Below are 188,849 nucleotides of genomic sequence, written 5' to 3'. Positions count from 1 at the left end.
GGCCACTTCTTGGCCTACTGGCGCCACCACCTCGCCCAAGAACACCACCGTGTTCACCACACGCGCCGCCAGGATGAGTACGACCTCACCGCGTGATCAGGCTTCTCCTTCAAAACGAACCACACCCTAAGCCTTTTTCTGGACAGGCGAGAGAGACCCGACCTCGGGTGAGGTGGCGCCGGCGTGAGGGGCCGGGTTGGGGTTGCCGGGAGTGATGACCGCTGGGGCACTTGAGACCCCGCCGTCGGCCGCGCCCTTGCCATCAGAGCCGCAGGCCGCCAGACCGAGCGTGAGCGTCAGCAGCGACGCCGCCGTCATGACGCGACGGCGCCGTCGAGCAATCGGTGTCGGCATTGCAATCGCCTCCCCTGATCGATGTCGACACGCGCAGCGGTCGTCGACACATCCACAACCTGCGCATGTTCGGAACGAGGCAACGCTAGGAACGATGTGTCACTGGCCGTGTCACCGAACATCGCCCTAGGCGATCGCACGTCAAGGATCGCCCTTGAAGCTCGTCATGTCGTGATGCGGGGCGGCGGGCCGCTGACCAGACCGCCGGGTCTCCGTCGAAGCGCGTGCAGCACCGTCCATATGCCGCGGCAAGAGACTCGGAACTCGCCAGAGTTCCTGACGCCCGCAGGCGTGGTGACACGCCTGGTGACACGCGGACTTTACAGTCAGCCGAACTGAGCCGAACTGTTCCCCACCTCAGGAGTTGACCCCTGACCACGCAACCGGTCACCTCACGACCTGGCCCCCGGACGCAATTCCCCTGCGCGGCCCATGCACAGCGGGCGATATCTCACCGCATCGCCAGCCGACGACCACGCAGGCAGCACACGGCAGCCTGCTGGTTCGTCGTATCGGCGCGATATTGCACCGCGGCAGGACAGGCCGGCTATTGGTGGGAGCGTTACGGCGGCGCAGGCTGCACGACATTGACCAGCGCGGTCCCCGATGGGCTAGACGCTTGTCGGTGCCCGACGCCCCCACGATCGCCAACGTCGTCCTGGTGACCCGCTCGCGTGTAGACCTGGCTAACCATCAGCTAGCCACACCAAGACTCCCGGCAGGCCGGACCGGGAACCCTCCCCGCGGCGCCGCCCACAGCGGCGCCGCGGGGACCGTGGCCGCAGTTCCTCCTGGCCGATGACCGCTGCCACTACTCAACGGCGTCGCCGTTGCCCTCATCTCCCCACAGTCGGCCGTGTCGAGGGCCGGCCGCATCACCGGCTTCGCCGCAGGGTGCGACCCGATCAACGCCCTGGCGCCAGTCCCTGGCCGAGGCGATCAGTGCCACAAACCCTTCAGGCGGACTGTCACACTCACGTGTAGTTGTCGTCGGTGACTGCGGCAACGCTGCGCTGGTGACAGCAGCGTATGGACTCGAGAGGGCGGCTAGTGCAGGTCCGATCGGCGGAAACATAGGGAGCTCAGCAGTCGAGCGGTAGTCGATCCACTCGATGTATCCGACTTCGTGACCGCCGGGAACTTCGTCGTACTCGCGTGCAGCCGTCGCGAGGGCTCGTGCCGGGGCGATGTCGCCCGCCTGATCGGCCAGGCGCAGGCCCTCGCGGGCGAAGCCGGCGGCGCTGCCCGCTTGGGTGGCAAGGCTCGCCAGATGATTCGATTGCATGGCCATGTTGACCAGGACGTGCACCTGCAGTTCAGCGTCGCCGCTGCTGCCGGCCAGCAGCTGCGCCTCGCTGTAGAGGCGGCGGGTCAGCGCCTGGTCGCCGTGGTCGTAAGCGACCCACCCGCAGATGATCCCCAGGTCCGCGGTCGCGAGAGCCGCGTCCGCGCCGATGTCGAGCGCTCCCAAGCTTTGGAGAGACTGGCCGAACAGGAAGAAGCGGTGGTGTCCGGCGGCGTGCGCCTCCGCCGGCCGCTGGGCCTGCCCGGCCTGGCTCTCGCCGGGGAGCTCGGCACCCTTGAAGAAGCTCTGCACGCCTACGACGAGGCGCAGGACGGCGACGTCCGCGTCCGCATCACCGCGCTCCGCACCCTCGCCGACGACATCGGCGAACGGCTCGGCTCTCCTTCGGCCGATGTCAGCGACACGCTCATCCTGCGTCGCGGTGAGGAACTGCGCGACGGCCTGGCGGGCGGCTACGACTCCGAGATCGACGAGATCGACGGAGTCAAACGCTTCACACTCCACGACGACACCGGCGCGCATGATGTCGCCGTGGTCGGGGCGCGCCTCCGGGCGGCCGCCGCCGAGGCACGGCTTCACCTGTCGAACCGTGAACAGGAGGTCTTCGAGCGTTACCTGCTGGGCGAACTCGGCGATCATCTGTCCCGCCAGGTCTTGGCCGCCCACACGCTCATCGAGAGGATGAACGCCACGCTCGACCAGGTTCGGTCGTCACACGGCATCGGGGCGCGGCTGGTCTGGGAGCTGGCCACCGGAAGCGACGCGGATATCAGAGCGGCCGTGGCACTGCTCCGTCATCCCTCGGCACTGCGCACACGAGACCAGTCCGCACAGTTGCGGGACGCGCTACGGCGGAGGATAGAAGAGGCTCGGCTCACCGACCCCTCCGCCGGATACGCGTTGCATCTCAGGACGGCTCTGGACTACAGGACGTGGTTCGCGTTCAAGGTGAAGGTGACCGACAGCGCCCATCCCGAACGAGAGCGGGTGCTGAGCCACCGCACCGCCCTCAGCCAGGGCGAGCAGCGCGTGGTCTCGTATCTGGTGCTGTTCGCCACCGCGGCCGCACATTTCTCGTCCGTTGCCGAAGCGGCGCCGAACGCGCCGCGGCTGATTCTGCTGGACGACGCGTTCGCCAAGGTCGACGAGCCCACCCATGGACGGTTGCTGGGGCTGCTGGTCGACCTGGACCTCGATTTCATCATCACCAGTGAACGGCTGTGGGGCTGTTTTCCCACCGTGCCGAGCCTGCACATCTACGAATGCCTGCGAGATCCGCACGTCCGCGGCGTCGCGACCGTCCACTTCACATGGGACGGTCAGCGCAAGCATCTGGTGAGCGTGTGAGGGCGCAGACCCGCGCCTGGCTCGACCAGCCCGCACTCACCCGGCTCTGGGACCGTTTGCACGAACGGCTCGAACGCAACGGCCTTGAGGCTCGCGGAAGGATTCGGCTGACCGGGGTGGATGCCGAAGAGCGTGAGGCGCTCAGCCTCCTGCTGGGTCGCCCCCTCGCCGGCAGCTCGATCTCCATCTCGCTGGAGGATCTGGAGGAGCGGCTTGTCTCGGGGGCAGCCGAACAAGGTCTCGTCGACGTGGTCGCCGAGCTACGCGGGCCGCCGGCGAACCGTCCCGCCCTGCGGAACGCACGCCGCGAAGCCGCTCAGGCGATCTGGAGCGCGGCAGAACAGGCCCTGACGCGTCATGGGCTGGATCTGACCGACTGGGCGAACCCATGGCTGACGGAGACACGTCGCAGCGGAGCCCTGACCCGGCTGGCGCCGGACCGTGCGGCGCGACTCATCGTGCAGGCGGTCGAGGTCGTTGCCGCACTGACCGCGCGGAACGCCGGGCCCGCGCGTCGAGGACGCGGCGAGCTCGCCGAGCAGATCACCGGCACCGCTCACGGACTCGACGATGACACTCTGCTCTCGCGCATCGTCCTGCGAGCCCTGGCCCGGCTCCATGAGGTCGAGCCTCCCCAGGACGCGTGGACGCGGCGTGCACTGTGGGAGACGGCGGGCATCGCCACCGACCGTGTGTCGAGCACCGTCCTGACGTTCGGGCTGCGTCCGGTCGGTGGCACCTGGCAGGAACGCGGCTTGCGCGAACGCAGCGAGGCGGGAGCGGAAACACATCTCACCCTTCGCGATCTGCACCGCATGACGTGGCGGCTGCCTCCGGATATCGAGGTCCACGTCTGCGAAAATCCCCGGATCGTGGAGGCGGCCGCGGACACGGGATGCTCCATGCCCATCGTGTGCGCTTCAGGCAGCCCGACCACCACGGTGCTGACCTTGCTTGACGCGCTGTCCGGCGCCGGGGCCCGCTTCGCTTATCGCGGTGACTTCGACTGGCCGGGCGTCGCCATGGCGAACCGGATGATCGCTCGCTACGACGCGCGTCCGTGGCGTATGGGCGCCGCGGACTACGAGGACCATGTCGCCTCCGCGCGCGACCGGGGTACTCCATTGCAGGCGCTTGCGGGCAGCGCAGTGGAGGCGAGCTGGGATCCCGAGCTCGCCGCCGCGATGAGGGCACTGAATGTCGCTGTCCAGGAGGAGTCAGCGCTGGAGCTTCTCTTGGCCGACCTTCAGTGAGCGGCGGTTACTTGGTTTGGGGGCAGGTGCCGGTGAAGCGGTGGGATCTCGCGGTGGGGCCCGAGAAGAAGTCGCTGATGACTTTGAGGCCGGTGAACTCGCGTTCGTCGGGGCGGTTGATGACGGACTGGCGGAAGGCTGAGGTGTTGGCGTCGCCGGAGAAGTTTCCGGCGGCGCTCGGGAGCATGCCCTCGTAGTCGACCACGGTCGTCTGCTTGAGGGCTTCCAGGAGGCCTTCGCGGGTCAGGGCCTTGTTGGCGGCGGCCTTTTCGAGGACGGTCTTGAGGGGGTAGGACGTGACCCAGCCCGAGGTGTAGTTGTCGTTGGGGTCGACCGAGCCCAGGGCGGCGCGCATGGCGGTGTGGCCCGGGGAGTCGGTGGCGAAGGGCTTCCAGGGGGCGGTCTGGAGGTAGCGCGACTTGAGGGCCCGGGTGGCGGCGTTCTTGAGCAGGGACTTGTCCCAGGTGGGGTTGGAGCCGAAGAAGCGGCCCGTGTAGCCGCGGGAGGTCGATTCGCCCACGATGGCCGCGGCGTCGGCGGGGCCGGTGGTGACGATGACCAGGTCCGGCTTCTGCGCGACGATCGCCTCGACGGCGTCGCGCGGGTCGTTCTGGGGGGTCTCCAGGGCGGTGAAGGAGAGGTTGTGGGCGCGGGCGCCGATCTCGGCGCCGGCGGCGGCGTCGGCGCCGTAGTCGCCCGGGTAGTGGACGGCCATGACCTTCTTGAGCGTGGTGCGCTGGGCGACGTAGTCGATGGCGTTCATCGACTCGAAGCAGTAGCTGGCGCCCGATTCGAGGATGACGTCCTCGGCCTCCCACTTGGAGCTCCACGACGCGGGGACCGCGATCATCTTGTTCGAGCGGAGGTCGGGCAGGATCGCGTCGGTCATCGGGGAGCCGAGGGTCTGGGCCATGGCGAGGACCTTGCCCTTGATCTCGTTGAAGGCGCGGCGGTGCACCTCGATGTCGTAGCGGTTGTCGCGGACGTAGGTGACGACGTCGATGTCGTAGCCCTTGATGCCGCCCTGCTGGTTCACGCGCTGCCAGAACTTCTGCTCGGCGGTGGTCATGGGCGCGCCGAGGGCCTTGAACGGGCCGCTGGTGAGGTCGGAGACGATGCCGAGGTAGATGCAGCCGTTGTCCTTGTTGACCGCGTTCGGGCAGGGCTCCTCGGTCACTCCCGGGCCGACGTGCGCGTCCGACGACCCGGCGCAGCCGGTGAGCGCCGCCGTGAGGAGCGCGGCGCCGGCCAGGGCCTTGATCCTAGAGCGCACGGAGTCCATCGATCACTTCCTTGAGTAGACGTTGGTCGGGAAGGCCGGCCGTGGCGGGGCGGCGGATTCCGATCAGGCCGCGGTCGGAGAGGTCGCTCAGCAGCACGCGCACGAGCCCTAGCGGCAGCGTGAGAGCGGCGGCGACGTCCGCGACGGATTGGGGGACGACGCAAAGCTCCAGGATCGCCTCGTCCTCGGGGGCGAGGGTGCGGGGGTCGGGCATGGGGACCTCGGCGGTCACCACCACCGCGATGAGGTCGAGCCCCTTGTGCGCGTGCCGCGTCCGTCCCCGGGCCACGGCGAACGGGCGGACGACCGGTCCCGCCTCGTCATCGACCCACAGTTCGTCTTCCGGGCCGGCCATGTGTCACCTCACCGCTCGGCCGTCGCGCCGTTCACTCATCGTTCTCCGCCCCGCCGGTCTCCCCCTCGGCCCGGCCGCGCTGCCAGCCCCGCTGCATGGCCGTCATGAGCGACCGGGATCGTTCGGGAGACGGCGGCTCGGCGTCGCTGGGCGGAGGCTCCGGGTCCCGGCGAAGCTGCGGGGCCAGGTTCGCCTGCCGCCGGCGGCTCGGGAGCGGGGCCGCGGACTTCTCCCTGGTCGCCGGATGGGCCACGACCGTGGCGCCCGGCGGGGTGTCGGCCGCCGGTTCCGGCCCGCCGGGCAGGGCGCCGACGGTGGCCTCGGCGATGAGGTTGCCGGGGATCAGGACGATGGCGAGCACGCCGCCGTACGGGGAGCCGCGCAGCGTGACCTTGATGCCGTGCCGTTCGGCGAGCCGGGTCACCACGGAGAAGCCGAGGCGGGCGCTGTCGTGGAAGTCGAGGGCCGAGGGCTTGCGGAGCCGTTCGTTGATCTCGGCCAGGGTCTCGGGCGCGATGCCGAGGCCGCGGTCCTCGATCTCGAAGACGAAGCCGTGGGCGGCGTCCTGGCCGGTCACCCGCACCTTCGTCTCCGACGGGGAGAACGCGAGCGCGTTCTCGATCAGTTCGGCCAGCAGGTGGATGACGTCGGCGACGGCCCGGCCGTGGATGGCGACCCGGGGCATCGAGACCACCTCGACGCGCGTGTAGTCCTCGACCTCGGCGGTCGCGGCGCGGGCCACGTCGATGAGGCGGACCGGACGCCGCCAGGTCCGCCCGGCGGGCCGGCCGGACAGGATGACCAGGCCCTCGGCGTGACGGCGCATGCGGGTCGCGATGTGGTCGAGCTCGTACAGCCGTTCCAGCTGGTCGGGATCCTCGACGTGCCGCTGCATGGTCTCCAGCATGCGCAGCAGCCGCTGCAGCAGCGCCTGGTTACGGCGCGCAAGGTTGATGAGGATCTCGCCGAGCCGCTGGTGTGCCATCGCCTCGCTGGCGCCCGCGCGCACGACCGCGCGGCGGGCCTCGGTGAACGCGCTGTCGATCTGGTTGATCTCGCTGATCGTGAAGTCGGCGGCGGGCGCGTCGTCGGTGACCTCCTGGCCGGTGCGCGCGAGCTCGCTGATGCGCGGGAGCCGTTCGCTGGTGAACGCGTGCATCGCGGCGGCGACGCTGCGGCTCTCCCGGATCAGCCGGCGGCCGACGCGGAACGCGACGGCGAGCGAGATGGCGACCGCGATCAGTCCCAGGCCGCCCGCCAGCGCCAGCCGGACGAGCACGCCGGTCGCCTGGTCCTTGGCCTCCTGGGTGTTGCGGGCGCGCAGGTCGGAGGTGAGACCGGCCAGCTGCGCGCTGACCGACTCGGTGGCCGTACGCCACGCGCCGACGTCCACCGGCGGGCGTTTGCCGGTGCGTCCCTGTTCCATCATGCGGTCTTCGAGCTGGCGGAAGCGCGCGTGCTCCTTGCCGGTGACGATCTGCCGGTAGCGCACCTGGGCCTGCGCGGGCAGCGACCGCGCGGCCTCCTCGAACAGGAAACGGTGCGCGCCGACCGTCCGCATGAACTGCAGGTACTCGATTTCGGTCAGCTTGCCCGCGGCGAGCGCCCCGGTCACCAGCGCGTCCTCGCGGGCGAGGTTCTCGCGGGCACGGTCCAGGGCGACGAGCACCCGGGCGTCCCGGACGAGGTCGCGATCGTCCGGATACACCTCGTCGAAGATCACCGCGGCCTGGTCGATCAGCTCGTTGAACCGTTCGAACGCCAGCGGCCGGTCGATGTCCTCCCGGTCGACCGACCCCCGCAGGCCGTCGAGCCGTTCGAGCAGCCGCACGACCGTGCCCATCTGCCGCCAGGCGGCGCCCGTGATGGCGCCGCGGACGTCCCCGTCGCTCGCGGACGCGCGGAAGACCACGGAGACGCGGTTGGTCTTGGCGCGCTGCGCGTCCAGCCCGGCCCGGCCGATCGTGGCGTCGTCGCCGAGATGCGCCACCGACATCCGCCGCTCGTCCTGCAGGGCCGCGATCAGGTCGGTCGTGGGCACGACCACCTTGCTGTCGAACGTCTCGGCCCGGACCAGCCGGAGGCTGTCGCGCAGCGTGACCGTCGCGGCGTACGCCCAGAGCACCACCAACGCCGTGACCGGCGCGATCAGCAGAATGATGATCTTTGTTTGGATCGAATGCGCTCGTGTGGTCATCCGGCCCTCGTGTCCCCGGCGAAGATCATGGAAGCCGATGTGAACGGTATGACATGGGTCACATCAGACCCGGCAGATTACTCCTCGCTTTTGCGACATGAAGGGAAAATCGTGGTGGGGCGGGCGATTGTTACGTCCCCGACACCATGATTCGGTGCTTGACACCTGGTCACGGGCCTCTTTGCGAGGCGTGGACCATTCGCCTCGGGTGGACCCGGCTCGGAGAGTGGGCCATCCGAAACGACCAGCCCATAACCCATGTATATGAGATTCGATATTGATCGGGAAGCCATATCAATATTGGACATCAAGCCGGAGTCTCTGGTCTGCTCTCCCCAACGAAGATCAAGACGAGGGGGCAACATGCGGCACACCCGTTCCCGGCGGCTCCGGGTCAGGGCGGGGATCTCCGTGATGGTGATCTCGACGATGTTCACCGGCGTCGCCTGCAGCTCACAGGGCACCACCGCCACGCGCAGCGCGGGCAGCAACACCCGGCCCAGCACGCAGGTCGATGTCGGCCAGGAACTGCGCAAGCTCGAAACGTCCTACAAGGGACGCCTCGGCGCGTTCGCGATCGACACCGGCACCGGGAAGGCCGTCTCCTACCGGCCGAACGAGCGCTTCGCCAGCGACTCGACCTTCAAGGCTCCCCTGTGCGGCGCGGTCCTCCACAAGGCGCGCACGTCCGACCCTGCTCTCCTGCGAAAGAACCTGCGCTGGACCAAGGACGATCTGGTGGCCAACTCACCGATCACCAGCAACGAGAGGAGCCTGGCGGGCGGCCTGACGGTGTGGCAGCTGTGCCAGGCCACCATCACCACCAGCGACAACACGGCCGCCAACCTCCTGCTCAAGCAGATCGGCGGCCCCGCCGGAGTGACGCGCTTCTACCGTTCCCTGGGCGACCGGTTCGGGCGGGTCGACCGCTTCGAGCCCGAGCACAGCTACTGGAAGGTGGGCGACGTCCAGGGCACCGTCACGCCAGCGTCCATGGCGGGCACCCTCCAGAAGCTCACCCTGGGCTCCGCCCTGGTCCCGCAGGACCGGCAGCAGCTGCTCACCTGGATGCGCGGCAACTACACCGGCAACATGCACATCCGCGCCGGGCTCCCCGACACCTGGACCGTCGGCGACAAGACGGGCCACGGCTTCTACTACGGAACGGGCGGGGACATCGCGGTCGTCCACCCCCCGTCCGGCGCCCCGCTGATCATCGCGATCTACAGCCACCGCCACGCCGAGAACGGCAAGTCAGACCCCAAGATCTTCGGCAAGGTGACCAAGGTCCTGCTACGCGGCCTGGGCAGAATGTCCTGACCGACCGGGCACCGCAGGCACAACCGCCTGCGGTGCCCGGCCGCATCCCGACTCGTCGCCAGACTGCCCACCGCCCGCTCACGCCAACCGAAGGCCCGACCCGACGCCTTCGTGACGGATACGCGTTCGCGCCTGCCCCAATTACTGCACTGGCCGTCGTTAGCAACACCCTTATGGTCCGTCATCCCGTCCGCATTGACCGCCCGTAGGCTGGCCCGGTGACGAGCATCGATGACCTCGCCGACCGCCTCCGAATGTTCGCGGCGGAACGCGACTGGGAGCAGTTTCACACCCCGAAGAACCTCGCGATGGCCCTGGCCGGAGAAACAGGCGAGCTCCTGGCCGAGCTGCAATGGCTCACCCCAGAAGAATCGTGGAACGTCATGGACGACCCCAAAGCCGGTCCCCGCGTTCAAGGCGAGCTGGCCGACGTCTTCCTCTACCTGATCCGCCTAGCCGACCTCCTGGACGTCGACCTCGTGGAGTCTGCGGCCGCCAAGCTGGCAGAGAACGCCCAACGCTACGACGCCGACGCCTACCGAGGCTCAGCCCGCAAAGCCCCACCCCTCTGAGCCGCCAAGACACCCAATCCCCGACATACCCGACGAAGACCGGCATGCGATGCGCGCCGAGCCTCTCCGGCCATCACATCCGTCAAGGTACGGCTGGCGCGAACGGCACCCGAAATGTCATTGATCGCCGATAGTCTTCGGCCGTAACAGAGATGCGGACCGCCGGGCTTCCACCGATCGCTTGATCGCGGATATGCCCCCAATACCGCACGAGATCTTCGTGCTGCCTGGGGGTAGGTCCCGTGACGGTCTTCCGTCGCACCGCGCAAGCCCTGCTGTCGCCTCTCGAACAGCGGCTCAGCGCCGTTCTGGCCGAACACCTGATGATGGCCGCGAACCTCAACGTGTCGGACTCGGAGCAGCGGGCCTGGGACCACAGCGTCCCCATCCTGGCGCACGACCTCATGGAGGCCGGGCTCGGCCAGGTCGAGATGCTCATCGAATACCAGCTGCCCCTGACCAGCAAGCGCGCCGACGTGATCCTCGCGGGCGTCGACCGCCGCACGGGCGGCGACGCGTACGTCGTGGTCGAGCTCAAACAATGGAGCCACGCCGAGGTCTGGGAGGACGACCAACGCCGCGTCCTCGTTCAGAACATGACGGGCAAGCCCAAGTTGCACCCGTCCCTCCAGGCCCAGGGTTACAGCGACTACATCCTGGATTTCCTCACGGTGCTGGCCGACCACCCGGACGCGCTCCACGCCGTTGCCTATCTGCACAACGCGGCCCGCAACGACGTAGCCGACCTTTACGACACGGTGCAGGACGACCGCACCCGCCTCTTCACCCAGACCACCCGCGGCGCGTTCGTCGAGTACCTCCGTGACCGCTTCGCCCCGGAGCCCGGCGCGCCGGCCGCGGACCGCCTCCTCGCCAGCGAGGTCAGGCCGTCCAAACAACTCCTCAAGCTCGCCGCCGAAGAGATCAAGAACCGTGAGCAGTTCACGCTTCTCGCCGAGCAGCGCCTCGCGTACGAAATGGTGTGGCACGCCGTAGACAAGGCGCACCGCGAAGACATCAAAACAGTGGTGGTCATCACGGGCGGCCCCGGCAGCGGCAAGAGCGTCATCGCGCTCTCCCTCCTGGGCGAGCTGTCCCGCCAGGGCTACTCGGTCCTCCACGCCACCGGCTCCAAGTCGTTCACCCAGACCATGCGCAAATACGTGGCCAAGGGCTCGTCCCAGACCAAGGCCATGTTCAAGTACTTCAACAACTTCATGGAGGCCAAGAAGAACGGCTTGGACGTCCTTATCTGCGACGAGGCGCACCGCATCCGTGAGGTCTCGGCCAACCGCTACACCACCGCCCGCCTGCGCACCGGCCGTCCCCAAGTCGACGAGCTCATCGACGCCGCCCGCGTTCCCGTCTTCCTCCTCGACGAACACCAGGTCGTACGCCCCGGCGAGATGGGCACTGTCGACCAGATCCGAAACCAGGCCGAAGCCAAAGGCCTCACCGTCCACCACGTCTCCCTGGACGAACAGTTCCGCTGCGGCGGCAGCCGCAAGTACGAGGAGTGGGTCCTCAGCCTCCTCGGCCTGGACGGCGACGCCCCCTCACCCTGGACGGGCGACGACAATTTCGAAGTGGCCCTCGCCGACTCCCCGTACGACCTCGAAGCCGTACTCAAGAGCCACCAGGCCGGGGGCTACACCGTCCGTATGACAGCCGGCTTCTGCTGGCCTTGGAGCGACCCACAGAAAAACCACCTGGGCCAAGCCATCACTCTGGTGTCGGACGTGGTGGTCGGCGACTGGGCGCGGCCCTGGAACGTCAAGGGCGATCGCTCGATCGGCGACGCCCCGCCCAGTGACCTCTGGGCGACCCACGAAGGCGGCTTCGGACAGGTCGGCTGCGTCTACACCGCCCAGGGCTTCGAGTACGACTGGAACGGCGTCATCCTGGGCCCAGACCTCCTTTACCGCAACGGCCGCCTGATCACGGTCCGTGCGGCGAGCAAGGACCCCGCCCTCAAACCCAGAACGGTCACCGACGTTCAGGCCGACCGCCTGATCCGCAACACCTACAAGGTCCTCCTGACCCGAGGCATGATCGGCACGATCCTGTACTCCACCGACCCCGAAACCCAGCTCTTCCTTTCCACGCTGCTCGAACGCCATCGGTGAACAACCGACCCAGACCGGAGTCCGGCGAACAGCGTGCCGACACGGCCGCCTGTTCATCCGCGCGAAAACCTTTGTGACCGGTCGTGGTCAGATCTCGACGCGAAAAGCGTGCGTTCTCCTGAGACGGTCGTTTCCGTTAAGGGCTCCGTGTCATCGTGTGTGTTGTCGTCTTTGCGTGCGGGACAGTCGACGGAGCCTGGGAGAGCGCGTGTTCGACCCTGATCAGCTCACCGAATTGCGGCGGCGCATCCGGTCGCAGGCGGCGCTGGACCGGCGGCTCCTCGACGAACTGATCGCCGAGGTGCGGCCGATGGCGGGAGAGGTTCGCACCATCAAGCCCCGCGCCGCGGCGTCGGTCGCCCTGACCGCCTCGGACGGCGGCAACAACCAGGTGATCTTCAATCCCTTCTATCTCCAGGTCGTCCGGGTCGTGGACTCGCAGGGCAAGGAGCTTCTTCTCGACGTCGTGTCACCGACCGCGGACATCGACGCGCTCTCGGCCAAGCATTTCGGGCGTGAGGCCGCGCCGACCACGCCGCTCGGCCGCTTGATGGCCGACCTGGGGGTGCGGACGCTTTCCGAGCTCTCGCCGATGTTGTCGGCAAGGACACCGGGGTGGGTACAGGTCTACCGGGACCTCTGTGAGTGGGCGACCCTGTACGACTTGATCTGCTACCGCGACCACGTCAACGACACCCTCGTCGTACGCGATGGCCGATTGCGCACCCGGGTCTTCACCGGCGATCTCTTCGCCCGGATGTACGACCTGATGAGGCGGGCGATCGATCGCGTGGCGAGGCATGACCGTCGCAGGATCTGGCTGGTCGGCCTGGCGAAGAAGACCGAGGTGCTGGAGTATTACCGGCTCGCCATGTCCCTGGCCAGGATCTTCGGGCGCGGCTCCCCCTGCTTCGTACCGGTGCCGCACAATTTGCAGGAACGGGTCTACCGGGTGGAGCCCGACTACTACCAGAACGTGGGCGCCGGTGATTCCTCGCGACCGAACCCGAGAACCAATATCGGCGCGATGTACTTCGTTCGTTTCGGCCCTCATTCCGGCGACCCGGTGTGGACGGTCGATCTGCTCGCCTGTCAGACGGCAGAGGCACAGACCATTTTCGGCTACCTGCTCGCCGACGCCGTGGCGGGTTTTCCGATTCCCCTCTATCCGCACTGCCTCCAGCAGGCGGACGCGTTCTCCCGCGTGGCCGATCTCGACATGAGCATCGTGGAGGACAGCCTCGTGGACGCGGTGCGCGAGGAGGTCGGTCCGGAGCTCGCCCCCATCGTGGACGCCCTGCGGCTCGCCACGGACGTCGCGGCCCGCAGATACGAATGAGTCGCGGCCCGCAGAGACGAATGAGCGGAGCCGCGCCGTCGCCTGAACGCACGTCTCCCCCGACCGGACAGGAGCCCGCCACCCGATGACCCTGTTCGAACGCGACCACGTGGTCGGCACCTTCCGCGGCTTCTCCGACAGCGGGATGGAGTTCCACGCCGACCTGGTGCTGCCGTACAAGGACGAGTTCCAGTCCATCGCGATGCACGGGCAGTTCATCCTGGTGCAGCTGGAACACGAGGACGAGGCCGTCTTCGGGCGGATCACCAACATCTCCTCGCAGGGCCGGCTCGTCTCCCCGATCGGCGAGGACTACGCCAACCGAGCCGTCCGGGACCAGCGCCCGATCCCGGAGGAGCTGCGCGAGCAGTATCTGAAGTACAAGGTCGACATCCGCATTCTCGGGGTGCTCCGGCGGGAGGGCGACAAACTCCTCTTCGTCCCCAGCCATCGACGGCTGCCTCACGTGGGCGCCCAGGTGGCCTTCTTGAGCCCGGATCTGCTCCAGGAGGTCTCCAACGCCAATGACAACGCGGAGGACGCCGTCCCCATCGGGTTTCTGGCGTTCGGTGAATTCGTGTATTGCGGCGACGACGAACGAGCGCATCCCGAGCCCTGGATGGTCGTCAAATCCCCCGCGGTCATGCCGAAGTTCCAGATCAGCAAGCTCCTCGCCCGCCGGAGCTTCGTCTTCGCGCGGGCCGGCTTCGGCAAGTCCAACCTCGTCAAACTGCTTTTCTCCAGCCTCTACGCCGGTGATCCCGCCGTACCTCGCCGCGGTGGGACGAAGGCGCCCGTCGGCACGGTGATCTTCGATCCCGACGGGGAGTACTTCTGGCCGGACCACCAGGGCAGGCCGGGACTGTGCGACGTCGAGCACCTGGCGGACCGTCTCGTCGTCTTCACCGACCGCCACGCTCCGTCTCCGGCCTACCAGTCGTTCGTGGTGGACGGCGTGAAACTCGACATCCGGCAACTGCCCGCTGCGCGAGTGCTCGGCATCGCGCTCTCCCGCGAGAGGCAGGACCACCAGAACGTCGCCAAGCTCAAGGGCCTGTCCCCGGCGAAGTGGCGCGAACTCGTGGACGACATCGACCGGCATCGGATCAACGCCGATCCGGCCAAGGTCGGCCGGCTGCTCGGCCTTCCCGCCGATGACGTACAGGTCACCGCCGCGATAGCCAACATGACGCGGGTGGTGAGCGCGCTCCACGACAAATCCAGCCAGCTCCTCACCGCGCTCAAGAGGGCACTGAGCGAGGGCAAGCTCTGCATCGTCGACGTCTCCCGGATGCGCGGCCAGGAGGGGCTCCAGCTCGCCGGTGTGATCCTCGCCGACATCTTCGAGCACAACCAGAACGAGTTCACCGCCGCGAATCCGAAGACCATTCCGACGATCGCGGTGATCGAAGAGGCCCAGTCGATGCTCAGCGCCGCGCGCTCCTCCGATGAAGGCCCGTTCGTCGCCTGGGTCAAGGAAGGCCGCAAGTACGACCTCGGCGCGATGATGATCACGCAGCAGCCGGGCAGCATCCCGGACGAACTCCTCAGCCAGGGTGACAACTTCTTCGTGTTCCACCTGCTGTCGGCGGCGGACCTCATGGCGCTCAAGCGGGCGAACGCGCATTTCTCCGACGACCTTCTGTCCGCACTGCTCAACGAACCGCTCGTCGGCCATGGAATCTTCTGGTCGAGTGCTCCGGGAACCGACAGTCACGCCCGTCCGTATCCGCTGAGCGTCCGGGCGCTGAGCTTCAACGACAGCCACAAACCGCGCGAGCCGTCCTCGACCGCCGGACCGCTCGACATCTATGCCGCGCGGTTGCGTCGGCGCTTCCAGGACGCGGTGAACGCGGCGACACTGCGTGCGGACACCGCCTCCGGAACGCCCGTGCCCGTCAGTCCGGAGGAATCCGAGACGGTCCCGCCGGACGAGCCCGTCGACGTCGACACGAGCTACCGGGCCAACGCCATCAGCGCGCTGGGGCAGAGCCGCGAGTTCTGGGACAAGCTGAGCCGTCCTGAGGGAATCAAGTGGGGCCGGGTCCAGGGGCTGCTCGCCGCGCACGGCCCGGGAGAGGACATCGTCGGTAACCAGTTCGACTGGGCCTATCAGTCCGTCGTCCCCGCGCTCAATGACCTCGTCGGCGTACAGGACACGGCCTGGCGGACCGAACGGCGCCCGGACGAGAGGGGGCGGCCGACCACCTGGATCATCGCGACGCGTCCACCCGCCAGGCCGGCCAGCCAGCCGGGCGGCCAGCCGGACGAGGACGATTCAGGCGATATCCCTCCGCCTTTCTGAAGCGGTTTCTAGACTTTTGGGATGGGTCTGGTTTTGGTGGGGACGGCTTCTTGGACTGATCGGACGTTGCTGGAATCGGGGTGGTATCCCGCCTCGGCCACGACGGCTGAGGATCGGTTGCGGTTCTATGCGACGCAGTTTTCGCTGGTCGAGGTGGATTCGACGTACTACGCGCCTCCGGCGGAGCAGACCGCGCGGCTGTGGCGTGACCGTACGCCTGATGGGTTCACTTTCAATGTCAAGGCGTTCTCGTTGCTCACCCAGCATCCGACGCGGGTCGCCGCGCTCTACAAGGATTTGCGGGGGCTGGTGCCCGACAAGCAGTCGGTCTACCTCAAGGACGTGCCCGATCATGTGGCCGAGGAAGTGTGGGAACGGTTCCTGAGCGCGCTGTGGCCGTTGTACGAGGCGGGCAAGCTCGGGGCTGTGTTGTTTCAGTTTCCGCGGTGGTTTCCGTTCGGCGAACGGAATCGGGCCTACGTGCTGGAGGTGAAGGAGCGCTGCGCGCCGGTGCGTGTCTGCGTGGAGTTCCGGCACCACAGCTGGCTGAACGAGGACAACCGCGACGCGACGTTGGAGTTCTTGGCGCGGCATGACGTTCCGTACGTGTGCGTGGACATGCCGCAGGGGCATTCGTCGTCGGTGCCGCCGGTGCTGGCGGCGACGTCCGATCTGGCGGTCGTCCGCTTCCACGGGCACAGTCCCCGATGGGACAGCCGTAACGTCTACGACAAGTTCGCCTATCTGTACGGCGAGGAAGAGCTTCAGGCATGGGCACGCCGTCTGGAGGAGCTGGCAGGAGACGCGGCGATGACGCACGTGATCTTCAACAACTGCTGCGCCGACCATTCGCAGCGCAACGCGGCGCGGATGGCCGCGTTGCTGAACGGTGCCGGTCCGGCGGAGGCATGACCGCGAGATGGGCGGAAAGCATCACCTGTGTGTGCCTGTGGGCCTACGCTTCGTGATTTGTGAGACCTACGCACGGGATCCGCGAGGAGCTTGCCGGACGCGCCATCGAGCAGCGAACGCCCAGACGGACCTATCTGGGCGACAGCCGGCAGGGCGGTCGTCTCCTCGGCCCTGCGGTCAGGATCGCGGAGTCGGGCGAGCTGGTCGCGGCGGCGCGGCAGTCCGTTCTCCACGAGGTGGTGGCGTCGCAGATCGAACGGGCGCGTTCGGGGCTTGAGGTCGAGGAGGACGGTGCGCCGACGGTGGAGAGCTTCTCCGATCTTCTGGGGGTGCTGGACGAGTCCGAGCAGCGCGCCGTTCACCAGTCGGAGGAGAAGTCGCGAGCGGCTCTGCGGTTCTGGAGGCTGCTGACGCGGACCGGCATCCTGCATGTCGACCGGGCGCGGTCGCTGGCCTGGCCGGGTCCGGGCGCGGTCGCGCTCATGGGGCCTGACGCCGAGGCGGCGCTGAGCGCGTGGCGGACGTTCCTCATCGCCATGCTGGACCACTGGAGCCTCGGCGAACGCGCCGACCGCGAGTGCGCCGACCGCGAGGAGATCGGGCTCTGCACCAACTTGCTCGTCTTCATGTACACGCAGGAGGGGCGGGTCCTGCACGAGCACCTGTCACCGACGCCCGGGGTCAAGGCCCGGGAGTGCGTTCGCATCCATGTCGGCCTGCTCATGCAGGCGGGCCTCGTCGGCCAGGACGGGCTCGGCGTGTGGATCACGCCGCTGGGGAGGTTCGTGTGCCGCGCCATGCTCGAAGAGGCGAGCGGGCTGACGATCCCGGCCGTCGGGTCGTACGCCGGCGCCGACGCGACCACGCTGCTGGAGGCGCTTTCCGTCTACCGCGTCGACCACATCGCCGAGGAGGTGCGCGCGTGGCTGTCCGAGCGTTCGGTCGAGGTGGGCGCCGCGGAGCTCCGCAGCGCGCTGCGCGGGGTGAGCCCGATCGCCCGCCGCGCGGGGCTCGACCTGCTGGCCGGAACGATGGACGGCGCGTTCGGGCAGACCGGGCGCCGCGTCCTGATCGAGCTCGTCGCCGACCCCGAGCTCGGCGCGCTGGCACACAACTTCCTGACCGAGGACGAGAAGCAGCAGGCGCCCGTGCCAGACAGGGCCGCAAACACGTGGGCTCTCGTCGATCTGGCGGCGATGAGCCTGCAGGCCGGCACGCCCGCGCCCGAGATGATCGAACGGCTCGGCTACGTCGACCAGGAACCCGCCAAGATGGCCAAGCTCATCTCACTCTTCGGCGAGATCGACCATCCGCAGGGCGTGCGCGTTCTGGAAGCCATGATCGCGCACCATCCACAACCGCCCGTCGCCGAGGCGGCGCGGCTCACCCGGGACCGCCTCGTTCACACCACGGAATCCTCGCTGCCCTAGCCGGCGGATAGGAGCAGGCCAGGCGACGCATCCTGAGCGGCGTGGACGTCCGCCAAGCCCGGGGCAATGTTTCCACGCTGCCGGAGTCGGCCATCCGGAATCGTGACGATGCGGGGACTCTGCGAAGGCGGCCACCCTATGCTCTGAACGATCGTCGAACGCGGTACAGAAGGCGGTACGGATGTCGTCATCGTCCTGGCTTGTCCCATCCCAGCCAGGCCCTCCGGACCGCAGCCGAGGCCGGGGGCTCGCCCGGAACGCCCCGGGCACCGCTCCGCTCCATGAACGCGGCGAGATGGGACTGTCGTCAGGCGGCCCGCTGCGCCAAGACCACTGGGACACGATGGGCCCGGCGGTGCGCGATCGCCTCCTCCAGCGAGCCGGCAATGTCATCGAGTGGTGGGCCAACGAGGACGACTCCGATCCGGACCAACGTCCGTACGCCGTCGTGTTCGGGGACCGCGGCCTCTACATCGCCGAGCCGCGGCTCAACACCGAGCACCGCCCTGTCTACGCGCTGTCGTCGTACGAACTCGACCCCGCCTCGTTCCGGCGTATGACCGTGGACCATCGCCCGCCGCCACCGCACGCCGCCGGGCCGACCGCAGCCAACGACGCGTCCCCGGCGGGGCCCGATCTCGGGCTCTCGGCGAACGCGCGCGGGGTGCTGGGCAACCTTCCGCCGCAGGCCCAGGAACTCCTGCAGGCACCCTTCCTCGCCGGAGAACGCGTGTTGCGCTGCGACTGGTACTACGAAGGCCACGAGCACCACCTGAAGATGTTCATGCTGTATCTCGCCGGTCCCCAAAGCGTCACCGTCGCCAACGGCACCAGGATCATCCCCGCGGGGCACACCGTCGCCACGGCGCATTGGAACCTGGAATGCCGGCGCGCCACCGTGACGCGCCGCACCGGGAAATGAACCGGCCGAACGCGACCGGCCGCGACTGGGAACTGGACGGGCGCGACGCCTACGAGGTGCTCGGAGTCGCTTCCGACGCCTCGGCCACGGAGATCAAGCGCGCCTACCGCCGGTTGGCCCGCACGCATCACCCCGATGCGCGAGCGAACGGCGGCCCCGAAGCGACAGAGCTCTTCCAACTGTGCGCCACCGCGTACGAGATTCTCGACAAGAGCCGCGCCGAGTACGACGAGTACCTCGCCCGCTCCGCCGACGAACCACCGCCGGACGAACCCGAGCTGATCTTCGACCCCTGGGAAACCGCCCAGACAGGCGCCGCGCCGCCGCCCCCGCCGCCACCCCCGCCGCCGCCACCCCCGCCGCGGTCAGCGCCCCCGCCACCCCGGGTGCCACCCCACCATCCCCCTCCGTTCCCCCACCACCAGGCCATCCGCCGCCGTCGCCGCCACCGCGCGGCGAGCATCATCGGAATCGGCTGCGCCGCCGCGTGGGCCCTGGTGCCGGGCTTCATGCTGCTCTCGTTCGTCGTCAGCGTCCTGTCCGAGCAGGAGCCCGAGATCGGCGCCGCGGTGCCCAAGAAGTTCGCCGGGACCTGGAAGGGCACCTACGGAACGCCCGACGACACGAAGATCAAGGTCACGCTCACGCTGCGCGCCGGACGCGTCCGGGGCCAGGTCCTCTACCCGGGCAGGAGCTGCGGGGGCTCGGTCACGCCCACCTCGTCCACCAACGAGGTCCTGTGGCTCAGGGAGCACGCCGACAAGGACCAGGGCTGCGACAACGCCGACATCCGCGTCACCCTCAAGAAGAACAAACTCCACATCGCCTACCACCACGACGGAGCGAAAACCCCCAGAACAACCGGCACCCTAACCCGCACCTCCGCCCCGACACCGGCGACCTTCGACCGGGCAGGGTAGCCGCGGCGATATCGGAGAAGCCCGCGGTCGGGTCCGTACCCGCCGCCCTCAGGGCTTGACGATCCCCGCAGCGCGGGCCTCGTTCAGCCAGTCGGGAAACTCCGCCGTCAGCCTCTGGAAAAGGACCTCATCCGCGAGGGCCATCGGCTCAGAGCCGGCCTCAAAGAAGCCGGCGTTGTCAATGGCGCGCTTGCGCGGAACAGGCAGGTCGTCAAGCTTGCGCAGGAACGTGAACTCGTCGTCACCGAAACCGATGAACTGCCAGAATATGGGCAGCGTAGAAGACTCGCACAAGATGGCCTCCGCGGCCCTGCGGGAGTCCGGCGAACCGTCCGTCTGGAAGACCACGAAAGCCGGTGCCGCAGGAGCGGCACGGGAATAGTGGTCGACGACCGCCTGCATCGCCGCGGCGTAATTGGTCGTTCCCATGTGACCAAGCCGCTCATGCTCAGCGTTGATCCGCCCGCGGTAGCCCGTGAGCCCCACTTCGACCACGGGATGCGCGACCTTGTCGAAGAAGACGACGGGAACCACTCCGTCGTCGTCCAGATTCGCTGATAGGGCCAGCACCTGTTCCCCCAGATGCTGGACGGTGCCGTCCTTGTAGTAGCGGCGCATCGAGCCGGACCGGTCGAGCACCAGGTAGACCGCTGCCCGTTCACCGCCCAGCCCGCGCTTGGCGAGGCTCACCCGAGCCGTCTTGTAAAGGTCGACCAGACCAGGGGCGACGGTTCGGACCTTGTCCAGGCTGACGGGCATCGCGCCTCTTTCGTGTGTTCCGAGATACGGCCCCCCACACTGCCGGTACGCCCGGTCCCCTGCCCGCATTCCAGGCAACCGACCACTTCCGGCCGTTCCCTGTATCGGCAGTCCACGGTCTCTGCGCTGTTACAGGGTGAGTGCGGCGGCCCAGAAGATGATCTGGATTATCAGGAGACCTGCGCCGATGATGCTGAGCTCTCTCGGCAGACGATGAACCGGCCGTGTGCTAGCTCGCCTTAGGGATGAGGGAGAGACCGACCCGGCGGGCCTGTTCGACACTCGCATGCAAAGCCTCCTCGATGAGACGCGCTCGTTCGGTCAATCCATCGATCTCGGCCAAGGCCAACTCGTCCCGTACCGTACGCGCCAAGAGCTCGCGGTAGTCGCCGTTGCCCTCGACCAAGGCCTGAATAGCGTGCAGCTCAAGAAATGCCTCGTCAGCGGCGCGAGTGCGCGCGGCGTAACCTTCCAACGCCTCGACACGTTTGACCACCGATTCGGTCGCCAGGCCCAACGCCCTCTGCTGTGGTCTCAGGGCCTCGACGACCCGTGGGGTGTTCAGGCCAAGCGACCCTCTCACCTGCGCCGCGCGCAGGCGGCTCAGCTCTGCGAGCGTCTGTGCGACGTCCCAAAGTTGATGCGGGAGCGTCACCGTGTTGCGCACATCATCCAGCAGTCCCTGTCGGTGCACGTGCGAGTTGAACACCGTTACCACAGCGGTCTGCGCACGGCTTAGCAGTACTTTGGCCTGGCCATCCAAGTCTTGGGAACGGACGTACCGATCCTGATACCGACGCATCAGTCTCGGCAACTTCGGCTCACCCGACAGTGTCAGAAGGACCAGGAACGCGATGAGTTGCAGCGGCACCCCGATCATGGTGTTGAAGGCGAAGCCGTAGACGCCGAAGAACACGATGGGACAGAAGACCGCGACCTGGGCCGCGATGCCCAGAAGCCTGATCCGCTTACTGAACGTCCAGCAGGCAAGGGCCGGCAGGTAAACCCAGAGAGGCGCCTGCGCCAACGCGAGACCAGCCACTTTCAGACCACGCCCACCGAATCTCGGCCGAGGGATCGCCACGAACGGCGGCGGCAGCACCCGCTCGTGAGCAGCCAGGATCGTTCGCGCGGGCTCGGGAATATCCGGGTCGAGCACTGCGGCCGCCGGATGAACAGGGTTCGTCATCGCGTTGTCCCCTTATCGAGGCGGAACATGGACTCCTCGGCTGCCTGTAGTCCATACCTGGAGGGGGCGTCCGAGCTGACGTCCATCCGACGTATCACAAGGTGGGTCGGTTCATCTCCCGCCCGCAGCAAAGTGCACGATGCTGAAGACCTGGTTGCGCGGGCAGGCGAGTTCCGCATGGCGCTCATCGATCGCTTATGGCCGGCCGACTTGGGCCGCTACCTCACCACCTTGCTGGGGACGAGCGAGCCGGTGTCAGCCGTAGCGGCGTTCGAAGGTTTGGAACCTCGCCTCCTGCCGCCATTGCAGGCGGGCCTTGGCGCTGCCGTCCAGGAGTCCCCGGCATGCCCGGCTGGGGTTGGGTGTGCCTAGACGGTCGCGGGCACACGCCGCGGCGGGCCGGAAGTCGTCCGGTCCGCGCCAAAGTCGGCTTCCGTCCAAGAACGCATGGTCCAGCGCCGTGCGCGCGAGCTTCTTCAGGTCTCCGTATCGCAGGCGGTAGCTCGTCACAGCTCGTTGGTAGTCCGTGGTCAGGTCCGAACGGGAGACGCCCTCGTCATCGGTCGCCAGCGCGATGGGCACCCCGAAGGCGCGGTAGGTGTTGAACGGGTGGCTGCGTCCTTCCACGCCGAGGATCTGGGCGTTACTCGTCAACGGGCTTTCGACCATCACGTGTCGCTTCGCCATGAGGCGCATCAAGCCGGGCCAGTCGTCCTCGTACCGCGCGTCCACTCCGTGCCCGATGCGTTCGGCATGGCCGGTCACGACCGCTTCCCGAATGTGGTAGCGAAGTTCGGCATCCGGTACCAATCCCGGTGCGAGCTCACCCGCATGCAACGTGATGTGTGCCCGCCGGTAGAGCCCGCGCAGATAGTCGAGCATTCGCATGTGCAGCCGATAGTCGCGCAGAGCCACGGCTCCGTCTTCTGGCTGTACGAGATTCAGCGCGACGTACCTTCCCTCCGCCTCCGCCAACTCAAAGCCGTACAACATGTACGCGAAGACGACCTTCGGTTCGCTGAGACGCCCGACCTGATGGATATAGCGCAGCGTCAGGTCACAGCCCCGTGACGCCTGCGGAGTGCCGCATCGCAACAGGCCGCGATACTGCGTCTCATCACGGTCGATCTCGGCCTTGGCCGCGGCGACGATCCGTGCCATCTCGCCGTCAGCGAGCAGTTTCTCACGCATCCGTGCGAAGTCGTCGTCATAGTCGATCCGCTGCGAGAGCTGGAAGACCGCGCCGCCTTGCCGGGTGGTCATGCTTTCCATGTACGACTCGTTCTGCTGAGCGGCCTTCTCGACCACCTCGGCGAGCATCTGCGGCCGGTGCCGATCGGTCACCGCGCCGAACTTGCCGAACGTGGCGAAGAAGTGGTCGTGTCCCGTCTCACCCTGGCCGGGCTTGAAGCCCTCCATCGACCAGGCGCCGATGACCTGCGCACGAAAGTCCGGATCCTTCTCAGCATCCTGCGCAGGTCGCTGCTCCGGCCCGCAGGGCGGCATCGCGGCGACGAACGTCGTTGTATTGATGCACATGTCATCGTCGGCGGCGTATCCGATGAGCGACTCGGTAGAGACCGCTCCCGACAGGTGGGTATGCAGGTCACCGCCCTTGGGAAGGTCGCGCAGGAAGGCTCGGAGCCGCACCGGATCGTGCCGCACCTTATCGAGATAGCGATCGACTCCCGCAGTCCCGCCCGGCTGTTCCTGCGCCGTCGCCGGTCCGGCGATCGCCGCGGAAACTGCCAGTCCCAGCACTCCGGCCACCAGCCCGCGGATGATCCTTCGTCTCGCCAACAGATTGCGCATAGGCGCAATCTGACACCGAAGACAGCAGCCGAACAGGCTGGGTACCGACCGACAGTGGCCACATATTGTCACTGTTCATAACTGCGAGTAAGGCTGGACAGTTATTGTATTCACCGCTCACCCTGCCGCGCTGTGTCCCCCGCACGTTCCAGAAAACGACGGCGTCGGGGGTGTATCTCGGCTTTCAGCATGGTCGAGTCTTGGTCGGCACGGTTTCCCGGAGCATCCTCGCCCGCGAAGCCAGGCATGGCGTCGAAGGCAGCACCAGCGCCTCCTGCCAGTACAACTCCGCCGGCAGAGCGGCCGGGGTGTCCGCTTTCATCACAAGTCATGACGGATGAGTCCGTGCACTGATCGAGCGCGGCGTAGCGCCGTACAGCGGCGTCGCGCCGTGCAAGGGCGACTCCACCCCCGGGCGGCTTCCCCCGGCACTCCGAAGAAGACCTCATCGCCGCGGCCCACCACGAGTAGGAGGAGGCCGCCATGAACGTCGAGACGCTGCACCTGGAGGGCCTGGCGACTATGGCACTTCCGCGCCTGTGCAGATCTGCGCCATCGCAGCTGATTGAACGAGGAGAATCGGACGCGACACTGGCGATCGTCCGGTTCCACGGCCACTGCACGCGATGGGACAGCCGCAACCTCTACGACAGGTTCGTCCACCTCTACAGCGAGGACGAGCTGCGCACGTGGACAAACGGCCTCCAGAAGCCCAAACCGCGGACGCCTCGACGACTCAGGTGATCTTCAACAACTACTGCGCGGATCATTCTCAGCACAACGCGGCACGGCCCGCCGAGTTGCTGGACCACCCTCGTCCGTCGGACGCATGACCGCCTTGGCGGGGGCGGCTTTGCGATGTGGAGGGACTGGATAGGCGGAAACCATCAGCTGCGTGTGCCCGTGGACCTACGCTTCGTAATTTGTGAGACCCACGCACGGGATTCGTGAAGAACTGGCCGAGCGCGCCATCGAGCAGGGCACGCCTAAGCCGACCTACCTGAGTGACAGCGACGGTCATTGCCTGGTCCGCGCGGTCCTGGAGCTCTGGTCCCACGGACGAGATGCTGGTCCGAGGGGCGTGTCCTGCGCGGGGGTCGCGCACGCTGATGATCCACAGTTGCTGCAGCGCGCCAGGAACGGCCGCCACGGCTCGCGTTCCATCGTCCGATCTCCTGCGTTCGGCATCACTGCCCCACGTCACCGGGGGGCAGTGCGACGCTTCCAGAACGGACGGCGCAGCACGGGAGCTTGCGCGACGTGGCATGACTAGACTCGTCAGGATTTCGGTCATTCGTCCTTGCTGAAGCGAGGCTGAGAGGAACCGGTGGCTCACCCGGATTGGCAGCACGACGTGCTGCGAGAGCTCGGCGCGCTCGATACCGGCCTGGTCCCGCCCGCCCCGCGCTCTTCCCCACCTCCGCTCCAGCCACGGACAGAAAACACGTCCGTACCCCTCGCGGACGCCGGTGCTCTGGACGTAGCCGTCGGCGTTACGCCCATCCCTGCGGCCTTCGGATCCCCGGCACAAAACTCGCCCACACAGCGAACACCACCCTCAGGCACTAGTTCGGCCGTACAGCCAGAGACCTTCAAGGTCCCGAGCAACGAATCACCGCAGCCTGAGAACGGCACACACGGCGCCCATAGTGCACCAGCACCGACGGCGTCCGGCCCCTGGATCGCCAGCGAACTGGCCACGCGCTCTCACGCACCCAACGGGCCCAACGCTCCCTCTGAGCACGCACTATCCGGCCCGTCAGCCGTTCAGACGCCATATGCACCGCCGACGCCACGGCCCGTTCCTGCGGACCATCTGACAGCCGACGAACTGATCCGGCGCAACCCCCATGGTGATCCGGCCGGGCGCCGCATACGTCAGAGCGTGTGGAAAGTCATCGGTGCTTCGGCCGCTGCGGATGTACGCGAGTCCGCACAGTTGGCCGCGCTTCTAGGGCAGCCGGTGCCGTCATGCCGCAGGATCGTCGTCACCAGCATTCGCGGCGGCGCAGGCAAGTCGAGCATGACGGCGCTCGTCGCCGACATCATCCGCTACCACCGCCAAGACCGAGTGCTCGCGATCGACGCGGATCCGGGAATGGGCTCGCTGCCGCTGAGGCTCGGCGTCACGCCGCGCCGTTCGCTCCGCGATCTCGCGACCGCCCGTCCGGCCTCATGGGACGAGGCCTCCTCCTTCGTAGCCCGGACGCCGCAGGGCCTCTGGCTGATGTCCTGCAACGCGGGCGGTGAGATCGGCGACGAGCTCGACTTCGCGGAGTTCGAGGCAGGAACGGGACGGGTGAGCCGCTACTTCTCGACCTCAGTGGTCGACTGCGGCGCCGGCCTGGTCACCCGCCTCCACAAAAAGATCCTGTCGACGGCTCACGCCCAGGTGTTCGTGGCTCCGGGAACCGCGGACGGCGCACTCAGCGCCCGAGCCGCCCTTCGCTGGTTCGGCGAGAACGGCTATGTGTCGCTCCTGGCTCGCACGGTCATCGTTCTCGCCGCCCACACCCCGAACCCGGACACGGATCTCGAACGTGCACGCCACATCCTCGCCGCGGGCGGCCGTTCAGTCGAGATCGTGCCGTACGACCGGCACCTCGCGCCCGGCATCACGATCTCGGCCGAGCGCCTCGGAGCCGCAGCCCGTACAGCCGCGGTCCGTGTCGCCGCGCAGGCGTTCGCCCACTCACTCGACCGGACCGCACCGTGAGCCGGGACTTCGTCGTCCTGACCACTGATCACCCCCACCTTCCCCTGCTACTCGAACGTGCCGAACTGCCCAGCGGCTGGGGCCTTGAGACGGAAACGCAGGTCAGCGGCGCCCAATTGTTCGACGAGAACGGCCGGATGCTCGTCGTCATCAGAGATCCGTTCCTGGTCGAGGTGCCTGGCGAGGCGGAACGGCTGCTCGGCGTGCCAGTACCGACCCCCGTCTGGTGGGTCGAGATGCGAGCGACCGCCGGCAGCACGCTGGCAGCCGAGGTCGCCGGCCACTGCGCCAACGTGATGGCCGAACTGTACGGCGGGACCGTCTGGCCCCCACCGATCCCATAACACACTGCAGACGCGGAAAGAGGATCGCAAGCCTCCCCGCCCCGACCGGCCTCAATAGGCCAAAGAGCGGCACGACCATTCCCGCAATGCGTCCAGAACGCGAACGCGTCGCGCCTTGGCTGCTGGTGCGCCGTGCCAGTCGGCCTTCAATGGCGCAAGGGCGGCTCGGGCCATTCGTTCGAGAAACGGCGGTACGGAGGCGGTGGCGGCTTGGCCATGGCTGGTCGCTCTGACCTTGACGGCCACGTTGCCGCGCCTGGCGATGACGCTCGTCTTCGTCATCGAGTCGGGCAAAGGCTTTCCGAATCGCCCGACCAATAGGTGACCCCCCTCCCCCAACCCTGGAATCCTCGTCACGGTGGTCCGGTCGGGGAACGTCGTGTCGACCTTGACGAAGATCTCCAGCCCGCGACGGGCAGCGTCGGCGCCACTGATTCCGTCTGACCGCCGATGCAACGAGTAGCCGAGCTCCAAGCTTTGAACCTGCTGGTCGGCAGCACCCCAGGAACATTTCTCGACAGCACGGACGTAGAGCGCGACTCATCCGGTATGCCCTCCGGCAACTGGCTACCGAACAGTCCGCGCGCAGAAGAGTCGAAGGCCGGGCATGGACCGGGAACGCCCTGATTCCGGGGCGACAAAAGGGCGTCGTGGGTGCGTGCACTGCATCCGGCAGCGGGCAAGGAACGGTGGCAACGGACGGGGACGGCGAGGGAGTATGCGGACGTCGGCAACTTCAGCGTACTGACGGGCGTCGGCGGCATCGCACTTCCAGCAGCACGCTGTCATAACCGGTGCTCGATTCGATAACCGAGGCGCGGCAGGAAGCCGCGCGTGTCTAGAGATCCGTCCAGCGAACACGACCGTTACGAACGTCGATTCCGGTAAACCGGTCGTGGGTCATGGTCCGCACCGGGATGACACCGGACGTCCTGGCGACCGGAGGCGAGAGGCCCTGTGAGGCGTCGACCACTCCTCGTGGGTTGGCGACCCAGAGCAGCTTGCCGCTGGACGCTTCGAGGCCGACCCAGCGATCGGCCGCCGCGGAACTGCCGGTTCTGAGCACGACCACGCCACTGGTGACCACAGAGGAGACCCGATGGCGACTGCTAGTAACAGTGCCGACGCGGTAACTACGTCGCACGCCTTCAGGCCACGCCGAGCCTCGCAGCAACGCAAGCATGCTGATTCGCAAACGGCATTCTCGTGCTCGACATCACCCACTCCGTAGACAAACAAGCAATGACGGGCAGATTACGCAACCGTTCTGACGGGCTCCGAAAACACGCCCTGAGTGGTCAGGTCCTGCGGGCGGCGGGAGCGATTGGTGCTGGCTGATGGCGGAGGATGGCATCCGCGCTCCCGACTCGCGTCGGTGGCGCAACTCCGGTCGGCTGCTTTAGTTTACCTTGGCGGATTCGTCGTCAGAGTTCGATACCTACGTCCCCTCATGAAGTCAGGTCGGCGACGCCACGCCGATGACCAGTATTACGTCCAGCAAAAGTAGCATGCGGTAACGCAACCGTGAAAGAAGCTGATGCTCGTCCACCGCTTGGCCAGAGAGACTTTCCACGGCCCTACCCACTTGCGTGGCAAGGGATCGACTCCTGGAGATCCAAAGGGAAGCGGGTTGAGATATTTCTACCAGAAGTGCCTTTTCCGTCAGCCAACTGCCAGACGACCCGACGCAGAACCCTCACATGCTGGGTGCCCAGAGCCATTCCTGACGCCCCTTCGCGATCGTGGCGATGACCGGCTCGACTTGCCCTACCAACCCATGAGCACCTAGTCACCCACTGAACGGTGGAACGAGCAAATGGCGATATAGTGCCCTAGGAATTTATCCAGGGTGCGTTGGCGCGATGAGCGATGTCGGCTTGGCTTCGGCCTTGATCTCATCCCGCACTCGGGCCGCGAGTGCATCGGCCTCTCGGCTACCGACGACGAAGCCGCGATATTCTTGCCTGAAGTCGGCCCATTTCGACACGTAAGCGACGACCGGCCATGGCCGACGTTCAACTACTCGCATCAGCAGCGCCAACGGCGTAATGAGCAAAGCGGCGAGCCATGACAGAATGTATGGGATAAAGAAGGGAGACAACAGCAGCACGGCGGCGGCGGCAATAAGTTCCACGAAGGGAATCCCTTGCACCCCTTCAGTCACCTCCCACACCTTGACCAGAAGGCGTGGAGGCCGGGGTCGCCAGGCGAGTCGTCGGCGACCGACACGCCACGACTCACCGTCCGAGGCCGTCACGATCAACGAAAATCTCCTAACTCGGCTGTACTCGAGGGATCGGCGAACCTTGCTGAATGGCAAGCTGGTCAAAGTCGCCACGTATGAAGTTGCGCACGTAGACGATCGCTGCGGCCAACCCCTCGAACATCTGCTTGAAGCTCTCTATGTAGAGTTCGAGGATTCTGATGGCGTCCTCGATGAGCTGCTTGACCGACGAGACCAGCAGCACCAGATTTTTTATGAACTTCGCTTTATTAACAGAGGTGACCAGTCCGTTGAAAGCCTTCCTGATTCGTTGCACATAGAAGTTCAGTCCGAGCAACAACTGACTGACTACTAGCTCATACTGCTTCGCAATGGTTTCAAATACCTGCTGCGCCAGATCGCATGCCTGGCCGAGCGCCTCGAATGCCGGAATCCAACCCTCACGAATACGATAATCGAAGGCCCTCGAGGCACCGCCTTTGCCGGAGGGGCCGCCGCTATTCCAGTGGCCAGACAGCGTATTCATGCCATCACGTAGATCATTAGCGAGGCGTAGGTATGCATGTTCAAGCTCGTCCCATGCATGACCGATTCGCCGCAGGGCACCCCATTCCCCCAAGACGACAGGAAGAGTCATACCCAGCAAATCGATCCCGGTGAAATGCTTGACAATATCATTAATTGAACCGAGCAGCTCGTAAACTGATTCCTTGGCACTCTGTGCATCCTTCCGGTCAGGCGGTGGCGCAAGATCCAAATTGGCACCGCCGGAGAAGCCGGAACGTGTTACGGTGACATCCTTCTCACGATATTTACCTGGTATATCTGCAACGGCCCACACTCGCTCAGCCGCGTCGTTGTCGGCCCTATCGTAATTGCCAGCCGCCTCGCGGAGACTCCGGGCGTCGTTGCCGAGCCCATTGCCTGCTACGCGGTTCACGTCGAGCAGCATGTCCGCGTACCATCCGGCCGGCCAGCGGGTGGGATACAGCACGGACGTCAAGCCACTGTAGTTCTTGCAATGCGTGCTGCAATAGCCACTTAGCTTGCCCAGCGCGTGATTCGCGTTTGCGTCAAGCTGCCCGGCATAGCCGCGAAGGTAACCAGTCTCGACCTGAATGTCACTCATGTCCACCTACTCCCAATGCTCGGAGAACGCCGTCTCCAGAGCCTCGTTGATGGCGACCCCCCGTTCCGTCAACTCAAATGCCTGCCGACTAGCAGCCAAAATCGGAGCCAACTGGGCGCGCACGTCACGAGCATCAGGATCATTTGTCTCGCTAGAAAAGATATCGATCCACCTGAGCCCGCCAGCAGACATCTGTTGCTGCAGGGCTTCATACTCTGGAGACTCCTTCTCGACGGCTCCATCACGCTCGTCCGACCGATCGCGCTCCTGTTTTTCAAGTTTTTCGATCTGCTCGTACATACGTTCGCGCCACAGCGCCAGCGCATGTTCGTTCTCGCCGGCAATGCGCTCGATTTCTGTCCTGGCTGATGCCAGCTCGCGATCGAAATTGAACATAGGACTCATGATAGCAAACGAGATGGGAAAGGTGACCGGACTGCCGAGGGAGTTGCGACCTTGTTGCTTAAATCCTGACAAGTCCATGACTTCGTTCACCTCCTCTTACGAATGAACCAGAAGGTGGAAGCGAAAAACACTAGAAGAGCGATGCTCAGGGATGCCGCTGTGAGCCGGATCCAGGCCTCTTTCTCTGGCTCCGGTGAAGCGGAGACACGCTTGGATTGCGAGGGCGGCAGCCTTTCGTCCTCCGTCTGGATTGATTGCCAGCGATCGTAGACCGGATTAGGCACGTTCGGGGGAACTCTGTCTACGAGGGCCCGGTACGGGCGGACCAGGCCGTAGCCAGTCTCGTCATCCCAGCCAGGCTTGCCTATGTCCTTGGCGGTGGCAATGACACGGCGGACCACCTCTCTGGCAGACATCCGTGGGTACTTGGATCGGATCAGGGTGATGACACCGGACGTGAGCGCCGCAGATTGGCTGGTGCCATAGCGACGCCAGTTGAATTGGCCGCGGTCATCGATACTTCCTGCGTCGACGGATGGTGCAGCGGCCGTCACATACTCGCCTGGAGTTGTTCCGCCCCATGGTTTGACGTAACCGTCCACGCCGCCGACGGCCACGACCCCGGCGCAGTTGGCCGGGGAACTCCGCCAATCCCCTCGGCGGCCTTCGTTGCCGGCCGAGGCGACCACGACGGCGTCTCGCTTCACAGCGTACGAGACCGCGTCCTGGACGGAACGTGGGCAGGGCTGGAACGTCTCCGCTCCGAGGGACATGTTGATGACCTTGGCGCCGTGATCAGCCGCATACCGGAGCGCCCTCGCCTCGGCGATCTCCCCCTTTGCGTTCAAAGGGAGGACCTTGGCCGCAGGAGCGACACCGACCATGCCCGAGCCACGTCCTTGCCCAACGATGAGAGCGGTCATCGCGGTGCCGTGCCCGCCGTTCTCAGGATCGGCCTTCTCACGCGTCTCGTTCAAGTTCACATTCGGTAGGACAGATCCCTTGAGATCCGGCAAGTCCCGGTTGACCTCGGCATCGATGACCGCCACGGTGACGCCCTTGCCTTTAGTGATCGGCCAGACCTTTTCCTCGAGTTCCCACCAGTGGAACCAGTAGAGCTCCTTGCGAGGTTCCGGCGCTGCCAGCACAGGGCTCGGTGAGCTAAGGACCAGCGCCGTGACGGCCAGGCCCGCAGGCCATCGCGCTCCAGCCGACACGAGACCTCCTTCCGGCCGGTTCAGCGGATCACGGGCGGTGCCGTGGCTTCATCGTCGGTCCACAGATCCTGGTGCTCAGTGAGCCAGGTCTGCCGCTCGGTTGTGGGCTCGTCCCGACGGGAGCGCTGTCCCGCACCCGATGCGAATTGGCCACTCGCTCGTTGGGAAGGACCCGTCTCCCTGGCTGCTGCTGCCCGGGTGCCGGCTCCTGGCTGACCGCCGATCACGCAGTTGCTTCCCAATCGGCGACCGCCAGGGGCGATGGAAGGCGTGCTGCCGCCGATCGGGCCGGGAGAGATCGGGCCTGGCCTTGCCCCTCGTGGAGGTGGGCTAATCGGCGTCGCACGTGCGCCGCCTGGTCCCGGGGTCAAGGGTCCCGGGCTGATCGGGCCGGCCTTGGGCGCGCCCGGTGCCGGGAAGAACGGGCGAGGAGCGGAGGCGCCGGGGCGCGGGCCCGGCGCTCCTGGCCCTGGCACTGCCGGCGCGGGTCTGACCGGATTCGGTACGGGTCCAGGGCTCCATCCGCCAGGGTTCGGCCCGCCGGGACCGGGCGAACCTGGGTTGGGACCGAAACTGCCACCGCCGGAGCCAGGTCCACCCGGGCCGGGAACGCCAGGCGCTGGCCCGAGGCCGGGCGGGTCGATGCCCTCGAGGTCCGAGCCACCGCCAGGCTGGCCTGAGCCGCCTCCTCCGCGGTTATCAGGATTCGGCGGAAAAGCGGGATCAAGTGGTGCGGGGGCCGAGGGAGTCTCCGGAGGCCGACCAGGCGGTACCGGCCGACCGTCCGAGCCGCCTGCACCACCTCCGTTTTCTCGTCCGCCCCCACCACCTCCACTTCCTGGTGCCGCAGCGCTTCCTCGCTCACGCCCGGGGAGATCGAGTGAGACCGATCCGGGGATGACTGAGTAGACCTCGCCGAGGCTCCTGTTCATGTTCATCATGTACTGCCGCGCCTCGCGGTCCTTGGCCGTCTTCTCCATCAGCAACTCGTCCCTGGGACCCTTGGGCACACCTAGAAGCGTGGTCGGCTCCGATGGGACGTTTTGCTTAAAGGCGTCGACTTGAGCGCCTGCCTGCTGGAGAGCGAAACCAAAGGACTGGCTGGCGGAGGCCAACTCGTTCGCAGCGTCTTCCAGTCGCTTGATCTGTTCGAGGGCAGCGGTCGAAGACGGTCCTTCCGACCACGCCGCCTTCAGACGGCCGCGGTGAAAGGCCAGGTCCGACTGCGCCTGATCCAGCAACTGTCGCAACGCGTCGTAGGTGCTGGAGAGCCGATGCAGCTCAGACGAATCGGATGCCCGGATCTTCTGGAGGATCTGGTGGTAGTCGAACTGCTCTGGATTACCCGCGCCGATCGAGCCGCGCCTGATCGGGTAGGACCCTCCACCCATATAGCCTCGTCCCCTCGGACCTTGAGGTTCTAGTTCTGACTTTCGCGCGTCGCGCGCGGTCCCGACGACCGCCCCGCGCTCTCGTTCGCGTCCCTGGCCGCCAAGTCACTCAGATAGAAGTTCTTCGCTGAAGACTCGATTCGTGCGATCACGCCCTCGTACGCCGTCGCGAACTCTGTCACGTAAGTGAGCATCGACTGGTGCGCTGTGGTGATTCGTTCGGCAAGCTGCTCGGGCACGTCCCAAGCACCGATCGCGCTGACCGTGGTCGGATGATCGGTGGTGCCTGACTTCAGCTTGTCGAGTTCGGCGCGCATTGCTCGGGCTACCTGGCGCATCTTCTCTGGGCTGTGCTCGCTGTCCGGACGTGGTGTCCCGGTAGCCCCCGCTCCCTGCGGCATGGTCTTGCTCGCTCTCGTCAGCCGCCGAAGCTGGCGGCGTTGCGGTTCTCGGTGGTGCGGTAGCCGTCGTGGGACTCGCCGATGGCGGCGCCCATGCGGTTGACGACGTTGCCGAGCTCCGCTCCGGCCGCGTTCCATTGGGCCTGCATGCGGTGGTACGCCTGCTGGGCGTCGCCCTCCCACTCCGCGAGCGTGGACTTGACCTTGCTCTCCAGCTCGTCGAGAGCGGCCTTGTATTCGCTCAGGGCCTTCTGGAAGCTCGCCTGGGCCTGCTGCATCGAGCCGAAGTGCACTCGGGTCAGATCACTCATGTCTCGGTTCTCCGATGTCGTGTGAGACGGCTCAGTCGTTGATGAGGCCCTTGAGGGCGTTCACGCGGGCGACGGTCTCGGACTCGTTGCCCGCGTAGGTGACCCGGGCATCGCCCAGCTTCTGCTGGATCGTGTTGAGGTCGGTCAGCACCTTGACGAACTGCTGGTCGAACCGCTGGAAGACGTTCACGAACGCGGTGGCTCCTTCGCCCTTCCAGGTGGCTGCGAGGGCCTTCTGCTCGGCGTCCAGACGGGCTCGGGTCTTGCGCAGCTTGTTCTCGGCGTCCTCGATCGCGTCGGCGCCGCGCCGCATGCCTTCCCGGCTGTGCGCTGACTGCTGTGTCATCTGCTTGCTCCTTGCGCGTGGGCGGTTCGGAATCGATCACGACGCGCCCTGCGCAAACCAGCTGATGTCTTGTAGCGCCGGTTAGGCGACACACCCCGTGACATTGAGCAGTTCGGATCGTAGGGAAGTCAGGCATTTACTGTCCACCGGTCATGCGAGTGGTCAGGGTGGGGTCGTCGTGACTGTGCTGTTGTCTCGCCAGGTTGTACGTGCTCAAGGGGTTGAATACTCAAGTCCTAGGTGGCCGGAACCGGCCGGACTGCTGCGGTGGAGGTCAGGGCCGGGCCTTGACGGAAGAGCTGAAGGATGTTGGCGGGGACCTGGGCTGATTTGGTCGGGGTGTAGCCGAGCTTGGTCGCGTCTTCGGGGGTGGGGATGGGGTAGCGCACGCCTTGCTCGGTGATGAGGGAGAAGGACTGGGGTTGCTGATTGGGGGCGGTGAGGGTACCGGCGAACGTGGCGCCGCCGGGTAGGACGATCTGGTCGATGGAGGATCGGGTGGCGGGGGGTGGTGGGAGCGTGCCGCCGATGGTGAAGCGTGCGGTGAGGCTTGTGTCGCTGTAGACGGCGCAGAGGGGCTCGCTTGGTTCGTATGGGAGAGCGGTGGGCGGGCTCTCTGGGAGTTGGCGGTTGAAGAGGTTCGTGGTTGAGATGTTGGTGGCGGCGGCTGGGGTTATGTCGATGGCGGTCCTGGCTCCGGGGAGGGAGAGGAGTAGGCCGGCTTGGGTTTTTGAGATTCCTGAGATGCCGTCTGAGAGCTGCACGTACCAACGTTCGGTTGATCCGGCGATGGGCGGGATTCGGTAGACCTGGCCGATGGTGGGGGTGCGGCCGTCTGGGGTTGGTTGTGCGAGGGCGCCTCTGTTGGGGATGGGTGGCGGTGCGTAGTCGGGACCTTGGGGGAGGCCGTTCAGCCAGCGTTCGTCCACCTGGGGCGGCGGGGCGTTGGTGAGCAGGCGGGTTGACTGGCGCGAGATCCGCATGCGGGTGTTGCGCCAGATGAGCCAGGTTTGGGGGCCGCCTTGTACTAGGACCGCTTGGGTGTCGGTTAGGGGGCGGCCGCCTGTGTCTCGGCCTCCTATGAGGGAGACGACTGGGGTTGCGATGGTGCTTGAGGGTGGGGTGTGGACGCAGAGGGACCAGGGCGCTCTGACCAGCTTGGAAGGGTCAGGAAGAGATTCGGGTGCGTTGGGGATGCCCGTTAGGGGGCCGCGGGCGTATTTGGCTAGGGAGCGGCTTGAGACCAGCTTGCGTTGGATGTTGTTGCCCGACATGGCCAGGCGCGCTGATGTGTAGTTGAGGAACGGGATCAGGCGTTTCTGGTCAGCGCTGTAGGCGTAGGCGGCGCCTGTTTCTTTCTCGATGAGGACCAGGCCTGGCTGTTCCAGGTTGCGGGCGCCTCCCTTGAAGAGCAGGCCGGTGATGCCGAAGCCCGCGGCTACCAGGACCACGACCATGACGCCGCAGAGGGCGCCTACGCCTGTGCGGCGGAGGGGTGACTCGGCGGCGCCTGGTTTGCCCTGGAGGAGGGCGAGGGTGACTCGCTGAGTCATCAGCTTGTGGGCTTGGTAGAGGTCCTTCTTGGTCTGCATGTCAGCCGGCCAATCCGCGCAGCCAGCTGTAGAGGTTGAGCAGGGCCATGGCGAACGGGAACAGGCTGATGATGAGTGTCAGGTCCAGGATGTCGCCTGCACGGCCCCAGAACGGTGAGGGTTTGTGGGTGGGGAGGCGCAGGGCCATGAACAGCATGACGGTTACTGCTAGGAGCATGGGGACTGCGGCGGCTAGGAGCGTCTCTGCGGGTGAGGACGTTGTGGCCCGGGAGATGCCTAGGAGCGCCAGGCCGGACAGGCCGCTGCCGAGGAGCCAGAGGCGTTGTGTTCGGCCGTGGAAAACGCGTGCGCGGAGCAAGACGACTAGCGAGATGCAGAGGCTCATGGTGGTGACGAGCCAGGTTTGGTCGGTGAGGAGAAGTAGCTGGGCGCCTAGGACTACTAGAGCTACGCCTGCTACCAGGCCTGTGCTGTAGCGGTCGGCTTCCTTGGTGCGGCGAAGGAGCGATGGGCCGTCGAACGTCTGGGCGCTTCGGAGTTCTTCGGCGTTCTCTGGGACGGGGGGAAGGGGCAGCCTGGCTAGGCGGAATGCCAGGGATGGGATGAGGGCCGTTAGCACTAGGCAGGTCGAGGCTGATATCGCGGCTACGCCGGTGGGGTCTGCGTCGAAGCCTTCTACCAGGGCGGATGTCAGGGCTCCTAGGAGGGCGGCGAACGCTACGCCTAGGAAGGTCGGGAGGCCTTCGATGATGGCGAAGGCGGCTATGACGGCGGCTAGGGCGGTCGTGGCGGTGGCGGAGAGGAGGTGGAGGGAAGTTAGCTCTGCCAGGTCGACTAGGCGGGCGGGGGCTACTAGGCCGCTCAGGAAAGCGTACGGGAGCGCGCTGAAGCCTAGGACTGCTCCGGCATTGGCGTCGGAGAGTGCGCGGGAGAGGACTACGCCTGCTATTAGGAGGATGGCGGCGATGGATGCTGCGGCAATGGAGATCAGGGGCCAGGGCGGGCCTGAGATGGCCAGGCCTATGGCTCCGGTGGCCAGGAGGGCGGCGCTGGCGTTGAGGCCGAAGCGCCGGGTGTGCTCGGACCTCCAGCGGTCGGAGTGCTCGTTGATACCGGTCGCGACTACGTCGGCCACGTCGTCGAAGACCGCTTCGGGGAGCTGGGCGATCTCGGGGCGGAAGTAGAGCACCTCGCCGTCGCGCACGCCCAGCGCGCCGAGAGTCTTCGACTCGTCGAAGGGCGGCTGGTCGAGGCGTTGCAGCACCCAGCCGGAGTGCGCGAGGCCGGCGTTGGCCAGGTCGCGGCCCGCGGCCTGGAGCAATGTGGGGAGCATGTGCGCGAGGGGGACGTCGGCGGGGAGCGAGAGGTCGACGCGGCGGCCTGGCGCCACCAGGGCGACTCGGCAGAGGTCGGCTCCGGTGGTGGGGTTCATGCGACCTCCGATCTTTTCGTCAGACGATCAAGGCGCATATTGACTACCAGTCCGACAGAACTTACGGCAACGTTCATGAACAGGTTCGATGTTCGCGAAAGCGACATTTCGATGGGCTGAACCCCGGCGCCGCCAACCGCCGTACGACCTTAGCCAGGTCTCGCATGAGGAGATCGTCGATTACTAGGATGACCCGTCGTTGACTGCTGGTCATGGCGGTCTGTTCTGACGATTCGGAAGGGCCGGAGCGGTGAGCATCGTTCTCGTACGTCGTCCGGAACGGCGTCCACCTCCGCAGATGCCCGAGGGCGAGATCATGCTGGAACCGCCGCCGGAGATCCCGGAGGCCGTCAGGCAGGGGTTCGCGAACGCGCTGATGTACCTGCCGATGGCCGCCAGCGGCGCGGCCATGGGGTTGATGTTCATGGGCGGCGCGGGCGGCGCGAACGGCGGAAACCCGATCATGTGGGTGGCCAGCGGCCTGTTCGTGTTGTCCATGGTCGGAATGGGTTTCGGCCATATGGGACAGGGCGCGGGAGAACGTAAGCAGCAGCTGAACGGAGCGCGCCGGGATTACTACCGCTATCTTGACCAGATCCGGTCACGGGTGAGAAAGGCCGCCAGGCAACAACGCGAGGCATTGGAGTGGACCGGGCCTAGCCCGCGGACGTTGTGGTCGATGGTGATGAGCCATCGGTTGTGGGAGCGGCGGCCGGCGGATGACGACTTCGGGCACGTGCGGATCGGGCTCGGGCGGCAGCAGCTGGCGCTGGAGCTGATCGTTCCGGAGACCAAGCCGATCGAGGATCTGGAGCCGATGTGCGCGGGTGCGCTGCGGAGGTTCCTGCGCGCGCACTCGACCGTTCCGGACCTGCCGGTGTCGGTCTCGCTCCCCGCGTTCGCGCGCATCGTGGCGACCGGCGACTCCGGGGCGGCGCGCGCGATGGCGAGGGCGATGGTGGCGCAGATGGCGGCCTTTCACACGCCCGACGACCTGCGCATCTCGATCTGCGCGTCGCCGGAGCGGATGCCCGAGTGGCAGTGGGCCAAGTGGCTGCCGCACTGCCTGCATCCCTCCCGGCATGACGCGGCGGGGCCGATCCGGCTGCTCACGCGTTCGTTGTCGGCGCTGGAAGATCTGCTGGGCGAGGAGCTCAAGGATCGGCCGCGGTTCAGTGCGGGGGTCGGCTCGCAGGATCTGCCGTACCACGTGGTGATCGTGGACGGCGGTGTGGTGACTCCGGACTCGCAGCTCGGGGCGGACGGCATCAAGGGTGTGTGCGTGATCGACCTCAGTGAGTCGGTCGCGCCCACGCCGGACGCCACCATGTTGCGGCTGGACGTCGCGGACGGTCGTCTGGAGATGCTGGAACGCGACCGTACCGGGAAGGACGTCGCCACTCCCCTGGGGCAAGCCGACAGCATCACGCAGGTGCAGGCGGAGGGGTTCGCGATGCGGCTCGCGCCGCTGCGCGCGGGGGCGCCCGAGGAGCCGGAGCAGAACGCGCTGGCGGCCGACCTCACGTTGACCTCGTTGCTCGGGCTGCGCAGCCCGTACGGCATCGATCTGGCGCGGAGCTGGCAGACCCGGGCGCCGCGCAACCGGCTGCGGGTACCGATCGGGGTGGACGCGGGCGGGCGGCCGGTGGAATTGGACATCAAGGAGTCGGCGCAGGGCGGGATGGGGCCGCATGGGCTGCTCATCGGCGCCACGGGGTCGGGCAAGTCGGAGCTGTTGCGGACGCTCGTGCTCGGGCTCGCCACGACACACTCGTCGGAGACGCTCAACTTCGTGCTGGTCGACTTCAAGGGCGGTGCCACGTTCCTTGGGCTGGACAAGCTCCAGCACGTCTCAGCTGTCATTACGAACCTGGAGGACGAGCTTCCGCTCGTCGACCGGATGTACGACGCGTTGCACGGGGAGATGGTGCGGCGCCAGGAGTTGCTGCGCGCGGCGGGCAATTACGTGTCGCTGCGGGAGTACGAGAAGGCTCGTGAGCAGGGCGCCTCTCTCAAGCCGATGCCTACGCTCTTCGTGGTGTTGGACGAGTTTTCGGAACTGCTCTCGGCCAAGCCGGAGTTCGCTGAGCTGTTCGTGATGATAGGGCGGCTGGGGCGTTCGCTGGGAGTGCATCTGCTGCTTGCGTCGCAGCGGTTGGAAGAGGGCAAGATGCGCGGCCTCGACACGCATCTGTCGTATCGGATAGGCCTGCGTACGTTCTCGGCCATGGAGTCACGGGTGGTGCTGGGAGTGCCGGACGCGTACGAACTGCCATCGGCGCCGGGCAACGGATATCTGAAGGTCGACGTCACTGACATGGTGCGGTTCAAGGCCGCGTACGTGTCCGGGCCGGTGAACGGGGAACAGCGGCAAGCCTTGGATCAACACGGTCAGGTACGGCAGCGCCGAATCCTTCCTTACGGCGTCGGCTACATCCCGCTCCAGACCGTTCAGCACTCCGATGCGCCCCAGCCCGCCACGACCGCACCGGAGTCGGAGGAGAGCCTGTTCAGCGTCGTCATCGATCAGCTTGCTGGGCATGGGCCTGCCGCGCACCAGATCTGGTTGCCGCCGCTGGACGTGCCGCCGACGGTGGACCAGTTGGTGCCGCCGCTGTCGGTCTCGCCGCAGTACGGGCTGACGAACGCGGAGTGGAAGGGGCGCGCCAAGCTGGCGGCGGTGGTCGGGATCATCGACCGGCCCTTCGACCAGCGACGCGACCCGTTCTGGATCGATCTGTCGGCGGCCGCCGGCCACGTCGGCATCGCGGGTGCCCCGCAGACCGGCAAGTCGACGATGTTGCGCTCGATGATCGCCTCGCTGGCGTTGCTGCACACGCCGGAGGAGGTGCAGTTCTACTGCCTCGACTTCGGTGGCGGGACGCTGGGCGCGCTCGCCGGGCTGCCTCATGTCGGCGGCGTGGCCACTCGGCTCGACCCCGACCGGGTGCGGCGTACGGTCGCGGAGATCTCCACCCTGCTGGACGACCGTGAACGGGCGTTCGGCGAACGTGGCATCGACTCGATCGCGACCTACCGGCGTCTTCGTGCCGCCGACGAGATCCCCGGCGATGGGTTCGGCGACGTCTTCCTTGTGGTCGACGGCTGGATGACGCTTCGCCAGGAGTACGAGCAGCTTGAGGAGACCATCACGGACCTGGCGGCGCGCGGCCTCGGCTATGGGATCCACGTGGTGGCGACCACGGGCAAGTGGTCGGAGTTCCGGATGGGCATCCGCGATGTCTTCGGCACGCGGCTGGAGTTGCGGCTCGGCGACTCGTACGAATCAGAGATCGATCGGCGCCAGGCGGAGAACGTGCCGGAGGGGCGGCCCGGGCGTGGTTTGACCCGGGACGGCCTGCACTTCCTTGCCGCGCTCCCTCGTATCGACGGGCGCGGTACGACCGACGATCTCGCGGAAGGTGTCGCCGAGCTGGTCGAGTCCGTGGCAAAGGCGTGGCCTGGACCGAAGGCGCCGCCCGTACGCCTCCTTCCCGATCTCCTGCCCGCCTCCGCCCTGGCCGACGTTCCGAAGCAGCGATGGCGTGTTCCGATCGGGATCGACGAGAACGCCCTCGCCCCCGTGCTCGTCGACTTCCAGGCCGATCCGCACTTCGTGGTCGTGGGCGACACCGAGTGCGGCAAGTCCAACCTGCTGCGCCAGATCGCGGACGGGATCGTCGCGCGGCACACGCCCGCCGAGGCGCGGCTGATCTTCATCGACTACCGGCGCTCGCTGCTCGACACCGCCGACACCGAGCACCGGGTCGGTTACGCGGCATCCTCCACGGCTGCCGCCGAGCTGGTCGACAACCTGGTCGACGCGTTGAACGACCGATTGCCGCCCGCCGACCTCACCGCCGGGCAGCTGCGCGATCGTTCGTGGTGGAAGGGCAGCGACGTCTTCCTCTTCGTCGAGGACTACGACCTCGTGGCCACCGCGTCCAACCCGCTGCTCCCCCTCGTGGAGCTCCTGCCGCAGGCCCGCGACATCGGCGTTCACCTGATCCTGTCGCGCGCCATGGGCGGGGTGAGCCGTGCGTTGTACGATCCGGTCATCCAGCAGCTGAAGGACATGGCCACCCCGGCATTGATCATGTCGGGGAGCAGCGAGGAGGGTCCGCTCTTCGGCGAGGTCCGGCCGACGCCGCGGCCGCCCGGCCGCGGCACGTTCACCGACCGGCGCTCCGGCGCCCGCCTGATCCAGACCGCCTATCGGGAGAACGCCCCGCAGCAGCTCGCCTGACAAGCCGCCCTCGCCCCCCGCCGCCGGGCTGCGCAGGCCGCCGGGCTGCGCAGGCCGTCCTGGGGCTTAGCGGCCGATGGTTCCATGGTCCACGCCGAGGGCTTCGGACGACTCGGCGGTCTGCTCCGGGCGGAGCACCGCGCGCCCAGGGCGCCACTGGCGGCGACGGCCCAGGGGAAGGACGATGCCGCTGACGGCCGCCAGGGCGGCCACGCCGAGCGCTCCCCCGGCAACGGCGATCGCGATCGTTCGTGTGCGGTGGTCCGTGGGCTCCGGAGCGGCGAAACGAACGGGGGCCGAGGCGTTTGCGGGTGTGGCGGAGCCCTCTTCAGGAAGCAGGGCTGTGACGGCTTGCAGAGGATTCACCATGCCTTGGCCGGTGCCCTCCCCCGCGTTGCCGTCCGCGGTGACCAGCAGCCGATGCATCACCTGTTGTGGGTTCAGGCCAGGATGGCGGGCACGGACCAGGGCCACGACACCCGACACGTAGGCGGCCGCGAAGCTGGTCCCCTGGGCTTGGAGGTTGTAGCCGCCACGGGTCCACGCCGTCGAGACATCCTTGCCAGGGGCTGCCAGGTCCACCTTGGAACGTAGACCGGAGCTTTCGGCCCGTGCACCGTCCTGCCCTAGCGACGCCACAGAAATCACGCCTGGATAGGACGCCGGGTAGGCCGGGCCGTCCTCACCGTCCTGCTTTCGCACATTGCCTGCCGCCGCGACGACCACGGCGTCGTTGCGGAGGGCGAACTGAACGGCCGCCTCCAGGCGGGGTGAGTGCTCGGCGCTGATCGAGATGTTGATGACCTGTGCTCTGGCGGCCACCGCGGCCCTGATCGCAGCGGGCAGGCGTTCGCCGCCCGTCTGGTCGCGCTCTTCGTTCTGATGCTTGACCACGTAGAGGTCGGCCGCCGGTGCGACGCCGCTGAGGGGGATCAGGCGGTCGCTCATGTCGCGGCCGGCGATGAGGGCCGCGACGGCGGTGCCGTGGCCTGTGCAGTCGCCTTTGCCCGTCCCCGTCAGGTCGGTGACGCGCGAGCCCGGCGTCCGGCCGGCCAGCATCGGATGGCTTGCTTCGACACCGCTGTCCACGACCGCGACGGTGACGTTCTGCCCCCTGGACAGAGGCCACACGCGTTCGAAGCCCAGCCGTTTCTGTGCCCAGGACTCCCCGACCGCGCCACGATGACCCCGTGGCGGATCGCACGCCGGCGCCGGCGGCGGCGTGGGAGCGGCTTGGGGCTTCGACGGCGAATCGGCGGACGCGGGAGCGAGCACGGCGGCCGGAGCCAGCGTCAGGAGGGCGACTGCGGCGGCAAGTCCGGCCCGGTGCATCTTGCGTCTCCCCGAGTTCGTCGATCTCGGCGAACGACGATAGCGTCGTCGGCCCGTAAGGCGGTACGTGCGCAGGCCGCCGTGCGTTCAGGGTTTGCGGGCCAGGGCGCCGTGGTCGTCGATGGGGGCGGGGTCGCCGGTGTCGGGGTGCCAGAGGCTGGTGGAGACCACGCCGGGGTCGATGACGTCCAGCTCTTTGAAGAAGTGGGATATCTCCGTCGGGGTACGGAGGCGGAGGCGTGGGGAGCCGCCTGCCTCGTTCCATTGGCGGACGGCTTCGTCCATCCGGGGGCCGCGTACCGCGTTGGTGGGATGGGTCAGGACCATGTAGCTGCCTGAGGGAAGTGCGGCTAGGAGACGGTTCACTATCGCGTGCGCCTCCGCGTCGTCTTGCACGAACTGCATGATGCCCACGAGCAACAGGGCGACGGGCTGGGAGAAGTCCAAGGTCTGTGCGGCGGCTTGGAGGATCGCGCCGGGCTCTTCGACGTCGGCGTCCAGATAGTCGGTCGTGCCTTCGGGAGTGCTCGTCAGGAGCGCGCGGGCGTGGACGAGGACGAGGGGGTCGTTGTCCACGTAGACGATGCGCGCCTCGGGGACGATGCGCTGGGCGACCTCGTGGGTCGGGTCGACGGCCGGCAGGCCCGTGCCGATGTCCAGGAACTGCCGAACACCGGCATTGGCGAGGTGACGGACCACACGGCACAGGAACCCGCGGTTGCCCCGGGCGTTCTCGGCGATCTCCGGGAAGAACTCCATGATCTGGTCGCCCATGGCCTTGTCGACCGGGTAGTAGTCCTTGCCGCCCAGCCAGTAGTTCCAGATCCGGGCCGAGTGCGGCACGGTCGCGTCGATCTCCGCCATGACGAGCAAGAGACCCTATGCGCCCGGGTCGCGCAAGCCGCGCGGCCGGTGTCGGTCAGCCCGGGGAGCGTCGTTTCCCCGGGCCGTTGTCTTGGGCGAAGGGGTCAGGGGCAGCGCCAGTGGCGGAAATCGTGGGTGCGGGTGTAGATGCCGTGGGCCTGCTGGATGTTCCATTCGGGGTTGAGGGCGTGGGCCGGGGTGGCGCGGAGGTCCATGAGCTCCAGGTCCGAAAACTGGAAGAGCCCCCAATGGCGCATCAGGCGCTTGTCGGCGACGATCCAGAACGAATCCAGGTAGGAAAGGCAGCGGGCCACCTCGACGGCCTCGTCGGGTGCCTCGGTGAAGACCTCCCGGATGCGGCGTTCGGTCGCCGCCGTGCTCCATTGGGGATGCGTCACCGGCTTGTCGGTGAGGAGGGCCCGCTGGGTCTGCCGGTCGGCGATGCCGGTGGTCGGCAGGCCCGCCAGCGCTTGGAAGGCCAGGATGCGCTGCTTGGTGAACGGCCCGTACCAGGCGTCGTCGGGAATGCGGAGGCCCTTGCGCTGCAGGCCGCGCTGAAGCTCCTGGGCGCAGTTCCCGTAGGTGTTCAGCCCGATCGACGACGGGCACCGGTCCGACAGGAGCATGTCCCTGCCGGTTTCCCCGGCCCAGAAGGAGTTGATCAGTCCCACGGCCACGGCCATGAGCAGGGCCGCGTTGGCGACGATCAGGGCGCAGCGGTTCGCCCGCAATCTGCCGGCCGCCATCGCGAGGAGCGAGGGCACGAGACGGGGGCGAGGCGGCGGAGATGGGCGGAAATCACCTGCCGCGGGCTCCGACGACGCCTGTGGTGCGGCGGTCGTGGCGGCTATCCGGCGGCGGGCCTCGATCCAGGCCGACACCTGCTCGGGGGTGCAGCCGCACGCGCGGGTGAACGCGGCGATCAGTTCGTCGCGCGGGAGGCCGCGACGCCGCGGGCTCAGCATCGCCGAGCCCGTGCTGTACGGCAGGACGTCGCCCGCCGCGTGCGCGCGGCGTTCCAGCTCGCGGAAGGACAGCCCTGACCACGCCTTGAGGCGGCGGAGTTGGATCTTCAGCTCTTCGGGCGTGCCGGCGTCCCCGGGTTCCGGGATCGAGGCGGTACCCATCTGCACCTTTCCTGGCACCCCCTGTCATGCCGCTGACCGGTGTAGACAGCCGCATGCACGATCGTGGACGGTCATGGACAGCCACCAGCCTTGCCGACCCGCCTGTGTCGATCAAGGGTCATTCCTGACATACGACGGCACCGGTGTGTGAGGTGAGCGCATGGCTCCTGTCGGCCCGGACGTGGCTCCCGGCCCTGGCCACGTCGACACCCCGCGGGACCTCGTCGAACGGCTCCGGCTCCTCAAGGCGTGGTCCGGGCTGACCTACCGGCAGTTGCAACGGCGGGCGGCACGCGAGGGCGAGACCCTGCCCTACAGCACGATCGCCTCGGTCCTCGGGCGTACGGCGCTTCCGCGTCTGGAGTTCGTCCGGGTCTACGTCCGGGCGTGCGGCGTCGCACCCGAGCGGGTGGCCGACTGGGTGGCCGCCTGGCGGCGGATCGCGATGCGGGGGGCGGAACCGGGTCCCTGCGCCGAGGACGGCCGGGTCAGCGAGCTCGACCTGTGCCGCCTGGCGGCGTCGACGTCGCGGTTGCGGCGGCTCGGGGATCGGTACGGCGGAGGCGCGGTCGCGGACCAGGCCGTCGCGGTCCAGGAGCGGTGGCGTAACCGGGTGGACGGCGCGCGCGCTCCGGGGCGGCGGACGTTGCGGCTGGTCGCGGAAGACGCGGTCAGCGCGGGGGTGATCTCCTGCTCGGCCGGGTGGCGGGTGGCGGCCGACCGGCTGGGCCGCGCCGGGCTGGAGATGGCACGGGCGGCGGCGGCCGTCGAGGTCGAGGTCTACGCGCTCAGTCACCACCTGGCGCGCGACCGCGAGACCGGACGTCTGGACGATGCGATCGAACTGGCCAGGAGGGCGCAGTCGCTCGGCAGCGGGGCGGTGGCGCCGCGCGTGCTGAGTCTGGTCGCCGCGCAGGAGGCGACCTGCTGCGCTGCTGCGGGAGACGGCGCAGGGTTCTGGAGCGCGATGGAGACCAGCCTGGAGTGGTTCGTGCAGGGTGCGGAAGGCTGCCCCGGCTGGTGCGAGTGGTTCGACGAGGCCGCGATTGTGGCCACCAACGCCATCGCGGCCGAGGCGTTCCAGAAGTGGAACGTCGCGGCGGCCTGTTACGAGACCGCTCTCGCCCGTACGTCCGTCCGCTATCGGCGCGACCGGCTGCGGTACCGGCTACGCCTCGCCCTGTGCTGGCTGGCCATGGGAGAGGTCGAGCTGGCCTGTCATCACGGGGTGCTGTGCCTGGCGGACGTGGAGGAGGTCGCGGACGTCCATGTCGATCAGCTGCTGTCGGTCCTGCGGAGCAGGCTCCGCGGTATCCACAGCGCTGCGGCCGATGACTTCGCCGCGCGTTGCGACGATCTCTTCGGGAGCGTGCTCGCACGACCGGCGGAGGCGCCTGAGCGACCGACGGACGTGCTCGGGCGAGCGGCGGAGGCGCCTGAGCGACCGGCGGACGTGGCCGAGCGGGCCGGGGACGTCGCCTGAGCGAACGGTCGGAGCATCACCCCGAGCACGAGGTCCGCGCGGAAGTACCCCTGGTCGCGGGAGTCGCTGCTGACGGCCCGGTTGTCCCCCAGGACGACCAGCCTGCCGGGCGGAACGTTCGGCTCCGGAACATCGGCCAGCGCCGGAACGGTATGGCGCGGGACGGGATCGCCGGGGAGGGCCAGCACGCGTTTGACCAGCAAGTGTCCCGGAGGCAGGCCCGGAGCCGGGCGGCTCGGAGCCGGGGGGCTCGGAGCCGGGCGGCTCGCAGCCAGCACGACGATGTCGCCGTGACGAAGGCCGCCGACGCCGACGCGCCGTATCAGGATCCGGTCCCCGGCACGGAGGGCGGGCAGCATGCTCTCTCCCGAGACCGATACCACGACCAGGCACCGCCGCATCACCACGGCGACGGCCACCAGAGCGAGGCATCCGGCAGCCAGGATCGTGCCGGGCACGGCCGGTGCGGTGAGCCGTCTCACGAGATCCCCGCCCCTGGCTGAACGTCGTCGAGATGGTAGTTCTCGGCCTGAAGGCGAAAGAGCCTGGCGTACGTTCCGTCCAGCGCCATGAGGTCGTCGTGGCGACCGCGTTCGACCACCTCGCCGTCGTCCAGGACGGCGATCTCGTCCGCGTCGCGGACCGTACCGAGCCGGTGCGAGATGAGCAGGCCGGTGCCGTCCGCACGGCGCCGGCGGAGCTGGGCGTGCACCTCGTACTCGGCCTCGGCGTCGAGCCCGGCGCACGGCTCGTCCAGGATGACCAGGTCGCGTCCCGTCCTGATGAGCGCCCGCGCCAGCGCCAGCCGTTGCCACTGCCCCCCGGACAGCACGACTCCCATCTCGGGATCGGCGTCCTCGGCGGTCTCGTCCAGGAACAACGTCGACAGCAGCGTGTCGTACCCGCGCGGCAGCCGCGCCAGAGACGGATGGATGCCCGCGCGCACGGCCGCGTCCTCGATGCGGAACGGATCGTCCAGCGCGGTGAGATCGCCGAGGGCGATGTTCTCGGCTGCCGTCAGGTCGTACTGCACGAAGTCCTGGAACACGGCCGCGACGCGTTCGCGCAGCCGTTCCGGATCGATCGTGCGGATGTCCACGCCGTCCCAGTAGATGGCGCCGCGCGTCGGTTCGTAGAAGCGGCACAGCAGTTTGACGAGCGTGCTCTTGCCCGCGCCGTTGCGGCCTACCAGCGCCGTGGACGTCCCATGGGGAATCGTCAGCGTCACGCCCCGCACGACCCAGGGATGGTCGTCGCGATAGCGGAACCACACGTCACGAAACTCGATCCCCGTACGCAGCGGAGGCGCGGGCCGTGAGACCTCGGCCGGCGGCACGTCGGGCCCGGCCCGCATCACGGCACAGTGGTGATCGAACGCCAGCAACTGCTGGTGGGCGTAGGCGATGTCCGTGATGAGCGACGTCAGGGAGGTCTGCACCCCGGCCACCGCCACGATGAACAGCGACAGGTCCCCCGGGGTCAGCGTGCCGCCCTTCGCGCCGGCCACGACGGTGACCAGGCCGCCGCCCGCGACGAACGCGCCGAGGAGCGCGAGCCCGCCCTGAGTGACGAGCTCCCGCCGATCGGTACGGCGATGGGCGGCGTCGGCCGTGCGGCGTTCGGCGAGCATCCGGCCGCGCAGGAACGCGCCGGTGCCGTAGAGCCGGGTCTCCTTGGCCGCCTGCGGGTCCGTCAGCAGATGGCCGTAGAAGAACTCGCGGCGTTCGGCCGGCCCGATCCTCCAGAGCATCGAGGCGCGCCCGCGCGACAGGACGAGCTCGGCGATCAGGGTCGGGACGGCGGCGGCCAGGACCACGGCCACCATCGGCGGGCTGAGGACCGCCAGCGAGACCATGAAGCCCACCAGTGTCAGCGCGGCCCGTCCGCCGGTCACGGCCCGGCCGACGACCTGGGCGGGCGCACGGGTGCTCTGGCCGGCCAGCCGCACCCGGTCGATGAAGTGCGGGTCCTCGAACCGCCGCAGCCCGGTGAACGCCGACACCGCGCGGTACAGCCGGTCGGTCGCCCGCAGCCCCGACCGCCTGGCGAGCTCGGTCCGGAGATACTCCTCGGCCTGCGGCACGAACGCCACGACCATGCCCAGCGCCGCCAGGCCCACGACGATCGGGACGAGCGCCGAGGCGCCTCCGGCCGCGTTCCCGGAGGCGAGGGTGTCGAGCGCCGCCCTCGTCAGCCAGGCCACCCCGACCGGCGCCGCGGCGCCGAGGAGCATCAGCACGACGAGTCCCGCGACCTGCCCCGGAGAGGTACGGAACACGATGCCGGCGGCGGTCACCGCACCGTTCACCAGCTCACGGCGCCCCGGCCGCGACGAGCCCGCCTCCCGTTCCCGCCGCAACCCAGATCACCGGCCGACCGGATCGCGCGAATCGGCCCGCCTGGCTCTCTCGTGCGATCCGGCCGGTGTCAGTGCCTCGGGCCCGGTGGCCGTCACGCGACCGCCGGGGCCGAGCCGGTAGAGGGTGGGGAACGCCTGGACCTGGAACGCGGCGCAGACGGGACCGCCCGGGTCGTCCTCCACGATCACGCGGGCCACGGCCGACAGCCCCTCCGCCGTCTCCCGGCCGCCGGGACCGGACACGACGGCCAGGGCCCGCCGGCCGCCGTCCGTCCCGGCCGCCTCGGCGAAGCGGGGCTTGATCTCCTCGCAGGGCGCGCAGCCGGGACTGAAGAAGCCCACCAGCGTCCCGTCGTCCAGCGATTCCCGCGTCACCGCCCGCCCGTCGGTGTCGACCGCCGTGAACTCGCCGACGGCCGAGCCGACCGGAAGGCCGCCCGGTGGTTCGTTCCGGGCGGCGAGCAACTCGGTGTGCTCGCGCAGCCGCCGGATCACGCCGACGGTGAGCAGCAGGTCGACCGTGCACAGCAGCCCGACGAAGACGACCAGGGCCAGGAGGAAAGCCATCCCGCAACTCCTCACACGACGGATAAGTCCCGGAGGAAGTGTCGAACGGACACAGGCACTGGGAGAAGCATTCTTTTGTTCGCGTTTGTTCGAGTGCGTGCGGGCTTGTGCGAAAACGAATTCGGCCTGCATTTGGCCTTGCCAAGCGTTATGCGTCCTTCATATATGTCGAACAACCGAAGATAGGAGCCCGGTATGACCCGACTCATCGACCGGATGCTGAACACGCTGGTCCCCAAGGCCGAGGCACAGGCGGCCTGCCAGCAGAGGTGCTGGACGACGCCCTGTAGCGGCGGCCTCGTCCACTACTGCTGCATCTACACCGACTGCAGCCGCCGCTGCACTCCCTGCATCTGACCGCGCCCGACCGCGGCTAAGGGAGAACGAAGGGGTCCGGCGAAGGCCGGGCCCCTTTTCTCGTCCCCAGGAAACGTTTCTCGCGCCCGAGGACGCGGGCGCCGAAGTGGCCGGTCGACGGCGGATCAGCTCCAGACCTGGCGGCGGGCGGGGGCGGCGATCAGGTCGCCGACGAGCAGGGCCGAACGTTGCCAGGCGTACGGCATGAAGACGGCGAACGCGACGCCGGCGCGGTGCTCCAGATCCACCGTCACGGCCTCCACCGAGCCGGGCGGGGTCCCGGCCGCCCTGTCCTGCCAGTCGGTCGAGCGCCGCATGCTGACGTCCTGGGGGCCTCCGCCGTCCATGGGGTCCTTCATCCGCACGTAGTAGTTGAGGGCCATGCAGCGAAGATCCGCGGCATCGGAGACGATCGACCTGAACATGTTGGTCAGCGCCTTGCCGACGGCCTCGTCGTCGTAGGCGAAGTCGACCTCGTAGTCACTCAGCACGGTCAGCGAACCGGAGCCGGTCAGGGCGACGCCGGACGGGGTCAGCATGGTCGAGCCCTGGCCCGGGCGGAGCTTGTTCTCCGCCGCCTGCAACGAGGCTCTGAGGCATTCCTCCAGGTCGACGTGCACCTCGGGAGACAGGCGGCCGCCCAGGAACGACAGGTCGAGTCCGTGAAGGGGCTGCCCGAACGTGGCGTCCAGGCCTTCGACGGATGCGTGCCAGGAAAACATGATCACGCACCATAGTGGCCACTCGCGGCCACTTCAGGCCTTTCGGACAACCGGCGACAGCGCGCTGGCGCGTCAGGAGGACGATCAGTCGTAGTGATCAATTAGCCGGACGGCCATCTGGGGCACTTCCCCGCGCTGTGTGGCTGGAGTTTCCTGGCTCGGCTACGTTCGACCTGGGGAGCTCTGCCCCTGGGAAACCAAGGAGGCGCCTCGTGCCCCCACTGAGATCCATCGCCCGCCCCGCCGCCGTGCTCGGCCTGGCGGGCACGTTGATCGCGGGCCTCGCGCAGCCCGCGCTGGCGGGTCCGCCCGACCCCGCGGCGCCCGGCGTCCGCGACGTCGACCGGCTGCTGCTGCCCGCCGCGGCCGCGGCGCCCGGGACCGCGCTGGAGACCGGCCGCCGGACCCGGCCGGTCGCGCCCGGCACCTCGCTGACCTCGTTCGACCGCCTCGACGGCAAGGGCTGGCTGCGCGGCGACCTGCTGAGCGTCGGCCTCGGCGCCAAGGTGCGGGCCGGTTATCTGTCGCCAGGGAAGGTGTCGGCGGTCGAGCCCCTGTCCAAGCAGGCCGACCGGACGGCCGCCATCGCCGGGGTGAACGGCGACTTCTTCGACATCAACGGCACCGGCGCCGCCAACGGCGCGGCCGTGGACGGCGGCAGGCTGGTCAAGTCGGCCAAGCCGGGCTGGCCTGCCGACACGGTCGGCGTGGCGTCCGACGGGCTCGGCCAGCTCGCCCAGATCCTGCTGGACGGTGAGCTCACGCTGCCCGGCGAACGCGAGGTGCCGCTCGACCAGTTCAACGCGCACGTCGTGAAGAAGGACGGCATCGGCGCGTTCACCTCCCTCTGGGGAACGGGCAGCCGCGGCCGGTCGATCGCGGACGGCGCGCAGCGCGTGGCCGAGGTGCTCGTGACGGAGGGCAAGGTCGTCTCGGTCGGGACCACGCCCGGGTCCGGTGAGATCGCCGCCAACAGCTTCGTCCTGGTCGGCCGGGAGGCGGGCGGCGACACCCTCCGCACGCTCAAGCCCGGAGACCCGGTCGGGCTCGCCTACCGGCCGCGTTCGTCGGCGAAGGACGCGCGGTTCGCGGTCGGCGGCAACCAGACGCTGATCAAGGATGGCCGGATCCCCGCGCTCACCGACCCGGCCGCCCATCCGCGCACCGCCGTGGGCTTCACCGCCGACGGCCGCACGATGCTGCTGATGACGGTGGACGGGCGGCAGGTCGACAGCCGCGGCGTCACCCTCGCCGAGATGGCCGCGCTGATGAAGGAGGCGGGCGCCCACGACGCGCTCAACCTCGACGGCGGCGGCTCGTCCACGATGCTGGCGCGCGAGCCGGGACAGGCGCGCGGACAGGTCGAGAACCAGCCGTCCGACGGCGCCGAACGCCCCACCCCGAACGGGATCGGGTTGTACGCCGACGGCAGCGGCAGGCTCACCGGCTTCTGGGTCGAGCCGGTCGCCGATCCCCTGCAGGCCCCGGGCGTCGGGCCGACCCGCGGCGGGCGCCCCGACCGGGTGTTCCCCGGGCTGAGGCGGAAGCTGGTCGCACGCGGCCACGACGAGGCGCAGGGCCCCGTGGCCGCCAAGCCGCGCTGGACCGCGAACGGAGCCGAGGGGACGGTCGGCCGCGACGGCACGTTCACGGGACGCGTCGCCGGTGACATCACCGTGTCGGCCGTCCAGGGCAGGGCACGCGGCAGCGTCCGCCTGACCGTCCTCAACCCGCTGGCCCGCATCGGCGCGACCGTCGACCGGGTGACGATCCCGGGGCAGGACGGCCGCGGCACGTTCGGCGTCGTCGGCTTCGACAAGGAGGGCTTCACCGCCCCGGTCGAGCCGTCCGACACCAGGCTCACCTACGACACCTCGCTCCTGGACATCAGGCCGGGCGAGGGCGGCACGTTCACGGCGACGCCGCGCAAGGCCTCCGGATCGACGCTGGTGACGATCGACGTCAAGGGTGTGAAGACCGCTCTGCCGATCAGCGTCGGGCTGGAGGAGAGGACGATCGCCGGTTTCGACGACGGCGCGCAGTGGCGGTTCGGGTCGGCGCGGGGCACCGGCAAGGTCGAGCCGGTGGCGGAGGGCCGCACCGGCGCCGGGCTGAAGCTGTCGTACGACTTCACGCAGTCGACCGCCACCCGCACCGCCTACGCCTACCCGCCGCGGCCCATCGAGGTGCCCGGGCAGCCGCAGGCCCTCGGAGCCTGGGTCCACGGCAACCAGAAGGGCGAGTGGACGGCGTTCACGATCACTGACGCCAACGACCAGACCTACTCCCTCTACGGGCCCTACATCACCTGGCAGGGCTGGCGCTACGTGGAGATGGCGGTGCCGCCGGCCGTCGCGTATCCGATCAGGGTCAACCGCTTCTACACGATCGAGACGAGCGCCAACCGCAAGTACACGGGCGAGGTGCTGATCGACGATTTCGTGGCCAAGGTGCCGCCGTCGGTGCAGACGCCGCCCGCGAGCCCGGCGCCCGCCGACCCGCTGGTCATCCGGGACGGCACGGCGGCGGACGGGAGCAGGTGGCGGTTCGCGGTGGTGTCCGACGCGCAGTTCGTGGCCGCCGACCCCGGCAGCGTGTACGTCGAGCGGGCCCGCCGCACGCTGCGGGAGGCCCTCGCCGCCAAACCCGACTTCCTGGTGATCAACGGCGACTTCGTCGACACCGGGTACGACGCCGACTTCGCGCTGGCCAAGAAGATCCTGGACGAGGAGCTCGGCGGGAGGCTGCCGTACTACTACGTGCCGGGCAACCACGAGGTCTACGGCTCGGGAGACATCGGACCCTTCCGCAAGGTGTTCGGCGAACCGTCGCGCACGTTCGACCACAAGGGAACGCGGTTCGTCCTGCTCGACTCCTCCACGGGCACGTACCGCACCAGCTCCTTCGAGCAACTGCGGATGCTGAAGGACGCGCTGGACGGCGCACGCCGCGACCCGTCGATCAACTCCGTCATGGCGTTCGGCCACCACCCGGCGCGCGACCCGCTGCCGAGCAAGAACAGCCAGCTCGCCGACCGCAAGGAGGCCGCGCTCCTGGAGCAGTGGCTGGCGGAGTTCCGGCGGTCGACCGGCAAGGGCGCGGCCATGGTGAACGCCCACGTCGGCGTCTTCAACGCCTCCCGGGTGGACGGCGTGCACGCGTTCGTCAACGGCAACTCCGGCAAGAACCCGGACGCTCCGGTGACGAGCGGCGGGTTCACGGGCTGGACGATGTTCGGCGTCGACCCGCTGACGCGCGGCGAGATCGAACGCACGCGCCGCGCGCCGTTCCTGCCGGCGCCGCGCTGGCTGCGAGCCGAGGTGCGCCCGCACGTGGACGACCTCACGCTCAGGGCGCCCGCGTCGGTGCGGGCGGGCGCGAGCGCAGACGTCCCCGTCGTCCTCCGGCAGAACGGCCGTGACCTGCCGCTGACCTACCCGATGAGCGCGGACTGGAGCGGCTCGCCCGACCTCCACCTCGGCACGCCGGAGACCGCCCGCCCGTGGCACGTCGCGGCCTTCGACCCGGCCACCGGCCGGCTGAAGGGGCTCCGTACCGGACAGGTGACGATCGCGGTGAAGGTGAACGGCGTGTCCCGCCAGGCCACGATCACCGTGGCGGCCGCCGCGGCCCGTCCGGCGGCCTGATCCCGGCGGGGCCAGGTCCGTCCGACTCGCGGGCCTGGCGCCGCCGGAGACGCCAGCGGGGCGACGTCAGCGGGCGACGTCAGCGGGGCGCCCTCATGCGGGTGGCGACCGCCGACGCCAGTGCGGTGAGGCCGCCCCGGGCACTGGCGGTGAGCAGGGTGGCCCAGTCGAAGTAGTCGCGCCAAAGCACGATCTTCTCGTTCTCGACCTGGAAGGTGCCGCAGACCCAGAACTCGGCCTTCCAGGCTCCCGCCTGGAGCACGTCGGTGCGTTCGGTGAGAACGACGGGGCCGTTGGCGGCGATGTTGTGGACGCGCGCCTCGAAGCCGGTGCCGTAGCGGCCCATGAGGCGGAGGGTCCGCTCGAAGGCCTTGAGGCCCCGGACGGCCGGGAGCGGGACGTTCTGGTAGACGATCTCGGGGGCCGCGTAGGTCAGGGCGCGGTCGATGTCGAGATCCTCGAGGGCGGAGAGGAAGTCCTGGACGGTTTTGATCTCGGACATGGCGGGCTCCGTAGCTCGGGTTCCCTCACGCTAGTGGACAATCGGGGCCATGCGATTCGGCATCCTGGGTCCGGTCGAGGTCCGGCGGGACGGACGGCCCCTCACGCTGGGCGGTCCCCGCGTGCGGGCGCTGCTCGCGCTGCTGGCCCTGGACGCCGGCCGCCTGGTGCCCGCCGAGCGGCTGATCGACGGCCTCTACGGCGAGGAGCCGCCCAGCGGCGCCGCGAACGCGCTCCAGTCGCAGGTCTCACGGCTCAGGAGGGGGCTCGGCGCGGCGGAGCTGGTGGAGGGCCGGGCCACGGGCTACCGGCTCGTCGCCGATCCGGAGGACGTCGACCTTCACCGGTTCGGGCGGCTGGTCAGGGAGGGGCGCGGCGCGCTCGCGGGCGGCGATCACGGGCGTGCGGCGGAGCTCCTGCGGGAGGCGCTCGCGCTGTGGCGCGGGCCCGCGCTGGCCGACCTGACGGCTCCGTTCGTGGCGGGGCAGGCCGCGCGGCTGGAGGATTCGCGGATCGCGGCCGTCGAGGAGCTGGCCGAGGCCGAGCTGGGCCTCGGCGAGTACACCACCCTGCCCCGGCTCCAGGAGCTCGTGGCCGAGCATCCGCTGCGGGAGCGGGCGCGCGGGCTGCTCATGCGGGCGTTGTCCACGAGCGGGCGGCAGGCCGAGGCGCTCGCGGTGTACGAGGACGTGCGGGAGCGGCTGGCCGAGGAGCTCGGCGCGGACCCCTCGGCGGACCTGGCCGCGGTGCATCTAGCGATCCTGCGGGGAGAGTTGACGGCGCCGGCCCCCGCGGCGCGGACGGCCCGGCTCACGCCGCTGCCCGCGCAGCTGACCACGTTCGTCGGGCGTGAGGAGGAGCTCGCGCGGGTCGGGAAGCTGCTGGGCGAGGGCCGCCTGGTCACGCTCCTCGGGCCGGGCGGCACGGGCAAGACGCGGCTGGCGATCGAGGCGGGGGCCCGCGAGGACGGCGAGGTCTGCTTCGTCGACCTGTCGGCGGTGGCGCAGGGAGCGGAGCTTCCGCAGGCCCTGCTCGGCGCGCTCGGCGTACGCGAGCACGGGCTCCAGGCCGCCGTCCCGGAGCAGCGGCCCGAGCCGGTCGAACGGCTGGTCGCGGCGGTGAGCGACCGGAGGCTGCTGCTCATCCTCGACAACTGCGAGCAGGTGGTCGATGAAGCGGCCAGGCTGACGCATCGGCTGCTCACCGCGTCCGCCGGCCTGCGCGTGCTGGTGACCAGCCGTGAGGTGCTGGGCATCACCGGCGAGGCGATCCTGCCGCTGCAGCCGCTGGGCCTGCCCGCCGCCGGGGCGAGGCTGGAGGACGCTCTCGGCTCGCCGGCGCTGCGGCTGTTCGGTGACCGGGCGGCGGCCGTGCGGCCCGACTTCGCGATCACCGCGGCCAACCTGGACGCGGTCCGGCAGATCTGCACGGCGCTGGACGGCCTGCCGCTGGCGATCGAGCTCGCGGCGGCCCGGCTCCGGTCGTTGCCGGTCGAGGAGATCGCGGCCCGGCTGGACGACCGGTTCCGGCTGCTGTCGCGCGGCAACCGCACCGCGGCGCCCCGGCACCAGACGCTGCGCGCCGTGGTGGAGTGGAGCTGGGACCTCCTCGCGGACAGCGAGCGCGAGCTGGCACGGCGGCTGACGGTCTTCGCGGGCGGGTTCACGCTGGAGTCGGCCGCGCGCGTCTGCGGCCCGTCCCCCCACGAGGTGGACGATCTGCTGGCCGGGCTCACGGACAAGTCGCTCGTGCAGAGCGACGGCGGGCGCTACCGGATGCTGGAGACCGTGCGGGCGTTCTGCGCCGAACGCCTGGCCGAGGCGGGCGAGGAGGAGGATCTCCGGCGCGCGCACGCCGCGTACTTCCTCGATCTGGCGGAACGGGCCGAGCCCGGGCTGCGGGGCGCCGACCAGCTCGACTGGATGGTGCGGCTGGCCGGCGAGGGCGACAACCTGCATGTGGCGCTGCGCTGGGCCGTACGGGCCGAGCCCGCGACCGCCATGCAGCTCGTCGGCGCGCTGTCCTGGTACTGGTGGCTGCGCGGCGTCCGCAGCGAGCTGGGATCGCCCGCCGCCGCGCTGCTCAGGCACTACGGCACCGAGCCTCCGGAAGGGCTCGCCGAGGAGTACGTGCTGTGCGTGGTGGCCGCGGGGGCGAGCGGGGCGCTCGGTGACGCCACGGCCGACTACATGCGCGCCGCGGAGTCGGTGATGGACTACGCCAGCATGACCGCCCTGCCCAGGCGGGTGAGCGTGCTGGTCCTGTGGGCGATGTCCAACCCGATCCCCGACCGCACGGAGATCGACGAGCGACGGCGGCAGCTGGCGACGAGCTCCGAGCCCTGGCTGCACGCGCTCGACGGCTTCAGCTCCGGCTACCAGTGGATCTTCAGCGGGGAGTTCGACGTCGCCGGACCGGCGTTCGAGGAGGCGCTCACGCGGTTCCGGGCGCTCGGCGACCGCTGGGGCATCGCAAACACGCTGGACGGCCTCGCCATGATCGCGGAGCTGCGCGGCGACCTGGACCGGTCCCTGGCGCTGCTGGACGAGGCGTTCGCCCTCGTCGAGCAGCTCGGCGTGCTGGAGGACATGGTCGACCTCCTGCGGCGGCGCGCGGAGGTGTTCATCCGCGGCGGGGACCTGGCCACCGCGCGGACCGAGTACGAGCGGGCGGCCGAGCTCGCCGTCCGGTCCGGCTCGCCGCAGAAGGTGCGGACCGCGCGGCAGGGGCTCGGCGACGTCGCCCGTCTCAGCGGTGATATCGCCGCCGCACGGGACCTGTACGAGGAAGTGCTGGCGGGCTCGGGGGCCGACTGGGGCTGGACCACCGAGAACGGCGCGCGCGCCCGCCTCGGACTGGGCTGGCTGGCGGTGACCGAAAACGACCTCGACGCGGCGCGCGCACACTTCCTGGCGGCGGTCGACAACGAGTACGGCAACGTCTACGCCCAGACTCTGGCCGAGGCCGTGGCGGGCATGGCCGCCATCGCCCTCGCGGAAGGCGACGCGGTCCGGGCGGCGACGCTCCTTGCGGGAACCAGGGTCATCCGGGAGCTCGCCGGCAGTGCCCACGACATCATCCGGGTCACGGCGGAGGTCCGGGAACGGCTGGACGGCGCCGCGTTCCAAGCGGCCTGGGACCGCGGAGCGGCGATGACGCGGCAGGAGGTGCTCGCCCTCGCCCACGCCTGAGCACACCGGCGGCCAGCGGCACACGGGCGGTCAGCGGATGGTGCGCCCGCGGTCAGCGGCGTCTCCCACGCTGACCGCATGCACACCCCCACCCTTCCCGCGGACTCCGCTCCGTTCTCCAGTGCCCGCAAGTGGGGCACGTTCGCGATCTGCGTTCTGCTGGCGATCGTCCCCAACCTCGACCTGACCGCGCTCAACCAGGCCGTGCCGCACCTCACCGCCGACCTGCGGCCGTCGGCCGCCCAGATCCTGTGGATCGCCGACGCCTACGGCTTCGTGCTGGCCGGGCTGCTGATCACGATGGGCGGCGTCGGCGACCGGATCGGCCACAAGAAGCTGCTGCTCATCGGCACCGTGCTGTTCGCGGCGGCCTCCGCGGTGACCGCGTACGCGCCGACCGCCGAGCTGCTCATCGCCGCGCGGGGCGTGCTGGGGGTGGCGGGCGCCACGCTCATGCCGTCGGCGCTCTCGCTGATGCGCCGGGCGTTCACCGACCCGAAGGAACGCACGATGGCGGTCGGCGTCTTCTTCGGCGCCGGCGGGCTCGCCGTCGGGCTCGGGCCGGTGGTCAGCGGCGCGCTGCTCGACCACTTCTGGTGGGGCTCGGTATTCATGATCAACGTGCCCCTCATGGCGGCGGCGCTGATCGCCGGGATCGTCGTGCTGCCCGAGTCGCGCGACCTGGTCACTGGGCGGCTCGACCTGGTCAGCGTGCCGCTGTCGATCATCGGGATCCTGGGAGTGGTCTACGCGATCAAGGAGGTCGCGGTGGAGGGCGTGGGCCAGGCCGACGCCGGCGTGGCCGCGCTCGCCGGTCTCGCCGCGCTGGTGGTGTTCGCGCGGCGGCAGGTCCGGGCGGCCGATCCGCTGATCGACGTCCGGCTGTTCCGGCGCGGCGCGTTCACCGGCGCGGTCAGCACCAGCATGTTCGCGATGTTCGCGCTGGTCGCGCAGTCGCTGATCTTCTCGTTCTTCTTCCAGCTCGCGCTCGGCTGGTCGCCGCTGAAGGCGGGTCTGGCGGGGCTGCCGGGGGCGCTCGGCGCGATGGTGGGCGGCGCGGCGCTCGCCCCGCCGCTGATCGCCGCCCTCGGCCGCGCCCGGGTCGCCGCCTCCGGGCTCCTCGTGTCCGCCGCCGCCTACTCGGGGTTCCTGCTGGTCGGCCTGGAGACCGGCTACCCGGCGATGGTGCCGCTGATGGTGCTGGCCGGGCTCGGCATGGGCCTGGCGATGACCGTCACCTCCGACACCGTGCTCGCCTCGGTGCCGAAGGAGCGGTCGGGCGCGGCGTCGGCGATCTCCGAGACCGCCAACGAGCTGGGCGGCGCGCTCGGCATGGCGATCCTCGGCAGCGTGCTGAACGCCGTCTACCGGAGCACCGTCGACCTCCCGGCGGGGTTGCCCGGCGAGGTGGAGCACGCCGCCGAGGATTCGCTGGCGGGCGCGGCCGAGGCCGCCGCCGCGCTGCCGGCCGAGCTCGCCGCCCTGGTCATGGACGCCGCCAGGGCCGCGTTCGTGAACGGCATGCACGCGTCGATGCTCTTCAGCGCCGCGTTCGCCGGGCTGGTCGCGGTGAGCGCCCTGGTCACGCTCCGCAACGTGCCGAAGGTCATCGAGGACGCCCCGGACGAGGAGCTCCTCCCCGCGAATAGAAAAAGTGATATCACTTTGCTAGATTGATGCCCATAGCCCAAGGAGGATCCCCATGACCGAACCCGTCCTCGACCCCGCCGCCTCGGTGGACATGCCGCCGCCGCAGATCAGTGAGCGCCTCGCCCGCGAGACGAGCGGCTGGCCGATGGCACTGCTCGCCGTGCTCCTGGTCGTGGCGGGCGTGGGGCTCTTCGCCCTCGGCGTCAACAGCACCGGTCCCGCGAGCGTCGCCGCCGTCGTGGCCGCGGTCCTCCTCGTCCTCGCCGGCGTCACGGTGGCCGCCGGGCTGACGCCGGTGGCGCCGAACCAGGCGCGGGTGCTCCAGCTCGTCGGCGCCGGGTACGTCGGGACGCTCCGCTCCCCCGGGCTGCGCTGGGTCAACCCGATCACGCAGCGGCGCCGCGTCTCGACCCGCATCCGCAACCACGAGACCGGGCTCGCCAAGGTCAACGACCTGGACGGCAACCCGATCGAGATCTCCGCCGTGGTGGTGTGGCAGGTGGAGGACACCGCCCGCGCCATCTTCGAGGTGGACGACTTCGTGGAGTTCGTGGCGTTCCAGACCGAGGCGGCGGTCCGGCACATCGCGGGCAGCTTCCCGTACGACTCCGCCGAGCGCATCTCCCTGCGCGAGAACGCCGACGAGATCACCGCGATGCTGTCGGAGGAGATCGCCGCCCGGGTGACCTCGGCCGGAGTGAAGATCATCGAGTCGCGGATCACGAGCCTCGCGTACGCGCCGGAGATCGCCCAGGCCATGCTCCGCCGCCAGCAGGCGGGCGCGGTCGTGGCGGCCCGCAAGCAGATCGTCGAGGGCGCCGTCGGCATGGTGCAGGCGGCGCTGGAGAAGCTCGACGAGCACAACGTGGTCGACCTCGACGAGGAGCGCAAGGCCACGATGGTCAGCAACCTGCTCGTGGTGCTGTGCGCCGACCGGGACGCACAGCCGGTGGTCAATACCGGATCGCTCTACCACTAGTCCGTGGCCACCGAACGCAAGAAGATCCTGCTGCGGCTCGACCCCGCCGTCCACGACGCGCTGGCCCGCTGGGCGGGGGACGAGCTGCGCAGCACCAACGCACAGATCGAGTTCCTGCTGCGTCGCGCGCTGGCCGACGCCGGGCGGATGCCCGGAGAGGTGGGGCGGATGCGGCGCCCGGGACGGCCACCCAAGACAATCGACAGTGTCGCTGGCGCTGACACGGACGCGGACGAGGAGTAGCTCATGGTCGAGGTGCCCGATTCCCTGCCGGCCCGGATGTTCCTGCTGGCCTACGACGTGACCAAGGAGCGCATGACGGCGCGGTCGCAGCTCGGCTACGTGCTGCGCGGCGCCGCGCTGACCGAGCTCTACCTCGACGGCCGGCTCGGCGAGAAGGGCGGCAGGCCGTGCGTCGAGACGGCGGGCGACGATCCGTACGGGGTACTCGACCAGATCTCCGTCTCGCGCCCGCGCTCCTGGCAGCACTGGGTGCGCAAGGACCATCGGGCGCTCGTGCGCACCGTCCGAACCGAGCTCGCGCGGGAGGGCTGGATCCGCGTGGAGCCCTACCGCCTGCTCGGTCTCATCCCCGCCACCCGCGTCACCGTCCGTGACGCCCGCGTGGTGAAGGCGCTCTGGGGCGGCGCCTCCTCGGCGCTGCGCGGCAAGCCGGTCGCGCACGTCAACAGCTTGGACGCGGCGGCCGTGGCCCTGGCGGCGGCCGGCGACCTGAGGACCGTGCTCCCCCGCGCCGACCGGCGCCGTCACAAGCGGCGCATCGAGGAGCTGACCGCCCGCAGCGGCCCGGCGGCCAAGGCGGTCCGCAAGGTGATCCAGGCGCAGTACGCCGCGGCGGCCGGCTGACCGCCCGCCCTCCATTGACAGCCGCCGCGCTCCCGGGTGAGGCTGGCAGACGATCTAGAACCGAGCCCGGCAGGCCTGCCGCTTTGGGAATGTCGCGCCGCCGACCCCCCGGGAGAGTGTCCGATGTGGCGCGTGCTCTCGGTCGTCACGCTCGGCACCCTGCTGCTCGTGGTCAACCTGACCACGCTCACCATCGCCCTGCCGGTCGTGGTCGGGCACTTCGAGGCGGGCGCGTTCGCGTCGAGCTGGCTGGTCCTCGGGTTCATGCTCGTCCAGACGTCGCTGCTCATGGTGTGCGGGCGGCTGTCGGACGTCTTCGGGCGGCGGCGCCTGTACCTGGCCGGGCTCTCGATCTTCACGGCGGCGAACCTGCTGGCCGGGTTCGCGCCGACGATCGAGGTGCTGATCGCCCTGCGCGTGGTGGCCGCGTGCGGCGGGGCGGTGCTGCTGGCGAACGGCACGGCGATCATCGCGCACGCGTTCGGGCCCGCGCGGCTCAGCGAGGGGCTCGGCGTCTACTTCGGCGTCCTCACCGCGGCCCCGCTGATCGGCCCGTCGGCGGGCGGCCTGCTGGCCGAGGCCGCCGGCTGGCGGTGGGTGTTCTGGTTCAACGTGCCGTTCGGCGTCGCCGCGCTGGCCTGGGCCGCCCGGTCACTGCCCCGCGTGCCGCCCGGCGCCCGCGAGCCGATCGACGTGATCGGCGCGGTCCTGCTGTGCGGCTGGCTCGGCGGGCTGGTCCTCACGCTGTCCGAAGGCGGCTCGCACGGCTGGACCACCCCGGTGTCGCTGTCGGGCGCCGCCGCGTTCGCGGTCCTGCTGCCGCTGTTCGCGGTCCGGCAGCGACGCGCACGGTCTCCCCTGGTGGACGTGACGTTGTTCGCCGACAGGCACTTCTCGCTCGCCAACGCCGCCGCCTTCTGCAACAACCTCGGCAGGTTCGGCAGCGTCCTGCTGATCGCGCTCTTCCTGCAGGCGGTGAACGGGATGACACCGGCGGAGGCGGGCGTGGCCGTGCTGCCCGGCCCGCTCGCCGGGATGGTCGCGGCGCCGATCGGGGGCTTCCTCGGCCGGCGCGTCCACTCCCGGACGATCGCGGCCGCGGGCTCGGCGACGGCCACGACCGGGATGCTCCTCGCGTTCCTCGTGCTGGACGAGGACACGCCCTACACGCTGATCGCGCTGTCGCTGATCCTGGTCGCCGTCGGCAGCGGCGTGTTCACGACCGGCAACACCGCCGCGGTCCTGGCGGCGGTCCCGTCCGAACGGCTCGGTGTCGTCAACGGGCTGCGGATGACCCTGCTGAACGTGGGGAACGTGATGGGCGCGGCGCTGTGCCTCATGCTCGCCACGTCGGCGCTGGCCGCGGCCGACCGGCGGCTGCTGTACGGGGGCGCCGCCGCGAGCCTGTCGCCGGGCGAGCTGGGCGACCTGATCACCGGCTACCACCGCGCGTTCACCGTGCTCTTCATCGCGTCGCTGATCGCCACGTTCGCCTCACTCACCAACCGGCGCCTCAGCGAGAGCACGGCCGGCTGAGGAGAGCGGGCCGAGGACGGGCTACGGCTTGCGGCCGAGCCCGGCGAGCATGAAGCGCTGCAGCTCGTGCTCCTGCTCCCGCGCCTCCGGGTCCGGACGCCATTCGTGCAGCTGCACCAGACCCGGCTCGACGAGTTCGAGACCGGCGAAGTAGCTCTCGACGACCTCGCGCGGCCGGTATTCGAACCCGCCCTGGTCACGCCGCAGCACCGCGCGCATCTCGTCCACGAGCGGGTCGTCGCCGGGGTCGCAGAAGTGCGAGATGAAGATGTGGCTGCCCGGCACGAGGGCGTCCCGGAACGCCGCGGCCACCCCGGCGGGGTCCTCCTCGTCCGCCATGTGGTGCAGGATCCCGGCCATCACGACGCCGACCGGCCGGTCGAAGTCGATGAGCTTGCGGGTGTCGGGGTGTTCGAGGATCTCCGCGGGCCGCCGCGCGTCGGCCTGGATCACGGTCGTGGTCGCGTTGTCGGCGAGCAGCGCCCGCCCGTGCGCGAGCACGATCGGATCGTTGTCGACGTAGACGACCCGGACGCCCGGGTCGATGCCGTGCGCGACCTCGTGCACGTTCTCGGCGGTGGGCAGTCCCGACCCGACGTCGATGAGCTGGCGGATGCCGACCTCGCCGACCAGGTGGCGCACGGCGCGGCGCAGCGCGCCGCGGTTGGCCTCGGCGACGATCCCGGCGGCGGGCACGATCTTGACGAGGTCCGCGGCCACGGCCCGGTCGACGGCGAAGTTGTCCTTCCCGCCGAGGAAGAAGTCGTAGATCCGGGCGAGGCTCGGCACCGAGGTGTCGATACCCGCCGGTGCCGCCTCCGGCTCACTCATCCGTCGTCGCTCCCCTCGTGATCCGTTCGATGATCGAACCACACCTGGCGCGGCACGTCCCGCGAAACCGCCTAATCCGGCCGTTACCCGGAGCACCGTCACCGGTTCGTAAGATCCTGCGGGGCGGGCGCTCACTAGCCTGGCCGCATGAGGAAGCTTTCGCTGCTAGTCGCAGGCATGCTGGCGCTCGCCGCCTGCGGCGGGTCGGACGACGGGAACGACGCCGCCACCGTAGCGCCGACGACGTCCGCGCCGGGCGCCGCCGCTCCCGGCTCGGGCGCACCGTCCGGCGCGCCGTCGCAACGGCTGCGGTCGATGCCGGAACGCCTGAAGTTCGAGGGGAAGACGCTGGACGGCAAGCCGTTCACCGGGTCCAGCCTGGCCGAGCGGCCGGTGGTGTTCTGGTTCTGGGCGCCGTGGTGCCCCAAGTGCCAGTCGGAGGGCCCCGCCGTCGCCAAGGCGGCCGAGCGCCACAAGGGGCGGGTCGCGTTCGTCGGCATCGCCGGGCTCTCCCGCGACAAGGGCGAGCTGGAGAGGTTCGTGAGCCGGACCGGCACGGCGGGCCTCACCCAGCTCGACGACCGCGGCGGCGACCTCTACAAGCACTTCGAGGTCACGTCACAGTCGTCGTTCCTGTTCATGAAGCGGGACGGATCCGTCGAGCGCGCCTCGGGGCCGCTCGGCGAGGACGAGCTCGACAGCCGCGTGAAGGCCCTCACGGGCGGCTGACCGGACATGGAAACGGTCTCGCTCGCCCTGGCGGCCGGGCTCGTCGCGGCGTTCAACCCCTGCGGCTTCGCACTGCTCCCCTCGTACCTGGCCCTGCTCGTCGCCGCACCCGGAACGGACGGGGCCTGGACGGCGGCGGTGTGGCGGGCGTCGCGCCTGTCGGCGGCGATGACGGCCGGGTTCGTGACGGTCTTCGGCACGTTCGGGCTTGTGATCTCCGTGGCGACGACCTCGATCCAGGAGTACCTGCCCTGGGCGACGATCGTGGTCGGGCTCGCGCTGGGCGTGCTGGGCGTGTGGTTGCTGGCCGGCCGTGAGCTGCTCGTCCGGGTACCCCGGCTGAGGACGGGCGGCGGTCCGTCGGGGTCGTTGCTCGCGCTGTACGGGTACGGGGCGTCGTACGCGGTGGCCTCCCTGTCGTGCACGATCGCGCCGTTCCTCGCCGTGACCGGGCTCGTCTCGGGCGGCGGCGGCATCGTGGAAGGGCTCGCCGCCTTCGTCGCGTACGGCGTCGGCATGGGCCTGATCGTCGGCCTGCTGGCGATGATGGTGGCGCTCGCCCGCGCGGCGGCGGTGGCGCGGCTGCGCCGCCTGCTGCCGTACGTGTCGCGGGTGAGCGGCGGCCTGCTCCTGCCCGCCGGGATCTACATCGTCTACTACGGCTGGTACGAGCTGCGCGTGAACGCCGGCGGCGCCGCCGACGACCCGGTCGTCGGCGCGGCCACCGAGATCCAGGGGACGGTGTCGGACCGGCTGGACATGATCGGCGCCGGCTGGGTGGCCGCCGCCCTCGCCGTCCTGCTGGTCACGGCGGTGGCGGGAACGCGCCTGCTCAGGCGGCGAGCGGGAAAAAACACGATGCCCTGACCAGGTCGATCGCCCTAGAGTGTCCGGATGTTCCGCAGGCGGCGGCAGGCGAGGCCCACCTCGATCTTCGAACACATCAGCGCGCACGTACCGGCGGACGGGCCGGGGCTGCGGGAGGGCGGCGACGTCCTGCCCGACGACGGCTCCGGCACCATGTGGGCGCCGGGCGCGCAGGACGGCGTGCTGCTCTACCACTGGGGCGGCTCCGCCGAACCTCGCGAGCTGGAACGGCTGTGCGAGGCGCTGGCCGCGGCCGTGCGCGGCAGGTCCGGCCACGACGCCCTCGTCGAGACCGTGCGCGGCATGCGCGTGATCTCGCTCGTCGACGACCTGCTCGGCTGGGTGCGCGGGTCCGGCCTCGATCCGGAGGACGTCTACCGGCTGGCCTACCGCCTCGCCACGGAGGCCCGCGACCGCGAGGCGGTGAAGCTCGGGATCGCGCTGCTCGGCCTCTACTCCGCCGACCACCACCGCGACGAGCTCATGACGCTGGGCCGCCACGACGAGTTCACGATCTTCGCGATGGTCGCGCTGGCCAACCGCGAGGGCGACGTCGAGGCCGATCTGTGGGACCTCGCGCGTAACGTCACCGGCTGGGGCCGCATCCACGTGGTGGAACGGCTGGCCGACACCGGCGACCCGCTGATCCGCGACTGGATCCTGCGCGAGGGTTTCCGCAACGACGTGATGGACCAGTACCTGGCCGGGGCGGCGGCGACCTCGGGCGACCTGGCGGGACGGCTGGCCGCGGCGCCGGACGACGACCTGCTCATCGCCGCGAGCGACCTCTTCGACGTCCTGTGCGAGGACGGCGGGCCCGTCGAGGGCATCTCGGGCTACGAGGACGGCGAGCGCGCCGCCGGGCTGTTCCTCGGGCACATGGCCACGCGCGCCGACGACCTGCGCCATTACTTCGCCGTCCGCTCCCTGCAGACGTACGCGACCGAGCACTGGCCCCATCTCGCCGACCGGTGCGCCGAGATCCTCCAGCGCCCGCTCTGGGCCGACCTCGCCCGTCTCGGGCTCGCCTCGACCGACGAGGCCGAGTTCTACCGGGCGTCCCGGGCGTGCCGGATGCTGGGCGTCCCGACGCTGCAGGCGCACCTCAACCGCGTCCGGGACGAGCCGTACGACCCGCGGCACTGGCATTCGTCCATGCAGGAGGCCGACACCGGCACGCTGAGCCAGGTGCTCGACCTGGCCACCGACCTGCTCCCGCTCACCCTGATCGCGACGGGCCCGGCCGAGGAGGACGGCTTCGGCCCGGACTTCGCACCGCACCGGTGCCTCGACGCGTTCCTGCCCAAGCTCGGCGAATGGCCCGGCCAGGGCTGGCCGATCGTCGCCGCGGGCCTGGCCAGCCCGGTCGTCCGCAACCGCAACATGGCCATCCGCACCCTCGCCGCCTGGGACGAGTCGGCCTGGCCCGCGCAGGCGCGCGACGCGGTCACCGCCGCGCTCGCCCGGGAGCCGGACGCCGACGTACGAGAACGCCTCCGGCTGCTCCTGGAGGGACGTCCCGTCGAGTAGGGATCAGACCATGTACTGGTCGTGGCGCCGGTAGATGTCCGCCCACTCCTCCTCGCCGAGCCGGCGTCCGCTCGCCGCGACCTCCGCGAGCTCCTCGAAGTAGCTCTCGCGAGGGGCTCCCGGCGCGAACAGCAGCAACATCGAGGCGGGCCCCTCCGGATTGCGGAAGGCGTGGATCCCGCCGGGCGGAACGAAGAGGAAGTCCCCCGGAACGGCGTTGATCCAGGTGTCCCCGTCGTACAGGCCGACGACGCCCGACAACACGAAGAACGACTCGGACATCGTCTTGTGGAAGTGCGGACCGGGACCGCCGGGCTGCTCCCCCATGTCCCACCGGTACAGGCCGTACTGCCCGCCCGTGGACGCGCCGGTCGCGAGGTAGTGCACGTTCGTGCGCCCTCCGATCACCAGGTCGGGCGGGGAGTCGCCCTTCCAGAGCGTGCCGCTCACCTCTCCCTGGTCGCCGTGGTAAAGCTCCGCCGGGTACGACATCCGATCCTCCTCGCGTCCACCTCCATTCGATCACGCCCCCGAACGCGACCGCCCCCGCGCCCCGGCCGCCCGCCGCCTCGCCGGTGGTTAAGCGGGGCTTCCCGGGGGACATGGTGGCCAGGTAGTCGTCCCAACGGAGACGGTGTTGCTGTTCAGTCTCGAACTGCAGCTCCCGCGTGACGCGGCGAGCGTGCCGGTGGCCCGGGGATTGCTGGCCTCCTCGCTGGAGGCCCTGGGAATCGACGACATCGTGCAGGTCGACATCGAGCTCATGCTCACCGAGGCCTGCACCAACGTCATCCGGCACGCGGAGGCGGGCGACGCCTACGCGGTGCAGGCGATGATCACGAACACGCACTGCGTCATCAACGTGCTCGACGCCGGGAAGGGCTTCGACGCCGAGGTGGCCGAGCGGGAGCGCGAGCGGGACACCGGACCGGCCCGCGAGCACGGGCGGGGCTTGCTGATCATGAAGGCGCTGGCCGACGACATCCGTTTCCAGGCCTGTCCCCGGGAGGGCGCGCTGGTCTCCATGGAGAAGGAACTGCGCTTCAAGGCCGGCGCGCTCGGCCCCAGGCTCGCCGAAGCGGAGTGCGTGGATCTCGACGACGTCCCGCACGTGCCCGGGCTGGAGGAGTTCGGGTTCTAGCCGTACGGGCGGTCGAGGGCGGCCAGGTCCTTGGCCTGGCCGTTCGGCAGGAGGAGCTGGCGGGTCGGGAACGGGATCTCGATGCCCTCGGCCCGGAAGCGGCGGTGCAGGCGCTTGATGAACTCGTGCTTGATGCGGAACTGCTCCCCGAACTCGTTGATCCGCAGGATGACCGTGAAGTTGATGCTGGAGTCGGCGAACGTGTGGAACCGCACCAGGATCTCGGCGTCCTTCACGCCGCCCTCGACCTCGTTCATGACCTCGGCGCCGACCTCGGTCACGACCTTCTCCACGCGCTCCAGGTCGCTGTCGTAGGCGACGCTGGCCTGCACCAGCAGCGACATGTCCTGCGCGGGGCGGTGGAAGTTGGTCAGGATCGACTTGGAGAACTCGGCGTTGGGGATGACCTCGATGTTGTCCGACAGCGTGCGGATCGAGGTGTTGCGCCAGTTGATGTCGACGACGTACCCCTCCTGCCCGCTGCTCAGCTTGATGTAGTCGCCGGGCTCCATGGTCTTGGACGCCAGGACGTGCACGCCCGCGAACAGGTTGGCCAGGGTGTCCTGGAGCGCCAGGGCCACGGCGAGACCGCCGACGCCCAGGGCGCCGAGCAGCGGCGTGATCGACACCCCGAGGCCCTGCAGCATCACCAGCAGGCCGATGCCGATAACGATCACCCGCGTGATGTTGCCGAAGATCGTGATGGACGAGTCCGGCCCCTGCCGGGCCAGTGTGACCGAGGTCACGATGCCCGCGATCAGCCGGGCGAGCGCGAACGTGACCGCCAGGATGATCGCGGCCGACAGGACCTTGGCGACGATGTTGCGCGCGTCGTCCTCGGGTTCGAGGATCAGCGTGGCGATCCAGCCGCCGCCGGTGATGGCGACGGGGATCGCCAGGTCGTGCAGCAGCTTGGCGATCAGGTCGTCCCACGCCCAGCGGGTGTCGCCCGCCCGGCGGGTCAGCCGCCCCGCGGCGACGCGGAGCACGACCGCCAGGACGAGGGCCCCCACCACCACGCTGATCGAGGAGATGATCTGGGCCCACGTCGGTTCGGACATCCGCGCATCGTTCCTTCCCGGCGACCCGTAGATCACCCGTGCAGGGCATTTCCCCCAACCTCGACCGATGGTAGTGAACCGTGGCACACCGGGGGACCATCCCCCAGGACGGCCGATTACGATCATTTCCATGGAAGGCCTGGGACTCATGCGCCGCCTGGGGGTCTCGGCGCTGGGACTGCCGAACGGCCCCCACCGGGTGACCGTGCGGCGGGATCTCGACGTGCCGGTCGCCGACGGGGTGACGCTGCTCGCTGATCATTACGCGCCCGCGGACGTCGATCGTGCGCCGGTCGTCCTCGTGCGTTCCCCGTACGGGCGGCGCGGGCCGTTCGGGCTGATGTGCGGCCAGACGTTCGCCTCGCACGGGTTCCAGGCCGTGGTGCAGAGCGTCCGGGGCGGGTTCGGCTCCGGCGGGGTGTTCGAACCGCTCGACGAACGCGAGGACGGGCTGGCCACGGTCGAGTGGCTGAAAGCGCAGCCGTGGTTCGGCGGCACGTTCGCCATGCACGGCCCGAGCTATCTCGGCTACGTGCAGTGGGCCCTGGCCGCCGAGGCGGGGCCCGAGCTCAGGGCGCTGTCGATGCAGGTGACGGCCTCGACGTTCCGGGACGCGGTGAACGTCGGCGGCACGTTCGCGCTGGAGTCCGCCCTGATCTGGGTGGACCTCACGGCCCGGATGAAGCACCCGCTGTCGGGCATCACCACCGGGATCATGTCGCCGCGGCGGGCCCGCCGGGCGACGCTGTCCGGCCGCCCGCTCGCCGAGCTCGACTCGCTCGCCACGGGCACCACGCAGCGGTTCTTCCAGGATCTGCTCACCAACGGCCCGGACACGCCGTTCTGGGACAAGCGCGACTTCAGCCCGACCGTGTCGCAGGTCGGGGCCCCGGTGAACATGACCGGCGGCTGGTACGACATCTTCCTGCCCTGGCAGCTCAAGGACTACGCGGCGCTGCGCGCGGGCGGACACCGGCCGTACCTCACCATCGGGCCGTGGTTCCACGCCGACGCCAAGATGATGCGCGACTCGATCAGCGAGTCGATCCGCTGGTTCCGCGCGCACCTGCTCGACGAACCGGACGTGCTGCGGGACGAGCCCGTGCGGCTGTACGTCACCGGCGCGGGCGAGTGGCGGGACTTCCCGGACTGGCCGGTCCCGGGGATGCGGGAGGAACGCTGGAACCTGCAGCCCGGAGGCGGGTTGTCACCGGACGCGCCGCCCGAGTCGGAGCCGGACTCCTACCGTTACGACCCCGCGCATCCGACGCCGTTCCTGGGCGGCCCGACGCTGCTCGGTGACACCCGCCCGCAGACCGACCAGCGCCGCCTGGAACGCCGCCGTGACGTGCTGACTTTCACCTCCGCCGAACTCACCGAGGACCTGGAGGCCATCGGGCCGGTCTCGGCCGAGCTCCACATCAGGTCGGACCGGGAGCACACGGACTTCGTGGTGCGGCTCTGCGACGTCGCGCCCGACGGCACCTCGCTCAACCTGTGCGAGGGCATGCGGCGCCTCGTTCCCGGCACCCCGGAGCCCGACGGCGACGGCGTCCGGCACGTGGCGGTGGAGCTGTGGCCGGTCGGGCACCGCTTCCAGGCGGGCCACCGGATCCGCGTGCAGGTCTGCAGCGGGGCCTATCCGCGCGTGGCGCGCAATACCGGCACCGGGGAACCCATCGGCACCGCGACCCACCTGGTCACCGCCGACCAGGAGATCTTCCACGCTCCCGGCCGCCCCTCGGCCGTCGTCCTGCCGGTCCTGCCGCGCTAGGCGCCCGCCAGACGGCAGCACCCATCAGCCGCCACGGCGACAGCACCCATTAGCCGCCACGGCGGCGCAGGGCCTCCAGCGCCTTGTCGGCGTGCGCGTTCATCCGGATCTCGCTCTTGATCACTTCGAGGACCCGGCGGTCGGTGTCGATGACGAACGTCTGGCGCTTGGTCGGAGCGAGCGCGATGCCGCGCTTGACCCCGAACGCGGCGCGGACGGCCCCATCGGTGTCGGACAGGAGCGGGTAGCCGAAGCCGTGCTCGTCGGAGAACCGCTTCTGCTTCTCGACGGAGTCGGCGCTGATCCCGACCGGATGCGCCCCGAGCTCGGCCAGCTCGGCCTTGAGGTCACGGAAGTGGCACGCCTCCGCGGTGCATCCGGCGGTCATCGCGGCCGGGTAGAAGAAGAGCACCACCGGCCCCTGCTCCAGCAGGCCGCTCAGCGTCCGCGGCGTGCCGGTCTCGTCGGGCAGTTCGAAGTCGTCAACCACGTCACCGGCCTTCATACCGATGACGCTATCCCAAAGGCCCGGGCGACGGCCGTGACGCCCATCACCGCAGGAGACCCCGGATCTCGGTGTCCGACCACGCCCCGCGCGCTCCGGGGCATCCGGCGAGGTAGGCGGCGGTGCGCTCGGCGGGCCAGCCGTGCGCCTCGCGCAGGCCGTTGCCGAGCATGGTCAGGTACGGCGCGGTGGGCGCGTTGAGCTCGGCGCGCTCGGCGCCGTGGGGGGAGGTGAACGTGAGCATCGGGTGCCCATCGCGCTCCCCCACGTTGACGACGGTCTCGTACCGGCCGGGGCCGAGCCGCCGCCGTCCGCCTGCCGTCAGCGCCTCCGACAGGTCGGGGTCCTCCCCCACCTCACGGCGCATCTCCTGGGAGATGACGTCGCAGAACTGCTGCCTGGTCAGCAGGTAGGCGCGGGCGGCGGCACGGCCGGGCAGGGCGGGATCGTAGAACGCCATCCCCCCGCCCCACGTCAGCGACGTCAGCGCGAAGAAGATCCCGCCGGGCAGGTCGACGGGCCGCTCGGCGCGGGCGGGACGGGTGTCCCGGCAGCCGGTGTAGTGCCGGGCGCCGCCCTCCGGACGGCCCCCGGCCAGATAGCACGCGAACCGCTCACGGAACAGGTTCGAGCCGTACGCCACGTACCACAGGAGGTCGGTGTCCACCCGGCCAGCATGCCCGCCACGCCGGGCGCCCGCTCACGACTCCTTCGAAGGGTCGGCCACCCGGGCCAGGAAGAGCGGCTCACCGGTCCTGGTGTCGCGGACGAGCATCAGGTACGGGCGGTCGAACACGACCTTCACCGCCGGCTCCGGCGGTGCCGAGGTGACCCCCACCCCGGTGCCGGTGGCCGCGGCGGCCTCGGTGCCCTTCTCGTCCACGCGCAGCGTCGCGGCGTGCCGGACGAACTGGATCTTCTTGGCGTTCGGGGAGATGCCCGTCAGGTCCGCCTTGTCGCCGAACGCCACGCCCATGCCGAGGCGGCTGAGCAGCGGTTTCATGTCGGCCTTGGACTTCAGCTTCACCTTCGGCAGGTGCAGCGCGAGCTGTGCGGGCTTGACGGCCCCGGTGACCTGCCGGAGCGTGCCGGCGTCCAGTCCCGGGCAGCCGCCCCCGGCGGCGTCGGGAAGCAGGGCGGTCATGCTCAGCCTGCCGCCGGTGTACGGCAGGTCGACCGCGGTCCACCCCTTCGTGCGGGCGTAGCCGAACGTGCCCTCCCGGCTCATCATGTCCGTGGTGACCTTCCGCCCGGCGGCGGTGGTGAAGGGCCCGGGCGCGGTGCCACTCGTCTTGAACGGCGCCGCCCAGTCGGCCTTCAGGTAGACGGCGTCGGTGAGCACCCAGCCGGTGTCCTTGCCGACCGTCCCGCTGGGCAGCAGGTCACCGATCTGGCCGCCGGTGGCCTTCTTGACCGCCTCGTTGATCGTCTTGCGGGCGCCCTCGGGGTCGCCGGTGATGTCGAGCAGCTTCAGCCCGGCGTCGTAGGCCGTGGCGACCTGGTCGAGATAGGCCTGGTCCGGCTTGTAGCGCCGGTCTGACCACACCTGGTCGGTGGTGGTGAACGTGACGTTCTTGCCGCCGAGGCCCTTGAACGCCTGGTTACGGGCGTGCAGGCCCGGGACGGGGTCGCCGGCGGGCAGGGCGAGCGTCCCCGCCATCGCGGCGGCGGTCTGCCCGCGGGCGCCCAGGTGGACCATGCCCAGCCCGCTGGCCAGGCTGCTGGGCGACAGGACCACGTTGGCGGCCGGATCGTCGCCGCACCACGTCTTCAGCAGCCTGAGCCCGAACGCCGAGTCGGCGTCGGCATAGGGGCGGGGATCGGCGGCAGGCACCTTGGCGACCACGCCGCGGACGGTGCCGGCGTCCTGGCTCTGCGACCCGCACGCGGCGGTCAGAGCCAGGGCGGCGAAACATCCCATTGCTGTGCTCGTGCGCAGGATAGCCATGGACGTCAGACGGGGTCGCGATGGTTCGGGTTCCCTATCTCACCGCAACTTTTTCCACCGGATCACCCCAAGAAGGTTTTGTGCGTCCCAACTTCGGATAACAATGGATCGAGCGGGTGTCTAAGACGACGACACCTCCTGGTTGCCCCTGCGCATATCCGGAGGTCGTGTCGTGTCTCGCCCCCTGAACATAGCCCTTGTCTCCGCCTCCACCCTGGAGAGCGACGAGGTCCAGTCCGTTCACGTCCGAGAACTCGCCCGCGCCCTGGGCCGCCCGACGCCGGATGGTCACACCGACCGACAGGTCACGCTGCACACCCGCCGCCACGACGAGGCGGCGCGCACGCGGACCCGGCTCAGCCCCGGCGCCACGCTGACCCAGCTGGAGGCCGGACCGCCCCGGCCGCTCTCCGACGGCGAGGTGCTGCCGCACGTGAGCGAGCTCGCCTCCGGCCTGCTCCGCCGCTGGTCCACCCCCCAGGGCAAGCCCGACCTCGTGCACGCCCACGGCTGGATCGCCGGGCTGGCCGCCGTCACCGCCGCCCGCGACCTCGACGTCCCCGTCGTGCAGAGCTACCACGGCCTGGGCATGACCGAGCGCAAGGCCGGCAAGAGCGTGCACCCCGCCCGCATCCGCATGGAGAGGGCGATCGGCCGCGGCGCCGACGCCGTCCTGGCGGGCTGCGTCGACGAGGCCGAGAAGCTCGTCCGCATGGGCGTCCCGCGCACCCGGATCGGCATCACCCCCTACGGCGTGGACGGCGAGCAGTTCACCCAGCTCGGCCCGGCGCTGCCGCGCGGCGACCTGGACCGCCTGGTGGTCCTGTCCACCGACCTGGAGGACGGCGGGACCGCCACCGCCATCCGTTCCCTCGTGCACATCCCGAACGCCGAGCTCGCGATCACCGGCGGCCCGGCGCGCGAGGAGCTGGAGGGCGACGCCTCCGTGCACCGGCTCCGGCTGCTGGCCAAGGAGCTCGGCGTCGACGACCGCGTGATCTTCCTCGGCGGCGTGCCGCGCAAGACCCTGCCGCGCCTGCTGCGCACCGCCAAGCTGGCGCTGTGCCTGGCCCCGCACGGCACCTCGCCGCTCGCGCCGCTGGAGGCGATGGCCTGCGGCGTGCCGGTCGTCGCCACTCCCGTGGGCGGCAGCGCCGACAGCGTCCTGGACGGGATCACCGGTCTGCACGTGCCGCCGGGCCGCCCCGCCGCGATCGGCCGGGCCGTCCGGCTCCTGCTGGCCGAGGAGACCACCCTGGCCGGGTTCTCGATCGCCGCGGCCGACCGGGCGCACTCCCGCTACTCCTGGGACCGCATCGCCGCCGAGACCGCCCGCGCCTACACGAAGATCGTGGAACGGTGCCACCCGGTGGAATACTCGGAGACGTGGGAGACCAGCACGACCTGATCGGGCGGCGGGCCGAGCTCGGCGAGCTCACCGGCGCACTCGACCGCGCCGCCGCCGGCCAGGCGGGCGTCGTCCTCGTCAGCGGCGACGCGGGAGTCGGCAAGAGCCGGCTGGTCGCCGAGCTGGCCGCCCTCGCCCGCACCCGCGGCGCCGCCGTCCTGACCGGCCTGTGCGCCGAGCTCGGCGAGGGCATGCCCTACCTGCCCCTCACCGACGCCCTGTGGACGGCGGCCCGGGACCCGCTCGCCTCCCCCGCCGAACGCCAGGCCCTCCGCGACGCCCTCGACGACCGGCCGGTGCTCGCCCGCCTCCTCCCGGACGGCGGCGGGCAACCGGCCGGCACCGCGCCGGACGTGGCCCAGCAGCAGCTGTTCGGCGCCGTGCTGGGCCTGCTGGGCGAGCTGTCCGCCGACCGGCCCGTGCTGCTGGTCCTGGAGGACCTCCACTGGGCCGACGCCTCGACACGGCACCTGCTCGTCTTCCTCAGCCGGGTGCTGCAGCGGGAGCGGGTGTGCCTGGTCGGCACCTACCGGTCCGACGACCTGCACCGGCGCCATCCGCTGCGGCCCGTCGTGGCCGAGCTGCTCCGGCTGCCGAACGTGTCGGGGGTCGAGCTGCACCCCTTCGGCCCGGAGGAGACCACCGACTACCTGGCCGCGCTCGACGACGGGACGCCGGGCGGGCCGGAGCTCTCCGCGGACATCGCCCGCCGGGTGTACGACCGGTCCGAGGGCAACCCGTTCTACGCCGCCGAGCTCTTCGCCGCCGCCCGGACGGGCGACGACCTGCCGGCCGGGCTCGCCGAGCTCCTGCTGTCGCGGCTGGAACGGCTGTCGGAGGCCGCCCAGCAGGTCGTCCGGGTCGCGGCGGTCGCCGGGCGCCGGGTGGACGACGAACGGGTCCGGCAGGTCTCGGGACTGGACGAGGCGACCGTCGGGCGGGCCCTCCGCGAGATCGTGTCGCACCGTCTCCTCGTGCCGGACGGCTCCGACGGCTACGCGTTCCGGCACGCCCTGCTGCGCGAGGCCGCCCTGACCGATCTCCTGCCGGGCGAGGCGACGCGGCTGCACGCCGCGTTCGCCGCCCTGCTCGCCGGCGACGCCGCCGCCGGGCGGCGCGGAGCCGCGGCCGAACTCGCCCACCACAGCCTCCAGGCCCACGACCTGCCGGGCGCGTTCGCCGCGTCGGTGCGGGCGGGGCAGGAGGCGGAGGAGCTCGGCGCCCCCGACGAGGCGCAGGAGCACTACGACCGGGCCCTGTCCCTGTGGGAGGCGGTGCCCGACCCCGAGACGGCCGCCGGGATGGACCGGGTCGAGCTCGCCCTGAGCGCCGTGCGGGCGTCCGGCCGCTCGGGAGAGGTCCGCCGGGCCGTCGCGCGGCTGCGCCGGCTCGTGGACCTGGTCGATCCGGGCGACGTGCGGACGGCCGCGATGGTCTACGAGGCCCTCGCGTACTACCTCGGCGACTTGGACGAGGACGCCGAGTCGCTGGCGGTGGCCCGCGCCGCCCTCGAGACGCTCCCGGCCGACCCGCCGACGCCGGAGCGCGCCGGCCTCCTGGCCACCTACGTGCGCACGATGCTCTTCAGCGACCGGTATCCGGAGGTCCCCGAGCTCGCCCGGGAGGCCATCGAGGTGGCGCGGGCCACCGGCGCCGCCGACGCGGAGGCCAGCGCGCTGACCTCGCTCGGCCTCTACCGGGAGTCCAGGGAGCCCACGTCCGACCTCACCGAGCTGTTCGTCCGCGCCCGCGACCTGGCGATCGGCGCCGGCAGCCTCCAGGTGGCGCTGCGCGCCGCGTTCCACATCGCCCGGACCAAGTTCGACCGCGGCGACCTGGCCGGCGCGGCGGAGGCCGCCGACGAGGGTGTGCGGTTCACCCTCGGCAAGGGCCTCGGCTGGAGCAGGTACGGCACGATCCTGCGCAACATGCAGTTCCTCGTGCACTACACGACGGGCGACTGGGACCGGGCCGGGGAGCTGGCCGCGGATTTCGGCATCCGCGTGGGCCGTTCCACCGAGGCCGAGGCCTCCGCGTACGTCCTCTTCCTCGACGTGGCCCGCGGCAGCGGCACGATCGGGCAGCGCGTGCGCTGGCTGGAGCCGCTCTGGGACGACGAGTGGCTGGTCGCCTACATCGCGCGCGGGCTCATGGCCGAGCACGCGCTGTGGCACGGCGACACCGGCGCCGCGCTCGATCACGTGACGGGCGCCCTGGCGCACATGGGGCCGCGCGACACCCCCACCATCCGGGTCGCGGCCACGGCCGTGCAGGCGCACGCCGACCGGGCCGTGCGCGCCCGCGCCGCCGGTGACGACGCGGCCATGCGCGCCGCGATGGCGGGCGCCGACGCGTTCGTGGAACTGGCCCGGGGCGCCGCCACCACCACGCCCGACGGTCAGGCCCGGGCGTGGCTCGGCGTGGAGGGCCACGCGTGGCTCGCCCGGGCCGAGGCCGAACGATCCCGCGCGTACGGCGACAACGACCCCGCGCTGTGGCGGGCGGTGGTGAAGTCCTTCGACTACGGATTCGTGTACGAGATCGCGCGGGCGCGATGGCGGCTGGCCGAGGCGCTGGCCGAACACGGCGATCGCGCCGAGGCGGCACGGGAGTGGGAGGCGGCCGTCCGGGACGCCGACCGGCTCGGCGCGGCGCCCCTCCGCCGCGCCCTCGCCGACCTGGGCACGCGTGCGCGCCTGGGCTCGGCGGGCCCGCCCGCGGCCCCGTCCGCGGCCCCGTCCGGCCCGCTGGACGCGCTGACCGCGCGCGAGCGCGAGGTGCTGCGGCTCGTCGCGGAGGGGCGCAACAACAAGGAGATCGCGGCGGCGCTGTTCATCTCCCCGAAGACCGCGAGCGTGCACGTCTCCAACATCCTCGCCAAGCTCGGCGTGGCCAGCCGCACCCAGGCCGCCGCCGTCGCCCACCGCGAAGGGTTTCCGGACGTCCCCTGACGGGGCGGCTGACTCACTTCTCCCAGGCGACCAGGAACTCGGCCAGTGAGATGCGCCCGTCCACGTCCCCGTCGCGCTCGTCCGCGGCCTTGAAGATCGAGTCGAGCTCGGCGGTGGTGACCTCCTCGCCGCGCGCCTTCATCGCGAGCGTGAACTCCGCCCGGGTGATATATCCGTCACCGTCCCGGTCGAACTCCTGGAACGTGGCGGTCGGGTCGTCGATATCCGGCATGGGCTGACCTTTCGTGCGATGGCTGCGGGGCAGAGCAGCATCGAAGCACGATCTTGCTCCCGCCGCCGCCGGAATGACGGGCGGCGACCATGCGGCGACGGTGGGTGAGCGTCACTCGCGAGCGGACCGGACCTTCCCTGATCGCGACATAGGCCACCGGGCCTGCGTGAAGAACGCACGAAACCAATCGTGAAAGATACACGGTCAACAGTTGAAGATACGACTAGTCCTTTCTGGTCGAATCCGAAATTCTCCCTAATGGAGCAACACGGGAGGGAATCGATGGACCAGTACGAGCCTTATTGCCTGGCCGACCGGCTTTTTTATGACAAGCTCGGCGAAGACCAGACCGAGGCCTCGGACTTCTCCCTCGTTCGCCGCGAAGTGCCCGCCGACTGGGTCCGTATCGAGACCGACACCTGGATGTACTACGGCCTCGGTGACGGAGAGCCGCTGCCGTCCCAGGGCTGGAAGATCCATGTCTCTGCCTGCCTGGACGATGCCGAGCGCGCCCTGGGCGTGCTGTGGGACTACTGCCTCCCCCGTGGAATCGCATTCAAGTACCTGCGGGGACAATCCGCGCTGGTCATGTACAACGCGAAGACGGCCTCACGATCATCCAGCGGGAAACTCGCGACCATTTACCCGCGCGACGCCGGCGAGCTGGAACTGGTGCTCAAGGAGCTGGACGAACTCCTGCGCGACGTCCGGGGCCCGTACATCCTCAGCGATCTGCGCTATGCCGACGGCCCCCTTTATGTCCGCTATGGCGGTTTCGCCGAGCGCAAGGTCCTCAGCCAGAACGGCGAGCTCGTGCTGGCCCTGGAGGACGGGGAAGGCCGGCTGGTCCCCGACGTCCGCGGCGCGACCTTCAGCGTCCCGCCATGGACGACGCTCCCCGCGTTCCTCGAACCGCATCTGGCCGCCCGCAACGCCGTCACGACCACGGAGCTGCCGTACCAGGTGGAGTCCGTCCTGCACTTCTCCAACGGCGGCGGGGTGTACCTGGCCCGCGACAAGCGCTCGGACGAGCGGGTGGTGCTCAAGGAGGCCCGTCCGCACGCCGGCCTCGACGCCGCGGGCCGCGACGCCGTGACGCGGCTCAAGCACGAGCGCGACATCCTCGAACGGCTCGCCGGGCTCGACTGCGTGCCCGAGCTGCACGACTACTTCACGCTGGGCGACCATCACTTCGTCGTCCAGGAGTTCGTCGACGGCAACCCGTTGCAGCGGATCCTCGTCCAGCGTTACCCGCTGACCCGGGCCACCTGCACCGAGGAGACGCTCGCCGAATACACCGAGTGGGCCGTCGACATGCTCGGACAGGTCGAGTCGGCGGTGCGGTCGCTCCACGGGCGCGGCGTCGTGTTCGGCGACCTGCACCCCAACAACATCCTGGTGACCGCCGACGACCGGCTGGTGCTGATCGACTTCGAGGTCGCCACGCTGGCCGCCGACGAGGCCCGGTCGGCGCTGGCCAACCCGGCGTTCGCGCCGCCGCGCGACCGCACCGGGGTGGCGGCGGACGAGTACTCGCTGGCGTGCCTGCGGATGGGCCTGTTCGCCCCGCAGACGACGATCATGCTGATGATGCACCGGCAGAAGATCACCCAGCTCGCCGGGCTGATCCGGCGGACGTTCCCGGTGCCGGCGCAGATGATCGACGAGGCCCGCGAGCTCATCCTCGGCGACGAGCCGGAGGACGACGGCGGCGCGATGCGGGACCTGCCGCTGCCGGGCGACGCGTCCTGGCAGGAGGTGCGGGACGCCATGCGCCGCGCCATCCTGGCCAGCGCCACCCCCGAACGTGACGACCGGCTGTTCCCCGGCGACGTGGCGCAGTTCCAGCCGGGCGGCGCCATCAACATCGCCACCGGCGCGGCGGGCATCCTGTACGCGCTGTCGGAGACCGGGGACGAACGATTCCCCGAGTACGAGAGCTGGCTGAGCGAGCGGGCACTGAACCCCGCGTCCGGCACGAGCCTGGGCTTCTATGACGGGCTGCACGGCGTGGCGTACGTGCTGGACCGGCTCGGCCGCCGGCAGGACGCCCTCGACGTCCTGGACATCACGCTCAAGGAGAAGTGGGAGATCCTCGGCCCGAGCCTGCACACCGGCCTGTCGGGGCTCGGGCTCAACCTCCTGCACCTCGCCGAGCGCACGAACGAGCCCAACCTCCGCGCCGTCGCCGACAAGATCGTCGACATCTGCGCCGACCGGCTCGGCGGGCCCGAGGACGTGCCGGAGATCAGCGGCGGCGACAACCCCCGCGCGGGCCTGTTCCACGGCTCCAGCGGCCCGGCGCTGCTCTTCATGCACGCCTACGAGCGCACCGGTGACCCGGGCCTGCTGGACAAGGCCGCCGACGCCCTGCGCCAGGACATCCGCCGCTGCATCCGCACCAAGGACGGCTCGCTCCAGGTCAACCAGGGCTGGCGTTACCTGCCCTACCTCGAAGAGGGCTCGGTCGGGCTCGGCCTGGCGGTGGCGCGCTATCTCGTCCATCGCCCCGACGACGTCCACGGGTTCGCCCAGGACCTCGCCGACCTGCGCCTGCCCGCCCGCTCCGGTTACTTCGTCCTGCCGGGCCTGTTCAACGGCCGCGCCGGCATCATCGCCGCGCTCGCGATGGGCCTGCGCCACGGCGTGGACGAAGCCGACCCGCTGCTGCCCGAGCAGATCCGCGGGCTCCAGTGGCACGCGATGCCGTACGGCGGCGGACTCGCCTATCCCGGCGACCAGTTGCTGCGGCTCTCCATGGACTTCGCCACCGGCACGGCCGGAGTCCTGTTCGCGCTCCAGTCCGCATCGGACGCGGAGCGCGTGTTCCTCCCCTTCATCAGCCCGTTCGGCGGCGCACAGGCCCTGGCCAAGGAGCCTCTGCGCGTCACAACGCCGGACGGGGACGACTCCTATCAACGAGGAAAGGAGGTGTAACACACATGGCGCTTCTCGACCTGCAGGGTCTCCAGGCACCCACGTCCTCGGACGTGGCGAGCGGTGGCAGCACGTTGACGCTGCTGACCTGCCACTCTGGCAAGCCGAGCAACCTCAGCGCGGCTCTGTGCCACTGAGTGAGCTAAGGGCGGCAATCCCTGGGCGGCCGATGTCCCATCCGGTCGCCCAGGGCACCGTCATGTTCTGTGAAGGAGGATCGTGCGGGCTGCGGACCGGCTGGTGGCCAGGACGTTCAGGAGCGGCGGCGCCTGGCTGGGCGTGCTCCTGACGACGGCGATCGGCGGCGCGCTCCTGCAACTGGCCCTGCCCTACGTCATGGGCCGCACGGTCGACGCCCTCATCAGCGGCGGGGCGCACCAGGACGACTGGCTGATCGTCTGCGTGGCCGTCGTCGCCGGGGTCGTGGCCTGCGAGGGCCTCGGGATCTGGGCCACCGGGGCCACCGGGGCGCAGGCGTCGGCCTGGCTGCGCCGGTCGGTGCTGAAGCACGTGATGGGCACCGGCCCGGCGATGACGCGCCGGCTGCCCGAGGGCGACCTGGTGACCAGGCTCGGCATGAACACCGAAGAGGTCGGCCGCGCGCCCGAAGCCCTCATCACCACCGCCGCGCTGCTGCTGCCGACCGCGGGCAGCCTGGTCGCGCTCGCCCTGATCGACCTGTGGCTGCCGTTCACCCTGCTGGGCGGGCTGGTCATGATCAGCCTGGTGCTGCGCGCGTTCCTGCGCGACACCACGACGCTGTCGGCCGGCTACCAGAAGACACAGGGCGACATCGCGTCCCGGCTCCTCGACGCGCTCGGCGGCGCGCGCACGATCGCCGCGGCGGGGACCGTCCCGGCGGAGACGAGCCGGGTGCTGGCGCCCCTGCCGGCGCTGCGCGAGCACGGGATGGGCCTGTGGCGCGCGAACGCGCGGGCGGGCGTCCAGGCGGGCCTGGCGATGCCGCTGCTGGAGGTGACCGTGCTGGCAGTCGGGGGGTGGCGGCTCGCTTCCGGCCATCTCTCCGTCGGCGAACTGTACGCGGCCGCGCGGTACGTGGTGCTGGGCGCGGGCTTCAGTGCCGCGCTGGGCCATGTCGGGCGGCTGGCGAGAGCCCGCGCCGCCGCGGGACGGGTCGCCGAGCTGCTGGCCGACCCGCCCGTCGAGCACGGCGAGCGGACGGCCGCCGCGGACGGCCCGGGCACCGTGGAGTTCCGCGGTGTCGCGCTGGCGCGGGACGGCAGGCCCGTGCTCGACGATCTCGATCTCGTGCTCCCCGGCGGTACCGCCACGGCCGTCGTCGGCCGGTCCGGTACGGGCAAGTCGCTGCTGGCCGCGCTCGCCGGACGGCTGGTGGACCCCGATCGCGGAACGGTGCTGCTCGACGGCGTGCCGTTGCCCGAGCTGGCACGCGACGAGCTGCGCCGGGCGATCGGGTTCGCGTTCGAAAGACCGACGCTGGTGGGCGGCCCCCTCGACGAGGCGACCCTCGAAGACGCGATCGCCCTGGGACTGCCCGAGCGCGATCACGAGGTCGTCCAGGCCGCGGCCGTGTCCGCCCGGGCCGACACGTTCATACACCGGCTGCCCGGCGGGTACGCGACCCCGCTGCGGGACGCCCCCATGTCGGGCGGGGAGAAGCAGCGGGTCGGCCTGGCGCGGGCCTTCGCGCAGGGGCGGCGCCTGCTGGTCCTGGACGACGCGACCTCCAGCCTCGACACGGTGACCGAATACCAGGTCGGCGAGGCGCTGACCGGGCGGCTGAGCGGCCGCACCCGCCTCATCGTGGCGCACCGGGTCGGCACCGCCGCCCGCGCCGACCGGGTGGTCTGGCTGGAGGGCGGCCGGATCCGCGCGTGCGACCGGCACGACGTCCTGTGGGCCGACCCCGGTTACCGCGCGGTTTTCCAGGACGGTCAGGAGGACGATGAGGTGAAGGCCGGATGACCGCCGGCGGGTTCCTGTGGGACGCGCTCCGCCGCGAGCCCCGCATGCTCGCCCGTATCGGCTTCTGGTCGGTGCTGGAGGCGTCGCCCGCGTTCGTCATCGGCCACGCGATCGCGCGGGCGATCGATGACGGGTTCGCGGCGGACCGGCCGTGGACCGGGATGGCATGGCTGGCCGTGCTCGGCGCGGCCTGGCTGGTGGCCGCGTTCGGCGCCCGCCAGGTGATGCTGGCCGTCGCCGGGGTCGTCGAGCCGTTCCGCGACCGGCTGCTGATCCGGATCGTGGACGCGACCCTGCGCCGTACCGCGGCGCTCGAACAACCGCGCTCGTCGGTGGTCGCGCGCTCCACCCTGCAAGTCGAGCTGGCGAGGGACGCCTTCGCCGCGGTCATCTCGGTCGTGCGGTCGTTCGCCTTCACGGTGGCGAGCGTGACGCTCGGGATGCTCACCCTGGTCCCCGAGGTGCTGTGGCTGGTGCTGCCGCCGTTCTGCGCGGGCGTCGCGCTGTTCCTGCTGTCGCTGCCCGCGCTGGCCCGCAGGCAGCGGCACTTCCTGCTGACGGACGAGCGCAACGTCGAGGTCTTCGCCACGGTGGCCGGCGGTCTGCGCGACATCACGGCGTGCGGCGCCGAGGACCGCGTGGGCGCCACGGCCGGGGACCGGGTGGCGGAGCAGGCCGCGGCGGGACGGGGGCTGGCTCGCGTGACCGCGGTGCGCACGCTGTCGTTGTCCCTCGGCGGGTGGCTGCCCGTGCTGGCGCTGCTGGCGGGAGCCCCCTGGCTGCTGCGCAACGGCGCCGACCCCGGTGTCATCATCGGGGCGCTCGCCTATGTCACCCAGTCGCTGACCCCCGCGTTCGGCGGTCTGGTCGAGGGTCTCGGGGTCAGCGGCGTCCGGCTGATCGTGTCGCTGAACAGGATCCTGGAGCAGTCGCAAGTACCGGCCGCCGAGGCCAGGACGACGCCCGCGGCGGGGGCCGACGTCACGGTCGATGGCGTCACGTTCGCGTACGGACCGCATGCCGCTCCCGTCATCGACGGCCTCGACCTGCGGGTGGACGAGGGAGACCATCTGGCCGTGCTCGGCCCCAGCGGGATCGGGAAGTCCACGCTGGCGGCGCTGATCACCGGGATCGTCGTCCCGGACGCGGGCCGCGTGCTGGTCGGCGGCGTGCCCGCGGACCGGCTCGAACCCGCCGCGCGCGTGCTGATCCCGCAGGAGGCGTACGTCTTCCGGGGCTCGCTGTGGGACAACCTGACCTACCTGGTGCTCGGCTCCTCCGAACACGCGGTGGACGAGGCGGTCGAAGCGGTGGGCATGGCCGCGCTGGCCGAGCGGCTCGGCGGGCACCATGCCGAGATCGACCCCGGCTCGCTCTCCGCCGGGGAACGCCAGCTGATCGCGCTGGCCAGGGCCTACCTGTCCCCCGCCAGGCTCATCATCCTGGACGAGGCCACGTGCCACCTCGACCCGGCGGCCGAGGCGTTGGCCGAGTCCGCCTTCGCCCGCCGGAGCACCACGCTCATCGTGGTCGCCCACCGGATCAGCTCCGCCCGGCGGGCACGACGGGTGCTGCTCATGGACGGCACGCGGGTCTGGCAGGGCACCCACGCCGAACTGGTCCGGGACGCCCCCGGCTATGCCGAGCTGGTCGGGCACTGGCGTGCCGCCGAACTTGATCACGAACGGGAGTCCGTGCGATGAGATATCCGCCCGCCGAGCGGCAGCCGGTCGTCGACGACCTGCACGGCCACCGCGTACCCGACCCGTACCGCTGGCTGGAGGACCCGGCCGCCGAGCGGACGGGCGAATGGCTGGCCGCCCAGGACGAGCTCTGGCGGGAGGCCGCCGGCACGCTGACGGGCAGGGACGAACTGCGCGCCCGCGGCGCCGCGCTGGCCGGAACCGGCATGGTCACGGCCCCGCTGTGGCGCGGAGACCGCCGGTTCTTCCTGCGCCGGGCGGCGGGCGAGGAACACGCGGTCCTGTACGTCGCCGACGACGGCGCCTCCCGCGTCCTCATCGATCCCACCGTGCTCGACCCGGCCGGCCTGACGACGCTGGACGCCTGGCAGCCGTGCCACGAGGGCCGGCTGCTGGCCTATCAGGTGTCCACCGGCGGGACCGAACGTGCCGAGCTGTACGTCATGGACGTCGGGACCGGCCGGATCGTCGACGGGCCGATCGACCGCTGCCGCTATTCGCCGGTGGCATGGTTGCCGGACGGGCAGGGGTTCTACTACGTCCGGACCACGGCGACGTCCAAGGACGTCCGTCTCCATCGCCTCGGCGCCCCGGCCGACCTCGACCCGGTCGTCTTCAGCGCCGACACCGGCGGCCCGACCTCGTACGGTCTGGGGATCAGTCAGGACGGGCGCCGGCTCGCCGTCTCCGCCGTGCCCGGCACCAGCCCGCGCAACGACCTGTGGCTCGCCGACCTGTCGGCGAGCCGTCCCGAGGAGCCCGAGTTCGTCCCGGTCCAGCAGGGCGTCGACGCCAGGAGCGTGCTGATCGTCCGCGGCGAGCGCATGTACGTGGTGACCGACCACCGGGCGCCGCGGGTCCGGATCAGCGTCGCCGACCCGGCCAAGCCCACCGTGCAACGCGAGCTCATCGCGGAGGATCCGGAGGCGGTGCTCACCGACTTCGCGATCCTGGACGGGCTGGAGCGGCCGGTCCTGGTCGTGGCCTGGATACGCAAGGCGATCAGCGAGCTGACCGTGCACGACCTGATCACCGGCGAACGGCTCGCCGGCGTCCCGCTGCCGGGTCCGGGCTCGGTCGGCCCGCTGGCGGCCCGGCCCGAGGGCGGCCACACGGTCTGGTTCACCTACACCGACACCGTCACCCCGGAGGCCGTCTGGAGTTACGACGCGCGAACGGGAGAGACGGAGCTCTGGGAGCGGCCGCCCGGTGAGGTCCGCATCCCCGACGTGGCGACCCGGACGCTGGAGTGCCGTTCCGCGGACGGCTCGCCGGTGGAGGTCACCGTCATGGGCCCCGCCGGCGCCGAGGGCCCACTGCCCACGATCCTGTACGGGTACGGCGGCTTCGGCGTCCCGCTCACGCCCTCGTACGCGGCGGACGCGCTGGCCTGGGTCGACGCCGGTGGCCGCCTCGCCATCGCCCGGCTGCGCGGCGGCGGCGAGCAGGGATTGTCGTCGCACCGCGCCGGTGTGCTCGACCGCAAGCAGCGGGTCTTCGACGACTTCATCGCCGCCGCCGAGAAGCTCGTCTCCGAGGGCCTCACCACCACGGACCGGCTGGCGATCTGGGGCGAGTCGAACGGCGGCCTCCTGGTCGGCGCGGCCCTCACGCAACGGCCGGAGCTGTTCGCCGCCGCGGTCTGCGTGGCACCGCTGCTCGACATGGTCCGGTACGAACGTTCGGGACTCGGCGCCGCCTGGAGCGGCGAGTACGGCTCGGCCTCGGTGCCCGAGCAGTTCCGCTGGCTGTACGCCTATTCCCCGTACCACCACGTGCGGGAAGGCGTCGACTACCCGGCCGTGCTGTTCACGGTCTTCGACGGCGACACCCGGGTGGACCCGCTGCACGCCCGCAAGATGTGCGCGAACCTTCAATGGGCGACCGGCGGCTCGCGCCCGGTGCTCCTGCGCCGCGAGGCCGGCGTCGGCCACGGCGCCCGGGCGGCCAGCCGGTCGCTGGAGCTCGCCGCCGACATGCTCGCCTTCGCCGCCGCCCACACGGGCCTGCGCCCCGCCGCCCCGTGACCCCCGATCAGCCGTTGTCGGTCCACAGCCAGCCGCGTTCCTTGGCGATGGACACGGCCTCGACCCGGGTCCGCGCATCGATCTTGGTGAGGATGCGCGACAGGTAGTTGCTCACCGTTCCGCTGGCGAGGTAGAGCCGCTGGGCGATCTCGCCGACCGTGCACCCCTCGGCCGCGGCCTTGAGGACCTCGATCTCCCGGGGGGTCAGCGGGCTGGCGGCCCGGCTCTCGCCGAGCTCGGCGAACGCCAGGTCGGCGTCGATGACGCGTTCGCCGCGGGCGACCCGGCGGATGGCGTCGACCAGGTCGGCCGGGGAGGTGTCCTTGAGCAGGAACCCGGCCGCGCCGATGGCGACGGCGCGCCGCAGATCCCCCGGTTTGCAGTGCCCGGCCATGATGATCACGGCGCAGCCGGGCAGCTGGTCGTGGAGCAGGTCGGCCGCCTTGAAGCCGTCCATGTCGGTCAGGTCGATATCGATGAGCGCGACGTGCGGGAGACCCCGGCGGGCGGCCGGCACGAGCTTCGCGCCGCATTCCACCGTTCCGGCCACCGAGATATCCGCCTCCCCGTCAAGAAGCGCGACAAGTCCGCTTCGCAAAAGATGCACATCCTCCGCTATCAGTACTCGAATCACCTGTATTCCCTTTGATCAGGTCGAGGCGGAATCGAGTGCGCGCCATGGAGGATCGGCTTCGGACTCGCGAAACACATACCAGTCATATGCTGGACAGGGGAAAAAACTACGCATTGCATGGCGCCGCCTTAACTGGGCTGAGTTGAAGGGGCCACCACTTAGGGTGACGAAAGTCTGCCTGTGCGTCAAACCAGCCGTTACTTCCCCAACCCGGCCCGAATTAACCGTCGAACCTGTACACCGCCGAGTGTCACCGTCAAATGAAAGGCAAGACATCGGAGCGACACACGAATCGTCGGCAGGCGCGCTTGACGTAAGCAAAGCCCCGGTAAAGAGGGTCCGGCCGATATCGGCCATGACATGATCGTTCTAGTTTGGGTCCCTTTTGTAAGGTTTGGTCCGTATTGGATGCGGCCTGCCGTTTACAACCAGCCCGCCTCTTCGGCGATCCGGATCGCGTGCACGCGGTTGCGCGCACCGATCTTGCGGTTGATGCGCGACAGATGGTTGCGGACCGTGCCAATGGCCAGCAGGAGGCTGTCGGCGATCTGGTCGGCGGAGGCGCCCCGGGAGGCCAGCACGAGCACCTCGCGCTCACGGTCGGTCAGCGGGTTCTCCGCCGCGCTGAGCTCGGTGAACGCCAGGTCCGGATCGACCACCCGCCGGCCGCGGGCGACCTTGCGGACGGCCGCGACCAGGCCGTCGGGCGAGGTGTCCTTGAGCACCAGGCCGAGCGCGTGCGCCGAGGCCGCCCGGCGTACGTCACCGGGCCGCGACCGCGTCGTCATGAGGACCGACAGGCACTCGGGCACCTCGTCATGGAGCATCTCCGACGCGGTGAAACCGTCCATGTCGGGAAGGTCGACGTCCAGCACCGCCACGTCGGGCCGGTGTTCGAGCCCGGCCTTGACGACCTTCTCTCCGGAGTCGGCCGCGGCGACGACCTCAAGGTCCGACATCCCGTCCAGGAGAGCGACGAGACCGTACCGGAAGAGCGGCGCCGCGTCGCCGATCACCAATCGGGTCATCGCGCGTGCCTCCCGATGGCCGCAGGACCCATCGGCAGGTCAACGCGGCGGTCAGGTGGGGCCGCGGGGCGGAGGGCGGGCGATCGGAGGCAAGAAGGGAGCAGCTGAGGCATACGACAACCTTTGACGGCAGGGGGATGGGGCGCAGTCCCAGAGTGAAGTAAGAAGATTTCACCGAGTCAACATCGAGGGTGGATTCTTCCGAGCCGAATTAGGGGAAACAGGTCGCCGTCAGCGCAGGAAGTCGAAGGAGATCCCGGTGCCGGCGTCCCTGGCGGCGCGGTAGGCGACCCAGGCGACGGCGAGGTCCTGCCAGGGCAGGCCGACCGGGGCGTAGACGGTGATCTCGTCGTCCTTCACACGGCCCGGCACCTCCCCGAGCAGCACGTCACGCAGCGTTCCCGCGGCATGCTTGACGTCCAGCCCGGCGCTGCCGAGCACCCCCATCTCGACCGCGAGCGCGACGTCGTCGACCACCACGCGGGCGCTCTCCAGCAGGTCCGCGCCCAGTTCGGCCTTGCCGGGCTCGTCGGCGCCGAGCGAGGTCACGTGGGCGCCCGCGGCCACGTCCCCGCCGTTCAGCAGGGGTCGCCGCGCCCAGGTCGCCATGACGACGATCCCCGCGCCGGCCGCCGCGGAGCGCGCGTCCGCGGCGATCGTGGCGGGGACGCCGCGCCGCAGGCCGTGCCGTTCGGCGAACTCGGCGGCGCGCCCTGCGTCCACGTCGTACACGAGCAGTTCACGCACCGGGCGGAGCGCCGCCAGGCCCGTGAGCACCAGGTCGGCCTGCGCGCCCGCGCCGATGACCGCGACCGTGCCGGCGTCCCGCCGGGCCAGGGCGTGGGTGCCCAGCGCCGCGGCCAGGCCGGTGCGCCAGGCGGTCACGGTGGCCGAGTCGAGCAGGGCCAGCAGCTCGCCGGTGTGGAGGTCGTGCAGGCACACCACGCCGCGCAGGGCGGGCCGTACGCCGGGGAACTTGGCGTTGACCTTCACCGTGTACGCGGGCACGTCCTCGATCAGGCCGGGGATCAGTGCGGTCGCGCTGCCCGGCCCGGGCAGCGAGGTCACCGCCCGCTGCGGCCTCACCTCCCCGCTCTCGGCCACGAAACCCCGGCGCAGCGCGTCGAGGCAGTCGGCCGGAACGAGCAGGGACTCCAGCTGGGAGCGGTTGAGCAGCAGCGTCACCAGTACATTCTCGCGTCCCGACCGTCAGGGAGTCGAGACGGAAGATTTCATACCGCGACACCAGGTCGCCGCTCGACAGCGCACGGTCACGCGACCGGCGCCCCGCGAGGCCCGGCCCCGCGTCACTGCGGGCGTTCGCGCGCGTGCACCAGCGAGTCCCAGTCGGTCATCCAGTTGCGTCCCTGGTCGTCGATGAACGATCCGGGCGGCGGCTTGGTCTGGTGCTCGCGCAGCCACTCCCCCGGCCGCCGCATCGACGGGCGCAGCCGCCCGTCGCTGGGCATGAGCTGTGGCGGGATCGGCGCCGGCATGGCCTTCGGGATCGCGCCCTCGCTCGCCACCTCCGCCTGGTCCTTCTCCTCCGCCATGCCGATGGGACCCTGGCGCCGCGCGTTGAAGAACTGGTTCACCGCCGGGTGCGTGCTCGACAGGATCATCTCGCGCGGCCCGAACATCACCAGCCCGCGCCGGAAGAGCAGGCCCAGGTTGTCCGGCAGCACCCGTGCCGTCCCGATGTCGTGGGTGACGATGAGGAACGTCGCGCCCATCTCGGTGTTGAGGTCCACGAACAGCTGGTTGAGGTAGGCGGTGCGCACCGGATCCAGCCCCGAGTCCGGCTCGTCGGCCAGGATGATCTCGGGGTCGAGCACCAGGGCGCGGGCCAGGCCGGCGCGCTTCTTCATCCCGCCGGAGATCTCGCCGGGCAGCTTGGCCTCGGCGCCGGTGAGCCCGACCATCTCCATCTTCTCCAGCACGATCCGGCGGATCTCCGACTCGCTCTTGCGGGTGTGCTCGCGCAGCGGGAAGGCGATGTTGTCGTAGATGTTCATGGAGCCGAACAGGGCGCCGTCCTGGAAGAGCACGCCGAACTTGCGGCGCATGTCGTACAGCTCGTTCTCCCGCAGGCGCGGCACGTCCCCGCCGCCGACGAAGACGTGGCCGCGGTCGGGGCGCAGCAGGCCCACCAGGTTCTTGAGGAAGACCGACTTGCCGGTGCCGGACGGCCCCAGCAGCGCGGAGATCTCACCGGCGGGGATCGTGAAGCTCACGTCCTCCCAGATGACCTGCCGCCCGAACGACTTCTTGAGCCCTTCCACCCGGATCTCGACGCCCATGGCCACTCCCAGGCGGGGCCTCCGGGGGCGGGATGTCCGCAGCTCTTCCAGCCGGCCCCCGCCGCTTCGACTGTACGACGGCCCCGCCGCCGCGACGAGACCCTGAGCGGTCCGATATTGGACACCACGTCCAGCCGATGCCGTCCGGGCGGGTCACGGTCCGGCGGGGACCTCCAGCGTCCGCATGACCTCGGCCAGCACCTGCGACTGGCGCGGCACGAGGTAGAAGTGGTCGCCGCCGAACACCCGCAGCGCGAAACGGCCGTCGGTGAGCTCGCCCCACCTGGCCGCCTGCGCCTCGGTCACGTGCGGGTCGGCGTCGCCGACGAGGGTGGTCAGGGGAACGGTGAGACGCGGACCGGGCCGGTGGACGTAATCCTCGATGAGCCGGAAGTCGTTGCGGACGTAGGGCATGACCAGCTCGCGGAGCTCGGGCTCCTGGAGGGCGTCCGCGTCGGTGCCGCCGAGCCTGACCATCTCGGCGACCACGCCGTCGTCGTCCCGGTCGGCGACCCGGTCGTCGCCGCGGTCGTGCGGCGGGCGCCCGCCGGAGGCGAACACGTGCACGGGCGGGCCGCCGCGTTCCTGCAGCAGGCGCGCCACCTCGTACGCCAGGACGGCGCCCATGCTGTGGCCGAAGAGCGCGACCGGCCGGTCGAGCAGCGGGGCCATGGCGCCCGCGACGAGGCGGGCGAGCTGGTGGGCGTCGGTGACGAACGCCTCGGCCAGGCGGTCGGCCCGTCCGGGGTACTGCACGGCGTGCACCTCGACGGCCGGGCTGATCTCCTTGGCCCACGACCGGTAGAAGCCCGCCGACCCGCCCGCGTGCGGCAGGCAGAACAGGCGCATCGAGGCCCACGGCCGCGTCTCGGCGCAACGAAACCAGGTCACGAGATCAACTCCTCCTCGTCCCACACGGGCGGCGGCGCGCCCGGGGATGCGGGGGGACGGGCGGCCTCCTCGGACACTACGGTACGAGGACGCGGCCGAGGATCATCGGGCAGCGGCCAGGGCGCGAGGCGCGGATCGGGCACGCGCTTGGGCCGGGTCGTCTCGGCGGCCACCTTGAAGCCGCGGCGCCGGTAGTTGCCCATCGCGTTCGGATGGTCGAGCGTGCTGGTCCGCAGCCAGACCCGCGTCGCCGGGCCGGTGTGCTCGGCCCAGTCCCGCCCCCGCCGCCACGCGCGGTGCACGCACTGCTCGACGAGGTGCCCGCCGTACCCCCTGCCGACGAACGCCGGGGTCAGCCCGACGAGGTGGATCTCGGTGTCGCCGCCCGGTTGCGCCTCGATCTCGAAGAACCCCGCGACCGTGCCCTCCGCCATCACGAGCCAGGTGGCCAGCTCGGGCCGGTCCAGCCAGGCCCACCAGTCCTCGTGGCTCCAGGGGAACCGGTCGGTCCAGCACACCCGGGCGCCGACCGCGGCGTACAGGGCGCGGCTGACGTCGGGCGAGGGGACCCGGGACCGGGTGAAGGTCATCGGGGCGTCCGGCGGCGGCGCGGGCCGCAGGTCGGCGGCGTCGCGCATCTCCATCGTCCACTCGGTGACCGCGGGGAGCTCCAGGGCGTTCCGCAGGGCGGGCCGCCCGGGATCAGCCACCCATCGCCTCGATGAGGCTCTTCGGGCGCAGGTCGGTCCAGTTCTCCTCGACGTAGTCCAGGCAGGCCTGCCGCGTGTCCTCGGTCTTGGCGACCGTCCAGCCGGCGGGCACCTCGGCGAACGACGGCCACAGCGAGTGCTGGCCCTCGTCGTTGGTCAGCACGACATAGGTGCCGTCGGCGTCCTCGAAGGGGTTGGTCATCAGGTGTCCTTCCTATCCGTGCAATGCGTCGAGCCTGGCGGCCAGGACGGCGCCGATCTCGGCGGCGGGGGCGGGTTCCATCAGCAGGTGGTGGTCGACGTCGAGCGGATGGTCCTCGATCCGCCCGTCGACGAGCGGACCCCAGTTGGCCGGTCCGGTGGGCATGTCGCCGGTGCGTCCCCGGAGCGCGGTGAAGAAGACGACGTCGCCGCGGAACGGGCCGGGCCGGTACTCCTCGGCGCGGTACAGCCCGTTCTCGTAGTTGCGGTAGACGTTGACCAGGTCGTCCTCGCCGAGCGTGGACAGCGCGTCCTCGCGGTCGGCCAGCACCGCGAGGATCTGCTCCAGGTCCGGGTTGCCGTCCTCGGAGATCATCGTGGCGTCGATGCCGATCGACTCCAGCAGCTCGGGCAGGACCTCGCGCTTCTCCGACTCCAGCTTCTGGGTGTGGAAGGCGTCGATGAGCGCGAGCAGCGCCACGTCCTCGCCGCCGGCCTGCAGCAGGCAGGCCATCTCGTAGGCGATGAGCCCGCCCAGGGACCAGCCCGCCAGGTGGTACGGCCCCTCCGGCTGAACGGAGCGGATCTCGGCCAGGTAGTCGCGCGCCATCTCCTCGACCGACCCCGGCAGCTCATCGCGCGTGAACGCACTGGCCTGCAGTCCATAGATCGGCTGGTCCGGGCTCAGGTGCCGCTGGAACTGCAGGTAGCTCCACGCCAGCCCGCCCGCCGGGTGAACGAAGAACAGCGGCGGGCGCGAACCCGTCTCCCGGATCGGCAGCAGCACCTCGAACCCGAGCCGTTCCTGCTCACCGCGCCGGGTGAGCGCCTCCACCGTCTGGTAGGTGAAGACGTCCCGCGGCGCGAGCTCCAGCCCGGCCTGCCGTGCCCGCGTCACCAGCTTGATCGCGGTGATGCTGTCCCCGCCGAGGTCGAAGAAGCTGACGTCCGCGCCGGCCCGTTCGACCTCCAGCACCTGCGCGAACAGCCCGCAGAGCAGCTCCTCCTCCGCCGTCTCCGGATCGCGTCCCGCGTTGCCCTGGCCGTAGTCGGGCACGGGCAGCGCACGCCGGTCGAGCTTGCCGTTGGGGTTCACGGGGAACGTGTCCAGGACCGTGAACGCCGCCGGGACCATGTACTCCGGCAGCCGCGACGCCACCCACCGCCGCAGCTGCTCCCCGAACCGGCCGGGGTCGGCGGAGACGTCGGCGGCGGGGATCACGTAGGCGGCGAGCCGCTTGACGCCCGGCGTGTCCTCGCGGGCGACGACCGCCACGTTGGCGACGCCGGGATGGGCGGCGAGCGCGGACTCGATCTCGCCGAGCTCGATGCGGAAACCGCGGATCTTCACCTGGAAGTCGGCCCGGTCGACGTACTCCAGCCGCCCGTCCGGCCGCCATCGGACCAGGTCGCCCGTCCGGTACATGCGTTCGCCCGGTATGCCGAACGGGTCGGCGACGTAACGTTCGGCGGTGAGGCCCGGCCGGTCGAGGTAGCCGCGGCCGACGCCCGCGCCCGCGATGTAGGCCTCGCCCGTCACGCCGGGCGGGACGGGCCGCAGTCCCTCGTCCAGCACGTACAGCCGCATGTTGTCGATCGGGCGGCCCAGCACGGGCGACCGGTCGCCGGCCGAGAGCGGCGCGCGCATGCCGGTGACCGTCGTATAGGTGGTGGCCTCCGTCGGCCCGTAGACGTGGCCGACCTCGGTGCCGGGGCAGGCCGCCAGGACCTTCCGCATCGCCGCCGGGGAACCCGCCTCCCCGCCGGTGAGCACCTCCGTGAGCCCGGCGAAGGCCGTCGGCCGCTCCTCCGCGACGAGGTTGAAGAGGGTGGTGGTGATGAAGATGCCGGTGACGTTCTCGTCGCCGATGACGCGTTCGAGCCCGGCGGCGTCCAGCTGTCCGGGCGGCGCGACGACGGCACAGCCGCCGGCCAGCGGCGCCACCCACATCTCATACGTTGAGGCGTCGAACGCGTGCGCCGAGTGCACCAGCACGCGGTCGTGCCCGCCGCTGCGCATGGTCGCGTCGTCCACCAGGTCGACCGCGTCACGGTGCCGGAGCATCACGCCCTTCGGCATCCCGGTCGAGCCGGAGGTGAACAACACGAACGCGAGCTGGTCGGGCCGGTTGACGACGCCGGGATCGGTGCTCGGCTGGACGGCCAGTTCCGGGTCGTCGTCCACCACGACCACGGTGGCCGATCCGTCCAGCTCGGCGGCGCGGTCCTTCATCGGGGTGTTGACCAGGAGCACCGGCGCGCCGACCTCGGCCACGGCCCAGGCCATGCGGTCCGGCGGGTAGCCGTGGTGGATGGGGGCGTACGCGCCGCCCGCCTTGAGCACCGCCAGCGACGCCACGATCGCGTCGGCCGAGCGTTCGAGGAGCATGGCCACCGGCGTCTCCGGCCGCACCCCGAGGCCGATCAGCCGGTGCGCGAGCCGGTTGGCCCGCGCGTCGAGCTCGGCGAACGTGATGGACTGCCCCGCCCAGCGGATCGCCTCGGCATCGGGAGTCGCCCGGACCCAGTCAGCGAAGCGTCCGGTGATGGTCCCGGTGCGCCGCTCCGCCACAGGCCCCTGCCACTCCCGCAGAACCTCGGCGGTCTCGCGTTCGGTGAGGACGTCCACCGACGCCAGCCGGGCCTCGGGCCGGTGCGCGATGGCCTCGAAGATCCGGACGAGCCGTTCCGCCAGCCGTTCGGCGTCCGCGCGCCCGAACACGTCGGTCCGGTAGTCGACGCGCAGCGACAGCTCACGCCCGGGGACCGCCGCGAGCGCCAGCGGATAGTGGCTGGCGTCGTAGCCGTCGACGTCGGTCAGCGTCAGGCCGCCCAGGTCCGTGCCGGCCGCGTCCGGGTCGAACGGGTAGTTCTCCAGCACGGTCATCGTGTCGAAGAGCGTGCCGACGGGAGTGAGCCGCTGGATGTCGGCAAGGCCCAGGTGGTGGTGGGCCATCAGCTCGGCCTGCTCGCCCTGCAGCCGCGTCAGCGCCTCGGCGACCGTGTCCGCCGGACGCACCCGCACGCGGATCGGCAGGGTGTTGATGAAGAGCCCGATCATCTGCTCGACGCCCGGCAGCTCCCCCGGGCGCCCCGACACGGCCGCGCCGAAGACGGCGTCGGTGGTGCCGGTGAGCCGCCCGAGCAGCATGCCCCACGCGAGTTGCAGCACCGTGTTGAGCGTCACGCCCTGGGCGCGCGCCCGTGCGTTCAGGTCGGCGGTCAGCCGTTCGCTCAGCCTGAGCCGCACCCGGCCGGGCTCACCCGCGCCCGCCTTGGCCTCCGGGGCGATGAGCGTAGGCTCCTCCACTCCTGCCAGCGCGCGTCGCCACGCCTCCTCAGCCGCGGCCCGGTTCTGCTTGGCGAGCCAGGCCAGATAGTTCTTGTACGGGGTGACACGCGGCATCCCGGTGTCGTCGCCCCCGGCCAGGTACAACGCGAACAGCTCGGTCTGGAGCACCGGCGTGGACCAGCCGTCCAGCAGGATGTGGTGGTTGGTGAACACCATCCGGTGCCGACCGTCCGCCAGCTTGATCAGCGTGAACCTGAGCAGCGGCGGCCTGGCCATGTCGAACGGCGTCGTCCGGTCCCGCTCGGCGACCGCCGTGGCCTCCGCCGAACGGTCGGTCTCCGGCAGCCCGCTCAGGTCGACGTCCTGCCACGGCAGCCGCACCTGCCGCTGCACGATCTGGACCGGCGTGCCCTCCTTGCGCTGCCGGAACCCGGCCCGCAGGTTGGCGTGCCGCCGCAGCAACGTCGCCGCGGCCGTCTTCAGCGCCGCCACGTCGAGCGGCCCCTCAAGGTCGAACACGACCTGCGCCGTGTAGACGTCCTCGCCGCTGTCGTGCAGGGCGTGGAAGAACAGCCCCTGTTGCAGCGGCGACAGCGGCAGGATGTCCTCCAGCTGGGACTGCTTCTGCTGAGCCTGCCGCCGTGCCGGTGCCGTCATCCGAGGTCCCATTCGTCGTCGAGTTCCGCGGCCAGTTCGTCGATCTCGTCCTGGCCGACCTCCACGAGGGAGAGGTCAGAGGGGGTGAAGCCGCCGACCGGGCCGCCGTCGCCGCCCTCGGTGACGTGGGCGGCGAGACCGCGCAGGGCCGCGAACCACTTGTCCGCGAGGGACGCGACGTCGGCTTCGGAGAGGACGGCGCCCGCCCAGGTCCAGGTCGCCGACAGTTCGGGGCCGCCGGGCAGGTCGCGCGTGTGGGCGTTGACCTCGATGGTGTGGACGAGGGCCAGCGCGTCGTTCTGGCCGCCGCCGAGAGCGTCGTGCTCGGCCTGCGCGGCCGGGGCCCAGTCGGTGGCCTCGGGGGCCGCGGACCGGCCGAGGTAGTTGAAGGCGATCTGCGGGGCACGGCCCGTCAGGTGGTCGCGGGTGGCGGGGTTGAGGTGGCGCAGCAGGCCGTAGCCGACGCCGTTGTCGGGGATCTCGCGGAGCTGCTCCTTGATCCGCTTGAGCGCGGTGCCGACGGCCTGGCCGCCCTCGACGACCTCGGCCCAGTCGATCGGGCCCGCGTCGAGCCGGACGGGGAAGATCGAGGTGAACCAGCCGGTCGTGCGGGACAGGTCCACGCCGGGGACGATCTCCTCGCGGCCGTGGCCCTCCAGCTCGATCAGCACCGCCGGGTCGTCGCCGCGCCGCCACTCGGCGACGGCGAGCGCGAGGCCGGTGAGCAGCACGTCGTTGACGCGGCCGTGGAACGCGGCGGGCACGTCGGTGAGCAGCGGCCCCGTCACGTCGGCGGGCAGGTCGAGGGTGAGGTGGCGGGCGGTGCCGAACGTGTCGGTCGCGGGGTCAAGCGGGCGGGCGCCGAGCAGCGGGTCAGGGGTGTTCTGGATGTCGGTCCAGAGGGGGAGTTCGGCTGCCCGGGAGGGTTCGGAGGCTTCAGCGACCAGACGCTGGGCCCAGCGGCGGAACGAGGTGGGGACCGGCTGGAGTTCTCCCCCGGCCCAGGCGGTGACAAGGTCGGGCAGGAGGATGCGCCAGGAGACCCCGTCCACGACCAGATGGTGCAGGGTCAGCAGGAGCCTGCCCGAGGCGGGGCCCGCGTCGCACCAGACCAGCTGGGCCATGACGCCCGCGGCCGGGTCGAGACGTGCCTTCGCGGCGCGCGCCTCGTCGCCGAGAAGGGCGAGGAGGGCCTCGCCGGTCATGCCCTCGATGTCCACGCGGCGCAGCAGCGACGCCGCGTCGACCGTGCCGGGCTCGGTGACCTCGAACTCGTCGCCGGTCACGCGCAGGCGCAGCATGTCGTGGTGGTCGAGGACCGTCTGGAGAGCCGCCGCCAGCCGTCCGGTTCCCAGGGCGGGCGGGACGTGGAGCAGCATGCGCTGGCTGTAGTCGGTGACCGGTCCCCGCAGGCCGCGGAACCAGTGCATGATCGGGGTCGGCGGGACCGGTCCCGTGCCGGTGCCGGGCGGTTCGGTCTCGACCTCGTCACCGACCGGTTCGGCGATGGCGGCGAGTTCTTCGACGGTCTGGTGCTGGAAGACGTCGCGAGGCGAGATGACCAGACCGGACTGGCGGGCCCGCGACACCAGCTGGATCGCGATGATCGAATCCCCGCCCAGATCGAAGAAACCGTCATCGACGCCGACGCGCTCCAGCCCGAGCACCTCAGCGAAGAGGGCGGCGAGGGTCTCCTCTTCGGCGGTGCGAGGTGTGTGTGCGGAGACCTGGGCTGCGAAGTCGGGTGCGGGCAGGGCCTTGCGGTCGAGCTTGCCGTTCGGCGTGAGCGGCAGGGCATCGAGCCGGACGATCGTCGCCGGGACCATGTGGTCGGGAAGATCACGAGCGGCGAAACGGCGCACCTCGGTGGGATCGACACCGGCACCGGCCACGTAGGCGATCAGGCGTTGGTCGCGGACGATCACCGCCACATCCGACACCGACTCATGACGAGCCAGGACCGACTCGATCTCCCCCGGCTCGATGCGGAAACCACGCAACTGCACCTGCTCGTCGGCACGGCCGAGGTATTCGAGGCTGCCGTCGCGGCGCCAACGGCCCAGGTCACCGGTCCGGTACATGCGCGTGCCGGGCTTGCCGTACGGATCGGCGACGAAACGTTCGGCGGTCAGGGCGTGACGGTTGAGGTATCCGCGCGCCAGGCCCGCGCCCGCCACGTACAGTTCGCCGGAGACACCGGGCGGAACGGGCTGGAGGCGTGCGTCGAGCACGTACACCCGGAGGTCCGGGATGCCGGTGCCGATGATGCTGCCGGGTGCGGTCGCGGCGTACGCACGGTCGAGCGCCACGTACGAGACGTGCACGGTCGTCTCGGTGATCCCGTACATGTTGACCAACGTGGGCGCGTCATCGGCGTGACGGCTGTACCAGTCTTCGAGACGACCCAATTCCAGCGCCTCGCCGCCAAAGACGACGTAGCGCAACGCCAAGTCGGTGCCAGGGTTATCCCGGTCAGCGGCCATCAGCTGATAGAACGCCGACGGCGTCTGATTGAGAACCGTGACCCTCTCAGCCGCGAGGAGTTTCAGGAACTCATCCGGCGACCGCGAAACGAGATAGGGAACGACTACCAATCGACCGCCGTACAGAAGCGGCCCCCACAATTCCCATACCGAGAAGTCGAAAGCGTAGGAGTGGAACAGCGTCCACACATCATCGGACCCGAACCCGAACCACTGCTCGGTCGAACGCAGCAGCCGCACCACGTTCTGATGCGGAACCACCACACCCTTCGGCCGGCCCGTCGACCCCGACGTGTAGATCACATACGCCGGACCATCCGGCGACACCGCCACACCCAGGTCGGAGTCGTCGTACTCACCCGGCACGTCGACCGAGTCGAGCGTCAGAACAGGCTTGGCGTCCTCCAGCATGAACGCGATGCGATCCGCCGGGTAGTCAGGATCGATCGGCACATACGCCGCACCCGTCTTCAGCACCGCCAGCACAGCGACCACCAGATCAGCAGAACGCGGCAACCTCAAAGCCACAAACTGCTCAGCACCAACCCCCTGAGCCACCAGATGACGAGCCAGCCGATTAGCCCGCGCGTTCACCTCGCCATACGACAGCGTCAAACCCTCAAACGTCACCGCCGCAGCATCCGGCCGCGCCGCCACCTGCGCCTCGAACAACGCCGGAATCGTCGACCGCTCCACCGATTCGGCGGAGCCGCCCGCCCACTTGCGCACGATGGTGCGGCGTTCGGCCCGGTCGAGGATCTCGGCGGTGCCGATCGGCTCGTCGGGGGCGTCGAGCAGTTCGCGCACGAGCCGTTCGAAGCGGGCGGCGATCGACTCGGCGGTGGCGGGGTCGAAGAGGTCGAGCGCGTATTCCAACCCGGCTTCGATCCCGGCGGGAGCGCCGTCCTCGCCGTGCCGTTCCTCCAGGTAAAGGGACAGGTCGTACTTGGCGGCGCCCGACGTGAGCGGCTCGACTCCCACGCTCATCCCGTCCAGTTCGAGCCTGGCCTCGGGGTTGTTCTGGAAGGACAGCGCCACCTGGAAGAGCGGATGCCGGGACATGGACCGCGCCGGGTTGAGCACCTCGACGAGCCGCTCGAAAGGCAGGTCCTGGTGCGCGTACGCGGCGAGGTCGGTCTCCTTGACCCGCCCGATCAGTTCACGGAACGACGGGTCGCCCGAGGTGTCGGTGCGCAGCACGAGCATGTTCACGAACATGCCGACGAGGTCGTCCAGCGCCTCGTCCGTCCGGCCCGCGATGGGCGAGCCGATCGGCACGTCCGTGCCGGCGCCGAGCCGGGTCAGCAGCGCCGCGTAGGCCGCCTGCATCACCATGAAGAGGCTCGCGCCGCTCTCGCGCGCCAGTTTCAGCAGGCGGGCGTGCAGGCCGGCGTCGAGCTCGAAGGCGAACGTGGCGCCCCGGTGACTCGCCTCGGCCGGGCGAGGCCGGTCGGCCGGGAGCTCCAGCTGATCGGGGAGCCCGGCGAGGGCGTCCTTCCAGTACGCGAGCTGCCGCGACACGAGGCTGCCGGGATCGTCCTCCGACCCGAACAACTCCTGCTGCCACAGCGTGTAGTCGGCGTACTGCACCGGCAACGGCGCCCAATCCGGCGCCCTGCCCTCACCGCGCGCCGCGTACGCCAGGATCACGTCCCGCGCCAGCGGTGCCATCGACCAGCCGTCCGCCGCGATGTGGTGCAGGACCAGCAGCAGAACGTGGACGTCGCCGCCGAGCGAGAACAGCCGCACCCGCAGCGGCGGCTCGACCGACAGGTCGAAGCCCTGCCCGGCGGCGGCGGCGAGCTCGGCCGGCAGCCGGGCCTCGTCGGTCTCGGTCACGGTGAGCCGTGGCCGCGCCTGCGCCGGGTCGAGCACGAGCTGCCGCGCGGTGCCGGAGGCGTCCGGGAAGATCGTGCGGAGCGACTCGTGCCGCGCCACCACGTCGCCGAGGGCGGCCTGGAGGGCCTCGTGGTCGACGGCGCCGGCAAGCCGCAGGGCCGCCGGCATGGTGAACGTCGTGGAGCGGCCCTCGAACCGGTTGAGGAACCACAGCCGCTGCTGCGCGTACGACAGCGGAACGGTCCGCGGGCGCGGATCGGCGCGCGCGAGCGCGGGCCGCACGTCGCCGGACGCCTCCGCGAGCCGGACGGCCAGACCGGCCACCGTCGGCGCCTCGAAGAGCGCCCGGATCGGCAGTTCCACGCCGAGCGCCGACCGGATCCTGCCGACCAGCCTGGTCGCGCTCAGCGAGTCGCCGCCGAGCGCGAAGAACCCGTCGTCCACGCCGACCCGCGCGACGCCGAGCACCTCGGCGAACAGCCCGGCGAGGATCTCCTCGCGCGGTGACCGCGGCGCGCGGCTGACCGGCGCCCCGGCGCCCGGCGCGGGCAGCGCCCGGCGGTCCAGCTTCCCGTGCACGGTCAGCGGCAGCGCGTCCAGCGGCGTGATCGAGGGCACCATGTGATCGGGCAGGCTCGCGGCGACGTGCCGGCGCAGCGCGGGGACGTCCACCTCCCCGGCGACGTAGGCGGCGAGGCGCCTGTCCCCCGGCGAGTCCTCACGGACGACGACGGCGGACTGCGCGACGCCCGCGTACGCGCCGACGACGCTCTCGATCTCGCCGAGCTCGACCCGGTAACCGCGGATCTTCACCTGGTCGTCGACCCGCCCGAGGTACTCCACGTGGCCCTCGGGAGTCCAGCGCGCCAGGTCGCCGGTCCGGTACATCCGGTCGCCCGGCTCACCGAACGGGTCGGCGACGAACCGTTCCGCGGTCAGGGCAGGCCGGTCGAGATAGCCGCGCGCCACCTGCGCACCGGCGAGATAGAGCTCTCCGGGAACACCGGGCGGAACGGGCTGAAGCGCCGGGTCGAGCACGTACGCGCGGGTGTTGCGGTAGGGGCCGCCGACCGTGGGACGTTCGCTGAGCCCGACGACCTGGTTCATCGTGTCGATCGTCGACTCGGTGGGGCCATAGAAGTTGCGGGTCGTCACGCCGGGCAGCGCGCGCAGCTCGTTCCACAGCGCGGCGCTGATCGCCTCACCGCCGAGCAGCAGCTGCGACGGCCGGTGCCGGCCGTCCTCCGTGAGCAGCCCGGCTTCCCGGAGCGACTGGAAGTGCGACGGCGTGGTGTTGACCAGATCGATGCGCGCCTTGGCGACGTACTCGGCGTAGGCCTCCACGTCGCGGCGCGTCTCGTCGTCGATGAGATGCAGCTCGTGGCCGTACATCATCCACAGCAGGCCCATCCACGACGTGTCGAACGAGAACGACGCCAGATGCGCGAACCGCAGCCGCCGGCCGCCCGCCGCCTCGACGGCCGGATCGAAGAACGCGGCCCGGTGCGCCTCGAAGTAGTTGAGGACGCCGGCGTGCGGCACCACCACGCCCTTGGGCCGTCCGGTCGAGCCCGAGGTGTAGATGACGTACGCGGCGTCGCCCTCGGACGACTCCCGTGCGGGGTCGTGCGAGGGGCGGCCCGCGACGTCCAGGGCCTCGGTGATCGTCAGGGCGGGACGGCAGTCGCCGAGCAGGTGGGCGACGCGGTCGGCCGGGTACTCCGGATCGATCGGCACGTAGGCCGCGCCCGCCTTCAGCACGCCGAGGATCGAGACGACGATCTCGGGCGTGCGGGGCAGCACCAGCGCCACCCGGTCCTCGGGCCCCACGCCGCGCGCGATCAGCTCGTGCGCGAGGCGGTTGGCCCGCTCGTTCAGCTCCGCGTACGTCAGCGTGAGGACGCCGCACACCAGCGCGACGTCGTCCGGCGTCCGCGCGGCCTGCGCCTCGAAGAGGTCCGGCAGCGTGCCGGGGCGCGTCTCGGCGGCCGTGTCGTTCCAGGCGGCCAGCCGGGCGCGCTCCTGCTCGCCCGCGAGCTCGACCGCGCCGATCGGCTTCCCGGAGTCGGTGGCGAACGCCTCCAGGACGCGCCGGACCCGGGCCAGCAGCGCCTCGACGACGTCCTTGCCGTAGACGTCCGGCCGGTAGTGCAGCCGCAGTGACAGCGCCGGGCCGGGCACTGCGACGAACGACAGCGGGAAGTGCGTCGCGTCGTAGGAGCCGGCGCCGGCGATCCGCACGCCGTTCAGCGACCCGTCCATCGAGGCCGGGTCGAACGGGTAGTTCTCCAGCACGGTCATCGTGTCGAACAGCTGGCCGTGGCCCGCCATCCGCTGGATGTCGGTGAGACCGAGGTGGTGGTGCGGCAGCAGCTCGGCCTGCTCGTCCTGGAGCCGTTCCATGAGCGCGGAGAGAGGCTCGCCGGGCCGATACCGGACGCGGACGGGCAGGGTGTTGATGAAGAGCCCGATCATCTGCTCGATGCCGGGCAGCTCCGCGGGCCGGCCCGAGACGGTGGAGCCGAAGACCACGTCGTTCGTGCCGAGCAGGCGTCCGAGCACCAGACCCCATGCGCCCTGCAGCACGGTGCTGAGCGTGACGCCGTGCCGCCGGGCGGCACGCTGAAGCTTCTTGGTCAGCCGCTCGTCCAGCTCGGTGATGGTCCGTTCGGGCAGGACGGGCGGACGCCCGGCCGCGTCGGGCGCGACAAGGCTCGGCTCGGCCACGCCGTCGAGCGCGCGCCGCCAAGCCTCCTCGGCGGCGCCGCGGTCCTGCTTGGTGAGCCAGGCGAGGTAGCTCTTGTACGGGGTGACGCGCGGGAAGCCCGTGTCATGCCCGCCCTGGACGTACAGCATGAACAGCTCGGTCGCCAGAACCGGCGTGGACCACCCGTCGAGCAGGATGTGGTGGTTGGTGAACACCAGCCGGTGGCGTCCGGCGCCCAGCCTGACCAGGACGAACCGCAGCAGCGGCGGTGCGGTCACATCGAAGCGGCGCGAGCGTTCCCGCGCCACGATCGTGTCCGCCTCGGCCTCGTCCGCGACCTCGATCTCCTCCCAGGGCAGCTCGACGCCGCGCGGGATCACCTGGACGGGCTTGGACAGCCCTTCGTGCCAGAACCCGGCACGCAGGTTGGAGTGGCGCCGCAGCAGGGTGTCCGCGGCGGTGCGCAGGGCGGCGGCGTCCAGCGGCCCGTCGAGATCGAGGACGAGCTGCGCCGTGTAGACGTCCGTCGTGTCCGAGTCGTACAGGGCATGGAAGAAGAAGCCCTGCTGCAGCGGCGACAGCGGCAGGATGTCCTCAAGGTCACCACGGTTCAATGCTGCTGCCTCCAGGCGTCCTGCAGTCGGTCGATCTCGCCCTGGTCGAGGTCCACCAGGAGGTCGGACGGGGTGAACCCGCCGCCCGCCGCCCCGGTGCCGTCGCCGCTGACGTGCGCGACCAGGCCGCGCAGCGCCTCGAACCAGCCCTCGGCGAGCTCTCGCACGTCGTCCTCGGCGAGCAGCCCGTCCGGCCAGGTCCAGATGGCGCTCAGTTCCGGGCCGCCCGCCAGGTCCCGGGTGATCACGTTGATCTCCAGGACGTGGGCCATGGGCATGCGCGGGTCCTCGCCGCCGGGCGTCTCCTCGGCGGCCAGGCTCCAGTCGCCGCCCTCGCCGCCCGGGTCCACCCGGCCGAGGTAGTTGAACGCGATCTGCGCGGGCGCGAGATCGGCGAGCTCCCCGGCCGCCTCGGCGTTGAGGTGGCGGAGCAGGCCGTAGCCGATGCCGTCGCCTGGGATCTCGCGCAGCTGTTCCTTGACCTTCTTGATGGCGGTGCCGACGGCCTGGCCGCCGTCCCGCACCTCGGCCCGGCCGATCGTGCCCGCGTCGAGCCGGACGGGATGGATCGAGGTGAACCAGCCCACGGTGCGCGAGAGGTCCACCCCCGGCACGACGTCCGCACGGCCGTGGCCTTCCAGATCGATGAGCACGCCGGTGCCCCGGCCGCCCCGGTTCCCGCGCCAGTGCGCCACGGCGAGCGCGAGGCCGGTGAGCAGCACGTCGTTGACGCGGCCGTGGAACGCGGCGGGCACGTCGGTGAGCAGCGGCCGGGTCGTGTCCGCGGGCAGGTCCAGACGTACCGTCCGGGCGCGGGCGGCGATGTCCACGCGCGGGTCGAGTGCCCGGTCCGCGAGAGGCTGGACGGGGCCGTCCACGATGTCGAGCCAGGTGTCGAGTTCGGCCTCGGCGCGCGCCGGGTCGGTCGCGGCGGCGGTGAGCCGCTGCGCCCAGCGCCGGAACGAGGTCGCGGCGGGCTGGAGCTCGCCGCCCGCCCACGCGGTGACCAGGTCCGGCAGCAGGATGCGCCAGGAGACCCCGTCCACGACGAGGTGGTGCAGGACGACCAGCAGGCGGCCCTGCGCCGGTCCCGCGTCGAACCACACCAGCTGCCCGGTGATGCCCGCGACGGGATCGAGGCGGTCGCGCGCCGCGGCGGCGTGCTCGGCGATGACCCGGGCGAGCTTGTCGGCGTCCAGGGCGGCGGTGTCGACGCGGGTGACGAGGTCACCCGCGGCGACCGTCCCGGCCGGCCGGACGACGGGCTGCCACCGGTCGCCCTCCACGTCGAGCCGCAGCCGCAGCAGGTCGTGGTGGTCGAGCAGCGTCTGGAACGCGGCGGCCAGCCGGTCCGTGCCGAGGTCCGGGGGCGTCCGGAGCAACATCGACTGGTGGAAGCCGCGGATCAGCTCCGCGTCGCCGCCGACCCGGTCGCGCAGCCACGCCACGATCGGAGTGATCGGAACCGGCCCGGTACCGGTCCCCGGCGCCTCGGCCTCGATCTCCTCGCCCTCGCCGACGGGTTTGGCGATGGTGGCGAGTTCTTCGACGGTCTGGTGCTGGAAGACGTCGCGAGGCGAGATGACCAGACCGGACTGGCGGGCCCGCGACACCAGCTGGATCGCGATGATCGAGTCCCCGCCCAGATCGAAGAAGCCATCATCGACGCCGACGCGCTCCAGCCCGAGCACTTCAGCGAACAGGGCAGCGAGGGTCTCCTCTTCGGTGGTGCGGGGTGTGCGTGCGGAGACCTGGGCAGTGAAATCGGGTGCGGGCAGGGCCTTGCGGTCGAGCTTGCCGTTCGGGGTGAGCGGCAGGGCATCGAGCCGGACGATCGTCGCCGGGACCATATGGTCGGGAAGATCACGGGCGGCGAAACGGCGCAGCTCGGTGGGATCGACACCGGCACCGGCCACGTAGGCGATCAGGCGTTGGTCGCGGACGAGCACCGCCACATCCGACACCGACCCATGACGGAGCAGGACCGACTCGATCTCGCCCGGCTCGATGCGGAAACCACGCAACTGCACCTGCTGATCGGACCGCCCCAGATATTCGAGACGGCCGTCGTCCAGCCAGCGGCCGACGTCGCCCGTGCGATACATGCGCGTGCCGGGCTTGCCGTACGGATCGGCGACGAAACGTTCAGCGGTCAGGGCCTGACGGCCGAGATAACCGCGAGCCAGACCGGCACCCGCCACATACAACTCACCCGCCACTCCGGGCGCGACCGGCTGGAGGCGTGCGTCGAGCACGTACACCCGGAGGTCCGGGATGCCGGTGCCGATGATGCTGCCGGGTGCGGTGGCTGCGTACGCACGGTCGAGCGCCACGTACGAGACGTGCACGGTCGTCTCGGTGATCCCGTACATGTTGACCAACGTGGGCGCGTCATCGGCGTGACGGCTGTACCAGTCTTCGAGACGACCCAGCTCCAGCGCCTCGCCGCCAAAGACGACGTAGCGCAACGCCAAGTCGGTTCCCGGGTTATCCCGGTCAGCGGCCATCAGCTGATAGAACGCCGACGGCGTCTGATTGAGAACCGTGACCCTCTCAGCCGCCAGAAGCTTCAGGAAGTCCTCGGGGGAACGGCTCGTCAGGTACGGGACGACGACCAGGCGACCGCCGTACAGCAGCGAGCCCCACAGCTCCCAGACCGAGAAGTCGAACGCGTAGGAGTGGAACAACGTCCACACGTCATCGGGGCCGAAATCAAACCACTGCTCAGTGGAACGCAGCAGCCGCACCACGTTCTGATGCGGAACCACCACACCCTTCGGCCGACCCGTCGACCCCGACGTGTAGATCACATACGCCGGGCTATCCGGCGAGACGGGCACTCCCAGGTCGGAGTCGTCGTACCCTTCGGGGACGTCAACGCTCTCCAGCGTCAAGACAGGCTTGGCGTCCTCCAGCATGAAGTCGATGCGGTCCGCCGGATAGTCCGGATCGATCGGCACATACGCCGCACCCGCCTTGAGCACCGCCAGCACAGCCACGACCAGATCGGCAGAACGCGGCAACCTCAACGCCACGAACTGCTCAGGACCAACACCCTGAGCGACCAAGTGACGAGCCAGCCGATTAGCCCGCGCGTTCACCTCGCCGTACGAGAGCGTCAAACCCTCAAACGTCACCGCCGCAGCATCCGGCCGCAACCCCGCCCACGCCTCGAACAACGCGGGAATCGTCGACCGCTCCACCGATTGCGCGGAGCCGCCCGCCCAGTCGGTGAGGATGGTCTCGCGCTCGGCGGGATCAAGGACGTCGATCTCGCTGATCCGGGCCTCGGGGTCGGCGAGCAGCGCGGTCAGATACCGCTCGAAGCGGCCGACGAGCCGCCGCGCCGTGGCCGGGTCGTAGAGGTCGAGCGCGTACTCCAGCTCGCCGTCCAGGCCGTCCTCGCGCTCGGTCAGCACCATGAGGAGGTCGAAGCGGGCGACACCGGCGTGCAGCGGCTCGACCTCCGCGCTGAAGCCGGGCAGCTCCAGCCTCGCCTCCGGGTTGTTCTGGAAGGTCAGGCCCACCTGGAAGAGCGGATGGCGGCCGAGGTGACGAGACGGGTTGAGCACCTCGACCAGCCGCTCGAACGGGACGTCCTGGTGCGCGTACGCGGCGAGGTCGGTGTCCCGCACCCGCGCGACGAGGTCCCGGAACGTGGGGTCGCCGGAGGTGTCGGTGCGGAAGACGAGCATGTTGACGAACATGCCGATCAGGTCGTCCAGCGCCTCGTCCGTCCGGCCCGCGATGGGCGAGCCGATCGGAACGTCCGCGCCGGCGCCGAGCCGGGTCAGCAGCGCGGCGAAGGCCGCCTGCGCGACCATGAACGGGCTGGCGCCGGTCTCGCGCGCCGTCTTCAGCAGCGCCGCGCGCACATCGGCGCCGAGCCGGAAGCGGGCCGTGCCGCCCCGGTAGGAGGCGGCGGCCGGGCGCGGCCGGTCCGCGGGCAGTTCCAGCTCCTCGGGGAGCCCGGCGAGGGCGTCCTTCCAGTACGCGAGCTGCCGCGACACGAGACTGTCAGGATCGTCCTCCGACCCGAACAACTCCTGCTGCCACAGCGTGTAATCGGCGTACTGCACCGGCAACGGCGCCCAATCCGGCGCCCTGCCCTCGCCGCGCGCCGCGTACGCCGAGATCAGATCCTTGGCGAGCGGCGCCATCGACCAGCCGTCCCCGGCGATGTGGTGCATGAGGAGCAGCACGACGTGCTCGCCCGGCGCGATCTTGTAGAGGTGCGCGCGGAGCGGCGGCTCGGCGGAGATGTCGAACGCGTAGCCCGCGGCCGTCCCGAGCCGGGAGGGCAGCTCGGCCGCGGTGCACTCGGTGATCTGGAGCTCGGGCCGTGCCACCGCCGGGTCGAGGACCAGCTGCCGTGGGACGCCGCCGCTGTCGGGCAGGATCGTGCGCAGTGTCTCGTGCCGCGCCACCAGGTCACCGAGGGCCGCCTGCAGCGCCTCGTGGTCGAGGGCGCCGCGGATGCGCAGCGCGGTCGGCATGTTGTAGGTGGCGGACGGCCCCTCGAACCGGTTGAGGAACCACAGCCGCTGCTGCGCGTACGACAGCGGGACGGCCTCGGGGCGTTCGCGCCGCGCCAGCACCGGGCGCCCGGCCTCGCCCGCAGCCAGCTCGTCCAGCCGCGCCGACAGCAGGGCGACGGTCGGCGCCTCGAACAGCGCGCGCACGGGCAGCTCGACCTGGAGCGCCCGGCGGATCCGGCTGACGACCCGCATCGCGATGAGCGAGTTGCCGCCCCGCTCGAAGAAGTCGTCGTCGATGCCGACCCGGGGCACGCCCAGCAGGCCGGCGATGACGGCGGCGATCGTCTCCTCGCGGGCGTCGCGCGGGGCACGGTAGGCGGCCGCGGTCGCGGGCTCGGTGATCTCGGGCCGGGGCAGCGCCCTGGTGTCGACCTTGCCGTTGGGCGTCAGCGGCAGCTGGTCCAGGACGACCACGGCCGAGGGCACCATCGCGTCGGGCAGGTGCCGGCGGACGTGGGCGCGCAGTTCCTCGGGGTCGAGGGTCTGCCCGGGCGCGGCGACGACGTACGCGACCAGGCGCTTGGTCGTGGGCCGCTCCTCCGCCGCCCGCAGTTCCTCCACGCCCGGCAGCTCCAGGCCGGAGACGGCGACCGAGGCGTCGGAGACGACGGTCTCCAGCACCCGCCGGTACCAGCCGGCCAGCCGTTCGACGGTCGCGCGGTCGAAGAGGTCGAGCGCGTACTCGATCGTCCCGACCATTCCCCCGGTGCCGTTCACCGGCTCTTCCAGCAGGAACTCCAGGTCGAACTTGGCCACCCCCGGGTCCACCGGCTCGACGGCGACGGTCAGCCCGGGCAGCTCGACCGACGGAGCCGGGTTGTTCTGCAGGGTGAGCATGACCTGGAAGAGCGGATGCCGGGCGAGCGACCGCGCCGGGTTGAGCGTGTCGACGAGGCGTTCGAACGGCACGTCCTGGTGGGCGTACGCGGCGAGGTCGGTCTCCCGTACCCGGGCGAGCAGCTCGGCGAACGCGGGGTCGCCGGAGGTGTCGGTGCGCAGGACGAGGGTGTTGACGAAGACGCCGACCAGCTCGCCCTGCGCCTCGTCCGTCCGGCCCGCGATCGGCGAGCCGAGCGGCACGTCGGTTCCCGCGCCGAGCCGCGTGAGGAGCGCGGCGAGCGCGGCCTGCAGCACCATGAAGAGGCTGACCTGGTGGTCGCGGGCCAGCGCGGACAGGCCGTCCGCCAGCTCGCGTGGCACCTCGAAGGTGACCTGGCCGCCCCGGTAGGACGCCCGTTCGGGGCGCGGGCGGTCGGTGGGCAGCGCGATCTGGTCCGGCAGGCCCGCCAGGGCGCCCTTCCAGTAGTCGAGCTGGCGGGCGGCGAGGCTGCCCGGGCCGCTGCCGAGGAGCTCCCGCTGCCAGAGCGCGTAGTCGGCGTACTGCACCGGCAGCGGTTTCCAGCCCGGTGCCGCGCCGTCGCGGCGGGCGATGTAGGCGGTGATGACGTCCCTTGCCAGCGGCGCCAGGGACCAGCCGTCACCGGCGATGTGGTGCATGACGAGCAGCAGGACGTGCTCGGCGGGGGCGAGCCGGTAGAGGAAGGCGCGGAGCGGCGGCTCGGCGGCCAGGTCGAACCCGCGCGTGGCGTCCATGAACAGCCGGCCGTGCAGGTCGCCGTCCGCCGCGTCGGTGATCGTCAGCTCCGGCTCGGCCTCGTCCGCGCCGAGGATGCGCTGGTACGGCTCGCCGTCGGCCTCGCCGAACACCGTCCGCAGCGACTCGTGCCGGGCGATCACGTCGCGCAGCGCGGCCCGCAGCGCGTCGTGGTCGATCTCGCCGGTGAGCCGCAGCGGGATCGGCATGTTGTAGGTGGCGGTCGGGCCTTCGAGCCGGTTGAGGAACCACAGCCGTTCCTGCGCGTACGACACCGGCAGCGGGTCGGGGCGGGCCGCCGGCAGGAGCGCCGGCCGCACCTCCCCCGTACCCTCGGTCCCGGCCGCCGCGGCGGCGACGCGGCTCGCGATCCCGGCCACGGTCGGCGTCTCGAAGAGCGCCCGGACCGGCAGCTCGGCGTTCAGCGCGGCGCGGGCGCGCGCGACCACCCGGGTCGCCTTGAGCGAGTCGCCGCCGAGGTCGAAGAAGCCGTCGTCGACGCCGACGGCGGGCAGCCCGAGCACCTCGGCGAAGATCCCGCAGAGGATCTCCTCGCGGGCGTCGCGCGGGCCGCGCCCGGCGACCGCCGCCGCGAAGTCGGGGGCGGGCAGGGCGGCGCGGTCGAGCTTCCCGGCGGGGTTGAGCGGCAGCTCGGCCAGCGGCACGACCGCCGACGGCAGCATGTACTCCGGCAGCGTCCGGCCCGCGAAGTCGCGCAGCGCGGTCTGGTCGAGCGGCATGCCGGGCTCGGCCGGGACGACGTAGGCGACCAGCACGGTGTCGCCCACGTCGTCGGTGCGGGCGGCGACGACGCTCTGCCTGACCCCGGGATGGGCGGCGAAGGCGGCCTCGACCTCGCCCAGCTCGATGCGGAAGCCGCGCACCTTGACCTGATGGTCGGCGCGGCCCAGGTATTCGAGCGTGCCGTCAGCGGCCCAGCGCGCCAGGTCGCCGGTGCGGTACATGCGCTCGCCCGGCGCGCCGAAGGGATCGGCCACGAACCGGTCGGCGGTGAGACCCGGGCGGCCGAGGTATCCGCGGGCGACGCCCGCGCCGCCGATGTAGAGCTCACCGGGCACCCCGGCCGGCACGGGCCGCAGCGACGCGTCCAGCACGTAGGCGCGCACGTTGGCCATCGGCCGGCCGATCGGCGCCCGCGCCTCCGGGTTGCCGTCGTCGTGCCAGGTGACCACGACGACGGTCGTCTCCGTCGGGCCGTAGATGTTGGAGATGCGGGCTCCCGGCGCCTGCCGGCGGATCTCCCGCAGCAGCGGGGGCGGCAGGGCCTCGCCGCCCAGCCCGATGGACGAGACGTCGAGCCGCACGTCCGGGCGGCCCAGCACGGCCGAGGCGGCGGAGGGAACGCCGCCGACGAACGTGCCGGTCCAGCCGCCGCGTTCGCCCACCTCCAGCAGATCCCGGACGACCTCGATCTCACCGCCGAGCGTCAGCGGCACCAGCCACTCGCAGACCGACAGGTCGAAGTTGAGCGAGGCGGCGAACAGCACGCGCCGCAGGCTGCCGGCGCCGAAGAACTCGATCGCCCGCGTGCGGAACGCGTCCATGTCGCCGTAGGTGGTCACGACGCCCTTGGGCCGCCCGGTCGAACCCGAGGTGTAGATCACGTACGCGACGTTGCCGAGGCCGAGCGGGCGGGTGCGTTCGGCGTCGGTGACGTTGGCGGCCGAGAGGCCGGAGTCGTCGCCGAGGCGGTCGAGCTCGATCCGGGGGACGTCGCCGGGAAGGCTCGCGCCGCTGGTGGTGAGAACGCAGGCGGGCTTGGCGTCCGCCAGCATGTAGGCGATCCGGTCCCGCGGATAGGCGAGGTCGACGGGCTGGTACGCGGCGCCCGCCTTGAGGATCGCCGTCAGCGCCACGACCAGCTCGGCGTCGCGCGGGAGGGCGACGGAGACCAGGTCCTCGGGGCCGACGCCGAGCGCCATCAGCCGCCGGGCGAGCCGGTTGGCGCGCGCGTTCAGCTCCCGGTACGTCAGCGTCCCGCCGCCGTGGCGGACGGCCGTGGCATCCGGGGTCGCGGCGGCCTGCGCCTCGAACAGCGCGGGCCACACGGTGCCGGAACGCGGCACGGCGGGCCCGTTCCACGTCTCCAGCACCTGACGGCGCTCGCCGGCGTCCAGCAGTTCGACGTCGCGGAGCGGCGTGGCCGGGTCGACGTCGCCGAGCGCCGTCAGGAACCGCATGAAACGGTCCTGGTGGGTGGCGACCTCGGCCTCGGTGTAGAGGTCGGGGTGCGCCTCGAAGTCCACCCGCAGGCCGTTGCCGTCGAAGTTGTCGTAGATGTTGATCGACAGGTCCTCGACGGGACCTGTGGTGATGGCGTGCATGCGGCCGGGCGTGCCGGCGAAGTCCAGCCGGTAGTCGAAGGCCATGATGTTGACGAGCGGTCCGTACAGGCGCCGCCGTTCGCCCAGCAGCTTCAGGTCGCGCAGCAGGTCCTCGCGGCGGTAGCGCTGGTGCCGCAGTGCCCGCGCGGTGGCCCGGGTCACCGTGCGGACCAGTTCCTCGACGGTCATCTCCGGCCGCACCTCGACCCGCAGCGGCAGGACGTTGGAGAACATCGCCGTGGTCTCCTGCGCCAGCGGCGTGGTGCGGCCGCTGACCGCCAGCCCGAGGATGACGTCCCGCGTGCCGGTCATCCGCGCCACGTACGCGGCGGTCGCGGCGATGGACAGGGCCTGGGTGGCGGTGCGCAGCCGCCGCGCCCCGGCGGCGAGGCGGGCCGTCGTGCCGGGCGCCAGCGTGGTGACCCGGCTCAGCGGCCACGGCGTCGGGTCGGCGAGATCGTCGCTCAGGCTGACGGCGGCCGGCTTGTCGGCGAAGCGCCCGGTCCAGTAGGCGCGGTCGCGCTCGAACTTCTCCGAGGTGCGGTAGGCGGCGTCCTCGGCGAGCAGGCTCCGGTACGAGCCGCGCTCGGCGGGCACGTACTCCCCGCCGTTCGCCAGCGTCGTGTAGACCTCGGCGGCTCGGCGGCTGACGACCGAGCCGGTGAAGGCGTCCGCGATGATGTGGTGGGCGCGGATGAACCACCAGTGCAGTTCGGGCCCCAGGCGCAGCCACCCGGTGACGTAAAGGCGCTCGCCGTCCAATGGCAGCGGTTCGGCCATGCGCTCGCGCATCCAGGCCCGCGCGGCCGCCCGGGGGTCCTTCTCAGCGCTGAGATCGATGAGCGGAATGGTGGCGGTCGCCGCGCTATCGAGAATCTGGTGCGGAATGCCGTCGCGCTCGACGATCCGGGCGTTCATGGATTCGGCCTCGTGCGCCGAGATGGCCGCCACTCGATCGAACAACGCGTGGTCCACCGGACCCTCGATCTCGATGTACTGCGCAATATGAATCGGCGTTTCGGGTGCCAGTTGCTGCGCGTACCAGACGCTCTGCTGAGCGGTGGAAAGAGGAACGTACTCGGTGGACGACATCAGGCGGCACTTTCCCGGGTCTGAGGGGATTTACTGAAACGCCAAGTGGGATCGCCCCTTCCGGGGCCGAAATTGCGTGACGACGAAACTTCGGGCTGTACCCCGTCCCCTTTCCCCGAGTCCCTGCCGGCCTCGCGTCGCTCACGCGCGACCCCATCGCGCCGAGTCGGCTCCCACCAGTGCAGAGCGCCGCTGCTTTCCCGCCCCCCGGCCAGGGGGCGAGCCCTCGACCACGTCTGTACTCAGGAGTAGCGGAGCCACAGTTAACCAGCCTGTCACATGCCTCGCAATCCCCCCTCAAGCAGAACTTAGCCGCAGAAATTGCTCACAGTCGTGACAAAAGAGGCAGCTCGCGGTCCTTGGGACGCTCGACAAGTGACAACGGTTGACGACCGAACTCGGCCAATGCGAACACGGAGAGTGACCGATGCCCGAGCCGGGCTCAGCGGTCCACGGCGGCGGCGGGATTGACCGGATACTCGTGCACCACGACGGCGGCGGCCCCCACGCCCGGGTGCCGCTGCAGCACGGCCTCGATCTCGCCGAGCTCCATCCGGACCCCCGCGATTTTGACCTGCCGGTCGACGCGCCCCAGGTACTGCAGGGTGGGCGCTCCCGCGCCGGACGCCGAGGGTGACAGCAGCTTGACGGCGTCCCCGGTCCGGTAGAGACGGCCGGAGGGCGTCCGCTCGAACGGGTCGGCGTAGAAGGCCTCGCGGGTGCGCTCATCGTCACCGAGATAGCCGCGCCCCACGCAGACGCCGCCGACGAAGAGCTCGCCGGTCTCGCCGAGATCGCAGGCGCTCCACGTCCCGTCGTCCTCATGCCGCAGCACGTAGAGCTGCGCATTGACGATCGGAGTGCCGATCGGCAGCCGGAGAAGCTCAAGGTCCTTGGCGGTCACCGTGTGGTGGGTCACGTCGTCGGAGCACTCGGTCGGGCCGTAGGCGTTGAGCAACCGGGCGTGCGGCATGGTCTCCAGCCAGCGGCGCGACAGCTCGGCGGGCAGCTCCTCACCGGTGGCGATCATCCACCGCAGGCCGCCGAGCGACCCAGGCCGCAGATCGTCGAGAAGGTGCCTGACCATGGTCGGGACCAGCTCGACGATGGTGATGCCCTGCTCGTCGACGGCCCGGGCGAAGGCCATCGGGTCATGCCCGACGTCGTCGCCGATGACGTCCACCCTGCCGCCGACGAGCAGCGGGCAGAGCATCTGCCAGACCGAGATGTCGAAGCCCAGCGGGGCCGTCTGCGCCAGGACGTCGGCGGGCGTGAGCTCCAGGTCGACGATCTTGGCGTGGAGATGGTTGATCATGCCCTGGTGCTCCACCACGGCGCCCTTGGGCCTGCCGGTCGAGCCCGAGGTGAAGAGCACGTATCGGGGCTGGTCGAGGGCGTGCAGCCGCGGCTCACCCGGCCACGGCTCGCAGGCGTCCGCGGCGCCGGCCCGGATGATCTCGCAGCCCGCCTCGGCAGCGCCCGCGCGCAGCGCCGGCGCCGGCTCCCCCGCGTCGACGGTCAGCAGGACGCCCGCTCCGGCCTGGGCGAGCACGTCACGGACCCGCGCGGCCGGCCAGGTCTCGTCGGCGGGGACGTAGAGCGCGCCGATCAGCTCGATGGCGAGGAACGCGGAGATCACGGTGGCACAGCGCGCGCCGCCCACGCCGACGACGGTGCCCGGCTCGACGCCCGCGCGTTCCAGCAGCGTGGCGAGGCGGCGGGCCTCGGCGGCGAGCCCGGCGTAGGAGAGCGAACGCGTCGCGTCGGTGACGGCGGGGCGGTCGCCCGCCGCGGCGAAGCGCTCGACCCGCGTGATGACCGGGTCGGCGAGGTCGACCGGATGCTCGCGCGTCATGCCGTGGCGGGCGGCCAGCTCCCGGGCCCGCGCCGCCTCCGCCGGAGAGACGGCCAGCACGGGCAGCCCGGCCGGGCCGAGCAGCCGTTCAGCGACCTGTCCGCCAGCATTCATCTTAACTCTCCGTGATGTAGGAATTCTCCACCGTCATCGGTAAATCATGGCGGTCCAACAGCTTATGTCGAACCAAGCCCGAATCGTCGCCAGAATCGCCTCTTAGTAGACTACCGAGCGGTAAGTCGGGGGTTGCGGGGGAACAACCCCGAAGGTACGGTGATGCTCCGCCATGGTGCGATGAGATCCTCGCGGCATGCTTCGGGGGCGGATGGGGGAACACCCGAAATTGCTTTCTGGGTATTCGATACACGGGACGGCGCGGGATCACGAATCCATGTCCCTCGGCAGGACAGTCATAACTTCAGCGGACGTGTCGATCGTCGTTTCTGCAAGGGTGGCAGCGTGCCCGTAATCACCTCGCCGCAGGACTTCAACGTCGAGGATCTCTATGTTGATCTCCGGCCGGTTCTCGACTGCCCGCTCTATCTCAAATGCGAGGGATTCAATTTCGCCGGCTCGGTGAAGCTCAAGGCCGCCGCCGAGATGGTCGAGGCGGCCGAGCGGGACGGCGTGCTGACCCCCGATTCGATCATCGTCGAGTCGTCCTCGGGCAACCTCGGCATCGCGCTCAGCATCATCGCGGCGAGCAAGGGCTACCGCTTCGTCTGCGTCACCGACCCCCGCTGCAACCCGGCCTCGATGCGCCTCATGCGGGCGCTCGGCACGGAGGTGCGGGTCATCTCGCGGCAGGACGCCAACGGCGGTTTCCTGGAGAGCCGGATCAGGTACGTGCGGGAGCTGTGCGCGACCAAGCCGGACGGCGGGGCCGAGGGCGCGGTGGAGGGCGGGGCGGAGTACGTCTGGCTCAACCAGTACGCCAACCACAGCAACTGGATGGCGCACTACCGGGGCACGGCACCGGCCATCGACCGGCACTTTCCCGGCCTGGAGGTGCTCTTCGTCGGCGCCGGCACGACGGGCACGCTGATGGGCTGCGCCCGGTACTTCCGGGAGCGGGGCCGCCCGGTCACCATCGTCGCGATCGACGCGGTCGGGTCCGTGACCTTCGGCGGCATCCCCGAACGCCGGATGGTGCCCGGGCTCGGCACCAGCAGCCGTCCCGAGCTGGTCGACGAGTCGTTCATCGACGACGTCGTGCACGTGCCCGAGACCGACACGATCCGCACGGTGCACCGGCTGTCGTCGCGCGGCTTCCTCTTCGGCGGGTCGACCGGGACCGTCGTCAGCGGCGCGGAGCGCTGGCTCGCCGAGAAATACCCCGGCGAGTCTCCCGTGGCCGTCGCGATAGCCCCCGATCTGGGCGAGCGCTATCTCGACTCCATCTATGAGGAGAGCTGGCTGCGCGACAACTTCGGCCACATCCTCGCCGACCTGAACCTTCCCAACGCCGATATCCTCGGTATCTGATTTCTGCCCTTCTGTCGCCTTTTTCCGGAGTTCGACCCACCATGACGCAGCCCCCCTCCTTCGCCGTGATCTCAGGCGCCCAGGTCCACGAGGCGATCACCGGCCGGGAAGACCAGGTCACCCGGATGATCGAGGCCGCCTACCGGCTGCACGGCGAGGGCGCGACGGTCAATCCGGACTCCTACTTCCTGCGCTTCCCCGACCGCCCGTCGTCGCGGATCATCGCGCTGCCCGCCTCGGTCAAGGGCGAGGTGAACGTGCACGGCATCAAGTGGATCTCCAGCTTCCCGGAGAACGTGGGGGCGGGCCTCCCGCGGGCGTCCGCCGTGCTGATCCTCAACGACACCGAGACGGGCTACCCGTTCGCCTGCCTGGAGAGCTCCATCATCAGCGCCGCCCGGACGGCCGCCTCCGCCGCCCTCGCCGCGGCCGAGCTCAGCGCCCGCCGGGGCACGCGTCCCACGCGCGTGGGGTTCTTCGGCGTCGGCCTGATCGCCCGCTACATCCACACCTACCTGGCGGGCAACGGCTTCGCCTTCGACGAGCTGGGCGTCCACGACCTGTCGCGCGAGCACGCGGAGGGCTTCAAGGGCTACCTCGAACGGACCGAGCGGGGGACCATCACCATCCACGAGTCGGCCGAGGACCTGGTCCGCTCGTCCGATCTCATCGTGTTCGCCACCGTGGCGGGCGAGCCGCACGTGACCGACCCGGCCTGGTTCGCGCACAACCCGCTGGTGCTGCACGTCTCGCTGCGCGACCTCTCCCCCGAGATCATCCTGGCCTCCTGCAACGTGGTGGACGACGTCGAGCACTGCATGAAGGCCAACACCTCGCCGCATCTGGCCGAGCAGCGGGTGGGCCACCGCGATTTCGTCGCCGGGACGCTCTACGACGTCCTCACCGGCGCGGTCACGCCGCCCGCCGACAGGCCGGTGGTGTTCTCCCCGTTCGGCCTCGGCGTCCTGGACCTCGCCGTCGCGCGCTACGTCTACGACCAGGTGACCGCCTCGGGAGATCTGCGGACCGTGCCCGGCTTCTTCCACGAGCTCAAGCGTTACGGCTGACGGCCCGGGGATGGACCTCCCGCAGAAGGGGAAGGTCTCGGGCATGGAAGACAAACGGGCCGACGTCCAGGAGCTCTCCGACTTCGAGCTCCACGTCTACGAAACGGTCGCCGAGATCGACAAGGCCGGCGGCGCGGCGAGCATCGACACCCTCCGGAACCTCATCGACCGCCCGGAGGAGGACATCTGGGCGGCGCTGAGCCATCTGGTCTCCGCCAACCACGTGCACTCGACCGCCAGGGGATTCACCCTGGGCCCGCACGACTGGGCCCCCTGACCCTGGCCCCGGGCGGCCCGCGTACGGCACAATCAACCAAGCAAGCGTCAGGTTGGCTGTCGTTCGGGAGGCCGCGGATGAGGCTCGTCGTCACCGAGGAGCAGGAGGAACTGCGCGGCGCGCTGCGCAGATTCTTCGCGGACAAGTCGCCGGGCACCGAGGTGCGCCGCCTGATGGGCACCACGACGGGCTACGACCCGGCGGTCTGGGCGCAGATGGCCGGGCAGCTCGGCCTGCAGGGCCTCACCGTCCCCGAGGAGTACGACGGGTCCGGCTTCGGCGTCCGCGAGCTGGCGATCGTCCTGGAGGAGATGGGCCGCGCGCTCGTGTGCGCGCCCTACTTCGCGACGGTCGTGCTGGCCGCGACCGCGCTCCAGGCGTCCGGCGACGAGGCCGCCCGGCGCGACCTCCTGCCGGGCATCGCCGCCGGGACCACCATCGCCACCCTCGCGTGGACCGAGGACGACCGCTGGGACCCCGGATCGATCGCCATGACGGCCCGGCGGTCCGATGACGGCTGGCTCCTGGACGGCACCAAGACCTACGTGCTGGACGGCCACGTCGCAGACCTCGTGCTCGTCGCGGCCCGTACTCCCGGCGGGCTCTCGCTCTTCGCCGTGGACGGCGCCGCCCCGGCGGGCCTGACGCGGACGCCGCTGCCCGTCCTCGACCAGACCCGCAAGCTCGCCCGGCTCGACTTCGCCGCCGTGCCCGCCCGCCTGATCGGCGCCGAGGGAGGCGCCGGGCCGGTGCTCGCGCACACCCTCGACATCGCCGCCGTGGGCCTGGCCGCCGAACAGCTCGGCGGCGCGCGGCTCTGCCTCGACACGACCGTGGAGTACGCGAAGGTCCGGCACCAGTTCGGCCGCCCGATCGGCGGCTTCCAAGCGATCAAGCACCGCTGCGCGGACCTGTTCGTCCAGGTCGAGTCGGCCCGTTCCGCCGTGCTCCAGGCCGCCGCCACCGCCGACGACGCCCCCGGCGAGCTGCCCGTCGCGGCGGCCCTGGCCAAGGCGTTCTGCTCCGACGCCTACTTCCACGCCGCCGGCGAGAGCATCCAGATCCACGGCGGCATCGGCTTCACCTGGGAACACGACGCCCACCTGTACTTCAAGCGCGCCAAGTCCTCGCAGGAGTTCCTCGGCCCGCCCGCGCACCACCGCGCCAGGCTCGCCCGCCTGGTGGGCATCGACACTCCTACGATGGCGGGATGAAGCGGGCGACCGGAAGCATCTTCGGCCTGGCGTACGGGGACGCGCTCGGCGCACCCACCGAGTTCCTGACCATGCGCCAGATCCACGAGCGTCACGGGTTCGACGGGCCGCGCGACCTGCCGGGCAGGGCGCTCGTCACCGACGACACTCAGATGGCGCTCGCGGTGGCGAACGGCATGCTGAACGCACTGGACAACCCCCCGTTCACCCCCGACCTGATCACGCCCATCTGGCGGCGCCGCTTCATCGACTGGCTGCACGACCCCGACAACAACCGCGCGCCCGGCAACACCTGCTTCAGCGCCTGCCGTGCCATGGACGCCGGAGTCCCCTGGAGGGAGGCGACCCGGCACGATTCCAAGGGCTGTGGCGCCAACATGCGCGTCACCCCGATCGGCCTCGTCCGGGGATTCACCGACGCGACCCGTTCGGGCGCCGCGCAACTGCAGGCGGCGCTCACCCACGGCCACCCGACCGGGCTCGCCGCGAGCGAGCTCACCGCCTACGCCACCTGGTGGCTCCGCGAGGGCATGGCACCGGCCGACCTGCCCGCCGCGCTCCGCGCCCACTGCCACGCCCAGCGCTCCACGTACCACGAACGCTGGCTCGGTGACCTCTGGAAGCACTCCCGCGCCTCCTCTCCCGCCGAGTTCATCGCCCGCGGCTGGGACGAATGCCTCCAGGCTCTCGACCGGCTCGACGCGGCCCTCCTGCGCGGCAGCCGCGAGTCCGACCCCTGCGAGATCACCGGCGCGGGCTGGGTCGCCGAGGAGGCGCTCGCGACCGCCCTGCTCTGCTTCCTGCTCTTTCCCGGCGATCCCGTCTCCGCGCTCTGGCGCGGCGCCGCCAGCTCCGGCGACTCCGACTCCATCGCCTGCCTGGCGGGCGCCTTCGCGGGAGCCCATCTGGGCATGGACGCCTGGCCGCCGGAATGGCGGAGCCGCATCGAGTACGCCGACCAGCTGACTCGGGTAGGCCAGGCCCTGGACTGATGCCCGCCTTGGCCTACCCGGTCTCCGGGGTGGCCGACCAGCCCGTCCAGCGCTCGATGACGACGGCTATGACCGGGCCTTCGGGGCGGTGCTCGCGGTACTGGGGATAGCGGGCCGTCAGCAGGTCGATCGGCGCGGCCATCCGGGCGGGGTCGTCGATGATGTGGGCGTGCCCGTCCACGCGGACCCACCACAGGCGGTCCCAGTCGTCCTCGTAGTGGTCGGCGAGCAGGGTGACGTGCGGGTTGGCGCGGATGTTGGCCAGCCGCCTGAGGTCGCGGCCGCCCTTGGGCTTGTGGTCGACGGCGATGTAGACCGTGCCGCGTTCGGCCGTGAACGTCACCGGGACGAGGTGCGGCACGCCGTGCTCGTCCACGGTCGCCAGGCGGGCGACGGGCACCGTCATCAGCCGGCGCCGGGCGAGTTCCTGCGGGAGGCTGGGCACAGCGTCAGCCTGGCACGGATGCGCGCCCGGCGTCAGCCCGTGACCTTCAGGAACGCGTCGGCCCAGGAGGTGTGGTCGTAGCTGCCGCCGGTGCCTTCGGCGTTCAGCACCACCAGGCGCAGCAGGCGGGCGCCGGTGACGTCGACGTCGACCGGCTCGGGGCCGCCGGCGGCGGTGAGGGTGCCGCTGTCGAAGACCTTGCGGTCGTCGGCCCAGACCTGCGCCACCGTGGCGCCCTTGTCGCTCTGGTTCGCGGAGAAGTCGTCGATGCCCACCAGCCCGGTGAGCCGCACTCCCCGGCCGCCGAGGTGGTAGACGATCTCCGAGCGCGCGTGCACGCCGAGACCCTTGCGGTGCGTCTGGCCGCCGAAGCTGATCGGGGTGCCGTCACCCGCGGCCTGCTTGCCGTTGCTGCGGTCGATCTCGACGGGGCCCCAGCCGTTGGTGGCGCTGAGCCACGGCAGGTCGCTGAGATAGGAGTCGGCCGTGGGCGGGGGCGGCGGCGGGGTGTAACCGCGTTCCTGCGAGAACCTCAGCGGGCCCGCGCCGGTGGAGGCCGTCGCGGTGGCGGCGAGACGCCAGCCCTTCGCGGTGGTGCGCTCCGGGATCGTGAGCCGCCAGGTGGTGCTGAAGGCCTCGCCGATGGCCAGGCGGGACCTGGTGCGCGGGCCGGACGGGCGCAGCCGCCAGCCGTGGGGAACGCCGAGCGACAGCTGCGGCCTGTGCCACGAGGTGGCGGAACCGTTGGTCAGCGTCAGGGTCACCTCGTACGTGCCGCCGGGCAGGAGGAGCTCCGGCGCGTCGAGGGTGAGGCCGAGGCCGCGGCGGTGGAAGTCCGGCACCCAGGCCTCGCGCATCAGCCGGACGAGGCCCGCGGCTACCGCGGGGTGCTGGGCGGCGAGGTCGCGGGTCTCGCCCACGTCGGCCTTCAGGTCGTACAGCTCGATCTTCCACTGGTCCTCTGCGGCCGGGCGGTCGTGTCCCGGCGCGATCCGGACGGCCTTCCAGTCGCCCTGCCGGACCGCCTCGGCGACACGGGTGACGCTCCCGCCGTCGGCGGCGTTGGCGCGCCTGGTGGAGCCGGGCTCGCGCCGGTACCAGTAGAGGTGGCCGGGGACCGCGCCGCCCGGCCGGCCGGTCAGAAGCGCGGCGGCCGAGACGCCGTCGATGTCACCCGGCACCGGGGCACCAGCCAGCTCGGCGAGGGTGGGGAGCAGGTCGGTCTGCTGGGTCGGGCGGGCGGTCGTTCCGGCGCCGACGCGGCCCGGCGACCACGCGATCAACGGGACGCGCACGCCGCCCTCGTACAGGTTGCGCTTGTAGCCGCGCAGCGGGCCGTTGGCGTCGAACAGGTCGGGGTTGAAGCCGCCCTCCTCGTGCGGGCCGTTGTCGCTGGTCACGATCAGCACGGTGTCGCGGGCCACGCCCGCCTCGCGCAGCGCGCCTACGAGGTCGCCGACGTAGGCGTCCAGGCGCGTCACCTGCGCGGCGTGCCCCTTGTCCGCGGCCGGCCAGGGCCGGTCGTCGTAGGGCGCGGTGGCGGGCACATCGCTGGGCGCGTGCGGCACGTTGGGGGTGAAGAACAGCAGGAACGGCTCGTCCTTGCTTGCCTTGATGAACTCGACCGACCGATCGCGGAACAGGTCCGGCGCGAACGTGCCCTTCTGGTTTCCGGCGTTCTCCGGCAGCTCGGTGCGCTCGCCGTTGTGCCAGAGATAGTGCGGGTAGTAGTCGTGCGCATGGCCGTGGGTGATGTAGCCGAAGAACTGCTCGAAGCCGCGCTGGTTGGGATGGCTGGCCTGGCCGCTCTGCTCGGGCCCGAATCCCCACTTGCCGATGACCGCCGTCCGATAGCTGCGGGCGCGCAGGAGCTCGGCGAACGTGGTGTCCTTGTCGCCGAGAGATCCCTGCGGGCCGCCCTCGGGATTCTGCCGTACGGCCGAGTGGCCCGAGTGCAGGCCGGTCAGCAGCGAGCAGCGCGACGGCGCGCAGACGGGCGCGCCGGCGTACGCGTCGGTGAAGCGCAGCCCTTCGGCGGCGAGCCGGTCCAGATTCGGCGTCTGGATGAGCCGCTGCCCGTACGCGCCGAGTTCGCCGTATCCGAGGTCGTCCGCGAGCACGACGACGAAGTTGGGGCGGGGGGTGTCCCTGGGCGCGGCGACGGCAGTGGCGGCGGACGCTTCGGCCGGAAGGGCGGAGCCGCCGAGCGCGGCTGCGGACCCGGCGAGGAACTGACGGCGTGTGGGCATGGCGTAGATCATGGACGTCTGCCGCCCGAAATGTCAACCAAAATGATAGGAATTAGCAGTGACCTCCCCGCCTTCGCCCTGCTGCGCCGCCGGCCGCACCGGGACGCCGCTGCCCGTGCCCGCCGCGCCGAGGCCCGCGCCGCCCGGCGGACCGGGCCTCAAGGGGATGATCCGCCTGCCCGGCGGAACGTTCCTGATGGGCAACGAGGACGAGACGGCCAATCCGGGTGACGGCGAGGGCCCGGTCCGGGCGGTGACGGTCGAGCCGTTCCTCATCGAGGCGCACGCGGTGTCCAACGCGCGGTTCGCCTCGTTCGTCAAGGCCACCGGATACGTCACCGAGGCCGAACGGTACGGCTGGTCGTTCGTCTTCGCGGGCTTCCTCACTCCGGAGCAGGTCCACGCCTCCCCATCCGCGGAGCGGACACCCTGGTGGCGCGGGATCGAGGGCGCGTTCTGGCGGGCTCCCGAAGGCCCAGGCAGCACGGTCGCCGGGCGCGAGCGCCATCCGGTCGTCCACGTCAGCTGGACGGACGCCGCCGCCTACGCGGACTGGGCGGGCCGCAGGCTACCCACCGAGGCGGAGTGGGAGTACGCGGCGCGTGGCGGGCTGGAGCAGGCCCGTTATCCCTGGGGCGACGAGCTGACGCCACGCGGGCAGTGGCGGTGCAACATCTGGCAGGGCGAGTTCCCGGTCGTCAACACGATGGAGGACGGCCATCTGGGAACCGCGCCGGTCGACGCCTACAGGCCGAACGCCTACGGCCTCTACAACACGGTCGGCAACGTGTGGGAGTGGAGCGCCGACTGGTGGGCCGAGGGCGAGTCGCGGGTGATGCGGGGCGGCTCGTACCTGTGCCACGACTCGTACTGCAACCGCTATCGGGTGGCGGCGCGCACAGCAAACACCCCCGGCTCCTCCAGCGGCAACGTCGGCTTCCGCTGCGCCGCCAGTCCTTGAACCGCGGCTAGTCCTTGAACTGTGGCGGCCGGTTCTCCTTGCGGGCCTCGATCGCCTCCTCGAAGTTGCGGGTCGTGAGGCGAACGAACAGCTGCGCGAGGCCTTCGTGGTCCATGTGGGCGTTCAGGCTCGCGGCGTCCAGGCTCGACCACAGCATCCGCTTGGTCAGCTCGACGCCCGGACGGCTGAACGCGGCGATGCGTTCGGCCAGCTCGTAACACTCGTCCAGCAGCTTGTCGCCGGGCACGGCGCGCGAGACCAGGCCGATCCGCTCGGCCTCCGCCGCGCCCACGTCCCGGCCGGACAACATGATCTCGAACGCCCGCGACGAGCCGATCGCGCGCGGCAGCAGGTAGCTCAGCCCGAGCTCGCTCGCGGTCAGCCCGTTGCTGATCCCGGCCGCGCGGAAGTACGCGCCCTCGGCGGCGATCCGGATGTCGGTGGCGAGGCCGAGGCACAGCCCGCCGCCGATCGCCGGCCCGTTGACCGCCCCGATCACCGGCTGGTGCATGCGGCGCATCGCGCGGATGACGTCGTCCAGCAGTTCCATCGAACGCAGCGCGATCGCGGAGACCGTCAGCCCCTCGATGCCCGGGATGCGCCCCGGCGACTCCAGGTCCGCGCCGGAGCAGAAGCCGCGGCCCGCTCCCGTGACGACCACGACGCGGGTGTCGTTGTCGGCGCTGACGTCCTCCAGGGCCCGCTTGAACGGCACCATCACGTCGAACGCCATCGCGTTCATGCGTTCCGGCCGGTTGAGGGTGATCAGCGTGACGTGCGGGCGCGGCTTGTCGATCAGCACGAAGGGCATGGGGCGGGCCGTCCTCTCGGTAACCTAACAAGCGCTAGGTTACAGGCCGCCACTCCGGCGGATCGAGGCCGCGTTCGACGACCTGGAGCAGCTCCTCCTCGGTGAGGATCCTCGGCTCGCCGATCGCCTTGGCACGCACGTACACGCCGCACAGCCACTCCAGCAGCCGGGCGTTCTCGTACGCGTCGTCCAGGTCCACGCCGATGGCGACGCCGCCGTGGTTGGCCATCAGCGCCGCCCGCTTGCCTCCCTCCATCGCCGCCCGCACGTTGGCGGCCAGCTCAGGCGTTCCGTACGTGGCGTATTCGGCGACCTTGACCACGCCGCCGAGCAGCAGCGTGTTGTAGTGGATCGGCGGCAGTTCAGTCATCGTCGTGGCGACCACCGCGCCGTACGTCGAGTGCGTGTGCACGATCGCGGCCGCGTCGGTGCAGTCGTAGATCGCCAGGTGCATGGGCGTCTCCGAGGACGGCGCCCGCTCCCCCTCGACCGGCCGACCGCCCAGGTCGAGCACCGGGCAGTCCTCCGGGGCCATGCGGTCGAGCATCATCCCGCCCGGCGTGACCGCGACCAGGTCGCCCACCCGGACGCTGATGTTGCCCGACGCGCCGCTCACGAGCCCGGTCTCGGCCATGCGCCGCCCGATCCCGCACAGCGCCCGCCGCTCCGCCGCCAGTTTCATCGCGAATCCCCCTCACGTTCTACGGTCCGCAGGCCGTACGCTACGGCCCTGACGATCACAAGGGGGAACCGTCATGGCCGTCGTCACGCTCGGCGTGCACATCGTGGACGTCCTCGCCCGCCCGGTCGAGGCCATCCCGCCCGGACAGGGCACCGTCGTGGTCGACCAGGTCCGGCTGACCGCGGCCGGCTCGGCGGCCGGGACCGCGGTGGCCCTGGCGCGGCTCGGCAACGACGTCGTCTCCGTCGGCGCCATCGGCGACGACGAGCTGGGCGACCTGCTGGTGGCGGTGATGACCCGCCACGGCGTGGACGTCACCGGGCTGGTGCGCCGCACCGCCGACCAGACCAGCGCGTCGATCCTGCCCATCCGGCCGGACGGCGGCCGTCCCTCGTTCCACGTGCCGGGCGCCAACCTCACGCTGGCCGCGAGCGCCGTCGAGCCCGGCCTGCTGGCGGCGGCCGACGTGGTGCACCTCGGCGGCACGGACGTCACGTTCGGGCTGAACGACCCCGCCTTCTTCGAGATGCTGGCGGCGGCGCGGTCCGCCGGGACGGTCGTCACCATGGACCTGCTGTCCACCATGCCCGACCTGATCACGGGCGCCCGCTCGTTCCTCCCGTACGTCGACTACTTCCTGCCGAACGAGGAGCAGGCGCTGACGATGGCCGGCACCGACGACGTCGTCCGGGCGGCGCGCAAGCTGGCCGGCGAGGGACCGCGCGCGGTGCTGGTCACGCTGGGCGAGCACGGCAGCCTGATCGCCTCGCCGGAGGGCGTCGAACGCCTTCCGGCGCTGGCGGTCGACGTCGTGGACACGACCGGGTGCGGCGACGCGTACTGCGCGGGGTTCATCACCGGCCTCCAGCATGGCAAGGACCTGCTGGAGGCCGCGCGGTGGGGCACGGCCGCGGCCGCCACGGTCGCGCAGGGACTCGGCTCCGACGCCTGCCTCACCGACCTCGACGGCGTGCTCGCCCTCCTGTGAACGTCAGCCCCCCTCAACGTCAGATCTTCTGGTCGCGCCCCTGCCAGTACGGGTCGCGGAGCAGGCGCTTGTAGAGCTTGCCGGTGGGCGTGCGCGGAAGCTCCTCGACGAAGTCGATCGTGCGGGGCGCCTTGTACCCGGCCAGCGAGGCGCGGCAGTGCGCGATCAGCTCCCCGGCCAGGCCCGGCGACGGGTTGACCGCCTCGTCCAGCTCGACCGCCGCCTTGACCTGCTCGCCGAACTCCTCGTCCGGCACGCCGAAGACCGCCACGTCGCGGACCGCCGGATGGGTGATGAGCACGCCCTCGACCTCGGCCGGATAGATGTTCACCCCGCCACTGATGATCATGTCGATGGCGCGGTCGGCGAGGAAGAGGTAGCCGTCCTCGTCGAAGTAGCCGATGTCGCCGGTGGTGAACAGCCCGTCCGGCCGGTGCACCGAGCGGGTCTTGGACTCGTCGCCCCAGTACTCCACGTCGTCGCCGCTGGTGTAGCGGAACCAGATCCGGCCCGGCTCCCCCGGCCCGGCCGGCTCGCCGTCCTCCCGCAGGACGTGCACCTCGGTGGTGGGCAGCGGCCGGCCGACGCTGCCCGGCCGGGCCAGCCACTCCGGCGCGGTGATGATCGTGTTGATCGACGCCTCGGTGGAGCCGTAGTACTCGTGCACGATCGGGCCGAACCAGTCGATCATCTGCCGTTTGACCGCGGGCGGGCAGGGCGCGGCGCCGTGCCACACCGCGGCCAGGCTGGATCCGTCGAACCCGGCCCGCACCTTCTCCTCCAGCCGCAGCAAGCGGACGAACTGCGTCGGCACCAGGTGGAGGTGGGTGATGGCGTGCTCGTCGATGAGCCGCAGCGTCTCGGCCGCGTCGAACGACCGGCGCATCACGACGGGCCGCCCGGTGAGCAGGAAGACCAGCGACCACAACCACTGCGCCGAGTGGTAGACGGGCCCGACCAGCAGCGACCGGCCGCGCTCGGGGATGAGCAGGATCTCGGCGAACGTGTCGCCGACCAGCGTGGCGGTCTCGATCGGCGCGCCGGCCGCGAGCAGCTTGCGGTTGACGCCCTTGGGCCGTCCCGTGGTGCCCGAGGTGTAGATCATCGGGACGCCCATGCTCTGCCCGTCCGGCTCGCCCTCCGGACCGCTCGCCACGAACTCCCCGTACGGCGTGAAGCCCGGGATCTCCCCGCCGATCGCCACGCGGGCGCTCAGCTCCAGGCCGCCGGCCGCCTCGGCGGCGATCCCGGCGAAGGCGGCCTCGGAGAACAACGCCCTGACCCCGGCGTCCTCCAGCACGTACCGCAGTTCGTCGGCGGTCCAGTGCCAGTTGACCAGCACGTAGCGCAGCCCGATGTGGCCGGCCGCGCACATGAGCTCGAAATGCTCGCGGCGGTTGCCCGAATGGATCGCGATCGCGTCGCCGACACCGAGCCCGAGGCCGCGCAGCGCGCCGGCGAGCCGGTCGGTGGTGGCGTTCAGTTCCCGCCAGGTGGAGGCGCCCCGCTCGTCGGTGATCGCGGGCTCGTCGGGATGGGCGCGGGCGAACGGGCGGAGCAGCTCGGCCACGATGACCTCCTGGGGACCGGCAAGAATCCTAGAATTGGACTCTAAGACTCGGGACGGCGCAGGGACAGGTCAGCGCGCGGATCAATGTCCGGGAGCGAGCACGGCCCCGGGCTGCCGCCGCACTCCCAGCACCGCCTCGGCGGCGCCGACGAGCTGCGCCAGCCGGAAGACCTCGCTCCGGTGGAACTGCGGCGCGCCGGTCCGGGCCACCAGCAGCACCAGTTCGGCGCGGTCGGCGGCGACGATCGGGGTCAGCGCGTACTGGGTGCCGTCCGGCGCGGTGAACGCCCGGGGCCGGACCGGCTCCAGCTCGGGCAGCTCGGCCTTCGGGCCGCCGCCCAGGCTGGTGTGCGCGAGCACGGGCCCGCCCGGGCCTGCCTCGGCGAGTCCCGCCCAGTCGGCGCTCAGGATCGCCGGCACCGCGTCCGCCAGGATCACCGGCCCGCGCCGGGGGTCGGCCGCGAGCTGGCCGATGAGCGCGGCGTCCGGGAAGGCGCCCTGCGGCTCCGCGGTGGGCCAGATGCCGATGATGTCGACGCCCGGGACCGACGCCAGCCCGTCGCAGAGCCGGTCGATGCCCGCCCCGGCCGGCCACGCCACCGTGAAGTCGTCGAGGGCACGGCCGGCGTCGCGCTCCAGCACCGCCATCTGGACCACGTCGGCCCCGGCGACGCCCAGGACGCGGGCCACCTTTCCCAGTGAGCCCGGCCGGTCCGGCAGCCGGACACGAATCCGCAGCATCATCGACACCTCCTGTTATCGACCGACCCCTTCAGATTGTTGGAGCCGCGTTTCCATCGTGTAACCCGCGCGTGTCAGCGGCGAGAAGGCGCGGGCGCGGCGGCCCGCCGGGTCATCGCGGGGTCAACGGGAGGTCACGCGCGGGGGGCTATCCCGCCGCGTCGCATCCCGTTAAGGTAACTGCACGTGTCGAGCGCTCGGGATGAGCCTGTCAGCCGGGACGCGGGGGAGGACGCCGGGGGGATCTCCGGCGACGGCCCCGTGACCGCCCTCCAGGCCGAGATCAGGGACGCCCTCACCGGGCTGGCCGCACGATTCGACCGCGAGCTCGCGCGCGAGCACGAGCGCGCCGCGCACCGCGAGGCGGTCATCGACCGGCTCCACGAGGAGAACCAGCGGCTGCGCCGGGGCGAGCTCCAGGCCACCCTCGAACCGCTGCGCACCGCGCTCTACCGCCTGCACGACCTCGCCCGCGGCGGCGCGCAGCGGTGGGCCGCGCCGCGGCCGCCCACGCCGGCGGACGCCGCCTCGCTGCTGGCCGCCGTGGCCGACGAGGTCGCCGACGCGCTGGCGCGTACCGGCGTCGAACGTTTCACCGTGGAGCCGGGCGAGCCCTACGACGCCACCCGGCACCGCCCCGTCGCGGTCGAGCCCGTGACCGACCCCGCACGGGCCGGCACGGTCGTCGCCGTCCGGACCGACGGGTTCGAGCACGACGGCCGGGTGGTGCGCAAAGCCGAGGTCTCTGTCGGCAAGGCCGTCCCGGAGAGCCCGGTCCCCACCGGAATGACGGTCGCGGAGGCCGCGGCCAAGCGGTCTGTCAAAGCCACGGCAAAATCTCCGGCGGATTCGCTGCCCGAATCCGTCAAGTCCGGCACGGCCGGACCTGGTGCCACCGAACCGCTGCGCGAAACCGGTGCGGAGCGAGACGATGAACGCGGGCCGGATGGACGTCCGCCCGCCGGACTCCGGCCATGAGCACCACGCCCCCGGTATCGATTGGTGAGAGGGACATGGCTGTCTACGGGATCGACCTGGGAACCACCTACTCCTGCATTGCCTCCATCGACGATGTGGGGCGGCCCGCGGTCCTGCGCAACCTGGAGGGCACCGACACCACCCCGTCGGTCGTCTACTTCGAGAGCGGCGACAACGTCGTGGTCGGAGCCACCGCCAAGGACACCGCCGTGCTCGCGCCCGACGACGTGGTCAGCCTGATCAAGCGCGACATGGGCCGCGACGTGACGCGCCAGATCCACGGGTTCGACTACACGCCCGAGGAGCTGTCGGCGTTCATCCTGCTCAAGCTGGCGACCGACGCGCGCACCACCACGGGCGAGGAGGCGCGCGACGTGGTGGTCACCGTGCCCGCCTACTTCGGCGCGGCCGAACGCGACGCCACCCGCAAGGCGGGCCGCATCGCGGGCCTCAACGTCATCGACATCGTGTCCGAGCCCATCGCCGCCGCGATCACCTACGGCGTGCTCAACCCCGAGCAGGACCGCACGATCCTGGTGTACGACCTCGGCGGCGGCACGTTCGACACGACGGTCATCGCGCTGCGCTCCGGCCACATCGAGGTGATCTGCACCGACGGCGACCACGAGCTGGGCGGCGCCGACTGGGACTCCCGCCTGGTGGAGTACCTGGCCGAGCGGTTCCGCGCCGAGCACCCCGAGGCCGGCGACCCGCTCGACGACAAGCAGACCGAGCAGCAGCTGCGCCGTGACGCCGAGGACGCCAAGAAGGCCCTCACCACCCGTACCTCCCACACCGTGCGGGTGATGCACGACGGCCGGGTCGCCGCGATCGAGATCACCCGCGAGAAGCTCGAAGAGCTGACCAAGGACCTGCTCGACCGCACGATCGAGATCACCGGCCGCACCCTCGCCACCGCCGCCGAGAAGGGCGTCGACGACTACGACGACCTGGTGCTGGTGGGCGGGTCCACCAAGATGCCGGTGGTGGCGGCGCGGCTGGAGACCGAGCTCGGGCTGGCGCCGCGCCTGCAGGACCCCGATCTCGCGGTGGCCAAGGGCGCCGCGCTCTACGCGTTCGAGGAGACCTACCGGCGGCTGCTGGCGGCGGGCGAGCAGGACCGCGCCGAGGAGATGGCGGGCCGCGCGGGCCTGTCGGCCGAGCAGCAGCGGCAGATCGCCGGGCGCCAGATCAAGACGGTCGCCTCGCACGCGTTCGGCATCGTCGTGGTCGACCGCGAGACCTCCGCCGAGAACGTCGCCCACCTGGTGCACGCCAACGACGAGCTCCCGGCCGCCAAGACCGAGGACTTCTTCACCGTCTACGACGACCAGACCTCGGCCGACATCCGGGTGATGGAGCAGGCGGGCAGCGTCGAGTCGCCCGAGCTGATCGACAACACCGAGATCGCCACGGGAGCCGTGCGCATCCCGGCGGGCAAGAAGGCCGGCTGGCCGATCGAGGTGACGTTCAGCCTCGACTCCTCGGGACTGCTGCACGTCACCGCCGTGGAGAAGGAGACGGGCGAACGGCTGGAGCTCAAGGTAGACGTCGGCGGGATGTCCGAGGAGGAGGTCGAGAAGTCCCGGACGGCCCTGTCGCGGGTGCGGGTGAGCTGAGGCCGGGGTGGCCTTCGACGACGACTACAAGCGCACGGTCCTCGAACCGGCCCGGGCGGCCGGTGACCAGCCTCCCGAGGACCTGCGGGCCCGCTACGCGCTGACCGAGCCGTTGTCGCCGGCCGCCGTGGCCTCGCAGGTCAGGCTCGTCCGGCAGTGCTGGCGGCGGGCCCGGGGGCAGCTGAAGTACCGCAAGCTCATCGACCGGCTGGAGGCCGAGCACCGCGAGCTGGCACCGATCTTCGCCGCCGTCGACCGCGGCGACCTGCGGCCGCTGGCCGACCGGCTGCGCGGCGGGCAGGAGCGCACGCGGCAGCGGTCGTCGCAGGCCCGGGCCCGGCTCGCCGACGCGGCGGGGACGCTCCGGATGGTCACCCCCGGCGAGGTGGAGGGCATCGCGCGCGCCGGCGGCGTGCCGCGCGCCGAGCTGGAGTCGGTGGCCTCGGCCGACCAGATCGAGATCCGCGAGCCCGACGTGCTGCCCGCCGCGCCGCCGTACGCCGCGTACCGGAAGGTGCGCGAGTCCCTCGACGTGCTCGGCCGCCGCCACCTGCCCGACTTCCTGTTCGGGACGCGGATGGCCGGGCCGATGCGCGTGCTGGACGGCTTCTCCGCGCCGGTCTCCGAGGGCGGCCCGCCGCGCCTGGACGCCGCGTCGGTCTCCGCGGTCGCGGCGCAGTGGGCACGGCGCAGCCGCGACAGCAGCCTCACCCACGCCGACACCGTCCTGGCCGCGCTCCGCGCCGACGTGGACCTGACCGAGCTCGTGCTCTACGACCTGGCCGAACGGCTCCGCGAGCGGCTGCGCCAGCGCGCCTCGGAACGGGCACTGCTACGCCACGCGCTGGAAGACCTGGGCATCGAGCCGGAGGACGCACGCCGGCTGGTGTTCGCCGTCCTGCGCGAGACCGGGCCGGGCGGTGGCCTGGCCGGGCGGCTGCGCGCGCTGCTCGACGCCGGTGAGGTCCACGCGGCGGCCGAGCTGACCGGCGCCGCCGGTGACGACGCGGACGACGAGGTCGCCATGCTGGCGGCGGAGGCACGGCAGCGGATCGCGACCGCCGTGCGGCTGCGCGAGGCGGCGGTCGGTGAGAAGGACCCCGACAGGGCTTGGCGGCTGCTCGCGGACGCGCTGCGGCTCGTCGGCGACCTGCCGGGGGCCTTGGAGCACCAGCGGCGCCTGCCACCGCGACCGGTGCCCGCCCTGCATGCCGACGTGGAGAGTGGAACGGGCCAGAACGTTCGGGTACGGCTGTCGTGGTCCGCGTCCCCGTCCACGGCCGGAGAGGTGATCTACCACCTGGTGCGGCGCCGCGACCGGCCGCCGCGCAACGCCGCCGACGGCGAGCCGCTGCCCGGCCCGCACGACGACCGCCCGCCGGTCAACGTGCCGCTCTACTACGGGGTGGTGGCGGTGCGGGGCGAGGCCGCCGCGGCGCCCGCCGTGGCCGGTCCGGTGATCGTGCGGCCCGAGCCCGGGGAGGTCGAGCTGCTCTCCGGCGACGGCGTCGTCACGGGCCGGTGGCGGTGCCCGCCGGAGGCCGCGCGCGCTCTCGTCGTCCGGGACGGGAAGACGGTCCCGGCCGGGCGCGAGGGATTCCGGGAACGGGTGCCGAACGGGGTCACCCATCACTACCGGATCAGCGCCGTCTACCTCGACGCCGACGGCCGGGAGGTGGCGACCCCCGGAGTGCGGACGTCGGTGACGCCGAGCGCGCCACCGGAGCCGGTGTACGAGCTCGCCGCCGAGCCCGACCCGTGCGATCCGGGGTCGTTGCTGGTGCGGTTCGAGCCGCCGCGGCAGGGCACGGTCGAGCTGGTGCTGACCACGGGACCGCCGCCGTGGCCGCGCAGCGCGCTGGTCCCGGTCGAGGAGGTCCGGCGGGCCGGCCGGCGCGTGCCGGGAACGCCGGCGAAGGGCGGCCTGGTGGTGCGGCCCGGCGCGGGCGGCTGGCTGCTCGCGGTGAGCGTCACCGAGGACCTGGCCGCGATCGGCGCCTACCACCGGCACGTCAACCTGCCGCCGCCGCGCGGCGTGGTCACCGAGCGGCGCGGCGCGTTCGTGCATGTCGGGTTCGACTGGCCGCCGGACGTCACGGAGGTCGAGCTGACGTACCGGATCGGCCCGGAGCCGGTCGCCACCGGACCCGGCCGCCCGGACACCGGCTTCGGCATCGAGCGCAGGATCGTCACGCGCGCCGCGTACGACACCCAGGGCGGGATCAGGCTGCCGGTGCCCGAGGACGAGCCGGTCGAGCTGCGCGTGGCGGCGACCGGCACGGTCGGCGGCGCCCGGGTCACCGGCCCGGCGGTGGGCGCCGAGGTCGCCGCCCGCACCGTGGTCTCCTACGACCTCGAACGCGGCGGGCCGCCGTGGCGGCGCTCGCTCACGATCCGGCTGTCGGCGGGCCGGGCGCTGCGCGTCGCGCGGCTGGTGCTCGTGCTGCGCCCGGGCCGGGTCATGCCGCACCGCGCGGGCGACGGAGAGACCGTAGGCTCGTGGGACCAGGTCCCGGTCCCTGGGGAGGTGTCCCTGTCGTTGCCGCGCACGTCCGGGCCGTACTGGCTGCGCTGCTTCGCCGATGATGGTGTCATCGAACTCAGCGACCCCCCGGTCCGCCGCCTCCAGGTCATGAGGTGAGGATGCTCGACAAGGCCCGTTTCCCCGGTGTGCGCGGTTTCCCCGGCGTGCCGGCGAGGGACGCCGTCACGTGCCCGTACTGTTTCGCCGTGGTGCCGTCGCAGCGGGTACGGTTCCGCTGCCGCGGGCAGGCGGGACGCCGTCCCGGGTGCGCGCCCGTCCTCGACCACCGGCTCGCCGGCTACACGGGGTCGACGGCGGGCGCGTCGCTGCCGCCGGTCTTCGCCGCGCCCGGGCGCCGGAGCCGCGCCGCGTGCCCGGACTGCGGGCAGGAGACCGGGAGCCGGGTCTGCCCGGAGTGCCACAACCCGCTGCCGTCGGCGTACTGCGACTCCCCCGGCCGGATCGTGGCGCTGGTCGGCGCCAAGAACGCGGGCAAGAGCACCTACATCGCGGTGCTGCTCCACGAGCTCATGAACCGCGTCGGCACCGAGCTCGACGCCTCCCTGGTGGCCTGCGACGACCGTACGATCGAACGCTACAAGCGCGACTTCGCGCGGCCGCTGCTGGAAGAGCGGCGGCTCCTGCCGACCACGACGAGCGCGGCGACGAGCCCGCGCGAGCCGCTGGTCTACCTGCTGACGCGGAGCCGCGCCGGAGGCCGGTTCGCGCGCGGCCGCACCGACTCGCTCGCGCTGGTGCTCTTCGACACCGCCGGTGAGGATCTGCGCAGCCGCGAGGTCCGCGACCTGCATCTGCGCTATCTGGAGGCGGCCGACGCCATCATCTTCCTGGTCGATCCGCTGGAGCTGCCCGGAGCGCGGGCCGAGCTCGCCGACACGGCGCCGCCCTCCGGTGATCCCGACGCCGAGCCCATCGACATCATCGCGCGGGTGACCGAGGCCCTGCGGGAACGCCGCGGGGCGAAGCCGGGCGACCGGCTGCGCGTGCCGGTCGCGGTCGCGCTGACGAAGATCGACGCGTTGCGGCCCGGGCTGCTGCGGCAGTCGGCGCTGCAGCGGACGCGCGCCGGCGTGGGCGTGCTCGATCTCGACGACCGGGAGGCCGTGGACGAGCAGGTCCGCGCGATGCTGCACGACTGGCAGGCCGGACGGCTCGACCTCTACCTGCGCCAGCAGTACGCGGAGTACGCGCTGTTCGGGTTGTCGGCGCTCGGCGGGATACCGCGCGACGGCAGGGTGGGCGAGGGCGGCGTACGGCCGTACCGGGCCGAAGACCCGTTGCTGTGGCTGCTCTACCGGTTCGGGATGCTGGACGGCGCCCGGCCCGGCCCGGGGCGTCTCGGGCGCCGGGCCGCCGGGATGTGAGCGCACGTGGCCTGGCAGCTGCACTACACCTCGGCACGGCAGGGGCCGACCGGCCGGGCCGGATTCCAGTTCGTCGCCGAGACGCCCGGGCTGCCTGAGGGCGTGCGGGCCGCCGTCACCCCGCACCTGTCCTACCGTCCGCCGCCCGGCGCACCGCTCAATCCGGACGAGGGAGAGCTCGGCCGCTTTCCCGTCACGTTCCTGTACGACAGGGCGGGAGACCGGGCCTTGCTGCTGTGGTGCCGCTACCTGGGCCAGGACTACTCAGGCCGTTACGGCAACTTCTTCGCCCACGCCGTGGTCGCCGATCCGGACGAGCTGGAGGGGCTGCGGCCCGCCGAGCTGTGGCGTGCGCCGCTGTGGTCGCGCTCTCCTGCGGACGCCGCAACGCTGCCGCGCCTCGACGAGCTGACGCCCGGCGCCGCGTTCGAGCCCGAGATGCTCGCCGAATGGCTGGCCGACGCCGGGCCCGCCTCCTACGACGTCCTGGCCCGGCTGATCGACGCTGTGGTCGCGGTGCTGGGCCGGGGCCACGGCAGGGTCGTCCTCATCGCGGACCACGTCGAGCAGATCGCACGCTGGATCGCGGTGGTGTCCTATTCGCTGCCGGTGACGGCCGCGGCCAGGCTGTCGTTCGTCACCTACAGCGCCGATCCCGGCGGCGCCGCGCAGCGCCTGGTGGGCACGACCCCGGACGTGTGGGCGAGCGCGCAGCACCGCACCCCGGCCCTGCTGTCGGTCGATCTGCGGCAAGCGATGGAAAAGGCGGATCCGCCGGACACGGAGACCGGGCGGTTCGGCCGGACGGCCGCGCGGTGCTGGCGGGCACAGGACTTCGCGGGGCTCGACGCGCTGGGCGAGCTGGCCCTGCTGGAGTCGGACGGGACCGATCCCGGCGTGCTCGACCGGGCGGCGGGGTTGTTCGCGCTGTGCCGGGGTGGTGTGCCGCTCTCGCCGGAGGAGGAGGCCGCCGCGGCGGCCCTGCTGACGCGGCATGGCCGTGCGGTGCCCGAATGGGTCTGGCGGGATCTGCTGCGGGGAGTTCCGTCGATCGGCTTCGACCTCGCACTGGCCATCCACGAGTGGGCACGCGACGCCGGGGCGCCCGACGTGGCCGGGCAGTGCGCGCTGCGGGCCACCGTGATCGCCCTGTCGGAGCCGTCCGTACGCGACCGGCTGCCCGCGTACACGCTCCCTCCCGGCTCGCTCGCAGGCCTGATCCCGAGGGTGGGCGACGCGCTGGCGGCGGCGCCCGATCTGACCCAGGCCGCGCGGGTGATCGCGGTGGCCGCCGGAGCGGGAGCCGCGCCGGCCCCGGCCCAGGTGACCGCGGTGGCCGCCGGACGAGCCGAGGCCGGGGCCGCGGACCTTCCGACCGCCCTTTCCGCCTGTCCCGCCGAGGCGCGGGAGGCCCTGCTGGCGGGGGCGCTGGCGGGCCTGGCCGCCGCCGACGAGAAGACGCGGCACGCGGTGCTCACCAACACGGCGTGCGACCTGCTGTACGAGCAGGAGCCGGACCGGCTGGCCACGATCCCGGCCGTCGGGCTCGCGGTGCTCGCCTCGGTCGGCCACCGGCACCGCGACCGTCGGCTCCCGGTCACCGGGGAGCTCCTGCGGATCGGACGCGGCTCCGCGGAGCTCGACGCGCCGTTGGGCCGTGTCTGGTCCAGGCCGCCGACCGTCGCCGAATGCCTCGAACTGCTGGAAGCCCATCCGGCGGCGATGCTCGAACACCCGGCACTGGGCGTCCTGCCGTCCCGGACGTTCGCCCGTTCGGCCGCCTCGGCGGACGCGGCGGCGCTGGCGGAGGCGGCGACGCAGCGGCTGGCGGCGCGGGCACGCGCCCTGCTGCCCGGCACGGGTGCCGAGCGTGACGGCGCCGCCGTCGAGGCGTACGCCGACGCGGTGGGCGCGCGGCGACCGGAGCGGGCGGCGGAGGCGTTCGGCTCGCTGGTGAGCGGTGGCGCGTCGCCGCGGCTGGCGGACGCGGCGTTCGACGGGGCGGCGCGCCGGACGGCCCGGCGCGATCCGCGGTTCCGGGCGGCGCTGCTGGCCGCCGCGTCCGGGGCCGTGCGCGCCCGGCTGGCCGCCGGATGGACGGCGGAGCCGGTCTCCGGCCGCCTGGCCCTGGCGCGGCCCGCCGTCCGCTCGGCGGAGCTCGCGCGGCGCAACGACCTGGTGGAGGTCGTCCTGCGGCTGCGGCTGCGCGGGATCACCGAGCCCGCCCTGGAGGCGTGGGCGCGCGCGGCGCTGTCGCGTTTCCTGCAGTCCCGGCAGCTGGAGTCCTACTTCTCCGGTGACCGCGAGCTGCGCGGCGCGCTGCGCGACCTGGTCGCCGAGACACGCGGCACCGGGCGGGGTGACCGGCCGTGCAGATGATCGTCGTCCTGCTGCTCACGGCCGTCTGGGTCGCGGTCATGTACGTCGGGTTCGTGGTCGTGTTCCCCTACCTCTTCCCGGTCACGCTGATCGCGGCGGCCATCGGGGCCCTCGGCCTCTACTACGTGCACGCCTGCCGGACGCTCGCCCCCACCACGCTCGGCGGGCCGTCCCCGGTCCCCGAGCCGGAGGCGTCCTACCGGCACTACCTGCTGGCGCAGGTGTGGCGGGACTGGTGGGCGATCGCGCGGAGGGTCGTCCCCCGGATCTGGGGCCTCGCGGCCGGCGCCCTCACGGTGCTGACCCAGACCGTCCTGCTCGGCGGGTTGTGGGGGTTCTTCACGTTCCCGTTCTGGCTGGCGCTGTGCGCGGGGATCGTGGCCGCCGCCGTGCCCGCGCTGGCCCTCGGCGCCGCGCTGACCGTGCTGTACGGGATGGTCGCCGCCGTCGGGCTCGCGGGCTGGGTGGTGTGCGTCCTGGTGCTCGCGGCGGTCGAGCGGCTGTTCATGATGTACGGGCGCATCCTGCAGACCTGCCCGCATCCGTTCTGCTACGAGAGGGTCGGGCTCCCGGTCTACGAGTGCCCGGGATGCGGTGTGCGCCATCCGCGGCTGACGCCGGGGTCGGGCGGCGCGTTCCGGCACGTGTGCCGGTGCGGGGCGCGGTTGCCGACGACCGTTCCGCTGGGGCGGTTCCGGCTCGCCGCGTACTGCCCGCACTGCGGCGGGAGGCTGCCCGAGCGCATCGGGCGGGTACGGGTCGAGCCGCTGCCGTTCGTGGGCGGCCCGGCGGCCGGGAAGACGACGTTCATGTTCCTGGGGATCAGGGCGCTGCACGCCCGGGCGCGCGCCGTGGAGGGACGGCTCGCGTTCGTCGAGCAGCGGCACGCCCAGGCGTACGCGGGTGCCATACGGGAGTTCCAGCGGGGCGGGCAGCCGGCCAAGACCGGGCCCGAGCTGCCTCTGGCCACGATGGTGGACGTGGAGCTGCCCGGACGCGCGCGCCGGATCCTGTACCTCTTCGACCCGGCGGGCGAGCACTACACCGGCGCGACCGAGGTCGAGTCGCTGCGCTACCTCGATCACGGGGAGGCGCTGCTGTTCATCGTCGACCCGTTCGCGCTCCCGCAGGTCCGGCGTTCGCTGAGCGCCGACGAACGCCGGGTCGTGGACGGGTCCGCCGCGTCCTCGGAGGAGGACCCGGCCGACACGCTGCAGCGGGTGCTCAACGAGCTGCGCTCCCGCCCCGACCGCGGCAGGCAGCGGCGGATCGCGGTCGTCGTCACCAAGACCGACCTGCTGGAGCGCACCGAGATCGGACGGCCGCTGCGCGACGGCACCGATCTGCGCGGATGGCTCGGCGGGGTCGGGCTCGGCAACACGGTGCGCACGCTCGACCAGGTCGCCGGGCAGGTGCGCTACCTCGGCTCGGGCCTCGCGACCGACCCGGCCGACGTCGCGGGGCTGCTGGGGTGGGTGTCGGGCCTGCCGGTGAACGGGGCCGCGGCGGATAGCCCGTCCCCGCCGGACGCGGGTGAGGCGGTCGAGGCACCCGGGACGGCTCCGCTCCGTTCGCCCTGGCCGGTACGGGGACGGGACGCCTCGCGGGTGCCGCTCGGCTACCAGCTGGGCCGCTGGGCCGTGCTCGCCGGCCTCTCGGTGCTCACGGTCGCGGCGCTGGCCGCCACCGCCGCCGTCGCCGCCGCACGGCTGCCCTGGGGCTGATCCGGCCGGTTTTCCGGGTGTGAGCCGGGCCGGGCGGGTTCATGCCCGAACGCGCGAGTGGCGAACTCCGTCACCCGAGCGGGCGTCCCAACGAGCAAGAGGGACTTTCGACCCCGCCGGACGATGGGGGCAGCACATGCCCGAGCACGGGCCTCAGAATCAGGCCGAACCCGAGATGTCGGGCCGGGCCATGCTGCTCCTCGGCGGCACCATGAGCGTCGCCGTGGTGTGCGTCTTCGGCCTCACCCTCCTCCTCGGCGGCACGTCACCGAGCGCCGAAGGAGCCCCGGCCGGTGGCCAGGCCCCGGTTCCGCCCGCACAGCAGGAGCCGCCACCCGCGAGCCCCGCCCCCTCCGGAACTGTCACGGCCCCGCCGGTCGCCATCCCGGCCGTGACAGGGCTCAGCACCACGTCCGCCGTCGGCAGCCTGGCGGAGCGCAGGATTCCGGTGGGCGCGGTCATCCGCGTGCCGTCCTCGCAGCAGGCGGGGCTGGTGGTCCGCAGCTATCCCGCGAGCGGAACGAGCCTGCGCTCGGGCGCGCCGGTGACCCTCTACGTCTCCGCGGGCCAGGGCGGATCGATCACCGGAAACCAGGTCGCGGTGCCGTACTTCATCGGGCTGAGCGAGCAGCAGGCACGTGGTACGGCGGCCATGCTGGGGTTCCAGGTGACCGTGTCCGGCACGGGCACCGTCGTGTCCGTCCAGCAGCCACGCCCCGGCGCCGTCTACCTGCGCGGCTCGACGGTCACCCTCACATTGCGATGATGTGACCACCTCACTGCCTGACACAGCAGGTAACCGACAGTGACCCGGATATACCTTCTGTGCGGGCAGCACGGAGGGGATGACCAGATGACCGACGGTCACGGCCGCATGACGCAAGCCTCCGCCACCACCTCCGCTCCCGGACTTCCCGACCGGCGGCTCGGCCTCATCGTCATCCTCGGCGCGCTGACCGCCATCGCGCCGCTGTCGATCGACATGTACCTCCCGGCGCTGCCCCGGCTCACCGCCGACCTGTCGACGGGGGCGACGCAGGCGCAGCTCACGCTGACCGCGTGCGTGATCGGCCTGGCGGGAGGACAGATCGTCGCGGGCCCGCTCAGCGATCGCTGGGGCCGCCGGCGCCCCCTGATCGCCGGCCTCCTCGGCTACTCGGCCGCGTCGCTGGCGTGCATGGTGGCGCCGAGCATCGAGACGTTCATCGCGTTCCGCCTGCTGCAGGGCGCGACGGGCGCCGCCGGGATCGTCATCGCGCGCGCCATCGTCCGCGACCTCTACGAGGGGGTGGCGGCGGCGCGGTGCTTCTCGCTGCTCATGCTGGTGAACGGCCTCGCGCCGATCCTGGCCCCGATCATGGGCGGCCAGCTTCTGCGGATCACCCCGTGGCCGGGCGTCTTCGCCGCCCTCTCGGCGATCGGCGTGGCGCTCCTGCTCGCCGCGCTCTTCGGCATGCGCGAGACGCTGCCGCCGGAGCACCGCGAGACCGGCGGCTTCCGCGCCACGCTCACCACCTTCCGCGGGCTGCTCGGCGAGCGTTCGTTCATGGGCTACGCGATCGGGGCCGGCCTGGCGTTCGCGGCGATGTTCACCTACATCTCGGGCAGCTCGTTCGTGTTGCAGGAGGGCTACGGGATGTCGCCCCAGGCGTTCAGCGCCGTCTTCGGCGTCAACGCGTTCGGCATCGTCCTCGCCGGGCAGGTCAACCGGCGCCTGGTGGGCCGGATTCCCGTCGGCCGCCTGCTCGCCACGGGGCTGGGCACCGTCGCCGCCGGCGGCGTCGCCCTCCTCGTCGCGGTACTCGCCGGCGCGGGCCTGGCCGTCATCCTCCCGGCGCTCTTCCTGGTGGTCGCGGCGCAGGGTCTCGTGCTGCCCAACTCGGCGGCGCTGGCGCTCAGCGGCCGGCCGCCGAAGGTCGCGGGAAGCGCGTCCGCCCTGCTCGGCCTGGCGCAGTTCGCCATCGGCGGCGCCGCGGCGCCACTGGCCGGGGGCACCGCCGTCCCGATGGCCGTCACGATCGCCGCCTGCGCCCTCGCCGCCGTGCCCGCCGCATGGGTTGCGTCAAAGAACTAACCGGCCGTACGGTCGGAGGGTGATCGTCAGAATCGGCTACAACGCCCCCGCCGCCACGCCCGACACCGGCGATTTCACCGCGCTCGTCCAGGGCCTGGAACGCGAGGGCTTCGACTCGCTCTGGGTCTCCGAACGCGCCACCGGCCCGTCCCCCGATCCCGTGGTCGCCCTCACCTACGCGGCCGCCCTGACCACGCGGATCAAGCTGGGCACCTCGGTCATGACCCTGCCCGGCCGCCGCCCCGCCCTCGTCGCCAAGGAGCTGGCCTCCCTCGACCGCCTTTGCGGCGGCAGGCTTCTTCCCGCCTTCGGCCTGGGCCTGCGCAATGCCGGCGAGCACCAGGCCTTCGGCGTCCGGCGAGAGGAACGCGCGGCCATTTTCGAAGAGGCCCTTCCGCTTCTCCGCCGCTTTTGGGCCGAGGACGAGGTCACCCATCACGGCACCCATTTCTCTTATGAAGACCTTAGAGTTCTTCCCAAACCCGTCAAAAGGGGCTTCGATGTCTGGATGGGCGGCGCCTCCGACGCCGAGCTCCGTCGTACGGGCCGCCTCTCCGACGGCTGGCTGGCCGCGTTCATCACCCCCGCCGAAGGCGAACGGGGCCGCGTCCTCATCCAGCAGGCCGCCGCCGAGGCGGGCCGCGAGATCGAAGAAGAACACTTCGGCGCCGTCGTCCCGTACCGCCGGGGTCCATTGGATCCGCAGGTCGAAGCCCGTCTCGCCCGGTCCCGTATCGCCCGGGGTCCCGCGCCGGTCGCCGAGGTGATCCCCACTCTGGAGACTCTGGAGACCCACCTCGAACACCTCGTCGAGGCAGGGCTGTCCAAGTTCGTCCTGGCACCCCTGGCGACCCCGCCCAACTGGGACACCGAACTGGCCGACGTCCGCGACGCCGTCCTGTTTCTCCAGACCAAGCGTTAAAAGCAATTGAGGCCCGTGGGTGGGCCCTAGGGCCCTAGGGCGCCCAATGCCGGAATCCCTAGCGTGACGGCCAACCGATCAACGGCAATTCGGCCGTTGAAAAGCCGAAAGGAATTCGTGTTGGCATCGAAACTCGCACGCTCGGGAGCACTGCTGGTCACGGGCGCCGCGATGTCGGGCGCGATGGCCGTCGCGGCCGCCCCGGCGTCCGCCGCCCCCGCCGCCCCGGCTGCCCCAGTCGCCGCCCAGGCGGTCTCCGGCGAGGACGCGAACGCGCTCGCGTGCCGTAGCGCCACGAGCGTGTACTCCGACAAGGGCAAGCGCGGGAGTGTCTACGCCAAGATCTGCTGGAACTCGAAGAGTTTCACCGTCCGGGGCACGATCAAGGACCACGCCCCGAGGGACAGGTTCGTCAGGGTCGGCGTACACGTGAGGTACAACAACAGGGTCCACAAGAGCGGCTATCCGTTCTGGCTCAACCAGAAGCAGGCATCCACGAAGAGCTGGAGCCTCAGCAGCAAGGGCTACGGGTTCAGGTTCCGGGTCTGCGTCAAGGACTCCTGGAGCCGCATGTGGTGCGGCGCCTGGAAGTAGTCACCCGCTGAGGTCCGGGCCGATGTCTCCCGTCACATCGGCCCGGGCCTCGCCGTCCACGCCCTGGCGGGTGGTATTGCCGGGCTCTCGGGACTGTGCCAGCATGTGCTGGCACGGTTGAGGCCCGGTCAACTCCCCGCGTCAGGAGTGGTCGTCGTGACCCGAATCCCCCGCCGCCGTTCCGCCGCCGTCCTCCTGGCGATGGCCGCCTCCCTCGCAGTCCCCCCGCAAGCCCAGGCCGCTCCCGCGGATACTCCGTCTCCTCAGGGTGAGCCGCGCACCGTCACGCTTGTCACGGGTGACCGCGTCACGGTCGTGGAGCGCGAGAACGCGCGCCCGGTGGTCACGGTCGAGCGGGGTCCCGGCAGGCGGCACACGGGTTTCACCACCGAGATCACCGATGGCCGGATCGTCGTGACGCCGGAGGACGCCCGGCCGCTCGTCGCCCAGGGGCGGCTGGACTCCCGGCTGTTCGACGTGACCCAGCTCCTCGCCTCGGGCTACGACGACGAGCACCGCGCCCGGCTGCCGTTGATCACCAAGGGTTCCGCCGTGCGCTCGGCCCGCGCGATCCCCGGCTCGCGGCTCGGCACGGTCGACGCGGACAAGCGCGGCCTGGCCTCGATGTGGCGGTCGTTCACCGCCGACCCGTCCGCCAAGCTGTGGCTGGACGGCAAGATGAAGGCGAGCCTGGACGTCAGCGTCCCGCAGATCGGCGCGCCCGCGGCCTGGGCACGCGGGCTCACCGGCAAGGGCGTCAGGGTCGCCGTGCTCGACACCGGCGTGGACGCCGGGCACCCCGACCTCAAGGAGGCGGTGAAGGACCGGCTCGACTTCACCACCTCGGGCAGCGTGGAGGACCGGGCCGGGCACGGTACCCATGTCGCCTCGATCCTGGCGGGTTCCGGGGCCGCGTCGGGCGGCGGATACCGCGGCGTGGCGCCGGGCGCCGAGCTCGTCAGCGGCAAGGTGCTGGGCGACAACGGCGAGGGGCAGGAGTCCTGGATCATCGCCGGGATGACCTGGGCGGCCCGGGAGGCCAAGGCCAGGGTCATCAACATGAGCCTCGGCTGTTTCTGCGACTCCCCCGCCGTGGACCCGGTGGAGGCGGCGGTCAACGACCTGTCGGAGGAGACCGGCGCGCTGTTCGTCGCGTCGGTGGGCAACGTTCCCTGGCCGGCCTCAGGGCTGGTCGCGCTCCCGGCCGCCGCCGAGGGCTCGCTGGCCGTCAGCAGCGTCGACCGCGGCGACAACCAGCAGGTGACCGCGCAGGGGCCGGTGCCCGGAACGTACGCGATCAAGCCCGAGCTGCTCGCCCCGGGCCAGCAGATCACCGCCGCCCGCGCCGCGGGGACCTCGGCCGGGACGCCCGTCGACGACCACTACACCCGCCTGACGGGAACCTCGATGGCGACCCCGCACGTGGCGGGCGCCGCCGCGATCCTCGCGCAGCAGCATCCCGGCTGGAACGGGGAACGCATCAAGGCCACGCTGATGGCCGCCGCGAAGGAGCTCCCCGGCGTGGGCGTGTACACCCAGGGCGCGGGCCGCGTGGACGTCGCCAAGGCCTCCGCGCATCAGGTGAGCGCCGCGCCGGGGAGCGTCAACGTGCCGCTGCTGTGGCCCGGCTCCGGCGACACCTCCGAGCTGGCCAAGAAGGTGACCTACGCCAACTCCGGTGACGAGCCGGTGGAGTTGAGCCTCGGCCTCGCCCTGACCGGGCCGAACAGGCTGTCGCCTCCGGCAGGGGCCGTCACGCTCGGCCAGGACCGCGTCACCGTCCCGGCGGGCGGCGAGTCCACCGTGACCCTCACGTTCCGGGGGATTCCGGGCATCGAGGCCGGGCTCTACACCGGCCACCTCACCGCCAAGCGCGCCGACGGGACGACGGCGGTGCGGACCCCGGTGGGCGGGTATCTGGAGCCTCCCACCGCCGCGATGACCTTCCACGTCCTCAACCGCGACGGCGACCGGGAGCCCTTCCCGCTCGTCACGCTCCGCGATCTCGACACGGGCCGCAGCTACGACGCCTCGGGCTGGTACCTGGATCCCGCCAAGGCCCGGGTCCCGCGAGGCCGATACTTGATCACCTCGCACGTCAGCACCGGGAACGAGTGGCAGTCGATCGTCGTCCAGAAGGCCACGCTGGAGCCGGGAGCCCACGAGATCACGCTCGACGCCCGCCAGACGACACCGGTCGAGCTGACCCACGACCGGGCGGACGCGGAACTGTCGGCGGTCGACGCCGTCGTCCAGTACTCCTCTGACAAGTTCTGGTTCGCCTACCTGCTGAACGGCGACGCGACCCAGCGGATCTCGGTGACGCCCATGACCGACCCGAACGTGAACTACTCCGTGACGACGATGTGGGAAAAGCGCGGCGCCACGCTCGACGACCCCAGCCCCTACATGTATCGCGACCTCCGCTACGTGAACGGCGGCGTCCCGGCCGATCCGGGCCTGCACACCCGCGACTCGGGGATGGCGCGGATCGACACCACGGTCCGTTTCCACGGCGGTCCCGGGACCCACGGGCAGATCGGGTGGTCGGCGCACGCGGCCGGCGACGAGTTCTCCAGCGGCATGCTGCAGATGGCCGACCGGCGCCTGCCCGCACGCTTCACGCTGCATCTGCGTCCGGACGACCCCATCCGCTGGCAAGGGCGGCTACAGACCTACGTCGACCCGGCCAACTGGCGCACCCAGAACATCCGCCTCGACAGGTTCACTCCCCGCCGCTACCGGCCCGGCCGCTACGTCGACGCCTGGAACGCCGCGGTCATCGCGCCCCGGGCGGACTTCGACGAGCGCGCGGGCGACCGGGTGGAGATCACGGGGCATGGCAGCACCTGGACGAGCCCCGGCGAGGATCGTGGACGCGACCAGACGACGTCGGGAACCCTGAGGCTGAGCAAGGACGGCACGGTCCTCGGCGAGACCACGTTCACCCCGCTGAGAGGCAACTCCTCCTTCCGGGCGACGCTCCCGCCCGAGGCGGCCACCTACACGCTTCTCAAGTCGCTCGAGCGGCAGAGCACGGTCTCGCCCAAAGTCGAGTCGCTCTGGACGTTCCGTTCGGCCCGGCCGGGCTCGGCGGAGCCCGTGGGGCTCCCCCTGACCGCCGTCCGGTTCCTACCCGCCGGGCTGAACGATCGCAACCAGGCGCCGAAGGGCAGGCCGACGGTGATCCCGGTCTGGGTCGAGCGGGCCTCGGGCGCGCCCGGCGCGGCACCGAAGTCGCTCAGGGTCGAGGCCTCGTTCGACGACGGCGCGACCTGGCGGCCCGTCCCGTTCGCCGGGAGGCCCGGAGCCGGGGCGGTCACCGTCATCCCGCCGGACACCGCCTCGTTCGTCTCGCTGCGCGCCACCGCCGTGGACGCCGCCGGTGATCAGGTGGTCCAGACCGTCGTCCGCGCCTACGAGCTGAGGTGACACCGTGTGCAATGTGCATGCAGAAGGCGTGCGGCGCCGCACGGAGCGGCCGTGCGTAACGCGGTCCAACTGGTGCTCCAGGCACTACCAGAGCGCGGCGCGGCTGGCGAAGCTGAGAGGGTGTTCTGCTGTGAAGAGATCGAACCGTACTTGATCGACGTTCCGCGGGCGGACGTGGACGCGCTGGCGTCGCGGCTGGCGCGGGCAGGGGCGCGCGAGACTCCGCACGGGATGCCGGCCGGCTACCTGGAGGAGCTCGCGGAGTTCTGGGCGTGCGGGTTCGACTGGCGCAAGGCCGAGGCGCGGTTGAACGACCATCCGCACTACCTGACGCGGGTGGAGGGCCAGGCACTGCACTTCGTGCATGTGCGGTCCGGCGACCGCGGCGCCCTTCCGCTGCTGCTCGTCCATGACCGCCCGGGCACGTTCGTCCAGTACCTCGACGTGCTGGACGCGCTGTCGCGGGACTTCGACGTGGTCGTGCCGTCGGTGCCGGGAAGCGGGCTCTCGGTTCCGCTCAGCGGCCCCTGGTGGACCACGGCCAAGATCGCCAAGGCGTTCGACGAGCTGATGTGCCGGCTCGGGTACCGCCGCTACCACGTGGAGGGCGCGGGCACCGGTGCCCTGATCGCCATGGAGCTCGACCGGCGGGCCGCGGAGCACGTGCTCGGCGCGCACTTCGACTGGATGCCGCCGGCGCCGCCGCCGGGCGACTCGCCCGCCGAGCTGCTGGCGTGGTTCGCCGCCCGGAGCGCGCGGTGGGCCGGCCGCCTTCCCACGGAGGCGGACGAACGCGAGCAGCTGCTGACCGGCGTCAGCCTCCACGCGCTCACGGCCCGCCCGTCCGCCCGGCCCGCGTTCAACTAGGGCGGGGAGACGTGCCGTGGCCCGGGTCGAGGGCGGCCAGCACGAAGGCCGTGACCTCGTCCGCGAGCTCGGCGGCCGTCTTGGGGCCGTCGGCGCGGAACCAGGACGGCATCTGGTTCACCATGCCGAGCGCGACGATCGTGACCGTGTCGGCCGAGACGGCGGACGAGAAGACGCCCTCCTTCTGGGCGGCGGCCACGATGCGGCGGAACGTCACGTGATAGCGGCGCCGGTCGGCCCGCAGCACGTGCATGTAGTCCTCGTCCAGCCGGTGCGACTCGCGGGAGAAGACCCTGGCCTCGTCGATGTGCTCGGCGGTGCTCTGGATCAGCCCGGTGAGGATGGCACGGATCGTCTCGTGCGGCGGGCGTCCCGCCGCCACCACCCGGTCGAGGTCGGCCAGCTGGCGGGTGATCAGGGTGTGGTAGATCTCGTAGAGGAGATCGTCCTTGGAGGCGAAGTAGTGGTAGAGCGCGCCCTTGGTGACCGCCGCGGCCATGACGATCTCCTGCACGGACGTCCCGTCGAAACCGCGTTCGGCGAACAGCCGGACCGCCGCGTCCAGGATGCGCCGCTCCACGGGGCTCGACCGCGTGGTGGCGGCCCGTCGCCGATCGGTCATCACGGCCTCCCTCCCCATTGACGTGTGCGCGGCCTGGTCATAGCTTGCCAGAAACCGACCAGTCGGTATGCAGCCGAGGAGACCCGATGCCCGCAGTCGAGACCGCCCGTGGCCCCGTCGACGTCGACGCGCTGGGCCGCACGTTCATGCACGAGCACGTGTTCGTCCTGTCGACCGAGCATGTCGAGAACTACGGCGCCGGAGCCTGGTGGGACGAGGAGGAACGGGTCGCGGACGCGGTGGCCAAGCTCCGCCAGCTCGTCGACCGCGGGATCACGACGATCGCCGACCCGACGGTGTGGGGCCTCGGCCGCTACATCCCTCGCATCAAGCGCGTCGCCGGGCTCGTCCCGGAGCTCAACATCATCGTCGCCACCGGCATCTACTCCTACAACGACGTGCCGTTCCAGTTCCACTACCGCGGCCCGGGAACGCTCCTCGGCGGGCCGGAACCGATGGTCGCCGACTTCACCCGGGACATCACCGAGGGCATCGCCGACACCGGGGTCAAGGCCGCGTTCCTCAAGTGCGCGATCCACACGCCGGGCCTCACCCCCGGCGTCGAGCGCATCCTGCGCGCCGTCGCCGCGACCCACCGCGAGACGGGCGCGCCGGTCACGGTGCACACCGAGAGCTCGATCAACGCCGGCCGGATCGCGGTCGACCTCCTCGGCAAGGAGGGCGTCGACCTGACCAAGGTCGTCATCGGGCACGCCGGTGACAGCAACGATCTCGACTACCTGATGGAGCTCGCCGACACGGGCGCGATCCTCGGCATGGACCGCTTCGGGCTGGACCTGCTGAACCCCACCGCCAGCCGGGTCAGCACGATCGCGGCGCTCTGCGAGCGCGGCTACGCCGACCGCATGGTGCTCAGCCACGACGCCAGCTGCTACATGGACTGGTTCGGGCCCGACCCCGAGATGTTGCGCGGCATGGCGCCGAACTGGAACTACCGGCACATCAGCGACGACGTCCTGCCGTCCCTGCGCGCCCTCGGCGTCGGCGACGCCCAGATCGACCAGATGCTCGTCGAGAACCCCAGGCGCTACTTCAACCGGCGCTGAGCCCGCGCTGACCGCGCTCCCCGCGCTCCCGCGCCCCGCGGGCTTCCCGGTATAAATGAGGTCGCCAGCCAGGAGGTGCCCATGATGCCGGAGTTCTCAGTGGTCATGCGCGGCTACGACAGGCGGCAGGTCGACGAGCTCGCCGCCCGCGTCGAGGGCACGCTGGGCCGCGCGCCGCTCACCGGTGCGCCGATCACACTGAAGGAGTTCGGCTGGATCGAGTTCGACATCGTGGTCCGCGGCTACGACCGGTTCGAGGTCGACGGCCTGATGCGCACCTACCGGCGCGAGCTGGCGGCCTTCGAGGGCGTCGAGCTGCCCGCCGACCTCGACGAACGCGACCCGGGGCTCGGGCTCATCCTCGGGTCCGCCGACGAGGACTCCGCCGGTGTCCCCGGCGGCCCCGGCGGCCCCGGCGGCCCCGCGGTCAGCGAGATCCACGGCTCGCACTCGTTCCCCGTCCGGTTCCGCGGCTACGACCGGGCCCAGGTCAACGAGCTGATCGCCCGCATCTGGGGCACGCTCGGCCGCGCCCCGCTGAACGGCCTTCCGGTGACCCGCGATGAGCTCAACAACCCGCGGCTGGACGTCGTCCTGCTCGGCTACGACCGTCCCGCGGTCGAGGAGACCCTGGGCCGGTATCTTCGCGAGCTTCTCGAACGTCGCTGACTCCCCGCGCGTATATGGGTGTAGATCGCCCGTTTTCTGGGCAACGCTCGCCCTGAGGAGGCACATCGTGCACGAGAGTCCGAGCGGCCGGGGGGCCGGTACCGCGGGCGGTTGCCTGGTCGTCGCGGCCCTGGTGGTCGCGGCCGCGGTCGCGCTGGTCTCGGTCCTGCTCGGCCGCCCGCTCCCGGGCGTCCAGGAGGGCGGCACGGTGGCCGCGCCCCAGAACACGGCCGAGGAGCCCCGCGGCAGGAAGCCGAGCGGCCGCAAGCCCGGCGTCGTCAACATCTTCACCGAGCAGGGCCTGCGCGGCTCGGGCGCGGCCGGCACCGGCATCGTCATCGACCCGTCCGGCCTGGTGCTCACCAACAACCACGTCATCCAGGGCGCCACCGAGATCAGGGGCACCAACATCGACAACCGCCGCACCTACCGGGCGCGGGTGCTCGGCTACCAGAAGTCCGGCGACATCGCCCTGATCAGGCTGACCGGCGCCGCCGGCCTCAAGCCCGCCGTGCTCGACACCGGCGGCGACGTCCGCCGGGGCGACGTGGTCACCGCCGTCGGCAACGCGGGCGGCAAGGGCGGCACCCCCGAGGTGGTCACCGGCACGGTCACCGCGACCGACCGGCAGATCACCGCGACCGACCAGTCCGACGGCAGTACCGAGCGGCTGAGCGGCCTCATCGAGACCAACGCGCCGATCAAGCCCGGCGACTCCGGCGGCCCGCTGCTCGACACCAGGGGTCGCGTCATCGGCATGAACACGGCCGCCTCCGCCGGCTACAGCATGAAGCAGGAGGGCAGTCCCCGGGGCTACGCCATCACCGCCCGCAGGGCGCTCGCCATCGTCCGGCAGATCCAGCGCGGCGACACCTCCGACGGCGTGCACATCGGCCGCACGGCCCTGCTCGGCGTCCAGGTCCGCACGCCGACCACCCGTTCGGGAGGCCGGGGCGACGGCGCGCTCATCAGCGACCTGATCCCGGGCACGCCCGCCGAGCAGGCCGGGCTGCGCCCCGGCGCGACGATCGTCGGCGTGGACGAGGACACCGTCGACTCCCCCGGCACGCTCACCGACCTCCTGCTCAGGCACCATCCCGGCGACACCGTTCAGGTCATCTGGACGGACCGCGCGGGCAGCCGCTTCAGCACCCCCGTCACCCTCGCGGAGGGGCCGCCGCAGTGAACGCGTGGCTCACCGTTCGGCCCACTCGACGGGGAGAGTCGCCAGCCCCCGGCCGACCATGCTTCGGCGGTAGGCGGGCTCGGCGTCCGGGGCGAGGCGCAGGGAGGGGACGCGGGTGGTCAGCTGCTGGAAGGCGATCTCCATCTTGAGGCGGCTCAGCGCGGCCCCGACGCAGTGGTGGACGCCGTAGCCGAAGACCAGGTGGTCCCGGGCGTTGGGACGCCGGATGTCGAAGCGTTCGGGCTCGGGGAACACCGTCTCGTCGTGCGCCGCCGAGTCGGCGTGCAGCAACACCTGGACGCCCGCCGGGATGGTCGTGCCATGCAGGCCGACCGGGACCGTGGTGGTGCGGAAGCTGCCGAGGCTGGCGCCGTCGATGCGGAAGCTCTCCTCGATCATGCCCGGGATGAGCGCGGGGTCGGCGACGATCTCCTCCCAGACGTCGCGTTCGCGCATGAGGCGGTAGACGGCGTTGGACAGGCCGTTCGGCACGGTGTCGTTGCCGCCGAGCAGCAGCGCGCTGATCGTCTCGACGACCTCGCGGTGCGAGAGGCCCTCCGGGCCGGTGTCGATCAGCTCGGCCATGAGCGAGGCGAAGTCGGCGCGCGGCTCGGCCCGGCGCTCGGTGACCAGGCGGTCCACGTAGTCGAGGTACTTGAGGAAGTCCTGGGCGAGCTCGTGCTGCCGGTACTCGGGCTGGGGCGACAGGAAGAGCTGGAACCAGGAGTGGACCCAGTGCTTGACCTGCTCCTCGTGCTGCGGCGGCACCCCGATGAAGACCGCCGCCAGGCGGGCGGAGGGCAGGTGCGCGATCTCGGCCGCGAAGTCGGCCCGGCCGCGCGGGATCGCCTGGTCCAGGACGGCGTCCACCTTGGTCCGGAAGTCGTCGCCGAGGCGCGAGACCGCCCGGGGCGTGAAGGCCCGCGAGATGGCGCGGCGCATGCGCGTGTGCTTGGGCGGATCCACGTTGGCCGCGAAGTCGTCCAGGAACGAGCGGTGCTCGCCGAGCGTCTCCTTCACCTCGTCGGTGAGCGTCCGCGAGATCGTCAGCGACCCGACGCTGGAGAACGCCGTGTGGTCGCGGTAGGCGGCCCGGACGTCGTCGTAGCGGGTCAGCACCCACATCTGGAGGTGCTCGCTCCAGAAGACGGGCTTCTCGTGGCGGAGGTGGCGCAGGAACGGATAGGGATCGGCCACGTGCCAGCCGGCGGTGACGTCGAAGTCCGCGGGGATCACGGGCGGCCTCCGGTGAGGATGGCACGGGGATTGTCGACCAGCATCCGGGTGATCTGCTCCTCGGTGACGCCGGCGGCGCGCAGCGCGGGCAGCACGTCGCGGGAGATGTGCAGCAGGTGGTAGTTCGGATGGCGTTCCCTGACCACCTCGGGCTCGAACCGGTCGTTGAAGCAGTACGAGTCGTGCGACAGGACCATCCGGGAGGCGTGGCCGCGCTCGCACATCGCGACGACCGTGGCGACGCGGTCCTCGAACGAGGTGAACTCGATGCCGAACCGGTCCATCCCGAGGTACGACCCGTTCGCCACGAGCTCCTCCAGGTAGGCCAGGTCGGTGGAGTCGCCCGCGTGCCCGATCACGACGCGGGAGAGGTCCACGCCCTCTTCGGCGAGGAGCTTCTGCTGGTCGAGCCCGTTGCGGGTCGCCGACTCGCTGTGCGTCGTGATCGGCACGCCGGTCTCGCGGTGGGCCCGGGCGACCGCGCGGATGACCCGCTCGACCCCCGGCCTGATCCCCTGGCGGCCGGTGGCGCACTTGAGCATGCCCGCCCTGACCCCCGTACGGCCGATGCCCTCGGTGATGTCGCGCACGAAGAACTCGGCCAGCCGGTCCGGTCCGCCGAACAGCGTGCCCGGCCCGCGGTTGCCGAAGTACGGCGGCAGCGCGTCGTAGGTGTACAGGCCGGTCGCCGCGACGATGTTGAGGTCGGTGAGCTCGGCGACCCGCTGGACGGCGGGGACGTAGCGGCCGAGGCCGATCACCGTCAGGTCGACGACGGTGTCGATTCCGGCGGCCTTCAGCTCGTTCAGCTTGCCCGCCGCCTCCTGGGCGCGCTTCTCCAGGTCCCAGCCCTCGGGGAGGTCCGGCCAGTTCCAGATGATCTCGGGACTCAACCCGAAGATGTGCTCGTGCATGAGCGTCGCGCCGGGCTCCGCCACCGGGCCGCGCAGGGTCTCGACGCTCATGGGGGCGGCACCACCGGGAACATGGGGTGCTCGAAGGGCCGGTTGACCTCCAGGCCGAGGCCGTCGGTCTGCCCGTACGCGGCGCCGGTGTAGAGGGCGGTGGCGTCGAAGTAGGTCGCGGTGAACGACAGCCGGGGCGTGTCGCGACGGTTGGCGGGAGCGCCGTGGACGACCAGCGAGCTGTGCACGGTCGCGTCGCCCGCCGCCAGGTCGAACGGCTCGGAGAGCTCCAGCGTCTCCAGCCACGGGTGCTGGGTGAGCGCGTCGTCGTCCTCCCGGACGAAGCTGCGCCCGAGCGGCCCGTACAGGTGCGAGCCGTTGTAGAAGCGCAGCGCGCCCATGTCGGCGGGGACGTCGGCCAGGGCCAGCCAGACGGTGAGCATCGCCGACCTGTCCATGGGCATCCACGGGAAGTCCTGGTGGAAGACGGTCGCGCCGTGCCCGTCGCCGTCGGCGGGCTCTTTGGTCAGAAGGTTGGTCACCTGGAGCCGGACCGCGTCCACGCCGACCAGCAGCCGGGTGACGTTATGGGCCAGCTGGGGCGAGAGCGCGAGCGCGGCGAACGCCTCGTCGTGCCGCGCGATGTCACGATCCTGGCCGAACGCCTGATCGACAAAGCTGTTCCTGAACGTCTCACGTCGCTCAGCGAGCCGTTCGAGCGCCCGTTCTCGCAGGTCCGCGACGAACTCCGGGGCCACCAGGCCGGGCAGCCGCGCCCAGCCGTTCGCGCGGAAGCCGGCGATCTCCGGTTCCGTCACCTCGCGTACCGGAGCCCGCGGTACGGAAAGACCCATCGGCGCCGCCCTTCGCTGCCTGCCGAGACCGTCCCTTCCCCGCGACGGTAGCGCCGCCTATCGTGTCGAGCAAGCGCTTGGTAAATGGAGGTGTGATGTTCCGCTTCGCCGCGGTGATCCGGATGGCCGGGTCGGGCCGGGCCTGGGCGGAGAAGGCCCGTCGCCTGGAGGACTCCGGATTCGGCGCGCTCCTCGTCCCCGACCATCTCGTCGGCCCGCGCTTCGCGCCCGTCGCGGCGATGACGGCGGCGGCGTGCGCGACGTCCCGGCTCACGGTCGGCACGCTCGTCTTCGCCAACGACTTCCGCCATCCCGCCGTGCTCGCCAAGGAGGCGGCGACGGTCGACGTGCTCTCCGGCGGGCGGCTGGAGCTCGGCATCGGCACCGGCTGGATGGCCCACGACTACCATCGCGCGGGGCTGACCCTGGACCCGCCCGCGGTCCGCGTCGACCGGCTCACCGAGGCGATCGACGTTCTCAAGGGCCTGTGGCGCGGCGGGCCGTTCTCGTACGAGGGCCGGCACTACCGGATCGACGGCCTTGAGCAGGAGCCGGTCCCGGTCCAGCGTCCGGGGCCGCGGCTCATGCTGGGCGGCGGCGGGCCGCGCATGCTGCGGCTGGCGGCCCGCGAGGCCGACATCGTCAACCTGACCATGCGGGTACGGGCGGACGGCGCCGGGCCGGACACCGCCGACGGCGGGCCGGACGCGTTCCGCCGCAAGATCGAGATCATCCGCGCCGAGGCGGGCGACCGGGACGTCGAGCTCGGCACCTCGATTCTGAGTGTCGGCCGCGAGGCCGGCCCGGGCGCCCCGGCCGGCTGGAGCGCCGCCGCGCCCGGGGCGCAGGCCGGCACACCGCAGGTGCTGACGGGCGACACCGCGAAGATCTGCGACGACCTGCGCCGCTGGCGCGAGGAACTCGGGCTGACCTATTTCGTCCTGCACCACGAATCGGACCTGGCGGCGTTCACACCGGCGGTCTCGGCACTCGCCGGGAGCTGAGGGCACGGCGCACCGCCCTAAGCGTGCACCGGGAGCTCGTCCAGGCCGTGGAAGGTGGTGGAGTCGCGCCACCGCGGCTCACCGGCCACACGCAGGTCAGGAAAACGGCCGAACAGACGTGGCAGCGTCTCGGCCGCCTCCATCCGGGCGAGCCCGGCACCCAGGCAGAAGTGGTGACCCGCACCGAAGGCCAGGTGAGGCAGCGGCTCGCGCGTGAGGTCGAGGCGTGCCGGATCGGGGAACCGGCGAGGGTCCCGGTTGATCTCCCTGAGGTCCAGGATGAGCTGGCTCCCGGCCTCGATCCGCCGTCCGCCGAGCTCGTGATCGGCCACCGCGAACCGCGCGGCCAGCTTGACCGGGCCTTCGAGCCGCAACAACTCCTCGACGGCGCGGGCCGGGTCGCCGTGGAGGGCCGGGACCTGCTCGGGCCGCGACAGCAGCGCGAGCGTACCGGTGCCGATGAGATTGGCGGTGGTCTCGTGCCCGCCCGCGAGCAGCAGTACGCACATTCCGACCATCTCCTCGGCGGTCATCCCGGCGGCGGCGAGGCCGCTGATGAAATCGTCGCCGGGAGCCCGCATCCGTTCGGTCACCAGCGGCAGCAGGAACATGGTGACCTCCTGCGCCGCGGCCACGCTGCGTTCGAGGTCGTGCACGCCGGCGTCGAACTCCAGCATGCGCACCAGCCCGGGGGTCTCGGCGCGGAACACCTCGGCGCCCTCCACGCCCACGTCCAGCATCTCGGCGATGACCGCCAGCGGGATCAGATAGGCGACCTCCTCCATCAGGTCGGTCTCGGGGCCGTCGGCGAAGAGCCCGTCCAGCACCGCGTCGACCACCGCGACGACCCGGGGGCGCAGCCGGTCCAGGGCGCGGGGGGTGAACGCGGGCGCGACCAGGCGCCGCAGCCGGGTGTGGTCGGGCGGGTCCAAGAAGAGCAGGACGCTGGGCGGCAGCGCCTTCAGAACCTGCGGGGCGTGCGGGTTGCGGGCGGGGTCGCTGCTCCAGCCGGACCCGCGCAGGACCTCGGACGCCTCATCGAAGCCGGTGACGACATAGGCGTGCCTGTCGTCATCCCACCGAACCGGCTCGGTCAACGTGCTGGTGGTCGCCATGTTCCCTCCAGAAGGCCTGGTCCAGTTCTCCGTACGGTGTCGCGGGCGGCTCGCCGCGGTCCCATTCGCGGCAGATGGCATTCCACGGGCCGGTCCCGCCCAGCTCCCCCAGCACGGCCGTCATACCGAGGTCGATCCGGGTGAGCAGCAGGTAGTCGGGCCCGATCGACAACCGCCGCACCACCGCGCTCTGCGGTCCGAAGGGGGAGAACATGCTCTGCACGACCTCGGCCGCGTCCTCGCGGTTGTAGGTGTACGGCTGCGGGGCGACGATCGGCTTCAGTGATGACCTGAAGTAGCCCAGCACCTCCTCCGGCGCGGGCAGATCGGGGTTGGCCGCGTCGATGAACCCGGCGTCGGCCATCGCCGCGAACACCCGGTCGCCGTCGCCGTCCGCCGTGGCTTGGACGAGGTCGGCGATCCCGGTGATCTGGCGGCGGCTGAAGCGCTTGACGCAGCCGAAGTCGAGGAAGGTGACGGTCCCGTCGGGGTTGAAGAGGTAGTTGCCCGGATGCGGGTCGGCGTTGAACAGGCTCATCCGCCGCAGGCTGCCGAGCGTGAACCGGTAGATCACTTCACTCCACCGGTCCTTCAGCTCCTGGTCGGCCTCCAGCGCCCGCGACCATCGCACGCCGTCCGCCAGATCCATGGTGAACACCCGGGACGTGGAGTACTCGGGCACGACCTCGGGGATCCGGATGAACGGATGGCCTCGGTAGGCGTCCGCGAACTCGGCCTGGTTGGCCGCCTCGGCCCGGTAGTCCAGCTCCTCGGAGATGCGTTCGGTGGCCTCGCGGGCGAGCATGCGCACGTTGATCCGGGTCATGTCGGCGGTCAGCGGGCGGGCCAGCTGGAAGAACGTGGCGAGCAGCTCGGTGTTGCTCAGGTCCGCCCTGATCGCCTCGGCGACACCCGGATACTGGATCTTCACTGCCACCCGGCGGCCGTCGTGCAGCCGCGCCGCGTGCACCTGCCCGATCGACGCCGCCGCCAGCGGCTCCGGCTCGAACTCGGCGAACACCTCCTCCGGCGGGCCGCCCAGCTCAGCGATCACGACTCCCCGCGCCACCTCGGGCGGCATGGGCGGCGCACTGTCCTGCAGCCGGGCCATCGCGGCCTGGTAGACGCTCTGGTACTCGCCGGCCACCGCGGGCGCGAACGACACGAACGAGAGCAACTGGCCGGCCTTCATCAGCACGCCCTTGGACCGGCCCAGCCTCTCGACGTAGCGCTCCGCCGCCCGCGCGTGCACGTCCGCCGTCGTGTCCGTGCCGGTCACCTTCCGGCGCAGCGAGGCCACCACCGCCTCACCGGCGGTCCGGCTCGCGGCGCCGAGCAGGGGTGCCGCGCGAACGACCCGGCCCCTGCGGATGTTGTCAGCCATAAGCGAGTCCCCACAAGTAGACACTGCCTTCGCCTCAGTGTTTACTTAGGAGCGTGACGACGTCAACCCCGACCCGAGAGCGGATCATCGATTCCGCCATGCGGCTGTTCGGCGAGAACGGCTATCGCGGCACGAGCGTGGCCCAGATCGAGAAGGCCGCCGGGCTCACTCCGGGCGCCGGTGGCCTCTACCACCATTTCCGCACCAAGGAGGCCGTGCTCTCGGCCGGGATCGAGCGGCACCTGGCCCGGCTCGACGCGCTGCGCGACATCCGCCGCGTGCTCACGGGCCTCGGTGACCTGCGCGCCGAGCTCACCCTCACCGCCCGCTACGTGCTCGCCGAGCTCGACGGCGAGGAGGAGCTGCTGCGGATCATGGCCTCCGAGGCGCGCAACCTGCCCGAGATCGTCGAGGTCGCGATCGAGCAGCTGGTGAGCACCACCTACACCGAGTTCGCCGCCTGGCTGCGCGAACGCGCCGGCCTGCCGGACGACCGCGCCACCGCCGTGGCGACCGTGGGCCTCGGCTCGCTGCTGTCGTCCCGCATCCTGCGCAGCGTGCTGAAGGTGACCGCCGTCGGCGTCGACGACGACACGTTCGTGGCGACCTGGGTGGAGATGATGCACGCCCTGCTGGGCGACCGGGGGTAAAGTGACCCGGTCCTGAGAGAGGCCCCGTTGTCACTGTCGATCGTCACCCGGCTCCGCGCCGCCGGCTGCGTCTTCGCCGAAGACGAGGCCGAGCTCCTGATCTCCACGGCCCGCACCCCCGCCGAGCTGACCGCCATGGTGGAACGCCGCGCCGCCGGCCTCCCCCTTGAGCACGTGCTCGGCTGGGCGGAGTTCCACGGCCTGCGCGTCGCCGTCGACCCGGGCGTCTTCGTCCCGCGCCGCCGGACCGAGTTCCTCGTCGACCAGGCGATCGCCCTGACCGCTCCCCCGGCCACCGTGGCCGACCTCTGCTGCGGCTCCGGCGCCCTGGGCGCCGCGATCGCCGCCGCGCGGGGCGGCATCGACCTGCACGCCGCCGACATCGATCCCGCCGCGGTGCGCTGCGCCCGCCGCAACATCACCAACGGCCAGGTGTACGAGGGCGACCTCTTCGATCCCCTCCCCGCCCGCCTCCGGGGCCGCGTCGACACCCTCGTGGCCAACACGCCCTACGTGCCGACGGGCGAGGTGCCGCTGCTGCCCTCCGAGGCCCGCGACCACGAGAGGACGGTCGCCCTCGACGGCGGCCCGGACGGCCTCGACGTCCTGCGCCGCGTCGCCGCCGAGGCCCCCCGGTGGCTGGCCCCCGGCGGCCACCTCCTGATCGAGACCAGCGAACGCCAGATCCCGGCGGCGGTCGAGGCGTTCACCCGGGCGGGCCTGCTCACCCGCACGGCTCACTCCGAGGACCTGTACGCCACCGTCGTCATCGGTCAGCACGCCGCGTAGTTCCGCGCACCGCGCAGTTCCGCGCACCCGCGCAGGTCCGGCGGGGTCGTAGCACCGGGGCGGACATGCGACAGTGGAACCCTATGAGCCGCAAAGCGCCCGTCGAGGACCCCGGCGACGAGGGCCTGGAGATCTCACCGCCCAAGGACAGCGCCGCCGGGCTTCCCGGGGTCACGCACGCGCTGCGCCAGTCGTTCGACCAGATGGGGGCCAGGCGCACCGCGCTGACCCTGGCGCGGGTCAACCAGAAGCAGGGGTTCGACTGCCCCGGCTGCGCGTGGCCCGAGGGCGGCAAGCGGCACCTCGCGGAGTTCTGCGAGAACGGCGCGAAGGCGGTCGCGGAGGAGGCCACGACGCGGCGCGTCACCCGCGAGTTCTTCGCCCGCCACACCGTGGCGGAGCTGGCGGAGCGGTCCGACCACTGGCTGGGGCAGCAGGGCCGGCTGACCGAGCCGATGATCAAGCGGAGCGGCGCCGAGCACTACGAGCCCGTGTCGTGGGACGAGGCGTTCGCCCTGCTCGCGGCCGAGCTGAACGGGCTGGACTCGCCGGACGAGGCGCTGTTCTACACCTCGGGCCGGACCAGCAACGAGGCCGCCTTCGCCTACCAGCTCTTCGCCCGCGCGTTCGGGACCAACAACCTTCCCGACTGCAGCAACATGTGCCACGAGTCGTCCGGCTCCGCGCTCAAGGAGACGATCGGCATCGGCAAGGGCTCGGTGCTGCTGGAGGACCTCCACCAGACCGACCTGATCTTCGTCGTGGGGCAGAACCCGGGCACCAACCACCCCCGCATGCTGTCGGCGCTGGAGGAGGCCAAGCGGTCCGGGGCCCGGATCATCGCGGTCAACCCACTGCCCGAGGCCGGGCTGACGAGGTTCAAGAACCCGCAGCGCCCGTCCGGCCTCGTGGGTCGCGGCACCCGCCTCGCCGACCGGTTCCTGCAGATCCGGCTGAACGGCGACCTCGCGCTGTTCCAGGCCCTGAACCGGCTGCTCCTCGAATCGGACGCGCCCGGTGCCGTCGACCGGGAGTTCCTCGCCGCCCACACCGCGGGGTTCGAGGCGTTCGAACGCCACGTACGGGCCCTGGACTGGGACGACGTGCTGGAGGCCACCGGGCTGAGCCGGGCCGAGATCGCCGCGACGTTCGGGGACGTGCTGGCCGCCGACCGGATCGTGGTGTGCTGGGCGATGGGCCTGACCCAGCATCGCAACTCGGTGCCGACCATCCGCGAGGTGGTCAACTTCCTGCTGCTGCGCGGCAACATCGGGCGGCCGGGGGCGGGCGTGTGCCCGGTGCGCGGGCACTCCAACGTGCAGGGCGACCGGACGATGGGCATCGTCGAGCGGCCGCCGGCCGCGTTCCTCGACGCGCTGGCCAAGGAGTTCGGCTTCGAGCCGCCGCGCGAGCACGGCTTCGACACGGTCGACGCGATCCGCGCGATGCGCGACGGCCGGGCCAAGGTGTTCCTCGGGATGGGCGGCAACTTCGTACGCGCCACCCCCGACTCGGCGGTCACCGAGGCCGCGATGCGTTCGTGCCGCCTGACCGCGCAGGTGTCGACCAAGCTCAACCGTTCGCACGCCGTGACCGGGGAGCAGGCGCTGATCCTGCCGACGCTCGGCCGGACCGAACGCGACGTCCAGGCGTCCGGGGAGCAGTTCGTCTCCGTCGAGGACTCGATGGGCATGGTCCACGCCTCGCGCGGCCGTCTCGCCCCGGCGTCGGCCCGGCTCAGGTCCGAGGTCGCCATCGTGTGCGGGCTGGCGCGCGCGACGCTGCCCGCCTCGGGCATCGACTGGGCGGCGATGGAACGCGACTACGACGTGATCCGCGACCACGTCTCCCGGGTCGTGCCGGGCTTCGCGGACTTCAACGAGCGGATCCGCGAGCCGGACGGCTTCGTCCTGCCGCACGGCCCGCGCGACACGCGCAGCTTCGCCACCGGCACCGGCAAGGCCAACCTGACGGTCAACGCCCTCGGCGTGCTGCGCGTGCCGGAGGGGCGGCTGCTGCTGCAGACGGTGCGCAGCCACGACCAGTACAACACGACGATCTACGGCCTGGACGACCGCTATCGCGGCGTCAAGGCGGGCCGGCGCGTGGTGTTCGTGCACGAGGACGACCTGGCCGCGCTCGGCCTCGCCGACGGCGCCATGGTCGACCTGGTCTCGGAGTGGTCCGACGCGGTCGAACGCCGCGCACCCGGCTTCCGGGCCGTGGCCTACCCGACGGCGCGCGGCTGCGCCGCCGCCTACTTTCCCGAGACCAACGTCCTCGTACCGCTGGACAGCACCGCCGAAATCAGCAACACCCCGACGTCCAAGTCCATCGTCATCCGGCTCGAACCGGCCTAGGCTCGGCACATGAGCCTCCCCGAGCGATCTTCTGGCCCGCCGGAGCTGCGGGCGTCGGACGCCGATCGCGACCAGGTCGCGCAGGTGCTGCGCGAAGCCGCGGGCGACGGACGGCTGAGTCTGGACGAGCTGGACGAGCGGCTCACCGCGGTCTACGCCGCCAAGACCTACGCCGAGCTGGAGCCGATCACGAGCGATCTGCCGGTCAGCGGCGCCGTGCCGCGTCCGTCCGGGCCGCCGGTCTTCGGCGCGCCGATCGTGGACGCGCCCTCCTGGCGGCGGGGCTTCGCGTTCTGCAGCGAGTTCAAGCGCCAGGGCGTGTGGAACGTCCCGGCGAAGTTCGCCGGGTTCGCGTTCTGGGGCGGCGGCAAGATCGACCTGCGTGAGGCCCGGTTCGTTCCCGGCCAGGAGGTCCGCATCCGGGCGATCGCCATCATGGGCGGGATCGACGTCATCGCGCCGGACGACCTCACCGTGCACGTCAAGGGCGTCGGGATCATGGGCGGGTTCGACCACACGGCGAGCGGCCCGGGTGTGCCGGGCGCGCCGCGCGTGGTCGTCAGCGGGCTGGCGTTCTGGGGCGCGGTCAACGTCAAGCGCAAGGCCCGCCGCGAGGAGAAGCGCCGGCGCAAGGAGCTGACGGACTAGGCGGTGTCCCGTCAGGAACGTGGTGCCAGCTTGCTGCCGGGGTAGGGGCTGAGCAGGGTCTCCCGCCACGGCCCGTTCAGGAACTGGCGGGCGCGCTTGCGCCAGGAGATGAGCCGGTGGTCGGGCTCGACCTCGTCGTCCATGCCCAGCGCCGCGTCCCGGGCCCGTTGCAGGCCGAGGTGCGCGTCGATGCCGGTCCCCCAGAGGGTGACCACCTCGGTGTCGCAGAACTGGACCTCGTACGAGCCGATCAGCCGGTGCCCGTGGTCGGCCATCATCGGCGCGCGTTCCTCCTGGACGGCCTCCAGGTAGTCGAGGGCCGCGCCCGGCCGGACCTCGGCGCTCTCGAAGAGGTAGAGCGGCGCGGCGTAGCCCTCGGCGACCACGTCCGCCAGCAGGGGGCCACCGGGCGCCGTCCCGAGCGGGCGGGAGAACGCGGCGAACCGCAGGTCGTCGATGTCGGAGAGGAAGAGGTTCTCCTTGACGTCGTCGTAGATCTCCAGCATCTGCCGCCAGCCGCCGTCCCAGCCGCCGTGGCAGTCCCAGAGGGTCACCACCTTGAACTGCGGGTGCCCGGTGATGCCGACGGCGTAGAACGCGCCGACGAGGTCGATGTCCCGGGACCGGATCGACATGCCCTCGGTGAGCTCGTGCGCGCCCGCGGCGAGCCGGTCGTCCTCCCGCTTGTAGCCGGTCAGCCAGCGCAGGTAGTCCAGCGGGCGGCGGGAGTTCATCGGGTGGAACTCGACCTCTTCGAGCAGGTGGACACCGCGGCGCATGGACCCTCCAAACCGAGCATGTGCTTGCTCGGGACACTAGCGTGTACGGCGGCCGGCGACCACCCGGCGAGACGGCCCGGCCGGGCGCGTTCAGGCACAGGGCGGGGAGATCCGGAACGGACTCGGTGTGCTTGCCGGCCCGTGGCCGGCGGGGAGCCGTGGCGCCGCGGGCGGCCTCGTGCCCTCCGGCCGCTGGAACGTCCCGTACAGCTTGACCTCGCTGTGCTGGACGGCGGCGGTCTCGAACGCGACCCACCTCAGCACCGCCCGGTTGCCGAAGCGGTCGGTGACGCGCACGCGGTAGGGACCGTCACCCGGACGGGAGATCGCCCAGTGGTTGTCCAGCCCGCGCCACATGGTGCGCCACTTGCGTCCCGCCGCGCGCAGCTCGACGCGGCTGATCGGGTTGCCGTGGCCGAGGACGAGCAGGGCGAGCCAGCCGCGCGTGGAGCCCGGCTTGACCCGGACGGCCAGGCGGGGCACGGGGCGGGGGTCGTGGACCAGGCGGTAGCGGACCGGGACGACGCCCTCGCGCCCGCCGGCGATGCGGGCGAACGCGCGTTCACTGAGGTCGAGGCGTCCGGGCGGGCAGACGCGGCACCGGTCGACGACCTGGACGCGCACGGTGCCCTCCGGACCGGCGACCTCCAGGTACGAGCCGCACAGCGACGCCCGCCCGAACTCCGCGGCCGAGAGCGAGACGTAGCGTCCCCTGGGCGACAACGGGCCCATCGAACACAGCACTTCCGACCAGTCGGCGTGGTGGGCGGCGGTACCCCGGCGGACCCACGGCGGCGCGGGTTCCACCGTGACGTCGGCACGCGGCAGCGGGCCCGCGGCCGAGGCGCAGGCGGTCTCCTGCAGCTTGACCATGCCGGCGGTGAGCGCGAACAGCACGGCGACCGCCAGCGGCGCCCAGATCCAGCGGAAGCCAGGTCCACGCCCCGGTCTCGCGTGCATCGACATCCCCCGAGATGTTGACGAAGCCTTTGACTACTACAGGTAATCAGATGAATACGGAGAGTGCTATCCCCCAACACCGTTTCGATGGGCGCGAGGGCTGCTGTTAGATTCCGAATCCGATTCGATCGAGGGAGACGGTGTTGAGTCCTTGGAACACGCCCGAGCGCGTGGCGCTCCGCACGCTGGTCCGCGAGTTCACCACGCGTGAGATCGTGCCCCACCTGCCGACGTGGGAGGACGCCGGGGAGCTCCCCCGCGAGCTGCACCGCAAGGCCGCCGCGGCCGGGCTCCTCGGGGCCGGATTCCCCGAGGAGGCGGGCGGCTCGGGCGGCGACGTCATCGACGCCCTCCTCGTGGCCGAGGAGATCATCCAGGCGGGCGGCTCCGGCGGCGTGGTGGCCTCGCTGTTCACCCACGGGATCGCGCTGCCGCACCTCATCGCCGCCGGGCTGGAGTCGGGCGACACGGCGCTGATCGACCGGTTCGCGCGGCCGGTGCTCGCCGGGGAGATGATCGGCGCCCTCGGCATCACCGAGCCGGACACCGGCTCCGATGTGGCGGGCATCCGCACCACCGCCGTCCGCGACGGGGACGTCTACGTCGTCAACGGCGCCAAGCTGTTCATCACTTCAGGGGTGCGGGCCGACTTCGTGACCACCGCCGTCCGCACCGGCGAGCCGGGATTCGGCGGGATCTCGCTGCTGGTCATCGAGAAGGGCGCGCCCGGCTTCGGGGTGTCGCGGTCGCTGCGCAAGATGGGCTGGCAGTGCTCCGACACCGCCGAGCTCTCGTTCACCGATGTGCGCGTGCCGGTGTCCAACCTCGTCGGCGCGGAGCACAGCGGCTTCCTGCAGATCGTGCAGAACTTCGTGAGCGAACGCCTGTCGCTGGCCGTCCAGGCGTACGCGACGGCGCAGCGGTGCCTGGACCTCACGATGGAGTGGATCCGTGCCCGCGAGACGTTCGGCCGCCCGCTGTCGTCCCGCCAGCTCGTCCGGCACAAGGTCGCCGAGATGGCGCGTCAGGTCGACGTCGCCCGGGCCTACACGCGCAACGTCGCCGAGCGGTACCTCGCGGGCGAGGACGTGCTCACCGAGACCGCGTACGCCAAGAACACGGCCGTCTACGCCGTCGAGCACGTCGTCCATGAGGCCGTCCAGCTCCACGGCGGCATGGGCTACATGCGCGAGTCGGAGGTCGAGCGCCACTACCGGGACGCGCGCATCCTCGGCATCGGCGGCGGCACCAACGAGATCATGAACGAGATCGTCGCCAAGCGGCTAGGCCTCTGACCGGCCGTTCCACCAGCCGTCCAGACGCTGGATCACCTGCGGCGCGAACGCGGAGGCCGCCATGGCCGCCGTCGCCGAGGTGAGCACCTGCGTCCAGGCGACCGGGCCCAGCGGGACACAGCCGAAGAAATGGCTGACGCCCGGCGTCTCGATCACCGCGGCGAGCACCAGCACCGAGGCGGCGCAGGTGGCGAGGACGGCCGGGCTGCGCCACCCGGTCTGCAGCGTCTGCGCCAGCTGGGTGATGACGAGCGCGGCGAGGCCCATCGTCCCGGCGCGCGTCCGGCGTCCGGTGAACCTGCCGGCCTGCCAGGCCAGGATGGCGCCTATGGCGGTGACGACGCCGCGTACCGCGATCGCCTCGTTCATCGGGTCGCCCAGCGGACCGCCGCGCGCCGGGCGCTCGCCGTAGCCGTGGCCGTTGGGCGGCGCGAGCGCCACCGCCAGCGCGGGCATCATGTCGGTGAGGGTGTTGACCAGCAGCAGCTGGCGCGTGGTGAGCGGGGCCCTGCCGCCGAACGCGGTGCCGTAGACGGTGAACGCGATCTCGCCCGCGTTCCCGCCGACGAGGATGGACACGGCGTTGCGCACGCTCTCCCAGAGCGCGCGGCCCTCCAGCAGCGCGGAGACGATGCCGGGCAGGTCGCCGCCCCGCAGGATCAGGTCGGCGGCCGACTGGGCCGCCCGGGAGTCGCCGGCGGTGAGGCCGATGCCGACGTCGGCGAGCCGGATCGCGGCGGCGTCGTTGGCGCCGTCGCCGGTCATCGCCACCGTGCGCCCGGCCCGCTGCAGCGCCTGGACGATCCGTACCTTGTGCTCGGGGCTGACGCGGGCGAAGACGGCGGTCTTCCCGATCCGCGCGGAGCGTTCACGCTCGCTGAGCCGGTCCAGCTCGGCACCGGTCAGCACGTTGCCGGGATCGGGGATGCCGAGGTCGGCGGCCACCGCCTGGGCGGTGTCCGGGTGGTCACCGGTGATCATCGCGACCCGGATGCCCGCCTCGGTGAGCGTGCTGATCGCGTCGGCAGCGTCCGCGCGCGGGGTGTCGGCGATGCCGAGGAAGCCGAGCAGCACCAGATCGAGGGTCTCGCCGAGCTTCTCGCTGTCCTGCAGCTCGTTCTCCGAGGGCCTGGCCTCCGCGACGGCGAGGACGCGCAGCCCGCGCGAGGCGAGCTTGCGTTCGACGGCACGCGCCTGATCCCGGCGCTCGCCGGTCAGGGAACGCACAGTGTTGCCGGATACGACCTGGGCGCAGCGCGGCAGGACCACCTCCGGGGCGCCCTTGACGGCGACGTACGGCTTGCGCTTGGCACGCCCGACAGCGGCGGAGTAGCCCCGGCTCGGTTCGAACGGGGTCTCGTGTAGGAGCTCCCAAGGAGAGTCCTTGCCCAGTCTGGCTTCGCCGGCTTCGAGGACGGCCCGGTCGGTGGCGTGCCGTACCTTGCCGTTCCCGGGCGGCGGGCAGGCGCGGACGGCGGCGGTGAGCATACGGCGCGCGAGCCGGTCGCCCGCCTCGTCCGCGGAGGTCGCGCCGCTGAGCCGGGTGACGCGGAGCCGTCCCTCGGTCAGCGTGCCGGTCTTGTCGAAGCAGAGCGTGTCGACGCGGCCCATCGTGCCGAGCGTGCGCGAGCTGCGCACCAGCACGTTGCGGCGCGTCAGGCGGCGTGCCGCGGCGAGCTGGGCGACGGTCGCCACGAGCGGCAGCCCCTCGGGCACGGCGGCGACCGCGACGGCCACGCCCGACTCGACCGCCTGCCGCACCGGCACGCCGCGCAGCAGCGACAGGGCGCTGACCAGGGCACCACTGATACCGGTGACGGGCAGCGCGACGCGGGTCAGCTCGTTCAGCTGCGCCTGGACGCCGGACGGCGCGGCGCCGCGCCCGGCGAGCGCGCCGGCACGGCCCGCCTGGGTGGCGGCGCCGGTGGCGACCACGACGGCGTACGCCCGGCCCGCGAGGACGGTGGTGTCCTCGAACACCATGCAGGAACGTTCGGCCAGATCCGCGCCGGGCACCGCCTCCAGCGTCTTGGTGACCGGCTGCGACTCGCCCGTGAGGGTGGCCTCGTCCACCTCCAGGTCCTCGACGGCGAGGAGACGGGCGTCGGCGGGCACGACGTCGGACGGCCCGATCGCGATGACGTCCCCGGGAAGCAGGTCGTCGGCCGGGATGTCGTCGTGCGGCGCCCATCCCTGCTGCCCGCGCAGCGGCGGCGCGGTGGCCTTGCCGTCGCCCGAGCCCGGCCGGACCCGGCGGGCGGGGGCGCGCTGGCCGAGGAGCAGGCCGCGCAGGACATGCTCCGCACGGGCCCGCTGCATGCCGCTGATCAGCGCGTTGCCCGTCATCACGCCGCCCACGAGGGCGGCGTCCACGCCCGAGCCGACGACGGCGGACGCGGCGGCGCCGAGCACCAGGATCGGCGTGAGCGGATCGCGCAGCTCGTGCCCGACGGCCTTCGTCACCTCGGTGACCGCCCGGACGGGCCGCGGTGGTCTTCGGGCGGTCCTGCGCGGAACGGCGTCGTCGCCGGGCCGCAGCCGCAGCGCGCGTTCGGCGGCCTGCTCGGGATCGAGCGCGTGCCACGGGACGTGCGGCAGCGGAGCGGGCGACGTCCGGCCCACCAGGCGCCGCGCCGAGACGACGCCGCCGAGCATCGCCATCACGGCGGCGCTGTGCACCGGCGCCAGGTCGAGCGGCGCGGTGGCGCGGCGGCCGGTCACCACCAGGAGCGTGCCGAGGGACGAGCCGCCCACGGCCAGGCGGACGGCCCGCCTGCTCGCCTGGTGAGCGCCGCCGATGGCGCAGAGCAGATGCCAGACCTGGTCGAGCCCGCCGGTGCAGATCAGGTCCGCGCCCCAGCAGGCGCGTTCGTCGGCACGCCGGACCCCCACGCCGACGTCGGCCGCGAGAGCGGCGTCATCGTCGGCGGCGGTCACCACGAGGACGCCGTGGCCGTCGCGCTGCAACGCGCGCACGTGCTCGCACAACGGGATCGACGCGTCGAGCACGTCGTCGGCCAGCGGCGCGAACTCGGCGGTCGAGGCGTGGCGGGTCAGCAGGATCCGGGCGCCGCTGTCGCGCACGGCGGACGGAAGCGCCTCGGCGAGCGGATCGAGCCCGCGGCCGACGAGCACCTCGCCCAGCACCGTCCCGTCCTCCTCGACGACGCGCAGCCTCGTGCCGCCCGGCGGAGCCTTCCCGTCCAGGCGTTCGAACCGCCGCCCGTCCGCGCCGGGCCGCCCCGTCAGCTCCGGATCGCCGCCGAGCAGCCGGGTCGCGGCCCGCCACACCTTCCGCGCGTCCGGCCCGTCCGCCTCAAGGATCTCCAGCGACTCCTGGCACAGCACCCGCGAGTCGATCACCACCGCGCTCACCCGGTCGAGCCGCCGGTAGGCGGAGCCGTCCAGGGCCACCACGCCTCTGCGGCTGAACTCCCGGTCGAGGGTCGCCGCGAACCCCGCCCTGCCCAGCCGGGCGGCGCGCGGCACCATCGCGAGCGCCACGTCGGCGGCGGTGGCGGTCCGCCGGGTCAGCCCGAGCACGCCGGCCGCCCCGGCGAGCGCCCCCATCGCGGCACGGTCGCCGCAGGTCTCGATCGGCCCGCCCGGAAGCGGGCACGGCCGTTCCTGCCGCTGCGGCGCCTCCACGGGCAGCCCGGCCGAGCACAGCTCCTCCTCGAACCGGCACCACGTCGCGCGGCGCGTGGTCAGCTCGGACAGCTGGATCACGCGGTTGACGGCGTCCACGGCCAGCGCGGCGGGCTCCTGCGTCAGGCCGTGCAGGGCGGCGTTGCCGGCGGCCAGCAGCAGGTCGGCGCCGTGCGGGCCGATCCGCGTCTCCAGCTGCTCGCGCATGCGCGGCTGGTTGTCCACCCAGGTGAACGCGAGGCGCGCCGCCCTGGGCATGCGCGGCAGCCGGACGAACTTGCCGGTCGTGGCCAGCGCGAACGCGGCGCAGTCGGAGGCCAGCGCGATCGCCTCGGCCGTGATCGGCGCCTGGTCGGCCGGATGGGCGTCCATGGGGAACGTCTCGTCGGGCAGGTCGTGCGCCTCCTCGACCGACTCGATCGCGCCGATGAGACTCTCGATCGTGACGCCGCCCTCGTCGAAGGCGCACAGGAGCTCGCCGGTCACCGCGTTCACCTCGGCCCACCGCACGCCCTTGAGGCGCTCGACGGCTGTGGTCAGCGCGCGGCGCAGCTCGTCGGTGTGCTGGGCCCGGCCGCGCAGCTCGATGTAGGCGCGGCCGTTGCGTGACCACACCCGCCGCCGGGTCCGGGGGCCGAGGAGATTGCCCAGGTCGGCGCGCACGGGAAGCTCCGCCAGGCTCGCGAGGCCGGGCAGCCCTGGGACGCGCGGCAGCTTGGAGGCTCCGGGCAGCTTGGAGACGTCGGGCAGCCCTGGGACGCGCGGCAGCGGCGGGCGCGGCACGGGAGGGCGGGGTACTCTGCGTGCCGCCGACCTGAGCAGTCCCATGTGCAGTGCCATCGGGCGAGCCACCTTCGAACGAATGGACGGGTGGTGACTCGGAGTACCCGTGAGGTCCGGCTCGACACCGACGCCCGGGCGATTTACCTAAAACTGCAGGCAAAGCCGCGTATGGCCCGTGGCTAGCGGCGGGCGGGGAGCAGCCCGTCGACGAGCGCGCGCAGGCCCGCGGTGTAGGTGTCGCGGGCGGAGATCTCCTCCCAGCGGCCGGCCAGTGACGAGAGCCTCGGCAGCTCCTCGGCGTCGAGGTCGGCGAACACCCGTTCCCGGAACGTCGGACGGTCGTCCTCGGCGCGGCGCCGCGCGGCGGCGGCGCGGACGATGAGCTCGCCCGCCGTGTAGTACCAGATGCTGCGATAGGCGTAGACGGCGTCCTCGATGGAGAGCCCGCAGGCCATGGCCGCGTCGATGACGGTCTCGTTGTACCAGAGGGCGGTGGGCGAGAAGAGGTCGTCGGCGGTGATGACCTGGACGACCCACGGCACCCGCGCCAGCGTGTCGTGCATCGCCTGCGCGGTGACGATGACGCGTTCGCGCGGGTCGGCGGGCAGCTCGGGCCGGAGCATGCCGCTCGCGATGTCGTCGAGCACGAGGAGCAGCAGCTCCTCCTTGTCGCGGACGTGGTGGTAGACCGCCATCGGCGTGCTGCCGAGGTCGTGGGCGAGCCGCCGCATCGTCAGCCTGTCCACGCCGTCGGTGTCGATGATCCGGCGCGCCGCCGCGATGATGTCCGGCCGCGAGATCTTCGGCGGCCGTCCGGTCCGTGTGCCCACCTGCCCATCTTGGCCCATCTCCGGTCCGTGCGCGGCCGGGGCTCGACAGACCGGCACCGCCGCGGCTACTTTTTATACATGTATAAAAAGTCTCGTCCGGGCCTGGTCCTGGCGGCGGTGGCCGTGGCGCAGTTCATGGTCGCCCTCGACATGGCGGTGGTGAACGTCGCGCTCCCCGCCATCCGCACCTCGCTCGGCTTCGATCCGGTCGACCTCTCGTGGGTCGTGCACATGTACGCGCTGACGTTCGGCGGCTTCCTGCTCCTCGGGGGCCGGGCAGGCGACCTGTACGGGCGGCGCCGGCTCTTCCTGGCCGGCCTCGTCGCGTTCGGCCTGTCCTCCCTGCTCGGCGGCCTGGCGCAGGCCCCCTGGCAGCTGATCGCCGCCCGCGCGCTGCAGGGGGTCGCGGCCGCCGCCGTCGCCCCGGCGGCACTGGCGATGCTGACCACGACGTTCACCGAGGGTCCGGCGCGCGTACGGGCGCTCGGCGTCTGGAGTGCCGTCAACGCGGCGGGCGGCGCGCTCGGCGTGCTGGCCGGCGGCCTGCTGACCGAGTACGCGGGCTGGCGCTGGGTGATGCTGATCAACGTTCCGATCGTGCTCGGCGCGCTGGCCCTCGGGGTCGCGGGCCTGCCCGCCGACGCGCCGCGATCGCAGGAACGGCTGGACGTGCTCGGCGCGGCCTTCGCGACGGCGGGCACCGGCCTGCTGGTGCTGGGCGTGGTCCGCACCGACCAGCACGGCTGGGGATCGGCGACCACCCTCGGCACGCTCGCGGTGGCCGCCCTGCTCCTGGCCGCGTTCGTGCTCGTCGAACGGCGGACGAAGGCGCCGCTCGTCCGGCTCGGCCTCTTCAGGAGCCGCTGGGTCAGCGGGGCGAACGTCTTCGTGTTCCTCGCCGCCGCCGGGCAGTTCGCCGCGTTCTACTTCGTGTCCCTCTACATGCAGCAGGTCCTCGGCATGAGCGCGGCGGCGACGGGCGCCGCGTTCCTGCCGTTCTCGCTGGGCGTCATCGTCGGAACGATCGCCGCCACCAGGCTCGGCGCGACCCGCTCACCGCGCGCCTCGCTGATCCCCGGCGCCCTGCTGGCGGCCGTGGGCATGGCCTGGTTCAGCCGCATCAGCCCGGACGGCGGCTTCCTCACCGACGTACTGGGCCCGTCCGCCGTCACCAGCGTCGGGCTGGGCCTGTGCCTCGCGCCGGTGGCGGCCGCCGCGACGACCGGGGTGGCGCCCGGCGAGGCGGGAACGGCCTCGGGCGTCCTCAACAGCGCCCGCCAGCTCGGCGGTGCGATCGGCCTGGCGTCCCTGGCCACCGTCGCCGCCCACGGAACGGGCCTGAACGACGGCTACGCGAACGCACTCGTCGTGGCCGCCGGCCTCTACGTGGTCGCGGCCATCGTGGCCGCGACCGTGCTCCCACGCACCGCGCACGTCCCGGCCGAGCCCGCCGCCGACCGCGTGCCCGCCGAGACGAGCTGAGGTGTCGAACGGGTCAGGCCTGGGCCACCGCGCCGGACGAGAGCAGCGCCTCGACATCGTCGAAGCCGAGGTCGGTGAGGATGTCGCGGCTGTTGACGCCGGGGAGGACGGGAAGCCCCTCGATCTCGGCGGACGTACGGGAGAAGCGGGGCGCCGGGGCGGGCTGGAGGTGGCCGCCCTCCTCCACGAAGACGTCCCGTGCGGTGTTGTAGGGGTGCTCGGCGGCCTCCTTGAGCGACAGGACGGGAGCCACGCAGGCGTCGCTGGGCAGGAAGACCTCGGCCCACTCGTCGCGCGTCCTGGCCTTGAACGCCGCCGCGAACCGCTCGCGCAGGCCGGGCCAGGCGTCACGGTCGTGCTGCCCGGGAAGGTCCTCGTCCTCCAGGCCGAGGAGGCGCACGAACTCGGCGTAGAACTGCGGCTCGATCGCGCCGACCGCCATGTGCCTTCCGTCGGCCGTCTCGTACACGTCGTACCAGGGCGCGCCGGTGTCGAGCATGTTCACGCCGCGCTCGTCCTGCCACATCCCGCCGGCGAGGAAGCCGTGGATGAACGTCGACAGGTGGGCCGTGCCGTCCACGATCGCGGCGTCCACCACCTGGCCGCGGCCGCTCGCCCTGCTCTCCAGCAGGGCGGCGAGGATGCCGACGACCAGGTACATGCTGCCGCCGGCGAAGTCGCCGAGGAGGTTCATCGGGACCTGCGGCGGGCCGCCCGCACGGCCGATGGCGTGCAGGGCACCGGTGATCGCGATGTAGCCGACGTCGTGACCGGCGCTCTGCGAGAGCGGCCCCTCCTGGCCCCAGCCGGTCATCCGGCCGTAGACGAGTTTCGGGTTACGGGCCAGGCACTCGTCAGGACCGAGGCCGAGCCGTTCGGTCACCCCGGGGCGGAAACCCTCCAGCAGCGCGTCGGCCCGCTCGACCAGCCGCAGCACGACCTCCCTGCCCTGCTCGTTCTTGAGGTCCACGGCGATCGAGCGCTTGCCCCGGTTGGTGAAGTCGGTGCTGGCGAATCCGCCGCCCCCGGCCTTCGACACGGCCGCGGCCCGGTCCACGCGGATCACCTCGGCCCCCAGATCGGCCAGCAGCATGGCGGCGAACGGGCCCGGCCCGATCCCGGCCAGCTCGATCACCCGCACTCCGGAGAGCGGACCCTTGCCCATGTGCGACCCCTTTCGGCCAAACCGCCTGAACCTCGTTCGGTGCACACCCAGTGTGCCCGATCGCGGTAAGTGCGCGCTGACCGGGTCCGGGCTCTCCGGAGCGGCGGCGGGGCGAGATCATCCTGGGCGGGCGGTCAGCGTGACGGGGGTCTGCGGCCGCTGCTTGGCCTCGGGGGCCGAGCCGACCAGGAGCCTCTTGGTGACCTTGGGCTTGACCAGCGATCCTTGGGCGTGCGGGACGAGGTCGCGCGCGGCGGCGGCCAGGTAGTACCAGCGGTCCGACGGGGACTTCCACCAGGTCCCGCTGACCGGCCGCCGCCCGTCGCACCAGCCGGTGGTGAGCGACTCCTTCTCCCTGACCAAGGTCGCCTGGGCGGTGTCACCACCGCGCGCGTAGGCCAGGCGGGTGCAGACCCACTGGGCGCGCCCGCCGCCGTGCGGCAGCGAGCCGGACCAGAAGTCCCAGGCCACCGCCTCGATCACCGGCCGCGCCGCCTGCGGCAGCAGGCAGCTGAGGCGATCCCACAACCGCACCGTCGCCGCTTTGAGCCGGACGGGCTTCGCAGGCGATGCCGTGGGCTTGACCGGCGAGGCGGATGGTTTGACCGGCGAGGCGGATGGTTTGACCGGCGAGGCGGATGGCTTGGCGGGTGAGGTGGCCGTGAGGGAGGTGGGCGAACGGTAGGTCAGGACGACCGGACGCATGCCGCCGAACTCGCCCACGGTCCGGGCCCCGTCGAGCCCGCTGACGTCGAACAGAGGTCCGCGCCGGCAACGTGTCCGGACGGTCACGGCGTCGGTCACGCCGTCCGTCACGGTCACCTTCCGGCCGGACGGCGTCACGGCGCCGGTGTCCCACGGGGCGAGCAGGTAACGGCCGCCGCCAAGGGCGATGGGGTTGGACGCGTCGGTTCCTCCGGCGGTGACCTCCAGGCGTTCCGGCGTTCCGGTGTAGCGGGCGAGCAGGTCGCGGTGGCGCAGCACGGCGGTGGGAACGCCGCCGACCCGCCCGGCGTACAGCAACTGGGCGTGACCGGCCAGGCGCGCCTTCCTGGACCAGGCGTTCAGGGCCCGCGCGGTGAAGGCCTTGTCGTTCACCAGGTCGCCCCGGGCGGGCCACACGTCCAGCGTGTGCGGGCGGCGCTTCCAGTCGCCCGGCGCGGCCGAGCCGAGGCGCAGGTTGCGGGCCTCGGCGGACGGGGTCCCGAGCAGCGAGCCCCCGCTCTCGGTCGCGATCAGCGTCCCGATCAGCGCCGTGGTCAGGGTCGCGGCGGCGATCGGAAGGACGGGCCGGCGGCCGAGGCGGACCGGGGTCGGCTCGAAGGGTTCGGGCCGCGCCGCGGGACGCTCGGTGGCGTCGGCGGCGTCGATCACCGGCCAGACGTCGCGCGTCCGCAGCGCCACGAGCTGGTCGCGCACCGCGTACCTCGGCAGGCCCTCGATGTGGCGCAGCACGTACGCGACGCGGGTCGCCGGGTCCATCCCGGCGAGCGCCTTGGTGAGCGCCGGGTCGGGCAGCTTGGCGGGCAGCGCGCGCAGCCACGGGCCGAGACCGATCCGCAGCCGCCAGGAAGGACGCATGGCCATGCGCAGCACCTTGGTCCGCTGCTTGGCGGCGGTGCGTGCGCGCACGCCCGGAAAGCCGCCGCCGAGGACGCCGTCCACGATCCGCTGCGCGATCGCGAGCCGGTAGAAGCGCTTTCCGTTTCCCGGAAGTACGAAATACGCCAACCGGACAAGGTCGCGATAATGCGCCTCCGCCTCGGTCCGCGCCATGGCCGCTTCCGGCATGAAAAACTCCCTTGTGACCTGCTGATCGATATCGATCCAGAGGTTAGGGAGACGGCTGGAGCGGCGGGCCGGAATTGACGGAACCCTTAACCGGCCAGGGTGACTTGTCCGGCTATTTCCCTGCGACGCGTTCGGTGAACGAGCCGTGGAAACCCGCCGGGAGATGGTGGCGCAGCCGTGCCACGGCGACCGGCTCGGCCTCCAGGTCGCGCGCGTCCAGGACCAGCAGCCGGGACCGGTGTTCGCCCGGGTCGTAGGCCAGTGTCAGCAGCCACCCGTCGCCCTCGGCGGCGTCGCGTTCGCGCGGCACGAAGACGGGTTCGCCGAAGCCGTGGCCTGGTGGCAGCTCGTGGACGGTGCGCTCGCCGGTCAGATGGTCGTAGGCGTTAATGCCGACGGCGGCCGGACTCGTCCGCCCGGCGAAGTAGGTGTACCGGTGCTCGCGCCCGGCCTGGCGCACGTCGGCGTGCGGCAACTCCATCGGCAGCGCGCAGAGCTCCTCGCCGTCGATCCGGCCGCCGGGGGTGACGCGGTAACGCATAAGGGCCGAGCCCCACGGGAAATCGCTGGTCCTGAATTCCCGGAACGCCGTGGAAACCTGATTCCAGTCCGCGAACCGCACGAATTCGACGACGATGTCCTCGCCGTCCTCGAAGGCGTTGACGAAATGGAATCCCAGCAGCGCCTCGTGCTCGATGACCCGGGCCTTGCCGCCGTAACGCGGCACGATCGTGAAGCACGTCGGCCGGTGCGGCTCGTACCGCAGCCCGCCGGCGATCGAGCCGGTGCCGAGCAGGATCGGCACCGGCCGCGGGATCACCGGGTTGATCACAAACACCAGATGGCGGCGGGTGAGCGCGAAGTCGTGGTTCCACGGGCTGTAGGGCAGGGAGATCCTCGGCAGGTGGTGCAGCCGCCCGTGTGGGTCGACGCGGTGACAGCGCAGCCCGCGCGTCCGCGTGAAGTCCATCCCGAAGTTGAACAACTCGCCGGTGTCAGGGCAGCGGGACGGGTGGGCGGAGAACGCGGCGGTCATCCTCAGCCGCCCGCCGAACGAGTGGACCCCGAGCGTTTCGAGACTGTCGGGGTCGAGGCGGTACGGGCGGCCGCCCTCCCAGAGGGCGAGGAGCTGCCCGCCGTGGAGGACCACGCCGGTATTGGCGACGTTGGCGGGCGGCCGGAGCATGTTGCCGAGCATCCCGCCGGGCCGCTGCGTGCCGAGCCCGCGCAGCCCGACCCGCCCGGTGCGCTGCCCGTACCGGTAATGGCGCGTCCGGACGTACCGGTTCCGGAAGCGGATCCGGCCGTCTGCGAACGCGAACCGCGACACCATGCCGTCGCCGTCGAAGATGTGGTCGAGCAGGCTCTCGCCGACCTCCCACCGCCCGGGGCCGTTGCGGTAGAGCGTGCCGGTCAGCCCCTCGGGAAGCCGGCCCTCGATCTCGTCGATCTCGTAGTCGTGCTCGTCGTTCAGCGCCTCGTACACCCGGGCAGCGTGCCACGCGGAGCGGCCGTAGTTCAATACCTAACGACTATTGTCCCGCGACAGGGTCGCCGACGGCGCCGCTGGCCGTGACCGGCCCCGTCGAGCCGTCCAGCCACGTCCGTTTCGTCCAGGTACTAATCTGGTCCTGCCGGGGGAAGCCCCCGGCCCGGCCCCCCACCGAAGGAACCTGCCCAGCTCATGACCGAGGACGTTCCCGGCTACCGGGTCCTGGAGCAGGTCGGCGAGGGCGGATTCAGCGTCGTCTACCGGGCCCACCAGGAGCGGCTGGACCGGACGGTGGCGCTCAAGGTCCTGTCGATCAGCGCGGTCGACGACTCGGCCATGCGCCGCTTCCAGCGCGAATGCAAGATCACCGGACGGCTGTCCGGGCATCCCAACATCGTCACGGTGCTGGACACGGGCACGACGAGGTTCGGCCGCCCGTACATCGCGATGGAGTACTTCGAACGCGGCGCGCTGATCGACCGGCTCGAACGCGAGGGCCCGCTGCCCGTGGGCGAGGCGCTGCGCATCGGCGTGAAGACGGCGGGCGCGCTGGCCGCCACGCACGAGACCGACGTGCTGCACCGGGACGTCAAGCCCCAGAACATCCTCGTGTCGAAGTACGGCGAACCGGCCCTGGCCGACTTCGGCATCGCCCGCCTGACCGATTCGTTCGACCACAGCCACACGCAGGCGTTCACGCCGCACCACGCCTCGCCCGAGGTGCTCGAAGGCCGGACGCCCGGCGTCGGCTCCGACATCTACTCGCTCGGCTCCACGCTCTACCAGCTGCTGGCGGGCCGGCCCGCGTTCAAGGGGCCGCGCGGCGAGGGCATCGCGCCGCTGATGTTGCGCATCATGAACGACCCGCCGCCCGCGTTCCAGCGGGGCGACGTACCGGGGCCGGTCTTCGACGTCATCTGCCAGGCGATGGCGAAGGCACCGGAACACCGCTTCGGCAGCGCCGTCGAGTTCGCGCAGCGGCTGCAGCAACTCCAGGCGGAGCTGGGCCTGCCCATCACCGACCTCGCGCACAGCGGCAGTGGCAGCGGTGTGGTGGCGGCGCCCGTCGTTCCGACATTCCCGGCGCATCCGCGTCCTCCGGCGGTCCCCGAGTGGGCCCCGACGACGCCGCGTTCCACCACCGCACCGGCGCCTCCCGCCGTGACCCCGGACGGGGTCACCGAGCAGGCGTCCCCGGCCGGGCCGCTCTCCCCCTGGCACCCGGACGCCGCCGCCTCCCAGTCCGCGCCACCGACGGGCTATCCCACGACCCCGCAAGCCACGCCGTTCGCACAGGACGGCGGCCAGGCGGGCGGGCACTCGGGCGGCCATGCAGGCGGTCAGACGGGCGGTCAGGCGACGGCGGACCGGTCGCCGGTGCCGACGTGGCCGCCGCAACCCGAGCACCCGCACCAGTACTCGCCCCCGCCGCAGTCTCCGAGCGGCTCGGACGGCCCGCGCCGCGGTCTGATCGTCGCCGTCTCGGTCGCGCTGGTCGGCGGTCTCGCGGTCGGCATCGGCGCGCTCGCGCTCTCCGGCGGCGGTGGCGGGTCCAAAGACCCGGACGCGCTCGGGTCCAGCGCGTCCACGCCGCAGAACGGCGGCACGCAGGCTCCCCCCGGCAACGCGCCCATCACCCGCGAGCAACTCGCCGCCGCCCGCCCGTACGGCTTGGGCGCGAAGGCGTTCGGCCCGACCGTCAGCCTCACCTGGCGGCTGCCACGGACCGCCCGGCAGATGCCCATCCTCGTCCAGCAGGCCCCGTTCGGTACGAGCGCGGTCGTGCCCGTGAGCAACGGCGCCCTCACCACGACGATCTCGGAGCTCAATCCCAAGCTCGGCTACTGCTTCCGCGTGGGCTCCGTCCCCGGTCTCGGCCCGGACGGCACGCCGAAGGTGTCGTGGTCACGGCCGAAATGCATCCGCGGCGCCCGGGTGGCGGGCTGATCGTCAGGCGCAGCGCCAGAGCGGGAGGCCGAGGAACTCCTTCCAGCCGCTGCCGGCGCTGTTGGGAGTCTTGGCGAGATACCCGATCATGTAGCCGTCGCCTTGAGGTGTCCTGACCTTGTTGTAGAGGTTTCCGGCGAAGTTCGGGTTCTTGTTCGGGTGCGCGTAGTCGGCACCCTTGACCTGGCAGAGCAAGGTCAGCGTTTCCCCGTTGCCCTGGTAGGTGAAAACCGTTCCGCTGGTGCCGTCGGCTTGGGCGCGCACATAAGCGGTGGACTTGTCGTTGTGCTGGATCGGGTAGTCCTGCGGAGGGCCCTCTAGCCTGACGTTCAGCTCAGGGCCGTCCGCGCCGCCCGCGCCGTTGGAGGCCCTCACGCTGAACGTGTATTGCCCGTTCGTGAAGAGGTCGCGGAGGGTCACGCTGGTGCCTCTGACACCGGACGCGTTCGAGGGGCCGTCAGGCCCGCGCGAGCTGACCTGATAACGAGCCGAGCGGTCCGGCGAGCCCGGCTCCCACGAGACCTTCACGCCCGCGCTCGTCGCCTCGGCCGTCACGTCGCGCGGCGCGAGCGGGGCCGAGCAGGGCCGGACGGGCGGGCCGGGATCGGAGACCAGCTCCGCCGTTCTCCCCCGGGCGTCCCGGTACCGGACCGCGACCCGGAAGCCGTACTCCTTGTCGCAGTCGCCGCCCGCGACGCCGAACTCGAACGTGCCCGCGTTCGGCGCCAGCACCCGGGGGCTGACGGCAAGCCCACGGCTGACGTTCTTGAGGACGTACGCGACCGGTGTTCCACCGCGCGACGGCTTGAAGCCGATCCGCATGGCGCCGCCCTCGAACCTCGTGGTCAGCTCCGTGGGAGGCGTAGGCGCGTCCGGCGGGCGCGGGGACGGGGGCGGCGACGGATCGGCCGGGGGGCTCTGACCATCGCCACCGGCAGGCAGAGGCTTGCGTTTGTCGCCGCCCGCGACCTCGTCGTCGTACTTCCCGAACTCGCTCGCCGTCCCGTCGCCGTTCACGACGACCGCGCTGGCCTGACCCGGATCATGTGCCCAGAGCATGCCCTCCTTGACGAAGACCTCCAGGGTGGAGTCGCGCCCCGCCACGGGGACCGGCCGTTCGCTGCTGCCGGTCGCGGTGTTGAAGACATGCAACTGGCCGAGCGTCTCGTCGGGAACGTAGACCCGGGGACCCAGGATCTGCGGTGCCTGGTAGCGGTGCCGAGGCAGTTTGAGAGCCACTCCCCGCTGCCGTCCCGTGGCGCTGTCGAGCAGCACCAGTGAGCCGGTGCTCCGCACGAGCAGAGGTACGAGCGTCCCCTCCGTCCGTGCCGGGGCCAAGGCCTCCGCGTTCGAGGCCCGTACGGTCGAGGGAAGCCGCACGTCGTGCCGGACGCCCGAACCGCCGATCACCATCGCCGTGGCCGCCGTGGAGTTGACCACGACGGGCTCACCGGCGGCCATCACGAGCGACAGCCGGTCCCCCGCCTTCCCGACGGAGACCGCCGGCAGCGCCTTGCCGTCGCGGAAGGGCGTGACCTGTCCCGTCTGCGGCACGGGCACCCACAGGGTGCCCCGGCCGTCGACCCCGGCCTCCTCCAATGGCGGCGGCAGGACCACCGGCGGCCCGAGCGGCGTCAGGCTCACGGGATCGATCCCCTGCACCGCGCCCTTGACCGGATCGACGGTGTAGGCCCTGCCCGCTCCCGCGAGCAACTGGAGATCGAGCCCGCCGAGCGCTCTGGACTGCGTCACCTTCAGCTGGGAGGGGTCGATGCGGCTCACGACTCCGGTGTCGACGTCGACGAGCAGCACCGTGGTGCCGTCCTGCACGACCTTGATCCGGTGGTTGCGCGTCTGCGGCAGGAGGGCGGCCTTGCCGTCGACCTTGGCCGCCGGTCCGTTCACGTGAACGAGCACGCCCTTGCTCTTTGCGCTCAGCCACGCGCCCACGTCGGCGAGCCGGTACTTGGCGCTGGCAACGCCGACCCCATACACGACCGCCGTGACGAGCAGCAGGCCGACCAGGCCGATCGCCACCTGGCCCGTCACCCGGTCCCTGCCGAACGCCGCCCGCATCGCCGGGCGCATCGCAGCGCCCATCGCCGGACGCATCGCCACGCGCATAGCCTCGCGGAAGCCAGATCGCACTCGTCACCCGTCTCTCACCGAGGCGCAGGACACTGGTGTCTCGCCGACGCGCAGGACACATTAGCCCGCGACCGTCTCATTCACCCCGGGTTCGGATGGAGCGGCCGATTCAGGTCAGCACCTCCGCGTAGGCGGCACCGGTGATGTTGCGCCCGGAGAGCACCGTCACCAGACGGCCCGAGACCTCGACCTTGCCCGCCAGCACGGCCGCGACCCCGCACGCCCCCGCCCCCTCGACCACCAGGCCGTGCTCGGCGAACAACCAGCGCATGGCGGCCCGGATCTCGGCCTCGGTCACCGCGGTCAGCTCCGTCCGCCGCAGCATTCCGGGCGTCACGCTCCCGGGTTCGATGTTGCCCGCGAGCCCGTCGGCGATGGTCTCACCGACGTTCACCTCGACGATCCTCCCGGCCTTCACCGCCTCGCTGACGGCCCGGGACCGCTCGGCCTCCACGCCCACCAGCCGCACGTCACCACGCCGCCGCGACCACAAGGCCAGCCCGGACACGAGCCCTCCCCCGCCGACGGGCGCGACCACGGTCACCGGCCCGTCCACCTGCGCGTCGAGCTCGCGCCCGACCGTGCCCTGGCCGGCGATCACGAGCGGATCGTTGTACGGCGAGACATACCGTCCCGGCAGGCTCAGCGCGTGGACCTCGGCCTGGTCATAGCCATCGCCGTGCTCCACCAGCCGGACCGGATACGACGCGATCCCCGCGACCTTCGCCGCCGAGGCCCGCGTCGAGACGACCACGGTCAGCTCCGCGCCGATCCGCGACGCCGCGTACGCCATGGCAAGCCCGTGGTTGCCGGCGCTGGCCGTCACGGCGGGCTCGCCCGGCGTCAGCGCCGCGATCGCGCCGCGCACCTTGAACGACCCGGTCGGCTGGAAGGTCTCCAGCTTGAGCAGGCCGAGCTCGCTCGGCACGACAGGTGTGGGCGCCAAGGCCGCGCTCACGTCGAGCCAGGCCCGTTCGAGATCCTCGGCCCCGGGTGTCCGGACGACCCTCATGATCCACCTCCGTGACCACTATCCCGCACGGCCCGGCCCGGCCCGGGCCAGGCCAGGCCTACGCCTGGCCTACGCCTGGCCTACGCCTGGCGCAACTGCGGGCCAAGGAAGTGCCAAGTGACCGGTCCGCGCGTGCCGGACGGGGTAGGAGCGCGAGCATGAGCGACGCATTGCCGGCCTTGCCACTGGGGGCCTGGGAGGCCACGAAGGACACGCTTCACCTGTACACCCAGATCGTCGGGAAGATCCAGCTGGCGTCGGCGGCGCCGCGCAACCACTGGTGGCACACCACGTTCAGGGTGACGGACCAGGGCTACTCGACCGGACGCATGCTCCACGACGGGATCAGCTTCACCATCGCGTTCGACCTGGTGAGGCATCGGCTGGTGGTGCGGGCGGGCGGGCGTGAGGAGGCGATACCGCTGCGGGACGGGGTGTCGGTGGCCGAGTTCCACCACGAGCTGAAGGCCTTGCTGAGGGAGCTCGGCCTCCACGTGAAGATCAAGGCCGAGCCGTTCGGGGTGCCGATGACCACTCCGTTCGCGGACGACACCGAGCACGACGCCTACGACGCGGAGGCGGTCGAGGACTTCCGGCGGGCGCTGCTGTGGGTCGACGAGGTCTTCCGGGAGTTCCGGGGGTGGTTCACCGGGAAGGCGAGCCCGGTGCAGTTGTTCTGGCACAGCTTCGATCTGGCCACGGCGAGGTTCTCCGGACGTGCGGCGCCGGAGATGGAAGGCGCCGATCCGGTCGCGCGCGAGGCGTACAGCCATGAGGTCATCAGCTTCGGCTGGTGGCCCGGTGACCGGAAGACCGGGGGCCCGGCCTTCTACTCGTACACCCATCCGGAGCCGGAGGAGCTGGCCGGCCGCCCGCTCAGGCCGCCGCAGGCGTGGTGGGAGCCCACGGGCCTGACCCATCAGGCCCGGCTGACGTGGGACGACGTCCGCCGGTCGCCGGAGCCGCGCGACGCGGTGCTGGACTTTCTCCAGAGCGCGTACGCGGCCGGAGCCGTCACGGCGGGCTGGCCGTGCGAGGAGCTTTACTCCAGTTGGTGTCCGCCACGCGGCCGGGTGGAGTGACCCCGGGCGTGCGAGGGTTTATCGGGCTCGCTTCAGCGAACGGGGGTGGAGGCGGCGGTAGAGCCGTCTCGGCCTCCCTGCCTTGGCGGTGACTAGGCGGCCTACGTGGTCGCTGTGTTCCCAAGCGGCGTCGGCGGCACGCGGGTCGGGGCTACCGCCGGAGAACCGGCTGCGGTTGACGAGATCGGCCAGCGGACGCAGATGGGCGAGGGCGGACTCGCCCAGGCTCGTGGCGCCGAAACGGGCGACCTCGTGGGCGGTGAGGGTGCGGGCGGTGGCGAGCCCGACGTCGCCCAGATGCTCCAGCGTCTGATGCCAGGCGCCCGCGATCCGGGCCGCCGGAGGGCCGGAGCGGCGGCGGCGCCTGCGCAGGACCGGCATGATCGCGACGGCGAGGAGGTAGGCGAGAACGAGCAGCACGACGCCGGCCACCGGCAACGTCCAGAGCGGAATCCCCGAGTCCTCGGCCGTGGCCGGCTTGACGGGCGGCACCCCGGGGAACTTGCCCGGGCCTGAGCCGCGGTTCTGGTTGATGGCGTTCTGCTGTGCCTGGGCCAGCCCCTTCTGCGTCTCCCCTGCGGCGACCGTGTTTCCCTTGGAACGCCGGGCCTGCTCAGGAATCGGGTCGAACTGCACCCACCCCAGGTCCTCGAACTTCACCTCGGGCCACACCATGACGTCACCCGACCGGATCACCCGTTCGCCACCGGTCAGAACCCCACCGCGGAAGCCGACCTTGACACGGGTGGGGAGCCCCAGCGTTCTGCCTAGCAGCGCGTAGGCGGTGGCGAAGTGCTCGGGCGTTCCTCTCCTGGCCTCGCCAAGGAAGTAGTCGAGCTGCCGGTAGCTGTGCCCTGGCGGCGCGCTGATGTCGTACTTGGCGTACTTCTTGAGGAACCCGGCCAACATGGCCGCCTGCATGCCGGACGAGGTCGCCCCGGCCGTGGCGCGCTGGGCGAGGGCACGGAACTCCGCGACCTGGACGGGCGGCTTCGCGGCGCCCGGTCCGTTGGGCAGCTGGCGTGCGGCCTGCGCTTCGGCGTCCTGGGCGGCGTTCGCGTCATCGAAGCTGATGTCCTTCCAGGTCCGTACGCGGGCGTCGATCCGGTAGGTCTGGCCAGGCTTGAGCGGTTGTGCCGCGGCCATCGTCCCGCTGTCAGGGTCGACGACCACGCCTAGGCCGGACTGAGGCTTCACTTGGCGTGGACGGTCGGCGGCAGGGAGCCACAGGCCTGGCATGTCGCGGATGGTGATGTGCTGGGTCACCGAGCGGCGCTCGCCCGCCTCGTCCGAAGGCGGTATCCGGCTGCCGGTGGGCGTGAACTTGGCCGTGGACGACCAGGTGACGCCGTCGAACCTGTCCAGGACGGCCAGCCGCAGGTCGTCCACGCCTCCGCCGGCGACGGTGAAGAGGAACTGGTTGCCGTTGTGCAGCCAGCCGCCGACGCGGTCGAGCGGGCTCACGCTGTCGCGCTGCTGCGGCGGGGGCGCGGCCACCTGCTCGCGCGGGTTGTACGGGTCGGCGCTCACCGGTACGTAGGGGCCGGACAGGAACGCCATCCCGCCGAGGGCTCCGGCGACGGGCAGGCCGAGCAGGATCGGCCGCCAGTTCGCGCCCTCGCCGGAACGGACGAGGATCAGCACACCGATCAGCACCACGCTCGCGGCGACGAGCCCGGTGTTGGAGCCGGGGCCGTCCACGCCCAGCAGCAGCGCGACCCCGAAGACACCGAACGCGGGCAGGCACGGCGCCGCGCGCAGCGACGTTCGCAGCGCCAGCTCGGCGGACGCGAACGCGGCCAGCCAGACCACCACGTGCACGAGGACGAGGAACTCGGGCTTGGCAGGGGCGGGCAGCAACGTCGTCAGGATCGACTTCCACGAGCTGAGGACGCCCGACCGGAGTGTCTGCGGGAGCGTTCCGTCGCCCAGAGCCGACCGCAGCGTCGTGACGGCCACCGTGCCGACCGAGGCCAGAACGGTGATGACCAAGGAGATCCACAATGGCCACGGCCGGTCCGATTTCGGGCCCGCCAGCAGCGCGGACACGACCGTCGGGACCACCGCGGCGACCACGACGACCGGCACGATCGGCCCGAACCCGAAGACGCGGTGGAACGCCAGTCCGGCGACGGCCGTCAGCGCGGCGGTCACGACGAGCGACAGAAGGCGCCGGAGCCTCATCGCCCCCTCCCGAGCCGCTGCCACCCGTTCGCCAGTTCCTCCAGGTCACCGAAGTCGATCAGCTGGACGCCGGGCGCCGCGACGGCGGGCTCCCCGGGCCGCACCCGCAGCACGACGATCCGGTCGAACCGGCTCCGCACGGCGGCGATCCGGCTGAGGTCGGCCGTCCCCGAGGTCACCACCACGAGCGAGCCGCCCGGCCGTACGCGGCGTACGACGTCGAGCACCGGCTGCGCGTCCGCCGCGGGCATCACCTTGGTGAGCTGGTCCAGCACCACCTCGGCGTCGTCCGGCCCGCCGCGGGTGTCGGCGACCGGGCCGCCGCCCGCGAGGACCCGTACCGGGAAGTTGGCCTGGCACGCGCCCACCCCGACCGACGCCGCCGCGTCGACCGCCAGCTCGAAATCGTCCGGATCGCCCCAGGCGTCCGGCCGCGCCTCGATGACCAGCGTCGTCGTCGGCAGGCTGGCGTCCACGAGCTGGCGGACCATGAGCGTGCCCGTACGCGCGGACGACTTCCAGTGGATGTGCCGCATCTCGTCGCCGATGACGTACTCGCGTAGGGCATGGAACGTCGTCGTACCCGCGGGCGACTTGTCGCTCGTCGGGCCCTCCAGGTGGTAAGCCCGCCCGGAGGGGAGCAGGCCCAGTTGAACGGTCCGGGGCCGTACGAGCAGGGTCTGCGGCGCCCCGTACTCACGTACCCGCCGGGCCAGGTTCAGCGGGTCGGCCCGAACCAGGCGCAGCGGCCCGACCGCGATCTCACCACGCCGATCCGTAGGCAGCCGGTAGGTGACGGTGCGCGTTCCCTTAGGCCGCAGCCGAGGTATGTCGACGGTGACCTCGGTGGACCCGGCCGCGTCCAGACCCGTCAGCCCGCCGCGTATGGCGCCCCCGGCGTTTGTCACGTGCAGGACGCCCACGGCGGGCTCGCCCCTGCCGACCTTCAGCGGCGCGATCTCACGCCGTACCTCCAGCTTGGGCCGCGGCAACGTCCACACCACCGCGCCGCCGACCGCGAACAGCCCGGCCAGGGCCAGCATCGCCGGCTCGGGATAGCCCAGCCACCAGCCCGCCCCGTACAACACGATCGAGGCCGCCGCGGTCCCCCACCCCAGCGGAGTCAGCATCAGACGGCCGCGGCCTGCGGAGTCGGCACGCCGGCGAGCACCTCGCCCACCACGTCGGCGCCGGTACGCCCGCGCAGCTCCGCCTCCGGCGTCACGATCAGGCGGTGCGCGATCACGGGAACGGCCAGCGCCTTGACGTCCTCGGGCACGATGAACGACCGTCCCGCGGCCGCCGCCCGCACCCGCGCCGCGCGCAGCAGCGCCAGGCTCGCGCGCGGGCTCGCGCCGAGCCGCAACTCCGGGTGCTCGCGCGTCGACGCCACGACCCGCACCACGTAGTCGTAGAGCGGCGCCGCCACATGCAGCCGCGTCGCGAACTCGATCATCCGCGCGACGTCCTCGCGCCCGGCGATCGGCGGCATCGTGTCGAGCATCGCCCCGGTCGGCGCGCCCGCGAGCACCGCCACCTCGGACTGGTGGTCGGGATAGCCCATCGTGATCCGCATCAGGAACCGGTCGAGCTGCGCCTCCGGCAGCGGATACGTGCCGTCCATGTCCACGGGGTTCTGCGTCGCGATGACCATGAACGGCCGCGGCACCGGATGCGGCGTGCCCTCCACCGTCACCCGGCGCTCCTCCATGACCTCCAGCAGCGCCGACTGCGTCTTGGGCGAACCACGGTTGATCTCGTCCGCCACCACCAGGTTCGCGAAGATCGGCCCCGGATGGAACTCGAACGTGCTCTTGCCCTGGTTGAAGATCGACACGCCGGTGATGTCGCTCGGGAGCAGGTCGGGCGTGAACTGGATGCGCGTCCACCGCGCCTCCACCGACGCCGAGATCGCCCGCGCCAGCGTGGTCTTGCCGACCCCGGGCACGTCCTCCACCAGCAGATGCCCCTCCGCCAGCAGGCAGATCAGCGCCAGCTCCACCTTGTCGCGCTTGCCCCGGATGACCCGCTCGATGTTCCCCGCCAACGCCGCGAACATCTGAGCGAACCGCCCCGCAAGCGCCTCCCCGTCAACCACCCCACTCTGCCCCTCGGTCACGTCGCCTCCCCTCAGGTGCAGTTCCACAACGGCGGGACCGAGAAGCCGTTGGCGGATTCAGGGGTGGCCACGAAGAGATCGCTCACCCACACCACGTTGCCCTCGTATTCGATCTTGTCCCAAACGGAGCTCTTCCTGCTTGCGTCGTCGGAGTCCGTCGCCAAGCCGCCGGACTCCTGGCAGATCACCTTGACGGAGCCGGTGAAGCCCTTGGGGAAAGACCCGACTTTGCGCTCATTAGTGTTTGGACCGGCACGAAGAGTCGTTTCCGTGCTGTTGTTGTGGTGTCCGTTGTAATTCTGGGCGTGAGCCGCAGGGTCCAGGTTGACCGTTCTGGTGGCCGGACTGCTTCCGGCGGCGTTCACGGCGGTCACGGTCAAATCATGACTCTGGCCATTCCTCAGCCCGGAGACCTTATATGAGGTCTCCGTCAAGCCGGACTTCGTACCTGCCGAAGACTGGACGGTGTAGGTGATGCCGTTGCCTTCCACCTTGTTCCACTTGAGCTGGGCGCCGTGGTTTTCCGCCGTCGCCTCAAGCCCTGACACCGGAGAAGGCTGGCTGCAGGCTCGGGCGTTGGCCGTTTCCTGGGAAGGCGCTTGCCCCTCCCCGTCGCCCTTGTCATAGACGGCCGTGACCTTGAATGTGTAGTCCTCGGCCTTGCACTCAAGGCCGCTCACCACGAACCGGCTCTGCCCCTTGGGCAGCGGTGCCACCCCGGGGTAGGAGGTGCCGCCGTCGTTGGTCAGCACATACTTCTTGACGGCGGTCGTGTCTCCGCCTGGGGTGAAGCTGACCGTGATGGTGCCGTTCGCATCAGGCACCGCCGTGACGCCCGTAGGCGCGGCCGGGTTCCGACAAGCCGTGGTCTTGTTGCTGATGCCAGAAGCGCCGTTCCTGAACGACTTGCTCCTTGGGTCCTGATAGCGGACGACGACGCGGAACTGGAATTCCTGCTCACACGGGAGGTTGGGCACGCTGAACTCAGTGTTCGGCGTGTTGTCCGGAACCTCGGCCACGCCGTCGACCGGCCGCCCATCGGCGTACTTGAGTACATAGCCGGTGGGCTGGACGCGGTATCTGGCGGATCGCCCGAACCGCACCGTGACCGTGCCGTTCTCTCCTGTCGCCACAACAGAGGTCGGCGCGGAGGGAGGCTGGTTGGGCCTGTTGGGTTTATTCGGGGGGAGGGGGCGGCCGGGGCGGTCGCCGCCTCGGTCGCCGTTGCCGCCGGGGTTGCCGTCGCGGTCGCCGCCCGCGCCCTGGGAGGGGATGGGGCGGCGGATGCCGCCGGGGACCTTGTCGGTGTACTTCTGGATGTTGCGGCGTTGGCCGTTCTGGTCGACGGACACGGCCTTGTCGCCGTACGGGTCGTTCGCCCAGAGCATGCCGTCCTTGACGAAGACGTCGAGGGGGCCGGGCTTGCCGGAGACGCGGATCGTCTGCTCGAAGCGGCCGGTGGTCGCGTTGTAGACGATGAGGGCACCGGCGGTCTCGTCGGGAATGAAGACCTTGGGGCCGAGGACCTGGGGGGCGCCGAAGCTGTGGCGTTGCGGCAGGCGCAGGCCCGCCGAGGTGAGGCGTCCCGTTCCGGTGTCGAGCAGGACGAGGGCTCCGCCGGTGCCGAGGATGGGCAGGGTCTGGCCCTCCACCTTGGCCGGGACCTTGGGGTTGTCACGGACGGACGACAGCAGTGCGACCTTGCGGACGCCGTCGGGGCCGGCGATCGCGGCGGTGCCGGAGGTCGTGTCGATCACGGTGGGGACGCCCGCCACCATCGAGAGCTGGAGCTGGGCGCCGGGCTGGGCCACTGTGACGGGCTTGCCCTGGACGCCGTTCTGGAACGGGATCAGCTGGCCGGACTGCTCGGTGGGGACCCAGAAGGTGCCACGGGGGTCGAGGCCGCCGGGCCGGATCGGCGGGGTGAGCGCGGTGGCCCGGCCGATCGGGGCGAGGGTGACCGGGTTGATCTGCTGGACGAGGCCCTTGACCGGGTCGAGGGTGTAGGCGACGCCCTCGGCGGCGACGATCTGGAGGCCGATGCCGAAGCGCTGGCTCTGGGTGACCTTGAGCTGGGACGGGTCGATGCGGCTGACGACGCCGGTCGTCTCGTTCACCAGCAGGACGGTGTTGCCGTCCTGGATGATCTTGATGCGATGGTTGGGCGCGGCCTGGATCTGCGTCTTGCCGTCGACCTTGCCGAGCAGCCCGTTGGCATGGACGACCATGCCCTTGCCGGTGGCCGTCAGCCAGGCGCCGACGTCGGACAGCTTGTAGCGCGAGCTGGCCATGCCGACGCCGTACACGAGGGCCGACACGACCAGTACGCCCACCAGCCCGATCGCCACCTGCCCGGTCACCCGGTCACGGCGCAACAGTCTCCCCAGGACCGCCGATCGACCGGGGGTTCTCACCCCGCTCAAAGCCCGTCACCCTCCTGATCGCGCCGAGCGCGTTCCGTTCTGACCTGGACGAAGCGTCACTTACAGCGCGAAGTGCACCCTAATGCGTGCGGACCCCACAACATAGTGGGAGCCCGCTCGATTCGTTCCGCGAACCGTAAGAGTGGCCGGATGAGGCGATCGTTCCAGTGACTCGGCTCACATCGACGCCAGGCCTGCGGGAAGGGCGGTCAGCCGAGCGGCAGCGACACGGCGGACGGCGACTGAACGGTGATGGTCGCGCCCGGCACGGT

Annotated in this window: 135 protein-coding genes and 1 pseudogene (1 of these 136 running past the window's edge); 67 read left to right on the top strand and 69 right to left on the bottom strand. The window is 71.2% G+C overall.

Annotated features, from left to right (window positions below):
- Nucleotides 1–1,165: 1,165 nt before the first annotated feature.
- The gene (locus tag ABD333_RS11950) at nucleotides 1,166–1,825 is read right to left on the bottom strand and encodes a hypothetical protein (protein WP_344540432.1); all 660 of its coding nucleotides are present in this window, start codon (nucleotides 1,823–1,825) and stop codon (nucleotides 1,166–1,168) included.
- Nucleotides 1,826–1,861: 36 nt separating this feature from the next.
- Between ABD333_RS11950 and ABD333_RS11945 the strand changes: the two genes are divergently transcribed.
- Together ABD333_RS11945 and ABD333_RS11940 are read left to right on the top strand one after the other, a co-directional pair.
- A complete protein-coding gene (locus tag ABD333_RS11945) occupies nucleotides 1,862–3,007 on the top strand; it encodes an SbcC/MukB-like Walker B domain-containing protein (protein ID WP_344540430.1) in 1,146 nt (381 codons plus the stop codon).
- Nucleotides 3,004–4,260, top strand: coding sequence for a TIGR02679 family protein (locus tag ABD333_RS11940; protein ID WP_344540428.1), 1,257 nt, complete (start codon nucleotides 3,004–3,006; stop codon nucleotides 4,258–4,260). Before ABD333_RS11945 ends, ABD333_RS11940 begins: the two co-directional genes overlap by 4 nt.
- Before the next feature lie 7 nt (nucleotides 4,261–4,267).
- Here ABD333_RS11940 and ABD333_RS11935 read toward each other — a convergent pair whose 3' ends face one another.
- From ABD333_RS11935 to ABD333_RS11925, 3 genes are read right to left on the bottom strand one after another with little or no spacing between them, the layout of a single operon-like run.
- Nucleotides 4,268–5,542 carry an ABC transporter substrate-binding protein gene (locus ABD333_RS11935; RefSeq protein ID WP_344540426.1) on the bottom strand — a complete coding sequence of 425 codons (1,275 nt, stop codon included), beginning with the start codon at nucleotides 5,540–5,542 and terminating at the stop codon, nucleotides 4,268–4,270.
- Nucleotides 5,523–5,897, bottom strand: a complete 375-nt coding sequence (locus ABD333_RS11930; protein ID WP_344540424.1) for a DUF742 domain-containing protein — start codon at nucleotides 5,895–5,897, stop codon at nucleotides 5,523–5,525. The genes ABD333_RS11935 and ABD333_RS11930 overlap by 20 nt, the downstream gene beginning before the upstream one ends.
- Before the next feature lie 31 nt (nucleotides 5,898–5,928).
- Nucleotides 5,929–8,094 carry a sensor histidine kinase gene (locus tag ABD333_RS11925; RefSeq protein WP_344540422.1) on the bottom strand — a complete coding sequence of 722 codons (2,166 nt, stop codon included), beginning with the start codon at nucleotides 8,092–8,094 and terminating at the stop codon, nucleotides 5,929–5,931.
- 363 nt (nucleotides 8,095–8,457) lie between these two features.
- On the opposite strand from ABD333_RS11925, the gene bla reads away from it, so the two are divergent.
- The 9 genes from bla to ABD333_RS11880 all read left to right on the top strand — a co-directional run bounded on the left by bla (nucleotide 8,458) and on the right by ABD333_RS11880 (nucleotide 19,940).
- The gene (gene bla, locus ABD333_RS11920) at nucleotides 8,458–9,414 is read left to right on the top strand and encodes a class A beta-lactamase (RefSeq protein ID WP_344540421.1); all 957 of its coding nucleotides are present in this window, start codon (nucleotides 8,458–8,460) and stop codon (nucleotides 9,412–9,414) included.
- Nucleotides 9,415–9,632: 218 nt separating this feature from the next.
- Complete coding sequence (locus ABD333_RS11915) at nucleotides 9,633–9,986, top strand: nucleotide pyrophosphohydrolase (RefSeq protein ID WP_410557201.1); 354 nt, start codon at nucleotides 9,633–9,635, stop codon at nucleotides 9,984–9,986.
- Between the two features lie 242 nt (nucleotides 9,987–10,228).
- Nucleotides 10,229–12,112: a DNA/RNA helicase domain-containing protein gene (locus ABD333_RS11910; protein ID WP_344540419.1), complete on the top strand. Its 1,884-nt coding sequence runs from the start codon at nucleotides 10,229–10,231 to the stop codon at nucleotides 12,110–12,112.
- A 208-nt stretch (nucleotides 12,113–12,320) separates the two neighbouring features.
- Nucleotides 12,321–13,451, top strand: coding sequence for a hypothetical protein (locus ABD333_RS11905; RefSeq protein WP_344540417.1), 1,131 nt, complete (start codon nucleotides 12,321–12,323; stop codon nucleotides 13,449–13,451).
- A gap of 85 nt (nucleotides 13,452–13,536) precedes the next feature.
- Nucleotides 13,537–15,756, top strand: a complete 2,220-nt coding sequence (locus tag ABD333_RS11900; protein WP_344540415.1) for an ATP-binding protein — start codon at nucleotides 13,537–13,539, stop codon at nucleotides 15,754–15,756.
- A gap of 36 nt (nucleotides 15,757–15,792) precedes the next feature.
- Entirely contained in the window at nucleotides 15,793–16,668 is an 876-nt protein-coding gene (locus ABD333_RS11895) for a DUF72 domain-containing protein (protein ID WP_344540475.1), read from the top strand.
- A gap of 59 nt (nucleotides 16,669–16,727) precedes the next feature.
- Complete coding sequence (locus ABD333_RS11890) at nucleotides 16,728–18,098, top strand: hypothetical protein (protein ID WP_344540413.1); 1,371 nt, start codon at nucleotides 16,728–16,730, stop codon at nucleotides 18,096–18,098.
- A gap of 295 nt (nucleotides 18,099–18,393) precedes the next feature.
- Nucleotides 18,394–19,020 carry a hypothetical protein gene (locus ABD333_RS11885; RefSeq protein WP_344540411.1) on the top strand — a complete coding sequence of 209 codons (627 nt, stop codon included), beginning with the start codon at nucleotides 18,394–18,396 and terminating at the stop codon, nucleotides 19,018–19,020.
- Nucleotides 19,017–19,940: a J domain-containing protein gene (locus tag ABD333_RS11880; protein WP_344540409.1), complete on the top strand. Its 924-nt coding sequence runs from the start codon at nucleotides 19,017–19,019 to the stop codon at nucleotides 19,938–19,940. The genes ABD333_RS11885 and ABD333_RS11880 overlap by 4 nt, the downstream gene beginning before the upstream one ends.
- A 48-nt stretch (nucleotides 19,941–19,988) precedes the next feature.
- Here the strand turns inward: ABD333_RS11880 and ABD333_RS11875 are convergent, their stop codons facing one another.
- The 3 genes from ABD333_RS11875 to ABD333_RS11865 all read right to left on the bottom strand — a co-directional run bounded on the left by ABD333_RS11875 (nucleotide 19,989) and on the right by ABD333_RS11865 (nucleotide 23,658).
- A complete protein-coding gene (locus ABD333_RS11875; protein ID WP_344540407.1) occupies nucleotides 19,989–20,699 on the bottom strand; it encodes a VWA domain-containing protein in 711 nt (236 codons plus the stop codon).
- A 229-nt stretch (nucleotides 20,700–20,928) separates the two neighbouring features.
- The gene (locus ABD333_RS11870) at nucleotides 20,929–21,888 is read right to left on the bottom strand and encodes a hypothetical protein (protein WP_344540405.1); all 960 of its coding nucleotides are present in this window, start codon (nucleotides 21,886–21,888) and stop codon (nucleotides 20,929–20,931) included.
- 255 nt (nucleotides 21,889–22,143) lie between these two features.
- The gene (locus tag ABD333_RS11865; protein ID WP_344540403.1) at nucleotides 22,144–23,658 is read right to left on the bottom strand and encodes a hypothetical protein; all 1,515 of its coding nucleotides are present in this window, start codon (nucleotides 23,656–23,658) and stop codon (nucleotides 22,144–22,146) included.
- Nucleotides 23,659–24,183: 525 nt separating this feature from the next.
- Here ABD333_RS11865 and ABD333_RS11860 point away from each other — a divergent pair.
- The 3 genes from ABD333_RS11860 to ABD333_RS11850 all read left to right on the top strand — a co-directional run bounded on the left by ABD333_RS11860 (nucleotide 24,184) and on the right by ABD333_RS11850 (nucleotide 26,760).
- The gene (locus ABD333_RS11860; RefSeq protein ID WP_344540402.1) at nucleotides 24,184–24,444 is read left to right on the top strand and encodes a hypothetical protein; all 261 of its coding nucleotides are present in this window, start codon (nucleotides 24,184–24,186) and stop codon (nucleotides 24,442–24,444) included.
- Between the two features lie 1,195 nt (nucleotides 24,445–25,639).
- On the top strand, nucleotides 25,640–26,416 hold the full coding sequence (locus tag ABD333_RS11855; protein WP_344540400.1) for a MinD/ParA family ATP-binding protein: 777 nt from the start codon (nucleotides 25,640–25,642) through the stop codon (nucleotides 26,414–26,416).
- Complete coding sequence (locus ABD333_RS11850; RefSeq protein ID WP_344540398.1) at nucleotides 26,413–26,760, top strand: hypothetical protein; 348 nt, start codon at nucleotides 26,413–26,415, stop codon at nucleotides 26,758–26,760. The genes ABD333_RS11855 and ABD333_RS11850 overlap by 4 nt, the downstream gene beginning before the upstream one ends.
- Nucleotides 26,761–26,811: 51 nt before the next feature.
- Here the strand turns inward: ABD333_RS11850 and ABD333_RS11845 are convergent, their stop codons facing one another.
- From ABD333_RS11845 to eccD, 10 genes are all read right to left on the bottom strand, one after another.
- Nucleotides 26,812–27,234, bottom strand: a complete 423-nt coding sequence (locus ABD333_RS11845) for a hypothetical protein (RefSeq protein ID WP_344540397.1) — start codon at nucleotides 27,232–27,234, stop codon at nucleotides 26,812–26,814.
- 1,366 nt (nucleotides 27,235–28,600) lie between these two features.
- Nucleotides 28,601–28,924 carry a hypothetical protein gene (locus ABD333_RS11840; RefSeq protein ID WP_344540396.1) on the bottom strand — a complete coding sequence of 108 codons (324 nt, stop codon included), beginning with the start codon at nucleotides 28,922–28,924 and terminating at the stop codon, nucleotides 28,601–28,603.
- A gap of 109 nt (nucleotides 28,925–29,033) precedes the next feature.
- Nucleotides 29,034–30,113 (bottom strand): WXG100 family type VII secretion target, encoded by a 1,080-nt coding sequence (locus ABD333_RS11835; protein ID WP_344540395.1) that lies wholly within the window; start codon nucleotides 30,111–30,113, stop codon nucleotides 29,034–29,036.
- Nucleotides 30,114–30,119: 6 nt separating this feature from the next.
- Entirely contained in the window at nucleotides 30,120–30,608 is a 489-nt protein-coding gene (locus ABD333_RS11830) for a hypothetical protein (RefSeq protein ID WP_344540393.1), read from the bottom strand.
- Nucleotides 30,605–31,735 (bottom strand): S8 family serine peptidase, encoded by a 1,131-nt coding sequence (locus ABD333_RS11825; protein ID WP_344540391.1) that lies wholly within the window; start codon nucleotides 31,733–31,735, stop codon nucleotides 30,605–30,607. Before ABD333_RS11825 ends, ABD333_RS11830 begins: the two co-directional genes overlap by 4 nt.
- A 1,420-nt stretch (nucleotides 31,736–33,155) precedes the next feature.
- Nucleotides 33,156–33,443 carry a hypothetical protein gene (locus ABD333_RS11820; RefSeq protein WP_344540389.1) on the bottom strand — a complete coding sequence of 96 codons (288 nt, stop codon included), beginning with the start codon at nucleotides 33,441–33,443 and terminating at the stop codon, nucleotides 33,156–33,158.
- Between the two features lie 101 nt (nucleotides 33,444–33,544).
- Nucleotides 33,545–33,838 (bottom strand): WXG100 family type VII secretion target, encoded by a 294-nt coding sequence (locus tag ABD333_RS11815; RefSeq protein ID WP_344540387.1) that lies wholly within the window; start codon nucleotides 33,836–33,838, stop codon nucleotides 33,545–33,547.
- A gap of 31 nt (nucleotides 33,839–33,869) precedes the next feature.
- Nucleotides 33,870–34,184 carry a WXG100 family type VII secretion target gene (locus tag ABD333_RS11810; RefSeq protein ID WP_344540385.1) on the bottom strand — a complete coding sequence of 105 codons (315 nt, stop codon included), beginning with the start codon at nucleotides 34,182–34,184 and terminating at the stop codon, nucleotides 33,870–33,872.
- Between the two features lie 236 nt (nucleotides 34,185–34,420).
- Nucleotides 34,421–35,776, bottom strand: a complete 1,356-nt coding sequence (gene eccB, locus ABD333_RS11805; RefSeq protein WP_344540383.1) for a type VII secretion protein EccB — start codon at nucleotides 35,774–35,776, stop codon at nucleotides 34,421–34,423.
- Between the two features lies 1 nt (nucleotide 35,777).
- Entirely contained in the window at nucleotides 35,778–37,169 is a 1,392-nt protein-coding gene (eccD, locus tag ABD333_RS11800; RefSeq protein ID WP_344540381.1) for a type VII secretion integral membrane protein EccD, read from the bottom strand.
- Between the two features lie 250 nt (nucleotides 37,170–37,419).
- On the opposite strand from eccD, the gene eccCa reads away from it, so the two are divergent.
- On the top strand, nucleotides 37,420–41,415 hold the full coding sequence (gene eccCa, locus ABD333_RS11795; RefSeq protein WP_344540380.1) for a type VII secretion protein EccCa: 3,996 nt from the start codon (nucleotides 37,420–37,422) through the stop codon (nucleotides 41,413–41,415).
- A 66-nt stretch (nucleotides 41,416–41,481) separates the two neighbouring features.
- Here the strand turns inward: eccCa and ABD333_RS11790 are convergent, their stop codons facing one another.
- From ABD333_RS11790 to ABD333_RS11780, 3 genes are all read right to left on the bottom strand, one after another.
- Nucleotides 41,482–42,747 (bottom strand): S8 family serine peptidase, encoded by a 1,266-nt coding sequence (locus ABD333_RS11790; RefSeq protein WP_344540379.1) that lies wholly within the window; start codon nucleotides 42,745–42,747, stop codon nucleotides 41,482–41,484.
- Nucleotides 42,748–42,834: 87 nt separating this feature from the next.
- Complete coding sequence (locus tag ABD333_RS11785) at nucleotides 42,835–43,611, bottom strand: SAM-dependent methyltransferase (RefSeq protein ID WP_344540378.1); 777 nt, start codon at nucleotides 43,609–43,611, stop codon at nucleotides 42,835–42,837.
- 104 nt (nucleotides 43,612–43,715) lie between these two features.
- A complete protein-coding gene (locus ABD333_RS11780; protein ID WP_344540377.1) occupies nucleotides 43,716–44,738 on the bottom strand; it encodes a peptidoglycan-binding domain-containing protein in 1,023 nt (340 codons plus the stop codon).
- A 160-nt stretch (nucleotides 44,739–44,898) separates the two neighbouring features.
- Between ABD333_RS11780 and ABD333_RS11775 the strand changes: the two genes are divergently transcribed.
- Entirely contained in the window at nucleotides 44,899–46,221 is a 1,323-nt protein-coding gene (locus ABD333_RS11775) for an NsdA family TPR-like regulatory protein (RefSeq protein ID WP_344540376.1), read from the top strand.
- Nucleotides 46,222–46,247: 26 nt separating this feature from the next.
- Here ABD333_RS11775 and ABD333_RS47495 read toward each other — a convergent pair.
- From ABD333_RS47495 to ABD333_RS11765, 3 genes and pseudogenes are all read right to left on the bottom strand, one after another.
- Nucleotides 46,248–46,679: pseudogene (locus tag ABD333_RS47495) on the bottom strand (S26 family signal peptidase); the annotation flags it as partial.
- 20 nt (nucleotides 46,680–46,699) lie between these two features.
- Nucleotides 46,700–48,580 carry an ABC transporter ATP-binding protein gene (locus ABD333_RS11770; protein WP_344540375.1) on the bottom strand — a complete coding sequence of 627 codons (1,881 nt, stop codon included), beginning with the start codon at nucleotides 48,578–48,580 and terminating at the stop codon, nucleotides 46,700–46,702.
- 6 nt (nucleotides 48,581–48,586) lie between these two features.
- Nucleotides 48,587–49,147, bottom strand: coding sequence for a TlpA family protein disulfide reductase (locus tag ABD333_RS11765; RefSeq protein ID WP_344540374.1), 561 nt, complete (start codon nucleotides 49,145–49,147; stop codon nucleotides 48,587–48,589).
- A 195-nt stretch (nucleotides 49,148–49,342) separates the two neighbouring features.
- On the opposite strand from ABD333_RS11765, the gene ABD333_RS11760 reads away from it, so the two are divergent.
- Nucleotides 49,343–49,504 carry a hypothetical protein gene (locus tag ABD333_RS11760; RefSeq protein WP_344540373.1) on the top strand — a complete coding sequence of 54 codons (162 nt, stop codon included), beginning with the start codon at nucleotides 49,343–49,345 and terminating at the stop codon, nucleotides 49,502–49,504.
- A gap of 125 nt (nucleotides 49,505–49,629) precedes the next feature.
- Here ABD333_RS11760 and ABD333_RS11755 read toward each other — a convergent pair whose 3' ends face one another.
- A complete protein-coding gene (locus ABD333_RS11755; RefSeq protein WP_344540372.1) occupies nucleotides 49,630–50,226 on the bottom strand; it encodes a hypothetical protein in 597 nt (198 codons plus the stop codon).
- A gap of 212 nt (nucleotides 50,227–50,438) precedes the next feature.
- Between ABD333_RS11755 and ABD333_RS11750 the strand changes: the two genes are divergently transcribed.
- Nucleotides 50,439–53,873: a phosphodiester glycosidase family protein gene (locus ABD333_RS11750; protein WP_344540370.1), complete on the top strand. Its 3,435-nt coding sequence runs from the start codon at nucleotides 50,439–50,441 to the stop codon at nucleotides 53,871–53,873.
- Between the two features lie 79 nt (nucleotides 53,874–53,952).
- On the opposite strand, the gene ABD333_RS11745 is transcribed toward ABD333_RS11750, so the two are convergent.
- Nucleotides 53,953–54,375: a limonene-1,2-epoxide hydrolase family protein gene (locus ABD333_RS11745; protein ID WP_344540368.1), complete on the bottom strand. Its 423-nt coding sequence runs from the start codon at nucleotides 54,373–54,375 to the stop codon at nucleotides 53,953–53,955.
- Nucleotides 54,376–54,424: 49 nt separating this feature from the next.
- Between ABD333_RS11745 and ABD333_RS11740 the strand changes: the two genes are divergently transcribed.
- From ABD333_RS11740 to ABD333_RS11715, 6 genes are all read left to right on the top strand, one after another.
- Entirely contained in the window at nucleotides 54,425–57,565 is a 3,141-nt protein-coding gene (locus ABD333_RS11740) for an AfsR/SARP family transcriptional regulator (protein ID WP_344540367.1), read from the top strand.
- 78 nt (nucleotides 57,566–57,643) lie between these two features.
- Nucleotides 57,644–59,242 (top strand): MFS transporter, encoded by a 1,599-nt coding sequence (locus tag ABD333_RS11735; RefSeq protein WP_344540366.1) that lies wholly within the window; start codon nucleotides 57,644–57,646, stop codon nucleotides 59,240–59,242.
- Between the two features lie 25 nt (nucleotides 59,243–59,267).
- Nucleotides 59,268–60,194 carry an SPFH domain-containing protein gene (locus ABD333_RS11730; RefSeq protein ID WP_344540365.1) on the top strand — a complete coding sequence of 309 codons (927 nt, stop codon included), beginning with the start codon at nucleotides 59,268–59,270 and terminating at the stop codon, nucleotides 60,192–60,194.
- Nucleotides 60,195–60,197: 3 nt separating this feature from the next.
- Nucleotides 60,198–60,437 carry a type II toxin-antitoxin system antitoxin gene (locus ABD333_RS11725; protein ID WP_344540364.1) on the top strand — a complete coding sequence of 80 codons (240 nt, stop codon included), beginning with the start codon at nucleotides 60,198–60,200 and terminating at the stop codon, nucleotides 60,435–60,437.
- A gap of 3 nt (nucleotides 60,438–60,440) precedes the next feature.
- Nucleotides 60,441–61,061, top strand: a complete 621-nt coding sequence (locus tag ABD333_RS11720) for a GOLPH3/VPS74 family protein (RefSeq protein WP_344540363.1) — start codon at nucleotides 60,441–60,443, stop codon at nucleotides 61,059–61,061.
- Between the two features lie 123 nt (nucleotides 61,062–61,184).
- Nucleotides 61,185–62,597, top strand: coding sequence for a DHA2 family efflux MFS transporter permease subunit (locus ABD333_RS11715; protein ID WP_344540362.1), 1,413 nt, complete (start codon nucleotides 61,185–61,187; stop codon nucleotides 62,595–62,597).
- A gap of 21 nt (nucleotides 62,598–62,618) precedes the next feature.
- On the opposite strand, the gene ABD333_RS11710 is transcribed toward ABD333_RS11715, so the two are convergent.
- Entirely contained in the window at nucleotides 62,619–63,428 is an 810-nt protein-coding gene (locus tag ABD333_RS11710; RefSeq protein WP_344540361.1) for an SAM-dependent methyltransferase, read from the bottom strand.
- A 147-nt stretch (nucleotides 63,429–63,575) separates the two neighbouring features.
- Between ABD333_RS11710 and ABD333_RS11705 the strand changes: the two genes are divergently transcribed.
- The 3 genes from ABD333_RS11705 to ABD333_RS11695 are packed head-to-tail and all read left to right on the top strand — an operon-like array spanning nucleotide 63,576 to nucleotide 66,554.
- The gene (locus ABD333_RS11705) at nucleotides 63,576–64,157 is read left to right on the top strand and encodes a redoxin domain-containing protein (protein ID WP_344540360.1); all 582 of its coding nucleotides are present in this window, start codon (nucleotides 63,576–63,578) and stop codon (nucleotides 64,155–64,157) included.
- A gap of 6 nt (nucleotides 64,158–64,163) precedes the next feature.
- A complete protein-coding gene (locus ABD333_RS11700; RefSeq protein ID WP_344540358.1) occupies nucleotides 64,164–65,024 on the top strand; it encodes a cytochrome c biogenesis CcdA family protein in 861 nt (286 codons plus the stop codon).
- Between the two features lie 27 nt (nucleotides 65,025–65,051).
- Entirely contained in the window at nucleotides 65,052–66,554 is a 1,503-nt protein-coding gene (locus ABD333_RS11695) for a hypothetical protein (RefSeq protein WP_344540356.1), read from the top strand.
- A gap of 3 nt (nucleotides 66,555–66,557) precedes the next feature.
- On the opposite strand, the gene ABD333_RS11690 is transcribed toward ABD333_RS11695, so the two are convergent.
- Nucleotides 66,558–67,046 (bottom strand): cupin domain-containing protein, encoded by a 489-nt coding sequence (locus ABD333_RS11690; protein ID WP_344540355.1) that lies wholly within the window; start codon nucleotides 67,044–67,046, stop codon nucleotides 66,558–66,560.
- Between the two features lie 142 nt (nucleotides 67,047–67,188).
- Between ABD333_RS11690 and ABD333_RS11685 the strand changes: the two genes are divergently transcribed.
- On the top strand, nucleotides 67,189–67,695 hold the full coding sequence (locus ABD333_RS11685; protein WP_344540353.1) for an ATP-binding protein: 507 nt from the start codon (nucleotides 67,189–67,191) through the stop codon (nucleotides 67,693–67,695).
- Here ABD333_RS11685 and ABD333_RS11680 read toward each other — a convergent pair.
- Nucleotides 67,692–68,756 (bottom strand): mechanosensitive ion channel family protein, encoded by a 1,065-nt coding sequence (locus tag ABD333_RS11680; protein WP_344540352.1) that lies wholly within the window; start codon nucleotides 68,754–68,756, stop codon nucleotides 67,692–67,694. The genes ABD333_RS11685 and ABD333_RS11680 overlap by 4 nt on opposite strands.
- Nucleotides 68,757–68,886: 130 nt before the next feature.
- Here ABD333_RS11680 and ABD333_RS11675 point away from each other — a divergent pair, with 130 nt between their 5' ends.
- Entirely contained in the window at nucleotides 68,887–70,530 is a 1,644-nt protein-coding gene (locus ABD333_RS11675) for a CocE/NonD family hydrolase (RefSeq protein WP_344540351.1), read from the top strand.
- Between the two features lie 49 nt (nucleotides 70,531–70,579).
- On the opposite strand, the gene ABD333_RS11670 is transcribed toward ABD333_RS11675, so the two are convergent.
- The 3 genes from ABD333_RS11670 to ABD333_RS11660 are packed head-to-tail and all read right to left on the bottom strand — an operon-like array spanning nucleotide 70,580 to nucleotide 72,956.
- The gene (locus ABD333_RS11670) at nucleotides 70,580–71,035 is read right to left on the bottom strand and encodes a peroxiredoxin (protein WP_344540349.1); all 456 of its coding nucleotides are present in this window, start codon (nucleotides 71,033–71,035) and stop codon (nucleotides 70,580–70,582) included.
- A 46-nt stretch (nucleotides 71,036–71,081) separates the two neighbouring features.
- Nucleotides 71,082–71,702 carry a histone deacetylase gene (locus tag ABD333_RS11665; protein ID WP_344540347.1) on the bottom strand — a complete coding sequence of 207 codons (621 nt, stop codon included), beginning with the start codon at nucleotides 71,700–71,702 and terminating at the stop codon, nucleotides 71,082–71,084.
- A gap of 33 nt (nucleotides 71,703–71,735) precedes the next feature.
- Nucleotides 71,736–72,956 (bottom strand): serpin family protein, encoded by a 1,221-nt coding sequence (locus tag ABD333_RS11660; RefSeq protein ID WP_344540345.1) that lies wholly within the window; start codon nucleotides 72,954–72,956, stop codon nucleotides 71,736–71,738.
- 199 nt (nucleotides 72,957–73,155) lie between these two features.
- Between ABD333_RS11660 and ABD333_RS11655 the strand changes: the two genes are divergently transcribed.
- Entirely contained in the window at nucleotides 73,156–74,391 is a 1,236-nt protein-coding gene (locus ABD333_RS11655) for a glycosyltransferase (protein WP_344540343.1), read from the top strand.
- Nucleotides 74,370–77,342 (top strand): helix-turn-helix transcriptional regulator, encoded by a 2,973-nt coding sequence (locus ABD333_RS11650; RefSeq protein ID WP_344540341.1) that lies wholly within the window; start codon nucleotides 74,370–74,372, stop codon nucleotides 77,340–77,342. Before ABD333_RS11655 ends, ABD333_RS11650 begins: the two co-directional genes overlap by 22 nt.
- A 13-nt stretch (nucleotides 77,343–77,355) precedes the next feature.
- Here the strand turns inward: ABD333_RS11650 and ABD333_RS11645 are convergent, their stop codons facing one another.
- Nucleotides 77,356–77,574: an EF-hand domain-containing protein gene (locus ABD333_RS11645; RefSeq protein ID WP_344540339.1), complete on the bottom strand. Its 219-nt coding sequence runs from the start codon at nucleotides 77,572–77,574 to the stop codon at nucleotides 77,356–77,358.
- Nucleotides 77,575–77,856: 282 nt separating this feature from the next.
- Between ABD333_RS11645 and lanKC the strand changes: the two genes are divergently transcribed.
- From lanKC to ABD333_RS11620, 5 genes are all read left to right on the top strand, one after another.
- Entirely contained in the window at nucleotides 77,857–80,511 is a 2,655-nt protein-coding gene (lanKC, locus tag ABD333_RS11640) for a class III lanthionine synthetase LanKC (protein ID WP_344540337.1), read from the top strand.
- Nucleotides 80,512–80,516: 5 nt separating this feature from the next.
- Entirely contained in the window at nucleotides 80,517–80,648 is a 132-nt protein-coding gene (locus tag ABD333_RS11635) for a SapB/AmfS family lanthipeptide (protein ID WP_344540336.1), read from the top strand.
- An 82-nt stretch (nucleotides 80,649–80,730) separates the two neighbouring features.
- Nucleotides 80,731–82,458, top strand: coding sequence for an ABC transporter ATP-binding protein (locus tag ABD333_RS11630; RefSeq protein ID WP_344540335.1), 1,728 nt, complete (start codon nucleotides 80,731–80,733; stop codon nucleotides 82,456–82,458).
- Entirely contained in the window at nucleotides 82,455–84,161 is a 1,707-nt protein-coding gene (locus ABD333_RS11625) for an ATP-binding cassette domain-containing protein (protein WP_344540334.1), read from the top strand. Before ABD333_RS11630 ends, ABD333_RS11625 begins: the two co-directional genes overlap by 4 nt.
- Nucleotides 84,158–86,188, top strand: coding sequence for a prolyl oligopeptidase family serine peptidase (locus ABD333_RS11620; protein WP_344540332.1), 2,031 nt, complete (start codon nucleotides 84,158–84,160; stop codon nucleotides 86,186–86,188). The genes ABD333_RS11625 and ABD333_RS11620 overlap by 4 nt, the downstream gene beginning before the upstream one ends.
- A 7-nt stretch (nucleotides 86,189–86,195) precedes the next feature.
- Here ABD333_RS11620 and ABD333_RS11615 read toward each other — a convergent pair whose 3' ends face one another.
- The 11 genes from ABD333_RS11615 to ABD333_RS11565 all read right to left on the bottom strand — a co-directional run bounded on the left by ABD333_RS11615 (nucleotide 86,196) and on the right by ABD333_RS11565 (nucleotide 115,082).
- Nucleotides 86,196–86,822, bottom strand: a complete 627-nt coding sequence (locus ABD333_RS11615; protein WP_344540331.1) for a response regulator transcription factor — start codon at nucleotides 86,820–86,822, stop codon at nucleotides 86,196–86,198.
- Nucleotides 86,823–87,244: 422 nt separating this feature from the next.
- On the bottom strand, nucleotides 87,245–87,850 hold the full coding sequence (locus ABD333_RS11610) for a response regulator (RefSeq protein WP_344540330.1): 606 nt from the start codon (nucleotides 87,848–87,850) through the stop codon (nucleotides 87,245–87,247).
- Nucleotides 87,851–88,081: 231 nt separating this feature from the next.
- Nucleotides 88,082–89,035 (bottom strand): ornithine cyclodeaminase family protein, encoded by a 954-nt coding sequence (locus tag ABD333_RS11605; protein ID WP_344540329.1) that lies wholly within the window; start codon nucleotides 89,033–89,035, stop codon nucleotides 88,082–88,084.
- A 122-nt stretch (nucleotides 89,036–89,157) separates the two neighbouring features.
- The gene (locus tag ABD333_RS11600) at nucleotides 89,158–90,150 is read right to left on the bottom strand and encodes an ABC transporter ATP-binding protein (protein WP_344540328.1); all 993 of its coding nucleotides are present in this window, start codon (nucleotides 90,148–90,150) and stop codon (nucleotides 89,158–89,160) included.
- 153 nt (nucleotides 90,151–90,303) lie between these two features.
- Nucleotides 90,304–91,041, bottom strand: coding sequence for a thioesterase II family protein (locus ABD333_RS11595; protein ID WP_344540327.1), 738 nt, complete (start codon nucleotides 91,039–91,041; stop codon nucleotides 90,304–90,306).
- Complete coding sequence (locus ABD333_RS11590) at nucleotides 91,038–91,751, bottom strand: GNAT family N-acetyltransferase (RefSeq protein ID WP_344540326.1); 714 nt, start codon at nucleotides 91,749–91,751, stop codon at nucleotides 91,038–91,040. The genes ABD333_RS11595 and ABD333_RS11590 overlap by 4 nt, the downstream gene beginning before the upstream one ends.
- Nucleotides 91,744–91,953, bottom strand: a complete 210-nt coding sequence (locus ABD333_RS11585) for an MbtH family protein (protein ID WP_344540325.1) — start codon at nucleotides 91,951–91,953, stop codon at nucleotides 91,744–91,746. The genes ABD333_RS11590 and ABD333_RS11585 overlap by 8 nt, the downstream gene beginning before the upstream one ends.
- Before the next feature lie 12 nt (nucleotides 91,954–91,965).
- Nucleotides 91,966–95,901 carry an amino acid adenylation domain-containing protein gene (locus ABD333_RS11580; protein WP_344540324.1) on the bottom strand — a complete coding sequence of 1,312 codons (3,936 nt, stop codon included), beginning with the start codon at nucleotides 95,899–95,901 and terminating at the stop codon, nucleotides 91,966–91,968.
- Nucleotides 95,898–103,544 carry an amino acid adenylation domain-containing protein gene (locus ABD333_RS11575; protein ID WP_344540323.1) on the bottom strand — a complete coding sequence of 2,549 codons (7,647 nt, stop codon included), beginning with the start codon at nucleotides 103,542–103,544 and terminating at the stop codon, nucleotides 95,898–95,900. The genes ABD333_RS11580 and ABD333_RS11575 overlap by 4 nt, the downstream gene beginning before the upstream one ends.
- The gene (locus tag ABD333_RS11570) at nucleotides 103,541–113,113 is read right to left on the bottom strand and encodes an amino acid adenylation domain-containing protein (RefSeq protein ID WP_344540322.1); all 9,573 of its coding nucleotides are present in this window, start codon (nucleotides 113,111–113,113) and stop codon (nucleotides 103,541–103,543) included. Before ABD333_RS11570 ends, ABD333_RS11575 begins: the two co-directional genes overlap by 4 nt.
- A 442-nt stretch (nucleotides 113,114–113,555) precedes the next feature.
- Nucleotides 113,556–115,082 (bottom strand): amino acid adenylation domain-containing protein, encoded by a 1,527-nt coding sequence (locus ABD333_RS11565; protein WP_344540321.1) that lies wholly within the window; start codon nucleotides 115,080–115,082, stop codon nucleotides 113,556–113,558.
- A gap of 345 nt (nucleotides 115,083–115,427) precedes the next feature.
- On the opposite strand from ABD333_RS11565, the gene sbnA reads away from it, so the two are divergent.
- From sbnA to ABD333_RS11540, 5 genes are all read left to right on the top strand, one after another.
- The gene (sbnA, locus tag ABD333_RS11560) at nucleotides 115,428–116,453 is read left to right on the top strand and encodes a 2,3-diaminopropionate biosynthesis protein SbnA (RefSeq protein ID WP_344540320.1); all 1,026 of its coding nucleotides are present in this window, start codon (nucleotides 115,428–115,430) and stop codon (nucleotides 116,451–116,453) included.
- 41 nt (nucleotides 116,454–116,494) lie between these two features.
- Nucleotides 116,495–117,520 carry a 2,3-diaminopropionate biosynthesis protein SbnB gene (sbnB, locus tag ABD333_RS11555; RefSeq protein WP_344540319.1) on the top strand — a complete coding sequence of 342 codons (1,026 nt, stop codon included), beginning with the start codon at nucleotides 116,495–116,497 and terminating at the stop codon, nucleotides 117,518–117,520.
- Between the two features lie 43 nt (nucleotides 117,521–117,563).
- Nucleotides 117,564–117,797 (top strand): hypothetical protein, encoded by a 234-nt coding sequence (locus ABD333_RS11550; RefSeq protein WP_344540318.1) that lies wholly within the window; start codon nucleotides 117,564–117,566, stop codon nucleotides 117,795–117,797.
- Nucleotides 117,798–117,874: 77 nt separating this feature from the next.
- Complete coding sequence (locus ABD333_RS11545; protein WP_344540317.1) at nucleotides 117,875–119,011, top strand: acyl-CoA dehydrogenase family protein; 1,137 nt, start codon at nucleotides 117,875–117,877, stop codon at nucleotides 119,009–119,011.
- Nucleotides 119,008–120,003: an ADP-ribosylglycohydrolase family protein gene (locus tag ABD333_RS11540; protein ID WP_344540316.1), complete on the top strand. Its 996-nt coding sequence runs from the start codon at nucleotides 119,008–119,010 to the stop codon at nucleotides 120,001–120,003. The genes ABD333_RS11545 and ABD333_RS11540 overlap by 4 nt, the downstream gene beginning before the upstream one ends.
- A 13-nt stretch (nucleotides 120,004–120,016) precedes the next feature.
- On the opposite strand, the gene ABD333_RS11535 is transcribed toward ABD333_RS11540, so the two are convergent.
- A complete protein-coding gene (locus tag ABD333_RS11535; RefSeq protein WP_344540315.1) occupies nucleotides 120,017–120,448 on the bottom strand; it encodes a TIGR03668 family PPOX class F420-dependent oxidoreductase in 432 nt (143 codons plus the stop codon).
- 32 nt (nucleotides 120,449–120,480) lie between these two features.
- Nucleotides 120,481–122,697 carry a sulfatase-like hydrolase/transferase gene (locus tag ABD333_RS11530; protein ID WP_344540314.1) on the bottom strand — a complete coding sequence of 739 codons (2,217 nt, stop codon included), beginning with the start codon at nucleotides 122,695–122,697 and terminating at the stop codon, nucleotides 120,481–120,483.
- A gap of 196 nt (nucleotides 122,698–122,893) precedes the next feature.
- Here ABD333_RS11530 and ABD333_RS11525 point away from each other — a divergent pair, with 196 nt between their 5' ends.
- On the top strand, nucleotides 122,894–123,658 hold the full coding sequence (locus ABD333_RS11525) for a formylglycine-generating enzyme family protein (protein WP_458773683.1): 765 nt from the start codon (nucleotides 122,894–122,896) through the stop codon (nucleotides 123,656–123,658).
- A 7-nt stretch (nucleotides 123,659–123,665) separates the two neighbouring features.
- Here ABD333_RS11525 and ABD333_RS11520 read toward each other — a convergent pair whose 3' ends face one another.
- Nucleotides 123,666–124,469 (bottom strand): enoyl-CoA hydratase, encoded by an 804-nt coding sequence (locus ABD333_RS11520; RefSeq protein ID WP_344540312.1) that lies wholly within the window; start codon nucleotides 124,467–124,469, stop codon nucleotides 123,666–123,668.
- A 34-nt stretch (nucleotides 124,470–124,503) separates the two neighbouring features.
- Nucleotides 124,504–125,151, bottom strand: coding sequence for a class II aldolase/adducin family protein (locus tag ABD333_RS11515; RefSeq protein WP_344540311.1), 648 nt, complete (start codon nucleotides 125,149–125,151; stop codon nucleotides 124,504–124,506).
- Nucleotides 125,152–125,224: 73 nt separating this feature from the next.
- Here ABD333_RS11515 and ABD333_RS11510 point away from each other — a divergent pair, with 73 nt between their 5' ends.
- Entirely contained in the window at nucleotides 125,225–126,139 is a 915-nt protein-coding gene (locus ABD333_RS11510) for a carbohydrate kinase family protein (protein WP_344540310.1), read from the top strand.
- A gap of 19 nt (nucleotides 126,140–126,158) precedes the next feature.
- Here the strand turns inward: ABD333_RS11510 and ABD333_RS11505 are convergent, their stop codons facing one another.
- Together ABD333_RS11505 and ABD333_RS11500 are read right to left on the bottom strand one after the other, a co-directional pair.
- Nucleotides 126,159–127,709: an AMP-binding protein gene (locus tag ABD333_RS11505; RefSeq protein ID WP_344540309.1), complete on the bottom strand. Its 1,551-nt coding sequence runs from the start codon at nucleotides 127,707–127,709 to the stop codon at nucleotides 126,159–126,161.
- 81 nt (nucleotides 127,710–127,790) lie between these two features.
- On the bottom strand, nucleotides 127,791–128,453 hold the full coding sequence (locus ABD333_RS11500; RefSeq protein ID WP_344540308.1) for an ACT domain-containing protein: 663 nt from the start codon (nucleotides 128,451–128,453) through the stop codon (nucleotides 127,791–127,793).
- Nucleotides 128,454–128,636: 183 nt separating this feature from the next.
- Between ABD333_RS11500 and grpE the strand changes: the two genes are divergently transcribed.
- From grpE to ABD333_RS11440, 12 genes are all read left to right on the top strand, one after another.
- Nucleotides 128,637–129,428 (top strand): nucleotide exchange factor GrpE, encoded by a 792-nt coding sequence (gene grpE / locus ABD333_RS11495; RefSeq protein ID WP_344540307.1) that lies wholly within the window; start codon nucleotides 128,637–128,639, stop codon nucleotides 129,426–129,428.
- Between the two features lie 35 nt (nucleotides 129,429–129,463).
- Nucleotides 129,464–131,047, top strand: a complete 1,584-nt coding sequence (locus ABD333_RS11490; protein WP_344540306.1) for an Hsp70 family protein — start codon at nucleotides 129,464–129,466, stop codon at nucleotides 131,045–131,047.
- A 7-nt stretch (nucleotides 131,048–131,054) separates the two neighbouring features.
- Nucleotides 131,055–133,688: a SaeA-related protein gene (locus ABD333_RS11485; RefSeq protein WP_344540305.1), complete on the top strand. Its 2,634-nt coding sequence runs from the start codon at nucleotides 131,055–131,057 to the stop codon at nucleotides 133,686–133,688.
- 2 nt (nucleotides 133,689–133,690) lie between these two features.
- A complete protein-coding gene (locus ABD333_RS11480; protein WP_344540304.1) occupies nucleotides 133,691–134,956 on the top strand; it encodes a TRAFAC clade GTPase domain-containing protein in 1,266 nt (421 codons plus the stop codon).
- A 6-nt stretch (nucleotides 134,957–134,962) separates the two neighbouring features.
- The gene (locus ABD333_RS11475) at nucleotides 134,963–137,335 is read left to right on the top strand and encodes a GAP1-N2 domain-containing protein (RefSeq protein WP_344540303.1); all 2,373 of its coding nucleotides are present in this window, start codon (nucleotides 134,963–134,965) and stop codon (nucleotides 137,333–137,335) included.
- Nucleotides 137,332–139,059 (top strand): TRAFAC clade GTPase domain-containing protein, encoded by a 1,728-nt coding sequence (locus ABD333_RS11470; RefSeq protein ID WP_344540474.1) that lies wholly within the window; start codon nucleotides 137,332–137,334, stop codon nucleotides 139,057–139,059. The genes ABD333_RS11475 and ABD333_RS11470 overlap by 4 nt, the downstream gene beginning before the upstream one ends.
- A 136-nt stretch (nucleotides 139,060–139,195) precedes the next feature.
- A complete protein-coding gene (locus tag ABD333_RS11465; protein WP_344540302.1) occupies nucleotides 139,196–139,825 on the top strand; it encodes a PASTA domain-containing protein in 630 nt (209 codons plus the stop codon).
- An 87-nt stretch (nucleotides 139,826–139,912) separates the two neighbouring features.
- Nucleotides 139,913–141,133 carry a multidrug effflux MFS transporter gene (locus ABD333_RS11460; RefSeq protein ID WP_344540301.1) on the top strand — a complete coding sequence of 407 codons (1,221 nt, stop codon included), beginning with the start codon at nucleotides 139,913–139,915 and terminating at the stop codon, nucleotides 141,131–141,133.
- A gap of 19 nt (nucleotides 141,134–141,152) precedes the next feature.
- Nucleotides 141,153–142,055 carry an LLM class flavin-dependent oxidoreductase gene (locus ABD333_RS11455; RefSeq protein WP_344540300.1) on the top strand — a complete coding sequence of 301 codons (903 nt, stop codon included), beginning with the start codon at nucleotides 141,153–141,155 and terminating at the stop codon, nucleotides 142,053–142,055.
- 120 nt (nucleotides 142,056–142,175) lie between these two features.
- Nucleotides 142,176–142,649 carry a hypothetical protein gene (locus ABD333_RS11450; RefSeq protein ID WP_344540299.1) on the top strand — a complete coding sequence of 158 codons (474 nt, stop codon included), beginning with the start codon at nucleotides 142,176–142,178 and terminating at the stop codon, nucleotides 142,647–142,649.
- Between the two features lie 156 nt (nucleotides 142,650–142,805).
- Nucleotides 142,806–146,081, top strand: a complete 3,276-nt coding sequence (locus tag ABD333_RS11445) for a S8 family serine peptidase (protein ID WP_344540298.1) — start codon at nucleotides 142,806–142,808, stop codon at nucleotides 146,079–146,081.
- Between the two features lie 150 nt (nucleotides 146,082–146,231).
- On the top strand, nucleotides 146,232–146,948 hold the full coding sequence (locus tag ABD333_RS11440) for an epoxide hydrolase family protein (RefSeq protein WP_344540297.1): 717 nt from the start codon (nucleotides 146,232–146,234) through the stop codon (nucleotides 146,946–146,948).
- Here the strand turns inward: ABD333_RS11440 and ABD333_RS11435 are convergent.
- Entirely contained in the window at nucleotides 146,941–147,570 is a 630-nt protein-coding gene (locus ABD333_RS11435; RefSeq protein WP_344540296.1) for a TetR/AcrR family transcriptional regulator, read from the bottom strand. The genes ABD333_RS11440 and ABD333_RS11435 overlap by 8 nt on opposite strands.
- A gap of 86 nt (nucleotides 147,571–147,656) precedes the next feature.
- Here ABD333_RS11435 and ABD333_RS11430 point away from each other — a divergent pair, with 86 nt between their 5' ends.
- From ABD333_RS11430 to ABD333_RS11420, 3 genes are all read left to right on the top strand, one after another.
- The gene (locus tag ABD333_RS11430; protein WP_344540295.1) at nucleotides 147,657–148,637 is read left to right on the top strand and encodes a phosphotriesterase family protein; all 981 of its coding nucleotides are present in this window, start codon (nucleotides 147,657–147,659) and stop codon (nucleotides 148,635–148,637) included.
- Nucleotides 148,638–148,718: 81 nt separating this feature from the next.
- Nucleotides 148,719–149,306, top strand: coding sequence for a DivIVA domain-containing protein (locus tag ABD333_RS11425; RefSeq protein WP_344540294.1), 588 nt, complete (start codon nucleotides 148,719–148,721; stop codon nucleotides 149,304–149,306).
- A 67-nt stretch (nucleotides 149,307–149,373) separates the two neighbouring features.
- Nucleotides 149,374–150,492 (top strand): S1C family serine protease, encoded by a 1,119-nt coding sequence (locus ABD333_RS11420; RefSeq protein WP_344540293.1) that lies wholly within the window; start codon nucleotides 149,374–149,376, stop codon nucleotides 150,490–150,492.
- Between the two features lie 9 nt (nucleotides 150,493–150,501).
- Here the strand turns inward: ABD333_RS11420 and ABD333_RS11415 are convergent, their stop codons facing one another.
- The 3 genes from ABD333_RS11415 to ABD333_RS11405 are packed head-to-tail and all read right to left on the bottom strand — an operon-like array spanning nucleotide 150,502 to nucleotide 153,451.
- Nucleotides 150,502–151,728 (bottom strand): cytochrome P450, encoded by a 1,227-nt coding sequence (locus ABD333_RS11415; RefSeq protein ID WP_344540292.1) that lies wholly within the window; start codon nucleotides 151,726–151,728, stop codon nucleotides 150,502–150,504.
- Complete coding sequence (locus tag ABD333_RS11410; RefSeq protein WP_344540291.1) at nucleotides 151,725–152,693, bottom strand: phosphotriesterase family protein; 969 nt, start codon at nucleotides 152,691–152,693, stop codon at nucleotides 151,725–151,727. Before ABD333_RS11410 ends, ABD333_RS11415 begins: the two co-directional genes overlap by 4 nt.
- Nucleotides 152,690–153,451, bottom strand: coding sequence for a phytanoyl-CoA dioxygenase family protein (locus ABD333_RS11405; protein WP_344540290.1), 762 nt, complete (start codon nucleotides 153,449–153,451; stop codon nucleotides 152,690–152,692). Before ABD333_RS11405 ends, ABD333_RS11410 begins: the two co-directional genes overlap by 4 nt.
- 131 nt (nucleotides 153,452–153,582) lie before the next feature.
- Between ABD333_RS11405 and ABD333_RS11400 the strand changes: the two genes are divergently transcribed.
- Nucleotides 153,583–154,491 carry a TIGR03621 family F420-dependent LLM class oxidoreductase gene (locus tag ABD333_RS11400; RefSeq protein WP_344540289.1) on the top strand — a complete coding sequence of 303 codons (909 nt, stop codon included), beginning with the start codon at nucleotides 153,583–153,585 and terminating at the stop codon, nucleotides 154,489–154,491.
- A gap of 17 nt (nucleotides 154,492–154,508) precedes the next feature.
- Here ABD333_RS11400 and ABD333_RS11395 read toward each other — a convergent pair whose 3' ends face one another.
- Both ABD333_RS11395 and ABD333_RS11390 read right to left on the bottom strand, forming a co-directional pair.
- Nucleotides 154,509–155,606, bottom strand: coding sequence for a cytochrome P450 (locus ABD333_RS11395; protein ID WP_344540288.1), 1,098 nt, complete (start codon nucleotides 155,604–155,606; stop codon nucleotides 154,509–154,511).
- Nucleotides 155,563–156,990, bottom strand: a complete 1,428-nt coding sequence (locus ABD333_RS11390) for an ABC1 kinase family protein (protein WP_344540287.1) — start codon at nucleotides 156,988–156,990, stop codon at nucleotides 155,563–155,565. The genes ABD333_RS11395 and ABD333_RS11390 overlap by 44 nt, the downstream gene beginning before the upstream one ends.
- Nucleotides 156,991–157,043: 53 nt before the next feature.
- Between ABD333_RS11390 and ABD333_RS11385 the strand changes: the two genes are divergently transcribed.
- The 4 genes from ABD333_RS11385 (at nucleotide 157,044) to ABD333_RS11370 (ending at nucleotide 161,437) form a co-directional block, all read left to right on the top strand.
- Complete coding sequence (locus tag ABD333_RS11385) at nucleotides 157,044–157,640, top strand: TetR/AcrR family transcriptional regulator (RefSeq protein WP_344540286.1); 597 nt, start codon at nucleotides 157,044–157,046, stop codon at nucleotides 157,638–157,640.
- Nucleotides 157,641–157,673: 33 nt separating this feature from the next.
- Entirely contained in the window at nucleotides 157,674–158,429 is a 756-nt protein-coding gene (locus ABD333_RS11380) for a putative protein N(5)-glutamine methyltransferase (RefSeq protein ID WP_344540473.1), read from the top strand.
- 83 nt (nucleotides 158,430–158,512) lie between these two features.
- Complete coding sequence (locus ABD333_RS11375; protein ID WP_344540285.1) at nucleotides 158,513–160,789, top strand: FdhF/YdeP family oxidoreductase; 2,277 nt, start codon at nucleotides 158,513–158,515, stop codon at nucleotides 160,787–160,789.
- 9 nt (nucleotides 160,790–160,798) lie between these two features.
- Nucleotides 160,799–161,437, top strand: coding sequence for a DUF1707 SHOCT-like domain-containing protein (locus ABD333_RS11370; protein ID WP_344540284.1), 639 nt, complete (start codon nucleotides 160,799–160,801; stop codon nucleotides 161,435–161,437).
- A gap of 11 nt (nucleotides 161,438–161,448) precedes the next feature.
- Here ABD333_RS11370 and ABD333_RS11365 read toward each other — a convergent pair whose 3' ends face one another.
- Together ABD333_RS11365 and ABD333_RS11360 are read right to left on the bottom strand one after the other, a co-directional pair.
- Nucleotides 161,449–162,216, bottom strand: a complete 768-nt coding sequence (locus tag ABD333_RS11365) for a hypothetical protein (RefSeq protein ID WP_344540283.1) — start codon at nucleotides 162,214–162,216, stop codon at nucleotides 161,449–161,451.
- Nucleotides 162,217–162,306: 90 nt separating this feature from the next.
- Nucleotides 162,307–163,176 (bottom strand): expansin EXLX1 family cellulose-binding protein, encoded by an 870-nt coding sequence (locus ABD333_RS11360; RefSeq protein ID WP_344540282.1) that lies wholly within the window; start codon nucleotides 163,174–163,176, stop codon nucleotides 162,307–162,309.
- Between the two features lie 143 nt (nucleotides 163,177–163,319).
- Between ABD333_RS11360 and ABD333_RS11355 the strand changes: the two genes are divergently transcribed.
- The gene (locus tag ABD333_RS11355; protein WP_344540280.1) at nucleotides 163,320–164,471 is read left to right on the top strand and encodes an acyl-CoA dehydrogenase family protein; all 1,152 of its coding nucleotides are present in this window, start codon (nucleotides 163,320–163,322) and stop codon (nucleotides 164,469–164,471) included.
- Here ABD333_RS11355 and ABD333_RS11350 read toward each other — a convergent pair.
- Together ABD333_RS11350 and ABD333_RS11345 are read right to left on the bottom strand one after the other, a co-directional pair.
- Nucleotides 164,460–168,959: an HAD-IC family P-type ATPase gene (locus tag ABD333_RS11350; protein WP_344540278.1), complete on the bottom strand. Its 4,500-nt coding sequence runs from the start codon at nucleotides 168,957–168,959 to the stop codon at nucleotides 164,460–164,462. The two genes, ABD333_RS11355 and ABD333_RS11350, sit on opposite strands and share 12 nt — an antisense overlap.
- Nucleotides 168,960–169,081: 122 nt before the next feature.
- A complete protein-coding gene (locus tag ABD333_RS11345) occupies nucleotides 169,082–169,732 on the bottom strand; it encodes a TetR/AcrR family transcriptional regulator (RefSeq protein ID WP_344540276.1) in 651 nt (216 codons plus the stop codon).
- 78 nt (nucleotides 169,733–169,810) lie between these two features.
- On the opposite strand from ABD333_RS11345, the gene ABD333_RS11340 reads away from it, so the two are divergent.
- Complete coding sequence (locus tag ABD333_RS11340) at nucleotides 169,811–171,214, top strand: MFS transporter (RefSeq protein WP_344540275.1); 1,404 nt, start codon at nucleotides 169,811–169,813, stop codon at nucleotides 171,212–171,214.
- Nucleotides 171,215–171,227: 13 nt separating this feature from the next.
- Here the strand turns inward: ABD333_RS11340 and ABD333_RS11335 are convergent, their stop codons facing one another.
- The 3 genes from ABD333_RS11335 to ABD333_RS11325 all read right to left on the bottom strand — a co-directional run bounded on the left by ABD333_RS11335 (nucleotide 171,228) and on the right by ABD333_RS11325 (nucleotide 175,656).
- Complete coding sequence (locus ABD333_RS11335) at nucleotides 171,228–172,379, bottom strand: CaiB/BaiF CoA transferase family protein (protein WP_344540274.1); 1,152 nt, start codon at nucleotides 172,377–172,379, stop codon at nucleotides 171,228–171,230.
- Between the two features lie 117 nt (nucleotides 172,380–172,496).
- Nucleotides 172,497–174,170 carry a hypothetical protein gene (locus ABD333_RS11330; RefSeq protein ID WP_344540273.1) on the bottom strand — a complete coding sequence of 558 codons (1,674 nt, stop codon included), beginning with the start codon at nucleotides 174,168–174,170 and terminating at the stop codon, nucleotides 172,497–172,499.
- Nucleotides 174,171–174,282: 112 nt separating this feature from the next.
- Nucleotides 174,283–175,656, bottom strand: coding sequence for a carotenoid oxygenase family protein (locus ABD333_RS11325; RefSeq protein ID WP_344540272.1), 1,374 nt, complete (start codon nucleotides 175,654–175,656; stop codon nucleotides 174,283–174,285).
- 198 nt (nucleotides 175,657–175,854) lie between these two features.
- Between ABD333_RS11325 and ABD333_RS11320 the strand changes: the two genes are divergently transcribed.
- Complete coding sequence (locus ABD333_RS11320) at nucleotides 175,855–177,609, top strand: protein kinase domain-containing protein (RefSeq protein ID WP_344540271.1); 1,755 nt, start codon at nucleotides 175,855–175,857, stop codon at nucleotides 177,607–177,609.
- A 3-nt stretch (nucleotides 177,610–177,612) separates the two neighbouring features.
- Here ABD333_RS11320 and ABD333_RS11315 read toward each other — a convergent pair whose 3' ends face one another.
- Nucleotides 177,613–179,721 carry a fibronectin type III domain-containing protein gene (locus tag ABD333_RS11315; RefSeq protein WP_344540472.1) on the bottom strand — a complete coding sequence of 703 codons (2,109 nt, stop codon included), beginning with the start codon at nucleotides 179,719–179,721 and terminating at the stop codon, nucleotides 177,613–177,615.
- 145 nt (nucleotides 179,722–179,866) lie between these two features.
- Nucleotides 179,867–180,769 (bottom strand): threonine ammonia-lyase, encoded by a 903-nt coding sequence (locus ABD333_RS11310; protein WP_344540270.1) that lies wholly within the window; start codon nucleotides 180,767–180,769, stop codon nucleotides 179,867–179,869.
- A 158-nt stretch (nucleotides 180,770–180,927) separates the two neighbouring features.
- On the opposite strand from ABD333_RS11310, the gene ABD333_RS11305 reads away from it, so the two are divergent.
- On the top strand, nucleotides 180,928–181,851 hold the full coding sequence (locus ABD333_RS11305) for a DUF5996 family protein (RefSeq protein WP_344540269.1): 924 nt from the start codon (nucleotides 180,928–180,930) through the stop codon (nucleotides 181,849–181,851).
- Nucleotides 181,852–181,869: 18 nt separating this feature from the next.
- Here the strand turns inward: ABD333_RS11305 and ABD333_RS11300 are convergent, their stop codons facing one another.
- From ABD333_RS11300 to ABD333_RS11280, 5 genes are all read right to left on the bottom strand, one after another.
- A complete protein-coding gene (locus ABD333_RS11300) occupies nucleotides 181,870–184,035 on the bottom strand; it encodes a transglutaminase TgpA family protein (RefSeq protein ID WP_344540268.1) in 2,166 nt (721 codons plus the stop codon).
- Nucleotides 184,032–185,165: a DUF58 domain-containing protein gene (locus ABD333_RS11295; RefSeq protein WP_344540266.1), complete on the bottom strand. Its 1,134-nt coding sequence runs from the start codon at nucleotides 185,163–185,165 to the stop codon at nucleotides 184,032–184,034. The genes ABD333_RS11300 and ABD333_RS11295 overlap by 4 nt, the downstream gene beginning before the upstream one ends.
- Nucleotides 185,165–186,154, bottom strand: coding sequence for an AAA family ATPase (locus ABD333_RS11290; RefSeq protein ID WP_344540264.1), 990 nt, complete (start codon nucleotides 186,152–186,154; stop codon nucleotides 185,165–185,167). Before ABD333_RS11290 ends, ABD333_RS11295 begins: the two co-directional genes overlap by 1 nt.
- Before the next feature lie 11 nt (nucleotides 186,155–186,165).
- Nucleotides 186,166–188,529, bottom strand: coding sequence for a fibronectin type III domain-containing protein (locus ABD333_RS11285; RefSeq protein WP_344540262.1), 2,364 nt, complete (start codon nucleotides 188,527–188,529; stop codon nucleotides 186,166–186,168).
- A gap of 257 nt (nucleotides 188,530–188,786) precedes the next feature.
- On the bottom strand, nucleotides 188,787–188,849 hold the 3' portion of the coding sequence (locus ABD333_RS11280; protein WP_344540260.1) for a CocE/NonD family hydrolase. 1,554 nt of this gene lie beyond the right edge of the window; 63 of the gene's 1,617 nt are visible here — the last part of the coding sequence; its start codon lies beyond the right edge, outside the window; the stop codon is at nucleotides 188,787–188,789.

This window comes from Actinomadura fulvescens, from assembly GCF_039533225.1.
In the GTDB taxonomy this organism is placed as follows: domain Bacteria; phylum Actinomycetota; class Actinomycetes; order Streptosporangiales; family Streptosporangiaceae; genus Spirillospora; species Spirillospora fulvescens.
The sequence above is the reverse complement of the archived record's forward strand: the minus strand, read 5'-3'. Positions and strand labels throughout refer to the sequence as shown.

Bases quoted from the DNA above. Each gene is read 5' to 3' on its own strand.
- ABD333_RS11900 (WP_344540415.1), top strand. From the start codon at position 13,537: ATGACCCTGTTCGAACGCGACCACGTGGTCGGCACCTTCCGCGGCTTC.
- ABD333_RS11340 (WP_344540275.1), top strand. From the start codon at position 169,811: ATGTATAAAAAGTCTCGTCCGGGCCTGGTCCTGGCGGCGGTGGCCGTG.
- ABD333_RS11375 (WP_344540285.1), top strand. From the start codon at position 158,513: ATGAGCCGCAAAGCGCCCGTCGAGGACCCCGGCGACGAGGGCCTGGAG.
- ABD333_RS11545 (WP_344540317.1), top strand. From the start codon at position 117,875: ATGAGGCTCGTCGTCACCGAGGAGCAGGAGGAACTGCGCGGCGCGCTG.
- ABD333_RS11870 (WP_344540405.1), bottom strand. From the start codon at position 21,888: ATGACGAACCCTGTTCATCCGGCGGCCGCAGTGCTCGACCCGGATATT.
- ABD333_RS11780 (WP_344540377.1), bottom strand. From the start codon at position 44,738: ATGGGTACCGCCTCGATCCCGGAACCCGGGGACGCCGGCACGCCCGAA.
- ABD333_RS11510 (WP_344540310.1), top strand. From the start codon at position 125,225: ATGGCCGTCGTCACGCTCGGCGTGCACATCGTGGACGTCCTCGCCCGC.
- ABD333_RS11530 (WP_344540314.1), bottom strand. From the start codon at position 122,697: ATGCCCACACGCCGTCAGTTCCTCGCCGGGTCCGCAGCCGCGCTCGGC.
- ABD333_RS11700 (WP_344540358.1), top strand. From the start codon at position 64,164: ATGGAAACGGTCTCGCTCGCCCTGGCGGCCGGGCTCGTCGCGGCGTTC.
- ABD333_RS11425 (WP_344540294.1), top strand. From the start codon at position 148,719: ATGATGCCGGAGTTCTCAGTGGTCATGCGCGGCTACGACAGGCGGCAG.
- ABD333_RS11365 (WP_344540283.1), bottom strand. From the start codon at position 162,216: ATGCGCCGCGGTGTCCACCTGCTCGAAGAGGTCGAGTTCCACCCGATG.
- ABD333_RS11465 (WP_344540302.1), top strand. From the start codon at position 139,196: ATGCCCGAGCACGGGCCTCAGAATCAGGCCGAACCCGAGATGTCGGGC.
- ABD333_RS11930 (WP_344540424.1), bottom strand. From the start codon at position 5,897: ATGGCCGGCCCGGAAGACGAACTGTGGGTCGATGACGAGGCGGGACCG.
- ABD333_RS11710 (WP_344540361.1), bottom strand. From the start codon at position 63,428: ATGAGTGAGCCGGAGGCGGCACCGGCGGGTATCGACACCTCGGTGCCG.
- ABD333_RS11565 (WP_344540321.1), bottom strand. From the start codon at position 115,082: ATGAATGCTGGCGGACAGGTCGCTGAACGGCTGCTCGGCCCGGCCGGG.
- ABD333_RS11820 (WP_344540389.1), bottom strand. From the start codon at position 33,443: ATGCGCGCCGAACTCGACAAGCTGAAGTCAGGCACCACCGATCATCCG.
- lanKC (WP_344540337.1), top strand. From the start codon at position 77,857: ATGGACCAGTACGAGCCTTATTGCCTGGCCGACCGGCTTTTTTATGAC.
- ABD333_RS11550 (WP_344540318.1), top strand. From the start codon at position 117,564: ATGGAAGACAAACGGGCCGACGTCCAGGAGCTCTCCGACTTCGAGCTC.
- ABD333_RS11390 (WP_344540287.1), bottom strand. From the start codon at position 156,990: ATGGCTGACAACATCCGCAGGGGCCGGGTCGTTCGCGCGGCACCCCTG.
- ABD333_RS11500 (WP_344540308.1), bottom strand. From the start codon at position 128,453: ATGATGCTGCGGATTCGTGTCCGGCTGCCGGACCGGCCGGGCTCACTG.
- ABD333_RS11600 (WP_344540328.1), bottom strand. From the start codon at position 90,150: ATGGGCGTCGAGATCCGGGTGGAAGGGCTCAAGAAGTCGTTCGGGCGG.
- ABD333_RS11880 (WP_344540409.1), top strand. From the start codon at position 19,017: ATGAACCGGCCGAACGCGACCGGCCGCGACTGGGAACTGGACGGGCGC.
- ABD333_RS11760 (WP_344540373.1), top strand. From the start codon at position 49,343: ATGACCCGACTCATCGACCGGATGCTGAACACGCTGGTCCCCAAGGCC.
- ABD333_RS11335 (WP_344540274.1), bottom strand. From the start codon at position 172,379: ATGGGCAAGGGTCCGCTCTCCGGAGTGCGGGTGATCGAGCTGGCCGGG.
- ABD333_RS11540 (WP_344540316.1), top strand. From the start codon at position 119,008: ATGAAGCGGGCGACCGGAAGCATCTTCGGCCTGGCGTACGGGGACGCG.
- ABD333_RS11620 (WP_344540332.1), top strand. From the start codon at position 84,158: ATGAGATATCCGCCCGCCGAGCGGCAGCCGGTCGTCGACGACCTGCAC.
- ABD333_RS11430 (WP_344540295.1), top strand. From the start codon at position 147,657: ATGCCCGCAGTCGAGACCGCCCGTGGCCCCGTCGACGTCGACGCGCTG.
- ABD333_RS11675 (WP_344540351.1), top strand. From the start codon at position 68,887: ATGGAAGGCCTGGGACTCATGCGCCGCCTGGGGGTCTCGGCGCTGGGA.
- ABD333_RS11395 (WP_344540288.1), bottom strand. From the start codon at position 155,606: ATGGCGACCACCAGCACGTTGACCGAGCCGGTTCGGTGGGATGACGAC.
- ABD333_RS11320 (WP_344540271.1), top strand. From the start codon at position 175,855: ATGACCGAGGACGTTCCCGGCTACCGGGTCCTGGAGCAGGTCGGCGAG.
- ABD333_RS11300 (WP_344540268.1), bottom strand. From the start codon at position 184,035: ATGAGGCTCCGGCGCCTTCTGTCGCTCGTCGTGACCGCCGCGCTGACG.
- ABD333_RS11875 (WP_344540407.1), bottom strand. From the start codon at position 20,699: ATGCCCGTCAGCCTGGACAAGGTCCGAACCGTCGCCCCTGGTCTGGTC.
- ABD333_RS11740 (WP_344540367.1), top strand. From the start codon at position 54,425: ATGCGATTCGGCATCCTGGGTCCGGTCGAGGTCCGGCGGGACGGACGG.
- ABD333_RS11435 (WP_344540296.1), bottom strand. From the start codon at position 147,570: ATGACCGATCGGCGACGGGCCGCCACCACGCGGTCGAGCCCCGTGGAG.
- ABD333_RS11695 (WP_344540356.1), top strand. From the start codon at position 65,052: ATGTTCCGCAGGCGGCGGCAGGCGAGGCCCACCTCGATCTTCGAACAC.
- ABD333_RS11670 (WP_344540349.1), bottom strand. From the start codon at position 71,035: ATGAAGGCCGGTGACGTGGTTGACGACTTCGAACTGCCCGACGAGACC.
- ABD333_RS11310 (WP_344540270.1), bottom strand. From the start codon at position 180,769: ATGAGGGTCGTCCGGACACCCGGGGCCGAGGATCTCGAACGGGCCTGG.
- ABD333_RS11585 (WP_344540325.1), bottom strand. From the start codon at position 91,953: ATGACCAACCCCTTCGAGGACGCCGACGGCACCTATGTCGTGCTGACC.
- bla (WP_344540421.1), top strand. From the start codon at position 8,458: ATGCGGCACACCCGTTCCCGGCGGCTCCGGGTCAGGGCGGGGATCTCC.
- ABD333_RS11520 (WP_344540312.1), bottom strand. From the start codon at position 124,469: ATGCCCTTCGTGCTGATCGACAAGCCGCGCCCGCACGTCACGCTGATC.
- ABD333_RS11570 (WP_344540322.1), bottom strand. From the start codon at position 113,113: ATGTCGTCCACCGAGTACGTTCCTCTTTCCACCGCTCAGCAGAGCGTC.
- ABD333_RS11350 (WP_344540278.1), bottom strand. From the start codon at position 168,959: ATGGCACTGCACATGGGACTGCTCAGGTCGGCGGCACGCAGAGTACCC.
- sbnB (WP_344540319.1), top strand. From the start codon at position 116,495: ATGACGCAGCCCCCCTCCTTCGCCGTGATCTCAGGCGCCCAGGTCCAC.
- ABD333_RS11660 (WP_344540345.1), bottom strand. From the start codon at position 72,956: ATGGGATGTTTCGCCGCCCTGGCTCTGACCGCCGCGTGCGGGTCGCAG.
- ABD333_RS11305 (WP_344540269.1), top strand. From the start codon at position 180,928: ATGAGCGACGCATTGCCGGCCTTGCCACTGGGGGCCTGGGAGGCCACG.
- ABD333_RS11885 (WP_344540411.1), top strand. From the start codon at position 18,394: ATGGGACTGTCGTCAGGCGGCCCGCTGCGCCAAGACCACTGGGACACG.
- ABD333_RS11735 (WP_344540366.1), top strand. From the start codon at position 57,644: ATGCACACCCCCACCCTTCCCGCGGACTCCGCTCCGTTCTCCAGTGCC.
- ABD333_RS11705 (WP_344540360.1), top strand. From the start codon at position 63,576: ATGAGGAAGCTTTCGCTGCTAGTCGCAGGCATGCTGGCGCTCGCCGCC.
- ABD333_RS11525 (WP_458773683.1), top strand. From the start codon at position 122,894: ATGGGCAACGAGGACGAGACGGCCAATCCGGGTGACGGCGAGGGCCCG.
- ABD333_RS11765 (WP_344540374.1), bottom strand. From the start codon at position 49,147: ATGGCTTTCCTCCTGGCCCTGGTCGTCTTCGTCGGGCTGCTGTGCACG.
- ABD333_RS11785 (WP_344540378.1), bottom strand. From the start codon at position 43,611: ATGGCGGAGATCGACGCGACCGTGCCGCACTCGGCCCGGATCTGGAAC.
- ABD333_RS11400 (WP_344540289.1), top strand. From the start codon at position 153,583: ATGTTCCGCTTCGCCGCGGTGATCCGGATGGCCGGGTCGGGCCGGGCC.
- ABD333_RS11935 (WP_344540426.1), bottom strand. From the start codon at position 5,542: ATGGACTCCGTGCGCTCTAGGATCAAGGCCCTGGCCGGCGCCGCGCTC.
- ABD333_RS11330 (WP_344540273.1), bottom strand. From the start codon at position 174,170: ATGCCGGAAGCGGCCATGGCGCGGACCGAGGCGGAGGCGCATTATCGC.
- ABD333_RS11720 (WP_344540363.1), top strand. From the start codon at position 60,441: ATGGTCGAGGTGCCCGATTCCCTGCCGGCCCGGATGTTCCTGCTGGCC.
- ABD333_RS11480 (WP_344540304.1), top strand. From the start codon at position 133,691: ATGCTCGACAAGGCCCGTTTCCCCGGTGTGCGCGGTTTCCCCGGCGTG.
- ABD333_RS11810 (WP_344540385.1), bottom strand. From the start codon at position 34,184: ATGACACAGCAGTCAGCGCACAGCCGGGAAGGCATGCGGCGCGGCGCC.
- ABD333_RS11815 (WP_344540387.1), bottom strand. From the start codon at position 33,838: ATGAGTGATCTGACCCGAGTGCACTTCGGCTCGATGCAGCAGGCCCAG.
- ABD333_RS11635 (WP_344540336.1), top strand. From the start codon at position 80,517: ATGGCGCTTCTCGACCTGCAGGGTCTCCAGGCACCCACGTCCTCGGAC.
- ABD333_RS11295 (WP_344540266.1), bottom strand. From the start codon at position 185,165: ATGCTGACTCCGCTGGGGTGGGGGACCGCGGCGGCCTCGATCGTGTTG.
- ABD333_RS11775 (WP_344540376.1), top strand. From the start codon at position 44,899: ATGGCTCCTGTCGGCCCGGACGTGGCTCCCGGCCCTGGCCACGTCGAC.
- ABD333_RS11835 (WP_344540395.1), bottom strand. From the start codon at position 30,113: ATGAGTGACATTCAGGTCGAGACTGGTTACCTTCGCGGCTATGCCGGG.
- ABD333_RS11610 (WP_344540330.1), bottom strand. From the start codon at position 87,850: ATGACCCGATTGGTGATCGGCGACGCGGCGCCGCTCTTCCGGTACGGT.
- ABD333_RS11410 (WP_344540291.1), bottom strand. From the start codon at position 152,693: ATGAGCGTCGAGACCCTGCGCGGCCCGGTGGCGGAGCCCGGCGCGACG.
- ABD333_RS11715 (WP_344540362.1), top strand. From the start codon at position 61,185: ATGTGGCGCGTGCTCTCGGTCGTCACGCTCGGCACCCTGCTGCTCGTG.
- ABD333_RS11745 (WP_344540368.1), bottom strand. From the start codon at position 54,375: ATGTCCGAGATCAAAACCGTCCAGGACTTCCTCTCCGCCCTCGAGGAT.
- ABD333_RS11460 (WP_344540301.1), top strand. From the start codon at position 139,913: ATGACCGACGGTCACGGCCGCATGACGCAAGCCTCCGCCACCACCTCC.
- ABD333_RS11925 (WP_344540422.1), bottom strand. From the start codon at position 8,094: ATGACCACACGAGCGCATTCGATCCAAACAAAGATCATCATTCTGCTG.
- ABD333_RS11470 (WP_344540474.1), top strand. From the start codon at position 137,332: ATGATCGTCGTCCTGCTGCTCACGGCCGTCTGGGTCGCGGTCATGTAC.
- eccB (WP_344540383.1), bottom strand. From the start codon at position 35,776: ATGCAGACCAAGAAGGACCTCTACCAAGCCCACAAGCTGATGACTCAG.
- eccD (WP_344540381.1), bottom strand. From the start codon at position 37,169: ATGAACCCCACCACCGGAGCCGACCTCTGCCGAGTCGCCCTGGTGGCG.
- ABD333_RS11580 (WP_344540324.1), bottom strand. From the start codon at position 95,901: ATGACGGCACCGGCACGGCGGCAGGCTCAGCAGAAGCAGTCCCAGCTG.
- ABD333_RS11515 (WP_344540311.1), bottom strand. From the start codon at position 125,151: ATGAAACTGGCGGCGGAGCGGCGGGCGCTGTGCGGGATCGGGCGGCGC.
- ABD333_RS11860 (WP_344540402.1), top strand. From the start codon at position 24,184: ATGAACGTCGAGACGCTGCACCTGGAGGGCCTGGCGACTATGGCACTT.
- ABD333_RS11315 (WP_344540472.1), bottom strand. From the start codon at position 179,721: ATGCGTCCGGCGATGGGCGCTGCGATGCGCCCGGCGATGCGGGCGGCG.
- ABD333_RS11690 (WP_344540355.1), bottom strand. From the start codon at position 67,046: ATGTCGTACCCGGCGGAGCTTTACCACGGCGACCAGGGAGAGGTGAGC.
- ABD333_RS11490 (WP_344540306.1), top strand. From the start codon at position 129,464: ATGGCTGTCTACGGGATCGACCTGGGAACCACCTACTCCTGCATTGCC.
- ABD333_RS11755 (WP_344540372.1), bottom strand. From the start codon at position 50,226: ATGTTTTCCTGGCACGCATCCGTCGAAGGCCTGGACGCCACGTTCGGG.
- ABD333_RS11790 (WP_344540379.1), bottom strand. From the start codon at position 42,747: ATGCACCGGGCCGGACTTGCCGCCGCAGTCGCCCTCCTGACGCTGGCT.
- ABD333_RS11680 (WP_344540352.1), bottom strand. From the start codon at position 68,756: ATGTCCGAACCGACGTGGGCCCAGATCATCTCCTCGATCAGCGTGGTG.
- ABD333_RS11645 (WP_344540339.1), bottom strand. From the start codon at position 77,574: ATGCCGGATATCGACGACCCGACCGCCACGTTCCAGGAGTTCGACCGG.
- ABD333_RS11360 (WP_344540282.1), bottom strand. From the start codon at position 163,176: ATGCACGCGAGACCGGGGCGTGGACCTGGCTTCCGCTGGATCTGGGCG.
- ABD333_RS11370 (WP_344540284.1), top strand. From the start codon at position 160,799: ATGAGCCTCCCCGAGCGATCTTCTGGCCCGCCGGAGCTGCGGGCGTCG.
- ABD333_RS11625 (WP_344540334.1), top strand. From the start codon at position 82,455: ATGACCGCCGGCGGGTTCCTGTGGGACGCGCTCCGCCGCGAGCCCCGC.
- ABD333_RS11730 (WP_344540365.1), top strand. From the start codon at position 59,268: ATGACCGAACCCGTCCTCGACCCCGCCGCCTCGGTGGACATGCCGCCG.